Origin of the sequence: Nocardia wallacei (assembly GCF_014466955.1) — a bacterium.
GTDB classification, from domain to species: domain Bacteria; phylum Actinomycetota; class Actinomycetes; order Mycobacteriales; family Mycobacteriaceae; genus Nocardia; species Nocardia wallacei.
In genome coordinates, this window is record NZ_AP023396.1 from 4,253,841 (window position 1) to 4,484,526 (window position 230,686).

Consider the following 230,686-nt stretch of genomic DNA (forward strand, 5'->3'; position numbering starts at 1 on the left):
CGTGCTCGGCGTGGTCGTGGTCGCCGGTGCCGCAACCGGCCGCCGCGAGAGCGGCCGCGATCAGTGCCACGGCACCGGATCGGCAGCGGCCGAAGCTGTTTCGCGCGAGAAGGGCCATCGTCGTTTTCTCCCATCGGGTAACACATGAACAGCGAGGGCGACCGCGCCCGCCGACAACACCAGCACCGGGCCCGGCGGCAGGTCGCAGGCCACCGCCAGTACGAACCCGGCGACATTCACCACCAGCCCGACGGCCACCGCGGCGGCCACCATGCCCGGCAGCGAATTCGCCAGCCGCCGCGCCGCGAGCGCGGGCAGCAGCGTCAACGCGTCCACCAGCAGCGCACCGGTCAGCCGAATCCCGGCCGCGACCGAGACCGCCACCAGCACAAGCAGAACGAGGGTGAGCCGATCGACGCGTACGCCCGAGCACGCTGCCAGCTCCCGGTCGTACAGCAGCAGTCCCAGCTGCCGCCGCCGTGCCCAGAACAGCAGCGGCACCAGCACGGCGAGCACGCCGAGCACCACGACGTCACGGGTGCGGGTGGCCAGGATGGAGCCCCACAGCAGTTCGAACGCACTATTGGCATTGACTCCGGCGATCGACAGCACCAGCAGCGCACCCGCGATCGCCAGACTCATCAAAAGGCCCATGGCACCGGACAATCCGGCGGGGCTGCGCGCCATCGGCGTCAACGCCGCACCCGAGGTCCCGCACGCCACCAGCGCGCACAGCAGCGGGTCGAGTCCGATCAGCATGCCCACCGCGATGCCCAGCAGCGCGACGTGCATCATCGCGAACCGCACCGGCATGATGTCCAGGCCGATGATCACCACACCCACGATCGGCAGTCCCACCGCACCCAGCACCAGCGCGACCAGTGCCCGCTGCACCGAGGCCAGCTGCCACAGATCCACGAAGCTCGCGGCAGCGTTCACGCGATTTCCCCTGCGGCGGCGGGTATTCGGCGTAGCCGTCCGTCGGCCATCTCCAGCACGCGATCGCACCGGGCGGCCAGTGCCCGATCGTGGGTGACCACCAGCAGCGTCACCGGCAGCTCGGTCAGCAACGCACCCGCTTCCTCCTGTCCGGCGAAATCCAACGCGGCTGTCGGTTCATCGGCGAGCAGCGCCCCGGCACCGGCCGCCACACAGCCCAGGGCGCGCGCGAGATACATCCGCTGCAATTGCCCACCCGACAACGTGTGCAGGGGCCGGGCGATCAGATCCGCGACCCCGAGCCGCCGCGCGGCCGCCGCGGCCGCGTCGAAAGCGCCACTGCTGGTGAGTAGTTCACGGCCCGGCAGCGGAAACCGGCCGGGCGCTTGCCGCTGCGGAATCCAGGTCACCGCGCGTCTGCGCCGATCCCAGTCGGCCGCGCCGCGTGCCACCACACCGTCGACGGCGATCAACCCCGCCGTCACCGGATGCAGCCCGAGTACCGCCCGCAGCAACGTCGTCTTCCCGGAGCCGTTGGTACCGGTCACCGCGACCCGCTCCCCCGCCGCGACCGTCAGGTCTACTCCGCGCACCACCGCCCGGCGGCCGTGCGCACACCACACGTCCGCGCATTCGATCCTCGAACCCTCACGCACCGTCACTCCACTCGTCTCACCGACACTGTCGGCCGCCCGGCACCGGAAGTTCCCGAACTTTTCGAATCCCGGATGACGTTCACGCGCAGACGTATCGGCTACGGCTCACCGAGCAGCACCGTCATGACGGCTCGGACGGTGCCGAAGGGCAGATCGGTGGATCACCGGCGGACGGCCGGGGGTCGTGCAGGTATCGGCGGGTCAGGCGGCGGGCGGTGGCGCTGATGTGGAACTCGTCGGCACCGTCGAGGATGCGGGCGGCGCGGGCGATCCGCAGCAGGCGCGGGAGTCCGGTTGCGGCGGTGAGTCCTTCGGCGCCGTAGATCTGGATGGCACTGTCGACGGCGGTACCCAGGGCGCGGGCGGCGGCGACCTTGGCCATGCTCACCTCGATCTGCGCGGGCAACTCGGCCGCGACCAGCTCCGCGGCCCGGACGGTGAGCAGGCGGGCGGAGCGCACCGCGAGTTCGGCCTCGAACAGGTGTTGTTGCGCCAGTTGCCGATCCGCGAGCACCCCGCCGCCGAGCGGACGGGCGGCCGCGCGGGCGGCGAGTTGTTCGACAGCGCGTTGGGCCTGCCCGATCCAGCGCAGCGCACGCAGTGTCCGGCCGAGTGCCAAACGTTCGCCCGCGAACGTGGATCCCGCGCCCACGGCACCGACCAGGTGTGTCGCGGGCACGAACACGTTGTCGAAGGCGATCTCCGATTGCCCGCCCGCGCCCAGGACGTCGAGTTCCCGCACCACCCGGTATCCGGGAGTGTCGGTGGGCACCACCAGCATCGACAACGCTTCTCGCACCGGCCCGTCGCTGGTCCGCACCACGACGACGACGAAATCGGCGCGGGCCGCGCCGGTGGTGAACCACTTGCGGCCGGTGAGACGCCACCCGTCGCCCGCGGCGACCGCGCGGGTCCGTAGTCCGGCGGGGTCCGATCCGGCGACGCCGGGCTCGGTCATGGCGTAGGCGGCCCGGCGCTTCCCGGAGACCAGGTCCGGCAGCAGGCCGTCGCGCAGCGCGGGATGGGCGTGGGCGGCGAGCATGCGCACGGTCAGCAGCGCGGACGAGCCCAGCGCGTCCGGGCCGTGGTCGCTGCGGCCCTCGTCTTCGGCGAGAGCGAGATACTCCGCGAGCGGCAGACCGCCACCGCCGTACTCGGACGGGAGTGGCAGTGCCCACACCCCCGCCGTCGTCGCCTGCCGCCGCAGCCGCTCCCAGGCCGCGGCGGCACCGGCGTCGAGCGCGTCCTCGGCCGGAATGACCTGGTGGGCAACGAAATCGCGCACCCGTCTCCGCAACGTCGCGAACGGGTCTGGGCCGGAATGTCTTTCGTCACGCATGCCCCGATCACACCATCACCCGACCTTTCCGTTGCCCACTCCCCAATCTGGCCATTCCACAGCCTTTTTCGTTGCCCACGCCCAATCTCGCCGATACCCGGCCTTTTCGTTGCCCATGCTCTGATCTCGCCGATGCCCGGCCTCGTTGCCCATGCTCCGATCTCGCCGATGCCCGGCCTCTTTCGTTGCCCATGCTCCGATCTCACCGATGCCCGGAACTCGGAGGGCACTGCGGCCGACCTATTCGGCGATGAACCGGACTTCGGTGGAAGGCGAACCATGACGACGCAGACATCCGTACCCGCCTCGGCGGTCGCTCTGTTACCCGCCGGAACGACCGCCACCGTCACCGGATCCGGCGCCACCGCCCAGGTCCTGCGCGAGCATCTGCGCGCGATCGGCGCGACGCTCACGGGCAGCGACGAGTCGGGGACGGATGATTCGGCCGCGGCGACCGTGGCGCTGTCACTCGGCGACGGCCGCCGCCGCGCGGCCACCGTCGGATGGGCGGGCCCGGTCGCCGATCCCGACCTCGCCGATGAGACCACCGTGCAGGCGATCTGCGGGGTGATGCACGTCAACGGCCGCCGCAGCGGGTACCCACGCGGGCTGGAGGTGGACTACTGCGCCACCGCGGCGGGCGTGCTCGCGGCCACCGGCCTGCTGGCGAGCCTGCTCCTGCCCGCGGAGCGACTCCGCGTGGACACGAGTGTGGCCGAGGCCGCGCTGCTGGCGGTCTCCCAGTATCTGGCCGCGGCGGGCGCCGACGACCCGGAGGCGGTGGACCCGGCGCCGGGCGGCCCGCCGTTCGTCAGCCTCGACGGTGTCCGGTTCGAAATCGAGTCGCTGCAACCGGAACCGTGGGCGGCGTTCTGGTCCGCGCTCGACGCCGAACCCCGCGCACTACGGAAAGGGTGGCGGCCCTTCCAATTCCGTTACGCCACCGCCACCGCACCCGTGCCGCAGGCGCTGCACGACGCCACCCGGGGCCGCATGTTCGCCGATATCACGCGCATCGCCGCACGATCCGGCGTCTCGGTGTGCCGGTTGTATCGCGGCGACGAGCCGGGCGCCCCGGCGCCGGATTGCCTCCCCGCCCCCTGGTCGCTCGTTCCGCAGCCGACGAAGGTTGCGAGGCAAAGGTATTCGGCACCGATGGCGATGCAACGGTATTCGGCACCGATGGCGTCGAGCCCGTTGTCCGGAATCCGGGTGCTCGAGGCCGGGCGGCGCGTGCAGGCACCGCTGGCCGCGCACCTGCTGCGGCTGCTCGGCGCGCACGTCACCCGGGTCGAACCGCCGGGCGGCGACCCGCTGCGGCAGATGCCGCCCTGCAGCGGCGACCTCTCGTCGCGGTGGCTGGCGCTCAACCGGGACAAGGCCGCCGCCGAATTCGATATCAAATCTCCCGGCGACCGCGCCCGGCTGCGCGCCTCGGCCGCGGAAGCCGATGTCTTCCTGCACAACTGGGCGCCGGGGAAGGCCGAGGAGTTCGGCCTCGCCGCCGCCGATCTGCCGTCCGGACTGGTCTACACCTATACCTCCGGCTGGTCCGGGCTCGACCTGCCCGATCTGCCGCCGGGCACCGATTTCATGGTGCAGGCGCGCAGCGGCCTCGCCGACCTCGTCGGCCCGCCCGACACCCCGCCCGCTCCGTCGCTGATGACCCTGCTCGACGTGCTCGGCGGTGTCCTCGGTGCCGAAGCGACCGTCCTCGGCCTGCTGCACCGCGACCGCACCGGTGCCGGCGCCGCGGTGGAAAGCAGCCTGCTCAGCGCCTCGAACACGCTACGGCGGCACGGCCGCACGACCAGTCGGCGCGGCACCCGGCAACCGTTCCGGCTCGATGGCCGCTGGGTCGCCGTCGGCTCCTCCGGCACCCCGGTTCCGGTCACCGGCGACCTCGCCGATCTACCCACCGACGCCCGCTTCGCGACCGTACTCGGCCGCGACACCTTCGGCTGCCCCGCCCTGACCACACCGTGGAGACTGTCGTGACCCTCGTCGAAAACACCAGCCGCTACACCGATCTCGTCCCCGCCGAGTTACGCGGCGCCTGGTCCGCCGCCGGCCACTATCCCGGCAGTGACATCTACACCCTGTTCGCCCGGCACGTGGCCCGGCACCCGGACAAGCCCGCCGTCGTCGACGCCGACGGTACCGTCACCTATGCCGAACTCGACGATCTGACCGTCCGGCTCGCCGCCGGGCTGTCGCGCCTCGGGATCGGCGCCGAAGACGTTGTCGCCGTGCAGCTTCCGAACTCCCGGCTGGCGTGCGCGGCCGATCTCGCCGTCGCCGCGCTCGGCGCGATCGTGCTGCCGTTCCCGGTCGGCCGCGGCACCCGCGAGGCCGCCACGCTGCTGCGCCGCTCGGAGGCCGTCGCCGTGATCGCCCTCGCCGAGCACAACGGGCAGCACAGCGCCCGCCTGATCCGCGAGATGGCCGCCGACCTGCCCGCCCTGCGCGCGGTGATCGGCGTCGGCCGCCACAGCTGCCGCGGCTGCGTGCCCATCCACGCGCTGCTCGCCCCCGATGCCGGAGACTTCCGGCCGCACCGGCCGGATGCGGACGGGCCCGCCCGGATCCTGGTCACCTCCGGGTCGGAGGCCGAACCGAAAATGGTGCTGTACTCCCACAACGCCCTGACCGGCGGCCGCGGCGCCATGCTCGCCGCCCTGCACGACGACGACCCGGCCACCATGCGCAACCTGTTCCTCGTCCCGCTCGCCTCGGCCTTCGGATCCAGCGGCACCGCGGTCACCCTCGCCGCCTTCGGCGCCACCCTCGTCCTGCAACCGCGATTCGATCCCACCGCCACCCTCGCGATGGTCGAAAAGACCCGTCCCACCCACCTGCTGGGCGTGCCCACCATGCTGCGACTACTGCTCGATCACCCCGCTGCCGCGGCCACCGATCCGAGCGGACTGCGCGCGATCGTGCTGGGCGGCTCACCTCTGGACAGCGAGACCGCACGCCGGGGACGCGACCTGTTCCGATGCCCGGTCATCAATCTCTACGGCTCCGCCGACGGCGTCTCCAGCCACCCCGCCCTCGATGATCCCGCCGACCGTGCGACCACCGCGGGCCGCCCCGATCCCGCCGTGGCCGAAATCCGCGTGGTCGACAGTGAATTCCGTGCGCTTCCGCCCGGGCAGGTCGGTGAGATCATCGCCCGCGGTCCCATGTCGCCGATGTGCTACGTCGGTGCTGCCGAACTCGACACCGCGCTGCGCACGCCCGGCGGCTGGACCCGCACCGGCGACCTCGGCCGCTTCGACACCGACGGATATCTCACCGTCGTCGGCCGCAGCAAGGACGTCATCATCCGCGGCGGCCTCAATATCAGCCCGGCCGAGGTGGAGGCCGTGCTCCTCGCCCACCCCGCCGTCACCGACGTCGCCTGCGTTCCGATTCCCGACCCGCTCTACGGGGAACGGTTGTGCGCCTGCCTGGTCGCCACCGAACCACTCACCCTGCACCAGCTCACCGAGCACCTCGTCGGACAAGGACTGGAGCCGCGCAAGTTTCCCGAGCGCCTTCTCCAATTGCCTTCGCTGCCTTTGGGTCCCGCCGGGAAAGTCGACCGCCGGGCGTTGCAGGCACAAGCGCGACAGCGTTCCCGCGAACGCTGACTCGGAACCCGTTGCGGCGCAATTTATCTCGATAACTACGGTTTCCCTTCGGGAAGCAATGCGATCTTTGTCACCTCAGGCCGGGAACTTTCCCCGTGCTGTCGGCGACTTGTTTGTCGGCAGCGAAATCGCGTTGCCCGACAACAGTATTGGGAGTTGGAACACAATGATGCTCCGCACAGGCGCGGCGATCGCGGCCATGGTCGTCTCGGCGCTGGGAATCACGGCGGGAACCGCGGCGGCCCACCCGGCGCCCGAGACGCCGGATATCCATTTCCAGGCCACCGTCGTCGACCACTCCGTGGTCCTTACCGCCGACGCCGGCACTCTGTCGGTCGCCGACGAGCACCTGCGGTTCGTCGACCGCCACGGTGCGACCGTCGCCACCCTGCCGCTCGCCTACCTCCGCGGCGGCAGCGCGCTCCCCATCGCCGCGCACGCCGAAGGCGACACCGTCACGCTCACCCCGTCCACCGATCCCGCCGCAGCGTACCCGCCCGGTGCGGCCACCGCACAGGAAATCGACGCCCTCTCGCACCCGAATTACAATGCGGCACTGGGCAACTTCAGCATGTCGATGATGGCCGCCGCGACCGTCGGCAGCCTGCTGGGCAGTACCGTCGGCGCCGGGATCGGCTGTGTCGCGGGCGGTATCGTCGGCGGGGCCACCGGCGGCGTGGTGTCCATCGGACTACTCGCCGTGCCCGCGGCGATCGGCGGCTGCCTGGTCACCGGCGCGGCACTCGCGGCCATGGGCGCGGTCGTCGGCACCATCGTCGTCGGCATCCCGGCCCTGATCGCCGCCGGAGCACAATTCTGGAACGACACCCACTGACCCGCGCCCGGCACGGCGGTGCCGGCGTCCGGCTCGGCCGGCTTCACCCTCGTCGGCCGCCGCCGTCGCGCCGCGTCGTCGGGTCAAGCTACCCGGCGTTCCGGCTACCTGGTTATCGCCTGTGTGTCATGGTGCGTGGTGATCGCGGCATGCCCGGCCGTGCACGCTGTGCTGTAACGGATGATGGCGCGTCAGTCCGGGAGCCAGTGCAGTTCGCGTGCAAGGGTTTTGGCGACGCTGCGGACGCGGCGGTGCAGTGGTGACTGTACGCGCGGGAGGACCAGGTGGATGGTCAGGGTGGGTGCGCCCCGCAGCGGTCGCCACGTGAGACCGGCAGGTTGGGTCGTGGCCGCGACCTCACCGGCCGGAGCGAGGGTGCGGCCGTCGCGCAGGTCGCGCTGAGACATGTCGAAAGAGACTGCCGGCGTGTGGAATCGGGGTTGCGGCCGGGTGTCGCGGAACAGTGCGGACAGCTGATCGTGGATCACGGGGTTGGCCGTACGGTCGGGGAGCCGCAGTGGATACGCGGCCGCATCGGCGATCTCGATCTCCGCGTGCTCGGCCAGTGGATGATGCTGTGCCAATTGGACCCCGACCCGCTCACGCCGCAGCAGGAACCTGCGCACGCCACGGCCGGGCTGTTCGCCGCGGGTGATCCCCGCATCGATGCGGCCGTCGGCGACCGCGGGAGAGATCTCCGGTGTCGCCATCGGGACCGCGCCGACCTCGAGCCCCGGGCTGCTGCGAATGAGCCTGTCCACCAGGGCCGGTGCCGTCTCGGCCCCCGTGCTGAGGCTGTATCCGATGCGCAGCGTGCCCAGTTCCCCGGCCCCCGCGTTCCGGGCGGTGTCCCATGCTCGGTCCAGCGCCGCCAGCGCGGGCGGCGCGGACTCCGCCAAAGCCGCACCGGCCGTGGTCAATACGACGCTACGCGTGTTGCGGACCAGCAGGGTCGTGCCGAGTTCCGCCTCCAATCGGCGCATCCGGGCACTGAGCGCGGGCTGGGCGATACCGATCCGTGCGGCCGCGCGGGTGAAGTTCAACTCCTGCGCCAGCACCAGGAAGTACCGCAGGCTCACCGTGTCCGGCGCCACGTGCCCTCCCTGCCGATTGATAACGATCCGTTCTGAGTCTATCCCGTCCCGGTCTTTCCCTCGACCACACAGCAAGCCCTAACCTGCGCATATGACGATCCACTCGACCGCGGTACCGAATATCGCACTCACGCACGCCCCTGATCCGGACGGAGGTCGTCATGCATAAGACGGTGGTCCTGTACCCCGAGCCGGTCGACCCCGACCACTTCCGCGACTACTACGTGACCCACCACCTGCCACTGGTCGTGGAGTGGCCCGGCGTGCTCGCGTGGCGCTACAGCTTCGACGTGGCGGCGACCGACGGAGAAGCCCCGTATTTCGCGGTCTTCGAAGCCGACTTCGCCGATGCCGCCGCCTTGGCCGCGGCGCGATCGTCGCCGCAAGGTCAGCGGTTGACCGCCGATGTCGCCAACTACGCCACCGGCGGCGTGGTCGTCATCGACTATCCGGTGGTGGACGGCGTCGGCTGAGGAAGGAGGGCTCGCTCCCGGCCGTCGCGGCAGGCGCCGGTTGCCGCTTGTTACGAGGCTCGTCGGTGGTCGGGCTCATCGTGGTCGGCCGGGGCGGGTGGATCGGATTCGCTCGACGAGGTGAGCACCTGTCTTCGGCGGTCGTAGGCGAGTCCGGCGAGGGCGATCATGACGCAGACCGCGGCGGGCAGCAGCAGCGCCGCCTCACCGGCCCGGCTGCCCATGACGGTGCCCGCGACGCCCCCGGCGATGAACGAGACGACCGTGGCCGACAGCACCGTCGCCCGCCAGCGGTCGAACTCGTGACGCCGGGACCGTCCGATGAGCAGGCCGAGATCGGTGACGGTACCGGTGAAGTGCGTGGTGCGGATCTGCATCGTCCGCAGGCTCGAGGTCGCCCCGTTCTGCAGCCCGCAGGCCAGCGCGGCCAGGAAGATCGACAGCAGATCTCCCGACCAGATGAAGGCCAGCAACAGCAATAACGCCTCACCGGTCATGACGGCGCTGTGCCGTCCCCCGGCATGCGCGCTCGCCGGCGCCAGGACCGCACCGGCCGCCGCGGCACCCAGCAGGAACCCGACGATGATCGCAACCAGCAGGCTGGTTTCGAACATCCACGGGCTCGCGGCGTCCATCCCTAACTGGGTGGTCGTGCCGGTCACGTTGGCGACCGGGATCGCCAAGGTCAAGATGGCCACGGCATTGACGAAACCCGCGACGGTCGCGAGCAGTGATCCGTAAGCGAGGACGAGCACACGGTGCGATGGGATAAAGCTCATGGCAGGCATACAGCTCCCCTGAGTTGTTGTCTGACATAGGGCAAACGGGACAATAAGTACCAGGAGCGCCTCGGAAAATCCCGTGAGTATCACCCCCAACGCTGGAAACACCACGGCGGCAACCCAATCGGGATGAGCATGGCGCACCGCCCGATATCCATCGAAACATATTGCGCCGCAGCAGCTTCCGCAGGAGACAAGGCGCGCACCCGGCAGAGCTGCGCGGAGAGGACACGTCGATGCCGCGACGCGCGCCGATTTGCTCTGCGGCAGAAGACATTCCGAAGAGAAAATCAGGGTTCAGTGGCTGTTCCCGGGGCTCTGCCCGAGCATGCGATCGAGGAGATGGTCGACAAGTTCGAGCGCGGGTTCAGGCACGCCGCCGCACGGACGGCACTCGCGGCGCAAGGCGTCAGGAAGCGGGCAGACGGCCGGTAACGGTGAGAACGGCTTTGCCGTTGACCCGCCGCCCACGCAGCGCCTCGGCGGCCTCGGCGAACCGCTCCAGCGGCCCATGCCAGCCGATCTCCACCGGCAGCGCGCCCGACTCGACGAGCCGCACCAGGTCGGCCAGGTCGGTCGCCGCCGCCCCCTGGTTGAGGAACGACGTCAGCGACTTGGGCGGGCCGATCGTGGAGTACGGCGGGAACACCGCCGGCTCGCCCGAGGTCCAGCCGATGCTCTGCAGGGTGCCGCCCGGCGCGAGCAACTGCCAGGCCGCTACCAACTGCGGGCCGCCCACGTTGTCGAGCACCACGTCGACCGGCCCGTCGATGCCCTCGAGACCGACCACGACTTCATCCGCACCCAACTCGGCAAGGCCGGCGCCTCGTTCCGGACGACCCACCGAGGCGATCACGGAGGCCCCGGCGATCGAGGCGAGCCGCACGGCGAATCGGCCCACACCACCGGACGCGCCGGTCACCAGCACCCGACGGCCGAGCACCGCGCCACTCGCCCGCAACGCCCGCAACGCCGCGACGCCGGCCACCGGAAGTGCCGCCGCCTGCGCGAGATCCACCCCCGCCGGTACCTCGGCCAGCGAGCCGACGTCGACCACCACCCGCTCGGCGAACGCTCCCGCGACCAGCGCCACCACCCGCGTGCCCGGCGGCGGCCCCCCGGATCCCGATCGCAGCACAATCCCCGCCACATCCGACCCCAGCACCGCGCCCGGCGGCACCCGCCCGGACTTGGCATCGTTGAGATCCCCGTAGTTCAGCGCCGCCTCCCGCACCTCGACCAACACGTCCTCACCCCCGGCAACGGGCTCGGCAACCTCGGTGAGGCGCACAGCCTCGGGCGCGGAAGGGTCCACAACCAGTGCACGCATGAACGATCAACTCCTCCAATTCATGATCACGAACAGCGGGCCCTCGTTCCGCTATTCCCGATAGGCCGACCGCGCGTCTCCACGCATCCGCACGTACAACGGCTCGGCGCTTGTTGTTTCACGCATGCCGAACGGGGGAATCGCCGGTCCGCCGCCCGAGTATCGAGGGCGGTGATGTGAGGGAGGCGCGGGCGGATGCAGACGACGGTGGTGCAACTGATCGCCGGTGTGGCTGTGGCATCGAGTGGTGTGGCGCTGGCCTTCGCCGGGGCCGTGCGGGTGGTGTCGGAACCGCGTCGGCTGTCCACGGGTTTCGTGTTGCTGGCGGCCGTTGTCTTGCTGGGAGCCGGGGCCGCGGTGGTGGTCGCGGGGCTGATTCCCGCGACGTCGCCGGGCGGTGGCGCGGTGGCGCTGGTGGCTGTTCCACTCGCCGTGGCCGGTATCGGGTTGATCGTGAACGGGCTCGGGCTGATGCGCAGAGACGGAATCGCACCACTCACCGCTACACCGGTGGTGGTCGGCGCCGGTCTGTTGTTCCTGCTCGCCGCGGCGGCGATGGTCGAATCGGGGCCACGGGTGCCGAGCTGGGCAGGGCGGGTGACGGTCATCGCGATCGTCGCCGGGGTGTACCTGGTGGTCCACATGATCGCTTTCGGCGGCTACGCTCTGCTCTACGGCACTCTGCCGGTCCGCCCGGAGGCCGACGCCGTGGTGATACTGGGATGCGGGCTGGATCGAAGATCGGTGACACCGCTGCTGGCGGCCCGGCTCGATCGGGGCATCGCCGTCTACGACGTGGCGGTGCGGTCGGGACACGACCCGGTCGTGGTCACCTGCGGTGGACAAGGGCCGGACGAGGCGACCACCGAGGCCGACGCGATGGCACGCTACCTCGTAGCCGCCGGGGTGCCGCCACATTCGGTGATCCGCGAGCGGCACTCGCGCAACACCGCCGAGAACCTGCGCAACTGCCTGCGCGAACTCGAACTACGCGGCATCCCTGCCCATGATCTTCGAATGACCGTGGTAACCAGTAACTTTCATGTCCTGCGCGCCGCGGCACTCACTCGCCGGCTCGGGATCGACGCCCAAGTCGTCGGCTCGGCCACCGCCGCCTACTTCCTCCCCGCCGCATTCCTGCGCGAATTCGTCGCCGTCCTCGCGACGCACTACCGGCGCAGCCACCTCGCTGTCGCCGCCATCATCCTGATCGCGCTGCTGGCGATCATTACCGACCTGGCGACCCAGCCCTGAAGCGCCGCCATAACCACACCGGCGGTCGAATAACGGTGGCGGGCACTGTGCCTCGTAACGGACCGATCAGCATCGCCGCGACGGCCCTCGGCTCGGCCGCTGTGTTAAGCGCCCGACTGCGGGAGGGCCGGATCGGGGGTGCCGAGAAGCCGTTTCGGGTGCATGCCGTCGACAGCGCCCATGAACGGCGGGTGGATGCTGTAGCCGAGCATTCGCCGGATGTCCTCGGACACCGTTCGGGCGGTTTCTCGACTGGTCGACAGCGTGTATGCCTCCTGAGGGCGCAACCATGGTTCGCAGTACTGTGCGGTCACGGCGAGCCGCGCGGCGCTGGTCCGGTTCGCGCCGCCGCCGTGCCAGAGCGTTCCGAGATAGAACACGCACGAGCCCGCCGACATTCGCGTGCTGATTCGGGTGTCGGATTCGGCCGGCTGGCGTGAATCCCATCGGTGGCTGCCGGGCAGAATCACGGTGCCGCCGTTGCGATCTGTGAACGGGTCGATGGCCCACATCGTTGCGGCGCTCAACGGCGGGCGGGGCCTGGGTATCGGATAGAAGCCGTCGTCGTAGTGCAGGAGCTGAGCCTGCTCACCAGGCAGGATATTGATCACCTGCAGCTGGGAGAGCAGGTAGTTCGGCAGGAACAGCCGGTCGAGCAGGGCCAGCACACGTGGATGGTCGACCAGCCGGTCATAGGCGCGGGTCTTCTCGAGCAGGCTGTACACCCGTTGGGTTCGTCTGCCCTCGAACGTGTTTCGGCCGGGCGGCCCGAGCAGAGCCGTGCTCGCAGCATGTATGCGTTCGCATTCCTCGGGTGTGATCAGGTCCGGCAGAATGACATACCCGTCACGATCCAGGGCGGCCATATCGGCATCGACCACCGGGCGGTCGATGCTCGCCCCCGCGCTGACCGTGGCCCGGTGGCGTCCGGCGAGGTCGACACGCAGGCCGTCGAGGTCGGTGATGACATCGTGGCCGCGGGGCGTTGCTCCCGGGTTCATGACTGACTCCTCGCTGGGTAGACGGCCGGTCACGCCTCGGATGGCAGATCAGTCAACTTGCGAAGCGAGATCCGGTAGAGCACAAGATGTTCCCGGTCGAACTGCCGGATCGACGCCTCCAGATAACGCTCGTATGACTCGGTAATGCGGGCGCCGACAAGCCGTTCCGCCTCGGTGCGGTGTGACCGGAGCCTACGCAGCCACTCCGCACAGGTGGCCGAGTAATCGTGACGATCGTTGACCACCGAACCGATTTCGAAAAGCTTCTCCGCGGCATGGGCGAGTTCGGCCAGTCGCGGTGGATCCGATTCCGGAAATATCTCGTTCGCCAGGAACTGCACATCGTTGAGCGCCTCGTGGTCCAGCGGCCGGTTGCCCTTGCCGATCGTCTGGATGACCAGCCCGCCGCCCGGGCGCAGCATGCGAGAGCAGTGCGTGAAGAACTCTCGATAGGCCGCGGTGCGGTCACGCCGCGACAGTCCGAATTTCACGAAGTGTTCGAGGGCGCCGACGCAGAATATGACGTCATAAGCACCGTCGGGACGATGTGTGTTCCAGTGTTCGAGCCGGACATCGATCCGATCCGTCGAATGCCTTCGGACGTAGTCGTATTGGTCTCGGCTCAGCGTGAGGCCGGTGATGTGGGCCTGCCAGTTCCGGTCGGCTACCCGCCGCATCAGGCTGCCCCAGCCGCACCCGATGTCCAGCACGCGCTCCGCACCGACGATGTCGGCCCGCTCGATCAGATAGTCGAGCTTGCGCTGCTGCGCGTGGGCGAGATCGTCGCCGTCGGACCACAGCGCGCACGAGTATGTCAGGCTGCTGTCGAGCCACAGCCGATAGAACTCGGTTCCGATGTCATAGTGCTGCCGGACCGCATCCGATGAGGCACCTTGGTACTCACTGATTTCCGATACCATCATCGACCCCTTCCGTTCCGAATCCTCCGGTGAAGTCGAGTCGGATACACCACTCGGCCTCTGATGTGACCCGGGGCCACGACGACGTCCCAGCCCCGGGCGTGGCCGATGGAGACTTGCCAATGACTCCACATACGCCGAAAGCCTGTGCTCATCCCACCGCACCGCTAAACTCCGAGCCCACTTGGCACGTTCGTTGACGTAGGCCGTGACAAACGCCAGGGCACCACCGACAGCCACCCCCGCAAGCGTTCCCAGCACTTGACCGAGCATCGCCCAATCTTATTCCAGCGCACGCGAATCGGTGGCCGAAGCACGCATCGTGCCAACACCTGGCCAGGACGGGCGCTCACATCGCCGAAGGACCCGCCGCGACACCACAGGTGGCGTGTCAGGCCCAACCAGAGTGCCCCGGAGAAATCTCGGGTCACTGATGTGCAGCGGTGTCCCCGCCTCGAACTCGCTGCGCGGTGCATCGGAGTCGCGCACGGAGTTCACTGGTTCGTGGGTAGTACTCGGTCGAGGAAGGGGCGGAGTGCTGCGACGCATTCCTCGAAAGCGGTTTCGAGGACCCAGTGTCCGGCATCGAGTAGGTGCAGCTCGGCTTCGGGAAGGTCGCGGTGGTAGGCGCGGGCGGACTCCTCGGGCATGTATCTGTCGTGCGGGCCCCACAGCAGCAGTGCGGGTGGCTTGTGTTCTCGCAAGTACGCCTGGTATCGGGGGAACCAGGCGAGGTTGTCGCGGAGACCGGCGATGACACGCACCGCGATATCGCGCCGTTGATCGGTCATCAGGTGCCAATGCAACTCCCACATGTCCGGTGGGATCCGCTCCGCCAGCTCTGCACCGATATCGTTGAGGACTTCTTCGCGAAAGCCGTCATTGCTGACCGCGGCTTGGATGGCAGCGAGGTTTTCGAGGGACGGGTCTTCCCAGTACCGCCGCAATATCTCGTAGCCGGGGCCGAGAGTGTCGCGATAGATGTCGCCGTTACTGATGACGAGCGCAACGATTCGCTCCGGATGCGCGATCGCGTAGCGCAGCCCGATCTGCGAGCCGAAGTCGTGTAACCACAGTGCGTGTCGCTCCACGCCCAATACCTTGACGAACTCCGAGAGCCATCGGGCGTATCCATCGAAATCGTAGGAGAAGTCCTCAGGATCGGCGGTGTAGCCACAGCCGGGGAAATCAGGTGCAATCAGTCGCCAGCGATCGGCCAGTGCGGGCAGCAGCCGCCGGTAGGCGAACGAGGAAGACGGATAGCCGTGCGGCAGGAGAAGCACGGGTGCATCGGGAGGGCCAGCCTCCCGATAGAAGGTGTCGACCCCGTCGACGATGATTCGACGATGAAGAGTGTGACCGGACATTCCAGCACGATAGCCGCAGATCGCCTACCTCAGGGTCGTCAGGCCGTTGTCGCGGAGCCAGTTGTCTAGTGCGGCGGTGACTCGGTGCGGCGTGGGATCGGATTTGATCATCGCGCTGACGCGCTGCGCCTGTGCGGTTGTGGGCAGGAATCCGACCAGCAGGGCTGGTAGCAGCAGCCTGCGAGCCAGTAGCTCTTGCGCCGATGTCATCTGAGGTCGGCGCAGGACCGAGACGTTGACGCGGATGGCATGCTCGTTACCCCGAGGGACACCCGGTCGATCGGTTTCGATAGCGGCATAGCGGAATCCGTGCGCGAGGTGGCAGGCAGAACACGCCATCGGACCGCGCCCGAGACGGCTTCCGCACTCGTCGCAGACGATCCGATCGAGGGCAGCGTCGACGATCCGCCAGTCATGTCGATCGGGTTCGGCGGCAACGAGTTCCGCGAGGTCGAGTTCGCTTTCGGCCGGCCAGTCGACGAGGAACAGACGCCACTGCTGCTCGACGATATCGTCGACGAGGAACCGACAACGGCGACAATCGGGCGCTCCGCTGTACTCGTAGCCGCCGCACTCCGCACACAGGGCCAGGGCAGCGCCGAGGGCGGGTCTCATCCCTCTATCATCGTGCCGCGGCGACAACCCTCGCCACTGAATAGATCCACCCGACCGAGGTCTGCCACACCCGTCTGCGGTTGACCGGGCCACATCCGCGCCGACCTCGTGTACATCCTGTGCGCGGGACTGATCGGTATTCACCACCGCAGTAAATACAACGCATACACCTCATGCGTCGGCACTTCCTGAGTCCGAATCATCTGGTCGACGGGGTGAGAATATTCGTTGTCTCGAAATATCGGAGTGCGGAAATGTTGATGATCGCAACTCCCGTGTCGGGCGGTCGGCTGGGCCACCAGTAGTGGTCTCCGCGAAGCTCGCTCAGGACTCACTGTCGCAGCCGCGTTGCCATGTGCACGAGCCTAGCCGGACGGGCGTGGCCGTGCTCGGAGCGGGTACGTATCGGTTACCGATGTCCGCGGTGAAGGTCCGAACCTATGCTGGGGCCGTTGGTCGTCTGAATCGAAATCCAGGAGGAGGCATTCGAGGACCCTTCGCGAGCCTCGACGACTGTAACCGAGACCGCAATTACGCCTTCCTGCACGGGGATACCTACACCGTCTGCACGTCCGACGCGGCGGGGCAGTGGTTCTACTACAACTACTCCTGAGATCGGAAAGAGTGTCGAATGGGAATCAAGAGAAATGCCGTGCGGCAGTCGGTGGCCGCCGCCGCGGTCGGGATGGCGCTGGTGACGGTGAGCGGCCCGGCGTCGGCGGCCGAGCCGATCGACTCCGGGTCCTACTCCGGGTCCGGGTATCTGCTGGAGGCGGCACTCAACGCGTTCTGCGTGCTGACCGGGTCGCGGCCGGGATGCTGGGGAGACAGGCCGGTTTAGACCGTGCCTGCGCTGCCGGAGTTCCGACATCACCGAGCCCGGCCTGCTCCCGGGCAGCTGCGCTATTGCGCAGCGGCCGCCGCTTCGGTCCGGGCATTGACGACGAGCTCCCACAGGTGTCCGTCCGGGTCGCTGAAGTACCCCATGTACGACCCGTCATACTCATCGGCCGACCGAGCCACTGAACCGCCCGCCGCTGTCGCTCGACGAAGGATGTCGTCCAGCTCCTCCTTGCTCCCGATGGCACACGAGATGGAGCAGGCACCGGGCGCAGGCAGGCGAGGAGCGATACCGGCGCGGCTCGTGTACTTCTCATACTCGCCGTACTCGATAAGGTACAGCGACAGGTTCGGCAACTCGAACGCGATGATGCTCTCATCGGCCTCAGCTGGGGCCAACCCCAACCCGTCCCGGTAGAACCGTAATGAGCGTTCCGGATCGGCAACGGGCAACGAGACAATCGCAGTCGCGGGCTTCATGCCTGCCAAGGCTAGTCGGCCAGGGCGCGATCGAGGAGATCCAGTCCGATGACCGGCTGCCCGACCGCGAACGTGGCGACACCTGTTCCGAGGCAAGCGATCTCGGCCGCGACGTCCCAGCCGATTCCGGTGACGTCCCGTGGGGCCATCAGTCCTGCGGCCGCCAGATCGCCGGAGCAAGTGACAACAAGGTCTACGGGGTTGACCGCGGCGGCCTCGACGCGAATCAACACCTGCCCGCGACCCGGTGCGGGAACCGGGACCTCGACGACCTCGAGCACGTCTGGTCCGCTGTAACCGCGAGCGACCACGGCCCGCATCGTCCCCCGCTCTGCCATGCCCCGAATCCAGGAAGCTCCGCTCTTCACCGGGAAGTACGCACTTCGAGGTGCCTAGGGTGCGTGCGGGTTCGTCGGTTTAAGATTTGCGAGGTGGGGCTGGATTTCGGGACGCGCGGGTCGGATTCGCCGTGGGTCGAGTCGGTGTGGACCTGCCGCAGCGACGACGTCTCGGAGATGACCTCGGTCGCCTCGGAGACCTGGGGGCTGGTGTTCTGGGAGCAGGCCGGGCGCGCCCAGGCGGCGATCACCGGGCCGGAGACCCGGACGGGTACCGCGCCCGTCCCCGAGGGCGCCCAGTTCGTGGGAATCCAGTTCGCCGTGGGCACCTCGCTGCGCATGACCGCGACATCCGCACTGCTCGACGGCGGCATCGTGCTGCCCGACGTGACCGGCCGGACCTTCTTCCTCGACGGAGTCCATCGGGAGACGCCGCGGCCGGACGACGCGGAGGCGCTGGTCGCCCGGCTCGTGCGCGACGGGGTCGTGGTCCGCGACCCGCTGGTCGCGGCGACGCTACAGGGGTCGGCGCCGGGGGTCGGCGAGCGCACGCTCGAGCGTCGATTCCGGGCAGCGACCGGGCTCACGCAGGGCGGGGTCCGGCAGATCGGGCGGGCCCGCACCGCCGCGATCCTGTTGACCTCCGGTGCGACGGCCGCTCAGGTCGTCGACAAACTCGGGTACTACGACGAACCCCATCTCGCCCGTGCGCTACGCCGGTACGTCGGGCGGACGGCCCAGCAGTTGCGGGCCGGGATCGGGGGCGCGATCGCACTCGACCCCGGTCAGCGCACCACCTCGTAGACGAGTTTGGTGACGCCGTTGGAATAGCTCGCCGAATCCCGCAACCGCAGCGATTGCTTGTCCCGGTCCGCTCGGGTGAACAGATTCTTTCCCGCGCCCAACAGCACCGGGAAGACGAGCAGGTTGTACCTGTCGATCAGATCGGCCTCGCCCAGCCGCCGGGCCAGTTCCGCGCTGCCGTGAATGTAGATCGGCCCGCCGGCGGTCTGCTTGAGCTTCTCGACATCCTCCGTGGTGCGCAGAATCGTGATCTCTCCCCAGCCGTCGATCAGCGCGTCCTCGGTCAACCCGGACGAGACGACATACTTGGGCAGCTCTTTGTACGCGGCGTGGTCCTCGGAGTCGCGCCAGATCGGGGCGAACGCCTCGTAACTACGGCGACCGAACATGAGCGCGGTGGTGTCGGCGAGTTCCTCCCCTTTGAGAGCGAACGCCTCGGGGACGAATTCGGTGTCCATCACCCACCCGCCGCTGCGGTGCCCCTCGGCCTTTCCGCCCGGCGAGTCCACCACGCCGTCCAGCGACATGAAACCCGTGTAGACCAGTTCGCGTGCCATCTTTTCCTCCTGAGTACCGGCCTCGAATCGGGCCTGCGGTCAGCATAGGAACAGCCGGTCACACAGTCTTGGACGAAACCGACAGAGCGTCAGCGGCCACCGAGCGGCATCGACACATTTCGCTGCCGAGGTCCCTCGGGAGCCTGCGGTGACCGCAGCTCGAACGGGCGAAAACACTCGGTCGCCATGCCTTCGCGCCGCTGGCGGCCCCTGGACACTGTTGGGTCGTCGATCCGCGCTGGCGCGAAACGCGCTCCACCGGAGCAGGACGTACCGGTCGATCCCTGCCGGAAGCTCGGCGACGAGTGATCGGTCGACGAGATCCAGTGTCGGCCTGGGTGGTGGCCGACTGTCGGCTGACCGCGCGACGCGTCCGTTGTCGCTACCCCCGCTTCCGGCGTTCCATGGTCAAGGGGTGGAGGTCGAAATACATTGTGTGTCTTCCGGTCCGGGCATCGCGACCGAACAGGATTCGTCCGGTGCCCAGGCCGAACCGGGTGAGGTCGAGACGGTAGGCCCAGGGGTCGTCGCGGTCGTCGGGGTGTAGTGGCAGGCCGCGTAGCAGTGCGGGGATCGGCGTCAGGACACGCAGCACGGGGCGACCGCCGCTGATCCGGACCTCGGCGCCGGCACCGACCATTCCGCGGGCGCGAACGTCGGTGAGCGATCCGGGAAGCCGATAGGAACCGCAGATGTCCGGCCAGACCTCGGGGCGGTGTGGGACATCGGTGCGGATGCGGGGCTCCTGGACACCGAGTACCTGGTGCAGCAGCGTCGACGTCTCGGCCGGCAACCACAGCAGCGCGCGGTGGCCGCCGGTGACTAGCGACAGGACACCGGTCCGGTCGGCCGGGCTCAGCCACATCTGTGCATTGAACCCCGGCAGGATGCCCTGATGTTCGACCACGGAGCGGTCGCCGACGAGGCCGCGGAACAAGCCCAGTCCAATGCCGGGGATCCGTGGATCGGGCTGGTAGTGGGGTGCGAACATCGTTGCGAGCGTGTCGGATTGCAGAATGCGGCCGTGGTCGTTGCGGCCGCCGTTCAGCAGGGCGGCGAGGTAGCGGGTCATGTCGTGAGCCGTGGAGTACGCCGAAGACGCCGGGGCGGTGATCATTTCGCGGTGTGTCACCGGTACGGGGCCCCGCGCGCCCAGGGTGTACCCGGTGGCCCGGTCGCGGGTCGATACCTCCCCGGACACCATCGTCGTGTCGAACATGCCCAGCGCCTGGAAGATGTGCGTGTGCAGGTAGTCCGCGAACGCGACACCGGTGATGTCGGCGACGACCTGGCCGAGAGTGGCGAAGCCGTGGTTGGTGTAGGTCCACCGGGTGCCCGGCTCGGCATCGACCCGCAGGCCCTGCCGGTAGTAGTCGGCGAGCGGCGTCACCGGCGCGCCCGGTGGCACACTTTCACCGAAATCCGGCCCGAGTACCCGCCACGGATGAGCGGTTTCGCCGATGCCGGACGTGTGGGTCAGCAAGTGCCGCACGGTCACCGGCCCGAATTCGGGGTCGGTGGGGGCCAGGCGATAACCGCGCAGGTAGTTGCGGACCGGAGCGTCGAGGTCGAGTAGGCCGCGTTCCCACAGCTGCATGATCGCTATCGCGGTGAACGTCTTCGTGATCGAGGCGATCCGGAAAACGGTGTGCTCGGTGGCCGGTCGGCGCTCGGCGATGTCCGCCCAACCGTGCCGGACGTATTCGACCACACCGTCGTGCACGACCGCGACCACTCCCCCGACCACCGGTCGCCGCCCGAACAACGCGGCCACGTGCTGCGCGAGGTCGGAATCCTCGTTCGCCACCGTGTTCCGGCCGGGTGTCGCCACGCCGGTGGGGCCGTCGATCCGGCTCATGGTTCGCGCACCACGATCACCGGGCATTCGGCGGCGTGCGACACCGCGGTACTGGTCGACCCGAGCAGCATACTGGCGAATCCGCCACGCCCGTGGCTGCCCACCACCAGCAACTGCGCCTCGTCGGCATACTCCAGCAGCGATTGAACGGGCCTGTCGCACACAACGATCCGTTCGACGGCCACGTCCGGATACCGCTCGCCGAAGCCGGCCAGATTCTCGGCCAGCAGGATGTCCTGAGATTCCCGGAGATCGTCCCAACCGCGAACGGGCAGGTCGTAACCGGACGTGTCGCTCCACGCGTGCACGGCGACCAGCGGGACCTTTCGCCACGACGCCTCTTCGAACGCTGTCTCCACGGCACGCATACTGGTGGGGCTCCCGTCGACGCCCACGACCACGGGGCGGCGCGCCGATACCGGGTCGGTGTGCGCATTGCCGTGCACGACAGCGACGGGACAGTGCGCGTGCCGGGTGAGCGCCGTACTCACCGACCCCATCACCGCCCGGCCGATCGCACCCCTGCCGCGGTTGCCGACCACCACCATCCGGGCTACCCGCGAGCGCGCGATCAAGGCCGGGATCGGTAGCTCGAAGGTGGATTCCGTCGTGACCGGGATCGTGGCACCCGGCACCACGTCGCGCGCCGCCGCGCTCGCCTCGGCGAGCACGCGCCGCCCGTCTTCACGCAGCCATTCCAGTTCCGGTTCGCCCAGCGTCGACCCCAGGCCGTACCCGGTCGCAATCGCATTGGACGTGACGATGTGCAGCGGGCATTGCCGCAATTGGGCATCCACCGCCGCCCACATCACCGCCTGGTAGGAGATCTTCGAGCCGTCCACCGCCGCAACGATCGGGCGGTCCACGAGACCGGTGTCGAGTGTCGGGGATTCTGCCATGATGCCTCCTGGTCGGTGTCACTTCGAGCATCGCGCGCGACTCGCGGCCCGCCCAGGGAAGAAGGTCATCGGACGGGATGGACCGCCGTCCCCCCGGCCGCCGAGACGCGGCGAGGTTTCCGGCCCCTGGTCACACCGGTCACTTCCCTGCCGGCAGCCGGATCGTTTCGCCGGCGGCCAGGCGCGCGGACCGGCCGCGGCATTCGATTTCGATCGGCGCGGCGTCGCCGCGGTCGGCGTGCACTTCGACGGTTCGACTGTCGATCCGAATCGTCAGGCGGTGCCCCCGGTACCGGATCGGAAACGTCAACGGAGCCAGTGCCGCGGGCCAGCAAGGACTGAAACCCATTCGGCCGCTGCGGGTTTCGAGACCGGTGAAGCAGCGTTGCAGGAGATCGACGCTTCCTGCCATGGCGGCGAGGTGAATGCCTTCGGCGGTGGTGCCGCCCTGGATGTCGGCGATATCGGATTCCAGGACATCGGTGAGGAACTCCAGGGCGCGGTCGCGGTTGGCGCGTGCGAGTACCCAGCTGTGCACGACGGCGCTCAGGGTGGAGCCGTGGGTGGTGCGGGCGAGGTAATAGTCCACCGTGCGCGGGATCGTGTCGGTGTCGAGCTGATATCCCATGTGGTGCAGCTGGTCTCGGAGTTCGTCGGCGGAGAGCAGGTAGAGCAGCATGAGGACGTCGGCTTGTTTGGCGACGCGATAACGGTTGACGTCGTCGCCTTCGGCCTCGAGGATTCGATCGAGCCGGCGGATGTCGCCGTAGCGACGGCGGTAGGCGTCCCAGTCCAACTCGGCCAAATCATGGTAACCGGCGAACTGGCTGATCATTCCGTCGTGGAAGGGAATGAACATCCGGGATGCGACCTCCGCCCAATGAGCGGGTTCCGCCGCGGTCACGCCGAGGGTCTCCATGAGTTCGGCGCGAGCGCGCGGTGCCAGCAGGTCCATGGCGGCGAGAGCATGACGGATCGTCCAGGCGGCCATGATGTTGGTGTAGGCGTTGTCATCGATACCGTCGTACGGGGCCTGCGGGTATCCGGAGTGGAACTCGTCCGGACCGATGACACCGCGCAGGTGATAGCGGTCGTCGGCGGGCTCGTAGACGGCACTGCCGGACCAGAAGCGGGCGATCTCCACCAGCAGTTCGGCGCCGTGGTCGGCGAGGAACTCGCGATCCTCGGTGGCCTGGTAGTACTGCCAGACGCTGTAGGCGATCGCCGCACCGGCGTGGTGGGCCCGGTGGCTCGGGTCCGGGGTCCAGTGTCCGGAACGCGGGTTGAGATGCAACCGCTGGCTCTGTTCGCGGCCGTCGCTGCCCGACTGCCATGGAAACAGCGCGCCGCGGCGACCGAGATCGGCTGCGGCACGGCGGGCTTCGGGCAGCCGCCGGTAGCGGTAGTGGAGCAGGGCACGGGTCAATGCCGGGAAGCGCACGGTCAGTACCGGCAGCACGAACAGTTCGTCCCAGAAGACGTGACCGCGGTAGGCCTCGCCGTGCAGTCCGCGCGCCGGTACTCCGGCGTCGAGATCGGCGGTGTGCGGCGATAATGTCTGGGCCAGATGGATCAGGTGCAGGCGTGTGGTCCGGGCCAAATGCGCGCTGCCGTCGGCGTCGATACGCAACCGTGCCCACAGGTGCTCCCAGGCCGTGGTGTGCCGGGAGAGCAGTTCGGCGAACCGCCCCGCGTCGGCGAGTGAACGCAGGGCCTGGGCGGCGGGATCGGATATGGCGGTGTCGTGGCCGGTGTGTACGGCGGCGACCTTTTCCACCAGTACCCGTTCGCCCGCAACGATCTCGATCTCGAATTCGTGCGCGGGCTGGTTGTCGGCGGAGGTGAATTCTCTTGCGACGACCAGAGTTTCATCATCCCGGTACACGACCGTACGTGTCGCGGTCGCGATCGGTATCCGAGATTGCGTGGTTTCGGCGAATACCAGCGCGATGCCGGTACCCACTGGGGCTGCCTGCCGAACGGCGAGGTGTGCGCCGGACAGATCCCGGTACCGATCGACGAGCGTGTTGCGGACCGTCCCATCGATGCCGGACGTGATGGTCAGGCGACCGGACCAGTTCTCGGCGGCGACCGTCATTTCCAGCGCGCACAGATGCGGGGCGTGCATGGCCGCGAACCGCCGTTGGGTCACCGCCGTGACGCGGCCGGCCCGGTCACGCACGCGCAGGGTGCGGATGAGTACGGCGCGGCGTAGATCGAATTGCTGCCGGTAGGTCAGTATGTCGGTGTCGTCGACGTCGAACCATTCGCTGTCGTCGATCCGCCAGCGGACCGGCAGCCAGTTCGGCAGATTCACCAGGCTTTCGTTGTGCACGGTGCGCCCGGCGATCTCGTCGCGGAGTTCGTTGTAGATCCCGGCCGCGTAGGTGCCCGGATAGTGATGGGCGGCGGCGCGGGACTCGGGTGCCGCGCCACGAGTGGCCAGGTAGCCGTTGCCGACAGTGCACAGCGCTTCGCGCAGCTTTTCCGTGGCCGGGTCGTAGCCGTCATAGGTCAGTAGCCACGAGTCGGAGGCGGCGGCCTCGTCAGCTCCAGAGAGCAGTTCGGCGAGCCGGTCGAGAAAGTCGCGGACCCGCGCGGGGCCGTCCAGCGCGAAATGCGCCGCGGTGCGTCGATCACCGTTCTCGGCCTGACGGACCACGATCGGTATGCCGTCGGAGGCGATCGCGTCGAACGCGTCTTCATCGGTCAGGTCGTCACCGGCGTAGACGGGCCGAGCGGGCATCCCGAGCCGGTCCATGATCCATTGCAGCGCAAGGCCTTTGTCCCAGTCCACGTCCGGTTGCAGCTCGGTGACCATGCGGCCGTTGGTCACCCGTAAGCCGAGCCGCCTGCCGATCTCGTGCGCGGCACCCACAACCTGGCCGACGGCTGTGCGGGCGACGTTGCGGTGATGGACGGCGACCGCGAATCGCTTGTGCTCCACCCGCACTCCGGCGACGTTCCGCAGCCGCTGTTCGATGTCGGCGGCGGCGCGCGCCAACACGGGTTCCGCCACCGCCCCGGCCTCGTGGATGTGCACTGTGCCGTCGGGTGCGCAGAGTTCGTAGCCGTGGCTGCCCGCATACCAGAGCCCGTCCACCCCGACTCGCTTCCGCACATCATCGAGCCCGCGGCCACTGACGATCGCGACCGGGCACACCCGCGCCAGCGCGGCCAGCGACTCCCCCGCGCCGTCGACCAGCGTCGCAGCGTCCGGATCGGCCACGATCTCGGCCAGGGTGCCGTCGAAATCCAGGAGGACGGCCGCGCTGTCGGCGTCCAGCAGGTCAGCGATTTGCGGCCACGCGGCCACCGCGTCCGGCAGATCCCACATTTTCCGGAAGCCATCACGTACCCGGACACCGGCCAGATCGGTGACCACCACATCAGCGCCCGACCCGCGCAGCCGATCGGCGTGGCCACTCCGATCCACTCCGATGACCAGCCCGAATCCCCCGCCACGACCGGCGGCCACCCCGGCTTCGGAGTCTTCGACCACCGCGGTGCGCACCGGGTCGGCGCCCAGGCGGCGGGCCGTCTCGACGAGCATCGCCGGATCCGGTTTACCCGGCAACGCCAGCTCCTGCGCCACAAGGCCGTCCACTCGAATTCGGAACAGGTCGGCGATCCCGGCCGCCGTGAGTACCTCGGCGCAGTTGCGGCTGGCGGAGAAGACCGCGGTGCCGACGCCGGCGCGGCGCAACCGCCGGATCAAGGCGATCGTCGACGCGAACGCCGGTACACCGTCACGGTGGAGCCGGGACAGAAAGAGGCGGTCCTTGCGGTTGCCCAGTCCGCAGATCGTCATCGCGTCGTCGGGATCGGCCGGCTCGCCGAAGGGCAGGAGAATGCGCCGCGCGGTGAGGAAATCCGCGACACCGTCATAGCGCGGTTTGCCATCCACATACCGCTCATAATCGGCGGTGGTGAACGGAGCGGTGTCCTCTCCGGCCGAGGCCGGGCGGGTCGCGAGAAACGCATCGAACAATTCTGTCCAGGCGGCGAAATGAACCGACGCGCTGTCGGTCACGACGCCGTCCATGTCGAAGATCACCGCGTCGTAGCGGCGCGTGTCCAGCGTCGGCCCTGCCGTCGACATATCGTGCACACCCCCACTGTGGTCGCGGCCGCGGCGGACCGGCAAGGGTCGCAAGTCCCGGTTCGCCCATGCGAGCGGAGGACGGCGGCGCAGCCTCGCCCGCTATCACGATTCGTCGGCCGGGCCGGCATTCTCCTCGATGATTCGGCGATGTAGTTCTGTGGTCATGACGTGAATGGCCCGGGTCAGTTCGGTGTTCGTCTCGAGTTCGAGTTCTTCCTCGGCGAAGTCGTGATCGGCTTTCAGTTGCTGGAACTCGGCCGCACGGTTCTGCCCGATCATGACGAAGGTCGACAGGAAGATCGCCTCCAGCGACACCACGAGCGTCAGCGTCGGCCACGGACTGTCCTCGCAGAGAATCATCCACCCGGCGAACCCCGCCGCATGGAGATAGACGAAGGGCATCGATCCGGCGAACCGAGTGGTCCAATCCGCCAACCGCAGCTGCCAGTTGTCCCTGCGCCTGCTCCGGAAGTCGACCACAACCGGATGCTGATCGGCGCGGGGTGGTTGTGACATCAGCGAACTCCTCAGCGAATCGGATGATGAAGGTCGGTAGTCGCCGCGATCCCTGTGGGACCTTCTCCGCTCGAGAACGGCCATTGGACCCGTGCTCGGGTGCCGGTACATCGGCGATCTTGGAGGCACCGGATCCCGGATCACCCGATTGCGGGGGCACGCACACGAAGGAGGCCGGTGTGGCCGAACTGCGAAATACACCGCACGTCAGCCAGGCGCACGACCCGGTGGTATGGCCCGACCCCAGCCCGCTCACCTCATGGTGGGACGACGTCATGAGCGACGATGCAGCGCGCGCAGGGCGCATTCGCCGCAGGGACGTCCGGCCTCTCCCCGCTCCCGGCCATCACTTTGTGTACTGAGACCATGCCGCACGACGAGCCTTTCGCCGTCCTCCACGAAACCCACTCCGCGGTGGTCCTGATACAGGGCGATCGCGCGTACAAGATGAAGAAGCCGGTCGTCACCGATTTCCTCGATTTCGGCACTCTCGCACGGCGCGAGCAGGCGTGTGCGCGCGAGCTGGAGCTGAACCGGCGACTGTCGCCGGACGTCTATCTCGGCGTCGGGCGACTCACCGATCCGACCGGGGGACCCGGCGAACCGGTCCTCGTCATGCGACGCATGCCGGACGCCGCGCGGTTGTCCACCGTGGTCGCCGGTGCGCGGGAGGCCCAGAGCGCACTGTCGGCGCTGACAAGGGTGCTCGCGGAATTTCACGACCGCGCGAACCGAAGCCGGGAGATCGACCGTGCCGCGCAAGTTTCCGCGGTTCGCGCTCGATGGGATTCGCTGCTGGACGGGCTCACCGATCCACCGGTGTCCGAGGCGCGCGTACACCACCTCCGGCGTTTGGTGACGAGGTATCTGGACGGCCGGAAGCCGTTGTTCGACAAGCGGATCGCGACCGGGCGGATCGTGGACGGGCACGGGGATCTGCACGCCGGTGACATCTTCGTGTTCCCCGACGGCTTCCGCGTCTTGGATTGCCTCGACTTCGACGACACACTGCGCCACGTCGACCGACTGGACGACATCGCTTTCCTGGCAATGGATCTGGAATTCCTCGGCCATCGCGATATCGCCGATACGCTACTCGCCGAGTATCTGACCCGCACCGACGATCCCGCGCCGCCGTCGCTGCGACACCACTACATCGCCTACCGAGCGGTGGTCCGCGCCAAGGTGAACTGCATCCGCTGCCGACAGGGCGCCGACGACGCGGCCGACCACGCCGCCCGCCACGTCGACCTGGCGATACGGCACCTGGAGGCCGGTGCGGTCCGGCTGGCGCTGGTCGGCGGATTGCCGGGCACCGGGAAGTCGACTGTCGCACAAGCGCTGGCCCACGAGACCGGCGCGATCCTGTTGTCCAGCGACCATATCCGCGCGGGCCGCCGGGCACAGGGCGTGCTCGCCGGTCCGGCGGGCGTCTACGGTGGCGGCGCCTACCGTCCGGACGCGCGGGCTCAGGTGTACGCAGTCATGCGCGCCGAGGCCGAGACACTGCTGGCAGCCGGCCACTCGGTGGTGCTCGACGCCAGCTGGTGTGCTGCCGACGAGCGCCGCCGCGCGGCCCGATCGGCCGCCGACACCCACGCCGAGCTCGTAGAGATCCGCTGTACCGCACCGCCTTCGGTCGCCACGGCGCGCATCACGGCCCGCCACGGCGGCGAATCCGAGGCGACGCCCGCGATCGCCGCCGCGATGGCCGCCGACCAGGCATACTGGCCTGCTGCGGTCAGCCTGGACACCACCCGCCCGCTGCCCGATAGCATCCGCGCCGCGTTGTGCGTGTGGGAGCGAACAGGCGAGCGCTGACACCGGCTCGGGCGATCCACCGCGCTGTTCGGCCGCGGGTTGCCCAGCGGGCCGCCCATTCCGGCCGCTACCGAGGCCCGGCCGGGCGTTGTCTGCCGCTGTGCCACCGCATCATTGATCCCGGCGCCCGCGGCATGGCTCCACGCGGAACACCGGGTAGTCGGCGGCGATCGGCTCGAACGCCGAGGGCGGTGCCTCCCGCCCTACCGGAATATGCGGTCGCGCACCGGGCGCCACCTGGACGTAGCGCCACAGCACAGGCGCCCGCCGACTCGGCTCGACCTCGATGAGCCGCACCGTTTCCCGGCGGCCGTGCCGCAATACCGCGTGGCCGTCCGCGGCCCGCAGGTTGCGCACCCAGTTCGTGTGCTCCCCCAGCATCGACACCACGTACCGTCCGCCGTCGTGGTCGGTCAGCACCACGGGGAACCAGACCGTACGGCCACTGCGGCGGCCCCGAACGCCGAGCGCCGCCGCTCGATGCGGCAGCACACCGAGCCCGAACGCCCACGCTGACCACCGATTCTGTAGTCGCGCAAAGGCATTCGGACGCCCGCCCCGGTACAGCCACCGCAAGTAATCTCCGTACCACCCCATGAGCGATCCTTTCATCCCCAGAAGCCCGGACGACAGGCGATCACCAGCCGAGCGGACCGTCATCCGAGCACGGTGGCCGAGCCGGTAAGGTCGTGATACAGCTGGCGAATTCGCGACGGTAGCCCCACGCCCGTCCCGGGTGTCGTCAGTGTGGCGGTGGCCGCGGCGATCCCGAGACGAACGGCGTCATCGAGATCCAGCCCGCGGGCCAGCCCGACGGTGAGACCGCCGACCATCGCGTCACCCGCTCCGATACCGCTACGCACCGGCACCGTGATCGGCGCGAACCACTCGTCTCCCGCCGCGGTGACGGCCAGCGCGCCTTCCGCACCCAGCGACACCACCACGATCCGCGCGACACCGGCCGCGATCAGCTCACGTGCCGCGGTCACCTGGTCGGCCCGGTTCGGTAGCGGGTGCCCGACACAGTCGGCGAGTTCCCGCACACTCGGCTTCAACAGATACACACCACGGCGCATGGCGCGCAGCGGTGCGCCGGAGGTGTCGAGGATCAACGGCACACCCAGCGTGTCGGCGAGGTCGGCCACCTGCTGGAAGTAGGTTTCCGGCACACCGGGAGGCAGACTTCCGCTGGCGACGAGATACCTGGCGGAACGGGCGACCTCCTCGACCGCTGCCAGACACCGATGCTGTTCGGCCGGGGTCAGCCGTGCCCCCGGGAACACGAATCGGTACTGCCGGCCGGAGCCGGTGTCGCTGACCGAGAAGCTCTCTCGCGTCGGTTCCGCGACCGGCACGGCCCGGACGGGTACCGCCGCGCGGACCATCTCGATGAGAAACCGCCCCGTGTGCCCGCCCGCCGGGAAGACCGCGGTGGCCGATTCCCCCAGGGCCACCGCAGTGCGCGCGACGTTGACTCCACCGCCACCGGGATCGAACCGCGGTGTGCTACAGCGCATTTTATCGGTGGGAAGCAATGCCGGGGCGCGGGTGGCGATGTCGACCGCGGGGTTCATCGTGAGCGTGACGATCGACATCGCACCACCTTCCTGGGGTCCGGCCCGGCCGGTCGCCGGGTGCGGTCTCGATGTTTCGGCACTGTCGATTCCACGTTGATCGCGGCGGCGCGGGTAGGGCATCGAGTAGGTCGCATCGGTGGCCGAAGTCCCGGCCGATACCGGCGAACGCGGTACACCGCCGCACGCGATGACCTTGGTCCCTGGCATCGAAGGAGTTCTCCCGCGGCGGCTCGACCCGCGGCATCGCCACACTGAGACAACCGGACCGATCTTCGCGGACCGGTGGCGGTGTAGTTCGTAACGCAGGCAGCGGAGGTGCGCGATCGACGAGCCGTCCCCGCCGCGCCCGAACGGTGACTCCGCAGCGGTCGCGTACGTGCGGCCACCACGGTTCCACTGGCTGGCGCTGGGTTGCGTCGGCGCGACCGCCGCGGTGATGTGGGTCACCGAATCGGGCGTCGCCGACGCCGCGGATCGGTTCGTCTTCCACCTGGTCAATTCTGTCCCGGACGGAGGGTATCGGCCGCTGTGGGTGATGCAGCTGCTGGGCGTACTCGGCGCACCGATGGCCGTGGCGATCGCCGCGTTCCTGACTCGCCGACGGCGGCTGGCGGCGGGAATGCTGTTGCTGGCACCGACGAAGCTTCTGGTGGAGTACGACATCCTCAAGGTGCTGGTCGACCATGAGCGTCCCGGCACGGTGGTACCCGGCGCGATCCTGCGGGATGTCCCTGCCGCGGGGCTCGCGTTCCCGTCAGGACACGCGATCATCGTCTTCGGGATGGCGACATTGTTGTCCCCGTACCTCGACAGCCGTTGGCGCGTCGGTCTTTTCGGCGCGGCAGTCGCCGCAGCGGTGGCGCGGGTCTACCTCGGGGCGCATACGCCGTTGGACGTCCTCGGCGGCGCCACCGCCGGGATCGCGCTCGGCGCGCTGCTGAATCTCGTTGTCGGCGTTCCCGCGCCGCGGCCCGCGACAACCGGCCGTACCGATCCGCGACGAAAGACCCTGACCGGCAGCGGACGCCGGTGGCATGGTTCCGGTGAACCGAAGAAGGGCAACCGAGCATGACAATCGACGCGACCACCGATCACCCGGCTCGGGCGGCCGAATCGTCCCGCGCACCGCGGCGCAGGCCGATCGAGCGGCACATCGGCGACGCGGTGCGGGTGGTCCTGGGCATCGCCGCCGTCCTCGTCTCCGCGCTGGTCGCGCACTACACGAAAGTGCCGCGGCTGGAAGCCGACCTGTTCCACCTCATCAACGATCTGCCGTCGTGGGTTACGCCGGCGTTGTGGCCGGTCATGCAGCTGGGCACCATCGGGGCCGTCGGCGTGGTGGCAGTGACCGCGCTGCTGTTCGGCCGCGTGCGGCTCGCCCGCGATATCGCCGCCGCCGGAGTCCTCGCCTACGTGCTGGCGCTGGTGGTCAAACACCTGGTCGGCCGGGCCCGCCCGGACGTCCTGCTGCCGGATCTGGTGCTGCGCAGCCACCAAGGCGGGCTCGGGTTCGTGTCCGGACACGCCGCGGTGGCGGCGGCGCTGGCCGCGGCCACCGCGCCCTGGCTGCCTCGGGCCTGGCGTCGCGTCGCGTGGGCCGCGGCCGCCACCGTCGCTCTGGCGCGCGTATTCATGGGCGCGCACCTGATACTCGACGTCTTCGGCGGCGCGGCCCTCGGCTGGACGATCGCCGCCGGACTGCATCTGCTGTGGGGCGCACCGGTGCACCGTGCCGAACCGCCGGACGTCCGGCGCGCGCTGACGGCGGCCGGTTTCCAGCCACTCGAGGTCGCGCCCGTGCGTGAAGACGCCCGCGGTTCCCGGCCCTTCACCGTCACCACCGACACCGGCCGCGATCTGTTCGTGAAGGTCATCGGCTACCACGAACGCAACTCCGACCTGCTGTTCAAACTCTTCCGGCACCTGATGTTCCGTGAACTGGAAGACGAGTCACCGTTCGCCACACCGAAACAGCAAGCCGAACACGAGGCATTCCTCGCCTTGCTCGCCCGCCGCGCGGGGGTCCGCACCCCGGAGATCATGGGTGTCGGAACCACCGCTCACGGCGATGCCTGGTTCGCCGAGAAACGCATCGCCGCAACCACTCTCGCGCACCCGGCCGAATCCGTTTCCGATGACACGCTCCGCGATGTCTGGCGTCAGCTCGCGCTGCTGCGCGCCGCGCGTATCGCCCACCGTGACCTGCGACTGGCCAATGTTCTCGTCGATGGCGAGGGACGACCCTGGATCGTCGACTTCGGTTTCGGGGAAGCCAGCGCGTCGCAGCACCGGCTCGACGGCGACGTGGCCGAATTACTGGTCTCGATGAGTCTCGCGGTCGGCGCGCCACGAGCGGTGCGCACGGCTCTCGAAGTGCTCGGCCGCGACGCGGTGCTCGGCGCCGCACCGCAACTGCAACCGCTGGCGCTGGCATCGGCGACACGTAGCGGTGTCCGCCGCCACCGCGGCCTGCTCGAGGAGTTGCGGTCGGCTGTCGCCGCGGCGACCGACACCGATGCCGTGCGCCCGGAGGTGATGGTGCGCGTGCGCTGGCAAACTCTGGCCTGGATCGCCGCCACCGTGTTCGCCACCTACGTCCTGCTGCCGCAGATCGGCCGGCTCGGCGCCACCATCGCCGTCCTGGACGACGCGCGCTGGTACTGGCTGACCGGAACCTTCGCGATGGCCGCGGCCACCTACCTCACCGCGACGCTGGCGCTGATGGGCGCCTGTCCGCGGCCGTTGGCCTTCGGGCGCACGGTCAACGCGCAGCTGGCGTCGTCGTTCGCGAACCGGCTCGCGCCGTTCGGTCTCGGGTCCACCGCCGTCAACGAGCGATATCTGGAGCGGTCCGGAGTGCCGCGCCCCGGCGCGGTCGCCGCCATCGCTCTCATCGTGAGCTCCGGATTCCTGCTCCATTTCGTCGAATTGGTCGGGGCGGGACTGTGGCTGGGCCGCACTCGTCTCCTGCTCACCTCGGCGCTGCCCAGTGGCTGGGGGTTGCTCATCGGTTTCGTCACCGTCATGACCGTGCTCGGAGCCGGCGTCTGGATATTCCTGAAACGGCCCGAGTGGTTCGACCATGTGCGCGGTACCGCGGCGGCGATCACCGACCTCGCGCGCACACCACGCCGGGCCGCCCTGTTGTTCGGCGGGCAATTGGGCACCAATATCTGCTACATCGCGGCACTCGGCTTCGCGGTGCACGCCTTCGGTGGCGCGCCGTCGCCCGCGCTGGTGGCCGCCGTCTTCCTCGGCGGGGCGGCCCTCGGCGCCGCCAGCCCCACCCCCGCCGGACTCGGCGTGGTCGAAGCCTCCCTGGTCGCCGGGCTCACCGTCGGCGGCGTCCCCAGCGCCGCCGCGATCGCCGGCGTGCTGTCCTACCGCCTGGCCACCTTCTGGCTGCCTGCCGCCATCGGATTCTTCTCGTTCCGGTCGCTGCAGCGTCGCCGAATCCTCTGACGCGCGGCCCTGCGTGGCGCGCGGCGGACCGTATGGGAGCACATGCTCGGCGCATCAGGTGGCGGCCGGCTCGTCGGAGTCGTCACGGACGAAAGTCCCAGTGCGGCTGGGCATATCGCATCTACCGGATTTCCGGGCGCGGTGCGATTCTGGATGCGTGATGGCTACTCGGAGCACGCGCCACATCGGCGATCGGCACTCGGTACTGGCGCTGGTGTCGGGACTCGTCGCGATCTGGGCGCTGGCCGGGGCCGCCGGGCTGGCCACGGGAATCGTCGAACTCGGCACGGCGGTCGAGGAGCGCATTCCCCTCGACAGCCCGGTGCTGGCCGCGGTCGCACTGGCGGTGGTGGTCGGTGTACCTCAGGCGTTGACCGCCGGGCTCGCCGTTCGCGCCGATCCCCGAGCACCGGCGGTGGCGATGATCGCCGGTGGGCTGCTCATCGGATGGATTGTCCTGCAGGCGTACACCATCGAGGTGTTCAGCTGGCTGCAACCGGTGTGCGTGGCAGCGGGACTGGTCGTGCTGTCTCTGGGCATGGCACTCCCTCCCGACCCCCGGCGCCGGCTGATGCCACGTTGACCGATCACCCTTACCGCTGTTGTCCGGCAGCATCTTTCGCGAGCGCGCACGACGATGATCGGGCAGCCGACCGCCTGCGGCAACGCCGCGCCGGTGGGTCCGCGGCTCGGCGGTCACCCTCGGCGCTCATGGTTACTGCTTGTCCTGTTCGATGGGGCGGGAAATCGTGCGCCATTCCCGTGCCCACTGGGCTCGGTGGCACCGGTCGACCAGCCATGTGGTCAGCCAGACCATCACCGCGATGCACGTGCCGATCTCGACCAGGAAGCCCAGCGCGAGCCCGATACCCCGCCAGGCCGCCGTACCGACCGGCACCGGTGGATTCGTGGGACGTCCGTCGCGTCCCACCCAGAGTGTTACGTGATCGCCCGGGCGGGCCGTCGGATCGACGTCGGTCGACGCCTGGCCCGTCTCACCACCCTCACTCCACCGCACCACAGTCTCGTACCGATTGTCGCCGGTGTCGTTCACGATCGCCGACACGCGCACCGGCTCGTCGGTAATTGTCGCTGTCACTTGTGTTTTCGCCGCATTGTCGGCACGGATCTCGGCTTGCGCGTCGGTGTAGCCGGCAGTGCCGATCGCGCCGCATACCGGAACGGCGCCGAGGGCCACGACGATCGCCATGACACGGACGCCACTCTCGAACCGGTCCGACACCCGAAGCAGCGGGTTGCGGGACCAGGGGGCGGTCCGCCACCACCGCGAGGCCGGCCACGGATACGCGGCGTTCGCTCGCACCGCGTCCGGTTCCTCGGCTCTCATAGCGGGCGCACGATCTCGTCGATCGGCCGCCGCGGTGTCCGCGGTACCGGGTCGGCACTCGTCGCGGCGAAGCCGAACCGGATGATCAGCTGCGGAAAGCCGCTGTCGCCGAGGACCTCCGTACGGATGTAGTCCCGCGCGCCGCGGACCTCGAGCGGCTCGGTCAGCGGGCAGGTGGCCAGCCCGAGCGAGGTCGCGGTCAGCAGCACCGCGCCGGCCGCCTCACCGGCCCGCAGGCAGGAGATCCGGTCATCGCTGGTGGTGCTCAGCAGCAGGAGCCGAGCGTCGGCGTCGACATCGCTGATGACCGCCTGCCGCAGACCCGGGTTCGCGAACGGCCGCACGGTGGGGTCCGTCGCGACGACCGCGCTGCGTGCGGGCACGCCCTCCGGCGTGGCATGGCGTCCGCTCCAGCGAGACAGTTCTGTGCCGTAGGAGAAGTCACCGGCATGATGCGAGGCCGCCTGCTCGAAGGCGTCCAGAAGTCGCGCTCGGACAGAGCCGCTGTCGATATCGCGGACCAGGACACCGTTGGCGACACCCGCGTCGACGAGGGCGGAGACGAACGCGGCGGGGACCTCCCAGGAGGTGTAGCGGCGCCGGTCGGTACGTCGCCGGGCGATGCCGCGCGCCATCCGTACCGCCTCGGGAGTCGATACGCCGGAACGGAATTCCACCGCTGCCAAGTGGTTCGGGTCCGCCGGATTCGGCAGCCGGTGTACGAGTGTCTCCCAGCCGAAGACCTGCGCCGCGACACGGAAATGTTGCAGTGCCGCACCACAACTCATGATCAGATCTCGTTGATCGGGGTCCGTGTGCGGCAGGTGGCGGGCGGTGTCGGCGTACAGGTGCACGGTATCGGCGCCGAGGCGCCACAGCCATGGCTGGGTGTTGTGCACCGACGGGGCGCGCACCGCCAGTCCCAGAGCAGCACGAATCGTATCGTGATCAGGATGGTTCGTCATCTCTTGCGACCCTTCACTGTTCGACGGGCAGGGCCAGGACCTGGCCGGTCGTCGCCCCGCCGTCGCAGACGAACTCCACCCCCGTGGAGAACGTCGCCTCGGTGACGATGAACCGCACCATCGCCGCCACCTCTTCCGGTTCCCCGAACCGCGGCAAAGGCTGTGCGGCGGCGATGGATTCGTCCATCTGCGCGGTCATCGGCGTGTGGATCGGGCCCGGATGCACCGAGCACACCCGCACGTCGGCGGGGCCGAGTTCCAGAGCCGCCGTCTTGGTCAGGCCGCGAAGCCCCCATTTACTGGCCACGTAGGCGCCGATGCCCGAATAGCCCATCAGTCCGGCGGTCGACGAGATGTTCACGATCACGCCGTTACCCGCGGCCCGCAGCGCCGGTCCGGCCAGATGCATGCCCAGCCACGCTCCGTACAGATTGACGTCGAGGACGTGCCGGAACATCTGCGGCGATTCGCTGTCCACCGCGCCGAAGTCCAGAATGCCCGCGTTGTTGATCAGAACGCCCAGGGGACCGAACAGTGCTTCGGCATCGGCGATCACGGTGCGCCAGTCGTTCTCGTCCGTGACGTCCAAGTGCCGGAAAGCGACATGTGGCCCCAGCGACGCGGCCAGTTCCGTTCCTTCGCCGTCGAGCAGATCGGCGATCACCACACCGAATTGCTCTTTCGCCAACGCAGCCGCCACGGCTGCTCCGATGCCACGCGCACCGCCGGTGACGATCGCGCTTCTGCCGGTGAATTCGTTCACGGTTCCGTATCCCTTCGGTTCGATGTCTGCGCTCGAAATTCAGCATCGCCCGCCGCCACACCGGCCGGGACAGTCGAAAGTCACCTCCGGTCAGGCCGTCGGACAGGTCCTGCGAGTCCGCCGACGACAGAAGTGGCCAGCGCCGGGCAAAGGTCGCTTCGAACCGCGACGAAAGCCCCTGCCGGGCGGACCGCGCGCCGCAGAGAGTGGACCTATGACTTCCGACCGTTCCGACCGCACCGAACACACGGTGCTGGTCACCTACGCCAGTGCCCGCGGGTCCACCGCCGAGATCGCCGAGTTCATCGCGAACCGGATGCGGGATCAGGGCTTACACGTCCGTGTCGCTTCGGTCTCCGAGGATCTCGACCCCGAACTGTTCGAGGCGGTGGTGCTGGGCAGCGCCATCCACAACGGAGCGTTCTTGCCCGAGTTCGTCGAGTACACCGAACGGCACGGCGTCGCCCTGCGACTGCGCCCGGCGTGGTTGTTCAGCGTCGGCATGGGCCCGGCCCTGCGCGGACCGCTCGGCACCCCGCTGCGGCACGCCACCCCGCCGGCGATCGCGGCCGTCCGAAAAGACATGTGCGCGCTCGGTTTCCGATCGTTCGCGGGAGTATTCCAGCGACCCGACGAATTCCGGATACGACTGATCATGTGGCTGCTGGGCTGCCGCGTGGGCGATCAACGAGATTGGACGGCCATCGGCACATGGACCGACAGCATCGTCAGCTGGATCGACAAGCGACTGCCGGACACACGATTCCCCGCCGTCACCGAACCCGACCACCGACGTTGACCGCCGGTGCGCCATCGGGAGCACACATGACGACATTCGCCGATGCGCGCCGCGCGCGGGCGGCGCGCGCGGCGCTGGCCGGCGTGGCCGGCTTCACCGCGTTCTGGGCCGCAGCCGGGGCGGTCGGCCTCATCGGCGGAGGCGCCGACCCGGGTGCCACCGTCACCGCACGACTACCGTGGCACAGCACCGCTGTGGCAGGAGTACTGCTGGCCTTGGTGATCGGTGCGCCCATGGCCCTCACCGCGGCGGCCGTGGTGCGCCGGGATCACCGTTCCGACACCGTCGCGATGCTCAGCGGGGCAGTGCTGGTCGGCTGGGTGACGGTGCAGCCGGCGATCATCGGCCAGTTCCATTGGTTGCAGCCGGTGTTCGGCTTGCTCGGCCTCACCGTGGCAGCTCTCGGCCTGTATCTGCGCGGCTATCGAGGACGGTGACACCGGGGTGCTCTGGGACGCGGTGCCGTCCGCCCCGCGAGCGAGAGACCTCCGATAGGGCCCATCGGCTCGTATCCGGGCCGAGGGCCTTTCGTCCCGGCGAACCGGTGCCGCTCGGCAGCGTCGCGGCGGCACCGGCATCTCCTACCGTGTGAGCAGGTGCCCGGTTCGATGCCGGGAAACCTTGTCTTCGAGGAGGATTCGTGTCACACGAGAACGAAGTGCATCAGCTGGCCTCCGCTGCGGTGGTCGTCGGCGTCGACGGATCCCGCGGCTCCGAGACCGCGCTACGGTGGGCGGCCCGGTTCGCGTCGCGGCGTGGCCGCGCGCTGCAGATCGTGCACGGCATGAACCTGGTGGGAACCGCCGCCCGGTTCGGCGCCTACGCGGTCACGGCGGCACCGGTCATCGACGCGGCCCGCGCGCACGGGCGAGCGGTGGTCGAGGACGCCGAACGGATCGTGCGCGAGATCGCCCCTGATCTGCCGGTCATGATCGTGCTCGCGGCCGACGCCGCCTCCGGCGTCCTCATCGACCACAGCGCCGACGCCTACGCCGTCGTCCTCGGCGCCACCGGCTCGGTGGGCACACTGACCCACCTCGGGTCCACCCTGCTGGCCGTGACCGGCCACGCCCAGGGCACGGTGATCGTGGTCCGTACCGATCCCGCCGATGACACCGTCCACACGACCGGTCCGGTCGTGGTGGGTGTCGACGGCAGTCCGACCAGCGAAGCGGCGATCGCGGCCGCCTTCGCGGAGGCCGCCGCACGCGGCACCAACCTTGTCGCCGTCCACACCTGGAGCGACTGGGATTTCGGACAGTTCGCCGGACGCGACGATCTGTTCCTGCCCAACGCCGACTACGAGCAAGCCGAGGAAGCGATCCTCGCCGAGCGGCTCGCCGGATGGCAGGAGAAGTACCCCGAGGTCAGCGTCACTCGCAAGGTCTACCTGTTCCGACCCGCGGCACAACTGCAGGAATGGTCCGATGCCGCGCAACTGATCGTTGTCGGCAGCCGCGGACGAGGCGGATTCGCCGGACTGCTGCTCGGTTCCACCGCGAACTCACTGGTGCAGCACGCCCACTGCCCGGTGATGGTGGTCCATCCCACCGAGAGCTGAACAGGCCGCGCGACACACGTCGCATTCGAACCATCGTTACGGCGCCGCCCGGTTTCCGGCTGACCGGTTCCGGGCATGCCCGCAACGAGTGCGCCGACAGACGGAAGGACTCGCCATGACAGCGGAGCCGAACACGGACGCACATCATCTGGCCTCGGCGCCGGTGGTGGTCGGTGTAGACGGTTCGGAGGCAGCGGACTCGGCGGTGGACTGGGCCGCCGAACTCGCTGACCGGCGCGGCCGGGAATTGCGAATCGTCCATGGGGCCGACCTGGACGGAATTCGGTCCGCTGCCGCTCGCTACGGTATCGGGAATACGCCCGCGCTGGACGCCGTCCGGGCTTCCGCGACCGCGCTGGTACAGCGATCCGAACAGCGAGCCCGCCGAGCCCGGCCGGGACTGCGGATCGCGGCCGAGGTCGCGGACTCCGCACCGGCGCGGCTGCTGGTGCACCACAGCATCACTTCGTACCTGGTAGTGCTCGGCGCGTCGGGCACCAACAGCGTCGCCACACACGTGGGCTCCGTCCTGCTGGCCGTGGCAGCCCATGCACGTGGCACGGTGGCGGTGGTCCGTCCGGACAACCGGCACCAGGTCCGGACGGACGGCCCCGTCGTGGTGGGTGTCGATGGAAGTCCGGTCAGCGAGGACGCGATCGGCAAGGCGTTCGACGAGGCATCCGAACGCGGCGTTCCGCTGGTGGCGGTACACGTGTGGAGCGACCTGAGACTCACCCGCTATGCGGGGTTGGGCGACTTCTTCTCTCCGCTCGGCAACGTCCAGGACACCGAGATCGCGTTGCTGGCCGAACGCCTGGCGGGATGGCAGGCCGCCTATCCCGACGTCACGATCGAGCGCCACGTGTACCTGGCAGATCCGGCCCGCCGCCTGCGCGACTGGTCGGCCACCGCACAGTTGCTGGTGATCGGCAGTCGCGGCCGAGGCGGCGTGCTCGGCGGCCTGCTGGGATCGACGTCGAATTCCCTTGTACAGCATTCACGGTGCCCGGTGATGGTGGTCCATCCCACCGAGTGACCGACTGCTCATCGTCGCTTTTCGATCAGCCGGATACCGGTGACGATCTCGGGCTCGATCATGATCACGGTGTCCATCACGTTGTCGACCCACGACTGCAGCAGCCGCTCGTAGCGGGCGACGCGGACGGATCAGAGCACGACCGGCAAACCGTAGCGGCACAGCCGCTCGGCGACGAATCCGGACGGGCCGCTGACCCGAACCGGCACATCGGCCTCCCGCAGCGGCCCGGCAGTATCACTCGACAACGACCTGTTTCCTTAATTCAGACCCCCTGGCCCCGTGCTATCCAGGTCATCCGACCACCGGGCCGGCCGAGCGAGTAGGGCCGAAGGTCCCACGAATCGCGGCTGCCGGAAGGACCATCCGAGGGCCGAGACGATGCCATTGGGACGTACCGTCCCCCCTGCGTCCGAATTAGCGTGGTGACATCACCACTACGGGATTGGAAACGAAAGATGATCACAGTGTTCCTGGTCGACGACCACGAAATCGTCCGCCGAGGCGTGGCCGACCTGCTGGAGAGCGATCCGGAACTGACCGTGATCGGCGAGGCCGGCACCGCCTCGCAAGCTCTCGCCCGAATTCCCGCCCTGCGCCCGGACGTCGCCGTCCTCGATGTGCGGCTGCCCGACGGCAACGGCATCGAACTGTGCCGTGAGCTGCTGTCCAAGCACGACGGCCTGCGCTGCCTGATCCTCACCTCCTTCACCGACGAGCAGGCCATGCTCGACGCGATCCTCGCCGGTGCCAGCGGTTATGTCGTCAAGGACGTCAAGGGCATGGAACTGGCCCGGGCGGTCAAGGACGTCGGAGCCGGACTCTCGCTGCTGGACAACCGCGCGGCCGCGGCGCTGATGGAACAATTGCGCCGACGCACCGAGCCCGACGGGCCGCTGGCGACACTGACCGAGCAGGAACGCAAGCTGCTCGACCTGCTCGGTGAGGGACTCACCAACCGGCAGATCGCCGAGCGGATGTTCCTCGCCGAGAAGACCGTGAAGAACTACGTCTCCCGCCTGCTGGCCAAACTCGGCATGGAGAGACGTACCCAGGCCGCCGTCTACGCCTCGTCGCTGCGGCGCGATCGTCCCGATCAGCCGGTCGCGTCGCCGGGCGCCGCCCGCCGGTAGGCATCCAGTGCAGTGGGCAACGTCGGAAACAGCAGGTCGGGTCCGATCCGCTCGGTGAGACCGGCGGCGTCCAGGGCCTCGCGCAGGTCCTGCTTCACCCGGGCCAGCGCGAAAACCATGCCGCGCCCGGTCAATTCGGCACGCAGCTGCTCCACAGCGTCCAGTGCGGTCAGATCGACTTCCACGTTGGCCTCGACGTTGAGCACGAACCACCGCACCGTCCCCTGCCGCACCGCCGCCGATTCGACGGCTTCGCGCGCACGGCGCCGGAAGTCCTCGGCGTTGGCGAAGCACAGCGGTGCGTCGTACCGGTACACCACCAAGCCCGACACGAGTTCGGCATCCGGGTAATCGTCGATGTCGTGCATGCCGGCCAGGCCGGGCACGAACCCCTGCACCGCGTCGTGTGCGCGCGCCACCCGCCGCAGCAGATCCAGAATCGACAGGGCGATGGCGACCAGCACGCCGTACAGCACGCCCAGTCCGAGGACGGCCACGGTCGTGCCCACCGCCAGCACAAGCTCGCTGCGACGGAACCCGGCGATGCGGCGGAACTCGGGGAGATCGATCAACTGCAGCGCCGCGTACACCACCAGCGCACCCAGCGCGGCCGCGGGGAAGACCGCGAGCACCCCGCGGCCCACGAGCAGGACGGCCAGCACGGACACCACCGTGACCACCGAATACATCTGCGTCCGTGCACCGGCCACATCGGCGAGGGTCGTGCGACTGCCGCTGCAGCTGACGGGAAAACCGTGCAGGAGCCCGGCGGCCACGTTGGTCGCACCGAGAGCGGCGAGTTCGGCCTCGGCGTCGATGTGGCGCCCGTGCCGTGCCGCGAACGCCCGTGCGGTGAGGGCATTGTCGGAGAAGGCGACGACCGCGATTCCGACCGCGGGCAGCACCAGCCTGCCCACATCCGAGACCGTCACACCGCCGAATCCCGGCACGGGCAACCCGGAAGGTATCGCTCCGACTACCCGAATTCCGTATTGCTGCAAAGAGAACACCGCGACGATGAGGGACGCAGCCAGTACCACCAGCAGCGGTCCCGGCACATGCGGAAGCCACTTGCCCAGCACCAGTAGGCATCCCACCACGGCACCGGCCAATACGACAGTGGGCCAATGGATGTCGCCGAGATGTTGCGCGAACGACCGTAGCTGCTCGGGAATCGTCTCCCCCGTCACGGGCACGCCGCTCACACGCCCGAGCTGACCGGCGATCATGATCCCGGCGGTGCCGGCCAGGTATCCGACCAGCACCGGTTTCGACAGCAGGTCGGCGAGAATACCCAGCCGGGCGACCGCCGCGACGAGGCAGATCGCCCCCACCAACAGCGCCAGCACCGCCGCCAGAGTGGCGTACCGCCGCGCATCGCCGTTCGCCAATGGCACCAGCGTGACCGCCGTGAGCAGCGCCGTGGTCGATTCGGGACCGACCGACAGTTGCCGCGAACTGCCGAGTAGCACGTACACCACCAGCGGACCCAGCGCGGTCCACAATCCCACGACCGGCGGCAGTCCGGCCACCGTCGCGTAGGCCATCACCTGGGGAATCAGGTAGGCGGCGACGGTCACACCGGCGACAGCGTCGGTGCGCAACCACTCCGCACGGTAGCCGCGAAACTGCTCCAGCCCCGCGAACCACCTCATCCGGCGCGCCGTTTTCGTTCGGCCATCACCACACCCTCCGCGTCTCCGACACCCTCGCACCCGCCTCGGCACGGTACCTCCATGCAGGAGATACGAGCGCGCTGCCGGATCATCTTGCCGGTCGCGCGGGCGTTGCCCGACCGACCGACGCGCCGGACCATGGCCGACAGTGGAACGTCACCCGACCGGCTTCCCGGTGCCCACGTCGGCGCCGTCGGCTCGTCGACGCGCCCGGTCCAGTAGAACCGCGATCTCGTCCGCGATACCCGACGCGAGGACGTCGATGTCCGGCGTGGAGTCATAGTCTGCGGTGATGCCGAACGTCAACCGGTCGGTGTAGCTGAGAATCGCGACGGTCGTGCGCACCCGCATGGCGACGGGTATACACGGCCAGATTTCCAGTACGTCGTGCCCGGCGAGCCGCAGCGGTCGTCGCGGACCGGGAACGTTCGTCGCCAGTGCGGCCACACCGCGCTGCGGGACCCGCGACGCGGTCCGCAACGTCCATGCCACGATCGCGGAGGGCAGCAGCCCCGCCAGCGACAGCAACGACCTCTCCGCTTCGGCCTCGCCACGGGAACGATGCCGCGCGATGTGGTCGTGCACCGCGCAAAGCCGTTCGAGGGGGTCCTCGAGCTCTGTCGGCAGACGCGTGATCATCGCCGAAACCCGATTGTCCAGAACGTATTTCGCATTCACGGCCCGCACCGAGACGGGGACGAGAATCCGTACCGCCCCCGACGCCGGCCGCTCGCCCCGGGCCGCCAGTAGCCGGCGATAGGCACCGGCGAGCGCCGCCACCGCCACGTCGTTGATCGTCACGCCGAACGCCGCGCCGATCTCGCGCATCTCGGTCAGGCTCGCCCGTGCCACCGCATACCGGCGCTGGCGTCCGATCGGTCCGTTCAGCGACGTCCCGCTCGTCGGTGTCACCGCGGCCAGCAACACCGGCACGAGGGTGCGCGCGGACCTGACAGCTGCCCAGGGTGCGGTGAACGGCAGCCGGACGGCCTGACCGATCCACTGCCGCATACCACGCGATGCCGGTTCGGCGGGCGCGCGGCCGCGCTGGGGCCAGTCCGCGGCGGCATCGCAGAAACTCTCGAACAAGGTGATCCCCGCGACACCGTCGACCATACTGTGATGCGCCTTGACGATTACCGCCCAGCGGTCACCCGCCAGGTGATCCACCATGACCGCCTCCCACAGCGGATGGTCACGATCGAGCCGTTCGGTCAGCTCGGTCGCGATCAGTTCACACATCGCGGCATCGTCGCCCGTACCGGGCAATGCGGTCCACCGAATGTGGTGCCCCAGATCGAAATCCGGGTCGTCTTCCCACACGGGCGCGGTCACATCCAGTGGGCTGCGCCGTACTCGCTGCCGCAGCCGCCGATGCCGCCGCAGCGCACGGTCGACACCGGCGCGGAATTCCGCCCGGCTCGGTGGCGGCCCCGCTATGATCGCCGCCGCGGCGATACCGAGGCTGATATGCCGGTCGGAATCTTCCAGCTCCATGAATCCCGTGTCCAGCGGGCTCAGTTCCGTCATCGTCCACACCTGCCCCGGGCCGCCGCCGCGTCCTGGCCTACGCGCTGCTCGCGCCCCGGTCGGTGTCCGGCGTTCGGTCCGCGCCGGTGGGCACGACGATCGTGGGACATTGCGCCAGATGCAGCAACGCGGTGCTGGTCGAGCCGAGGACCATGCCGGGGAAACCGCCGCGCCCGTGACTGCCGACGACCAGCAGCTGCGCGTCCTCGGCATGTGCCAGCAAGGCGCGAACGGGGCTGTCGCACACCACGACTCGTTCGACGGGCACATCGGGGAACTGCTCGGCCCAGCCGGCCAGGCTCTCCGCGAGCAGGACCTGCTCGGTTTCGCGGATGCCGTCCCAGCCCACCACTGGCAGGTCGTACCCGCTCATGTCGCTCCACGCGTGCACAGCGACCAGACCCGCCTTGCGCTGTGACGCTTCGGCGAACGCGGCCGCGACGGCCGGCACGCTGTGCGCGGTGCCGTCGACACCGACCACCACCGGTTTCCCCGACCACCCGGCGTCAGCGGCGGCATCACCGTGCACGACGGCCACCGGACAGCGCGCGTGCCGGGTGATCGCGGTACTGACCGAGCCGAGCAGCATGCGGCGCAGCGCGCCGCGCCCGCGGCTGCCGACCACGACCATCCGCGCTCGTGCCGAGCGCTCGAGCAGCGTGGGAATGATCATGTCGAATGTCAGTTCCGTGGTGATCGCGACGTCCGCGTCGGGCGTGGCGTGCCGCGCCACCGACGCCGCCTCGGCCAGCACCCGCTCGCCGTCCGCCCGCAGCCACTGTTGTTCGTTCGCGGCCAGCATCGAGGTCAGTCCCGGATGCGGTGCCACGCCGAAGGAGGTGATGACGTGCAGTGCGCAGCGATGCAGGGCAGCCTCGACCGCGGCCCACACCACCGCCTGCAACGCGATCTCCGATCCGTCGGCCCCGACCACGATGGTCGCCGCGCTGTCCGGTCCTGTCATATCGTCTCCTCTGTCCGGTATCGACCATCAGCCTGCCCGACCTCGCACGGCGCACACAGGGTCCAAGGTCGATCCGGTACAGGCACTCCGGCACAGCCGGCTGCCGCCCCGCCACCTGTCCGAAGGCGGCGCGCCGCAGGGCACTGGGTCCCGACAGCACGGGGCGCACCATGAAAAGTGACCATCGACTCGCCATCCGGTACACAACGACCCCTGTCGCGGCAGGAGGTCACACCGGAGGCTGAACCCATGACCTCCGCGCACACCCCCGACACCCGCGTCGCTCCCGATGACGCCACAATCACCGCGGCGCTGCAACTGGCACAGCGAGCACCGTCCGTGCACAACACCCAGCCCTGGCGCTGGCGGTTCGACGGTACCCGGCTGGAGCTGCACACCGATCGCGACCGCATGCTGCCGGCAACCGATCCGCACGGCCGCCAGCAGGTGATCAGTTGCGGTGCGGTCCTGCACCACGCCCGCACCGCATTCGCCGCGCACGGCTGGCACACCGACACCACCCGCATACCCGACTCCGACCGGCCCGACTACCTGGCGGCGATCGAATTCCGTCCCTGGCCCGACCCGCCGGCGGGTATCGCAACACGCGCGGGGGCGATCAACACCCGGCGCAGCGACCGACTGCCGCTGCTGCATCCCGAGCATTGGGCGGCAATGCTGCCCGCGCTGCGGAAGCTGGTCTCACCTCACGACATCACTCTCGACGTGCTCGACAGCACCGGCCGCGCCCGGCTGGCCGCGATCTCCGAACAGGCCGCCGCCGCGCGCCGCGACGACGAGATGTATCAGATGGAATTGCAGTGGTGGGCAGGGCATTCCGGCGTTCAGGAAGGCGTGCCGCTCGACGCGCTGGTCTCCGACGCCGAGGCGGCTCGGGTCGGAGTGGCCCGCGCCTTTCCCGCCGCACCGCACTCCATGCGCCGCGCCGAGCACACCGACCATGCCCAGCTGGTGGCGTTGGGCTCCGGCGGCGACTCGGTGCCGAACTGGTTGCACACCGGCGAAGCGCTGTCCGCGGTGCTGCTGGAATGCACCGCGGCCGGCCTGGCGACATGCGCGGTCACCCACGTCACCGAGCTGCCCGCCGGGCGGCGCACCCTGGCCAACCTGCTCCCCCACCAAGCCGTCCCGCAAGTCGTGATCCGCGTCGGTACCGTGCCGCCCGGGGAATCCGAACTTCCGCTCACGCCCCGCCGCCCACTCACCGACATCCTCACGATCGAGCACACCTGAAAACTTTCGATGCGGAAGGAAACCATGACAGACCACGCCGATCCGCTGGCACCGGCCGTGCACACGGCGCACGCCTGGATCCGCTCCGTCGCGGCCGGTCTCGGCACCGACGACCGCGGCTTCGCCCACCGCGCGCTACGCGCCTGGCTGCACACGGTGCGCGACCGCGTCGGCGCAGCCACCCTCGCGCACCTCAGCGCACAATTGCCGGTAGTGCTGCGCGGCATACTGTTCGAAGGCTGGACACCGGACCGGGCACCGGCAGGCCACGACGTGGCGTCGTTCACGGATCAGTTCGCCAGCGCGGCAGGCGTCTGCGGTGACGAAGCGGTCGCGCTCGCCGGCGCGGTCACCGAGGCGCTGACCGACCTGTTCTCGCCCGGCCAGCTCGAGCATGTCTTCGCCGTGCTGCCCGCCGATCTGCGCCGCGTCCTGCGCGGCACCGACCTGGACGGGACCTTCGAGCCCGGTGCCGACCGTGTGACCACTTGGTAGGCGCCTCCTTCGTCATCCGGACGGCTCCGCGCGGTGGCTCGGCAGTTGTCCGCGGGCGTAGGCGATCGCATCGGGCGTGTGCTCGAACAGGTGCTCGTTCCCACCGGCCGGTAATGCGCCGACGGCGGCCAGCCGAGGGACGTGGTCACCACGGACCCCCGACATCAGCACGGTGATGTGGCGGTGCTCGAGTTTGCCGATCGCGTCTTTGAGCACCAGCGCCCCGGTGGCATCGAGAGCGGTGACGCGTGACATGCGCAGGATGACCACCTGCACGTCGGACACCTCCGCCAGTTCGAGCAGAAAGCGGTGCGCGACGGCGAAGAACACCGGCCCGTCGATCCGGTAAGCGACGATGTGGTCGTGCAGTAGTTCCCGCTCCTCGGTCACATGTTCGGAGTCTTCGACCGGACCCCCCAGCGGAATCCGTTGCAGCCGCGCTTCTTTCGCCACCGAGCGCAAAGCCAGCAGCACGGCGACGCCGACGCCGACGGCCACGGCCGCGACCAGATCCATGACCACCGTGGCAGCGAACGTGACTGCCATGACCGCCGCATCGCCACGGGACGCGCGGACGATAGCCGTCAGGGACGCCGTCTCCACCATGCGCACCGTAGTGGCGAGCAGCACTCCGGCCAGCGCGGCCAATGGGATATCGGCCACGAGCGAAGCGACCGGATAGATGATCGCGGCGAGCACGATCGCGTGTGTGAGAGCCGCGAGCCGGGTACGCGCGCCGGCGCGGACGTTGACCGCCGTGCGGGCGATAGCGCCGGTCGCGGGCACGCCACCGAACAGCGGGGCGACGATATTGGCCAGGCCTTGGCCGAACAGTTCCCGATCCGGGTCGTGGCGGGTACCGACGGCCATCGCGTCGGCCGCGGTCGCGGACAGCAGTGATTCGAGCGCTGCCAGGGCGGCCACCGCGAGCGCGGGCGCCACCAGGGCGCCGAGCTGGTCGAGATGTAGGAACTCCAGTGTGGGGGCGGGCAGCCCGGACGGGATCTCGCCGATGCGCGCGAGATCGAGACCGAGAACTCGCGCCAGCACCGTGGCAGCGAGGACGGCGAGCAGCGCGAACGGAAGCTTCGGCAGATATCGGCCACCCGCCAGCAGGACCGCCGCCACGAGGAGAGCTGTCACGAGCGATGTGTGATGCGGATGCGAGAGGTATTGGCGCACCGCGTCATAGGCGACCTGCCACACCTTATCGCCCCGGACATGGGCGATTCCGAGGGCCGCCGGCAGCTGCTGCAGCGCGATGACAACGGCGATACCCGCGGTGAACCCTTCGATCACCGGCGCCGGCACATACCGGACCGCTCGCCCGGCGCCGACGATCGCGAGTAAAACCAGCACTACCCCGGCCAGCAGGCCCACGGCCAGCACCCCGCTACCACCGTGCTGATGAAATATCGGTACCAGCACCACCGTCATCGCGCCGGTCGGGCCCGATACCTGGAACCGGGAACCGCCGAATACGGCGGCGACCGCGCCCGCCACGACCGCGGTCGTCAATCCGGCCGCGGCGCCGAGTCCGGAGCTGATGCCGAAGCCCAGCGCGAGCGGCAACGCGACGAGAGCCACGAGCAACCCGGACAGCAGGTCCGCGCCGGGTGCGCGCGTCGCGGACCGCCAATCCGACCAGCGCGGCAGTAGCGCGCGCACGGTCATCGCGGATCCTCACCGGGCGTGGTCCGGGCAACACCGGCGCGCTCGTTCACGATGTCTTTCTCCTTCATAAACAGGCAAGGTACTTAGTTTAGAAAAATGGCAATCAGATCTCGGGTCTGGATGCGGCCGGTCGAGGACATTGCTCCGGCTAGATGGGCTGTTCGAGAGCCTCTACTCGGTCGGCGGCCACACCGGTGAGGATGGCGCGTGCCGCAGCGAGGAGTTCGGCGACACGCGGCGAAGTGAGTTCGTAGGTCACCGACAAACCTTCGCGTCGGGCGGTCACCAAGCCGGCGCGACGCAGTATCGACAGCTGCTGGGAGAGATTCGCCGGTTCGACACCGACCTCGTCGAGCATCTCCGACACCGCGTACTCGCGCTGGCTGAGTAGTTCGAGCACGCGGATACGCACCGGATGGCCGAGGGTTTTGAAGAAGTCGGCCTTCAGTTGATAGAGCGGCCGTTGCATGCCGGGCATCGCTGCCATCCCCTTCCGCCGGGCGCCGCCGGGAAGGCCACCCACTCATACGTGTTTGCAGAGTTTAGCAAACAGCACAACCACACGGTCCACGCTTCGCCAACGCAAGGAACGCAGACTGTGGTAGCGGTGGAGTCAGGCCAGTACCGACACAGTGTGCCGCGTGATCGCCCGGATCTCCGCGCCGACCAAGGCGAGAGCGGCCACTATCACCACCGTTGTGACCATCGCTGCCACCAGCCCCTCGGCCGCACGCGTCGCCGAAGCCACGTTGTAGGCACCGTGCCAGACCGGGACGATCGCGACACTGCCGCCGCTGCGATTGAACAACCAGGTGGAAAATACCGCCCCACAGAACAATCCGAGCAGCCAGCCGACCAGGGTGGCGTTGCCGAAGTCGCGGAACGATTCGACCACGGCGAACAACGGCAGGTGCCAGACAGCCCAGCCACCGGCCACGATCATGGTCGAGGACAGCGGGCCGAAACGACCCTGAGCCACCGGCAGCGCGAAACCCCGCCAGCCGGTCTCCTCACCGAAACCGTTGACCACCAACACCATCGACACCACACCCAGCACGCCCCAACCCGCGGGCAGACCGCTCATCACAGCCAAGTCCGCTGTCGCGGGCATCGACCCACCCATCGCCACACCGGTGAGCAGTACCGCGGCCAGGATTGCCACCGGGCTCAGCGCCACCGCCCACCAGCGCAGCGGCACACGCAGCCGGATCACCCGCCGCAGCAGTTCGCCCACCCCGGCCCGTCCGTCGAATACAGCCGCGGTCACCACTGCCGCGACGGCGGGACCGATCAGCGCCGGAAAATGCGACGGCCGGCCGTCGCCCGGATGAACCACTGCCCCTGACACCATCAGTGGCACCAACCACAGCCAGGACAACCCGCATGCGAGCGCGAAGTAGCACACCAGCCGACGACGCACGCCCGCCCGCGCCGATGCCACCAGCTGTCCGGCCGCGTTCATCACGACCGCCCGTGCCTGATCGCACGATCCGCCACCGCGACGATGGCGGCGGCCGGTGGTCCTGGGAGCGAATCCATACCCTTACGCTACGAATCTCCGAGTCGGCGCACAGGGGCCGTTGGTCCCCCCGCTCGAGCACGTACTCCCGTCGGTCACGGATTCGCGATTGTCACTTGTCCAGCAACCGGTCGTTCGGCGCGAACAGCTCGAAACACACGCGCCCGGAGGGTATTCCGGCCGGGTGCGATCGGCCGCGTCCCGACTGCGGAGAACCCGGTGCGCCGCACTCGTAGGGCATGGCTACATCGGTTGATCGAACTGGGGACCAAATGCCCCTCACACGCGCTCGGCCGGCTCGTACGGTCGACGTATGACCACCGTGCCTACCGGAACCGTCGTCGAGAAGGCAGTCCTGCTCGCCGGGCGGGCGCCGTCGCTGCACAACAGCCAGCCGTGGCGATGGATCTTCGACGGTGTGGCCCTGCATCTTCTCGCGGTTCCCGGACGGATGCTGCCCGCCACCGATTCCTCGGGGCGACAGATGATCATCAGCTGCGGGATCGCCCTCGGGCATCTGAACGCGGCCATGGCCGCCGCAGGCCTGCGCCCGTCGATCGCACGGTTTCCGAATCCCAATCGCCGCGATCACCTCGCCACCGTCCGGTTCCACTCGGCGCGCGTCGTCAGCGACGCGGACCGGGACCGTGCCGACGCCATCGTGCGCCGCCGCACCGACCGGCGGCCGTTCGCCGCGCCCGCGGACTGGGATAGCTTCGAAACCGTGCTGCGCAGCACTTTCTCCCCGGACGACGCCACTGTGGACGTACTGTCGGACGACTGCCGGCCCGCCCTCGCGCACGCGGCCGAGCTCAGCGCCGCCCTGCGACGCTACGATTCCAGCTATCAAGCCGAATTACAGTGGTGGACAGGGCACGTCGTGGCTTCGACCGGTGTTCCCCGACAGGCATTGGTAACTCAGCAGGAGCGCAGCCGCGTCCCGATCGGCCGCAGACTGCCGGCGGGCGACGCAGCCGCGGCTGCGGACTTCGGCACCGACAAGTCGACGGTCCTGGTGCTGTCCACCGACACGGACGCCCCCGGGGATCTGCTGCGCTGCGGCGAGGTGCTGTCGACGGTGCTGCTGGAATGCACGCTCGCCGGATACGCCACCTGCCCGTTGACCCACCTCACCGAGATCCCCCGCAGCCGCTCCATCGTGCGCGACCTCACGGGCCGAAACCTGATGCCCCAAGTACTCGTTCGCGTCGGCACCGGCCCGGAGTCCGCGACCGAGCCGACCCCCCGCCTGCCGCTGTCCGACATCCTGGAGATGGGTACCCCGTAGGCATCGAGTGATCGAGGCGGCCCAGCCCCGCTCGCTGATGCCAGAATCGTCGAATGAACCCCTTGCGCCGTCTCAGTCGTGTAGCGCTGGCGTTCGTGCTGGTAGCCCTTGCGGGGACGGCCGGGTACGTGATCCTGGGTTTCGGGCTTCTCGATGCGCTGTATCAGACGGTCACCACGATCACCACGGTCGGATTCCGGGAGGTTCATCCGCTCACCCCGGCGGGGCAGATGTTCACCATGGCGCTCATCCTCGTCGGCGCGGGCACCGTGTTCTATATGTTCGGGGTCCTGCTGGAGGCCCTCATCGAAGGGCACCTGCGACACCACGTGGAGCGGAGGCGTATGGATCGCCGGATCGAACGGATGCGCGGGCACATCATCGTCTGCGGCTGGGGACGAGTGGGCCGGTCGACCGCGCAGTACCTGCGCGGTCTGGGCAAGACGATCGTGGCCGTCGATCGCGACCCGGAACAATTGCGGGACACCGATTTTCCGCACATCGTCGGTGACGTCACCGACGACAGTGTTCTCGTCGCCGCCGGAATCGACCATGCCCACGCCTTGATCACCGCCCTCGACAACGACGCCGACAACGTCTACGTGACACTGTCGAGCCGGGCACTACGCGCGGATCTTGTGATCGTCGCGCGAGCACGGACGGAAGCCTCCAAATCCAAACTGCTTCGGGCAGGCGCGAACCGGGCGGTGAACCCGCAATTGATCGGGGGCCGCCGCATGGCCGCCTTCGCGCTGCAACCCAACGTGGCCGAGTTCCTCGACGTCGTCATGCACGAGGACACCCTCGAATATCGGATCGAAGAGGTCGTGCTCGCAGCACAGTCACCGTTGGCCGGCCGCTCCTTGACCGACACCGACCTGCGTCGCACCACGGGAGCGCTGCTCATGGCGCTCCGTACCTCCGACGGCCGGTTCATCGCCAATCCGACCGACGAAACCCAACTCGACGCGGGCACCATCCTCATCGCCCTCGGCACCCCGGCGCAGCTCGAGTCCCTACGCTCGCGGGCCGAACGCTGACCGAGGTTTCGGGCTGACACCGGAGCGGCACGGATCCCGGTCTGCGCACGAGATGGCCGCCGGTCGATGTTCCAGCGCGGCTTCCCGGTGCAGGTGGGCGAGCTTGTGGGGGTTACGTACGTAGTAGAGCCCGGTGACCAGGCCGTCGTCGATCCGTACCGCCACGACGCCATCGATCTCGTCATCGAGCCGGATGATCAGTGCGGGCCAGCCGTTGACGTGCGCCGGCTCGGCTGATGTCCGGCCGCCCATCCAGCCGGTGCCACCGCACAACACACGTGCCACGCGATCCGCGCCGACGATAGGCCGCGGCGCAGCCTGTTTGACTCCACCACCATCGCCCAGGAATACGACCTCCGGCGCCAGGATGTCGAGCAGGCCCTGCAGATCACCGGTTTCGACGGCTCGCTGAAAGGCCTCGAGCGCTCGCCGGGCATCGGCAGCCGACCCAGCTCCGTGCGGGCGACGTGCGGCGACGTGCGCGCGAGCGCGGTGGGCGATCTGACGGACCGCGGTGCGGCTTTTCGCCACGGCGGACGCGATCTCGGCATAGGGCATATCGAACACTTCGCGCAGCACGAACACCGCCCGCTCGATCGGGGCGAGCGTTTCGAGCACCAGCAGCATCGCCATCGAGAGGTTGTCGGCCAGCTCGATGGCGTCGGCGACATCGGGCGCGGTGAGCAACGGCTCGGGCAGCCAGGGGCCGACGTAGGACTCCCGGCGGCGGCCGAGTGTGCGCAGTCGCCGGATGGCCTGGCGGGTAACGATCGTGACCAGAAAGGCGCGTTGATCGCGCACCGCGCCTGGATCGACATCCGCCCACTGCAGCCAGGTCTCCTGCAGCACGTCTTCGGCGTCGACTGCCGAGCCGAGCAGTTCGTAGGCGACCGTGAAGAGCAGGTTGCGGTGGGTGACGAAAGCCTCGGTGGAGACGCTGCGATCGCCGTCGTCGTTCATGGTGTGGTCCTGTCCGTCGGGCTGTTCGACCATTAGTGGCGCGCCCCGCCCGGCTTGTGACATCCGGACGCTGTGGTGCTCGTCACGCGGCCGCGCTGTCACGGGGCCGCGGCCGCCGGGCACTCGTGTTCGGTCCCGATTACTCGGGCCCGGACGGCGCTGGTCCCGTTTCGGAACCGCGGCGTCATCGAACCGTCAGGAAAGGCAAACCCGTGCGTATCACTGTATTCGGCGCCAATGGGCTCACCGGACGTCTGCTCACCGGCCAGGCATTAGCCGCTGGACATCAGGTCACCGCGGTCACCCGCAAGCCCGAGTCGTTTCCACTGCACCATGGTCAGCTCGACGTGCTGGGTGCCGATGTCCTCGATCCGGCAGCCGTCGATACTGCCGTGGCCGAGTGCGACGCGGTGCTGTCGACCCTCGGCGTACCCGCCGGCAAGAAACCGATCAGCACCTACTCAGACGGTGCCACCAATATCGTCGCTGCCATGCAGCGGCATGACGTGCGCCGACTCGCCGTGGTCAGCTCCAGCGGAGTCGATCCGCGTCCCTACTCCGACGGCGGAATCTTCTTCAATCACGTACTGCTGCCGTATGTCACGCGGGTGCTGGGCAAGACGCTCTACGACGACATGAGGCGAATGGAATCGCTGATTCGCGCGACCGATCTGGACTGGACGATCATTCGCCCGAGCGGGCTGTACCACCTGCCCGCGGTCACCGAGTACACCGTCGTCGAGGGGCACGCCGACGGCCGGTTCACCGCCCGCGTGGACCTGGCCGCGAGCCTGCTGGCCGCGTTGACAGACGATCGCTACCTACGGACCACGGTCGGTGTCGTCACCACCGTCGACAATCCCACCCTGCTCCGGTGGATTCGCCAGGAAGCACTGGCCGAACGCTGAAGACGGGCGGACAACCACGGGCTCCAGGTATTCGGCAGCCCGCAGTCTGTCACTCGCTCGGTGCGTAGGGCCATGACCAATGGCTGATTTCCTCCGGGTCGGTACCAACCTGCCGGGCGTGTTCTGCCGCGTCGTCGAGCCGTGTGAGCAGTTCGTCCCGGAGGTAGCCGATCCGATCACCCAGGCGCGGAACTCGTTCCAGCGCCGCCAGGGCCAGGTGGTAGCGGTCGATCTCGTTCATCGCGCACATCTGGAACGGTGTGGTAGTGGTGCCGTTGTCGCGGAAGCCGTGGACGTGCAGCCGCTCGTGGCCGGGGCGGCGGTAGGTGAGCTGGTGGATCAGCCACGGATAGCCGTGGAAGGCGAAGATCACCGGGCGATCGGCGGTGAAGATCTCGGTGTAGGCCCGGTCGGTGATGCCGTGCGGGTGCCGGTCGGGCGGGAACAGCCGCGCCAGATCGACGACGTTCACGACTCGGACCGCCAAGTCGGGCACCAGTTCGCGCAGCAGCGCCGCTGCGGCCAGAGTCTCCTGGGTGGGCACGTCACCGGCGCAGGCCAGGACGACATCCGTGGCGCGGTCGAGATCCGAACCCGCCCAAGGCCAGACATCCAGTCCCCGGGCGCAATGCGCGCGTGCCTGCTCGTCGCCAAGGTACTGCAGCGCCGGCTGTTTGCCCGCGACCACCACGTTCACGTGTCCGCGGCTGCGCAGGCAATGGTCGAACACGTGCAGCAGACAGTTGGCGTCGGGCGGAAGATACACTCGGCAGATCTCCGGGCGCTTGCTCAGCACGTGGTCGATGAACCCCGGGTCCTGATGCGAGGCACCGTTGTGATCCTGACGCCACACATGTGAGGTGACCAGGTAGTTGAGGCTGGGAAGCGGTGCCCGCCAAGGGTATTCGGCGGCCGTATGCAACCATTTGGCGTGCTGCACGACCATCGAGTCGACGACGTGTGCGAAGGCTTCGTAGGTCGAGAACACACCGTGTCGGCCGGTGAGCAGATACCCCTCCAGCCAGCCCTGGCACAGGTGCTCCGACAGCACCTCGAACACCCGGCCGTCGGGTGCGAGCCGATCATCGTCGTCCGCACGCCGCTCGCTCCACCGTCGGCCGGTCACCTCCAGCACCGCGTCGAGGCGGTTCGAGGTGTGCTCGTCGGGCGAAAAGAACAGCAGATCACGGGGATTGGTGACGAGCGCGTCGCGCAGAAAGCCGCCCAGCACCCGCGTGGCTTCCCCGGTGACGACACCGGGACCGGGCAGGCGCAGGGCGTGCGCGGCAACCGCGGGCAGGCGCAGTTCGACGCTGGTCTGCCCGTGCGCCGTCGGCTGGGCGCTCATCCGTAGTTCTCCCGGGGGGTGCAGGCCGCGGATTCCCGGCACCGGGGCCCCACCCGGTTCGAACAGCTCCTCGGGCCGATACGAGCGGAGCCACTTCTCCAGCTGGGCGAGGTGTTCGGCGTTGTCCCGGACACCGGGCAGCGGCACCTGGTGCGAGCGAAACGTGCCCTCGATCGGCACGCCGTCCACCACCGCCGGACCGGTCCAGCCCTTCGGCGTGGACAGCACGATCATCGGTATCCGGGGATTGATCGGCCCGAGGCCGCGGTGCGCCGCGTCGCGAATCTCGGCGATACGGTCGAACACCTCGTCGAGCACTCGCAGGTACTGCTCGTGCACCTCCCCCGGATCGCTGCCGCCGACGTGCCGCGGCTCCCACCCGTGCCCGGCCAGCAGCGCATCGAGGTCCGCGCGGGGGATCCGCGACAGCAGTGTCGGATTGGCGATCTTGTAACCGTTGAGGTGCAGGATCGGCAGTACCATTCCGTCGATGCGCGGATTCAGGAACGCCGGAGCATGCCAGCTGGTGGCGAGCGCGCCGGTCTCGGCCTCACCGTCTCCGATGACACAGGCGACCACCAGGTCCGGATTGTCGAACGCGGCGCCGGTGGCGTGCGCGAGCGAATATCCCAGTTCGCCGCCTTCGTGAATGGATCCCGGCAGGTGCGGCGACGCGTGGGACGGCACCCCGCCGGGAAACGAGAACTGCCGGAACAACTCCCGCATGCCCGCCAAGTCCTGTGCCACCTCGGGGTGCTTGTCGCTGTAGCCGCCTTCCAGCCATGCCGCGGCGTTCACACCGGCTGCGGCGTGTCCCGGACCGCATACGAACAACATCCGCTGTCCGCGGGCGGAGATGACGCGATTGAGGTGGGCGTAGGTCAGGGTGACACCGGGGACGCTGCCCCAATGTCCGATCAGCCTCTGCTTGATGTGCTGCGGCGCGAGCGGTTCGGTCAGCAACGGATTGTCCACGAGGTAGATCTGCGCGGCGGACAGGTAGTTCGCCGCCCGCCACCAGGCATCCAGATCCGCGAGCGTGCTGCCGACGGGCCCGGCGGGCGCGGCGGTACGTTGCGGCACCACGGAAACATCCGCCGGTTTCCGCATTCCCGCCGGTGGATAACGTGTCATCTCGACCCTCTCCTGAACCATCGTGTCCGCGGCGACCGAGCGTGCCGACGACCGGCGGTATTCAGCATCGCGGCGGGCGGCTCATTCCGGGACGGCCCAAAGTCATCGCCTGCCGGGCCGTCCGGCAGTGATCACCGCATCGCACCCCGGATCGTTGCCAGGATGCCGGCCGCCGACCGGAGGCCCTGCGGCACGGGACTTTCGGCCGCATCGGCCACACCATCACCGTTCATAGCGTGGAGGACGCACCCCGTTGCGTACACAACGGGCTCACTTCGATGAAAGGACCTCGCGATGACCGCCGACTACAGCAGCGACCGGCACCATCTGGCCTCCGCACCCATCGTTGTCGGCGTGGACGGATCCGCCGCGGCCGACTCCGCACTGAGCTGGGCGGCCGACGTCGCGCGCCGCCGTGGCCGCGAGTTGCGCATCGTGCACGGACTCGGCCTCGACGGCATGCGCGAGGTCTTCGGCCGCTACGACGTCCTGGTCCCGCCGGTACCCGACACGCTCCGCGCCGAAGGCGCGGTGCTGGTCGAGAGGGCCCGGCAACGGGTCGCCGCCGCGGCCGACGCGCGAGTATCGACCGAGGTGTCCGACGAGAATCCGGCCGCGCTGCTGCGACGCTACAGCGCCACGGCCTACCTGGTCGTGCTCGGCGCCTCGGGCACCAATGGGCTACTGGCCCACATGGGTTCGATCCTGTTGTCGGTGACCAGCCACGCCGAGGGAGCTGTCGTGGTGGTTCGCACCGATCCCGAGTCCGGCAACCGGGCACCCACCGAGGGACCGGTGATCGTCGGGGTCGACGGCAGCCCGGTCAGCGAGGCGGCGCTGGCGGCCGCGTTCGAGGAGGCATCCCTGCGCGGTGCCGAACTGGTGGCGGTGCACGTGTGGAGCGACGTCAACCTCGGGCAGTTCGCCGGTGATCCATATCTGCTGTTCCCGCTGAACGAGATCGAGACCGACGAGCGCGCCGCCCTCGCCGAGCGGCTGGCGGGCTGGCAGGAGAAGTACCCGGATGTCCAGGTCCGGCGAGAGGTCGGCTTGTCCAGCCCCACCGCCGAGCTGCAACGCTGGTCGAAATCGGCGCAATTGCTGGTCGTGGGCAGCCGGGGCCGGGGCGGCTTCCGCGGCCTGCTGCTCGGCTCCACCTCGAACGCGCTCGTCCAGCACGCGCACTGCCCGGTGATGGTCGTACACCCGGCCGAGTAACGGCGCGAGCCGAACCCGGGCGGGACGCGCGGTCCCGAAGTCGGCAAGGGTTCAACCCAGCGCAGACCATGCGTGCGGCCCGATCAGCCGGCCCCCGGGTGAGTCGTTCAGTCGCTGGTGAGCGATTCGATGGCAGCGTGGAGGCGGTCGGTGGCGTCGGTGGCCACCGCGGTAAGAGCGGGTGCGTCGGCCAGACCGATCATCATCTGGGGGTCTGCCGCTTCGATCAGCACCGTGTCGGGCCCGGTGCTGCGAACAACGACGTTGCAGGGCAGCAGCAGGCCGATGCGGCGTTCGGCGTCGAGCGCGCGATGGGCCAGCGGCGGATTGCAGGCGCCGAGGATCAGGTAGTCCTCCATCTCCACGCCGAGTTTCGCGCGCATGGTGGCCTGCACGTCGATCTCGGTCAGCACACCGAAACCTTGCTGCGACAACGCTTTTCGCGTTCGCTCGACCGCGTCGGCGAATGACGTCCGCACAGTCGTCGCCAAAGTCGTATCCATCGTCGTCCTCACCCGTTTCCTATCGCCCGAAGATCCGGCGCCGCCGGTCGGTGCCGGAATTCTGATGTCCGTCGCACCACTGCGCGGCGGGTACCGCGGCTCGGACCTGTGCGACATGGGCGCCGCAGCCCGACCAGGTTGTCTTGCCGCACACCGTGCAGCGGACGGGATTGCACATGGGGACTTCCCTTCTCGTGGACGCTCACTCCGGAGCGTCGCCGTCGGCGAATTCGCAGAACGCCTCGTACGCACGGGCACCGTGGATCGTGGCGGGACCGCCGTGCATGAGGAAGGTGACGCCGATGGCCTCGGCAGCCTCCTGCCGACTGGCCCCCGCGCGGGCGGCGGCCTGCCCGTGCGAGGCGATGCAGCCGTCGCAGCCCTCGACCACCCCGATCGCCAACGCGATCAGCTCCTTCGTTTTGCGGTCGAGCGCACCCGGCGCGAACGCCGCCTTACTCAACTCGCCGAAACCCTGATAGACCCCAGGAATGGCACGGCGGAGCTCCCGGTGCAACGGCGAAAGGTCGCGCAGTACCTCGGAGCCGTGCGGAGCGGCGTGGGCGCGATCGGCGGGTGCTGACATCGGATTTCCTTTCTGTTCCACATCCCCCCGGGGGGATATCTGTCAGCATAGCATCCCCCCGGGGGGATATACTCGTCTGTGCGGCGGTAGCCGCATTAGACAAAGGAGGCAGACCTATGCGGCTGGAGCCCGAGAGCGTCAAGGCGGTGACCACCCGGATGAAGCGGGCCCATGGCCACCTCGCCACTGTCATCCGCATGATGGAAGAGGGCGCCGACTGCGAGGACGTCCTCACTCAACTCGCCGCGGTCAACAAGGCCCTCAGCCGTAGCGGGTACGCGCTGGTGGCCACCGGCCTCCAGCAGTGCCTCACCACCGGCGGCCCGGACAGCGTCGACACGAAGAAGATGGAAAGACTCTTCCTCTCCTTCGCCTGAACGCCCCGGCTACTGTCGCCTCCCGTACCGATCGTGCAGCAGCCGCCGTCCGGCCGAATCCTCCGCGTGCACGACGCGTAGTTCGCGGCCGCGGCGCGCGGCCAGGTCCGCGGCCCAGTCGAGCGCCGTCGCGGCGCCGGGGGAACCGTCGATCCCGACCACGACAGGAGCCGAGGCCAGACGATGTCTGTCGTTGTGCCACTGCGTCATTGCCGCTTCCTTCCGGTCGGAGTCGGGGCTCACACGCGGCCCACGCGGGTACGCGCTACCGCGCACACCGCCATTGCGGGTGTTCCGACGGGGGTGGCGATGTCGAGCGCGGGGTTCATCGTGAGCGTGACGATCGACATCGCGGCACCTTCCTCGGGTCCGGGCCGGCTACTCGCCGGACTTGATCTCGACCTTCTTGGGCTGTGCCGTGGGCTCGCTCAACGGCACCGTGACAGTGAGAATTCCTTGGGCGTACTCGGCGGCGATGTCGTCGTCGCGGGCGCCGGCCGGCAGCGTGACGGTGCGTACGAACGATCCGTAGCTGAACTCCGAGCGACCCCTCTCCTCGTGCTTTTCGCTGCGCTCGGCCTTGATGGTCAGCTGCCCGTCCCGGACCGACACCTCGACATCCTTCTCCGGGTCGACGCCCGGGATCTCGGCGCGCACCACGTAGCGGCCGTCGTCGACGGTGTCCTCGACCCGCAGCACGTGAGCGCCGAACAGCGGCAGATGCGCGGGTGGGAAGGCGTTCCAGAGATCCGCCATTTCCGACAGCAGCGAACCGGGACGATGGGCCGGAAGCAAATTCATGATTTCTCCTCGAATCGGGAAATGCTGGCACTGTCGATTTCACGTCCCGCGCTGCGGCGCGAGTAGGGCATCGAGTAGTTCGCCCCGGTGACCGAAGTCCCGGCCGATTCCGGTGCGGAGATGTACGACCGCACGCGGGTGGCGTACCGCACCGCACACGTGGCGCCCGCACTGCGCATGTGCCCGCTGGGCCAGGTCCTTCGTCCCTCGACACGGCCACTGTTCCGGCGCACTCTCGGCCACAGAGAGAGGAGGAATGGGATGGAGTATCGAATCGATGCCTGCGAGACGGTGCCGCAGGCTGTGCTGCGCATGCCACGGGAGGTGCGGCCCGATCGGCTGGGCGAGGACATCGCCGCCGGAATGCGGGAATTGACCGCGACTGTCCGGCGCGCGGGGCTGACCGCCTGCGGCGCGCCGACTCTCACGTTTCGCGACGAGACGGCACCGGACGAGACGGCGATCGTGGATTTCGGTGTGCCCGTCGAACCGGCCCCCACCTTGGGTCCGCGCTCGGGCGCCGAGGTGCTCGTGTCTCCCGGCGCGACGGTCGCGAGAACCTGCCATCGAGGTGGTTACGGTAGCCTCGCCGACGCTTACCGCGCCCTGCAGGAATGGATGGACGCAGCCGGGTACCACCCGGTCGGCCCGGCGACCGAAGTCTATCTCGTCGGACCCGACGAGGTGAGCGACCCACGAAGGCTGATCACCGAGATCCGCATCCCGATCGCACCGTCACCCGTGATCGCCGTACGCGTCGACGCGCCATTCCCCGATGTACTCGAGAGAACTCGCAAGTCGTTGCGGCAGCAGGGTTTCCGTATCCTCACCGAGACCGATGTGCAGGGCGTGCTGCGCGACGAGCTGAGCGAGAGCATCGAGGAGTACAGGGTTCTCGTTGTCTGCAGTCCCTCGCTGACACGCCGCGCGGTGCGTGCCGGCAGCCGGGCGGGACTGCTGCTGTCGTGCAGTGTCGTCGTGCGCGCGGTCGACGGTGCGGCACTCGTCGAAGCCACCGACCCGGCCGTCCTGACCCGCGCCGCGGATCGAGGGGACCTGCGGCCGCTGGCCGACGACACGCGCCGTCTCCTCGCCACGGCTCTCGACGCCCTGCGCGCACCAGCGCACCCGGAGCTGGTGGCCGAATGACCGCTTGTCGGCACCAGCGGACACCGCGATCGCCGACCCGCCCGCCGGGCCATGACCTTGGTCCCGTGGCAGCAGGCATCACGCCTCTCACCAGTACGACCCGACCGGGCGCAGGCTCTGTGGCATGGATATGAACAAACCCCGTATCGCGGTTATATACGCCTCCGCGCAGGGTTCGACCCGCGAGATCGCCGAATTCATCGGAGCCGTCCTGTCCGACCGCGGCGCCGCCGTGGAGATCGCCGATGTCGACCACGCGCCGGACCTGTCACGGTTCGACGGGGTCGTGCTCGGCAGTGCCGTGCACGACCGCGCCTTCCTCCCGGCCGCCGCCGCCTTCGTCCATCACCATCGCGATGACCTCGCGCTGCGGAGCGTGTGGCTGTTCAGCGCCGGTATCGACGCGGCGCTGCGCGGGCCGATCGGTCGCCGGGTCGCCCACCATGTTCCCAAGGCGATCGCGGCACTTCGCGATTCGATCAGCGCCATCGACTACCGAGCGTTCGCCGGGCACTACGAGCGCATCGGCGTCGATCTGCCCGCCCGGATCCGCTACCGGCTGCTGGGCGGCGCTCGCTACGGCGACCTGCGGGACTGGACCGCGATCGCCATCTGGGCGGGTTCCATCGCCGACACACTCCGACTGCCCCGCACCCAAACTTCCGTCATTCACCCGTGAGGACCGAATTCATGTCCTATCAAGATGATCCGCTCGCTCCCGCGGTCCGGACCGCACACGACTGGCTGCGCGCGGTGACCGAGGCACTGAACACCTATGACCGGCATCACGCCTACCGAGTGTTGCGGGCGTGGCTGCATGTCGTGCGCGATCGGCTCCCGGTCGCCTCGGCCGCCCATTTGAGCGCCCAGCTGCCCGAGGTGCTGCGAGGCAGCTTCTACGAGGGCTGGGTGCCCGGCCATGTGCCCGTGGCACACGACGTCACGTCGTGCGTCGAACTGTTCGCGAGTGAGGCGGACGTCTCGCGTTCCGAAGCCGTCGCACTGCTCGGCACCGTGACGGATACGCTCGCCGGCCTGTTCTCCCCCGGCCAGCTCGACCACGTACTGGCCGTGCTGCCGGGCCGACTGCGCGCCGTACTGCAAGGCATCGAGCCGCCCGAGGTCCCGGAGAACGGCACCGCCCAGCCGCCGGATCTCGAAGCGCGGCTGCAGACATTGAGCGACGCCGTGGCCGTGCTCGCCCGGGGGCTCGAGGAACTGCCCGGCACCGAGTTCGACACCACACGCCGACTGTCGGCCGCTCAGCGCGTCCATCACATGTTGCTGTCGGAAGGGTTGATCGGCTCCGCCGCACCTCGGGGCTGACACGAAAGGGTTTCCCTCGATGTTGAACGACACGATCTCGCTGGGCCGGGTCGCCGGTATCCGCCTCGGCGCACATTGGTCGGTACTTGCCACCATCGCCCTGTTCACCTGGATCCTCGGTACCGAACTGCGCGACACCGGCAGCACCGGTTTCGTGTGGGCGGTCGCGGTGGGCGGGGCGGTGGCCCTGTTCGCCGCACTGACCGCACACGAGCTGGCGCATTCGATAGTGGCCACCCGCCACGGTGTACGCGTCGAACGCATCGTCCTGTGGCTGCTGGGCGGCGCCTCCGAACTCACCGACGAGCCGCGCGACGCCCGCACCGAATTCCGGGTCGCGATCGCCGGACCTCTCACCAGCCTCGCGGTCGCGGCTCTCGCCTACGGGACTGCTACCCTCGCCGACACCATCGCGCCCGGTGGCGCGGTCGCCGGGGCGCTCACCTGGCTCGCGGTCACGAACGCGGTACTCGCCGTGTTCAATCTGCTTCCCGGCGCCCCACTCGACGGTGGCCGCATACTACGCGCGATCATCTGGTGGCGCACCGGAGACCGGCTGCGCTCGGCGACCATCGCCGCCCGCGCCGGCCGCACCCTCGGGACCGCGCTGATCCTGCTCGGGGTGGCCGAGCTCATCGTCTTCGGGCATCTCGCAGGTGCGTGGATGATGCTGCTCGGGTGGTTCCTGCAGACCGCCGCGAATACCGAACTCGCCACCGCCGCGCTGCGACATCGACTGGGCGACATACAGATTCGGGACGTCATGAGCGCACAGCCGATGGCCGTGCCCGGCGACTGGCCGATTGCCCGGCTGCTCGCGTCCGACGCACCCGCTACCGGGCACCGGGTCTTCCCGGTGGTCGACGCCGACGGTCACCCCGTCGCACTGCTGGCCTGGTCCGACCTCACCGCCGTACCGGCCGCCGCACATGCCACCACATCCGTCCGCGCCGCCGCGCATCGACTGCCCCGCGGCACCATCGTCGGCCCGGACGTGCTGCTCGCCGACGCCGCCACCCGGGTGGTGCTGCGCCCCGGACTCGACGCCATCACCGTCGTAGACCGCGCGGGGCGCCTCATCGGCCTGGTTACCACCACCGACCTGACCACCGCCTGCGACAGGTCGGCACTCGGTCTGCCGGTGCGCAATTCGCGCCCGGCGCATGCGCCGGAACACCACTCGGGGGCACGGCCATGACGGCAGGGCCCGGCCACCGCAGGCCGATCGACGCCGCGCTGCGGGACCTTCGTCCGTAGTACGCCGCACCCGCCGCGCGTGACCCTGGCATCACAAGACTCGACGACGGAATGGAATCGCGATGGATGAGTACGTGGCGGACCTGGGACAGCTGCGGCTGGCGGATGCCGATCGTGCCGGCGGCAAGGGCGCGAACCTCGGTGAGCTGGTGGCGGCCCGGCTGCCGGTGCCGCCGGGTTTCGTTCTGCTCCGGTCGGCGTATCAGGCCGTTGTCGAACAAGGACCGCACGGCCCGGAACTCGATGACCTACACCGACAAGCACTGCGAGCCACCGAAAGCCACGAGCCGCCCGGAGTCCAGCGGCTCGAGGACCTGTGCCGACGCATGCGTGAGCTCGTACTCGACAGCAAACCCAGCCGGAGCGTGCGAGAGTCGACCGTCGCGGAATATCACCGGCTCGGCGACAATGCGCAGGTAGCGGTGCGTTCTTCGGCCATCGGCGAGGACAGCGCTACGGCGTCGTTCGCGGGAATGAACCTCTCACGTACCAACATTCGGGGCGACGACGCCCTCATCGACGCGGTGATCGCCTGCTGGGCTTCACTTTTCACGCCACGTGTTCTCACCTACCGTGCCCGCCGCCACATGCATCAGCGGCCGGAGATGGCGGTTGTGGTGCAGCGCATGGTCGCCGCACGGCAGGCCGGTGTGGCATTCACCGCCGACCCCGCCACCGGCCGCCGCGACCGCGTCGTCATCGATGCCGCGCGGGGCCAAGGCGAGGTCGTGGTGTCCGGTTCGGCCGAGCCCGATACGTACGTCGTGGATGCGAAGACCAGGAAGTTGGTGGAGTCCCGGCTCGGACAGCAAGCCTTCGCCATCGTGCCGGGGCCGGACGGCGACCGGCGCATCGACGTGTCCACCGCAGACGCTCGTACCGCGGTACTGACGACCGACCAGGTGCTGGCGGTGACAGACCTCGCGCTCGACGTGCAGCGACACTACGGCGGCACGCCGCAGGACATCGAATGGGCCTTCGACGAGGACGAGCTGTGGCTCGTCCAGGCCCGGCCGATCACCATGCTGCCCGACCACCCGGGCTCGCAGACCGACACCGTCACGGCCGGCCCTGGCATCTTGCTGCACGGCCTCGCCGCCGCACCAGGGCACGCGACCGGCGTCGTCCGCGTGCTGACCTCACCGGCGCAGGGCGCCACGCTGCGCGACGGTGAGGTGCTGGTAGCGCCGATGACGAATCCGGATTGGCTGCCGACGATCTCGCGCGCCGCCGCCTTGGTCACCGACAGCGGCGGAATGACCTGTCACGCCGCCATCGTCGCACGGGAACTCGGCGTCCCGTGTGTGGTCGGCACCCGCACCGCCACTACCCGCCTGCACGACGGCCAGCGGATCACCGTCGACGGCACCGCGGGGCAGATCCGGACCGCGAGCGAGCCGACCGGCACCACGGAGGTCGCGCTCGTTCCCGCGGCCGGCAGCCTGCTCGTCGCCGAACGCGAGCGCCTCCCCATCCGGCCCGCACTCGCCGAGCCGACCGCCACGCGCATCTACGTCAACATCGCCATGCCGGAGATCGCCGAACACGTCGCCGCGGCCGACGCGGACGGCGTCGGACTGCTGCGCGCGGAAACTCTTCTCGTGCAAGCACTCGGCGGCCGCCACCCCCGCGACCTCATCGCCCACGGCGAGGAACGGGCCTTCATCGAGAAGATGGCCGGCTCCCTGCGCCGGATCGCCGCGGCCTTCGCGCCGCGCCCGGTCATCTACCGCGCCACCGACCTGCGCAGCAACGAGTTCCGCAACCTCGAGGGCGGCTCCCGCTACGAGCCCGTCGAGCACAACCCGATGATCGGTTATCGCGGTTGCTACCGGTATGTGCGCGAGCCCGAGCTGTTCCGCCTCGAGCTCGCCGCCCTGGCCCGGGTCCGAGAGCGAACCTCCAACCTGCACTTGATGATTCCGTTCGTCCGGACCCGTTGGGAACTCGAAGCCTGCCTCGAACTGGTGGACGACTCCCCCCTGGGCCGTGACCGCGGCCTGCACCGCTGGGTCATGGCCGAGGTCCCCTCGGTGCTGTACTGGTTGCCCGAATACGTGCGAGCGGGAATCGACGGCGTGTCCATCGGCAGCAACGACCTCACCCAACTCGTGCTCGGCGTCGACCGTGACTCCGAGCAGTGCGCCGAACTGTTCGACGAATCCGACCCGGCCGTCCTCGATGCCATCCGCCGGATCGTCACCACCGCCCGCCGCCTCGGCATCACCTCCTCGCTGTGCGGGCAGGCCCCCTCCACCCGGCCCGAGTTCGCCGAGCACCTCGTGCGCATGGGCATCACCTCGGTATCGGTCACCCCCGACGCCCTCGCGGCCACCCGTCGCGCCGTCGCCGCCGCGGAACGCCGCATGCTGCTCGATCAGGCCCTGGATCGCGGGCCCGCAGCAGGGCGCGAACGTCGGTAGCGACACGGTCCCGCGCAGCCGATCCGCCGCGCGGGACCTCGCGTTCGCCAGTCGGTCAGGTGACCTTTTTCCCTGTCGGGCACATCCCATCGATGCTGCACTGAAATAGGAAGGCTGATTTCGCAAATATGAAAGCAGGTTGAGTCCAGTGGCGTTGTTCGAACCCGCCTCGGCCGATGCGGACCCGGTTCCGGCGTCCGACAGTCCCGTGCGCGCGGATCCTTCGCCACGAAGGATGGTGGAAATGAACCGCGCCGACGCGATGCGCCTGTTGGCCGGCTCGCCTTTCGGCCGCGTCGTGTTCACCCGTGACGCGCTGCCGGCCGTCCGGACGGTGAACCACCAGGTCGATGGTGACGGCAACATCATCATCCGGACCCGATTGACCTCCCGCCTCACCGACACGGTCCGGTCCGAGCCCGCCGTCGTCGTGGCCTACCAGGCCGACGACATCGATCCGATCGAGCGCACCGGCTGGTCGGTCGTGGTCACCGGCATGGCCCGTCCGGTTGCCGATCCGGAGCGTGTCGCCCACTACGAGAAGACCCTGCGACCATGGATCGACGGTGTCGCCGATGTCGTGGTCGCGATCGAACCGACCCTCGTCACCGGCCGCCGGCTGGTCCCGCAGCACACCGACGCCGGTCCCATCGCTTCGTAGTGTGCCGATACCCGGCCGCGGACCGAACGCCTACGGCGTCAGGCGTATCGGACCGCTATCGTGAGTGGTGATCGGTTTCGCGGTGCGAGGAGGCTGTGCCGGTGATCAAGGTATTTCTCGTCGATGATCACGAGATCGTGCGTCGCGGCTTGGTCGACCTGCTGAACGACGATCCGGAGTTGACGGTGATCGGCGAGGCGGGCTCCGTGCGCGAGGCGCTGGCGCGAATCCCGGCGCTGCGGCCGAACGTCGCGGTGCTCGACGTACGGTTGCCCGACGGCAACGGTATCGAGCTGTGCCGGGATCTGCTGTCGCAGCTCGACGAGCTGCGGTGCTTGATCTTCACCTCGTTCACCGACGATCAGGCGATGCTCGACGCGATCCTCGCCGGCGCCAGCGGATACGTCGTGAAGGACATCAAAGGTCTGGAGTTGGCGCGCGCGGTGAAGGAGGTCGGGGCCGGGCGGTCGATGCTGGACAACCGCGCCGCCGCGGCCTTGATGCAGCAGTTGCGCCGCCGTATCGAGGACCGCGATGATCCGCTGGCCGGGCTGACCGCCAAGGAGCGCGAGATTCTCGATCTGCTCGCCGAAGGACTGACCAACCGAGAGATCGGTGAGCGCATGTTCCTCGCGGAGAAGACCGTGAAGAATTACGTCTCACGGTTGCTGAGCAAACTCGGACTCGAACGGCGTACCCAGGCGGCGGTATACGCGGCCGAACTGCGCGGCCGGCCAGGCGCGAAAAGCTGATCAGCGGGACCTGCGGAGTCTGCGGCTCTTGTAGGCCGTGTCGGCCAGCAGCACAGCAGGCATGGCCAGGGCGGCCGCCAGGAATCCCCAGCCGTTCGGTGCCGCGTGGTCGAGCAGATCGGCGAGCGGGGGGATATAGAGGAATGCGGCGAGCATGCCGAGCTCCGCGAGCACGGCACCGAGCAGAAGACGGTTGGCCCGCAACGGAACCCGCCACACCGGGCGCACCGTGCTGCGACAAGCGAAAGCGTTCGCCACCTGCCCGAACACCACCGCGGTGAACGCCGCACCCGACGCCGCGGCGAGTTCTGTTCCAGCAGGGAACGATTGGCCCGGCCGCCACCCGACAGCGAGCAGGGAGACTACGAAGGCGGCGAGGGCCATCACCGCCTCGACGGGCCCCAGGACACCGAACGCTCGGGCGAACAGCCGCCGGTCCAGCAGGTGCCCCCGCACCGGGGGACGATCCAGCACATGGCGCGCCGGAGGCTCGGCGCCGAGCGCGAGCGCGGGCAACACATCGGTACCGATATCGAGAGCCAGCACCTGCAACACGCCCAGGGCCAGTGGGAACGAACCTCCCGACAACGCCCAGACCACGAACGGCGCCAGCTCGGCGACGTTGTCGGTGAGGTGATAGGTGAGGAACCGGCGAATATCGGCGAACGTGGCACGACCCTGTTCCACGGCCGCCACGATGGTCCCGAAATCATCGTCGAGCAACACCAGATCCGCCGCCTCCCGGGCGACATCGGTACCCGAGAGCCCCATCGCGACACCGATGGCCGCCTCGCGGAGCGCCGGTGCGTCGTTGACGCCGTCACCGGTCATCGCGAGCACATGACCGCGCGCTTGCAGCGCCTGCGCGATCCGGAGCTTGTCCTCCGGAGTCACCCGGGCCACCACGACGCCGTCCCGATCCAGCGCCTCCCCCAACTCGGCCGGCCCGGCGGGCAGGTCGCTTCCGGTGAAAACCGGCCCCCCGAGCTCGCTCAGCCCTACCTCCCGAGCGATGGCCCGTGCGGTCACCGGGTGGTCACCGGTGATCATGGCCACCCGGATACCGGCACGACGGCACGCCTGGATCGCTGCGGTGACCCCGGGCCGTGGCGGATCCTCGAGCGCCACCAAACCGAGAAGGGCCAATTCCCGCTCCGCCTCGTCTGCCGAGTCGGGGATCCGGCCCGCGACCGAGCCTGCGGCGACAGCGAGCACACGGAAGCCACGCGCCGCCAGCCGATGCACCGCGTCGGCCGCCTCCGCATCCGGGGCACACCGAGGGAGAACCGCATCGGGGGCGCCCTTCACCAGCACCCGGTCGCCCACCACGACCGACATCCGACGCCGGCGCGGGTCGAAGGGGAAACGGGCGAGTTCGGGGTCGGCGCCGGTTTCCTCCGCGGCGCCCGCGCGGTGGGCGAACGCGTCCAGCGCCGCTTCCATCGGGTCGCCCTGCGCGACCCACCGGCCGTCTCGCTGGACCGCACGGCCCGACGAACACCGGCGGGCCGCCCACGCGAGTTTCCGTACCGCCGCCGAACACGTCGCCGGCGCGTATGCCACCCGACCTTCGGGTCGATACCCGGTCCCGTCCACGGTGGCGACGCCGCCGGGCATCCAGACCTCCACGACCGACATCTCGTTGCGCGTGAGGGTGCCCGTCTTGTCGGTGCAGATGAAGGTCGTGGAGCCGAGCGTCTCCACGGCTTCGAGGTGCCGCACCAAGGCACGGCGGTCCGCCATCCGCTGCGCGCCCATCGCCAGCGACAACGTCACGGTCGGCAACAACCCGCAGGGCACCACCGCGACCGTGACACCGACCGCGAACAGGAACCCGTCGGCGGCCGGAGTGCCCAGCAGCAGCGCCGCCGAGAAGAACACGCCACCGATCACGACTGCGACGACCGCGATGATGCGCGAGATCCGGTCCAGCTCTCGTCGCAGGGGCGTGCGCACCGACCGTTGCGCCTGAGTGAGTTTCGCGATTCCGGCCAGCCGAGTGTCGCTACCGGTGGCCGTCACGGTGGCGCGAGCTTCCCCTTCGACGACGAAACACCCGGCGAACACCGGTTCGCCGGACGTCGGGTGCCCCGGCACGCTCTCGCCGGTCAACGCCGCTGTATCCACGGCCAGCGCCCGCACCTCGTCCAGCCGCAGATCCGCCGAGATCCGATCACCTTCCGTCAGGAGCACCACGTCGCCGACGACCATTCGTTCTGCCGGTATCCGCTGCGCGGCACCGTCGCGGAGAACGGTCACCTGACGCGGGAGCAGGGTTCGCAGCCGCTCGGCGGCATGCTCGGCTCGCTGCTCCTGCGCGAACGCGAACGCCGCATTGAGTACCACCACCGCGAACACCGCGAGACCCAATTGCGGCATACCGGCTATGAACGCCAACGCACCGGCCACCCAGAACAACAGGGCGAAGAAGTGGACCATTTCCGCGGTGAAGCGCCGCCACGCCGGCATCTGACGCCTGACCGGCAACGCGTTCGGCCCGTCCCGCCGCAGTCGGGAAGCGGCTTCGGCGGCGGTGAGCCCCCGGAAACCGGACGCCAGACCGGTTGCCGTCATGGGTATCGCGTCTTCACACTCATGCGACCTGCCTCACCGGCCGAGGGCGCGGTGCCCGTCGCATACGGCAGCGGCCGGCGACGCGTCCAACGCACCGCCGTCCAGACCGCTCCCAGACAGAGCAGCGCGGCCACCACCACACCCGCGACCACCAGAATCAACACCGCCGCTGTACCCATACATCCGGATTCCTTCCATCGCATCGGGCGAGTGATCACGGGCTGTACAAGTAGTCGATCGATTCCGCGTACGAATTCGTCGTCACACCACCACAGCATCGGGATGGCAGGACCACTCGGACGACGACGCTGTCGCCCCGTACCGGTTCCGTCACCGCAGCCGAGCCGAGGTCGCGAATCCTGGATCTCGGCTACGGAGTACCTCTGATCATTCGCCACCCGTAATCGCCACGCCGAGAGCCGGAAGTCCCCCGAATGCCGGGCCTTGGAACTCCTTCCGAATCGCACCCGCAGCATCACCGGTGTCTCAGAGAGCCGGTCCCGATACGTACCGCCCGATGGCGAGACCGACTGCATCGGAAAGGCTGAGCACACACCGGACTCGGCTGGAACCGGAGCCGCAGGTCGGGCGCGGCGATGCCCAAGGACCCGCGATCACCAGGACCGCTGTCTCTACAGCGCGCTCGGAGTTGCTGATCGAATCTAGGCAGACCGCGTCGGGGCGGCATAGGGAGGTAGGAGAACGGACATGGCGGATATCGAATGGCCCCGGGGGTTCGCGAAATGAGCACGACCCGGCGCTCGAGTTGGCTGCTGACGCTCGTCGTACTGGCGGCCGGCATCGGCATCATCGATGCGGCGACAGCACGCACTTGGGATCTCGTCGCCGTGTTCGGCGTGATCATGGCCCTCGCGGTGGCCGCGGCCTCGGGCCTGCCCGGCGGCCGTCGTGTCCTCACCCTGCGCCCTGACCTGGCGCACTGGCTGGCTCTGCGTGCGGCGGCCGCCGGGGAGCCGCCCGATCGCGTCGCAGACCGGGCGATAGCCGCCTATCGCGCCGGAATGACCGACCAGGAACCGCACGCATGACCGAAACCACGCGCGCACTCGCCGAGGCCGGCCGGTCGGGCGCACACGACGAACCGGCCGTTCACCTCCTCGACGGCGCCGGCGCACCCGCGACTCTGATCGGTGGCAAGGCAGCCGCACTGGACAGGCTGATCGGCTGGCACTTTCCGGTGCCCGCGGCGGCGGCCGTCACCGCCGCCGCCTACCGGCTCGTCGCCCGCGGGCCGACCGTCACCGCCGTGCTCGCCCGGTTGGCAGACGGGGACGACATCGACGCGGAAGAGATCGACGACGCGTTTCATCGCGACGGATTACCCGCGGATATCGCCGAACAGGTCTACACCGCCGCCGCGCGGGTGGGGAACGGGCTGGCCGTCGCGATCCGGTCCTCCGCAACGGTCGAGGACATGGATACTTCGTCGTTCGCCGGGCAGTACGTGTCCGTACTGGACGTCGAAGCCACCGACCCCGCCGCCGTCGAGCGGGCAGTGCTCACGGTCTTCGCCTCACTGCACCATCCGGCGCCCCGTGCGTATCGACGGGCGCTGGGGGTCGCCGCCGACGACGCGGCGATGGCCGCCCTGATGATGCCGATGGTGCCCGCGCTACGCAGTGGCGTGCTGTTCACCCAAGACCCCACGGGCTCCCCCGGCACCATGCGGATCGAGACCGTCGCCGGGCTCGCCGACGTACTGGTATCCGGCAAGCGGACACCACAGGTCACACTGGTACGAGACGGTGCCCTGCCCTCGCAGGCAGCAGCACCCGAACTCGCCTCGCTCGTCACCCTCGCGCAGGACATCGCCCGACGCACGGGCTGCGCGCAGGACGTCGAATGGGCCTGGGACGGCGAGCGGCTGTGGATCGTGCAGGCACGCCCGATCACCGTCACCGCCACCGCGCCCGATCCGCTCGACACGCCTGTGGGCCTGCTTGCCCACCGTGAGTTCACCACGACGGGGATCGCCGAGATGCTGCCGGGGGTGCTCGGACCGCTGCGGTGGGACATCTGCTCGTATGCCGTCGAAGAAGCCCTGCGTGGCATGTTCGGCGCACTCGGCTCGCTCCCCTGCCTCGAGGACTCCCGGCGCCGGTTACTCGTCAGGGTCGACGGCCGCGCCGCTCTGGACAATTCCCTCGCCGCCGCACCACCGTCCGGTTCGATCGGACGTCTGGAGCGGCTCCGCCATCGCCGCCGTGCCCTGCGCGCTCGTCGGCACGCCCGGTTCGACGCCGACGTGGCGATCCAGGCGGCCGCCGACATCGACTCCGCCGCCCGAGATCTCACCGGCCTGCCCAGCTCGGAGCTCCTGCGCTACCACTGCGCACTGATCGATCTGCTCGTGCGGGCCATGACGGCAGAGGTCACCGTCGCCGCGGACGCCGGTGCGATCCACGCCGGACTCCAGGTTTTGCTCGCCCGCTACCTGCCGGAGCCGCAGGCCCAGCGGCTCGCCGCCGCCGCGGCCGTCCCGGACACGGCGCTCGTGCCGAATCGCCGTGCCAGCGCGGCGATTCCGGCCGGGCCGACCTGGCTGGAGCTCGGTATCGATCCGCCCGAGACTTCCGTCGTCACCGATCACCGGACCGTGCTCGACCAGATCCGCGAGGCCGTCGAAGCCGGACCGCGACGGCCGAGTACCGCTATCGGGCGATGGCTGACGCAGCGGCGTGTCGAACGGCTCACCGGCGAGGCGGCCGCACAGCTGGCACGCCGTGAAGCGGCGAAACAGGCGATTCTCTTGCTGGGCGGGGAGATTCGCCGAATCCACCTGGAAATCGGTGCGTGGTTGGCCGATCGCGGTGTCACCGCGGACCTGCTCGACGTCGAATTGCTCACAGTGCGCGAACTTCGCACGGCTCTGCGCGATGACTTCGCCCCCGCGCGCGCCGAGCTGGCGCGCCGCCGCCGCTGGTTGCGCCGCCACGAACAGCGAGACCCGTTGCCGCAGCGCTTCACCGGCGTTCCGCAAGCCACTCGCGCGGCCGCACCGTCGGGGCAGCGGATGACCGGCTGGGCCGCCGGAGCGGGACGCTTCCGGGGTGTCGCGCGGCACCTCACCGATCCCGGACAACCGCTGCGCCCCGATGAGGTACTCCTGGCGGTGACGACCGACCCATCTTGGGCGCCGCTGCTGATGCGGTGCGGCGCCATGGTGATCGAACAGGGCGGGCCGCTGTCGCACGCGGCCATCCTGGCTCGTGAATTCGGTGTTCCGGCCGTGTTCAACCTCCCCGGCGCCGCAGCCGCACTGGACGGACGGCTCGTGGATGTCGACGGCGACACCGGCGCCGTGACGGTTCTCGAGGAAGAGGAAGCCGATGTCGCACCGCGCCCCTGACCGTCGTGAAGCCGAATTGTTCGGCGTCGACCGTCTGCACATCTTCGTGCCCGCGATCATGAGTGTGGGCCTGCTGTTCTGGCTGGCCAGCGAGCTGCGTGAACTCGTGCGCAGCAGTGGCGAGGCGTCGCGGGCGAAGCGCGCCGCCATCTGTGGTCACGCCGTCGCCCGGACTGTCGCCGGTGATCGGGGTGCCGAGACGCCGGCCCGGCGTGGCCTGCGACCTCGACCGGTATATCTGTTGATCGCGCTGACGCTGTGTGGCGGCGCGGTGTATGTGGCGATCGGGTCGGTCGCGAACTACTTTCAGGAACGGGGCTATGTCGCCGATATCGCCTGGCTGCTCGTTATCGCCTCGTCCACCGTGCTGCTCGCCACCTATTACGGTGTGGTGGCCGCGATCGTGTTCGTCCGCTACCCCGCACCGCCCGCGGCGCTCACCCGGGTCCTCACCGGCTCGCTGCTGACCACACGGCCGGTGGACGGGCAGGAATGGCTCGGCAGGCCGTCATGGAAGCTCGGTGCCGGATTCATGGCCGCCACGGCCGGTGCGGCCTTGCTGTCTCTGGTGGTCGCGGCGTCACCGCACGTGGTCGACGGGTTCGACCGCCGCGCCGCCGATTGGCTCGGCGAGGCATCGATTCCGCTGCTGTCTTCGATCACCGACGCGGCATTCCGCACGGAGACCGTTGTGGCACTGGTGGTGGTCGTCGGGCTCGCGGCCATGCGCTGCCGAGCGCTGGCAGTATCCTACGCCGCCGCCACGGGCTTCGGTTTGCTCGCCAGTGTCGCCCTGCGACCTCTCATCGAGCGCCCCCGTCCGCCCGGTGGGCCGCTGTCCGGTGGGCTCGACTCCTATCCGAGCGGGCATATCGTTCAGGCCGTCGTCATCGCCGGCCTGGTGCCCCTGGCCGTGGCCACCCTCGCGAACCGGCGCCGGATCGCCGTGCCCCTGACTCTCGTGTTCGGTGTCATCGCCGCGGGCGCCGCGATCGGCCGCGTCGCCGACGGCCTGCACTGGCCGACCGACGTGCTCGGCGGCGCGGGCATCGGACTGGCGCTGGTCCTCGGGGCCCGCTGGGTGATCGACGTGCCGCAGTCACACGTCGCCTGCCGCGGCTGCCCCTGGTCGCCGGTCGCCCACCACGAACACCCGCCGCGCGGCATCATTCCCTTGTCCATGTCCGCGGCACAGACGGTGCGTGTATTGGCCCACCTGTCCGCCGCAGCCGTGGCCGTGACCCTGGCGGTGCTGACGTTCGCCGTCGGAGTACCGGCGAACGGGGAGGGCTTCGTTTTCGGTTCTCGCATCGAGACACCGGTGCAGCTGGCCCTGGCCGGTGTCGTCTCGATCGGCGCGCTGATCTCATGGCGTTGGGAGGCCGTCGGCGCGGTATTGATCGCCTTGGCCGCAACCGGTTTGGGAATTTTCGCCGCGATCGAGTACCAGCCGATCTACGCGATGGCGCTGACGACCGGGGCGATGGTGCCCGCGGTGCTGCTGTGGCTGAGCTGGCAGCATCGCCGGACCGCAGTGGAACTCGTGGTGCTGGCAGTGATCACCCTGCTGCTGCTCGGCACCGCGTGGGTCGGTGCCAACCGGGTCTATGCCGCCTATTTCGGGCCCACGCATCCCGGCAGCTCGGCACCCGCCCTGGCAGTGGACCGTGTCGAATGGGTGTGGTCCGGCGCGCTGCGTCACGACGGCATCACTGTCAACACACGGCTCGCCGCCGGACACCGCGACGCCGCGCTGCGAGTCGAGGCCGCCGACGGATCGGTGACCACGACCTCGCTTCCGGTCGCGGCGGGGGAGCACCGCATCGCGCGACTCGAGGTGACCGGACTGCGACCGGCCACCGAGTACCGCTACACCGTTCTGGTCGACGGCACCGCCGACACCTCCCGCGGTACCGGCCGCTTCGCCACACCCGCCGCCGGGCCCATGTCGTTCCGCGTGACCATCGGCGCCTGCGCCCGTGTCGGATCCAACGGCGCCGTGTTCGACGCGTTGACCGGCGAGCACAGCCTGATACATCTCGCGCTCGGCGATCTGCACTACGCCAACATCGAAAGTACGTCCCGCACACCCTTCTTCGAAGCCTACGACCGCCTGCTGACACAGCCCGGTCAAGCCGCGTTCTACCGCAGCACGCCGATCGCCTACGTCTGGGACGACCACGACTACGGACCCAACGACGCCGGTGCCACCTCACCCGGCCGTGCCGCGGTCCGGGACGCCTTCGGCACCACGGCCCCCCACTACCCGTACGCCACCACCGGCGGAACCATCAACCAGGCGTTCACGATCGGCCGGGTACGGTTCATACTCACCGACGGCCGCTCGGAGGCCACCGACTCCACCCTGCTCGGCGCCGAGCAGGAACGCTGGCTGATCGAAGAGCTCACCCGCGCCGCCCGCAGCCACGCGCTCGTGGTCTGGGGCAACTCGGTGCCGTGGATCGGCGCGGCACGGCCCGGCGCCGACGGCTGGCCCGGCCACGCCGACGAGCGGAAACGCATCGCCGACGCCATCACCAGCGCCGGCATCCGCAACCTCGTGATGGTCAGCGGAGATGCCCACATGGTCGCGATCGACAACGGCACGAACACGAACTACTCCGGCTCGGGCGGGGCCGGATTCCCTCTGCTCCAAGCCGCCGCGCTCGACCGGCCCGGCAGCGTGAAAGGCGGACCGTACAGCGAGGGAACGTTCCCCGGCGGCGGTCAGTACGGCGTGCTCGGCATCACCGACGACGGCACACACGTCACCGCCGACCTCGCCGGACGACGCTGGGATGGCGAGCAACTGACCCATCACACGTTCCGCGTGCCCGGCGCTCCCCGCTGAGAGCTTGGCCGAGATGGCGACGACCCACGGATCGTGGCTCTTACGCCGAAGGCCGTGCCGACTCGGCCGGAGCGTTCACCGAGGGGGCTGGTCCCGGCCGAGCACCGTTTCGCGTGCCGGGTGAATCATGCGGTCCGCGCGCACCGCTACGAAGCCCAGCACCGCCACTGCGCTCACGATGAGCAGGTCCACGAGTCCGAGGGGCTCGGTTCCCAGCAGTTGCCGCAGCGGCGGGAAGTACACTCCGGCCAGCTGCAGCGCGAACGCGACGCCCACCGCGACAAGCAGCATCGGGTTGGCCAGCGTCCGTGGACGCGAGCGCGAACCCAGTGCGACGCCGAGTTGCGTTGCGCCCAAGGCGAAGAACGCCATGGTCTGCCAGGGCCGGTCGGTGTGCTGAGCCCAGACCGCGACACCGAGGGTGACCGCGGTGAGCACCACCGCGATCCGCGGCACCCGCTGCCACAGGCCCGCCCCGAGAATGCTCTGCGCCGGCGGCCGGGGAGGACGCCGCATCGATCCGGGTTCCACCGGTTCGCCGCCGAGCGCCACACCGGGAACACCGTGCGTCAGCAGGTTGATCCAGAGAATCTGCGCCGGCAACAGTGGCAACGCCAGCCCGAGGAACGGCCCGAGCATCATCACGGCGATCTCCGCGGCACCACCGGACAGGCCGTAGATCAGGAAGCGGCGGATATTGTCGTAGACGCGGCGGCCTTCCTCGACCGCCGCCACAACGGTATCGAGATTATCGTCGGCCAGGACGAGATCCGCGGCCTGCCGCGCGACCTCGGTGCCACGCCGGCCCATCGCGACCCCGATGTCGGCGCGGCGCAGCGCGGGACCGTCGTTCACCCCGTCACCGGTCATCGCCACGATCTCGCCGCCGGCGTGCAGCGCCTCGATGATGTCCACCTTCTGCGCCGGTGTGGCGCGGGCGTACACGGTCCCCTCGGCAAGATCCGCGGTGGTGTCGCGGCAGTCGATCACCGGTTCACCGGACGCGATGATCCCCAGCTCGGTCGCGATCGCGTGCGCGGTGCCCGGATGGTCGCCGGTGATGAGGACCGGCCGAATCCCGGCGCGACGGCACGCGGCGATCGTTGCGACAGCCGCGGCCCGGGGCGGGTCGTGGATCGCGAGCAGACCGAGCAGGTGAAGACCGTGCTCGGGGTCCTCGGCGGCGGGCGGCGCCGAGGATCGGTTGCGCGACGCCACGGCCAGAACACGGTACCCGTCGCGGGCGTACCGGTCGGCGCGATCGGCGGCACGGCGCACCAGCGTCGGATCATCGCTGAGGACAGCCGGATTCAATACGGCCTCCGGGGCTCCTTTGCAGACCACCAGGTAGCCATCGGGCAGGCGGTGCACGGTACTCATACGTTTGCGGTCGCTGTCGAACGGGCGTTCGGCGACCCGTGGCAGCCGCCCATGCAGTTCGTGCCGATCCATGCCGGCTTTGGCGGCCGCCGCCAGCAACGCGGCCTCTGTCGGGTCGCCCAGCGCACTCCAGCTGTCCTCGGCTGTCATGGGCGGCCGCAGCCGCGCGTCGTTACACAATGCCGCCGCCGCCATCAGGTCGGTCACCGCGGGCAGGGCCGGTTGCCGCAACGGCCGGCCGTCGACCGCCAGTTCACCCTGCGGTCCGTAGCCGGTTCCGGTGACGGCGGCTTCGACCGTCGGCGTCCAGATCTTCCGCACCACCATGCGGCCCTCGGTGAGCGTGCCGGTCTTGTCGGTGGCGAGCACTGTCACCGAGCCGAGTGTCTCGACGGCGGGCAGCTCGCGAATCAAGGCGTGACGCTCCGCCATCCGGCGAGCCCCCAGCGCGAGACCCAGGGTGACCACGGCCGGCAGCGACTCGGGGACCGCGGCGACCGCGAGGCTGATCGCGGTGACGAGCATGAGTTCGACCGGTTGCTCCCGGACCAGGCCCAGCGCGAGAACCACGCCGCACAGCGCGACCGTGACGCCGGCCAGTACCCGTCCGACCCCGGCCAGCCTGCGCTGCAACGGTGTCCGGTCGGCGTGCCGGGTCATCAGTCGCGCGATCTGTCCGGTGGCGCTCGCCGTCCCGGTCGCGGACACCACCGCCCGGCCACGCCCCCTGACCACGACCGTTCCCGCCGAGACCAGATTCTCGGCGGTCGCCGACTTGTCCACCGGCACCGACTCGCCCGTCAAGGCCGACTCGTCCACGGTCAGCCCGGCCGCCTCCAGCAAGGCAGCGTCGGCCGCCACGATGTCGCCTTCCGCGAGGACCAGCAGGTCGCCGACGACCACACCGGCGGCGGGTATCTCCTGCTGCTGCCCGTCGCGTACCACCCGCGCGCTCGGCGCGGCCAGCTGGGACAACGCCGTGATAGCACGCTCGGCACGAATTTCCTGCCCGACCCCCACGGCGGTGTTCACCACGATCACCAACAGGATCACCGACATGTCGGTCCAGTCCCCGGTGATCACGGTCAGCACAACCGCCACCAGCAGCACGATGATCAGCGGATCACGCAGCTGGGTCAGCACACGCTGCCATACCCGGACGGGTCGTCGTCGAGGTAACACGTTCTCGCCGTCGCGAGCAAGCCGCGCCGCGGCCTCGGCCGATGTCAATCCGGCCGCGCGTCCGGTCACGATGGGCTCGTCGGATATGGCTGGGCACTCCCGGCCCGGAACCGCGTTCACCATGGCACCTCCTCCTGCCGGATTCCCACTTCGAGCATTCCGAGACGTAGCGGTCGGGCACAGGGACCAAAGTCGGCACGCAGTAGGCTGGTTGGTCGCGAAACAACTCATCCGACCGGGGACGATCGACCCTGTCGCGGACGGTGGCATCGCACCCACTCTGGAATCACACGAGGCGGATCACGCCTTCGACGACAGGGGAAACACCGTGAACTGGCCCACCGCCGCCGTATTGATCGCACTGCTCATCGCCATCACCGCCATCGCCAGCACCTACATCGGCTCTCGCGGCAAATAGGAACGAGGGATGCCCTGCCGAGTGTGCTCGCCGCACCGGCAGGGCATCCCTCGCCGCGCGATCGAGACGAGGCAGACGGGCCGAGCGAAACGAGCCGATGGCCGAGGCCACCGATCCGCGAGGCGACAGGCGGCTACGCGAACGGCCCGGCGAGATGTCCCGCGGACTTGATCACGTCGTCGGCCCGGCCGACGAACCAGTAGTAGCCGTCGCGGTCGCGGCGGGCCAGGTCACCGCTGAGGTACCAACCGTCGGCGAAACACCGAGCATAGCGGGCGGGTTCGTGCCAGTACCCGCGGAACATCGACGGCCAGCCGGCGCGCACCGCCAGCTCGCCCACCTCACCGATCTCGGCCACGGTCACCTGTCCGTCGGTGACCTCGGCGCGACCGTCGTGACCACGCCGCAGCACGGTGGTCTCGATGCCGGGCAGCGGCTGTCCCATCGACCCCGGCCGCACCTGTTCGGCGGCGAGATTGGCGATCATGATCGCCCCGGTCTCGGTCTGCCACCAGTTGTCGTGCACCGGATGGCCCAAGACCTCATAACCCCAATCCACCACCTCCGGATTGAGCGGTTCACCGACACTGGCGACGAACCGCAGGCACGACAGGTCCGTCCCGGTGGGCAGTCGGTCGCCGTAGCGCATCAGCATGCGCAGCGCGGTCGGCGCTGTGTACCAGACCGAAACCCGTTCGGCGGTGAGGATGTCGTACCAGCGGCGCGCGTCGAACTCCGCCTCGTCGCTGATCACGGTGGCACCCAGACTCAGCGGCGCGATCACCCCGTACGACATGCCGGTCACCCAGCCGGGATCGGCGGTACACCAGAATACGTCGCCAGCGCGCAGGTCCAGGGCATAACGGGCGGTGGCCCGATGCGCGACGATCGCACCGTGCACGTGCACCGCGCCCTTCGGTGTCCCGGTCGTGCCACTGGTGAAATGCAGCAGCGCCGGATCTTCGAAATCGGTTCGGACGATGGTGAATTCGGATTCGGCCGCGGACATCGCCGCGGGCAACTCGATCCCGCCGGCTGGGCTCGGTCCCGCGTCCGTGACCAGGACGTGCCGCAACAGTGGCAATTCGTCCCGGATCGGAGCGACCTTGCGCTCGTAGAACGAGGCGGTCGTGACCAGCGTCGTCGCCCCGGCGAGCGCGAGCCGCTGCCGCACCGGCTCGGGACCGAATGCCGCGAACAGCGGCGACACCACGCATCCGGCCTTCCACGCGCCGAGCGCCGCGACATACAGGTCCGGGGTTCGGCCGAGTAGCGTGCACACCCGTTCCCCGCGGCGCACACCGAGTTCGCGCAACACGTTGGCGAATCGGTTGCTCAGGGCAACCAGGTCTTCGCAGCCCAAGGTCGTGCACCCGCCCGCGGCCGACAGCCACCGTAGCGACGGCGCGGGCGCCCCTGGCTCGTCGAGGTGCCGGTCGACCGCCTCATAGGCGATGTTCACGCCGCCGCCCGGAAGCCCGGCCAAGTCCAGTCGTGCTGCCTGCCAGGAGAATTCGCGGCAAGCCAGGCGATAATCGGTCAGGTTGGCCGCTGCTCGTTCCGCCGGGGACTTGTCGATCGGCTCCCAGCGCGTCTGCCCGGTGCCGTAGTTGCCCACTGTGCTCATCTCGTCTCCGGATCGCGTGAAATCGTGGTTGTTCTCTTCAGTCAACGGCGTGCCCGGCGACGGCCGGCAGAGCGGAAAGTCCATCCTCGCGGGGACCTCCGTTGCGGCTCCCGGTACGCCAGGGCTCAGTACCCGAGGTCACGTCGGCGCAGGCCCGCGAATCCGCCGGCGATACCCAGCGCTGCGATCACCAGGAGCACGAGGATCGGTGCGGCCGTCGGGTCCGCCAGCGGGACGCGCGGTGTCCGCGCGAAGGGTGAGGCGTCGTCGAACCATCCGGGCAGGTCGAACGAGTCCGCGAACAGCACCGCGACCACGCAGTACGCGAATGCCGTCCACGCCACCGGAGCGACCGCCATGGGGAACCAGCCCAACCCGAGGACCGCGACGGCGATCACGAGCCATACGGCCGGCAGATGGACCACGGCGGCGCCGGTCAGACGGGCCAGTTGTCCGGCGTCTCCCACCGTGAGCGCGTGCGACAAGCCTTCACCGAACCCGCCGACCACCAGAACCGCCGCGCTGCCCAGCAGGGCGATAACCACATGGCTTGCCAGCCACGTGGTCCGACCGACCGGAGCGGCGAGCACGGGTTCGGCACGGCCCGCGGTCTCCTCGGCTCGCGCACGCAGGACGCTGGTGATCCCGTACGCCGCGGCGAGCACTCCCGACAGCGAAAGCGTCAGAGCCAGATAGGAATCCACCGCTTCCTCGGCCCCGCCCAGCAGATACTGCGCGAGTTCGGGGTTCTCGGCCACATAGTCCTCGATACTGTCGGCGAAGGAACCATACGCCGCACCGAGGGCGAAGACACCGATCGCCCAGCCCGCCAGCGCTCCGCGGTGCAGTCGCCATGCCAGTCCGAGTGGGGAACCGAGCGCCCACGACGCGGTCGCCCTGCCGGTGCGGTAGCCCAGCAGACCCGCGCCGAAGTCCCGCCGGTCCAGCAGAGCGAAAGCGACCACCACGAGTACAGCACTCGCGACGATGAACAACAGCAGCGGCCACCAGCGATCATCGACGTAGGGGTACGTGCGCTGGCCCCATCCGATCGGCGAAACCCACGATGGGGCGCCGCCGCCAACGTCTCCGACAGCGCGCAGCACGTACGCCGCGGCGAGCGCCAGCCCGACGGCACCGTAGACGCTGCGTGGGTTCTCGAAGACCTGCGCGGCCACAGTGGTCAACGCCGCGAACGTGAACCCCACTCCCGCAACCGATGCCGCGAGGAGCGCCGACCCGCCCACCGGCAGGCCCGTGCCCACGGCCGTGCCGAAGACCACCAGCGCCGCCGCGGCGTCGGCGATCCCGGCCAGTGCGAGTGCCGCCACCGCCGGAGCCCGCCGCCCGACCCGCGCCGATCGGATCAGTTCAAGTCGTCCGGTCTCCTCGTCGGTGCGGGTATGCCTGCCGATGAGAAACATGTTCATCAGCGCGGCCACGATGGCCAGATAGGCGAAGATCTCGAACAGCACCTCCCCGCCGAGGGTGTTCAGCAGCCGTGTCGGCCCGCCCAGCGCGACGGCCGCGGCATTGCCCGTCATCGTCTCGCGCAAGCGAGCCAGCCGTTGCGGCGTGTCGTAGAGGTCCTGACTGCTGACAGACTGGAACCCGAGCAGCAATCCCGTTCCCAGCAGCCACCACGGCAGGGCGAACCGTTCGCGACGGACCGCGAAGCGCAACAGTGTGCCGGCACCGGCGGTGTTGTCCCGCAACCCGCCTCGCACCTCAGCGGTAGGCATGATCATGACGCCTCCCCCGTGACCGACACCGTCTGCGCGCCGTAGTGACGCAGGAAGATGTCCTCGAGCGTGGGCGGAGTGCTGGTGAGGTTTCGTACCCCGCACTCGGTCACCGCCCGCAGTACCGCGTCCAGCGCCGAACTCTCGACATCGAACCGGGCGTGGGTGCCGTCTTGAACCAGATCGTGCACACCCGCCAGCGCTTTCAGGTTCGAGGCGGGACGAACGGTTTCCACCGTCACGGTGGTCCGGGTGAGGTGGCGGAGCTCCGTGAGCGAGCCGGACTCGACGGTATGCCCGTGCCGGATGATGCTCACCCGCTCGCACAACGCCTCGACCTCGGCGAGAATGTGACTGGACAGCAACACCGTCCGCCCCTCGTGCGCCGTTTCCTGGATGCAGCGCTGGAACTCCGCCTCCATCAGCGGGTCGAGCCCGACCGTCGGCTCGTCGAGCAGCAGTAATTCCACGTCCGTGGCCAGCGCCGCGACGAGCGCGACCTTCTGCCGGTTCCCTTTCGAATATGCGCGCGCCTTCTGACGCGGATCGAGATCGAACCGTTCCAGCAGCTCGGCACGGCGACGCGGATTCACACCACCGCGCAGCCTGCCCAGCAGGTCGATGACCTCACCACCGGTGATGCCGGGCCACAGCGCCACCTCGCCGGGAATGTAGGCCAGACGCGCGTGCAGCTCGACCGCGTCGAGCCACGGGTCGCCGCCGAGCACCCGCACCGAGCCCGCATCCGACCGCAGCATTCCCAGCAGTACCCGGATCGTGGTGGTCTTTCCCGCACCGTTGGGACCGAGAAAGCCATGGACCTCGCCGGTGCGCACGGTCAGATCCAACCCGTCGAGAGCCTTGGTCCGGCCGAACACCTTCGTGAGTCCCGCGACAGAAATCGCCGTGTCAGTCATGTCAGTCTCCTCGAAATCGTTCGGCGCGAAGGGTTGTCGAGCGCCACGTGCCACCGGGCAAGCTCGCGAGTCACGTCTGCACGAGTCGTTACGGAGCGGTCGTGCCGGGGCCGGAATCGGACGGGGTGATGAGTCCGTAGTGGCCGTCATAGCGGTGGTAGAGCACGCAGCCACGACCGAGGTCACAGTCCCGGAAGAAGACGAAACTCCATCCGGTGAGTTCCAGCCGCCCGATCGCCTCCGCAACGCTCAGCTCGGGAGCCGGATGCAGGCTGATCGACACCGCGGACAGGCCCCGGACCACTGTGTCCGGACGCGGATGTACCTGCGCGAGGCGATAGCCGACGGCATCGTCGCGATACAACACGCTGTCCACGCCGCTGGCCGACTCGGTGAACAACTGGAAGTCGTAATCCATGAGCTCTATGTCGAGCACCGCCTCATCGACGGTCTCGCGCGCCAGCGCGTACGACTTGTGCCGCACGACACGACGCTCCTCGACCGGCCGCGGGAAGTAGGGCAACGCCTGCCGCGCAGCGCCGCCGTGCCGCCATTCGTGGCCCTGCCCCGCGAATCGTCCACCGCGCACCGCTTCCCAGTGCCGCGACAACCGGGCCAGCCGCGACTTCAACCGCGCCTGCAGCAGATCGACGGCCTCTCGAGTGCTCTCGCCGGTGACCTGCACCCGTACCGGACGACCGGCGATGCTCACATTCGCTTGAGCCACAACAGAACCCGCGAGCGCGGGATCACCATGCCCGGTCAGCCGCACTCGCGCGGACAGCACCGGTTCCGGTGCGTAACTCAGCGCGCGGCCGATCTTCTCGCGCGCGTACTCCGTCCCGGCGCCGGAAACGCTACGACCGACCGAGACCCGCAGGGCCGGCTGCGCCGGCGAGACACTGTTCTGCATACACAGGACGGTGCCACCGGTCCCGCATCTCCCGAGAGGGCAATAGGTCACCGCGGTACAGATCGTTCGTCCGCGTCACCCGACAACGGTGCTCGCGTGGCAGGCCCGAGGACCCCTTCCGCACACGTGCGGTCTGTAGTCACCGCGGACAGGGGCCACTCGGCCCTGCTGCCGGGAGCATCCGTTCGGCAAGCTGTGCGTTCGTGACCGATGTTCGACTCGCGCAACGCAAACCGATACCGCGCGAAGAATCCGTGATCGAGCAGACCGCCGATCGACTCTACGCAGAATTCGCTGGCCGGTTTTCCCGCCCGGCGGTGGTAGAGGTGATCCGCGGGTGTATCGATGACCTGGCGGGTGTCCCCCGCAGCGCGATTCCCGAACTCGGCGAGCGCCTGGCCAGACAGCGACTGCTCGACACCCTCGACAGCCATGCGCACACTGTCGCGTCCGCCGCGCATCCGGTGCCCAGGGGTGCACTGGCAATTCGGTGAGAGGACCCGGTGATGGCTCGCGAATACGGTGACGACCCGCGCCAGCCGGCGATCGCGCCGATCGTGGTCGGGGTAGACGGTTCGGCAGGGGCGGATGCCGCGGTGGCATGGGCGGCCGACCTCGCCGCGCAACGCGAGCGGGAGCTGCGGATCGTGCACGGTCTGAGCTTCGGCGGCATGCGCGAGGTCTTCGGTCGCCACGAAATGTGGATGCCCGCCATACAGGACGCCGTCCGCACACACGGTGCCATACTGGTGCGGCGCGCCGAACAGCGAGTCCGGGAGACCCGTCCCGAGGTCGGTGTCGCGACCGAGATTTCACTCGATAGCCCGGCGAAACTGCTGTTGCGCCACAGTGCGACCGCGTATCTGGTGGCGATGGGCGGTCGGTTCCCCGGCGACCCGTACGTCCTGTTTCCGGGGTACGAGATCGAGACCGGCGAACGAGTGTCCCTCGCCGAACGGCTGGCGGGCTGGCAAGAGAAGTATCCGCAGGTCCCCGTGCGGCGCCAGGTCGCACCGGCCGAGCCGAAGGCGGATTTGCTGCGCTGGTCGAACTCGGCACAGCTGCTCGTGGTCGGCAGCCGCGGGCGAGGCGGCGTTCGCGGTCTGCTGCTCGGCTCTACGTCGAATTTCCTGGTACAACACGCCCACTGCCCCGTAATGGTCGTCCACCCGGCGAAGTAGGAGTCCGCGGGCACAGATCCCGTCTACCCGCGACGGGATCCGCACCGACGTACGCTCGCTCGATCAACAACCACGAGCCGATGCTGGGTTCTCCGCGGGCTGGGCTCCGCCGACAGGAAGGTGGCCGCGTACGCGGTCCGGCGTGGTAACCGATCCGGGCAGCACCAGCACCGGGCAGTGTGCGTGCTGCAGCAGCCCATGCTCGAGATTGCCGAGTCCGGTGGTGCGGTGATCGGCTCGCCCGTGACCCACCACGACCAGCTGGGCACTCGCGGTGAGCTGGTCGACCGTCTCGACGGTCAATGGACCGACGGTCACCGATCCGACTGCGACGGACGGGAATTCCGCCCGGCAGCGCGCGACCACACCGTTCGGACCGGAATGTCCGGGGTGATTCGCGACGTGCCGCGGCCGTCCCTGCCAGATATCGGCTATCAGCACGTCGGTGCCGCGATCGGCTGCCTCCCGGAACGCCGTGCCGATCGTGGAGCCGCATGCCGACACGGAAGTGACCGGAACGAGCACCGGCCCTCGCGCCGCGGCGTTGCCGCGGACCACCACGACGGGGCAGCGAGCGTCTCGAATCAGCGCGAACGTCGTCGATCCCAGCAGCGCATGAGAAAGAAATCCCGCACCGGTGGCTCCGACAACGAGCGAACCCGCAGTATGGGAACGCTCGATCAGCACTGAACCGGGATGCCCGGCCAGGATCGCGGTTTCGATCTCCGGATTGTCACCACCGGACCGATACTCGGCGACGACCGCTCGCCGTGCGGCATCGAGCATGGCGAGCGCCCTCCGATGCCGCACGCCGCCGTATCGGAATGCGGGCTTGTCGATACTCGGAAATGCGTGGATCAGGCGAAGTCGAGCATGGTTCGTCCGGGCGGCTCGCGCAGCCCACACCGCCGCGGTGACGGCAGCGTCGGAGCCGTCGATTCCCACCACGATCGGTCCATGTCGACGTAATCGGATGCCGCACTGGGCGTTCGAAGACATACACATGAGCGTGGCCCGCCCGCAGGCGCTCACGTCAGGGTGCGTTCGCGGACGACGACGATCGGGCATTCCACCGACTGCACCAGCGCAGCGCTGGTGGAGCCGAGCAGCATGCCGGTGAATCCACCTCGCCCGTGACTGCCGACGACGACCAATTGCGCATTCTCGGCCTCGCTCAGCAACGCCCGGACCGGCCGGTCCCGCACCAGCACCCGCCGCACCGCGACATCCGGATACCGCTCACTCCACCCGGCGAGGCTCTCGGCGAGCACGGCCTCTCCCGCCTCGCGTTCCCAGCCCCCCGACACCACGACCGGACCGGTCGAATCGCTCCAGGCGTGCAACGCGACCAGGCCGACCTTGCGCCGGGACGCCTCCTCGAAGGCCAACGCGACGGCCGGTTCGCTGTTGCGGGTGCCATCCACACCGACCAGCACCGGTTTGCCGATCGAGACCGTATCGGTCGCCGACATCGAGTGCACCACGGCCACCGGGCAGTGCGCATGCCGAACCAGAGCGGAACCGACCGATCCCAGCAGACCCCGCCGCACCGCTCCCAGGCCACGGCTGCCGACCACAAGCATGCGGGTCTCGCGCGAGGTCACGATCAGGTGCGGAATGACCGGATCGAACACCACCTCCGTGCTGATCTGCGGCGCGTCACCGGATGACGCACCGCGCGCGATGCGTTTCGCTTCGGTCAGCACCCGTTCCCCGTCCCGGCGCAGTAGCTCGATGTCCTTGTCGGTCAGCAGCGGTGCGGGGCCGTAGCCGGTCTGCAGGGCGGCCGAGGTGACCAGATGCAACCGGCAGCCGTGCAGCGCCGCGGCGACGGCGGCCCAGGCCGCGGCGTGATACGACACCGCCGACCCGTCGACCGCCGCCACGATCGGCAGATCCGAATCCCGCGCTCGCGACGCGATCTGCTCGGTCATCGCGTCACCTTCGGCTTACCGGCTCGGTCCGCCACCGGCGCCTCGGCTTCACCACGAGCCAGACCGGCGCGTACGACCGCCCACTCCGCGGCATTCACGCAATAGCGGGCCAGGATGACCGCGGCCATCGCCGCGTCCTCGGCGGTCTGGGCCGCTCGTTCCGTGCGCTTCTCCTTGTCCATGGCCTCCCCGTGGGCAAGGTCGGCGTGCAGAACGTCGAGCTGGTGCTCCACCGAGCCTCTGGTCTCGCGCCACCAGCGGTGTGCCGCTTCCCGAACCTCCCTCGCTGTCTGCTCGAGCTCCTTGCCTTCACGCTCGATCGCCGCTTCCAGCTCGGCACGGCGCGACTGCAGGGCGGCATGGTTGCGCTCCCGTGCCGCCGCGGACGATTCTTCGATGTGCTTGACGCGAGCCGCGAGATCGATCAACGATTCCGACAGTGGCTTCATGGTCCGGCCCTCTCCTGGATCGGTTGGTGCGAAACAGATCACCGTCTGCTCTCGATCAGCCTGAAGCACCCGCAGACAGGCACCTAGGGCAGAACGTCACTGCGACGGGGCACCGAAATACCAGATCCTCATTCCCCTCGGCCCGCACGCCTTCCGCTGCGACAGCACGGCCTATGCACGCGGTCACAGCGGTCCCGGAAACGAAAAATGCGGCAGCCGTTCGAGCGAGGGCTTCGAGCGAGGCGCACTTCCGATCTCACCGAGCACTAGGATCGATGACGTGATGGCTGTGTCGGGTACCGCGGGTGTGTCCGGTAGCTAGGAGGGCGATCGTGCAATCGGAATTACCCCCACACGGTGCTGGTGGCGATGTCGGCTCGTATTCGGTGCGGGAGACCTTGTCGCAGCTGGGTGTGCGGGAACTGCTGTCGGAGGTCCGGGACCGCATCGAGCAGGTCATCGACACCCGCGACCGGATGGACGGGCTGGTCGAGGCGATGCTGTCGGTCACCGCGGGCTTGGACTTGGACCGTACTCTGCGCACGATCGTGCAGACCGCGTGCTCGTTGGTGGAGGCCCGTTACGGGGCGCTGGGCGTGCGTGGTCACGGTGATGAGCTGGAGCAGTTCATCAACGAAGGCATCGACGAGCAAGCCCGGGCGTTGATCGGCGATCTGCCCCGCGGGCGCGGGGTACTGGGGCTGCTGTTCAACCAGCCCAAACCGATCCGGCTGGCCAACCTCGCCCAACACCCGTCCTCGGTCGGATTCCCACCGAACCACCCACCGATGAACTCGTTCCTCGGCGTACCGGTCCGCATCCGCGACGAGATCTTCGGCAATCTCTACCTCACCGAGAAAGCGGGCGGACAACCGTTCACCGAGGACGACGAGGTGATCGTCCAAGCACTGGCCGCCGCCGCCGGCGTCGCCATCGACAACGCCCGCCTCTACCAGGGCACCCAGGCACGCCAATCATGGATCGCCGCCACCCGCGACATCGCCACCGAATTCCTCGCCGGCACCGACCCCGACGAAGTCCTGAGCCAAGTCGTCGAACACGCCCGCACCCTCACCATCTCCCAGAGCGCGATTCTGGCGGTGCCCGACGATCCGGACATCCCCGTCGAGGAACTGACCCATCTGATGGTGACTCAACGCGCCGGCAACGATGTGGCGCCGGAGGGGCGTGGTCTGGCGCTGGCCGGGACGGCGGTCGGTGACGCGTTCCTGCGACGTCAGCCGGTATGTCTCGGCGATGGTCATGACGCCGCACTCGGCGACCCGCTGCCCGAGGGCGGTCCTGCGCTCGTACTGCCGCTGTCCACACCCGACACCGCGCTCGGCGTGCTGCTCACACTGCGTGAGCCCGGGGCGCCGCCCTTCGATGACCAGACCGTCGAACTCGCCGCCGCGTTCGCCGACCACGCCGCCCTCGCCATGCAACTGGCCGACACCCAGCAGCGCATGCGGGAACTCGACGTACTCTCCGACCGCGACCGCATCGCCCGCGACCTCCACGACCACGTCATCCAACGACTCTTCTCCATCGGCCTCACCGCACAAAGCACCCTCGCCCGCGCCCACAACCCCGAAGTGCGGCAACGACTCACCAGCATGGTCGACGACCTCCACCAGGTCATCCAGGAAATCCGTACCTCCATCTTCGACCTCCACGGCGGCGATCACCGCACCACCCGCCTGCGCCAACGCATCGACGACGCCCTCCACCAACCCACCGACGCCGCCGGAATCACCGGCCAACTGCAAATATCCGGACCGCTGTCCGTCATCGACCACACCCTCGCCGACCACGCCGAAGCCGTCGTCCGCGAAGCCGTCACCAACGCCGTGCGCCACTCCGGCGCCACCACCGTCACCGTCCACGTCACCGTCGCCGACGACCTCACCCTCCTCATCGAGGACGACGGCCACGGCATCCCCGCCGACATCACCCCCAGCGGACTCACCAACCTCGCCGACCGCGCCACAGCCGCCGGAGGGCAATTCCAGGTGTCACCACCGGAAACCGGCACCGGCACCCGCGTCTGCTGGAGCGCACCACTGACCTGAACCATCGCACGCCCGAGGTCCACCCCGACCACCCGCAATCCCTGCTCATCGGCAACATGCACGTCTGGCTCACCGCGTATCGCTTTGTCGATGCGACTCCCGAGCTGCGTGCACGCCGTGGTCGGCACCGGTGGGGATTCGAGACGGTCGAATGTCACCGAACCTCGAGGCCGTCGGATACGGATCGACGTGTCGATGCCCACCAACCATCTGCTGAGGTCTTCCGCCCCGCACCACACGATCCCGTTGCCCCTGTCAGCGGTACACCCGCAGCGACACAATGAGGGCCGCACATGGTCGTGCCGCCATCGGCGACCAGCCGGACGAGCGAGCCGACACCACTGCGACGAAGGACCCCACTATGGCACCGATACCCGCACCCAACGCGCCGATCACGTTCCGCGAACTGGATCGCGATGATGTCGACGCCGTCGTGGAGTTGCACGCGGCGCTCGACGAGCGGGACAGCTATTACCGGTTCTTCGGTCACCAACCACGAAATCTCGCCCGGATGGCCGACGGCCTGTCGACGAACGATCCGACGCACTGCGCCGTCGGCGCATTTCATGCGGGACGGCTGGTCGGAATGGCGAACTTCGTCGTCCTTCCGAGCAGCCGAACCGCCGAAACGGCCCTGGTCGTGGCACACGAAGACCAAGCACACGGGATCGGCACCCGGCTGCTCCACGAGTTGGCTCGGCCGGCCCGCGCCCGCGGAATCCAACGGCTCGTCGCCGACGTTCTGCCGTCGAACGCCAGGATGATGCGACTGCTCACCGATTCCGGCCTGCCGTTCGAGACGGCTCGCCAAGACGGCGTCGTACACATCGCCATTCGCCTCTGACATGATCGAGCCGGTTTGGCCGGCACCGGTCCAACGGGCGTCGACAGCCGGGCGCGGCAGCGGCGCCGGACCGATCCATTGCCGGCAACAGGGCACCCACCGGATGCTCATCGCCTACGAAGGTCCCTGGATTCGAAGGTCATCGGCATCGGTTGCAATCGTTCCCACGCGCGCATAGTTGCGCTATGAGAACTACAAGGATTTCCGGCGGCTCCACCGGCGAAGTCGAAAGAAGACTCCTCGACATCCATTCGGACGTGTGGTGGTCCCCTGCCGACAGTGCGTATATCGCCTACAGTGTCGACTTTCCCGCTCTCGTCTGTAGTGACCCACGGTCGCCGTTGGCGGCGATCGACATCCTGGAGGCGCGGATCCTGGAGAAATTGCGGCGCGGACACCCGGCGCTGCGCACTGACGAGGCCTGAGGTGAACACGTCACCGACAGTCCCTCTCGAGCCGCTCACGGCGATCCCGCGGGTGCCGGCACGGCCCCCGGAAATGCGGGCGACGGGCCGCGCGCAGCCAGGGACCGTGTCTTCTCACGGTAGATCGGCGCCAACAGCGGTGTCGTTCGAGGCGACGACGTTGCGCAGGTCAGGTATCGCGGCTACCGAGGTACCTGTACGCTGCCGAGAGACAGCTTCTGATGGACACGGCGTCTCGGAGACGTTTCGCCGCTTTGCCCTCCGCTTCAGCTTGTCGGGTGATCAATGCGAGAAATACGGCCTCAGGCTCAGGACAATGGCCCAGTCGACTTCACGTCGCCGCAGCGCAGTGTGGAATCTTCGGCCAGAGGCGGGCAGCGGAGCAAGGATGTCGTGATGACCGGCCGAGATCTACGCGTCTACTGGGGTTTCCTGTGCGCGGCGGCGCTGAGCCTCGTTACCACCGTCCTGCTCTTCCAGCCGTGGCTGATCGCGGAGGGGCCGAGAGGCAGGATCCTGGCCGACGCCTTCGGCCGGACGCAGGGCACGACCGACTCGAGCCTCGCCAATGCCTGGGGTGAGGGCGCGAATCCGGCACACATCAGCGGCGGCTGGGGCGTGCTGACCGCCGCGGCGGCGATCGCGACGATCCTCGCGGTAGGACTGTATCTGCGCGACGGCAGAGACGAGCTGGCCCTGCTCGTGCTGGGTTCGGCTGCGGTGCAAGCATTATCGGTGTTCTGTATGCTGCTGTATTTGAACGGCAAGGGCCAGGTGTTCAAGACGCTCGTCGAGGGTTCCGGCACCGGCGGGCTGGGCGATCTGCTGTCGGGCAACCGCACCGGCAATGTCCGCGAACTCGCCGGCGTCAGCTTCGGCACCGCGGCGATGTTCGGCGCCATCGCCGCGCTCGGCTCCGTGCTGATCGTCGTGACCTGCATGATGCCGGTCCGCAGGACCGATCGGTCCGCGACCGGAATGCCTGCTGAACCCAGGCCGGACCACTCGACGTAGCCGACCTCGGCAGTCGAGGTCGCGTGTGCATTCGAGGTCGTCTCCGAAAGGCGAGCCCTCGACATCGAAAGCGATCACCGCTGGTTTCCTCCTGTGTGTGCTGGGACGGCTACGCAGCAATGGCCCGGTGTTCTCAGCGGCAGTCGACCGCCGTGCCGACCGGTTCGGCGCGGATACGGTGCGGTCGGGGCACGGCCGAACGAATATCAGGCAGCCGAATCGGTGAGATCACCGGTCCTGGTGCCGCAGAGGACCATTCGTCGGACACACGCAAAGTTCTCCTGCTAGAAAATACCGACACGACGGTACGTGGTTCCGCGATTCGCCATGACACGGTGGTGCAGGCCGCAGCATTCGACCGCCTGTCGGCGTTTTCGCCGGCCTGGCGAGGTGGTCGCATTCCCACCGTCGACACTTTTCAGGAGGACCCGTGCGCGATCGGTTGATCTATATCAACGGTAGATGGGTGGATTCGCGACATCGGGCTGGCATCGATGTGCTCAACCCTGCCACCGAGGGTGTGATCGGCGTCGCGGCGGCAGGGTCCGCCGGTGATGTGGATGGTGCGGTGCGGGCAGCTTCGGCGGCGTTTCCCGCTTGGTCGGCGCTTCCGGTGGCCGAGCGCGCGAACTACCTTCGTGCTATCGGTGACGGATTGGAGCGGCGTCGAGCCGACGTCGCGGCATTGATTACCTCCGAGGTGGGTACGCCGTTGACCGTCTCGCAACGGATTCAGGCAGGATTGCCCGTCGCCGATTTCCGCAATTCTGCTGATCTCGCCCTCGAGATCGAGTGGGCAGTGGAGGTCGGGAACTCGCTGGTATCGGCGGAGCCGCTCGGTGTGATCGGTGCGATCACACCGTGGAACTACCCGTTGCATCAGATCGCGGCCAAGGTCTCCGCCGCTCTGGCGGCGGGCTGCACCATTGTGGTCAAACCGAGCGAACTCGCTCCGCTGAACGCTCTGCTACTGGCCGAGGTCGCCGACGAGGCCGGTCTGCCGCCCGGTGTACTGAACATTGTGCCGGGTGACCGGGTGACCGGGGAGGCGCTGGTCGAACACGAACTGGTTGATGCGGTCTCGTTTACCGGTTCGCTGGTCACGGGTCGCCGGATCAGCGAACTCGCTGCCCGCGCACCGAAACGGGTGCTGCTCGAACTCGGCGGCAAATCGGCCTGCATTCTCCTGAACGACTTGTCGGCGGACACGGAGCGTCAGGCCCTCGACGATACTGTGAAGAGTTGCCTGCTCAATTCTGGGCAGACTTGTACCGCGTTGACCAGATTGATTGTTCCGCGAGAGCGAGTGGAACCGGTTCTGGAGAGCGTGTGCACTCTGATGGACCGTTACCCGGCCGGTGACCCCATGGACCCCGATACGAAGCTGGGGCCGGTTGTTTCGCGGGAGCAATACGATACCGTGCTGGCGCATATCGAATCCGCGGTCGATGACGGAGCCCGGCTGGTACACGGAGGGGTGGAGCGCTTTGCTCATCTGACCCACGGCTATTATGTGCGTCCGACGGCCCTGCTGGCTCCTGACAATTCCGTGCCCATCGCGCAAGATGAGGTTTTCGGTCCCGTGCTTACCGTATTGGCGCATGACGGCGAGCCGGACGCGGTCCGCATCGCGAACGATTCCGTCTATGGACTGTCCGGGGCGGTGTGGGGTGAGGATCGCGATCACGCGGTCGCGGTCGCGCGACGGATCCGCAGCGGGCACATAGACATTTGCGGGGGAAGATTCAATCCCATCGCACCGTTCGGCGGGATGAAGCGGTCCGGTTTCGGGCGGGAACTCGGCCGTCACGGCATCGAAGAATATTTGCAGACCAAGTCGTTGCAGCGGTGAGCGGTGACCCGGAATGTCAGACGTCGATTCGAGTGTTAGGCGAGCAATGCGTTTCCCGAGTCTTCCGATCCCCTTCGCGGCAAGCATCAACCCATACGCCGAGCGTGCCGAGCGACACTGCCGGTGGTTCGTCCGCCATTTCGGCCTGGTGACCACGGACGAGGCGGAACGGCACTTCGACGAGTCGCTGCTCGGGATCCTGGTCAGCCGAGCATGTCCGCGAGCGGATCGGGAGACGGTCGAACTTCTGGCGGACTGGATGGGCTGCAACCTCGTACTCGACGATCTTTTCGACGAGACCGATATCGGTGAGGAACCGCCGCGTCTGCGTGCGTTCTGTGACCGGGTACTCGACTGGCTACGCGAAGACGGCTCTGCCGCACCCGACGATTCGCCGTTCGCGCGGGCCTACACCGATATCTGGACCAGGACCTGCGCTCGCGCGAGCCCCACCTGGCGCCGCAGATTTCGTGAGCACTTCGGCCAGTTCCTGAGCCGGTGTGTCTGGGAAGCGAACAATCGGAGGAGCGGAGTGATACCCGGCGTCGACGAGTATCTTCGGATGCGCGCCTGTGCTTTCATGCCCTATATCGATCTGCTGGAACTCGTCGGTCACAGGGAGATCCCCGAACACCTGTACAGGACCGCCATCGTCAGTGAACTCAACCAGACCTTGTCGGACTGTGTGCTATGGACGAACGACCTGTTCTCTTGCGAGAAGGAGTACACGCTCGGCGACGTCCATAACCTGGTGATAGTGCTCGCGGAAGAGAAGAGAATCAGTCTGCAGCAGGCGGCGGACATCGTCGGCGACATGATCCGTGATCGCATCGACCGGTTCGCCGACATTTCCACTGCGATCGCCGGTAGCTGGGCTCTCGAGCACACCGATATGCCGACCAGAGATATCTTGATCGGCCACGTGGACAACATGCGCAGTTGGTTGAGCGGCCAAATGCAATGGCGATTCGAAACCAAACGGAACACCAGCGTCAACCTATCGCTGGTCGAGGGCAAGGCATCCCGGAACTACTAGCCTTCCGCCAAAGTCGTCTGCGGCGTCCGGGATCACTGCAAAATCGCGCAGTCGCGCGAAATATTGGAGTTATCAGTGAGAAAACGGTACGCGCGCGCCCGATATCTGAATACATTGGATCCGGAGCAGGACTGCCACGAGATCCATCGGATCTATTCGAATGTCGAATTTCCCTGGGATTATGGTCGCGGTCTGGAGGTTGCCGTATGGAAGACCTGCTGCGTACCGGAGATTTCCGCGGTTCTGCTTCGGTCGGGGCACTTCGTCCGAGCGGGACAGAAGCGATACGACGACACCCGCATCCTGATCGGCGAGATCGTCGCACACGGCTATGATTCACCTAGAGGAAGGCAATCCATACGACAGATCAATCGCGCGCATCACGGCTTGGATCTGGACGGCGAAGACATGTTGTATGTACTTTCGGCCTTCGTTTTCGAGCCTATCCGGTGGATAGATAAGTGGGCATGGCGTAGCGTGACGCCAGCCGAGCGGCTGGGCTCGTTCTATTTCTTCCGTGAGATCGGAAAGCGCATGAACATCGCCGCCCTGCCCGACACTTACGAATCATTCCTGGAGTTCAACAAGGATTACGAGAAGCGCAGGTTCCGGTACGCCGCGGCCAATCGGGAGTTGAGCAACGCGATGCTCGCCGTGTACACCTCGTGGTATGGCCGTCCGCTCAGCGCGTTGTTCGCGGAGACGCTGATCTGCAGGCTGGACCGGGCGGCCCGCGCGGCATTGGGTCAGCCGGAGCCGAACGTGCTCATCCGGGCGGCGAGCAGGGGGGGCCTGCGTTCGCACGCGCTGGCCGAATTCCTGATGCCCCGGACGACGGCGCGATTGATGACCAGACCGACAGCGCGTACCTACCCCGGCTATCCGATCGGCTACAAGCTCGCAGATATCGGGCCGCACTCCGACCGGGTGCCCGATTCGGCGCGTGCGGGCGATGAAGGATTATCGTGACCGCACGACGTACCCCGCCGACAGCTCATCCTGTTGCGTCCCATCTGGAGCGGACGACCGCGGTCCTGACCACATTCCTGCGTGAACAGTTCGCGCATCTGGGAGATATCGTCGGCGATGACCGGATATGGAGCTCGGTCGTGGCGGATATCGAACGCTTCACCGCCGGCGGCAAGCATCTGCGGCCGGAGTTCTGTTATTGGGGCTGGCGGGCTGGTGGTGGTACAGATAGCGACCGTGTCGTCCAGGTTTCGGCCGCGCTGGAGTTACTGCATGCATTCGCTCTGGTCCACGATGACATCATCGATCACAGTGATATTCGCCGTGGTCTCCCCACGATGCACCGACACTGCGCCGAGCTACACCGCAGGTATGGATTGCGCGGGCACTCCGCAGCGTTCGGTGAGGCTGTCGCCATTCTCGTCGGTGACCTGTGCCTGGGCTGGTTTCGCGATATGCTCGACGCCGGTGTCTTCGGCCTGGCGCAGGGCCGGGACGTCCGCCGTTTGGCATCCCGAACCATTGCCGAGCTCGTCGGCGGGGAATATCTCGATCTCGCCGAGCAGAGTGCGCAGCATCCATCCATAGCTCGATCGTCGAAAGTGATCGTGTACAAGACATCCAGGTACACCATCGAACGGCCTATGCAGCTGGGCGCCACTCTGGCGGGCGGCGATCCGGTGGTCGTGAATTCCTTTTCCCGATATGCGCTCCCGCTGGGGGAAGCGTTTCAATTGCGCGACGACCTGCTCGGCGCGTTCGGCGACCCGAGGCTGACCGGCAAACCGGATGGTGACGATCTGCGGGCCGGTAAGGGCACCGTTCTCATGGCCACCACCAGAGAACTGGCCGACGACGTCGCGCGGCGGGCGATCGATGCCCACCTGCGGCGCGAGACGGTGACGGAGGAGGATGTAGCGTGCCTGCGCGAGATAATGGTCGCGACCGGTGCGGTGAAAGCCATCGAGGAAAGGATCGGACGGCAAATGCGGGCGGCCGTGCGCGCCGCCGACGAGATACCGACCGACACGGTTGTCCGCGAGGCCCTGCGAGATCTCGCCTCCCGCACCGCCTACCGGAACCACTGACGATGCGCACCAGGTGCAGCGGCACCCTGCTTCGGGAGCGCGTCGAGCACGCCCTGGACGACGCCTGCGGATATCCGGTGGTGTCGATGACGACGTTGTGTAGTAGTCGGGACCTTCTTCCCTACCGGCAATCCCGCGCGGCGGCGACTGTAGACGGCGTTCCCGCGGCCGCGCCGCGGAGACGAACTGTCGAGGGCGAACCAGCCTGTTTGGGAAAGGCGGAAATCCACAGTGGCACGTGATCTGACGCAGTGGCAGATTCTCACCGAACTCGAGCCCGTGGCCGGACAGGCGCTGGACCGGCACCTGTCCATGGCGCGGGACTGGCATCCCCACGACTACATCCCGTGGGACGACGGCCGCAACTTCGCGATGCTCGGCGGCACCGATTGGGAGCCCGGACAATCCCGGCTGCCGGAGGTCGCGAAGGCAGCCCTGGTCACCAATCTGCTCACCGAGGACAACCTGCCCTCTTACCATCGCGAGATCAGCGCGAACTTCTCCCCCGACGGCGCGTGGGGAACGTGGGTCGGCCGCTGGACCGCCGAGGAAGCCCGCCACTCCATCGTCCTGCGCGACTACCTGGTGGTCACCCGCGGCGTCGACCCCGTCGCCTTGGAGAACGCCCGCATGGCCCACATGACCACCGGCTTCCACACCCCGGTCGAGCAGGGCGACGCCGGGTCGTCCGGCTTCCTCTTTTCGATCGCCTACGTCTCGTTCCAGGAACTCGCGACCCGGATCAGCCACCGCAACACCGCTTCCGCGTGCGATGACCCGATTGCCGACCGCATGCTGCAACGGGTCGCACTGGACGAGAACCTCCACATGATCTTCTACCGCACGATGTGCGGCGCGGCCCTGGACCTCGTCCCCGACCAGGCGATGGAGGCGATCGACCTGATCGTGCGCAACTTCCGCATGCCCGGTGCCGGGATGCCCAACTTCCGCCGCAACGGCGTGCTCATGGCCAAACACGGTATCTACGATCTGCGGCAGCACCTGGAAGAAGTCCTCCAGCCCGTCATTCGCCACTGGAACATATTGGATCGCAACGATTTCGGGCCTCGCGGCGAACAGGCCCGCGAACGGCTCGCCGATTACCTCAGCGATCTGGAAACCGTACAGGTACCCAGGTTCGAGGAACACCGCGACCGCGCCCTCGCGCGTGCACGAGCCTGAAAGATCGCAGGCTCGACGACGGACAGGCGGACCGCTTCGTCACACACACCCACGCGCGTGATGCCCTCCGCGCGTCGGCCCGGGACTCTCCGGCGAAACTACGCAACACCGCCTCGATGTGCTATACGTCCGTATGGGTGCAGTGCGAGTCGGTACCTCCGGGGGACCCGTGCGATCGATGGCGTCCTCCGGTTGTCGTGTCCGGTCCAGCGAGAAGAGGTGTGTGGTGAAGATCAGCGGCATCAAGGTGTTCGCGGCAAGTTGCGCGACGTGCGTAGCAGTTCTCTCCGGCGCGGGTGTCGCCGCGGCCGAGACCGAACCGGCATCTCCGGTACAGAGCCCGGTGACCCTGGAGAGTTACCTGCACCAGTTCATCGCGAATGTCCCCATCGGCAGCGGCAGCTGGTGTTCGTTCCACGAAGGGCCGTGTGAGCGGTAGTTCGTCCCGGCGAGGCCGCCGCCTCACGGCCGCGGCCTTGCTGGCCGATCCCGCGCGGTGAACGCGTCACGCAGCGAGGGGCGACAATTCCGGTCGCGAGCGGACCCCGCCGCGCCTTGTGGCGCACCGATTTCGCTATTCTCACCCGACAACCGTCCTATGCGGCCATCCAGCGCGCGGAGAGCCTTCTCACCCAAGAGTTTTCGCGTTGCGATCGTGGGTAGCCAGGCGGTATCCCGAGGTTGCGGAGAGGGCGGGTGGAGGATGAGGGCGCCCCTGGGGCCGATCGGCGAGGATCCGGCACACGACGCGGAATTCGATCTCGAGGACACCGCGCTGTGGCAGATCCGGGAGGCGGTACGCGCGCTGCTCGCTCCCCGGACCGGTGTCGTGGTCGAAGACGCGGTGCTGGTCGCCGACGAACTGGTCACCAACGCGATCGAACACGGGCAGCCGCCGCGGCGAGTCCGGTTCCGTGTGCAACCACGCCCGCAGCGGCTGCGAGTCGAAGTCGACGACTGCGGACCCGGCGTGCCCTACCTGCGCACAGCCGATGACAGCGGTGGGCGCGGTATGACCGTCATCGACAGCTTGGCCACCGAGTGGGGCGTGATCGACTACACCAGGTTCAAGACCGTGTGGGCCGAGCTGCCGCTGGATCGCCCCCGCGTTCCCCCCATGTCCACCATGCCACCGACCGACCAGCCCTGAGGGTTACCCAGCCCGGCCGACCGGACCGCGGTGTGAGACGGACGCGAGTCAGGCGGCGAGAGCCTGCTCGACGCTGTGATAAAGCGCCAGGACCTCCTCCAGTCCCGACAGCTCGAGCGGTCGGATGACCGGGCGGTTGGCGTCGACGACCACACGTAAGGGTTCGCGACGGTTCTCGGCCTCCCTACTGGTCGCGGCGAGAGCCTGCAAACCCGCCGCCCCGAAGTGCTCTACGCCGGTCAGATCCACGACGCAGAATCCCGCACGGGTGCGATCCAGCCCCTCGCGAACCGACGCCGCCATGCGCCCCGCGCTCTCGGCGTCGACCTCGCCCTCGACGGTCACCACCGCTACCGCGCCGACCATCCGAACCTCGACCCGCAACACCGACGAGGTCGATTCCCGCTCACCTTCATTCACCCCAGGACCTTATCCGGCCCGCTCGCTGTGATCGCGCTGTGTGAAGTAGGCGCATCGAACATGCACGGCCGGGTGCTCCCTGCGCCAGCCGCTGCCTACCCCGAATCCGAGGGCGGGCATCGCTGTGGCCAGCGATTATCAGTGGCTCGATGGTGTGGGTGTGCGAGCAGGGAGGGATGACATTCTCAGCGGTTTCGTGGCTACCGCGCGGGCGTCGTCGAGACTGAGTCCGAACATGCGCAGCAGATTGACGGCGAGGGTGTCTGCGAGGGAGTCGATGTCGGTGCTGGGGTCGGTGACGAGAAGCTGGAGGCAGCCGAGTAACGAACCGGCAGTGCAGGCGAGTGCGGCGGGGTAGTCGCTGATGGTCAGGCGGCCGGCGTCGCCCGCTCGCCGCAGGTCTCGCAGCGCGCGGGGCGCGAGGCCCTGATCCGGCGACATCAGTCGGAAACCGATGGTCAGCAAAGTTCCGGTGAGCTGCGCGTGGGTCTTGGTCAGGTGCATCGTCATGCGGATGCCGTTGGCGAAAATCTCCGCCGGATCCTCGATTCCCGCTGAGGCCTGGTCGAACAATTCTCCGTATCTGTCGAGGGTCTCGGCGATGGCAGCTTCGAACAGTTCCGCCTTGCTGGCGAAGTGGTTGTAGAACGAGCCCACGCCCACGTCCGCGCGGTCGGCGATCTGCTGCACGCTGGCATCGAGACCACCCGGGCCGGCCAACAGCTCGGCCGCGGCCGATATCAGCGCCGCCCGTGTTCGTGCCCGTTTGCGTTCGACGCGATTCGAGCGTCGCGCAGGAGAATTCACGGGACAGGTCCTTCCTCAACTCTGAATGTCACTCCAACTCTGAATATTGTTGACGGAGGATCCCATCATTGCTGAACATTTCCTCAGCGTTCAAGGAGGGTGGTGATGACAGTGTCCGCATACGACGATCCGCACGTCGATCTGCACAGGGCGCAGGGCGCGCTCACTGTGCGCGCCACTGTACGTGGTCATCGGCCCAGCAATTATCAGGAGAGACATGCCCACAACACGCGTCACCGTGGTCACCGGGGCCTCCTCGGGAATAGGCCGGGCCACCGCGGCGGCCCTGGCCGACCACGGTTTCCAGGTGATCGGGACCAGCCGTAACCCGGACACGATCCCGGACACAGACCGCCTGCCGGGCATCGACTACCGGGCCTTGGACCTGACCGACCACGACTCCCTCGAACAGTTCGTCTCGACGCTGGATACTGTCGACGTCCTGGTCAACAACGCCGGCGAAAGCCAAGCCGGACCGCTGGCCGACCTGCCCGGCGACGCCGTAGCCCGACTGTTCCAGCTCAACGTGCTCGGCCCGATCGCACTCACCCGGGCGTTACTACCCGGCATGCGCCAGCGCGGTACCGGGCGGGTGGTGATGGTCGGCTCGATGCTGGCCAGCTTCCCGCTGCCCTACCGCTCCTCCTACGTCGCCACCAAAGCCGCACTACGCGGATTCGCCACCGCGGCACGATTCGAGGAATCGCCCTACGGCATCTGGCTCACCACCGTCGAACCGGGACAGGTCGATTCCGGACTCCGCGAACGACGCACGAAATACCTCGCCGACGGCTCGCCACACACCACGGAATTCCAGCGCTTCATGACAGAACTCGACCGCAAACAAGCCGCGGGCATCACACCGGACCGGGTCGCACGCACGATACTCACCGCTGTCACGGCACCACGCCCCCGCCCGCTCTACGCCATCGGCAGCAACGCACCTGCCGCCTACGCACTCCAGCGCGTACTCCCCCGCAGCCTGATGGAACGCCTCACCGCCCGCACCTACGGACTACACCGCTGACCACCCAGGTCCCACCCGCCCGCGAGCCGGGCTCGACACTCGGCTTCGCCGTGGTCGGCTTCCGTGTTCTCGTCGATTTTCGGTTGCCGCCAGCTCGATCCGCGACCGGCAAGCAACCGACTCGATGGCGGTCCATTCGGGATTGCGGCCCAACAATCCGAGTCTGCCCACGCCGCGACGAACTCGTTCCGGTCCGGTGATTGGGCTCGGGTCAGAGCCGCTCGCGCCGGTCGGCGGGTCCGTCGGGTCGCGTCGGTGAGTCGAGCGCCATCACCGTGTCCCACCAGCGATCGAGGGAGCTGGGCACGGGCCAGTGCACCACTATCGGGCTGCCGGAGGTGGAGAACACCGCAGGTTCGTCGGGAGGTTCGGGATCGTCGTGCATGGTGTGCTCCTGTTCCGGCTACCGGCGCCGAGCCCTGCCGTACGTTGCGGGCGGCGAGCTCGACGTGGTGTGAATACACAGCGTGACTACCCGCGCCCGGGAGCCCGAAAAGTGCCGTCCCATCCGGAAAACGAATGGTTTTCATCCACTTTGCGCACCGGCGGTGGCTGCGGCATCAGATGTCCCACGACCCCGGTGTCGCCGGCGAGCACTCCGGCGGGCGACCGCCCGTAATGGCGGCGGTACATCGCGGCGAATCGGCCGGGATGCGCGAACCCCCATTCGGCGGCGATCGCGGTGACCGTGGCGCGATCGCCGGACGTGGTCGCGACGAGCTGTTCGTGAGCGCCGTGCAGCCGCAGCCGCCGCAGATACGCCATCGGCGTGGTGTCCAAGTGCCGGCGGAACGCCAACTGCAGAGCGCGGACGGTGACGAAGGCGGCTGCGGCGATATCCGCGACGGCGATATCGTCGCGCACGTGGGTTTCCATGTAGGACAACGCGCGTCGCACGGTGCCGGGGTGGGCGTCGTGGCGGTCACCGGTGGTGTCCGCGGTGACCGCGGTATTGGGGAACGCGGTGAGCACACTCGCCGCCAGGTAGTGAGTCGCGGACGCGGCGATCAACGGCGGGACACCGTCGGGGTATCGGGTGGCCATTTCGCGCAGATGGGTGAGGGTATCGATCAGCGCATGGCACGCGGCGTCGGACACCGGGCGGTGCCCGGTCAACCGCACCGGCGCGCTACCAGCGGCCGTGGACGCCAGCCGCTCGATTTCGGTGGGTTCGAGCATGGTGATGGTGTAGCGAGCGTCGTGGACGACACCGGAGTACGGCAGATCGGGCGGAGTCGGTATCCCGAGTTCCCCCGGCCCGAAGGTGTAGGCGGTCTCGCCCGGAGTAGTGGTCTCGATCCGGCCGGACTCCACTACGCACAGACAGATCTTGCCGAGCGGGTCGGCGTCGTAGACCATGTCGAACGCGAGATCCACTCGATCGAGAGTGACCGTGCCGAACGATTCCCGGGTGATCCGACTGGACACCGGCGCAGCGCGCGGACCGCGTCCGATCCGCATCGTCGTGTAGTGCTTGTTCAAGAACTGCTCGGTCGCATCCAAGTACCTGCTGTGGAATTCCACAGTAGCCATGAGCGGCCCTCCCGCGTATCCAGGACTGCCCACGTGCCCGCAGTGATTCGGGGCAGAGCAGAACCTACCGTGCAGGCACACTGCTGAACCCGTGGCTTCCTATCATGCCCGGTGCCGCGGAGTTCTTCGCTTTCTGGACCGGGCACGGGTCAAGTCTGCGCCAACCGCACGGCGGACGGCCGGTGCGCCTGACAGACTCGATCTTGGATCATCGGTTGAACAACCAGCCGGCTCCTTCCCGCCCAGAGCTGCCGGAGGCGACACGTTGACGATCGACATTTCGGTACCCGCCCGTAGACGGCGAGGGGCCGACGCCTACGACGGCATCGACTCGGCGCTGCACGAGCTGGCCGCCTTGGCACCCGACGCCGAGCGGCGCACCGTGCTGCGTGATGACATCGTGCGGCGGTGCCTCCCGCTGGCCGACCACATCGCCCGCCGGTACAGCGGTCGCGGCGAGTCCTATGACGACCTGTACCAGGTAGCGAGCGTGGGACTGGTACTGGCCGTCGACCGGTTCGACCCGGCTCGCGGGCAATCGTTTCTCGCCTTCGCCGTGCCCACCATGATGGGTGAAGTCCGGCGGCATTTCCGCGACCACACCTGGGCGCTGCGAGTGCCACGACGCATCAAGGAGATTCAGCAGCGTACCGGACCGGCGATCGAGGCGCTGTCCCAGCGTTTGGGCCGGGCTCCCCGTGCGGTGGAGCTGGCGATCGAACTCGGCGTCGACCTGAACGAGACCGTACAGGCGCTGCTGGCGACGAATGCTTACCGCACCGACTCGTTGCAGCACCCCGGCGACGGGTCGGACGACAGCGCGGTACCGGTCGTCGAAACCATCGGCGCCGACGATCCGAAATACCTATTGACCGAGCAGGCGCTCACCGCCGGGCCCCTGCTCGACGATCTGCCCGACGAGCGTAAGCGCCTGCTGTATCTACGCTTCTTCCGCGGGCAGACACAATCGGAAATCGCCCGGCAATTCGGGGTGTCGCAAATGCAGATTTCCCGGTTGCTCACCCAGACCCTGTCAGGTCTCCACCGGCAAGTGTACGACCAGCCGCAATGACGGATTTCCCGGGTCCCGCACGTTCGCACTGCTCAGAACGGCCACCACGGCCGACATCACGCACTATATGGCCGACTGCCGGGCCGATCGAATTACTTCATTGGAAGATTGGACCGAGTGAGGCGAACCGACGTGACACCCTTCCCTCGGGGTAGAACCTGGAGAGGTACTTCCTGCGGGCGGTAAGATCGGAACGCATCGCGGCGGGAAGTTCGAATGAATCAGCCCGCATCGGCAGCAAGCTTGGTGCGAACACCTCGTGTACCAGCACTCGCTGCTCGGTTGAGAAGACGATCTCGTAGACTCGGCCCGCGGAACCCGCTGGTAGCGCCCCGAAGGCGTCGCGCGTGATGCCTGCTCGGAAGATGCGGCGGCGTTCGTAGAGACCCATGCGACGGGTGTGCAGACCGAACGGGACCCCCTCGGCCGGTATGAGGCTGCCCTGGTCGCATTGCCGATAGGTGATCAGATTCTCGCTGACGATCGCACCCGTATGGTCGCGGAGCTTGGATCGACGCACCGCCACCGGCTCGTCGTCACTGAACACTTGGTGTCTCTCAGGGCAATCGTCGACGGTTGTCGACCGGACCTGTACTGGTTCCGCCGTGATCGGGGATCCGGCCAAAACTTGAAGAAGCAACGTAGTGGAACCATCGGTGGTCAGTATCAGCTCGGTGATGAGAGGAAAATCAGAATACGGGTCCAGTATCGGATACCGCTGGCTCCCGACGAGTTCTTTGTACCATCCGTCGAACATCGAAACCTCTGCAATTACCCTGCGCCCTCGCGCTGCGGTCGATGTGACGATTCTCTCGAATACCCAGCCCCAGACATCGGTAGGGCAGCGCTACTCGCTTAGGTAGGTGCCGAACGCGAGGGTGTCGGTTCGCGGCTGCGCCGGACCCCGAGCCCGCCGACCGAGCACTCAGCGGCACAGGGTTGTTATTGTCGGCGGAGCGAAAGAGGACCGGGCGAAGAAGCGGCAGAGCCGTCGTAGTCGGCGCGCAGCGAAACCAACCGATGTGGAGGAAGCCCGTGAACATCCCCGATCGACTTGTCCCGATCTATCTCCGAGCCATCCGTAAGAACGCGCCCTTTTTTACCGCCGAGGGTGCCGCGGCGGAAATACAGAACCAGGCACTGCGGCCCACGTCATACAATCCACCGGCGAGACTCCGCCCCGATGTCACCATCAGCGTGAGACGAGAGGAGGAGTACCCGATCTACACCGTGACGCCCAAGCTGACCACACCCACCGGCAGCGTTCTCTACACACACGGTGGGGGCTGGGTCCACGACATCAGTCCCGAGCATTGGGCGTTGGTCGCGCAGATCGCCGCAGAAGCGAGCGTGACGGTCACCGTCCCGATCTACAAGCTGTTGCCCTACGGAGACGCCGCCCAGGCGAACGAACTCATTCTCCGGCTCTTCCACGATCTGAAGAGCCAACAGAGCGATGTGCGACTTGCCGGCGACTCCGCGGGCGGCCAGATCACACTCTCCGCCGCGCTCGCCCTTCGCGACCAAGGCGTCGAAGACATTCACACCGTCCTCATCTCCCCGGCGCTGGAGCTGACGCTGTCGAACCCGAGGATTCCCGCAGTGCTCCCCACCGACCCTTGGCTCGGGGTCGACGGGACACGCGTGCTGGCCGAGAACTGGGCAGGAGACCTCCCGATCGACGACCCGAAAGTCAGCCCGCTCCTCGGCGACCTGCAAGGCCTCGGCCCGATGCTGCTCTTCTCGGGCACTCATGACGTCCTCAACCCCGACGCGCACCTTCTTGTCGACAAGGCTCGCGCGGCGGGCGTCGATGTGACCTTCATCGAGCGTCCCGACGCCGTCCATGTCTTCCCGCTACTTCCGACGCGCAGTGCGAAAGCCGCTCGCGAGCGCATCGTGGCAGCCCTCCGCCCCTGACGCGAAGCAGACGCCCGCCAGGTATGGGGCCACCCCAGAGACCTCACCGACGCCGTCTGCGAAGAGCGGACACCCGATGTGGCGCCGGCCCCGAAGACAGATCCTCGCCCGGCGCACAGCATGCGCGGGTCAGCAGTTGCGTGCACATGCACGGCGAAGCGAGATTCGCTTGCGGAGCAGGCGCGGCGCCATCAGGTTGGCGAGGACCCGCGGCGGGAGGGGCGACGACCTCGGTCCAGGGATCGCCCAGCGAGCGGAATCGCGCTGTGCTCGCGCGTATTTCGATGAATACGATGGGTCGTACGTCCATGCCGCCGCCTCCGCCGCCGCCCTAGGCAACCCTGTCGGCGGCCCATTCGCGGCCGAGTCCGCCACCGAAGCCGAATCCGGCGGGCCACCGGCACGATCGTCACTCCGTTTGCGGTGATCGGATCACCGACAACCGTGGCTACTCGGGCGTGTTCGCCGAGGCTGGTGCCGCTCGGCAGGACGCGTGCTTGCCGTATCCGCACGCGGGAAGGGGATGCCGAGGTTGGGGCATGATGCCTACTCCCGGTGTCGAAGTGAAGCGGGAAGGCACTGGTGCCCCGTCTCGACCACCAGCAGGCCGAGTATCGCGTCGGCGGTGATTCCACCGTTCGATCGGCCGTCGCCCTGACCGTCCACTCCGGGTCAGAGCTGCGTCAGGGCAGCCAGCAGGGCCAGCGCGGGGAACACCCCCTGCACGGCGGCGGCCCGCACGAAGCGACGGTCTTTGGCAACCAGCACGACCGCGGCGGCGAGCATCGAACCGCAACTCATCAACAGCAGCGCCCAGCCCGCCGAAGGCCGACTCCGGAGCAGCCCGACACCGGCGAAGGCCCCGACAGCGAGGAACAGGTTGTAGAAACCCTGGTTGAATGCCCAATTCCGGACCGCGGCCAGATCGGTGTCGGCCACGCGGAAGGTCCGCCGATAGATTGCGGGATCGGCGAAGCGGACGGATTCGAGCACGAAGATGAAACAATGCACCAGCGCCGCCACAGCGGCCGAAATCTGCACGATCGTGAGCACGGCATCCTCCTCACAGACTCCGCCACACCACCATCCGATAACACTCGGCATCCGCAGTATTCAATTCCTCAGAGTCTCCTCCTGTGACGCAACGGTAGAGTCACCGGTCTTCGGATACAGCTTCAGCAGCTCCCGGATTTGCGGTCCGACCGCATCCACGATCGATCCCTTGGCAGGACGCTCGTATTTCGGTGGCCTGCCGCCCGGCCGGTTGTTGAGACACTGGGACGGTGACTACTGCCGATTCCAGCACCCCATCCGGCTCCGAGGGCAAAGCGCGTCGCGCTCCGGGGCGGCCGCGACTTCCGTTCGATCGAATCATTGATGCGGCGTTGCGCATTGTCGATGAGGAGGGGGCCGAGGCGTTGTCGATGCGCACGCTCGCCCAGCGGCTGGACACCGGTACTGCGACTCTCTACCGCGCGGTGGCCAATCGTGGTGAATTGGTGGCGCATGTGGTCGACCGGATCTTCGGTGAGATCGATTTCGATCCCGTCGCGGTGCGGGATATGGACTGGCAGCAGGCGTGCCTGACGGCTGCGCAAGGGCTCTTCGACGTTCTGAGTCGCCATCGGCGCATCGCGCCACTGCTCATCGAACAAGTGCCGGTCGGGCCGAACGCGATGCTGCATCGCGAGCGCTTTCTCGAGTTCCTGCTGGCCAGTGGCTTCTCTCCGGTGACCGCGGCACGCGCGTATGCCACCATCGCCCGTTTCGTCCTGGGCTTCGCGGCGCAGTTGCCCGCGCACGACGGATTGGCGCAGGCGGAGCCCGCGGCGATCGCCGCGTTCTACCGTCGGCTCGATCCGGCCACCTTCCCGGCCACGCTGGCCGTTGCCGATGTCCTGCCCTCGGGCCGGCTCGAGGAGGAATTCGGCTTCGGTTTGCGACTGCTCGTCACCGCGCTGGCGGATATGCGCACCGAGGCTTGACGCCTCCCCTAATTTCGGCAACACTGTTGCCATTATGAGGGGACCGAGAGCAGCCGACGATTACATCGACGCGGACTCGCGCTTCACCACGGTCGACGGCGCGAACATCCACTACAAGCGGGCCGGAGCGGGACCACCGGTGTTGCTGCTGCACGGCAGCGGTTCCTCGCTGCATCACTTCGACAAGGTCGCTGCGGCGCTGTCGTCGTCATTCGATGTGATCCGCCTGGACCTGCCGGGCTTCGGGCTCACCGGCCCTCGTCGTGATCGCGACTACCGCATTCGCACCTACGTGGACACGGTGGCGGGTTTTCTGGACTCGCTGGACGTCGCGAAAGTCTCGCTGGTGGGCAATTCCCTCGGCGGCAACATCGCCTGGAACTTCGCGTTGGATCATCCACGGCGGGTGCAGCGACTGGTGCTGGTCAACGCCACCGGGTATCCGGGCAAGTCGTTACCGCTGGGTTTGCGGCTGGCGCGGAACCCGGTGACCAGAGTGCTGATGCGTCATTTGGTCACCCGTTCGGCCACCGCGCGGAATCTGCGCTCCACCGTCGGTGCGGGTGTCGCCTCGATCGTCGATGACGCCATGGTCGACCGGGTGTATGCGATGTTGACGCGCGAGGGCAACCAACAAGCATTCATCGACTTCGCCAACACCGAGCAGGCCGACCGGACCGCGGAGATCACGCAGATCGCCGTCCCGACTCTGGTGCTGCGCAGCGGAGGGATGGACGCCCAGCATTTCGCCCGGGACATTCCCGGCAGCCAGGAAGCGGTCTACGACGGCGGAGGGCATCTGCTGCCGGAAGAGGCACCCGGCTGGGTGGCCGACCAGGTCCGCCAATTCCTGAGCACCCGCCTGGACGGTGGGCACGCCGGACAGAAGGAGCGATCGTGAGATATTTCGTGGCGCGGGGAGAAAACCGGCGTCTGGATCCGGATACTCGCAGGCCGTTGCGCGGTAGTTTCGTCGAATGCTCCGACGGCGTCACGCATTACGAGCTGACGGGTCCGGGCGACGGCCCGCTGGTGGTACTGGCGCCCGGCCTGACGGTTCCGCTGTTCTATTGGGACGGACTGGCCGGGGAATTGCACCGGCAAGGTTTCCGCACTCTGGCCTACAGCGCGTACGGGCGCGGCTATTCCGATCGGGTCCGCGCGGTCTACGATGACGCACTGTTCGTCCGCCAGCTGTCGGATCTGATTTCCCGGCTGGGTTTGACCGGGCCGTGGCACGTCATCGGCACGTCCATGGGTGCGGTGGTCGCGGCCGCCTTCGTCGAACAGCATGTCGAACAGACCGCCACCTTGACCCTCGCTGGTCCGGCAGGGCTCGAGCCACCTATGGCGGCGACGAAACTGCTGCGCCACCATCGGCTCAGCGCACTGGTCGGCCGATACCTGGGCGGTCGCCTGCTGCGCACACACCTGTCGCACAACGTGCGGGATCCGCAGCTGTCGGCGAGGCTGTCGGCGACCGTGAACGCCTGCTACGAGTTCGAAGGCTCGATCTACGCGCTGTTCGCGACGCTGGCCGACTTCCCCCTCACTGGACGGCAGGACCTCTATGCCCGAGTAGGCAGGCTGCCGGTGCCGTCGCTGTTGCTGTGGGGTGCTGACGATCGCGTCACCCCCATGGCCCGGATGGACCAGATGCGCCGCCTGCTCACTCCCACCCGCTGGCACGTCCTCGAAAGATGCGGACATATGGCGCCTTACGAACGGCCCGGAGAGGTCGCGGCCGAGTTCGATGCGTTCGCCCGCCGTGCGGGACAGGCGGTGCGGTGATGGCCGCCGACCGCGTGGACGTGCTCATCGCCGGGGCGGGCCCCACCGGTACGGCGCTGGCGATAGATCTGGCCCGGCGCGGACTGTCGGTGCGGATCCTCGACCAGGCCGAGCACGCCTTCGCCGGTTCGCGTGCCAAAGGCATCCAGCCTCGCAGCCTCGAGGTACTCGACGACCTCGGTGTGCTCGATGACATCCTGGCCGGCGGCTCCGGTTATCCGCTGATGGGAATCCACCTGGGCCCCTTCACGATTCCGTGGCGCATGCAAGCACAGCACGATGCGTCGACCGAGATCCCCTACCCGAATACCTGGCTGATACCGCAGCACCGCACCGACGCCGCGCTGCACGCCCGGCTGGAAACTCTGGGCCGCGGTGTCGAATTCGGCCGCGAACTGATCGCTTTCGAACAGGACGCCGACCGGGTGGTGGCCACGGTGAGACATGCCCGAGGGACGGAGGAGATCACCGCGCGCTACCTCGTCGGTGCCGACGGCGGTTCGAGCACGGTCCGCAAGGGACTGGGGATCGGCTTCTCGGGGTCCACCGACGAGGCGGATCGGATTCTGCTCGTCGATGCCGAGGTGTCGGGGTTGCGCCGCGACCGCTGGCACGTCTGGCCCGCGCCCGGTGGCCGGTTCGTCGGCGCCTGTCCGCTGCCACACTCCGGCCGGTTCCAGTGGATGATCCGCCTGCGTCCGGACGAGGACCCGCCGTCGGACGAAGCAGCCGTCCTGGCACGGATCCGCGCGCAGACCGGCGACGAGCGAATCCGGTTGTCCGCCATCGCATGGACATCGGTGTTCCGGCCCAACATCCGCATGGCCGACCGCTACCGATCCGGCCGCGTGTTCATCGCCGGTGACGCTGCCCATGTGCATACCCCGGCGGGCGCGCAGGGACTCAACACCGGGCTCCAGGACGCCTACAACCTCGGCTGGAAACTCGGGCAGGTGCTGGCCGGCGCCTCTGAGGCTCTGCTGGACAGCTATGAGGCCGAACGACTTCCGATCGCGGCCGGCGTGCTGAACTTGTCGACGGGTAAGTACGAAGGGCTCGGCAAGCTCGATCCCTCCAGCATCAAACGCGGCAAGGATGAAAGCCAGCTCGCGATCTCTTACCACGGTGGCCCGCTGGCCTCCCACGATGCCCAACACACGGCCACCCTCCGGGTCGGAGACCGAGCACCGGACGCGAAACTGCTCAGCGCCGTGGGCGGGCCACAGCGATTGTTCGACATCATGCGGGGCCCGCATTTCACCGTCATCGGCTATGGCGCCGAGGCGGCCGCCGAACTGACGGCGTTGCGCTGGCCCGAATCCGGCGCCGCGCTGTGCCGAGTGGCCGTGGACGCGGGACCCGCCGCAGACGCCGATGTGATCCTCGCCGACATCGGCGGTGGTTTCGCGCGCAGCTACGGTGTCGCGGGTCCGGCGCTGCTCGTGATCCGCCCGGACGGTTACCTCGCTTCGATCGCGATCGGCGACGATCGCGTAGGCATCACCCAGGCCGCGGCGCGCGGCATGCTACCGACCCGCACGCGGGGAGCCTCGATGTCCGGTCGCGCTCGCCGGAAGTCGGAAGGTAGCGAATGAGCCGAATCCTGTTGCGCGGGGCGCAGGTGGTGACGATGTCACCGCACCGCGCAGACGCCGAAGACATCGATATCCTCATCGACGGCGACCGGATCGCGGAGATCGGCGACCGTCTGCGGGCCGACGACGTGGAGACCGTCGACCTCTCCGGCAGGATCGTCATCCCGGGGCTGGTCAACGCGCATCTGCACACCTGGCAGACCGCTCTGCGGTTCGCCGGTACGGACTGGACTCTGCCGGACTACCTCGCGCAGGCCCACGGGGTGGCGGCACGTCACTATCGCCCCGAAGACATGCGGATCGGCACGGCGGCCGGCGCTGTCAGCCAGATCAACAGTGGTGTCACGACGATCGGCGACTGGTGTCACAACTGCAGCACGCCGGAGCACGCCGACGCCGCCGTCGAGGGATTGCAGCAGGCCGGTGTCCGTGCGGTCTTCCTCCATGGAACCCCACACGCGCTGAGGGATCGTCCGCACGACACCCGCGAGATCGACCGTCTGATCGATGGCGCGATCGGTGCGAGTGATCAGCTGTCCGTGGGGATGGCGATCAAGGGACCGCAGTTGTCCAAACCCGATGTCGCACTGGCCGACCTGCGGGCCGCCACCGAGCGCGGCGTGCTGGCGTCGATGCACCAGAGCGCGGGGGCGCCGGGCACTGGCTGGGAGGCGGTACGCGCTGCGGGCCTGTGGGGTCCGCTGACCAACATCGTGCACGGTACCGGGTTGACCGACGACACGGTCCGGGAACTGGTCGACGCGGGTGCCACCATCACCTCGACACCGGAAAACGAGCTGGGACAGGGACATTGCACCGCTGTAGTGGACCACCTGCTGCGGTGCGGGGCGGCGCCGTCGCTGGGCACCGACACGGAGGTCGTGGTCGCCGGGGACATGCTCGTCGCTGCCCGGCTCTGCCTGGCGCAGCACCGCGGCACCGCACACGCGCACGAGTACCAGCGCACCGGGCTCGGCGCACCACAGATGCCGCTCACAGCCAAACACGCGCTGTCGTGGGCCACGTTGGAAGGCGCTCGTGCGCTCGGTCTCGCCGATCGGATCGGCACGATCGAACCGGGAAAGCAGGCCGACCTGGTGATCCTCGACGGGCGCATGCTCAATCTGTGGCCGTCCCACGATCCGGTTGCCGCGGCGCTGAATTCGACGACGGCCAACATCGAATCGGTCATGGTCGCCGGCGCCTGGCGCAAACGCGATCACGTCCTCCTCGCCGGGCCGGTCGACGAACTCATGGACGAGTTGCAGAAATCCGGCGAACGCATCCTCCGCGAAATCCGCCGCACGGGCGTGTTCGCCCGCGTGCAGCGACGTGTGGTGCAGCAGGTGGTGCGCCGGCAGCTTCGGCACCAGGCACAACCGCACGGCCGACCGAAGCCTTAGGTCGCGCCCGGTACAGACCGGTCAACGGCGACGCGAGGAACGTGGCTGCTTCGCCACCACCAGCAGGTAACGCGATGCCAACCCACGGCGGGCCCGAACGCATCACCCCCGCCGCGCACCAGCATGATTTGAAATCGTTGCGCAACAACATCATTCGTTACGGGCGTGCAGTTCAGTGCTTCTGCCCGAATCCACAAGGGAGGCCGTGAATGCCCTCGGAGACAATGCGGGCCGCCGTCCTCGGCGAGCCGGGCACGATCACGACGACGCAGCTGCCGATACCCACGCCAGGGCACGAGGACGTGCTGGTCCGGGTGCGGCGAGCGTCGTTGTGCGGGACTGACCTGAAGATCCGGAGCTCGAGCTTCTTCGGCGGCTCCCCGCCGCCGCCGGGTTCCTTCGTCCCAGGACACGAGTACGCGGGCGTCGTGGTGGCCGTGGGCGACAGCGTCGACGAGTTCACCGTCGGCGACCGGGTGGTGAGTGAGTCGCATCGCGGGTGTATGCGATGCGTCAACTGCCTGGCGGGCTTCTACACCGATTGCCTGAACTACGGCAGACCCGACAAGGGGCATCGGTGCCAGGGCATGACCGTCCACGGCGGATTCGCCGATTACGTGGTCAATCACGTGTCCACGCTGCATGCGCTGCCCGGCTCGGTCACCTTCGACGCCGCGGTGGTACTCACCACCGTCGGCTCGGTCATGCACGCCTTCGACGTGCTCGGTTCCCTGGTCGTGGGAGCGAGTGTCGCCGTGATCGGGCCCGGCCCGATCGGTCTGCTGGCCGTGCAGGTCGCACGACAGCTCGGTGCGGACCCGGTAGCCCTCGTCGGTACCCGCGACAGCCGACTGGCGCTGGGCGGCCGATTCGGCGCGGGGCTGGTCGTGAACTCGCGCACCGACGATCCCGTCACCGCGGTCCGTGACCTGACCGGCGGGCGGGGGGCCGACATCGTGCTCGAATGCTCGGGCGCCGCGGCCGCGGTGGACGACGCGATCCACATGACCAAACGCTCCGGCAAGGTCGTGCTGGTCGGGTTCTTCGACCGGCCGGTGACCGCTGACCTCAATCACGCTGTGATGAACGGGATCTCACTGCATACGGTGCGCGGGGAAGGGCAGGGCTCGGTCGCGCGAGCCGTCTCCCTCGCCGGGCAGGGCCGGCTGGACACCGACGCCCTCGTGACACACCATTTCGCCCTCGAAGACATCGGCGATGCGTTCGACACCTATGCCGAGCGCCGAGACGATGCCATCAAGGTGATGCTCGACGTGTCCGACGCTACGGAACCGATCGATGGCCGGTGACCATCCCGCATCCTTCCGTCCCGCGCCGGGAACCGGCCCACGCGAGCTGGTCGCGGCCGCCATGCAGCGGGCGGCCACGGCATGGCTGGACGCGCTCACTTCCCGGCAGCGCCTCGACGCGCTGATCGGCTCGCCGCTGGCGCCCGACGCCGACGCCGAGCGGCTGCGGTGGTTCTACACACCGACCGATCACGGCGGGCTGGCGCTGGGCGAGCAATCTCCGCGGCAACAGGGCCTCGCGATGCAGCTGGTGGCGTCGGGCCTGTCCGAGGCCGGTTACGACACTGTCGCAACGATTGTCGGGCTGGAGAACATCCTCGACCGAGTCGAGGGCTGGCAGGCCCGCTGGGCCCGCGAACGAGGCCGCGATCCGGGACTGTACTGGCTCAGGGTCTTCGGGACGCCGGGCGGACACGTGTGGGCGTGGCGGTTCGGTGGCCATCACATCTCCCTGAACTATCTGATCATCGACGGCGCGGTCGTGTCGATGACACCCTGCTTCCTCGGCGCGGACCCCGCCAGGGTCGCACTGCTGGGCGGATCGCTACGGCCGCTGGGCGGAATCGAGGACACCGCGTTTCGCCTGATCCGGTCCTGCGATACCGAACAGCGCGCCCGAGCTCTGCTGCATCAGTCGGCGGTCTCGGACATCGTGTCCGGCAACAGAGCCCGCGTCTTACACGGCGATGCCATGATGCACATGCAGCAACTGTGGCGAGGCCGTTTCGCCGATCCCGAGTTGATCGAACGTGTCGACGAGATCGACCGACGCGCGGAAGCGGCCAGTGGCTACACCGAGTCCGACCACGCCGCGCTGGCGATCTCCGTCCCGCCCAAGGGCCTCGCCGCACGAGCCTTCGGCGCTGCCCAGCGCGACGACCTCCGCCATCTGATCGCGCTGTACACCGGCCGGATGCCCAGCGCTCTGGCAGAGGTACTCGCCGACCGCTACACGAACGCCGCGGCGCTCGACGACACCTACTTCGGCTGGGCGGGCAGTACCGCGCCGGGAGAGCCCCACTACTACCGGGTCCAAGGTCCCGACCTGCTCATCGAATACGACAACACCCAGCGCAAGGCCAATCACGCGCACTCGGTCTGGCGCGATCTGTCCGCCGACTTCGGCATCGACAGCCTCGCCGAACATCGACGCCACCACCCCCACTAGAAGGAGCGCACATGATCAGCGAATCACCGCACGATGACAGCGGGTTCGCCGGCAGGCTACGGTCGGGCCACCAGGTCGTCGGCTACTGGGTGGTCTGCGACAACCCTGTGGCGACCGAGCGGATCGCCACGACCGGCTACGACTACATCTGCCTCGACGCCCAGCACGGACTGATGGAGTACCGAGGCCTGCTCGCCGGGATCACCGCCATAGACGCCGCCGGAGTCGCCGCCATGGTGCGGGTGCAAGCCAACGACCAGTTCTGGATCGGCCAAGCACTCGACGCCGGTGCGCGCGGGGTGATCGTGCCGATGGTCGGCACTCCCGCCGAGGCCCAGCAGGCTGTCGCCGCTTGCTATTTCCCGCCGACCGGCCACCGGAGCAACGGAGCGCTGCGCGCCGGATTACGCATCGGGCCCGCACCGGCCCGGGCCAATGCCGAGATCGCGTGCGTGGTGATGATCGAAACCGCGTCCGGGCTGCGCAACGCCGCGGAGATCGCCGCGGTCGCCGGGGTCGACGCCCTCTACATCGGCCCGTCGGACCTGCGCCTCGCACTCGGCGGCGCCAGCCCTACCGACCCCGCTGTCGACGCGGAATTCGACGCGGCGTTGCGCACCGTGCTCGAGGCCGCGAATGCGGCCGGCAAACCCGCGGGCATCCACTGTCCGGATGGCCCCACCGCGCGCCGACGCCTGGAGCAGGGCTTCACCTTCGTCAGCGTAGCCAACGACCTGACGCACCTGGAGCGAACGGTCCGCGACCACCTCGCCAACGTGCACGGCGCCCGCTGACGCATGGCTGCCGCCGACATCTGCCCGGTGGTAACCGGCGGTAGCGGCCGTATCCGGTGCGATCTTCTGATAACGGCAACAGTGTTGCTATAAACCGTTGACCAGCTACATTATTTCGGTTACTGTGTATCCGAAATCTTGGAGCGTTCGTCCGTTATGGATGCTTCGCCCTGCGGTGCTGCGTCGTCAGTCGAGTTCGAGCTCGTCCCGTCGTCGCATCCGGCCTCTCACCTGCCTGGAGAACCAGCGAATGACTTCCGCTCTCCGCGTCGGGTTGATCGCATACGTCAGTGTCGCGGCACTGCTCACGGTCAGCTGCGCGTCGACATCGAACCCGATCGCCCACAGCACGCACATCACCGCGGATTTCCGCAATATCGCGGGCATGTTCGAGGGCAACCCGATCACGGTGCTCGGCCTCGAGGTCGGCAAGGTGGACAAGATCGTGCCCAAGGGGCAGTTCGTCGAGGTCCACATGGTCGTCAACAGCGATGTGAAACTGCCGAAAGACGTGACGGCCGCGCTGATTTCGCCGTCCATCGTCACCGACCGCCACATCGAGCTCACTCCGCGCTACACCGGCGGGCCGACCCTGCCCGACAAGTCGCACCTGACGGTCGAGCAGACCCGCACGCCGGTCGAGCTGGACACGATGATCAAGACCATCGACCAGTTCGCCGACGCGCTCAAGCCCGCGCCGGGCGCGGCGGAGGGCCCGCTGTCGGGCACCCTGCTCTATGACATGGTCAACGGTCAGGGCTCGAAGATCCGCGACACCCTCAACGCCCTGTCCGGCGCGTTGAAGGTCGGCGTCGACAACACCGACGCGGTCGCGAGCATCATCGTCAAGCTCAACGAGCTGACGACCATGCTGGCGGAGAACGATCAGTCGGTGCGCGACTTCAGCAACCAGGTCACTCAGATGACCTCGCTGCTCGCCGAGCAGTCCCCCGGCCTGCAGGCCACGCTCACCCAGATGAACGACTTCCTCAACAACACCAGCGGCGCGTTCACCCAGTACCAGGACCAGCTGGCCTCCAGCCTGTCCGGGCTGACCGCGGTCACCGATCAGCTGCGCGCCAACGCCGCCGGTGTCACCGAGGTCGTCGACGTCGCGCCGCTGCTGCTGCACAACATCGACCGGGCCATGGACAAGCAACGCCGACATCTGCGCACACACGCCGTGCTGGGGGTCTCGGCGAGCGAAGTCGTCAGCGTGTTCTGCGAGCGCATCCAGATGCGCGCGGACGGCTGCCGGACCGGCAAGATCGAAGACCTCGGACCCGACCTCGGACTGACCGCCGCGCTGATGGGAATGACCGGATGACCGATCCGGGCCGGCGCGACGCGTCACCACCGCCGTGAGGTGTCGGCGAGACCGATGTGGTTCAGCCGGACCGGTGAATGTCGCTCGACCTAGGCCCGCGATGAACGGGTCGGTGAATTCGCGAGTGAACGCAGACCCGCGATGGATTTGCGGACTCCGTAGGCGACGACAGTTGCCTCACCCGCACCATGACGCCAGGCGAGCAGAGCGGATCCGTCGGCGAGGCTTCCCTCGACTGTGGTGGGAGCTCCGGTCACTGGCAGCCGCCCGATCACCTTGATGGAGATGCCGAGGATCTCGGTCCAGAAATAGTCGTCGCTCGCGGGTCCGACCGGTTGCAGTCTCAGCGCCGAAGCCGCGGCGACCTTGGCTTGAGCGACGGCGTTGGACCAGAACGGCGCCCTCTTGTTCATGGTGCGCAGGTACGCGACGTCCCCTGCGGCGTACACGGCGGGGACTGTGGTCATGCACGCGTCGTCGATGCCGATGCCGATGCGATCGGCCAGAGCGGTGCCTGCCAGCCAGGAGGTGTTCGGTATATCTCCGGCGCAGGTGACCACTAGATCTGCTGTCAATACCTCGCCTCCCGGAAGGGCGACACCGCTGACGGGATCACCGACGAGGGTGACGAATTCTGTTGTCCGCCTTATTCGAACGCCCTTTTCTTCGGCGCGTGCAGTGATCACTCCGCTCAGGTACGAACCGAGAATGGTGTGCAGGGGCGGATCGACATCGATCACGGTCACGGGAATGCCGCGTGCGACGCAGGCACTGGCGACCTCCATCCCGAGAAATCCCGCGCCGACAACGATCACCGAGGTGGCGGCGGCGAGGCGTGGGCGAAGTGTGCGCGCGTCGTCGAGCGTGCGCAGCACGAGTTCGCCGCGTTGCCCGGGGGCGGCGATGCGGCGCGCTTCGGCACCGCTCGCGATGATCAGCGCATCGTAGGAAATGGTCTCGCCGTCAGCCGTTACGACCGTGCGCCGGTCGAAATCAGCAGCGACCGCTGCGGAACGCACGCTGTTGACGTCGAGATCATCGAGCCGGTAGCCCAAGGCGGCATCGGCGGCCGAATCCTTGAGCACCGCCTTCGACAGCGGCGGCCGCGCATAGGAGCCGTGCGGGTCCGCGCCGATCATGGTGATCGCTCCGCGGTGACCGAGCGCCCGCAATTCGCGGACCGCGGTGACTCCAGCGATGGAGGCACCGACGACCACGGCGTGACGCTCGCTCACCACGATGCCCGCAGGGCCGCGACCGGGCAGGAAACGATGGCCGCACGAGCGGCGTCGGCCTGGTCGTCGGGCACTTCCCCACCGTCGAAGTGATAAATCAGTTCGGCGTCGTCGTCGAGACTGAACACCGCCGGGGCTTGTTCGGCGCACAGCCCGTGTCCCTCACAGCGGTCGTGGTCGATGATGACTTTCATCGGAGTGCCTCCTTCAGGCAGGAAAGAGTTGCAGCGGCAAACGCGCGTAACGGTGGATGATGTTGTTCATCGCCCATTCGGGCTCTCCGGCCACCTCGATGCGGTCGACGCGTTCGATCAGCGCACGCAGGATGGCTTGGGTTTCCAAGCGGGCGAGCCCTTGGCCGGCGCAGCCGTGGGTGCCGTGGCCGAAGCCGAGTTGGCGGGCGGCGTCGCGGCGAATGTCGAAGGTGTCCGGGGATTCCCATTCGAGTGGGTCGCGATTGGCCGAACCGTAGATGACCACGACCCGTGTCCCCGCTTCGATCGGTGTTCCGGCGATCTCGACGTCACGGACCGCTTTGCGCGAGAACGCGCGGATCGGGGATTCGTATCGGACGACTTCGTTCACCGTGTTGGGGATCAGCGACGGGTCCGATTTCAGCAGCCGCCATTGCTCGGGATGGGCGGCCAGCAGAGACAACGCACTCGCGATCGCGCTGATCGTGGTGTCCAATGACGGTGCCAAGTAGTCGATCAGCATGGCCGGACACTCGGAGCGCGGGATCGTGCCCTCGTCACCGGCCCGCAACACGTCTTGCCCAGCGCCGCCGGGCAAGATGGCGCGATCGCGGGCGAGCCGCCGAGCGAATCGCATCATCTCGATGCCCGAAGGCGCGGATCGCACCGATTGCTGGTTGATGGGTCCGAGCGCGTCGAAGGTCGCTCCGGCCCAACGTAAAAGGTTCTCGCGGCCTTTGTGCGGCCAGCCGATCAGATCGGGCACGATCGACATCGGGAGCGCGGTCGCCAGCTCGACACCGTCGATGCGACCTTTCGCGGTGGCGGCGGTGACGACCGCGTCCGCCTGCTCGTCGACGGAAGCACGCATGGTGCGGAGCGCTCGCGGCGTCAGGTGCGGGGACAGCAGTCCTCGACGACGGGCGTGGTCGGCACCGTCGCTGTTCAACGTGGTTCCGCGCGAGAGCCGATTGGTGATCGGGTTCAGGCCGACACCGGCGCCGGAGACGAACGTCGCGTCATCGAGAAGGACCTGCTTGCATTCGGCGTACCGCGGCAGTGCGTAGACCTTCTGACGGGCGAGCCACACCACCGGGCCGAGTTCCCGCAGCCGTTCGTAGTGCGGATAGGTGTCACGAATCGCCTGCGGCGAGTACAAATCCGGCTCGTAGGTGGGTACATCGGCGTGGTTACGCATCGAAACTCCTGGAGAGATGGGGGCGGCCGCCCGCAGCGGGAACGGAACTCGGTGTGAACCTGGGTATTGATGTGCACAGCGCCGACGGACTTCTTCCGCCGCTCTGCACGCTGCCGTCCGGTCGAACCAGGACTGCGGTCAGGCCCGCGCGCCGCAACCAGCGGTACAGCTCTGTGTGCGGGGCCGGGCGCAGCACGACGCCACCGCGTTGTTCCACGATCGTCCGGTCCCCGGGCAACGGATCCGCGAGGGTGACAACGGCGTAGCGGCCCGCGATGACATCGTCGATACGCTGCCGGTCCGGTAGGAGGCCGTTGGGGACCAGCCGGCCGGACAGACCTCGGCGTAGCGGCGGCGCCACGACGAGCGCTGAGCGACGCAGCGGCGGGGACTCGCCACTGGCGGCTGTTCGGGTGAGGCCGGGTATCGACTGCAGCCTCGGCGCGATGAGGCGGCGCAGCCGGTTGCCGAGTTCACCGCCCTCGGTCATCGTCAATCCGGTGAGCTTGGCGAGCCGGATCATGGCGCGCGCGTGGGGCTTTCGCTCGACCTCATAGGTATCGAGCAGATTCGCGGGCAGGTCACCGTGCAGCACCCCGGCGAGTTTCCAGCTGAGATTCGCCGCGTCTCGCATACCCGCACCCATGCCTTGCCCGATGAACGGGGGTGTGAGGTGAGCGGCATCGCCGAGCAGGAACACCCGTCCGCGGCGCCACCGATCGGCCAGCTGCGCACGGAATGTGTACTCCGCGACCCGCACCAATTCCACACTCTCGCAGTCTTTTCCATCGAACCACGGCGACAGCAACGGCCAGAGCCCGGAGAGGTCTCGGTAATCCGCCACCGTTTCGCCGGGACGCAAGCGAAATTCCCACCGATAGCGGGTCCGGCCGATGCGCATGTAGGTCGCCGCACGTCTCGGATCGCAGACCTGGTGCACGCCGTCCCATTGCCCCAGCTCGACCGTCGTGGCGATGTCGACGACGAGCCAGCGCTGTTCGAATCGCAGATTCCGCATGCGCGCGCCGATGGCAGCGCGCACCAGGCTGTTCGCGCCGTCGCAGCCCAGAACATAGTCCGCTCGAACCGATGCCACGGCACCGCTGGTTCGGTCGGTGAATTCCACCCGGACACAGTGGAGTTCCTCGGTCACAGCAGTGACCTCGGCGTTCCCGCGCAGCGTGACGGCCGGATAGCGGTCCAGGTTGGCGCGCAGGAGCGCTTCCAGCTCCGGTTGATCGAACAGATTCGCCTCGGGGAACCCGTTACGTCCTCCCGACGGGTCGCGATCGAACTGCGCGAGTACCCGGCGATTCGGATCGACCAGGCGCAGCCCTGACGCGGGCCGCGAGATCGCGTCGAATTCCGCACCGATGCCGAGACGTTCGACAATTCGCCGGACCTCGCCGTCGAGGTGGACCGCCCTCGGCTGCGGGTAGACGCCGTCCCACCGATCCAGGACCAGCGATTCGACGCCGTACTGCGCCAGCAGCGTGGCCGCGGTGAGCCCTGCCGGACCCGCACCGACGATCGCGACCGGAACAGCCGGCGGGCTCACGAGAACGCACCCGCCAGCGTGACGACATACGTCACCGCAACCACCGCGGAGACCGCAGCCGGCGCGATTTCCGTTGGGCCATCATTGTTTCGGAGATGGGAGGCGATCGCACCGGCCATCAACAGCACCAGCCCACCCCCGGCGGCCACGCCGATCGACGGGTAGGCGAGACCCAGCAGTACGCCGCCGCCGGCGGCGAGCTCGAGCGCACCGATCCCGCGATATGCGGCTGTCGAAAACCCGAGATGCTCGGCACGCTTGCGCATCGAAGCGACCGCCAGCAGTTTGCCCGCTCCGAAGGACGCGAATTCCACCGCGAGCAGGCCCGCGAGCACCATCGACGCGATCCTCATTGCTGCACCTCGAATTTCCAGTCGATCGCGTACCGGCCGAGTGTCGCCTCGGCCGTAGTCCGGTCGGTCTCGGGAGCGACCGTGACGGTAGCGAGAATCGTTCCGTCGTCGACCACGGTGCTGATGCCGGCAATGCCGGAGATCGTGGCGAGCGCATCGAGCAGCTCACGGCGGGTCGCGTCCGCGCGCAGCCCGAGCTTGTAGGGTTTGCCGACATCGGTGACGGGCAGCGCGTCGAGGATCGTGACGGTTCTGGGCGCGGCCGCGCGTTCGCATACGCGCTCGGCGGCCCACGCCACCAGTTCCTCCTCGGTGACATCGGTACCGGAGGTGACGACGTAGGCGACCGGAACCTCACCGGCGTGCGCGTCCGGTCTGCCCACCGCTGCGGCCGCGCTGACCCGCGGGTGGCTCAGCAACGCGTCCTCGATGATCGCCGGATCGATATTGTGCCCGCCACGGATGATGAGATCCTTTGCGCGACCGTGCAAATGAATGAATCCGTCGTCATCGAGGTGAGCCAGATCTCCGGTGCTGAGCCAGCCGTCGACCACGGTGCCCAGTACATCCAGATGATGGCCGCGTTCGTCATGGCCGGTCACATACCCGGCGAAAACCGTGGGCCCGCTGATCACCAGCACACCGGTCTCCCCCACCGGCAGCCGCTGCCACGGCCCGTCCTCGGCGGTACGGACGACCCCGACCTGCTGATAGGGCATGCGCTGCCCGACCGCGCCGGGTCGCGGCAGGTCGGGGAAGCTGCGCGCGGTCGCGCAGGTGGCTTCGGTGAGTCCGTAGCCCTCGACCAGGGTCACCCCGGTATGGCGCTGGAAGTTCTCCCGCACCGCAGGTGGCAATGGCGAAGCTCCGACCATCGCGTAGCGCAGGCTCGAGATATCGGCGTCCACGCGACATTGCGACAGCACCGCGTACACCGTCGGCACCGCGCTCATCGCGGCGATTCCGTAGTGCGCCACTATCTTCCAGAACTGCCCGTACAACGCGATATCCCGGTAACCCAGCGGACCGGCCCACACCACCGGCTGTCCGCGGAACAGCGGCGCGAGCAGGGTGACGACCAACGCGTTGACGTGGAACAGCGGCAGCGCGGCGAAGATCGCCGATTCCTCGTCGAGCAGGGAGTTGGCGGCGATCATCCATGCGTTGGCGACCTCACCGGAGTGACGGTGCGCCGCCAGCTTCGGCACACCGGTCGTCCCGCCGGTATGGAACAACGCCGCCAGGTCCGCGGCCGCCGGTGGCTCTCCGCGAAACCCGGTCGAATCATGTGCGGCGGCAAGAACATCGAGGTAGCCGATCAGCAGATCCCCGATGGCGGGCAGGAGCGGAGCAGGATCGGGGGCGGCCGTCGGACGCAAGACCAGCAAAGCATCCACGAGTCCCTGGGCAGCCAGCTCGCTTGCCGCGGACCAGGTATCGGGTGCCAGTTCCGGGCCGGCGCAGATCAGGACCCGGGCTCCCGAACGGCGCAGCAGCTCGGCGATGTGGTGGGGTGACAGGCCGCCGTTGATCGGCGCGGCGATGCCCGCCAGCTGCGCGGCGAGGGTGGCGGGGATCAACTGTGCACAGTTGGGCGCGATGAGCGCGACCGCGTCGGTGCGGCGCACTCCCAGCTCGTGCAGCAGGTTGGCATACCGATGGACGTCAGCGAGCAGTTCGGAGTAGGTGCGCCGCAACGGCTCTCGCCAATGCTCCGCGTCCGGCAGCACGGTCACCGCGGTCCTTTCGGGCCATCGTGTCGCCGCGCGGGTCAGCAGGTCGTAGGTGGTTTCGGGTAGCCCGCGTGCCGCCAACGGCACGGCTTCGATGGCCGTGAGGTCTTCCGGCCCGGCATAGCGGGGCCAGAGCAGTTCCTCGGCCGAGGTCGCGATTACCGATTGGTCGGTCATCGGGCGTACCTCACGATCGTGTGCTGACGGCCCAGGTCGATGGCGCCGTCGTCGGTTGCGATCGCCGCCTCGACCACGTCGCCCTCCTTCAGATACTTCGGATTCTTGGCCTGGCCCTGGAAGAACAACCTCCACTTGACCTTCGGCGGTAGCAGCGAGCCGATGATTTCCGCCGCCTTCGGTGGCGCGCTGATGGCGGTACCGACGGGAGTGCCGGTCAGCAACAGGTCTCCGACATCCATCCGCTGAAAACGAGTCAGCGCCCGCAGGGTCTCCAACGGCCGATAGATCATGTCCGCGACGGTCATGTCCTGCCGGAGCTGGCCGTTGACCCACAGCCGCAGCCGCAGATCCTCGAACCGCTTCAGCTCATCGGCGTCCAGCAGCACCAGCTCCGGTCCGACCGGAGTGAAGGTCGGGTACGATTTACCCTCGTAGAACTGGGTTTTCGGCAATTGCACGTCGCGCGCCGAAACATCGTTCGTCACAACCAAACCCGCGACGAACTCCGCCACATTCTCCGTCGTGACCTGCGCGCCCACCGGCATGTCGCGGCCGAAGACGAGGCCGATCTCCACTTCGTAATCGAGCAGACGCACGTGTGCGGGCCGCACGATGTCGTCGTGGGGTCCGCTGATCGATCCGGAAGCCTTGCGGAAGAACGTCAACGGTACCGTCTCGGGGTCCATGCCCGAGTCCTTCACGTGGGAGACGAAATTCGTCATCTGCGCCACGACGCGGCATGGCGCGGTCACCGGCGAGATCAGCGAAAGACTCTCCACCGGGACGGCTTCCGCGCTGGAGGCTGCGGTGCGGATCGCCGCACGGTCGGCCAACAGCTCCCCGGTGGTCGTCGCGACCGTGTCGATGCGAGCCGCGCCCGCAGGTGTTCGCACCCACCAGGCATCGGCGGTGCGGAGGACGGATATGGTCATGAACCGGCTACTTTCAACAGGCCGCGCAGGCGGCGAAGATCGAATTCGTTGTCCCCGCGCAACGCTCCGGCGATCGCGCGCAACTCGCGCAGCGATTCGGCGCCGGGCTTGATGCCGAGGAAGTCCTTGGTCGCCGGCGGACCCCACTGCACCAGGCCGGAAGCACTCATCGGCGCCCACCCCGGCTCGAGGGTGCAGTCGAACATGTCGCCGTCGCTGAAGTGCTCGACCAGGAAGCCGTCGGGATCGCGCCAGTAATCGAAGATCTGACTGCCCTGAATATGGCGCCCTATCCCCCACGATCGGCGATAGCCCTGCTCACGCAGGTATTCACCACCGGCCGCGAGCGCATCGATGTCGGCGACCTGATACGCCGAGTGCAGGTAGCGGTTCGACGGTCCCAATGTCAGCGCCAGTGTGTGGTGATCCGCGGGTACCGAACCGCGGTCGCAGCGGATGAAGCTCATGACCGGACCGCGGTCACGCTGACCCGGGTAATAGAGGAAGTCGCTGACGATCAGACCCAGATTCTCCAGATACCAATCGAGAGCCTCCCGATATCGCGTCGTCTGGACCACCACGTGACCGAGCCGCCGCACGCGCGCCGGCACCCGAGGCGGCCGCTGGGTGTCGTTGACGCGCGGCACCTCATGCCCGACATTGAGCAGGCGCGGCCGCTGGGCGGGCAGCGCCTCCAGTTCGTGGGTATCGGCGACAACCCGCACACGCAAGCGGCTCGGGTCCACGAGATCAACGGTCGACCCGCCCAACGACTCCGGCAGCGCCGCCACGGCTCGCGCATCGGTCGCTTCCGCGAGACGCAGCAGGTCGGTGGAATCAGCGGCATAGAAGGCCGGACCGACGAAACGCGAACGCCCGCCACGGCGGATGAGGACGCAGGGCGAGCCAGGGTCGGTTCCGCGGAGTTGCACCTCGTCGGCCGTCCGCATCGCGGTCACGAAGCCGAAAGCGTGGGCGAAGGTTTCCGCCGCATCCAGATCGGGCTTCTCGAACTCCAGCCAGGCCAGGTCGAGCACCTTGATCACGGGATTGCGCGCACGTCCGGGGTGCTCTCCCGCCAGCGCGCCATGCTCGCTGTGCAACCCGGTGTGCGCATCGTGATGGCCGTTCATCGACCACCCCCTTCCATGTACTGACGGTATCGTCACTTACGAGAGAGACGTCAGTCAAGAGAAACTGACGATTTCTTCAAAATTGAGCGGAAAGGCTATGATGCGGGCACGTACGCCAGAGAGGTGAATCGATGACCGCAGGCAACGGCTCGGCGCCCAACCGCCTCGAACGCCGCAAGGCACGCACCCGTGCCGCACTGGTCGCGGCGGCACAATCCCTACTGGCCGAGGGCAAGCTCAACGTGCCGATCCTCGAGATCACCCAGGCCGCCGACGTCGGGATGGGATCGTTCTACAACCATTTCTCCAGCCGCGAGGAACTGTTCCGAACCGCCATCGAGGAGGCGCTCGATCACCACGGCGCACTCCTGGACCTGTTGTGCGAAGGCGTGGAAGATCCAGCCCAGGTCTTCGCGCAAAGCTTTCGCCTCACCGGCCGCCTGCACCGCCGGCTCCCCACCCTCAGCAAGGTCCTTCTCAACGACGGACTCAACCTCGCGAGCTCGAACAAGGGTCTCGCTCCCCGCGCCCGGCGTGACATCGAGGCCGCGGCCAGCGCCGGGCGCTTCGACGTTCGAGACCCGGAGCTGGCCATGACCGTCGTCGCCGGCGCCGCAATATGCCTCGGGCAGCTGCTTCACACCCACCCCGAACGCGACGACGCCGAGGCCGCCGATCAAGTAGCCGAGGACCTCCTGCGGATGTTCGGCCTCCCGCCCGAGGAAGCTCGTGAAATCTGCCGACGCCCCTTACCCGCACTGGATCAACCACTCGGCAACTCGGCTGCCTAGACCCGAACCCGAGGAGCGTGAGCGGACCGCAATCGGAAAACGCCACCGCATCAGCGAGCAGTCCCTCGCATTGGGGCGGGAATGCGGCGTCTACTCCAAGCCCTCGGCCGGCGTGCTCGACGGCGGAGTCTTGCGTACCCGGCGAATGCCGGAGCGTAGAAAGGCGCCGCCAGCGACACGCTGCCCGGCGCGGGTGCCCTGTGGTCTCGGCTCGCGGCAAGGTCGTCGCGAAGGTGCGAACGCGAGTGCACACGTCGTCCTCGGCTGTGATGGCGCCAACGGATTCACCCGCGACGCGGTCGACGTCCAGTTGGTCGGCTCCGAGCGATCACCACCAGCGCGTTGCGTGCGGGTGCTGCGTCCAGCCGATCGGTTTCACGGCAGTACGCTCTAGCCACCCGGCGTTTCCGCGGTGGTGGCGCCGCACTGCCGGTCGGATGTGTCTCTTTCATCGGCGCCGCGCATGTTGTCTTCGTGCGCACCGCTATGAAAGCAAGCGCGCGCAGCCTAATCATCCTGTCGAGATCGAGGTATCCGCTATCTGCACATAAAGAGGCCGCCGAATGATCTTGACATTATGGATATACACAGTGCGATTATTGCCGATTTCCAGGCTCGAGCAATTGTGGACATCCATCATAGTTTCCGCAGGCGCCCATTGGATGAGCCAAATCAGGACGAGTGGCGAGTACCCGCCGGATCGATGTGTTGTGATCAATCAGTCCCGAAACCGGGGCGTGTCAGATGGAACAACCAAGGATCAGTGTATGAAATCCCAAATTATCCGTCCGCTCGTAGTCGCCGGGCTCGCATTGTCCGTCGTTTCCCTGGGGGGCGGCATGGCGTCGGCGGAGAGCGACGGCGTAACCATTGCGGACGCCGTCAACCCGGTCGCGGGCTCCGTGGAGCTTTGTGTCCCGGTCCCCCTCGGCCCGGTAGAGTTCAGCCTGTGTCTGTAACCGGCTGATGTGAGTCCTGTGCGGCGGTGGCGTGGAGATTCGTCACCGCCGCCCGGGGTCGATGTGCTGCTATTCCGCTGGAAGCCGAGCGGAATACGAACCCAGCCTAGAATGACGGTTCCCTTCACGGCAGGCACACGGTAATAGCGGCCCATTGCCACACGCCGGCCCTGGCGAGGATTGTTAGATTCTCCAAAATCGCCGGGCATCCCTGCTCTGTTGTCACAAGCTCAGAGCCGGATGTGAGCGCCCGGTCTCGCGGTAGCGTGGGGCCCTGCCCAATGGCTTGTGGGTAGGAAAGGAATTACCATGCCTGTCGTAACCTCTTCCGAACCGTTTCTGACCTCCTCGGGTCGGCCGGTGTCAAGTCCGTTGAAGGATGTACGGACCGTTTCCCGACAAATGGTCGGACATTTCATCGAGAACGTCGTGCCGTGTGCGACATTGCCTGGCGAAGCGCTGAACGGCGATGTTACTACCATTACGAGGGTATGTTTGGAGCTAACCAGGAGTATGCTCGACGGCCGTGATCTTCCAGGCCGCACCGAGCGGGTGCAGGCCGCAGCGGAGGGGTGGGCGCGGGAAGGAATCCCGATCGATACCATCCAGCATGCTATACACGAAGGTTTCAAGCTCGGATTCGACCTCATTCTGGCGAATGGCACCACTCATGATCATGCGACCATGGCAGGGGTCGCGCGACGTTTGATGGACGCTCTGGACATGATCACCTCGGCTGTGTCTGTCGCTTATGTCCGCGAACTGCGTTCGGTGGTCAGCGAGCACCACACCGCGGTTCATACCTTGACTTCGGCACTGCTGGGCGGACAGAGCACCTCTACGATGGTCCGCGAATGCGGTATCGAACTGGCCGATCACTATCATGTCGTCGCGCTGGACCTTCCGCCGCATCCAGAAGAGCTCGATTCCGCGCTCGACGCGAATGTGGTTGCCCGCCGAAAATTGCGGCGGGTTCAGGCAGAGCTGGCCAACCGGTGCGATGGCAAGGTCCTGTCTCTGTTGAGTGTCGACGGCGGCACACTCCTGCTACCCAGCCCAGACTTCTCCGACGCGGATCTCGACCAATTGATCGCGCGACTGTCCGATGCGGCACAGGTACCGGTCAGAGCTGTAGCGATGACCTCACCGCCATCGGAGATCCCGCAGGTCGCCGAGCAAGTTCATGAGCTCGTCGAAATCGCCCATCGGCTGCGCGGTGCAAGCAAAGTATACCGTCCGCACGAATTGGCATTCGAGTATCAATTGACCCGGCCCGGACCCGCGCGCGACTATCTGAGTTCAGTGCTCGATTCCCTCGAAGCCCATCCGGAACTGCTGCGGACGCTGCAAGTGCATATGGAAACCAATATGCAGCGCAACCGTTCGGCCAGAAGACTCCATGTGCACACGAATACCGTCGATTACCGGCTGAAGCGAATCAGGCAGATCACAGGATTCGACCCTACCGATCTCACCGGCCTATGCCACCTGAGAGCGGCATTGTTGATTCGCGCGCACCGCTGGCCACGCTCACGGCCCGCCGATTCCACAATTGGCAACCCATCGCACACATGTTGAGCGAGCCGACATTCCCGCAGTGATCAGCGCGGTACGCTGGCCGCTTTATCGCGTCCCGGTGAGCAGGATGGGCACGCGCTGGCGGTCGCTGCCGTGCCTGTACCGGCCACCTCGCCGGTCGTGACATCAGAGTCCATGTGCCGACTGCTTGGTTCGGATCCAGACCGTTGTGATGGTCGCCCCGTCAGGCTGGGTCAAGGGACATGGGATAAACGGTAGGGCCTCTCTTGATTTTGATTTCCTGGTTCTGCACGAAGCCGAGGTGTTCGTAGAACGGTCGGTTCTTCGGGTGAGTGGCGATGAGGAAGCAGGTGTCGTTGGTGTCGGCGAGCCGTGTTCTGATCAGTTGCGTAGCGTGGTTCTGCCCGCGGGCCGCAGGGAGAGTTCCGATCGCCGCGAGGTAGAAATGCGGTTCGGCGGGTCTGGCATTGCCCATCTGTGCCGCTGCGGCCAGTGCGCGAGGTATGGCCGTGCCGAGAGTCTTGATGAGAGTCCGTGGCTCGAGCGGGGGCGAGGCTGTGGTGGGCGTCTCCCACAGAGCGACGGCGACCATGCGGTTGGAGTGGTCACGAGCTACGTCCACGATGCCGTCGCGGTGCCGTGATCTCACGCGCCATGCCCAAAAGTGCGGCAGGTGCCTACGGCGTCGATCAGCGTTGGGCCAGAAGTACGTCATGAGCGGGTCGTCGGCGAAAGCGGTGGCAAGTACCGCGGCTGCGGCCGGGACGTCCGGGCCGTTCGGGTCGGCGTCGTCACTGTTCACGAATGACTCCTGTCCTGTACGACGCCGCTGAGCGTAGCGCCCGGTCGGCTGAACTGGTTTCCGTCGAGATCGCGACCTCGGGACGGTCGCGTTCCGCCGGAGCGTCGCCGCCTGTCGTGTTGCGGTATGCCGCGAACGGCCCGCCCTGTCGCTGCTGCCGGATGTATGACCTCCATGACCGCCGGGTAGGAGGAATGTCGGCTCAGGTGCTGAGCCAGGCGTTGACCTCATCGAGATCACCGGTGACGATGCGGGCTCCGTCGGTTTTGTCGAGCAGATGCCACACGGCCGGTTCGCGGCACGCACCGCCCACGGGCGCGAGCCGATACCCCAGGCGGGCTGCGCGAGCGGCCACCATCGGCACCGGGTTGTCAGCTGTCTCGAATTCCGGCATCATACGAACCCCTTTGGAGCGTCGACAGATTCAACAAACCATCAGCAACTCGCACGCGCCAGGATAGAGGTACGGCAACCGCAGCAACGCGCGTTGTGATAAATCGCGGTTAACTCTCCTTGTGCCCTGACTGCCGCGTGACCGCGGCTCATCATGGATCGGTACGTGACCAAGACCCACCTCGGTGGCCCGGGATTCTATTGGTGCAGCTGGTTTCCGCCGTCGATGACGACTTCGACTACCGGACTTGCTCTGTTGCGCCCGCTGAGTAGGCCGAAGACATTGATGGCGAGTCACTCGATGACCCCTCGTTCAGGCGGGGCAGCCGCAGCGGGTGTCACAGGAGGATGACGGTGCGCTCGCCGGGTGCGTCGTGATGGGCCCAGGCCGCCTCGACCTGGTCGAGCGGGAACGGTTGCGGGCGCACGGTCATACCGCCCGCGGCGATCGCACCGACGAGCTCGGAGAACTCCCGCTGCATGATCTGTGTGTCCACTGCGCCGAAGCCGCTGCCCAGGATGCGGAAGGCGTTGGAGCGCAGGGCATGTCCGGATAACGTGATCGCGTCTCCGCCCATGCCGCCGATCTGCACCCAGTCGAGCAGGCGGGTGTGCTGGGTGCGCGCTCCGAGGACGGCACGCATGGCGAGTTCGGTGGGAGACCCCCACACATAGTCGAGGACCACGTCGACTTCGGCGGCGGCCTCAGCGAGCGCGGCCGCGGTGGCCTCCTCGTCGGGGACGAGCTGAACGACGGCGTCCGCGCCCTCGCCGGCGAGTTCGTCGAGGCGGCTGCGGTTGCGTCCGGCGGCGACCACCCGCCCCGCGCCGAGATGCTTGGCGACCTTGACGGCCATCGAGCCGGCGTTGCCGGTCGCGCCGTGCACCAGGACCGACTGACCGGCCCGGAACGGGACGCGGGTGCGCAGCGCGACCCAAGAGGACAGGGCAGGATTCATGGTGGCGACCAGGAGCGCGGGATCGGCTCCGTCCGGCACCGGGATGACGGCGGCCGGATCGATGACGATGCGCTCGGCCAGGCTGCCCGCGCCCATGACCATGACGTAGCCGAGGCCGCCGTCCGCCCGGCGGACGACGGCGTCCGCACCCGCCAGAGCGGGCAGCCTCGTAGGACTCGTGTAGTGCTTGCCGGCGGCGATGCCGCGCGTGGCGGGGTGCACGCCGACGGCGAGAACGTCCACGACCTCCTGGCCGGGGCCGGCTTCGGGGGCAGGGATGGAACGGAAGTGTGGCGGCTCGTCGAATGACTCGACGAGCGCGGCGTTGATCATCGACATGCGCGTTTACTTCCTTTCTGGCGCACGGCACCGGTAAGATACGATTCTGTTTCTTATCTCCCAGCGTAGGGCCGTAGGTTAAGATACGCAAGCGGATCTAAAGATATGGCGCGATACTACGGAGATGAACAGATGGAGGTAGCGGCGAGCGAGCGGCGTTCGGAAGCCACTCCCACCCGGCGCAGGGGCACCGCCCTGGAGAACGCGATCACCGACGCCGCCTGGGCAGTGCTCGTCGAGCAGGGCTACCACGGCTTCACCTACGAGGCGATCGCAGCACGCGCCGGAACCAGCAAACCAGTGCTCTACCGGCGCTGGACGCGGCGCGAGGACCTCCTCATCGCCACGCTCGCCCGACACTGGCGTCCACTCGACGTTCCCGACACCGGCAGCCTGCGCCAGGACGCCCTCACCCTCCTGCGCGCGGTCAACGCCGAGCGGGCCCGCACGGTGATACTCCTGCGCGTCCAGCTCGCGGACTACTTCCGCGAGACCGGCACCAGCTTCAGCGACCTGCGCAGCCGCCTCCGCCCCGAAACCCGGACATCCCCTTTCACGACACTCGTCGGCCGCGCCGTCGAGCGCGGCGAACTTACGGATGTACCGCGACCCGAACGAGTAATGAACCTGCCGTTCGACCTGGTGCGCCACGACATGCTGATGACCATGGAAGCGGTACCGGACGAGGCGATCGTCGAGATCGTGGATACGGTGTGGCTGCCCCTGCTCGGCCTATCCTCCCACGACCAACACTGAGCTTCGCGATGACGCCCGCACCAAATCGGACGATGGTCTCCGCTGTCAGCCCTGAGTGTCTTTCCTATTGCAGATCACCCCACCTCCATTGCTCGGCGCGAGCGCCGTCTGGCTCTCGGCCGAAGCGGAACTGATCTGCTCGACCTGTTCGTGAGTGGAGGAAGATATCGAAAAGGCCGCTCGCGGGGAGCCGATTGGACAGCGTGTTCGCTTGGTCGTCCGCGCCGAGCTTCCGCAACTCTGCCAGCAGGCCGGCCACCGCCTGCGGTTTGTCGAGGGTGACGTGGGAGGCGGGATCGCGGGCGAGCAATGCCTGGACCTGCTGGCTCGCGCCATTTTTCCGCAGCTCCCGAAGCAACCAAGCCACCACGACCGGGTCGTCATGGGCAGTGTGCGGGGCCGCCCGTGCGGCCAGCGCTTGGAGCCGGCGGTCTGCCTCTGGCTGTGCCCACAGTTGCTTGACCAGCGCGACCGGGTTGTCATGGGCGGCGTAGGCGGCTGCCCGGACAGCCAGTGTCCGGACTTGGTCGGCGGCGCCGAGGTCTCGCAGCTCTGCCAGCAGATCGGCCACCGCCTCCGGTTTGTCGAGGGTGACGTGGGAGGCGGGATCGCGGGCGAGCAATGCCTGGACCTGCTGGCTCGCGCCATTTTTCCGCAGCTCCCGAAGCAACCAAGCCACTACGACCGGGTCGTCATGGGCAGTGTATGGGGCTGCCCGTGCGACCAGGGCCTGGACCTGGTCGTCCACACGGATCGCGCACAGCTCCTCCACCAGAGCGGCCACCCCGCGCGCGTCGTCGAGGGTGACGTGGGAGGCGGGATCGCGAGCTGACAGTGCCCGGATCTGGTCGTCCGCGCGCAGCGCTCGCAATTCCCGCAGCAGATCGGCTACCGCCCGCGGTTTGTCGAGGGTGACGTGGACGGCGGGATTACGGGACAGCAGTGCCTGGACCTGGTCGCTCGTGCCGAGGTCCCTCAACTCTCGCAGCGTCCGTAACAGGCTGGCTATCGCGCCCGCGTCGCCGTCGGCGGTGTTGGCGGCGGCCCATGCTGCCAGTGTGTGGATTTGGTCGTCCACACCTGACCTTCTCAGTTCCCATAGCAGCCTGGCCACCGCGGCCGTGCCCCCGCGAACGGCGTGGGCGGCAGCTCGTGCTGCCAGTGCTCGAGCCTGGTCGTCCGCGCCGGATTTCTGCAGCTCCCGCAGTAGCCTGGCCACCGCCCACGAGTCGTCGAGGGCAGCGTGAGTGGCTGCCCGCACAGCCAGTGTCCGGACTTGGTCGTCCGTGCGGAGCTCTCGCAGCATCCGCAGCAGATCGGCCACCGCGGCCGGATGGTCGAGGGCGACGAGGGCGGCGGGATCACGGGCAACCAGTGTCTGGACCTGACCGTCCGCACGGAGCGTTCGTAACGTCCGCAGCAGGTCGGCTACCGCAGCCGGGTTGTCGAGCGGGACATGGGCGGTGGCCCGCGCGGCCAGTGTCCGGGCCTGGTCGGCGGCGCCGAGCTGTCGCAGTTCCCGCAGCAGCTTCGCCACCGCGACCGCCTCGTTCACGGCGGCGTGCGCGGCAGCCCAATCGGCGGGCTGCGAGTCGTCGGGGAACACTGTGTGGAGGCGGGTGACGAGCAGGGCGGCAGCGGTGGAGAGACCCTGGGCGGCAGCGTTTTTCCATAGTTGGGCAGCGTCGCGGTACAGGCCCCGCGCCCAAGCGGCTTGCGCGAGCGCGTGTTGGTCGTCGGGGCGGGAGTGGACGGCGGCGGCTTCCCAGAACCCTATGGGCGGGATTGTGTTCGCACGTGCGCGGCGGCCGTATTGATCGAGGTAGTCGGCGAGCTGATAAACCGGTGCGCCCGTTTCGCCGCGCCGGGCGGCGGTGTGGTCGGTGCGTGAGGGTAACGGGCGGTCACGGATCGGGGTGATCGGTCCGCGTGCGCCCTTGCATGATTCGGCGACCTCGGCCAGGACGAGTTCGAACCAGTTCTCTGCCAGCCCGTCCCAGGAGCTGTCGCTCATGCGTGCGGCCGCCGCATCGTGTAACAGCGTGTGAGGCAGGATGTTTCGGTGGCCCAGACGCACGGCGTCCATCGCGACCTCGATCACCGCCCGCGTCGCCGGTGTCGCGGACTCGTAACGGGCGATCAGCTCCGGTCCGCCGGCCAGGTACTGAGCAATCTGCCCGCCCTCGGCGTGCTCACATGCCTCGCTCAACCGGGGATCGGTAGCGGCCGCGCGCATCGCCGCCAAGTCCTCGCCGGCGAAGTTCTCGGGCACCCGAATCAGGCTGTTCGCGAGCAGCTTCGCCACCTGTGAGGTGTGATCGCGACACAGCGTATGGCAATGGTCGCCCCAGAGGGTGCCCAATACCAGTACCGGAGCCCGTAGCGGGTCCGCCAGCAACTCCCGCAGCCGCCGCGCTAGTCGCTGCGGGTCGCCGGAGACGTGATGGCCGAGATAATTCTGAGTTTCGTTCAGCCACACCACCGTACGCGGGCCCACACTCTCGAACGCCTGTATCGCCTCGGGGTCTGCGGATTCATCCGGATGCCACCACCGCCATCCGCCGTCATTCCGCAATGACGCCAACGCTTCCCACAATGCTCGGGTCTTACCCGTCGAGGATCCTGCTACCAGCACCGCCATGCCACTGCGACCACATCGCGCGGCCTCGACGCGTTCCCCCAACTCGTCGTCATGGCCGCGACGGACATACGGTGGCAACAAGGCGCACTCCCGCGCCGGATCAACAGTGATCGACCGATGCACATCGACCCCGACCCCGAACGGGTCGCCGACCTCCGCGAGGTCCTGCCCTCGAGGTGGCATCCCCATAACCCGCCCGGTCTCGGCTCCCCGCCGCGCGGTGGACGTGTGCTCGGTGACCCACTCCGCGAACGAAGGCGCCTTCTCCCCGTCTTGCCACAACCGCCGCCAGTATCCGGCGTCGAACCGGTTCGAGTCGATGCGCTTGTGCTTGGCCTCGGCGATGCGCCGACAGGCCCGCACATATTTCGACACTGATACTTCGAACACGTTCTTGCCGTCCTCGATATTGCGGACGGTGTTCTCCGAAAGGCGCTCATCTGCGAGACCGCCTTCAGACACCTTGGCCAGCTCACTGATTCCCGCGTCCACACTGCGACGCAACGCAATGAGTTCGCGAGCGAGCCGCCGGTTTCCTCGGTCGGCGCCACCGATGCGGGTGCTGGTCATCGAAACCATCATCACCGAACGACTCCCTTCATGGGTGGCTATGGCGCAGCCGCGACGATGATTGCGACCGCTGCCGCAGTCAGCACGATCACGCACACTACGAACCGCCACATCGCCGCTGAATCATCCATCGCCTTGCGAACCGTCTGCCCAAGTTGGCTCCACATCCCCGTCATCGCCGCTCTCCATTCCCTGTGATGCCGGTAGTGAGACCCACTGCAACACACCTCGATCACCAGGTCACGGGCCTTGCAGAACTCTGCGGCACATTGCGGAGAACCGAGACAGCTCGAGAGTGTGGCCACGGCCCAGGGGGTACGCGTGTAGGCACCTCCGGTCCGACTCACCGTTGCACGGGACAACCTGTGGAGCCTGACGTTGTACCTACCCGATACCGGCCGTCTACCGATGCGACAACTGCTCTGCTACGGCAAATTCGATTCGTCGAACGAATCTGTGCCCTTGCATTCGAGGAAGCGGGTGAGTGCGCAATTCGTGACGAGTGATACAGCGAACGAAAATATCGGCAGGAGAAGAATTTGGACACCGCCAGGCACTTTGCAGCTGTCGGAATCGCCACTCTGGCACTGTGCATGGGTGTAGGTACGGCACATGCGGGCACAGGGCCGTTCACTGCGGCTGGACCGTACCCGTCACAACCATACTGCGATAAAGCTCGTCAAATACAAGCCAAAAGCGGGTGGGAAGTGGGACTGAACTGCTTTTTCGACGACTACAACGGACAGGGCTGGTATTTCATGCAACGGCCCGCGTGACCCTTGTCGACAGCGCACAGAACTCGGGACGTCCTGTGCATTCAAAATTGTATTGCGGTGACCACCCGCAGCATTGGAAACTGTGTTTATGCGGCCTGGGCTCGCCACGGGATAGGCCGGTCACCCTACTGGACCCGGCCGTCCGGATCCACTGGTGCGGACGTCATTGCGAGAACCTGCACATGTCCCGGTCATCGGACCCATCCCGCCAACTCGGTGACGCGTCGGTCGTCCAATCCTGGTACAACGAGATCAAAGACTACAATTTCGACGATCCCGATTCGAACATGGCGGACTTCAGCGAAATCGGTCACTCCACCCAGGTAGTTTGGAAGGGCAGCAAAAAGATCGGAATTGGGGCCGCATGCAGCGGCTCCACCGCCTACGTCGTAGTCAACTATGCTCCCGCCGGCAACACGATGGGCCAATTCGCCGAGAACGTGGGCCGCCCGCGCTGACCACCGACGACTCCACCATACGACCCGGATTCGACCAGAGACGATTTCCGGGAACAGCGTCGGCGGCAGTGGCACAATGTAGATCTTCGTGGGTCGATGGTCGGCAACCACTGCCCACAGCCGGTGCGCGCACGATGCAACAGGCCGGTCAATACGTCCCGTTCTTTTCGCGACCGTACTGCTGGCCCGAGTCTTGCTGGTTCACGCGGGCCCGCATAGTCGGCTCGCATATCGCCGCCAGGATCACCTGTCCCACTGGGAAGGTGGTCCTGTGGCGTCAACGGATAGCGGCGGCCTGGACCGTGGCGTCGTTCGGGGATCCAGTGGTCCGATCAGACGAGGTGGCGGGCCCGGCTGACGCGTGTTCTCGACTGATTCGAGCTATTCCGACTGGCAATTGTGCCGATTCGAGATCTCGGTGGGGTGGTTAAGGTGTGGATCAATGACTGATCTGGCTGGAAAGACCGCTCTCGTCACCGGGGCGTCACGTGGTATCGGCCGAGCCATCGCCCAGCGGCTCGGCGAAGACGGTGCGCTGGTGGCTGTCCACTACGGCAGCAATGACCGCGCCGCGCAGGAAACCGTCGCCGCAGTCGAACAGGCAGGCGGGCAGGCTTTTCCGGTACGTGCGGACCTAACGGCCACCGACGGCGTGGACCAGCTGTTCAATGGTCTCGAGGGTCGGCCGTTGGACATCGTGGTGAACAACGCCGCCGTCGCCGTACCCGAGGCCACCATCGAGAAGGCTACCGTCGAACAATTCGATCGGCAGTTCGCGCTGAACGTGCGGGCGCCGTTCTTCGTGGTTCAGCGGGCCCTGCCGTTACTGCGCGACGGTGGTCGCATTATCAATATCTCCTCCGGTGTCACCTGGTTCGCCACGCCACAGATCGTGTACTCGATGACGAAGGGGGCGCTCAATGTGTTCGGCCGGTCGCTGGCGAATACCCTGGGGGAGCGCGGCATTACGGTGAACAACGTCTCGCCCGGAATTACCGATACCGACATGAATTCGTGGCTGCACGAATCCGACGAGGCCGCGGCGGGCGTTTCGGCGATGACCGCTCTCGGCAGAGTTGGCCGAGCGGCCGACATCGCAGACGCGGTCGCCTTTCTCGCTTCCCACGACGGCCGGTGGGTCACCGGTCAGACTCTCGAGGTGAACGGCGGCCTGTTCCTGGGCCCCAGGGCGCCGTGAATGCATTGCCGATCGTCTTCGCCCGCGGTTCCCGAGCCGGGGATGGCCGTGCGCTTCCGCAGTACCGGACTGCCCGCACGTGGGCCGACCGGTACCGTGCCGAGGGCGTGGCCGGGACGGCCGACGCAGCTCACGGCCGCATCACTGTCCGACAAGAACACCGGGCGCTGTGGTTCCACGAACCCTTCTCGACGTGCCGGTTGGCGCACGGTGACTATCTGCAGTCCCGTCGGTGAGGGCTGCCGCCCAAGGTGCTGACGCGTGAATTCGCTGTTCCAGCATGCGTTTTCGTGGTGTTTGGATAGCATTCGAGTGGTGGTCGGGCAACTACACCGGCTGGTGAGGGGTGCTGATGGAAGTGCGGGACGTCCGCCACTCGTATGGCAGACGGTCAGTATTGCGCGGCATCGATTTCGTGCTGCCGACGGGGGCGCTGGTCGGCATCGTCGGTGAGAACGGGTCGGGTAAGTCGACACTGTTGAAAGTTCTCTCCGGAGAGCTGCGACCGGACCGGGGCGTGGTTCGCCATCGCAGGCGGTTCGGCTATTGCCCGCAGCAGGTTGTTTTGAACGACGCGTTCACGGTCCGGCAGCACCTGGACTTGTTCGCCGCGGCCTACGCGATTCCGGATCTGCGGCGGGCCGAAGAGACGATGGAGATTCTGCGTTTCTCCGAGTACGCCGGCGAGCGGGTCGCGACGTTGAGCGGGGGCACCCGACAGAAGCTCAACCTGACCCTTGCGGTGATGCATGATCCGCAGGTTCTGCTGCTCGATGAGCCGTATCAAGGTTTCGATTGGGAGACGTATCTGCGTTTCTGGGAGCTGGTCGCGCAATTCCGTGACGATGGCGGGTCGGTGCTGGTCGTATCGCATCTGGCCTACGACACCGGCCGGTTCGATCAGGTGTGGCGGTTACGCGACGGCGTCCTACAGGGCCGAAAGGTAAGTCCGGATGAGTGAGAATGTACGGCTTTTCCTGGTCGCTACGCGCTACGGCCTGATCGAGCACGCCCGTAACCGCTTCGCCATGCTGTTGGTGGCCGTGTTCATCCCTGTCTTCGTGACGCTGGCCGGTCTGATCATCACCGACGCACAGGTACCGTTCCGGCTCCGCGGCACCGGTGTGGTCGTGCATGCCGCCGGCAATGAGCTGGCCCAGATCTCGGGTGCACTGACCGCGGTCTGTTTGATCATCGGGTTCATGACGTTCGCGGCGACCTTCAGCAGTGGAGCATTCGACCGGCGGTTGTGTATGGCCGGATACCCAAGGGTCGCTTTGGGTTCGGCGAAGGTCGCCTGTCTGGTGACGGCCTCGATGGCGGTCAGCGTCTATGCCACCGTGTCCATCTGCAGTTCTTGGTCGCCGCGGCAGCCGATCGTGCTCGCGGCGGCGCTGTTCTGCGATGCGATGACCTATGGGGCGCTCGGTGTCGCGCTCGGCACCATGCTGCGCCGAGAGGTGGAGGGCATGTTCGCGATCGCGATGATCAGCTGCTTCGACATGGTCGTGCAGAACCCGGTCGCCAGCATCGGAGCCGACAGCGATTTCGTGCGCTTGCTGCCTTCCTACGGAGCCATGCAGACTTCGACCGCGGCCGGTTTCTCCGACACGACACTTTTCGCGGGTCTGGCTCTCCAACTGGCTTGGTTCACCGCGAGCGTGCTGGTCGGGCTGGTCGCGTTCCATCTGCGGACCCGTTCGGCTCTCACCGCCACGACGCTGATCGGTGTGCCCGAACGGGCGGGCGAGCATTGAACCGGTGTCCGGCCAGATCATCGTGGTGATCGGGCCGGACACCGCCTCGACGACTACGGCACTGTGTGAGCCGGGTCGACAGCCAGGTGGTAGACGTCCCGGCGGAGGCGTTCCAAATCCGGTTCCGGCGCCTCGGTATCGGGGACTTGGGTGTGCCGATCGCTCTGCGGCACCGACAGCGCCATGCTCGTCATGCTTTCGTAGATCGCGACATACTTCCTCCTGAGGTCGGCCATACCGGGAAGCATGCGCAGCAGTGCGGGGAGGTAGCGGAGCACCGCGTCGAGCTGGGCGCGGTGCTCGGCGAGCTGGCGGCGCACCTGCTCGACGGCCTCGTCGCGAGTGCATCCCGTTTCGTGCCGGATGGCCCGGATCAGGTTGTAGGGCACTCCGTCAGCCTCATCCTGCTCGATTCCCACCAGGTCGTTCTCCACGAAGGCCACGAAGAAGGCGAGCTCCTCCAGCCGGCGGATCACGGGGTGGCGGCGCAACCTGGGCGGTACCTCATGGTCGTGGTGCACCTCCAATATCGCGATAGCTGTGTCGAACCCACTGGTCGACCTCCGCAGCGCCAGATAGTCAGCCGTGGAGGGGATGTAGCCGTCGAGGCGATGATTCGCTTCGCGTTCGGCTGCTTCGTACCATCGCTCCAAGTCGTCGAGGAACGCGGCCTGCCAGCGGCTGGTCCGGCCCGCCCGCAGTCGCGGCCACAAACTCGCCCAAGCCGTTTGGAGCGCGCCGTGCCGCCATGGGTTGTCGGGATCTTGGCGCAGTGTCGCGACCAGGCCACGGCGCAGCGCCGCGATGGCTTGCGGATCCGTCAACTGTGGATCCTCGAAAAGATCGTCCCACAGCAGGCAGAGCATGCCGAGGGCGACCGCGGTCTGTTCATGGGCCACATCCGTGGAAACAACTGCCGGTGCCACCGCTGCCATCAGGGCGAATGCTCCGACCCACCGGCGGTGGCGCAACTCGGCCTCGGAGGCGGCAAGACCGGTGTCCACCAACCAATTTCGCACCCATGCCATGACAGGCGGCGCAAGCCCGTCACCACGAGGCCGGGGTGGCTGTGTCGAGGACCGCGAGTCTGCGGTTCTGGCAGGTCGGCGGTCGAGTATCGACCGGGCGTAGGCGGTCATCGCGTGTCGGGCGCGTGGGTCGGCGGACAGGTCGGCGAGCTGCGCAACGGCCTCGTCGATGAATCCGTCGGCCACCGCTTGTGCTTCGGCCACAGCATCGGAGGCGACGACGAGCTCGCGGGCGCGGATGGCCTGCTCGCTCGTCATTCTGCCCTGGATCAGCCCGGCAAGACCGCGGTCGCGGGCGGCGGCGCGGATCACGGGCAGTGTGTAGATACCTTGGGGCAGATCGGCGTTGACGGTCTTGCCCATTTCTTCGGCGGTCGCAGTCAAATCCAGGATGTCGTCATACAGCTGGTAGGCCAGTCCGAAGTTGCGACCGAATTCCGCCAGCGCCTGTTCGTGCCGCTCGTCACGGCCGGCTTGCATCGCGCCGATTCGGCAGGCCAGCGAGAGGATCGCGGCGGTTTTGCCCTCGATCGAGTCCAGGTAGGACTGCTCGCTGCGCTCGGCGTTATAGAGGTCGGCGGCCTCGATCACCATGCCCGCGCACATCCGCTTGCCCGCGTTCGTTCCCGCGAGAGCTTCGCGCTTGCCGAGTTCGGCCAGTAGGTACGCACCCTCCATGGTCACCGAATCTCCGACCAGGACAGCCATGTGCGAGCCCCACACCGCATTGGTGCTCGGACGGCCTCGGCGCTCATAAGCATGATCGATGACATCGTCGTGGTAGAGCGAACCCAGATGCAGCAACTCCACCGCAGCCGCGGCGCGCACCGCCCGGTCGTCGGCCGGTGCCGCCGGATCGGCGAGTAAGTAATACGAAAGCAAGGTCAACGTGGGCCGGACCAGACGGCGAGACGTCTCGGGTCCGCCGCCGGTGAGTGCGGTCAGCTCCGGCCTGCCCGGGAACCGGATCGGTTCGAGAACCTCGAGAACCCGCTCCAGATCCGCCGCCAGGTGCGGGAAGACAGCGGAATCGATTTCACTGGGCATACACGCGCTCCTGGTCTCGTACATCGCTCATCCACAACCCCGTCGATCAAGAGCATTTCATCACCTCACCGCGAAAAATGTTGGCGGAACGAAGGTTTGACCGGTTCGGCCCAAGTGATCGGCCGACAAACCCCTCATCCACAACGGACTGATTCGCCACGAGTAGAGGACCGGCTTCGGTTTCAGGCCAACGCCGGTCGGCGTGGCGATTGTCGGGAGTAGTAGTGCTCCGCGTTCACGAGCCGGCACGCAGGATCGACTGCACCGTCGCCGTAACCGCTCCGGCCGCCTGCTTCTGCGAGATGCGCCCGGTCCGAACCTCCTCGGCCGCCCCCTGCAGGATGTAGTGCACCATGCCGACCATCCAGGTAATCGAGAGGTCGGTGCGGAACACGCCCTGACGGCGGCCGCGGCGGATGAGATTCTCGACGCGGTTGGCGGCGCCGCCGTGCAGCTCGCGGATCCGCTCGGCGGACAGGCTTTCCTGGGCCGCTGTGAGCAGGGCCGCCGATTCGGCGACCAGCGACCAGCTCACCGCGAGCAGGCGATCCATCGCCGCGCGCGCATCACCGTCCAGATCCACGGCGGACAACACCTCCTCGCCGTCGCGCAGCGCCGCCACCAGCGCCGCCTCCACCAGCTCGGCCCGGTTCGGGAAGTGCCCGTACAGCGTCATCCTGCCGACCCCGGCGGCCTTGACGATGTCGTCGATGCTGGCCTGCGGATTGCTGCTCCAGGTGGTGCGCGCCGCGGCGACGATGCGGGCGATGCTGCGTTCGGCATCGGCCCGGCGGCGCGGGCGCTCCTCGGTGGTCGGCATGGCACCACTCTAGCTCGTACTGGAATGTACGTGTTACCGTCGGAGTTGCATGTCGTACGCGCAAGTACGAATTAGCTCCCGGGAGTATCCGATGACACAGCAAGAGTTCGAACGGACGTCGGAGGCGGCACACCCCCAGCGGTGGCGCATCCTCGGCTTCCTCGGCATCGCCCAACTGATGCTGATCCTGGACGTCACCGTCGTGGCAATCGCCCTGCCGCACATGGAAACCGACCTCGGCCTCAGCCGCGCGGCGGTGACCTGGACGGTGAGCGCCTACACGCTGGCGTTCGGCGGCCTGATGCTGCTCGGCGGCCGTATCGCGGATCTGATCGGGGCCAAACGCGTGGTGCTCGCCGGGCTGGGGCTCTTCACGACGGCGTCGCTGGTCACCGGGCTCAGCGGGAGCGCCGAGGTGCTGCTGGCGGGCCGCGTCGCACAGGGCGTCGGGGCGGCGATGCTGTCACCGGCGGCTCTGTCGCTGGTGGTGTCGCTGTTCAGCGGTGACGAGCGGAACCGGGCGCTGGGCGTGTGGTCGGCGCTCGGCGGTGGCGGTGCGGCGTTGGGTGTGCTGCTGGGTGGCCTTCTCACCGCAGGCCCAGGGTGGCCGTGGGTATTCCATGTCAATGTCCCGATCGGCCTCGTGATCCTGGTGGCGCTCACGGTGCTGTTGCCACTCCGGGCCGCGGCGGTCCCCCGGCCCCGCCTGGATGTGCTCGGCGCGCTGCTGGTGACCGCCTCGACAGGTGCGGTGATCTACGCACTGATTTCGGCAGGCGACCGTGGGTGGCTGACCGTGGACACCGGATTGCCCGTGTTACTCGGTATTCTCGGCTACCTGGCTTTCGTGGTCCGGCAGCGGACGGTGGCGTCGCCGCTGATGGATGTGCGACTGCTGGTGCGCCGGCCGGTGGCCACCGGGGCCTTCCTCGTCGCGATGGCGACAGCGCTGATGATCGCGGTGTTCTTCTTGGGCACCTTCTATTTCCAACAGGTATTGAGCTACGGCCCGCTGCGGACCGGGTTGCTGTTCCTACCCGTCGCCCTGTCGACCATGGTCGGCGCGAACCTCACCGGCCGGGCGCTCGCCCGGTTCGGCGCACGTGCCCTGGCAGTGGCCGGGCTGCTCGTCGCCGCGCTCGGCATGGCGGTGCCCACCGTCTCGCTCGACACCGTGACCGTGGTGATCGGCGTGACCGTCGCCGCGGCCGGAACCGGCGCCCTGTTCGTGGTCGCCTCGGCGACGGCGCTGGGGCAGGTCGCGCCGCACGAGTCGGGTATCGCCTCCGGCATCGTCAGCACCTTCCACGAGTTCGGCGCGTCACTCGGCGCCGCGGTCGTCTCCAGCGTGGCGGCGGCAGGCTTGGTCGCGAACACCTCGTCCGGGTTCAGCGACGGGTTCGTGGTCGCCGCATCGGCCGCGGCGGCCGCCGCCGTCGCCGCCGGAGTGCTCACACCGGGACGCTCGGCCTGAGTCGGGCGAGAAACCGCACGGCTGCAACAGGTTTGCGTGAACACTGAGCGACCGCAGCCAGATGACCGATTCTGGGCAACACAGATCTCACAAACGCCCGTTGCCGGCCCATTGCCCCGAGGGATATAGGCTACCTACACGCTCTCCGATGAATGCACGCCCCAGCAAACACCTACCCGAGCAGGCCGCGACGACCGTGCTGGCCGCCTTGCAGGGCCACGGGCCCGCACGTGGGTATGGGCGTCCATGGAATCGGTGGAGTAACGATCTTCCCTCCGGCACCAGCCCGGCTCCGGGCTGACCGTGGCGTCCTCAGCCCAGGTCGGCGGCCACCGCGGCGTGCAGGTCCAGCAGACTCGAGATCTGCTCGGCCGGACGGCGTCCCAGGCCGCATTCGGTGGCGATTCCGAAGGTGTCGATCACACCGCGCGCCGCCGCAATCCGCCGCTGCGCGCCCGCGTGCCCGTCGGTCGCATGCACCAACCCCAGATAGAGCCGGGTCTGCTCGGGCAGCCGGAGCTTCGACAAGGGCTCGAAATAGGCGCGGTCGGCTCTCGCCCGCGGAACCGGCATGTGCACCCAGTCGACCCGCCGCGTCAGCGAATCCAGTATTCCGGCGGTGACCGCGACCATGCGGCCGGTGTCGGCCGGCTCCGCGAAATGCTGATGCCCGAAATCGCCGTAGCACAGGTGGTATCCCAGTTCGACGCCCTCGGGTACCGCGTCACCGAGCCGGACCAGGCGTTCGACGACCTGCGCGAGCTGCTCGGGATAGTCGTCGCCGAACCAGGAGGGGAATATCCCCTCGAAAATGGCGAACTCGACCGGGCAATCCCACTGCACCGCCAGGTCCGCAGCCGGGATCCCGGCCACGATCCGGTCGAGCTCGGCGAGCACCGCGGTCTCGTAACGACTTTCGAGCACATTCTGGGGGTCTCCGACGAACGCCCCGACCACCGAGATCGGCGACGGCAGGCACACCTGGAACCGGACGTCCGCGTCGATGGTCCCGCCCTCGCGCAGCCTGCGGAAGACCTGCCAGGAGTCGAGTGCGGCCTCCGCGTAACCGAGCGGGCCGAAATCGATCGTGGCCGCATCGATGCCCGGCCGCGGCCGCACCCGCGCGCTGGGCCCATATTCCGGACTCGGCGGCGGCGCCATCTCCAGATCCGGGTGGGCGGCCATGCGCGGCAACTGCCAGACCGTGAAGTTGTCGCGCTCGCCGACCTCCCCGTCGGGAATGCGCGCCAACCACGGACCCAGCCGCCGCGCCGCCGCGGTGAACACCGCTTCGGTGTCCGCCAACGGAACACTGCCGCACAAATGCACGTCGCCACGGACCATCATCGACTCCTCGCGCCACCGCTCCGTCCGCCGCGAATTCGAACGAGCAGCAGCGGATCCGCCGACATGGAAACATATCGAGACCGCCGAACCACGTTCCCAAACACGGGAACCGCTCATCGACGGGCCGCAGGTGTTCCCGGCTTGGACCACGTCTTACGTGTTGTGATTCGGTTCCGCTGCGTCGGATCCGCTTGTGCTGCATGATGTCCGGTTTGTGGCCGCCGAGTTGTCGAACGTCTTGTGCCGGACCAGTTGTGGGCTTTGGCCGAGCCACTGCTGCCTGTGTTCACACCGCGTCCGCAGGGCGGTGGCACCGCGCCGAGCGATGAGCGGGCGGTGTTCGCGGCGGTGGTGTTCGTGCTGACCATCGGCTGCGCGTGGCGGATGCTGCCGCCGTCGTTCGGGCTGACGGTGCCGACGGCGCACCGCCGGTTCAGCGTGTGGACCGAAGCCGGTATCTGGCGCCGGTTACACCGTGCCGTTCTCGACGAGCTGGGCAGCCGAGGCTTGATCGACTGGTCGCGTGCGGTGATGGACACGGCGTCGGTGCGAGCGAAAAGGGAATTTTATGACCGGGCCGAGCCCGGTCGACCGCGGCAGGAGCGGGTCGAAGATCCATGTGCTCGCCGAGCGTGCGGGAATCCCTCTGTCCGTGGGTATCTCGGCGGCGAACACCAATTACCTCGGCTCCCTCACCCTCGCTGCAACACTGACCTGCTACAAGAAACGCGCGAAATCAGCGACATGAGACACGGTCTTAGACGGTCGATTTATGTCTCGGTTCTTCAGGTGTCGCCCTTGCCCAGGTTGACCGTGGGTAGCGATGCGGGGATGCTGGGGCCTGTCACCTCGGAGTGGATTATTCCCGCGATGTCCCTTCCGATCGAGCTGAGAGCGCCACCCACACCGGCGCTGGTCAGTTCGGCGAACTTGTACCAGCCTTTTCCGAATTCCAGGCCTGCGGCCGAGTCGAGGGCACCATATTTGCCGAGCGACTTTCCGAACCAGCCACCCAATCCGCCGCCGATCGCGCCACCGGCGATGTCTCCGACCAGTGCCCAGCCGGTGTCATTTCGCAGCACACCGGCGACAGCGCCACCGATAAGGCCGCCGATCGCGCCGCCCGCCGGGCCGAAGATCTGGCCTACGGCAGGCAGGACCAGGGTGGCGGCGTGGCCTATGAGTAGATTCTTCGTTTCGGCGTCCACAGTGACTCGACTACCTCGGTTCGGATGCTCGGTGTTTCCCCGAGATGCTATCATTTCCGCCGGTCAGGTACGCGATCGGTCGGCTGCGCGAGGCAAGGAGGTGCTCGATGACGGAGATGCCCGACGTCTTCATGCCGGACCAATACGCACCGGGCTATCCCGCGGAGTATCGGTTCTCTCCGGATATCGAGAAATTCCATCGTGAACTGCCGCGTACGCTGCGGGGGAATTGGGATAATTTCGGGTCGGAAGCGGCCTCCGGGCCGCCGCAGACACCAGCGGTCGGTCAGATCGAGGCGAATACGGATATCGATCCGAGGCTTTCGGGCTCCGCGATAGCGGATTACAAGAAGTCGCTGGAGAAGCTCGGGCAGTGGTTCACCGATCTCCAGAGAGCCGATGCGCAGATAGCCGACGCGGTACGGCGAACTTCCGCCGCCGTGAACAATGGGCGGTCGGAGCTGATTGCCGCTATTCGCAGAATAAACGACAATGCGCACACGGCCCCGATCGGGCGGGACGAGAACCAGCACATTCTCCAGTATGTCGACAGCGGGCTCGACACCGTCGATCGAATAGTCCGGGATATCACGAAGAAACAGCACCGCCACGCCGGGGAGGTAGGCGGGCTGATTCGGCGAGTGGAGGACCTGACGCGACCTCCCCAGCCGATGGCTCGCTCGACGACCTCTCCGGCAACACCTGCCGCCGGGCCAACCGCACCCGTCGCGCCAGCTCCGCCTGCGGACACCACGGAGCAAGCGGAACCACCACACCTTTCGAAACCACTGGTCGCCGGTACCGCACCGCCGAAAGCCGGACCGGGCGTCGAGCCCGGAGAACCCGGCGAATCGACAAGGCCGCAGGTAGACCCCGGCCGTCCTGCCGACGGGGCCGTCGGCGCACCTGTCGACCAGCCCACAGAGCCCGGCTCGCCGACCCGGGACTCCGAATACATCGCTGCGACGGCGACGCCATCGACTACCGCGTCGAATTCCGACGACAGTCGAGCGGTCTCGCAGGAACACGGTCGAGAGCAAGCCGCGCTCACCGACCAGACGTATAAGGCAGCAGAGACGGAACCGACACGGACCCCGTGGTCGACGGTAGAAAACGAGTTCACCGGCGGCCGATCGCAATCGGCGGCTCCCCACATGCTCGACGCGGCATTCCGCAACCGCAGAAAAGCCAGACGGAGAACCGCGGCCGCCGAATCGGCGGGCAAGGCGACCACCGTGGACGAGGCCGAGACACAGCAGGAGCCGGTGGTGGGCGACGCCGCCGCCACTCCCCCGGCCCGGCTCCGGTCGACGGTTCCCTGGATACAGTCCGTCGGTGCCCGGGCCGCGCACACCGGTGCGGAAAACGTTCCGGCGTCGACACGCGCTTCGCGCGGCGCGGAGATTCAAGGAGATGCGTAGCGGGCCCCGCTGCCCCACATGATGACCGCGGCGACGATGAGCAGGATCGCATACCCCACCGACCGTGCCGACCCGGAATCCGAACGCCCAGTCACACCCGAATCGGGAGCCGCCATCCATGTTCACTGAACGAGGCGAACGCCCCAGCCAGGAATGCGCGGATGCCGATCGCCGGATACTCGATCACATCCAACTCCGACACCTCGTCGAGCGAAAACCATTGCACCGCAGAACACTTCTCCGGCTCGAGGTTGGCCGGTTCAACAGCCCAGCGGACGGCATGAAGGAAACTCCGAGCCGCGGTTCAGGTCCCGACTCGACGACATCAGCGGCATGAACAACACGTAGGTCAACCGGATCGATGATCACCCCGACCTCTTCATAGGCTTCCCGGTCGGTGGCCGCGAGAAAGACCATGCCGCCCGACCACCCGACACCGCACCAGCGAAGCATGTCGCGACTCCGCGCGCCGACCACCCGGACAACGAAAACCGGCAGACCCGAACGAATGACGGCCATCCCAGCTGCTGCACTGGCACCGCCGCATCAGGCATGATCCGACCTGCCGAAGGTCGAGCGACTCACGGGCGAAACGACAACAATGCGTAGCGAGTCCCGGACTGTCCGGCCATAGAGTCGACTACTCCCCGTCGGAACTGCCTCACCGAGCAGCCGGCCTAGTAGGCTCACGGACGTCCCCGGGCGCTCTCTATCCGGTGATCAGTTGGTTGCCCACACCGCGGTAGCGGACACCGCAGGTGTATTGGTTTCATTGGTGTTCGCTTCTCGGTGTGCACGCGGAGTTGGACGGAGACGGGGTGTCAGTCTCCCTCTCGTGCCTGGAAGCCTGCTACGAGCAATCCTGCGAATAGCCCGCCTATGACGCCGGCCAGGAAGATCATGGCGTCGCGGATCGATTTCCATTTCTGGTCCTCGAACCGTGCCATGATGGTGAACGGCTCGCTGCGGCTCCAATCGCCGTGTACGTTCGAATTGGAGGGTGGATCGGCGATGGCGATCTGTTTCGAGGCTTCTTTGCTGTACAGCGTGGCGGTAATGCTCGGCTTTTTGTCTGTCGATCTCAGCTCCTGGCCGTAGACGGATAAACATTCGGACCTGTGGAAGTTCAGAGTTCCTGTGGAAAAATCGATCGCCTGATCACCTATTCTGCCGGTTCTCCAAGTCGATGCGATCAGCGTGGTCTCCGGCACGACCTCGGGGAATATCAGTTGTATGGTTACCCCGTCAGCGACGGTCGAATCCCACCCATTGCTCGCGACCAACCGAGCCTGCCCGAGTCCTCCAAATATAGCCGAAACCGCCCCCAGGTCTTTGAGTCCGATCTTCTTGTTGAGTTCTGCGTCTCTCGGGCAATCTCGAATGTCCGCCGGCGTCCAGCTGGTCGGTGCTGTATCGACATATGCGTCTTGGAAATCCGGTAGCGCATCGAACGTTGCCTGCGGATTGCCGTTGGTCACAGGGATCATTCGAGCACGAAACCGCATGCTTCCTGTACCGATGAGCGCCCATCGAAAATTTACTCGGTCGCGCACATTGAGAAATGTGATCTCGGTGAATCCGGTCATCGTCTCAGCTCGAAACAGGTTGAACCGAACTCGTATTTTGACCTCGGCGCCGGGCTCATTGGTGAGCACGCGAAGTGCCGAGCTGCGTGAGGGCAACGGAGCCTCGGCTCGAGGGTTATTCCACGGCGGCGGGTAGTTGGCAGTTGCGGAGGCATAGAGGCCAGCCGAGATGAGCAGGCAGACGACACTGGTGACGAAATAGAACGCGCGACGACTCGGCATCGTTGCAGCGTAGCGATTTCTGCGCCGCTTACTCTATTTTGCGATTACGGGAACGTCACATATTCGATACCACCAGGTTTGTCGTATCATGATCCTGTCATCCGCTGTATTCACCGTTCATTCCAGTGCGGGCATGCCATTGATCTTGGTCGAGAATCCGTTGGTGGCCGCAGGACTCGAGGGAACCGCCCGATGCAGAATATTCGAGACCACCGAGCGCCCGGCCCAACCCGGCGACGTCGCTCTACAAACTCCTCCAGCAGGTCAAGAACAGACAGTGCCCCACCATCCAGAAGGGATGGGAAGTGGTCTTACGAACCTGTGGGCACGAACCCGCCCACACCTGCCTCCACCGGTCCGATGGTCGGTTGCTTCTGTTGTGATCCGACGGCCATGAAGGTCAGTGGGGGACCCTGACCGTGTGCGTGAGTTCGACTGTGCCGAACTGAGTTTCGATGACCTCGCCGCTCCACCGTGCGTAACCGAGTGTGGACATACCCCAGCGCGTCAGCCTTCTCAGCAGGTTGCTCGGTTCACGCTCCGAGCAAGAGATCAGGAAGAGGACCCGCGATGGCCAGATCGCAACGGTCAATGCGTCTCGAGTCAAGATCCTGGCAGGGTCTTGCTGGTCATTTGGTTGATGGCACGGCTTGGGAGATCACCTGAAAGCGTTCGGTTGCCGATCAGGAGATGCCTGCTGATGCTGTGGGTGCAAAGGATTGATACGGCAGACCCCGTTGGAGCGGATGCGGGAACCTGCTCATCGGTCAGCCGGTCGCCTGTCCGAGAGCGAGTAGGTTGCCTTCACTGTCGCGGAAGAACGCGCCGCGCTCGCCGTTGCCCTTGCTGGGGTAGTTGCTGGGGACGGTCACGGTATCGCCGTCGACCATGAAGCCGGGGACATCGACTGTTTCGAAGCGCAGTCCGCGTTCCCGGAGTTCGGCCATGACCTTGTCGAGGTCAGAGACTTCGAAGCCGATCTGTGTCGCGGTTCCTGATGCCGTCCCGGATGACAGGAACAGGTGGAACTCCGTCGTCCCGCACACGTAGCGCAATCCGCCCTCGCGTTCCTCGACAGCGTCGAGCCCAAGAACCTCACGGTAAAACCGTCGTGCTCGATCGAGGTCCTGAGCAGGTAGTTTGGTGATGGCATGCGCGTAATTCAGCAACCCGGCCATAAGTGTTCCTTCGCATCGTGGCGGTCAGCTGGCGCCATCGAGATCGTCGTCAGCGGCGGTTCTCATCACCGACCAGGTGACGCGGATGGTGCATTCTCGAGGCGGCGGCGTCGTCCCGCGGGGTAGAAACGGTCTGATGAATGCTAGTGCGCGTGAACCACTCACAGTGGTCCTGTTTCATTCGATGTTCGGCTTGCGACCGGTCGAGTTGGCCGCTGCCGAGCGTCTACGCGGCCGCGGTCACCGGGTCTCCACGCCAGACCTGTTCGCCGGTGCAGTCGTGGGCGATCATGGTTTGGTGCATGCGCTCGAGGACGGTTTCGCGCTCATGGAACGCATCGGCTGGGACACGATCATGACCAGGGCCCGCGCCGCCGTACGCGATCTGCCCGCCAACACCGTTCTCGGCGGATTCTCGATGGGGGTCGGCGTCATCGGCGACCTGTGGCCCGACCGGCTCGCAGCCGCCGGCGTGTTCCTCCTCCACGCGACCACCACTGTTCCCGAGGGCATCCCCAGCGGCACACCAGTACAGGCCCACGTCGCCGCTGGCGACCGATTCGCCCCACCCGACCAACTGGCCGCCTACCAGACGAGCGCGGCTCGTGCCGGCGCCCAGGCCACACTGCATTCCTACCCCGGCGCCGGCCATTTCTACACCGACTCCAGCCTGCCCGACCACGACCCCGACGCCACCCACCGCACCTGGCAATCCATCGACAGCCTCCTCGACCGAGCTCGTCAACGCACGTCACTCTGACGCTTTCCTTCTAACCGATGGTCAGATCCCGCACCGAGAGCAGCCGGGCGAAACGACAGTAGCCGCTTATCGAGTGCTTATCCCCTGGTCACGATCAGCGAAGGCCGTGCCAGGTACTCGGTCGTCGATCGCCTGGTGCGGCCTGATCGTGTTGTAAATGACCCGGAATCGATGGATCTCCATGTCCAGGGCGTCGCCGTCGGCGATGACGCCGCGGAACAGGTGCTCGTATTTCAAGGTGCCGAAAAACCTCTCGATCACACCGTTCGCCTGGGGTGACCGGACTCTGGTGCGGACATGCCGCAGCAGCGGATCCGGCCCGTCGAACGCGGTCTTGAAGACCTCTCCGCGGAAGCAGGGGCCGTTGTCCGACACCACCGCAATCGGCGCCGGTGCCATATCGAGTACTTCCCCGGCCGGACCGATGACCTCGGCCAGTCCGCGATCGGTGCGAAGGTCTTCGAGACCGAGGATTCGTTCGGCCTCAGTGACCGCGAGCCGCAGGCACGCCAGTGCGTCGGCGCCGCGGGCGGTCGGGGTCACGGTGATAGCCAGGCAGTATTAGGTGGCGTAGTCGATCACCGCGCAGATCCGCCAGATGCCACCACCGCTGGTTTCGAATTCACTGAAGTCGGTCTGCCACACTCGATTCCGATCGGTTGGCGGATCGTGGAATACCTTGCGCCGCAGCATCGCCCACGACTTGCGGTCGGCCCGATACCCCTGCGGCAGCAATAGCCCACGACGCCGCAGGGCCCGCTGCACGGTGGAGGTGGAGACCCGTAGCCGCCGGCACGCATCAACGCGGCGATCTTGCGGTGCCCCCACGCCGGCCACTCCTCGGCGTACTTTGCCGCGATCGGTTCGAATCGATCAATCTTCGGCGACGGCCACGGACCATACGGTGGGTCACCCTCGCGCAGCCGGGCCAGCCGTCGCCGATAGGTGCGTTCCGGAATTCCGGTCAGTCGAACGAACCTCGAAACCGGCAGTCCCTCTGCCGCTCTCAGAGCTTCGAGGTCAGCGAAGGGACCTGATCCACCAAAGCGGCACCGTGCTGCCACACCCGCAGCTGCACCGTCACCTCGGCCAGCGCCAGCTTCAGCTGCTCGTTCTCCATACGCAGCCGCCGCTGCTCCGGCGTCCCCTGCGCGCCGGCCGGGCCGGAGGGGATCTCATCCAAGGCCTTGGTCCGGGCCTCCAGGAACACCTGCTTCCACTTACCTACCGATGCCGTGCTCACCCCGCGCCGTCGCGCGGCCTCCGCAGCGCTCATCTCCCCGGACAAGACCGACAGCACCACGCGCACCTTGTCCTCGACCGGAATCTTCACCGTCGTGACCTCGCCACAGACCGGCTCTTCCTGGCTCGATGTGCTCGGTGAGGTTCCCCCGCTTTCACGGAGAGCTCTGACGTGGTCCGATAGGGGCCGGAAGGAGTTCATCAGTGGCAGCACCGAAGAAGTATCCGGACGAGTTGAGGGCTCGGGCGGTCAGGTTGTATCGGGATGCGGATCCCAAGCCGACGATCCGGAAGCTGGCCGCGCAGCTGGGGGTGCATCACGAGGCTCTGCGGAACTGGATCCGCCAGGCCGAAGCGGACGCCGGCGAGCGTAGCGATCGGCCGACGACCGACATGGCCGAAGAGAACAAGCAACTACGCAAGCGGGTCGCCGAACTCGAACGCGTGAACGCCGTATTGCGTGATGCGAGTGCGTATTTCGCGTCGGAGCCCGGCCAGACCCGGAGGTGATCGTGCGGTTCGTGAAAGATCACCCGCAGCACTCGGTCGAGCTCGTATTGCGGGTGCTGGGCATCGCGTCGTCGACGTTCTATGGATGGCTGGCCCAGGCCAAGAACCCCTCGCGGCGGCGGCTGGCCGACGAACAATTGCTGGCTGAGATCGTCGATATCCACACCAGCTCCGGCGGCACCTACGGATCGCCGCGAGTGCACGCGATGCTGCGCCGCCGCGGTATCGCGGTCGGCCGCAAACGAGTCGAGCGGCTGATGCGGCGGGCGGGGCTGCAGGGCGCGTTCCTGCGTAAGAAATGGCGTATTCCCTCGACGCGGCAGGACCGCCGCGCCACGCCGGCACCGGATCTGGTCAACCGTGACTTCACCGCGGACACCCCGGACCGGTTGCGGGTGGCGGATGCGACGCGGATCCCGACCGGCGAGGGCGTGTTCTGGCTGGCGGCGGTCCGGGACGCGTTCTCCAACCGGATCGTGGGCTGGAAATGCTCCGACCGCTGCGACACCGAGCTGGTACTCGGGGCCCTGGAATACGCGGTGTGGGTGCGGGATGTGCGTGACGGACAACTGGTCCATCATTCCGATCGCGGCTCGACCTACACAGCCATTCGGTTCGCAAACAGGTTGGCCGACAACGGAATAGCCCAGTCGATGGGGTCGGTCGGAGACAGCTACGACAATGCGCTCATGGAGAACTTCTTCTCCACACTGAAGACCGAGCTGGTGTACCGGAACTCCTGGCGCACAAGGGAAGACGCGGAGAACGCCTTGTTCTCCTACATCGACGGCTGGTACAACACCCAGCGCATCCAGAAGAAGCTGGATTGGCGATCACCCGACGAGTACGAAGCCAGCTACCATCAACGGGTTCTGGCCGGAACCAGATAATCCGCTCTCCGGCTCGGCGGGGGAACCTCACCTACGACAAGAACCTCATCGCTGCCGCCGAGGCACACGGTTTTGCAGTCGTCGTGCCGACGTAGGAGGTTCGGCTATTGCGCTGCCCCGGAGTTCTGTGCGCCCTGGCGAGGGTGATGTCACGAGGATGTCCTGAAACGTCACTGACCAAGGGCACGGATCCATGACGACTGACCGCCGCAGAGACCGGCCGGCGACGAACAGCTCAATCGGCGGCAGTAGCAGAGGGCGGGCGTCCACGGCCTCGACGGGGTCGCAGCTGCGGCAGCCAGTCTTCTGGACCAGTCGAGCGGGACGCCGGTTGCACCCACTCTGCCGAGTCCGGATTTCGAGGAGCCCAACTTCGTGGTACCCCCAGCGTGAGCGCCTTCCTGACCTCAACCTTCACGGCTTCGTCCAGAGTGCGCGTAACAAAGTTGAGCAGCATCGGCGAACCTTCGGGGCTTTTCTGCGGGTTCCAGGTTCGGTAGGTAACCTGACAGGGATCGCAGATTTCGAAGACCACATGGAGTTTGTGGGCGGCGTCCGGGTGCGAAAGCCAGCTGAGCCGGTCACCCGGGGTCAGCCGTTCCCTGCCATGGAGCCAACCATTGGGCGCGGATTTGTCCCGATTCAGGTACGGGACTGGGTCTTCGACACCGTCGGGGTCGGAGTCACTGAGACCATGTACTTGCCCGGCGTCATACGTGAGATGTAGTTCGAGCAGGTCCCCGTCTGAATGAGCTTGCCATAGATCGACCACGTCGGCGTTCGGCGCCAGTATGTTGGAGAAGGCGGTCAGTATCAGCAACTGACTGTCTTTAAGGGGCAGCACAACCCGGTCACCGGCATGAAGCAGGCGCATTTCCGGTAGCGGATCCCAGCTCTCGATTCCCGTGACGAGTTCCTGGCAGTGCCGAATCGCCTCCTTTGCCGATTCGAGGCTGACCCGGAAGAACTCGCGGTTCGCGGCGACACGGTGTGCGGCGAGTAGTCGGTGAACAGCCTGCTCGACATCGCGGGGACGGGAGGTGTACGCGCGATACAGCACCTCGAACGGGAACGGCACGGCCGTACTGAACAGCTCATCGGCACGATCTTCCGACAACCGATGCGAGAAGCCGATCTTGAGCATTCCGGGAATGCCGGGGTTACGGAGAACATACACAAATCCGGCGTCCTGGGCTCGTGACGGTCGCGGCGGAGAGACAATTTTCGGTGACCGTTCGATCTTGAAGCGGAGCGGCCCGAAGTCCGTCGTGGCGCTGGGCGGATCATCGGTTTCTAGGACGATGCCGTCATCTCTTCGTTCGTGAGCAGTCACCCGGACACGACGCTTGGAGGGCGAATAGCTGCCTACTGCCGGCCTCCCGCAGCCCTCCAGTGCCTGCTGGAGCGATTGGATCTCTCCCTGGTGGTTGGACTCCCATTCTTCTGACACGAATTTTTGGAGAGCCTGGGAAGCACGCTCGATCAGAAGTCGGGCCAGCTCACCACCTGCCTCGACACTCACCGTGCCCAGCTCGGTCGGCGCCAGATCCTGCACGTCGTCATCATCTGGGTCCATCGAGTCATAGTCGGGCACTCTCACCAAATCGACACAGACCCCACCTCGTCGGCCGATCAACAGCAACTCGCCTGCATGAGCAGGATTGGTCAGGTCGAACATGAAGGAGGCACGCAGGCCCGGTTCACCCGTTCGAGGTCGACGGACAACCAACGTCAGCCGATGGGAAGCGGCGGAATTCTGCTCGATACCGAGCGGTAGAGTGCCCTCGCGCAAGGTCGCTCGAGCCGCCCTTTCCTGATCGCCGTCGAGCACAGTGATTACCCACCACGGCAACGGCCCCCACAGGCCGTGCGCGGCATCGGCACCATCTCCCCAGCTACCCTGCACGCCATAGGTTTCCACGAACCGTGGCAATCCAGTCCCGTAGCACGACCACCTCACCACGGTCGCGAGGCAGCACTCCTGAAAATTGATCTCGTCCGAGCGCTCACCCAGAAGTTCGCGCTCCAGAGTGCTCAGCCCATCGACGGCCTCGGCCATAGCTCCGAGCCCGTCCTCGATAATCTGTATCGCCCGCGACATCGGCCCATGCAAGTCCGGATCGCCCACCGGACGCAGTACCTGTTGGGCTTGGCGCCAGCGAACCAAGTCACCGCCGACCGCGAACAGATGCCTGGCATCCAATATCCCGAACGCCAGCCGACTCGACCACCAGTCCCAAGCCTTCGCGCTCAGCTCGCTGCCTCCGACGCCGTACGCAGCCAGGTTCGCCGCCCTGACATCGGATTCGGCATGCAAGCTGGCAGACGTGTCGGGGAATGCCAGCAGTGGGTTCGGTCGACGAGTTCGACAGGTCTCGAGCCAATCCGGATCATCAATACCCCACCGGCGAACCAACTCTCGTTTGAGCTTGTCATCGGAGGTGGATGCCCGGCGATGCGCCGACCAGAGTTCCAGCATCAGGCGATAGGTGCTCTCAGGGCTCCAACCCCGCAAACCGCAGTTGACCCGGTCTGACCCGACCACGCCATCCCATTCGATTTGCCACCAGACTTTCTTAACGAGATCAGTCAGGTCATCCCGGAACCTGGCAGCGTTTCGATCGTGAACCAGTATCTCCACGACCTCAGCAACCGAACTCCCATTAGCAGTAAGCGCAGCGATTCGCGCGACCAGCAATGCACAGGTCAATCCAGGGTCCCCCAACTCAGGGACCGTCTCAACCGCACCGAAGGCCGGGTGTTCGTCGTATGGGCCGATCAGCACCTCACAGACCCGGGCTACCCACTCATCGCGTTGCTCAACAATATTCTCCCCAGAACGCATGCCCGATTCTCTCTCAGCCCACCGACAACCGCTCATGGCCCGCAGCACTATTGGCCAGCACACCCCAGCCATCGAATCACCGTGCCATGAACTCCTCGACCACAGGGTGGGACTCATCTCCTGCGCCCGCCGGCGTGGGCCCATTTACCGACCAGATAGCATGCTCCTGCTCGAAGCTAGTGCCCCGTCAGGCAACCTTCGGTAGGTAATCGGGGTGCCGGATCTTCGATCCGACGGCGAAGTCGCGGATCGGTTCGGCGTGCTGGTTGCGCCAGCGGATGTAGGTGCCGATCGCGTCGTCCTGTTCGCCGTGGCTGCGGTGGTCGGTGCCGTTGAGAGCGAAGTACCGCAGCGCGGAGAACTCGCACTCGATGCGGTTCAACCAGGACGAATAGGTCGGCACGAACACCAGTTCCACATCGTTGGCAGCGCACCATTGCCGAACCTCGCGACGCTTGTGCACCGAATAGTTGTCCGCGATCAGATACAACCTCTGGCCCGGCCATCGGCGGCGCAGGGATTTGAGAAAGGTCAGGAACTCGGTCCAGCGTTTCCGGTCGCGGATTCGGTAGAACAGCTGTCCTGTGCTCAGGTCCAGTGCGCCGAACATGTGCCGCACACCCTGGGTGCGGTGATAGGTCGCCCGCAGCCGCCTCGGCGTTCGCCGGTCGAACCAGCCGCGACCGGGCCGGGGTTGCAGATTCAGCGGCCCGAACTCGTCGATGCAGGCCACGCGCCCGTCGGCGGGAGGATTGTCGTACAGGTCCAGGACCCGGTTCATCTTCTCGACGAAATCCGGGTCATTGCTGGCCTTCCAGGTCTTGGTGGCCTGCCACGACACCCCACCGGCTTTGAGGATCTGGCGCAGCGTTTCCCGGCTGATGTCGGCGATATCGTTGTGCCGCAACACCTCTACCAGTTTCGACAGACTCCACACTGAGAACGGCCAGCCCAGATCACGCGGGCAGCACCGGGCAATGGAACAGATCCGATCACGTGTCGCCTGATCGGTCTTCGCCGGCCTGCCCGCGCTCCATTTTGGGTCGAGCGCGTCGAAACCCTTCTCGTTGAAGTCGTGGATCACTTGCCGCACATACGATTCCGACACCTGCATCAGCTTCGCGATCATCGGCACCGGCTGATGCTGCGCCGAGGCCATCACCACGATCGCCCGCCGCATCCGCACCGGCTGCTTACTGCGGCGGGCGACCTGGGCGAGCTTGCGACCCTCCTGAGGGGTCACCGCTCTGACGAACACATCCGGCTTCCGCGCCACCGGGCACCACCTCCACCGGCAGCATCGTGCTGCCGGTGGGCACGATCAACTCGACACCCCGGCAGTTACTGCACGAACCTTCCCGGACGCGGCACTAGCTGCCCAGGTGATGTCGGACGTCGTTTTTCGGTGAACGGTGACACCGGTTACAGGCGTGAGGGACTGTTCGTGTCGGTGGAAACTGACGTCGTGACGGTGCGTGTGCGCCTCGGGTTTCGGTGGGTGTCGCCGGTTAGCGGCCGCAGTCGGTTCGAGGACAACGCAGAGCACGGCGGGGCTGGGATACCTAAGTATGTTGCACCGATGTTGCCCGCTGAAAATCCCGGTAGCCTCCGATTCGCTGATCCGCTGTCTCGGGTGGACGCACAGCGTCTGGAGTATTCGCATGGCTCGTATAGCTCATTTCGTTGGAAGCCTGCCACCGGAACTGGCGGCCGACGATCGCGCAGCGCTGCAATGGTTCCTGGACCGCTGCACCGGCGCGGCGGTGGGCGCGATTCCGCGTGACCTCGACACCGATTGGATCCTCGACTATCTCCGAGCCCGCGCGAAACACGCCGACACCCTCGAGCTGATACGACCCGGCGCATTCGCCGACTACAACGACTTTCCGACCTTCCGGGTACGGCGCGGGCGGCGTCTCCGTCCGGAGCACGTCGCCATGGACCGCGCCGACCGGATCGACGAGGTCGTCGTCGCCTACGGGAAATTGCGTGCCGAGAACACCGCAGCGCTGGGCGTGCGATTACAGATCAGCCAACCCAATCCGCTGGATATGACAATGTTCGTCTTCGCCAGCGCTGCCGTGTCGTCGGGGCTGCCGACGTTGCCGGCCCTGCGCCACGCCGCGTCAGTCGTCGACGCCGTGCGAATGCTGCCAGTGTTCGTCGACGCCGTGCTCGGCGAGATGGCGGCGGTATCGGCCCGGCACCATCACATCGTCTGGCAGATCGAGACTCCGATCGCGATGCTCGCCATGGTAAAAGCCGCACAGTTTCACGCCGACCGGCTGCTGGCTCCCTTGCTCGCCCGACAGCTGGCCGCACTGCTGACCCGCACACACAACGCGGACCTGGAAACCGTCCTGCACCTGTGTTACGGCGATTATCAGCACCGGAGCCTGCTGACGCCGCGCTCGCTCGCGCCGGCCGTGCGATTGCTCAACGCGACCGCCCGCCGGTTGCGCCGCCGCGCGATCCCCCTTCCCCCAGTACACATTCCATGTGGTTACGGCGCCGAACCGGCCCCACTCACGCCGGAGTTCTACCACCCGCTGGGCGCTTTGGACTCCGCATGGCGGGTGATCGCGGGTGTGGTGTCTCCCGAGACCGATACCAGCGCACACGCGTTGGCCTTGTTCGAAGACGCCCTCGACCGCCCGGCCCACGGTGTCGCGACGGCATGTGGTTTCGGACGGTGCACGGTCGAAACCGCCGAGAAGGCAGCAGCGGCCACGCTCGCGACCGCTGTCACACGCACACCGCCGTGTGCCTGAACCGCTGATGTGACGTCGACCGACGGCCCCTCGCGGAACAATTCCGATCTCCGCCAAAAACGCCGCGACGGCCTCGCGGGCCGTGTCACCGAAGGGCGCCAGCTGTTGGGGACGAGAGACCGGCACGACGATCATTCCTCATGGTGCACAACAAGTTTCAGCATGCCCTCGTGGTTACCCATAGCGTGGTTGTCTCAGGTCTGCGGGGCACTCGGAACAGTCCTACTTCGTGCGGAACAGGCGGAGGGCGAGTATCGCGAGCAGTACGAGGCAAAGTGCTTGTTCGACAACCATCCACAGCGGTAGCGGGAGGAAGAGCAGCACCGCGGCGAAGGCGATGAGCAGTATCACGACGATGATGCGCAGCCGCAGCAGGGCGCGCGGATCGCCGCTGTCGGCTCGGCGGGCGAAGACGTAGGTCAGGATCGCGGTGCTCGCGACGATGACGCCGCGCACCCACGCCTGCTGAGTGACCTGCGCCGACGCCACCGCGGACAGGACGGCGAGCGCGAGCACGGTCGCGACGCCGAGGGCCAGATAGGCTGCGGCGAGCCGGGATACGGTCGTCGGCTGCCCGGTTTTCGTGGATGTGTTCATGACTGCTGCTTCCCGTCTCGTGTGCTCGCGGTCGCTCGTTCGATGAATCGGACGATCTCGGACAGCAGGTGATCGATGTCGGCGGCATCGGTATGGGCGAGGTAGGACGCGGTGGCATCGACGATCGCCCGGACGGCGGCCGCGGCGACGACGGGGTCGAAGGCGGCGAACTCGCCGGAACGCTGCCCGGCGGCCAGCAACTCCGACAGTGGCTCCACCAGATCGGGTATGCGGGCGCGATGATGGGGCGCGTTCTCCAGGATGCGCTGCACCGCACGGATGTGCGCCGCGTGGGCGCGGATGAATTCCAGATTCGCCCGCAGCCGCGCGGCAAGACAGCCGAGGAGATCCTCGACTCCCTCGCACGATATCTGCAACGGATTTCAGGCGCGGAACACTAGCTCCACCCGCGCCCTCGACGACCTCGACGTCGAACGCCACTACGGCGACCTGTTCGATGATGCCAGCCTGCGTACCGCCATGACGGGCTGCGACGTCGTCTACTACTGCGTGGTCGACGCGCGCATGTGGGTACGTGACCCAAAGGTATTGTGGCGCACCAATGTCGAGGCTTTGCGCCACGTCCTCGACGCGGCGGTGACGACCGGGCCGGAGAAGTTCGTGTTCACCAGCACCACCGGCACGATGGCCGTCAGCACTGAACGCGCGGTCACCGAGGAAGACCCGCACAACCGGGACGGCGGCGCCTACATCGCATCCCGGCTCGCCGCGTAGTATCTGGTGCTGAATTACGCACGTAGGCAACAGCTTCCGGCGGTCTCGATGCGTGTCTCCACCACCTACGGCCCCGGCGACTTCGCCCCCACACCACACGGCGCACTCATCGCGCGCGTGGTCACCGGACGCTTCCCGTTCTACTTCGATTTCTCCGCCGAAGTCGTCGGCATCGAAGACGCCGCCCGCGCCATGACCCTGGCCGCCCGCCACGGCCGTGGCGGGCACCGCTACATCATCTCCGACCGCTACCTCACCAACCGCTACATCCGTCACGCCGTCGCCGCGGCCGCCGGAGTCCCGTCTCCCCGGACCCGGTTACCGCTGCCATTGCTGTACTCGGGCGCCCGCGCCAACGATCTCGCTGCCCGGCTGCTGCGCCGGGACCTGCCGTTCGCCGCTGTCGGCATCCGCATGGCCGAGCTGATGTCGCCGCTGGACCACAGCAAGGCCACTCGTGAACTCGGCTGGCGCCCCGAGCCGGTCGAGCACTCCCTCCAACGAGCCGCCCACTTCTTCACCAACCGGCACCCCCGGACACGATGACTCCCGCGCCCGAAAGAGTCTTGCCGCGTCCGATACGGCACTCTCACCCGGATCGGAGATGCTTGCCGATGCAGCATTATCCAACCGTCACCGCTGTCCGGCAGGTATCGGCCGAACCCATCGATGTCGTGGCCGCCGACGACCCGACACAGCAACCCGGCGACATCACGAATCCCGCAGCGATACAGCCGGTTTCACCCCCGTGCGCCGCTGAACGACCAGGTGCGCTCTGTCGTCGGCGTCGGGTTCGTCGACCGGCTGTCCAGCGATCTCGCGGGCGCGCACCGATGGGCACCCCGGACGGCGGGTTCCTGCAGGACAGGACGTTAGGCAAGGCCCCTGTGGCGTGACACTTTCTCACGGTTTCCGCAGACTCGCATACTGCACCAGCGGCGTTTTCCACCGCGGGACGTGTCCAGGAACAGCCAGCCACAGCGGGGGCAGGAGCGCAGCCTTTCGCGCGGCAGAGTGAAAAAGCCCTCGATTACCAGCAGGGCCAAGACTGCCGCGACAGCGGCGGGATCGCGCCAACGAGTAAGGACGACGTCGGGTCTCGTGCCGTTCAACCCGACCGCACCGCCGGCAAGTCCGCTGGCGGCGGCTTCGAACAGGAAGCTCAAAGCCTCCGGCGAGGGTGCGCGGTCCGCACCGATCGACCCGAAGATCTGGGCCGATGCCTCTCTTACGGCATGGATCCGCTCCACGAACGGCTCATCCGCTATTCCTGCGACTGCGGCAGCCGCACGCACATCGGCAAGCCCCGACGCCTCGAGCCAGTTCCCGATGTCACGGGCAGACTTGAGCAGCTCATTGTCGGACTCGGGTATCCGCCGGTTGAACACCGCGTTCGCCAGATCCAAGGCGGGGTGCCCGCCGACGAAATGCCCCGGCACCCATCTCGTCTCTGCATGACCCATGAGCATAACCGCTTTCGCTAGCTTAACTGGTTACGGTGACCGGTAACCGGTATACTCATAGTATCCGGTACACAGATCGTCAGGCCAGGAGGATGAGATGCTCAGCCATCACCACAAGACCCGCCACGAGACGATCGATGTCCAAGGCTTGGAGATCTTCTACCGGCATGCCGGAGACCCGAAGCTGCCGGCGATCCTGCTGCTGCACGGCTACCCCAATTCGTCCTACGCGTTTCGTGATGTCATCGAGCCGTTAGCCGAAACTGCTTACGTCGTGGCACCGGATCTGCCCGCTTTCGGCTTTTCCGCCGCGCCATCTGCCGAGACTTTCGACTATACATTCGCGAACATCGCCGACACGATCGACGCGTTCCTCGCTGCGCTGGATATCAAAAGCTTCTTCCTGTTTGTCACCGATTTCGGGACACCCGTCGGCTACTATCTCGCAACGCGTCGACCGGATCGGATCCGTGGCCTGATCGTTCAAAACGGCAATGCCCATGACGAGGGGCTGGGGCGGGAGTGGGACGGCCCGAAGGCATTCTTCGCCGATCCGACCGATGCGAACAGGGCCAAGCTGCCCGAATGGATGAACTTCGAGACAACTCGATACCAGTACATCGGAAACCAGCCGGAGCGCCTGGCGTGTCTCTATCCTCCCGAGGGCTGGTATCTCGATTGGGAACGCCTGTCGCGGCCGGGGATCAGAGACCTCCAATTCAAGATTTTCTCCGACTATGGGTCACACATCGCCCGTTTTCCGGCCATTCATGCCTACCACAGTAAACACCAGCCACCATGTCTCCTGCTCTGGGGCAGGCACGACCCCTTCTTCGACCTCGAGGAGATTATGGCGTACAACCGCGTCCTCGATGCGTTGGAAACCCACGTCTTCGACGGCGGACACCAGCTCCTGGAAACACATTCCGTAGAATGCGCGGCTCTTATGACCCGGTTTATGCTGGAGGTGGAAGCAGGCCGGGCCCAAGCGGACGCCTCTCTTGGGCAGAAGTAGCTGCACCGTATCGCCTGTCAGGTGTGGATGCGGCCTCGAGAGGCCACTGTCGCGGGACGAGGGTTCACACAACTGACCCGGGCTAGGATGTTCGGTGCTGCGGGTTGAGCTGACGAAACAAGCTCGCGATACCCGGTGCGACCCGCTCTTGGACGGCCTAAAGGCGTTGCTGTGCGTCTGTGTGTCGATCGCGCTGATGATTTGCTTCGGGATTTCGGGGCGCGGACCTCGTTCCGGAAGTTTGTTGGGTAGGTACGCCGCGTTCAGGCCCTCCTGGAATCTGGTCTCGGCGGGGTTATCGAGCCGTGTGCGCTTCGAGGATTTCGGCGGCGGCGCGTTCGCCTGCCTGGATGGCGCCGCTGAGGAAGCCCATCCAGGCGTCCGCCGTCTCGACACCGGCCCAGTGCACTCGGCCGGCCGGGGTTTTCGGCAGGCGGCGCGCCGTGGTGAGCGCGCCGACGGCGAGACCGCCTTCACAGCCGTGCCCGTACGGCTCGTCTTGCCAGTTCTTCTCGAGATAGTGGCGGGGAGCGGCTGCGCGTGGCCCGAACAGCTCCGTGCACACTGCGAGGACGGTACGGCGGCGCTCGGCGGCGTCGGCGGGGCCGCGTTCGGCAGGTAGGTAACCGGCCAACACGCCCAGGTGTCCGTCCGGGGGTGAGGCGTCGAGGAGTCCGGGAACCGCGTCGAGATCGGTGAGTACGGAGCCCGACAGTCCGGCCTGTCGCCAGAACGGTTCGTCGTAGACGATATTGATCTTGCGGCCGTGCACCGGCTGCCAGGATTGCTGTATGGCGACGCGATCGGCGGGCAGCGGAGGATCGAAGCGTAGGCCTCGGATACCGGAGGGGGCGATCGCGACGATCACTCGCTTCGCCTCGAATTCGGTGTCGGCGCAGCGCACCACGACTCCTTTCGAGCGCTGGACGATTTCCTGAACGGGGCAGGCGAGAATTACTCGATCAGTCAGTGCCGCAGCCAGCGCGCGAGCCAGTTCCTGGGCGCCGCCGTGAAATCGGTACACCCGCGCGGGGGTGGCGAAGAGGTTGCCGATACCGCCCCAGGTACGCAGGAAGTGCAGGGTATACAGCAGGGACGTGGACTCGGACAGGTACCCGGCGACGTTCGCCTCGAACAATCGCCGCGCCTGGGGTGCGGGCACCAGTTCGCTCAGCCAGGAGCCCAAGGTCCGCCGATCGAGGTGGTCGGCGTCGGGCGCGGTCCACGGTGCCGCGGGTGGCACCGTGGCCGCGAGTTCGTCCAATGTGGCGATAGCGCGCAGCAGCTGCGTCATGGCCTCGGGCTCCAGTGGGAGCGCCGTCCAGCGTGCCGCAAGGTGGAGGATGGCGCGCAGCGGAGGGCGCAACGCCGGGATGGCGAACAGTCTCATGCCGCGTGAGTCGCCGAATCGGAAACTGTGTGTGGTGCCGTTGGTGTGCAGCAGGAAGCGTCCTTCGGAGTTGCTCTCGTACAAATCGACGCCACATGCCCGAGCCAGCCGAAAGACATTGTGATGCGTCGGGTAAACGAGCGTCGCGCCCTCGTCCACCGGAACGCCGCCCGCATAGCCGGTCAGTGCGCGGCCGCCGACCCGCGGCCGGGCTTCCAACACAGCGACCGAGCGTCCCGCATCGGTCAATCGCCGCGCGGCGGCCAGCCCGGACACGCCGGCACCGACAACTACCACATCGACCTTGCGCGTACTACCTGCTGTCACCGCTACCTCGTTCCGATCAGACCATTCACGTACACCATACCGCTAGCGGTACAACGTACGAAGTTCGTTCAAGGTACGGCGCGGCGTAGGATCGGTCAATGCCCGAGAGAACGTCGATCTGGCTGCGTCCCGCGAAGCCTGGACGCGGTCGGCCCGTGCTCGACCGCGACCGGATCGTGCGGGCTGCGGTCAGTCTGCTCGACGAGGAATCGGTCGCCGGCCTGACCATGCGCAAGCTCGCCGACCGGCTCGGTGCCCCGCCGATGACGCTGTACAGCTATGTCGCCACCAAGGACGACCTGCTCGAGTACGCGCTCGACGCGGTATTCGCCGAGATGTTGGACGATGTCGAACCCGGCGACGATTGGCGGGCGGCGTTGGGCGCCATCGGAGGCCGCACCTTCGACGCCCTGCTGCGCCACCACTGGGCGGCCGCACTGGTCGGCGCCGCACCGCCGATAGGACCGGCAGCTGTCGCCCAATTCGGCACGATCCTTCGGGTACTCATCGCCGCAGGCTTCAGCGGCGAGCGACTGGAATCCGCGACGACCTGCTTCTACTACTACGTGCTCGGCGCGGCGCTGGCCGAATCGTCCTATGCACATAACGGGTCGACGGCGGGTGCGTCCATCGCCGAACTGTCGAACCTGACAGCCGCCGACGGCACGGACATAGCACCGACGGCCCAGTTCCTTGCCGGCTACGCGAACGCCGATGCGCGTGACCGCTTCGAGCGCGGCTTGACCGCGGTACTGGACGGCCTGCGACCGGCGTAGGGGTTTGCGCATCCGAAAACCGTTGCCTGATCGCAGGCTTCGCCGGTGGCGAGAACTGGGCGGCCGAGGTCGAATCCGGCTGTAATACCCGAGCTTCAGCAGCGCGAGCCGGTACGGAGCGCGCGGACGGCGACCCCGACCCGGACGTATGCGTTGCGATGTCGGATCTTGCGAGCCTGACACTGACCTCCCACAAGAGACTTGTCGATTCCGGCCCAATACTGACCTCTGGGTTCCGCTTGGGTTCAATAGCTTGTCGCAACAGGGACAGGACCGGACCGCCGACGACCTACGAGACCCGCACGACATCTACCGACCTGTGCGGCCGGATCGCCGAACACGACGATAACGACGCGCCCATGCCCCATCGAAATCCGGTGGAATAGTTGGGCGCAGACCGACACCCTAAGCAGCAGCCGAAGCACCCTCGGTGATCACGCACTGTCATCTCCGTCTCGAAGAGGCGACAGTCGAACGGCGCTCCTGTGATTCGGTGGTTCCCTGACGCGCGCGCCATGGCAGACATCGGTGTCGGCTGGGATCAGAGCGGCTGGGGCGCGTCCTTCAGGCCGGAGAACACGGCGGCGATCAGACGCCGTCCCCGTGCTACGCCGTCCTCGTTGTTCGCCACTCGCCACAGGAAGCTCATCAGCATGATGATGTCAGCGGGGTCGTGCCCTGCGGCGATGGTGCCTTCGGCCACGCAGGCGTCGACCAGCTTCGCGACCGCGGCAGTGGTTGGCCCCCAGGAGGCGTTGATCACGTCCTGGGCCGCGGCGCTGTGCAGCGCGTCTCCGAGACCGTGCTTGATCCGGATGTAACCGGCGAGGGTCTCGAACCACTCCACGAACGCGGCCTTGGCCGAGGAGTGCCGAGCCAGCACTTCCTCGGCGGTGACGGTCAGGCGCTCGATGTCGTGCCGGTAGGCCGCCAGGATCAAGTCCTCGCGCGTGGGGAAGTGGCGGTAGAGCGTGCCGGCACCCACGCCGGCGCGCTTGGCGACCTCGCTCAGTGGCACGAGTGGGTTGTCCGCGAACAGCTCGTGGGCGGCCTCGATGATCGCGACCCGGTTGCGTGCGGCGGCCTTGCGCTGGGTGCCGTAGGTGCTCGGGGTCTCGTCGGTCATGTCTCGATGATGCCCCACTTTTGACATGCGGAGAATCCTCCGCTAGTTTCGAAATCACTTTCGGAGACTCCTCCGCAAGTACATCCTCGCAGGAGAACCCCATGCGCTATGTGAAACTCGGCACTACTGGTCTGGACGTCTCGCCCATCGCGATCGGCGCGATGACCTATGGTGAGCCCGACCGCGGCCACCCCGTCTGGTCCCTCGGCGAGGAACAGGCGCGGCCGCTGATCAAGCACGCCCTCGACGTCGGCATCAACTTCTTCGACACGGCGAACATGTACTCCAACGGCTCCAGCGAGGAAATCCTCGGACGCGCCCTGCGCGATCTCGCCGACCGTGACGACGTCGTGATCGCCACCAAACTGCGTCATCCCATGCGCCCTGGCCCCAACGGGAAGGGGCTGTCCCGCAAGGCGATCATGACCGAGGTCGAGCACTCGCTGCGCCGGCTCGGCACCGACTACATCGACCTCTACCAGATCCACCGCAACGACCACGCGACCCCGCTCGAGGAGACGCTGGAGGCGCTCAGCGATCTGGTCAAAGCCGGCAAGGTGCGTTACCTCGGCGCATCATCGATGTTCGCCTGGGAATTCGCCAAAGCCCTGCACCTGCAGAAGCAACACGGCTGGGCCCGCTTCGTGTCCATGCAGCACCACTACAACCTCCTCGCGCGCGAGGAAGAACGCGAGATGATCCCGCTGTGCCTGGACGAAGGGGTCGGCACGATCATCTGGAGCCCGCTGGCCCGCGGCCGTCTGGCCCGCGCCTGGAACGACGCGAACACCACAGCACGGGCCGCAACCGACGGCGCGTACGCCGACATGCTGTACTCACCCGCCGAGGAGATGTCCAACCGCGCGATCGTGGAAGCGGTCGGGCAGGTCGCGAACGCCCACGGCGTCAGCCGCGCGGCCATAGCTTTGGCCTGGCTGCACCGTCAGCCGGTCGTCACCGCCCCGCTCGTCGGCGCCGGGTCGATCGAACAGATCGACGACGCGGCCGCCTCACTGGACGTGGTGCTCAGCGACGAGGACATCCGCGCCCTCACCGCCCCGTACACGCCGCGATATGACTGGCAGGGCATCTCCGACGAAGCGGCACTCGACGCAATCCGCGCCCGCGTGCCGGGAGTGGCCCTACGGTGAGGACCATCATCCGCCCCGGCCCGACTGCGCGTCTCGGGTGTGATCTGGTCGTTCCTCGCCCACCGATAGTGCGTGCGCAGAGTAACCTGCACCAGTCGCGCCACAGCGGCTTGACGCCCGCCGCAGAGGATTGTGCATCCACGCCAACGCCGATGACATTGTCCGGACGTGCGCCGGTCCGGCAACTGGCGAAGCAGGCGTGGCTGGGCAGGATGGGTTGCCGGACTGGCAGGCGCGAACCGACCCGGCGTTTCACGGACGATGACTTCACCGATAGCTCGTCTAACCGGACACAGGAGATGTGCCCGCGGGCAAAAGCGGCAACGGACTCGAAAGGGTCAACTGCTGACCGGCTCTCGAAGGCCGGTGGTGTACACCGCCCCCGAGGTTCTCGGGTCGCGGAACCGGCTGGGAACTACTCAGTGGCCACCAAGCGTCGAGGTGCGACGATTCGTTCAGTGCCGGGTGACATTCCGGCTTCGACGTCATCCGCGCCGTAGCGCGCAACATCGCCTCATCGGCGCCTCGCGATACAAGGTGCGTCGCCGGTGCCAAGCTTCCCCGCAGCTGGTCGGGTTGGTGCGCTAGTGGCGGAATGGGTGGAGCCGCCGGGAGGCTTCGTGTTGCGCGAACTCGGTGTAGCTGGTCGGGGCGCGGCCCAGCAGCGCTGGAAGGTGGTCCCGGTCGCCGGCCGGGAGGCCGTGCTGGTCGTAGTAGGTCATCATCTGGACGTAGTTCTGCTGAGCCTCGCGGGGCCAGCTGCGAATTCCGCGCGCGTTCCAGGATTGGGCGATACCGCGCAGAAGGTGCAACGCCCTGGGGGGCGATGTTGTGGGAAGCGCGCCGATCAGCCCCTTGGTCAGTGAGGCGGCAGCCGATAGCGGGTTGGCCAGGGTGTCCGGCGGCAATCGGATCGCGGTGACGGGGTGCCCGAGTGCTCCGGTGAATGCGCGTGCCATGGCGTTGCGGTCGAGTTCTTCGGTGGACAAGTCGTAGGTTTTGCCGACATGGTCGTCGGGACGGGTGAGGACCGCGGCCGCGGCCGCGGCGACGTCCTCGACGTCGACGACGCCCATGACGCTGGTCGGCGATACGGGATAGGGCATGAGGCCGCCCTGGATGAACTCCCACAGCTCGAGATAGTTCTGCATGTAGTGCGAGGGGCGCAGGACGGTCACCGCGAGCCCGGAATCGCGCAGCAGCTTTTCGACGCGCTCTTTCTGCTGATGGTGGGGCAGTTCAGCGATGTCGGGGTGGATCACCGAATGGAACACGACATGCTTCAGGCTCACATCGTGGCCGATCTCGACCAGTTCCTCGGCGATGGGGTATTCGTCGATGATCTGCGTCGGTGCCGCGTGGTAGATGGCGTCGGCGCCGCGCAGGCCGTCGGCGAGAGTGGCTCTGTCACGGAGGTCGCCGACGCAGAATTCGGTGGCGCCGTCTTGGCGGGCGATGTCGGCCTGCGCCGTGTTCTTCACCAGCGCCCGCACCGTGGCGCCGGAGGAACTGAGGTTCCGGACGAGGGGGCGGCCGACTCCTCCTGCCGCGCTGGTGACAACGACGGTGGTCATACACGTCCTCTTTTCATTGGTGAGTGCGATTCGGGGTGAGGAACAGCGAACTGTGCCGCAGGCCGGAGGGATCGGACGAATGCCGGTCAGGAATCGAGCCCGCGCATGAACCGTGAGATGAACGGCAGTAGCAGACGATTGGGCGTCACCTGAGCAAGGTGGGCCAAGAGCTTGTTCCGTGTGCCGGACACGACGTAGAGAGGCACCATCGGTCGGTCGAGGGCGCGCAGGGCAGTCGCGGCGACCTCGTCGGAGGTCTGTGTCGTGCCGACGATGGCGGCGTTCTCGCCGATGACATCGAAGAACTCGGTCCTGGTCGGACCAGGCGCCAACGCGATGACCCGCACATGGTGCGGGCGGGCCTCGTACCACAGAGCCTGAGTGAAGCTCAGCACGAAGGCTTTGGCCGCGGCGTAGACGGCCAAGGAGGGCACCGGCTGGAACGCCGTCGTGCTCGACACGTTGACGATGGTGCCCTCCTGCCGCCGAATCATGCCGGGCAAGAAGGCATGGCAGATATCGACCAGCGCTGCCACATCGACGCTGAGAACGCGGTCGAGCTCCTGCGCCTCGGCGTCGACGAACGGACCTTGCGTCGCGACACCGGCGTTGTTCACCAGCAGGTCGATATCGCCGTCGACCGCCGCCCGCAGTCGTTGGCCAGCACGCTCCTCGGCCAGATCGAGGCCGATCACCTGGCATTTCACCGCGTGGGTGGTCTCCAGTTCGGCCGCGAGCCGACGAAGCCGATCTTCACGACGGGCTACCAGTATCAAGTCCGACCCGCGCCGCGCAAGGCCGTGCGCGAGAGCGGCGCCGATACCTGCACTGGCCCCGGTGATCAGCGATCGGGCGGGCGTGAACGGCATTTGGTTCCCTTCGGTGGCGGTAGAGACGGCGGCGGTCTTTAAGAGGAACGGGTTTCCACCTCACCTCTATCGAAGCGCCGGACACCGCCCACCGGCTTGGCCTCCGATACGAACCCACACCCGATGCTTGGACCCGAATCCACATCGAGGGCAGGTGGCACACGGAGATCGCCGGCGATCCCTCACGCGCGGGGACCCGGTCTCACCCCCGCACGCGCCTGGTCCGTGACAGCATCCGGCAGCACATCCCGCACGGCCCGGCCGACGCCGCCACAGGACACCACCACTGCCCCTGCCCGGCTGGACGACATCGGACTCACCGACACCTCACGGCGGTGGTGACGCGTCGCGCCGGCCCGGATCGGTCATCCGGTCATTCCCATCAGCGCGGCGGTCAGTCCGAGGTCGGGTCCGAGGTCTTCGATCTTGCCGGTCCGGCAGCCGTCCGCGCGCATCTGGATGCGCTCGCAGAACACGCTGACGACTTCGCTCGCCGAGACCCCCAGCACGGCGTGTGTGCGCAGATGTCGGCGTTGCTTGTCCATGGCCCGGTCGATGTTGTGCAGCAGCAGCGGCGCGACGTCGACGACCTCGGTGACACCGGCGGCGTTGGCGCGCAGCTGATCGGTGACCGCGGTCAGCCCGGACAGGCTGGAGGCCAGCTGGTCCTGGTACTGGGTGAACGCGCCGCTGGTGTTGTTGAGGAAGTCGTTCATCTGGGTGAGCGTGGCCTGCAGGCCGGGGGACTGCTCGGCGAGCAGCGAGGTCATCTGAGTGACCTGGTTGCTGAAGTCGCGCACCGACTGATCGTTCTCCGCCAGCATGGTCGTCAGCTCGTTGAGCTTGACGATGATGCTCGCGACCGCGTCGGTGTTGTCGACGCCGACCTTCAACGCGCCGGACAGGGCGTTGAGGGTGTCGCGGATCTTCGAGCCCTGACCGTTGACCATGTCATAGAGCAGGGTGCCCGACAGCGGGCCCTCCGCCGCGCCCGGCGCGGGCTTGAGCGCGTCGGCGAACTGGTCGATGGTCTTGATCATCGTGTCCAGCTCGACCGGCGTGCGGGTCTGCTCGACCGTCAGGTGCGACTTGTCGGGCAGGGTCGGCCCGCCGGTGTAGCGCGGAGTGAGCTCGATGTGGCGGTCGGTGACGATGGACGGCGAAATCAGCGCGGCCGTCACGTCTTTCGGCAGTTTCACATCGCTGTTGACGACCATGTGGACCTCGACGAACTGCCCCTTGGGCACGATCTTGTCCACCTTGCCGACCTCGAGGCCGAGCACCGTGATCGGGTTGCCCTCGAACATGCCCGCGATATTGCGGAAATCCGCGGTGATGTGCTGTGTCGTGCCGACCGCGTCCTGGACGTCGGTCGGCACCGAACAACCGCCGATCGCCACCACGGCGCACGCCCCGAGAACCAGCGCCCACCCCGCGCGTGTCGTCGACATCATCGCCGCACCCGACCCACGGCCATGGCCACACCCGCCACCGGGCCAGCCGAGGCCGTCCCGGGACCGCGGCCGGTGCGGCGGCGCACGCCACATCGCGGCGAGACACCGCCACCGAACGCCCGAACGGATACAGCCGAGGCCGACGCGAACAACGGCACTCCTCACAGAAACTCCCGGCGACGTTGCCGTGGCTGCACCGGGACACGGATGCGAACACTTCTATCGAAATGCCCGCACCGACCCGCCCGCTTGGACTCGGGCACAAACCCTCACTCACGGATTGGTTTCGAGCCCAAGCAGTCTCGGGTGTGGGTGATGTCGAGGTGCCGGCGGTCAGCCGGTCACGGGCGCGTGACCGAGGACCGCGGTGCCGAGTTCGTCGGCGAGGGCGAGCGCGGCCTGCAGCGGCAGCCGGCGCTCGCTGATCTTGCAGCCGCGTAGTTGCTCGGCGCGCTGCACACGGTAGGCGACGGTGTTGCGGGCCACATGCAGCAGCGCCGCCGCCTCGGCCAGGCTGCGCCCGACATCGAGATAACACTTGAGCGTGGCCCGCACCGCCGCGACCGCCTCCCCGGGATCGGCGAGACCACCGAGTTCGCGGCGCACGAACTCACGCGCCCGCTCCAAGTCGCTGCTCAGCATCGCCACCACGTCGAGGTCCTGATAATCGAACACTTCTCGGGCGAGCACCGAGAGCGTGGCCACCCGTTCGGCCTCGAGAGCCTGCCGGTGACTGGAGACGAACCCGGCCACCCCCGACCCGGGCAACCCCATCGCGACACGGACCCCGGCCGGTGGGCGCGGCCACGATGTCTGCGGCCGCGACGGCGCCCCGCTGACCTGCGCACCCCACGCCCACACCCGTCGCCCGCCGACCGGCACGATCAACGTCGTCGTGCACGCGCACGCCGCCAACACCGCCGTGGCCGCCTCTTCCAGCTGGTGTGCTCTGGTCCCCGTGTAGTCGTCGGTCCACACCACCAGCGCCAGGTGATGCCGCGACAGGTCATAGCCGAGGCTGCGCACGGCACGATCGGGCGGAACGTGCCCGCCCCGCAAGATCTCCTGCAGCACCTCTCGACGCAGCGCGGCCGAACTGGCCAGCCACGCATCGTGCGCGCGCCCGTACTCGCTGGCCATCTCGTCGCTGAGCCGTTCGGTGATATCGAACAGCACCTCGTTGACCCGCCGCATCTGCGCGAACCGCTCGCTCGCCGGAACCAGCTGTTCGGCCGCGTCGAGAACCCGCTCCACCGCCAGCGCATGAGCCACCCGGATGCTGCGCAGCATGTGCTCCACCCCCACACCGCGGCTGACTACCTCCGCGGGGCCCAGCAGCACCTCGGGGACGGCGGCCACCCGGAAATCGGTCTCCTCCGCCAATGCCGCGGTGGCCTGCAACGCCACCGCTTCCCCGCCCACCCGCACCATCTCCACGATGCCGTGCACACCCAGCTCAGGCACCTCGGCCACGATCCGGTCGGCAATCGCGCCCCCGAGCTCCACCGCCCACCCTGCCGGACCCGCGCCGAGCCGCCCCGTCAACTCCTCGACCGTCGCCACGGGCAGCACCGAACCCGCTAGCGCCTGCTCCCCGCGCGGTCGGAGCAGCCGGATCCATCCACCCACACCAGCTGAATTCATCGCCGCCACACCCCCGGACACTAGGCCATCAGCCGACCCGCTTCGAGCGGCACTACGTCGCTCTGAGCGCCATCCGGCCGGTCCCATCGCGGTATGCCTGCCTCACTTACCGCGATCGTGTGCGCGACCGTCGATCGGCCGCGCACTGATATCCGTGTGCGGTTCAGCATCCGAATCATCGTGCGCCCTGGGGTTCCTCTGAAAGGTCTTACACACCTGGTTGCAGCGTGCGACGAGGCACGGAGCCACGGTTCTACAGCGTCGGTGTCGTGCTCCTGGCCATCGTGGCGAGTTGTCGACGAGACCGGGGCCGTCCGGCCCGGCGCAGTGCGTGTCCTGGTATCGGCCGGGCCGTGCGGGGCGCGCTGCCGGATGCTGTCGCGGACCAGGCGCGCACGGGGGCGATACAGGGGTGGGGTGTCGCCATCCTCGCCGCTCTCCCCGGTGCGCCGGCCTGGCGACCGGGTCCCAGGGCGTGAGGGGTCGCCGCCGATCTCCTGTGCCACCTGCCCTCCCATGTGGATTCGGGTCCAAGCATTGCGTACGGGTTTGTATCGGAGGCCAAGCCGGTGGTAGGGGTCCGGCGCTTCGATAGAGGTGTACGTATCCGTGTCACCGGTGCTGTCGTGGCGATGTCGCCGGGTGTTGATGTTCGGGGGTTTTTCCGTTGCCTGCCCTGGAGACCGCTGCGCCCGTCGAGGTGCTCGACCGCATCGAGCGGCGTGTGTTGTGGCTGTCGGTGGCGATGATCGATCACGCCAACCGGGTGCGTGAGAACCCGTCGGGGCTCAAGGTCGGCGGGCATCAGGCGTCGAGCGCGTCGATGGTGTCGATCATGACCGCGTTGTGGTTCGAGCAGCTCACCGCCGCGGATCGGGTGTCGGTGAAGCCGCACGCCGCGCCGGTGCTGCATGCGATCAACTATCTGCTCGGCCGGCTCGACAGGTCGTCGCTGACGACGTTGCGGGCTTTCGGTGGATTGCAGAGCTATCCCAGCCGTAGCAAGGATCCGGATCCGGTGGATTATTCGACCGGTTCGGTCGGGCTGGGGGCGACGGCGCCGGTGTGGGGTGCGGTGGCACGCCGCTACGTCGAGCATCATTTCGGTGCCGGCGGGGCCGGCCGCCAGTACGCGCTGATCGGGGACGCCGAACTCGACGAAGGCGCCTGCTGGGAGGCGCTGCTGGATCCGGCGGTCCCCGAGCTGGGTGAGCTGGTGTGGATCGTGGATGTGAACCGCCAGTCGCTGGATCGGGTCGTTCCGCATCTGGCCGCGTCGCGGGTGGCGGCGATGTTCGAGGCCGCCGGGTGGCAGGTGATCACGGTCAAGTACGGCGCGACGTTGGAGTCGATGTTCACCCGGCCGGGAGGTGCGGCGTTGCGGGCGCGGCTGGACGCGATGAGCAATCCGGAGTATCAGCGGCTGCTGCGGCTACCCGCCGCCGGGTTGCGCGAGCGGCTGCCCGGCTACAGTACGGACGCCGAGGCGATCCGGGCACTGGTCGACGGAGTCGGTGACGAGGAACTGCTGGCCGCGTGGCGCAACCTGGGCGGGCACGATCACCGTGCGCTGCGCGAGGCGTTCGCCGCGATCGACGACACCCGGCCCACGGTCATTTTCGCCTACACCGTGAAAGGGTACGGGCTGCCGACCGAGGGACATCCGCACAACCATTCCTCGCTGCTGAGTGCCGAACAGCTGGAGGCGGTCGCGGCCCGCCTGGGAGTCGATCTCGCCGACCGGTGGGCGGGTTTCGAGCCCGGCAGCGATGAGGGGGTGCTGTGCGCGCGGACCGCGCGACGGCTGGCGCGGCCGCCGGTCACCGAGCCCGGCCCGCTGGCGGTGCCGGCCGATTTGGGGCGCACCCCGGCGCGGGTGGCGTCGACCCAGTCGGCGCTGGGCCGGACTTTGCTGGATCTGCTGCGTGCCGCACCGGAGGTCGGTGCGCGGGTGGTGACGGTCAGCCCGGACGTGAGTTCTACGACGAACCTGGGCGGGTGGGTCACGAAGGTCGGGACGTGGTCGGTGACCGAGCGCCCCAACTGGTTCGCCGACGACCCCGACACGATCCTGCAGTGGCGCGAGGGCCCGGGCGGCCAGCACATCGAACTCGGGATCGCCGAAACCAATCTGGTCGGTGTGCTGGGTGAACTCGGCGCGACAGGCAGCCGGTGGGGGCAGCCGCTGCTGCCGATCGGTGTGCTCTACGACCCGTTCGTGACGCGGGCGCTGGAACCGTGGTCGTTCGGGATCTACGCCGGGGGCCGCTCGCTGCTGGTCGGGACACCGTCGGGGGTGAGCCTCGCCGCCGAAGGCGGCGCACACCAGTCGATCGTCACACCCTCGATCGGGCTGGAACAGCCGGGCTGCGTCAGCTACGAACCGGCGTTCGTCCTCGACACCGAATGGATCTTGCTGGGATGTCTGGACCAGCTGAACCGGCCGCAGGGCCGCGCGGCGTACGTACGGTTGTCGACGCGTCCGCTCGACCAGCGGCTCGCGGCCGTGCCGGCCGATCCCGCCGCGCGCGAGCGGCGCCGCAACCATGTCCTGGCCGGCGGATACGTGCTGCGGAGGCCGCCGAACCCGGTGGTGACGATCGCGGCCATGGGCGCGGTGGTGCCCGAGGCGATCGCGGCCGCCACCCGCCTGCACGAGCTGGGTATCGAAACGGAGATCGTCTGTGTGACCAGCCCGGGACTGTTGTTCGCCGCGGTGCAGGCGCGCCGCGGCCGCTGGCACGGACAGCACTGGATCCTCGACACCCTGTTCGGTGGTGCGGCCGGCCGGCCGATGGTGACCGTCCTCGACGGCCATCCGCACACGCTCGCATTCCTGGCCACCGTGCACGGGGTGCCGGCGATCCATCTGGGCGTCACCGAGTTCGGCCAATCCGGTGACCTCGACGCGGTGTATCGCTACCACGGCATCGACACGGACTCGATCGTGCGCGCCGCCCTCGATCTGGTGCCCGCGCCGTGAACACCCTTGTCGCCCAACCCATGAGGAGCCCATCGTGGTCACGAACCTGATCCGCTACCGCCTCGGCGACGCCGTGGAATGGGGGGTGGTCGACGACGCGAAGATCACCCCGCTGCACGGCAGCTACCCCAGCACCGCCGACCTCATCACGACCGGCGAGCAGGATTGGCGCGCGGCGCGGCACCGGGCACCGGTCCACCGGCTCGACGCGGTCACGGTGCTCTCGCCGATCACGACACCGTGCCGGGTGATCTGCCAGGGCGCCAACTACCGTCAGCACGCGATCGAGTCCGGCATGGACCCCGACGCCCGCGCGTTCAACCTGTTCTTCGACAAGACCGACGCAGCGGTCACCGGCGCGCACGACCCCGTCACCCGGCCCGCGCATGTACGGCTGCTGGATTTCGAAATCGAACTCGCCCTGGTCATCGGCCGCGCGATCGACGCACCGGTCACGATCACCGATGCGGACCTGCCCGGCTATGTGTTCGCGGTCACCATCGCCAACGATCTGTCGGCCCGCGATGTCCAGCTGCCGCAGGGCCAGTTCCTCAAAGGCAAGAGCTACCGCGGATTCTGCCCGCTGGGCCCGTATCTGGCGATCCTAGAGCCCGCGGATATGCCGTTGCTGGACAACCTGGAGCTGCGGCTCGAGGTCAACGGAAGGCTGCGTCAGCACGACACCACCGCCCACATGCTCTACCGGCCCGCGGAAACCCTGACCGAGTTGAGCCAGTTCTGCAATCTGAGCCCCGGCGACGTCGTGCTCACCGGCACCCCGCACGGCTGCACCGCCACCACCCCGCCCGCGCTGATCCGGCGCCTGGCGACCGCGCTGCTGCCCGAAGACCGGCTGTGGTCGCTGTTCATCCGCCAGAACCTGCGCAAACCCTATCTCGCGCCCGGCGATCTGATCACCGCGTCGATCCGCGACCAGAGCGGGTCACTGGACCTGGGCACTCAACGCACCCTGATCACCGCTCCATGACCCGCTGGAGGTTTCCCGTGACACCTGTTCCCGATTCCCGCGACAGCAATGTCGCGGTCCCCGAACTGCTGGCGCACTGGGTGGTGAAAACCGCGCGCGCACCACAGATGATCGCCTGGTACCGAACCGTTTTCGGTGCGCGGGTGGTGCACGAGGACCGCCGGATCGCGTTCTTGACCTGGGACGACGAGAGCCACCGGCTGGCGCTGGTCAAAGTACCCTCGGTGCTGCGGTATCTGCTGCTCCTGGCCAGATTCCGCCGCAAGTTCTACGGCGTGGACCACCTCGCATTCACCTTCTCGTCGCTGGACCGGCTGCTGGGCACCTACGAGCGGCTCGCCCGCCAGGGCATCACCCCGGTGTGGTCGATCAATCACGGCCCGACGACCTCGCTGTATTACGAGGATCCCGACGGTATCCGGCTGGAGTTCCAGGTCGAGAACTTCGAGACGGCGGCCGCGACCGCCGACTACTTCGCCAGTTCCGCATTCGAGGCCAACCCGATCGGTGTCGAGGTCGACCCGGACTACCTGCTGGAGCGGCTGCGCCGCGGCGAGCCCGCGGCGACGCTGCTGGCACCGGGGGCGGGGACCCGCCCGGGAACGACACCGCGCGCGAACACCCGCGCCATCACCTGGAGGACGCTGTAACCGATGATCACCCGCCCTGTCGTCATCGTCGGAGCCGGCGCCACCGGATCGACACTGGCGTTGCTGCTGGCCCGCTACGGGGTGCCCAGCACCGTGCTCGAACGGCGCAGCGACCCGCTGCTGCATCCGGCCGCGCACGTGATCAACGCCCGCTCGCTCGAAATCTGGCAGCACACCGACCCACACCTGGCCGCCCGCATCGCCGCCCTCGCGCCCCCGATCGAACAGGTCAACATCATCCGCTGGTGCGGCGACCCGGCCGGGCCACCCCTGGGGCAGATCGACCTGCTGTCGCGACCGGACTGGACCGCGCAGGTCCGCAGCCACAGCCCGTTCCTGCTGTCCCACATCGGCCAGCACCAGCTGATGCCCGTGCTGTGGGAAGCCCTGGACCGCGAACCACTGGTCGACTTCCGCCGCGCCACCCTCGCCGAACAGGTCGACCAGACCGGCACGAGCGCCGTGGTCACCGCCCGCCCGGCCGTGCCGGCGAGCCCCGCAACGGCGAGTTCGACCGAGACCATCTACGCCCGGTTCGTCGTCGCCGCCGACGGCGCCAACAGCAGCGTGCGCGAGCAGGCAGGCATCGGTATGACAGGCCCAGTGCTGGCGAACATGGGCAGCGTGTTCTTCCACGCCCCCGGCCTGTTTCCGGCAGGAACCGAGCGACCACTGCTGAGCTGGATCTACCGGCCCGGCTTCTGCGGGGTGATGATCGCCCACGCCGACGACGACTACATCCTGATGACCGTCTACCTGCACCCCGCCCAGCAGATCGCGCGCGACCCCCGCGCCTACTGGGAACGCATGCTACCCGCGGTGCTCGGCCCCGGCGTGCCGACCCGGATCCGCTCCACCGGCACCTGGACGATGACCTCGCAGATGGCGTCCCGGTTCCGCCGCGGCGCGCTACTGCTGGCCGGCGACGCCGCACACCGGTTCCCCCACACCGGCGGCTTCGGGCTCAACAGCGGCGTCCAGGACGCCCACAACCTGGCCTGGAAACTCACCGCCATCCTCCACGACGGCGCCCACGCCGACCTGCTCGACACCTACGACACCGAACGGCGGCCCGTGGTCACCCGCTTCGCCGAGCAGAGCGTCAGCAACCACTTCCTGCTCGACAAGGTCACCCGCTCCCTCGGCGTCACCAACCGCGCCGTGCAGCAGGCCACCGCCGCCCTGGCCCGCCCCCCGCTGGCATGGCTACCGGACCGGCTGCTGGCACCGCTCTGCGACCGGCTCACCGACATGCAAACCGCCCGCACCGCCGCCGTCGAACCCGGCCACCGCCGCGCCGGACGCGTCCGGGCCCGCATCGCCGCCCAGATCCCCGGCCAGCTCGAGCATTTCATCGCCACCGGCCTGGAATTCGGCTACGTCTACCGCAGCCCGCTGATCCGCTCCGAACCCGGCCCCGTGCCCATCGACGGCGACGGCGTGCTCACCTACCGGCCCACCACCTGGCCCGGCGCCCGCCTGCCCCACGCGACAATCGAATTCGAGCACCAGCCGATGCCGATCCACGACCTGCTCGGGCCCGGCAGGCTCACCCTGTTCACCGCCGACCCTCACGCCTGGACCGCCGCGCTCACTACAGACCCGCGGCCACCGCTGCCGATACAGGTGACCGCGTTGCGTGCCCCCGACCCGGGCGACCGCGACGCCCTGATCGCACTGTACGAAGTCGGCGAACACGGCGCGGTAGCGGTACGGCCCGACGGGCATGTGCTGTGGCGCAACCGCGACCAGGCCCCGACCGCGGCACCGGAGCTGCTCGACTGGCTGCGCACCCAGTGGGGCCCGTACTGGCCAGCCAGGAAAGATCACCCGAACGGCCGCGGCCGGGCCCACCCCATGCCGGCAGGCGACGACCACGCCACCCGCGTCTCGGCGAACACCGCCGACCCCGCCCAGCCGACCACCGACTCCGCGCCATGAACTGCCCTACGCAGCACCGGCATTGCCGCCACCTGCAGGGCGCGTTGCGCCTGACCGCCCTGCTGCACTCCTAGCGCTCGGCGCAGCCGCCGATCCGTCTCCGACCCTCAGCTCCTGCACAACAATCGCCCGCAAGGACCGAAATCGTTCCGCGCCGGCTTCCACTGAACCTCCACCGCGAAATACCGTCACCTGTGCGTGCCACCGTGCGTGGCCATCGGCCCAGGAATCGTCAGGAGAGATATGCCCACCACACGCGTCGCCGTCGTCACCGGGGCCTCGTCGGGAATAGGCCGGGCCACTGCAGCGGTCTTGGCCGGCAACGGGTTCCGGGTGATCGGGACCAGCCGCAACCCGGACACGATCCCGGAGACAGACCGCCTGCCGGGCATCGACTACCGGCCCCTGGACCTGACCGACCACGACTCCCTCGAACAGTTCGTCTCGACGCTGGATACTGTCGACGTCCTGGTCAACAACGCCGGCGAAAGCCAAGCCGGACCGCTGGCCGACCTGCCCGGCGACGCCGTAGCCCGACTGTTCCAGCTCAACGTGCTCGGCCCGATCGCACTCACCCGGGCGTTACTACCCGGCATGCGCCAGCGCGGTACCGGGCGGGTGGTGATGGTCGGCTCGATGCTGGCCAGCTTCCCGCTGCCCTACCGCTCCTCCTACGTCGCCACCAAAGCCGCACTACGCGGATTCGCCACCGCGGCACGATTCGAGGAATCGCCCTACGGCATCTGGCTCACCACCGTCGAACCGGGACAGGTCGATTCCGGACTCCGCGAACGACGCACGAAATACCTCGCCGACGGCTCGCCACACACCACGGAATTCCAGCGCTTCATGACAGAACTCGACCGCAAACAAGCCGCGGGCATCACACCGGACCGGGTCGCACGGAGCAGGCGCGGCAACGGGTTCGAGGATTTCCTGGCCGCGTTGACGGCGGCGTGGACGCCGGATCCTGTGCGGTACGACGGCAGGTTCTACCGGTTCGCGGCTTCGGAGATCAGCCCGAAGCCGGTGCGGCCCGGCGGTCCGCCCGTGCTTCTGGGTGCGGTTCCCGGGCTGGCGGTCCCGGCCCAGCGCGCCGGCCGGCTCGGGTTCGGCTTCAACCCCGGTATCTACGAGTGGGCGGGCTTCGAGTCCCAGCTGGCGGCGTACCTCGAGGCGGTGCCGCAGGGGGTGCGGCCGGGACCGGTCGTGGTCCGCGTCAACGGCACCGTCACCGCCGAACCGCTCGGGAGCGACCGGCTTCCGCTGGTCGGTGACCTCGCCCAGGTCCGGGAAGATCTCGCTCGGGTGGCCTCGCTGGGGGTCGACGAGGTGTTCTGGGATCTGGTGCAGGGCGGCGTACCGCACGCCGAGCACCTGGGTGTGCTCGATCGCATCGTTCAGTTGAAGGACTGATCCTCGCGGAGTCCGGCAAACACGATGTCCACGTAGCGCTCCCAGACGTCTGGTTCCTCGTCGGCCAACGGTGCGGAGGCGTGGTGAATGCCGCAGGTCAGCATCACGATGTCGAGTCCGCGGACGTCGGGATGCACGGCGCCGGCGCGGCGGGCCCGCGCGGCCAGCTGTTCTGCCGTGGCGACGAGCCGTTCGACCTGGGCCTGGATCTTCGGATTCCGGTCCGCGTCAGCGCGGTCGAGCGCGTCGACCAAGGCCCGGTTGCGGGCGTTGAGCGCGGCGCTCGCGTACAGGAACTCCCGCAGGGCCGCGGCGGCGTCGTCATGGGCGGCCAGGCGTTCACCGTCGGCCACGAGTTCGTCGACGGCCGCGGCGACGATGGCCGCGAGCAGGTCGTCCTTGGTGGGGAAGTGGCGGAACACGGTGCCTTTGCCGATGCCCGCCCGTGCGGCGACCTCGGCGGTGGTGGCGTCCACACCGCTTTCGGCGAACACCGCGGCGGCTGCTGCGACAAGAGCCTTGCGGGTGCGCACGGCGTCCGCGCGCATGGGGCGGTCGGGCGCTGCCATCGCCACCTCCTCGGTCGACCACGAGCGTAACAAAGCTGACCAGCCGGTCCAGTTAGTGGTACAGTCGCTAACATGACCGGCCGGTCATGTTAAGTTCCTGCGAAAGGGAGTCCCGGAACTGTGGGCACCACTCTTGGTTTTATCGGCAGCGGCCTGATCGGCGGCACGCTGGCGCGCCTGGCCACGACCGCCGGCATCGACGTCGTCCTCAGCAACTCCCGCGGTCCCGAGACCCTCGCCGGGCTCGTAGCGGATCTCGGCGGCCACGCCCGCGCGGCGACCGGCGAGGAAGCCGCCCGAGCGGATCTGGTCGTCGTTTCCGTACCGCTCACGGCCTGTCGACACCTGCCGGCCGACGCACTGGCCGGCCGCGTCGTCATCGACACGACGAACTACTACCCCCAGCGCGACGGCCGCTTCCCGGAGCTGGACTCCGACGAGGTCACCTCGAGCGAACTGCTGCAGCGGACGCTGCCTGGGGCAACAGTGGTGAAGGCGTTCAACAACGTCTTCCACCACCAGCTGCACACCCTCGCCCGCCCGCCGGGATCACCGGATCGCTCCGCACTACCCATCGCGGGCGACGACGAAGCCGCCAAGAAGGCGGTCAGCGGCCTGATGGACGCACTCGGCTACGACGCCGTGGACACCGGTGCTCTGTCAACGAGCTGGCGCAGCGAACCCAACACCCCGGTTTACGTCATGCCCTACTTCGGCGCGATGCCCACCGACCTGCCTGGCGAGGAACTCATGGCGTGGATGGCAAAGGCCGATGGCGCCTCGATCCCGACGACTCAGGTGGAAGCCCTCGTCGCTTCGGCGGCTCGCGGACCCGCCGGCGGTCGGTTCTGAGACTCAGCCCGACTGGCACGTCCGCACAGTCCAACCCGACGTCAAGGAGTACACATGCCCGGACGACTCGAAGGCAAGACCGCACTGGTCACCGGAGCCACCAGCAACATCGGACGAGCCATCGCCGTCGCCTTCGCCGCCGAAGGCGCCCGCGTCGTCGTCAGCGGCCGCGACCAGACCCGCGGCGACAAGGTCATTGCCGAGATCACCGGCGCCGGCGGCAAGGCCGTCTTCATCCCCGCCAACCTGGACGGAACCGCCGACACCGCCCGCACTCTCGCCGCACAGGCCACGAACGCCCTCGGCGGCGCCATCGACATCCTCGTCAACAACGCCGGCATCTTCCCCGCCACCAGCACCGCCGACACCGACGAGGCCACCTTCGACCAGGTCTACGCCGTCAACGTCAAGACCCCGTTCCTCCTCACCGGCCTCATCGCCCCCAAGATGGCCGAACGCGGCTCCGGGGCCATCATCAACCTCGGCTCCTGGGTCGCCCGCCTGGGCATTCCCATGGCCAGCCTCTACGCCTCCACCAAAGGCGCTATGGAAACCCTCACCCGCATGTGGGCCGCCGAATACGGCCCCAACGGAGTCCGCGTCAACGCCATCTCCCCCGGCGTCATCGCCGAGAACACCGGCGAAAGCCCCGGCACCGCCATGATGCGCGGCACCCCCGCCAACCAAAGCGGAACCCCCAACCACATCGCCAACGCCGCCATCTACCTCGCCAGCGACGAATCCACCTTCGTCCACGGCACCGTCATCGACGTCGACGGCGGCCGCACCACCACCGCAGTCATCGCCAACCAACCCCACACCGACCGCGAGGCAACCAGGAGAGTTCCCACGAGTGACGGGACTGTTTAAAGATCGACTCTAGCCGCCGTAGACCGTCGCGCACGACCCAGCACCGCCAACCGCCCACCGTCGACACCCTGGTCACCTACGGAACAACCTCCTGAAGCCAGGCAGCGGAATCACGCGCTCACGCGCGAGATGATCCTTCTGTCACGCTCAGCAACCACCGAAAGCGCGCCAGAACCCTCGTTTGACAGGCCCCTTTCAGGCGGATCATCCCGGCACGACTTCGGCCAGCCGGAGCGATCCGCCTGACTCGATTACTGGACTGTGCCGACGGCAGGCATGCCGAGGTCCACCTGGCGGGTGATGCGCGTGAGCCGGAGCGCGTCGGCGCGCTTGCCGCGCAGACACTGGAGTGTGAGGTCCACCCCCTCGATCTCGCCCAGCCACCCCTCGGCTGCGGCGCGTTTCCTCCGCTTCTCCAAGTCCGACTCCAATTCGTCGAGACGAGGTAGCATTTTCGGGTTCACATGCAATTGTGCGCACCGGAGGCAAGCTTCTCTGAACTAAGCCAAGGGAGGTCGGGCACATAGCAAATCCGGCTCCAATAGGAACGGTGCGTCCTCACTATTCCTGCGGCAGTTACTCGGCCTCTGATTCGGAACGTTCGGAGGCGCGGGGTGGTTGGTCGATATCGAGGTGTTTCGGGTTCTCCTCGCAGGCGCTCGATCGGCTTGTCTACGAGTGCTAGATAAAAGAAGTGGTCGTCTCCGGGCGCGAAGGCGACTCTAAAACCTGCGTCCAGCGCGGCAATTGCCTCGTCTGCGTTCGTCGCGACAGCGGCTGGGTGGATGGCATAGACGGGGCCGATGGGCAGTTCCCTGGTTCCGAGCGTTACCGAGTACGACTCGGCCAGCCATGCTGCGGCGACAGGTGCGGTCAGCCCGGCACAAAGTTCGGGCGAGTCATGTCCGGTCAAGATGCGGATGAAGCTTCGAGCTGAAGGGGAGGCGACGATTCCGCCTTAAATCAGGATGCGAGCGACTCGGAGGTCGACCCGCATCCTGGTGACTCTGGCGCAGCAGATGAAATCAGAGTCCGGACCATGTCAGATAGGCCAGGCCATTGCTCTCGTTGTCGAAATCCCCAATGAGAAGACTCAATCCGGTACGGCGGTTGTAGTACCGGAGCTGCTTCTCAGCCGCATTGAAGCAGGTCTCCGCGTCTGTACCCCGGGCAGATGCCTTGCCGCCACCGCAGTCGTCCGCTTGAAGTGGGGGCTGATTCGGCAGCAGGTGCCCGGCGAAGACTCGAATGCGCGGGTAAGCTTGTGTGAACAGGCGGTCAGTGTCTGGCGTCGTCTGAATGACACAAAGAGTAGCGGGGGGTTCCGACCCCGGCCTGCATCCTGTCGAGTTCCGGAGCCGACTCGGGAGGGCCGCGACGAAATCATCCTGCGATCCAACGGTGGCGGCGGCCCCCACGGTCGGGCTGGCGGTCACCCCGCCATCGGTACCGTGGGAGCCACTCGCAGCAGAATCACCGCTCGGCGGATGGTTGTAGATCCCTACGCCGAGCGCGACTGCGACCGAGAGCAGACCAACAGCACCCGCAGTCCGCCAATAACGCCGCGTCTCTTCATCATCGGCCAACGCTTCCGCCCCTGCCCGCGTGATTGAGTTGAGCCGTCAGCTTACGGCCGGAAAGCTGAAGTGAGCCCTGTTCGGCCTCGTGCACGAAAATAAAAGTGCCGTCGGAGTTTTGGGTGTTCTCTGCCACGAAGTTCGCGACCGTGGTGTCGGATTCGCCTTGCACGGTGAGCAGGTCCTCCTCGTAGGCGGCCTCGATCAGCGAAGTCTTGCCCGTGCCCGGTGGCCCGTACAACAACACGGAGCCTCGGCGGTGCGTACAGTTTGCAGCACATTCACATCCGCCGCCACCCGCGAGCTGGCGCAGGTGGTGGTCCTGCCCGTTCGGGCGCGCCACCGCCCGACCCCGACACCGGCGCAGCCGGGGCAGGGGCGCGGTGCCACCGCGCCGTTGCCAGGTGAACGCTAGCTAGGCGAGAACAGTTGTGGCGCAGAGCCAGCGGTCGCGAGGATACCGCCCGGGTCGTCTCAGCGCTGATGACTTAGTCGGTGGTGAAGACCTGCGCTTCGCCTAATTGCCGCCAGGTACTCGACCCGGTTCAATCGCTCGAATTCGGTCGCCTGTGCGGAACGGGACAAGTTGCAGCTCAGTAGGGTTCGGCATGCGCGCCTTCGGTCCGCGTGAAATTGAGCGGCATGGATAGCGGTTGCTGCGCATACTGGTCTGCGGATGTTCCCGTCTCGGGGCTGAGCGCGTGTGCAGTTCCGGGATGTTGTCGGTGGTCTGGTGTATCTCTTATCACAGTTCATGTGGGAGATGCGTTGCGGGGGACTTCTATTCGGGTTCCTGGATTGGGCTGCGCGAGACCTGGAACCAGCATGCGCGGCTTCGGCTTTCGAAAGAGGGGATCGACTGTGGAGACTTGCTCGGCGCCGCCGGCATCACCCCCTGCGAGTCACCGAGCACGGCAGCAAACGGCAAGAGGAAACCTTCACCGACCTCATCGCCGCCGCCGCGGGCATCATCCTCGGACAACGCGGCCGAGGCGCGCCCGTCGTGATCCTGCGCGGCATCGCCCACACTTCCAGCGACGACGGCGTCACCGATATCACAACCCAGCGAACCCCGCCACCGCGCCACCTGGCTCAGCCCCGCGACGCTCCCACCCTGCTCTACAACGCCGCCATCCAGCCCCTCCCCCAGCCATTCCTCACCCTCTACGGCACATCCGACACCCCCGAGACCTGGTGGCCGCGCACGGGCTGGGGCAGCCTCGACTACCAGCCCGCCGACAGCATCGATCACCACACCACTCCCGCGCCATTCCCCGACCGGTTCGTCGGAGGCGTCTTCGCAGACCACGACCTCCCGGCTAGCTAGCTCACCGGTCCTTGCCGTTAATGGCGATCATGACAAGTTCGCGAGCAGTGTTGCCGTATACCGCCTGCTCGGTCAGCATCTCGAATGCGCGCTCGTACAGAGCAAGCTCGCGAGGCTGCCGGATGGTCAATTCCGCGCTGATTGTTTCAACTTGAGCGATCTTGTCGTCGTAAAGCAGAAAGTTTGTGGTTTCGTAGAAGAACTCAGCCGTATCGGGAAGCACGCCGATACGCAGCCGGGGAAGATGCATCGAGCTGAGGAGATGTTCCATCTGCGCGCGCCGGATCTCTTCACTTCCGACGGATGTGTACAGTGCCGATTCTGCGACGACGAAATGAAAGCGGTGACCTGGCGCGCGGAGCACCTGTTGGCGCTCCATACGCGCGGCCAACGCCGCGTCCAAGTCATCTGGAGCATCGAGGAACCGAATGCACCGACTGAGCACAGCTTCAGCATAGTGACGTGTTTGTAGCAACCCAGGCGGTATAAGACAGTCGAAGCCACGGACAAGCGACGCCGCTCCCTCGAGTTTTATACTCTGACGCTGCCGGTGCGCACGCCCGGTTGCTGCGATTCGCCGCCATTCCATATAGGCCGCATCGACATTACGCAATGCTGCCGCCAGGTCCGGCAATGCCAGCTTGTTGTCGGTAAGACGGCACCATATAGCCAAGTCCTCTTCGGATGGCAGTTGCTTGCCGTGCTCAATTTTCGAAACCTTGGCCGGATGCCAGCCCGCCGCCGCGGCGAGGCCGCGACCGGTCATCCGGGCCGATACCCGCAGGTCGCGCAGGCGAACTCCGAGTACCTGCCGTGCATCATCAACCCTGGTCACGGAGATACCTTCCGAACGTCACACCTATCGGCCACAGGCCGCCGCAGATCCCGCCCACCGGGACACCCGACCGCCGGATCCTCAACACAATATGCCCGATATCGCGAAGAATTGCTCAACGAGCTGTATTAGCACTGCTCTGCCGCGATGCGGTGTTCCCTATCGAGCAACCTCGAGCAACACCGTTGTGAGCACAGGGAACGACTCCTAGCGTCAGAGTTGACGATCGGGCCCCTCGTCCACCACACCATCGCCGCCGCATCAACCGATGCAGCACGCGCACACCCCGCATTCCAGCTCGAACTGATCGGGTCGATTCGACATGAACAACCGACTGCAAGCTCCGAACCACATCCCAGAACGACATCCCGGCACCGCACGCACGCCTTCGCGGCGGCGCAGCACCCATACGACCTCACCCGCGAATCCGCACACCATGATCGCAATGCCACGTTCGTCAAGAGCCAGGCTCTGAAATCTCAATTCGCTCCGCTTCACGATCGTCAAATTCTTCGATCTATCCCATTGCCATACACGCCACAAGTCACATCGGCCCCATTCGGATACCTGCGCACAACCTTGGAAATTGAGTCTGTGTCCTCCGCCATGGCCGAACCGCAGGAGGTTGATTTCATGTCCCGAATTATCTCCAAGCCAGTTTTGATTGCAGGCGCGGGCCTAGCAGGTCTATCTCTGGCAATCGAGCTGACGCGGTGGGGTGTGCCGTTCGAGATAGTTGATAGCGCCGAGGAGCCGAATCCGTGGTCGCGGGCATTTACTGTGCATGCGCACACAGGAGTGGCTGATGCAGATAGGCCTGATCGACGAGTTCCTGAACCGAGGCTTGCTGCACAAGTCAATGGATTACCGGTTCGAGGCAACGGACAAGGTCGCGCGGCTCGATTTCACACAACTCACCGGCACGCGGTACCCGCACATCCTCATCAGCAGTCAGAACATGACCGAGACACTTCTGCGCGAGTACCTGTCGGCACGGGACGTCTCGGTGCGGTGGGGCACCAAACTCACCTCTGCCACCGAGGATCGCGATGGAGTGACAGTGTCACTGTCGCGGCCGGACGGCAGCACCGAAACGGTGCGATGCCAGTGGCTGGCGGGTTGCGACGGCGTCCACTCAACCGTACGCGGACTGATCGGTGTGAAGTATGCGGGCGGGGATTACGCGGGCCGGAACCGGATGATGGACACCCCGATGATGAATTTCTGGCTCGGCGACGACCGGATCCACTATCTGATCACGGACGCGGGGATGCTCCTCATCACCAAGCTCCCCGGAGAGAACTACCGGCTGCTACTCAGCGAGCCCGGCGGTGGCGCAGTGGCGAAAAAGGCGGTAGCACGCGAGGAGTTCCAGCGGGTCCTCGACCGGCAACTCGACGGCGCAGCGACGATCGGCCAGCCGTCGTCGACGAGCATTTTCACGATCTGGAAACGTCAGACACCGCTGTATCGGCGCGGGCGGATCTTCCTGGTCGGCGACGCCGGGAATCTGCGCAGCATCGCGGGCGGGCTGGGCATGAACGCCTGTATCGCAGACGGAGTCAACCTGGGATGGAAACTCGCCGCCGTAGCGACTGGGAAGGCTCACGCCGGGCTGCTGGACAGTTACGAGGACGAGCGTTGGCCCGCCGACGAACAGGTCGGGGCAATGGCCGACCTGCTCCACCAGATCCTCATGGACCATGAACGCCCCATGGCCGAGCGAATCGCGATAGTGGAGGAGCCCGACTTCCACGACCGCGCCGTCAGCATGATCTCTGGACTCGGCCACACCTACCGCGACGTCGTTTCCATCCCGGCGGACGTGCACCCGCTGACCGGTCTTGCTGCCGGAGATCGCGCACCCGAGCTGCCCCTCACCGGGTCGACGAGCGTGCACGACCTGCTGCGCCATCCCGGCTACACCCTCCTTACCCTGCATCACCAGCCCCATTCAGCTTGGAAATCAACGGATTTGGCGTCGCGAGTCCGCCAGCGGTTCGACGACTTGGTTCGGGTGCGGCAGGTCAGCTCGCCGGGTTCGCGGACGACTGCGCCGACCAGCACCGTGCTCACTAACAACATCCGCGTCCACGACATCTATGGCGCGACAGACTCCGATGTGGTGTGCCTAATCCGCCCGGACGGCTACCTCGCCGGCCGCGTCGCGTTCTCCGAGCACGAGGCTTTGCTCGACGGTCTCGACGCAGTCCTTAGCTGACGACAAGAAGCCGGTTGACGCGTCGGGGGTGACCGGGTGGCAAAGAGCGGGCCCGCGGCAGAGGTCGGCCCGCGCAATTGGTGAGGTATCGAGTCACTCATGCCAGTCAACAGCCATCCCGTCACGAGCTGCTTTGTTAATCAGCCCTTGGGCTTTAGTACCGGTTACCGATTTGTTCACGAGAGTATCGAATGCCTGATGATATATCTGAATTTCCCGTGGTTGCGTGACAGTGATCTCGGCCGTAATCGACTCGACGAGAACAATCTTGGAATCGAACATAGAGAAATTTGTCGGCGCGAACGGTAGCTCCGCCGCGCGCGGTACGATTCCGATGGTCACGCGGGGCAATCCCACAATAGCTCGTAATCTATCCAACTGCCCAGCCATAACCGCCTTTCCACCGACATTTGTATACAGCGCCTGCTCACCGAGGAGAAAGTGGAAGCGTCGGTTTCCCCCGTACAGAAGCTGCTGCCTTTCCAGCCGTTTCGCCACGCCAGCGTCCACATCGTCAGGTGTTTGATAAAATGCACTCACGTTGCGAAGGACCTTGGCAGCATATTCGGCCGTCTGCAAAAATCCCGGTATGAAATGTGGGTTATATATCCTGATGACAGCGGAGTTCTCACTGAGGTTGACGAGAGCGAGTTGGCGGCGTTTTGTTCCTGTACCCAGCACTCTCCGCCATTCGAGATAGGCAGCGTTGATGTTTTCCAAGCTCGCGATGAGGTCCGGGACCTGGTCGACGGCATTGCAGTGCTCACACCATGCCTGGATATCGTCGTGGGAAGGCTTGATGCGGCCGTATTCGATCTTCGAAATCTTGGTTTGATGCCAGCCATTTCGGCGTGCCAGCTCGGCGCCGGACAGCTTGGCAGAACGACGAAGCTCTCGGAGTCGCCCTCCGAGAGCTTCGCGCTGCTGCTGAATCGAGCTTGTCAACTCGAGATGTACTCCGCATACGGTGTGGCGATCTGCCACAGCCGGTCGCGCACACTCCGGCAGTACTCTGCGAGCTGCGGATCGGTGGTGACCGCTACGCCTGCAGGCTTGCCGGCTGCGTCAACAAGGTTGTACGCGACTTTTTCATCATCGAACAGCCACCAATCGTCGGGTGGCACCGGACCTGCCTCATCTCGGGGCAGATAGCGGATTTCTTCGCCGGATTCGATATTGAGCCCAGTGATCGAAAGCAACCACCGGTGATAATCCGAGTGAGGTACGGTAACGATGCGTACCCGGCTGACGGAGACTCCCCGCGCGGTTGTCTCCCGCATGAGTCCATGCCATGGGACTGGAGGCTCGTCGGGTGCAGGATCACCAGCGAGGAAGGCTTGCAGACGACTACTCTCCGATGCCTCGACATAGGAATCCCGAACTTCGAGGTGGAAAGCCGAGTGCCGTAGCCCGCGGAACCAGTCAGGCCAAGGGTCACCGACGACTAGCAGCATGCCCGTAATAGGTCCTTCCGATCTTGGGTACCTCGATGGCAGTTTCATCGTCAGCCAGGTCAAGTTGGCCAAGGGTGTCGTCGTCCACGACGGGTCGGCCGGACAAGGTGAACGTACCCCTTCCGGTGTCGGTCATCTCGGCCCCAATATACGTGTGTTGTTCGGCGAAACCTGTTAGCAGGTGCGGGATTTCGATAGTTCCGGTCGTTTCCGTCACCCAGCCTTGCACAACATAGCTGGCCCGCTCGGTGGCGTAGAGAGCTGGGCAACCGTTGGCCTCGGAACCACCCTTGCCGAGGAGCTTGATCTTCATCGCGGCGTCTCCTGTCCAGTCATGCACATGCATGGCAGCATACCTGCCTGGTTGGACGCGGTTCTACCATAGATGTCCTGCATCGACGCAGTTTCGTGCATGATCGTGCATAGGTATGGCCGACCAGCGATAGCGGGCCCTACGGTTCCACCAGACACTCGACACTGAATGTCCCCCGGTCGCCTCAGAGACTTGAGTCGTTGCGCAACAGGAGAAAGACCGACAACACATTCAGGGCCGTCGTCGTTGGTGTTAAGTAACAGCAATTCCATTCAATTGAGCCATTCCTCAGATAGCTAACCCGAGCTGGCTCATGCGAATCAGGAGGTTGATTTCCGTGTCTGGTTGCGTTTCTGTTCCGGTTCTTATCGTGGGTGCGGGGCCGGTGGGGTTGGCAGCGGCAGTCGAGTTTGAGCGATGGGGTGTGCCGTTCTCACTGATCGATCGAGCCGTGGGCTGGGAGGAGACCACTCGAGCGATCACGGTACACGCACGTGTACAGGAGTGGCTGGCGTGGATCGGTGAGATCGATGCGTTTATGGAGCACGGGCGAGTACATCGGTCTATGGATTATTTGTTCGCGGAATCGGATAAGACTGCACGCCTCGATTTCACCGGATTGACCAATACGCGTTTTCCGCATGTGCTGATGTCCAATCAAAATCAGACCGAGGCGATTCTGCGTCGGCGACTTGCGGCCCGGGGACAGCTAGTTAGGTGGGGTACCCGCCTGATCTCGGTGGTACCGGATCCTGATGGCGGCGGGGTGACCGCAACACTGGCGTTGCCGGACGGCCGGATCGAAGAGGTACACGCCGAGTATGTGATCGGGTGCGACGGCACGCATTCCACTGTCCGCAGAGAGCTAGGGCTGGAATTCGCCGGGACCGAGTACGCAGGCCGGACCCGGATGGCCGATGCGGTGGTGCGCGGGCTGCCGCTGGACGACGATCGCCTGCACTACCTGGTCGCGAAGACCGGGATGCTGATGGTCACCGAGTTGCCCGGCGGCCGTTCCCGGTTGGTGTTCAGCGAGCCCGGCGAAGCGACCGCGGCGGCCTCGGTGGATGTCGCCGCGATCCGCCGTGACCTGCAGGCGGTGTTCGACAGGTGGTTCCCCGGCCAGGTGACGCTCGAGGCTCCGGCGTGGGCGACCGAGTTCAAGCAGTACCGTCGCCAGAGCGCCGATTATCGGAGCGGCCGGATCTTCCTTGCAGGTGATGCCAGCAATGTGCGCTCGATCGCGGGGGGTATGGGTCTCAACTGCGGCATGTTGGACGCGATCAACTTGTCCTGGAAACTCGCTGCGGTCTTGACCGGCAAAGCCCACCCGTCGTTGCTCGACAGCTACGAGAGGGAACGGGTTCCCGCCGACGCGCAGGTAATGGCTGTCGCCGCGCAGCTGCACGCCATCCTCATGGACCACCACACACCCGTGACACAGCGCATCGCCCTGGTGGAGAACGCAGGGTTTCAGACGTCGGTCACGAGTCTGATCTCCGGGCTCGGCTACACCTATCGCGACGTCATCCCCACCCCGGCCGGTGCTCGCGTGCTGGCGGGACTGACGGCAGGCGACCGTGCACCGGACGTGGGTATCAACGCGCGGATCGGGATACACGACATGCTGGATCATCCGAACTACACGCTGCTGACCGTGCACCGGCGGGCGCGATCGGTGTGGGAAACCCAAGCGCTGGTCCGGCAGATGCGGCAGCATTTCGGCGACCGCGTCCGCTCCGTCTCGGTGTGCCCACCGGACACCCAACTGGCTCCCACGGGCACGGTGTTCAGCGACACCAATCACGTCCATGACCTCTATGGAAGCGCCGACTCCGATGTCGCGTGCCTGATCCGCCCGGACGGCTACCTGGCCGGGCGCGTGTGCCTAGCCGACTGCGGCACCCTGCTCGCCGACCTCGGCACCGTGCTCATCTGACCTTTCCGTCGCCGAATTCGCATGGCGACCGAATGACCCTTTGTCGCAACATCTTTGGAGCTTCGTCCGATGACCACACCTCCCGTACCGCCTGATCACCATCCGGCCGAGACCGAGTCCGGCCGGTGCCCGTTCGGGCACGGCTCGCCGGTCGGCACCGCCGAGGAGCGAATCCCGTTGCACGACCCGGCTTTCGCGCAAAATCCCCACGCCGCCTACAAGGTCATGCGGGACCGGTTCGGTGCTCTGGCGCCGGTGGACCTCGCGCCGGGGGTACCGGCGACGCTGGTGCTCGGGTACCGGACCGCGGTGGAGATCCTGCACGACGAATGGCATTTCCCGTCCGACCCCCGGAATTGGCAGCAGTCGGTGCCTGCCGATTCGCCGTTGCTGGCGATGATGGGCTGGCTTCCGGCAGCCCGGTACAACACCGGCCGCGCGCACGAACGCTACCGCGAAGCATCCCGGGCAGCGATCGACGCGGTCGACCTCCACGCCCTGCACGACCTGGTCGAACAAGTCGCCGTCCCGCTCATCAACGCCTTCTTCGACGACGGCACCGCGGAGGTGATCAGCCAGTACGCGCACCCGCTGGTGGTGCAGGTCATGAACCTGCTGGTCGGGTGCCCGGAAGAGACCGGAACCGAGATCGCGCAAGGGATGGCGGCCCGGTTCGACTCGGGATCCGGCGCCGCCGAGGCGATGCGGATCCTGCGGAAGGCGCTGACGGATCTGGTCGCGGCCAAGCACTCCGAGCCGGGCCCGGACATGGCCTCGATCATACTTCGCCATGCCACCGGGTTGACCGGTGACGAGGTGGTGGCGCAGCTGATGAGTTTCTACGGCGCCGGAGTCGAAGCCTTGTCGAACCTGATCGCCAACACTGTGCTGCTGACGCTCACCGACTCCCGATTCGGCGGGGGCCTGCTGTCGGGCAGCCTGTCGACCCGCGAGGCGCTGGATGAGGTGTTGTTCACCGATCCGCCGATGGCGAACTTCTGCACCACATACCCGCGCCAGCCCGTCCTCATCGACCACACCTGGCTGCCCGCGCACCAGCCCGTCGTGATCAGCCTCGCCGCCTGTAATAACGACCCGGCGATCGCGGCCGGTGACCGCACCGGGAACCGGTCACATCTGGCGTGGAGCGCCGGACCCCACCTGTGCCCAGCCCAGAACGTCGCGCTCCGGATCGCCGAGGACGCCATCGACCAGCTCCTCGACGCCCTGCCCGACCTCCAGCTCGCGGCCGCGGCCGAAGAGCTGGTGTGGCGGCCGGGACCGTTCCACCGCGCACTCACCACACTGCCAGTGGCCTTCACGCCGACGTCACGACCGTCCACCGGCCTCTACGCCTACGCGGGGGAGAACCCGTGACCGCGGCGAGTGTGGCGGATCCGGTGGGGGCCGATGTCGGGCGTCCGAGTCTGTGCCGGATGTACAGCCACTGGTATTACGGCGGTAAGGATCATTACGAGATCGACCGCGACGCCTGCCAGCTGCTGGCGCAGCATGCGCCGGGCTGGCAGCTGGCGGTGCGGGCCAGCCGGGCCTGGCTACGCCGTCGGGTAGGTGACCTCGCCGCGCGAGGAATAGACCGGTTCCTGGTGCTCGGCGCGGGACTCCCGGTCTCCGGCGAGTCCGCGGTGCACGAGCTGGCGGCGCTGGAATTGGGGAACCGGCCCGTGCAGGTGGTGTATGTGGACCGGGATCCGCTGGCGACCGCGCACAACCGGGTCGTGCTGGCCGACAACGTCTACGTTCATGCTGTCGAAGCCGACCTCACCGATCCGGCCGACGTGCTCGACCGGGCGCGTGCGGCCGGGTCGTTCATCGACTGGTCGACGCCGATCGCGGTGCTGCTGCCCGACTCGCTGTCGCATGTCCCCGACGACCCCGGCCCCGCCACGGTCGTGCGCCGCTACCGCGAGCTGCTCGCTCCCGGATCCTGGCTCGCCGTCAGCCACTACACCGACCCCGGCCCCCGCCACCCCGCACACCGGACCGCGACCGTGCTGGCAGAGTACTTCGCCGCGCTCGTGGGCACGGGCCGGTTCCGCTCCGGCGCCGAGATCGCGGCCTGCTTCGACGGACTAACACTCCACGAGCCAGGGCTCGCGGACCTCACCGCATGGCCGGCGCCGCTCAGCTCGGCGACCCCCCTACCGATCGAGGCCGGCCTGATCCTGTGCGGGCTCGCCCGCATCCCGGACCCCGACACACTTAGGACACACCCATGAGCACCTGTCGCAGGCGGTCCCGCCCAGTGGTCGCGGCGGGGGCGTGTTCGGACGACGAGACAAGCCAGGCGCACCTGCCTGCGTCAGCCCGCCGACCGGTGGAGGTGCCGTGAAACCTAAAGAGCATGAGGGCGTTTCATCTCATGGGAGTTCTGCCGACGGCCTTCCCGCCATCCCCGAACGCGTGCTTCTGTTCGATCCCGTCCGCATCGAGATGCTGATCACGGCCTTGTTGGGTGAGTACGGCGCCGAGTACACCCTGACTCTCGCGCTGGCCAGCGACCTCGCCGATCACCGCCAGCTGGGCCAGGCGGCGAATGGTTTCCGCGACGCCGTAGATGTGCTGCGGCGCACAGGCATCGACCAGGCACGCGCGCAAACCCTCGCGTACGAGCACCTCATGGCCGTGACCGCCGCAGTCACCGCCGACATCCACGCCAGCAGCAGGGCAGGACTGTGATTACGGCACCGTGCGCGATGAGCGTGTGGCGGGCGAACGAACTGAACAAGTGGATGGAGTGGACCCGATGACCGCCGCACGACCGCACACCGTCATCCACCGCAATTCCGAAAGCGGGCTGCTGGTGACCGTCGACGGGCCGGGCGGAGTGGGCAAGTCCAGCACGGTCACCGAAACCGCCGTTTACTTGCGCAGAGCGGGGGTGCCGGTGCATGCCACCAGCCAGCCCAGCCGCAGCACACTCGGCGGCTTCGTCCGCGCGCACGCCGACACTTATACCGGGATGGCGCTGGCGTGCCTGGTTGCCGCGGATCGCCACCACCAGCAGACCACCGAGATCGAACCGGAACTCGCCGCTGGCCACGTCGTGCTGTGCGACCGCTATCTGCCGTCATCGCTGGTCCTGCAAGTACTCGACGGAGTACCGCCCGACACCGTGTGGGCGCTGAACACCGGCGTTCGGACTCCGGATGCGGCGGTGTTTCTGCGTGCCGACCCGAGGATGATCAGCGCCCGGTTACGTGCCCGTGGCGCACACAGCCGCTTCGAGACCGATCCGGCGAGCACCGCCCGCGAGCTGGAGTTGTTCGACGCTGTCGCCGACAAACTCCGCGCGCAGGGGTGGCCGGTGCTGGTGATCGATTGCACGCAGCTATTGCCGTGCGAGACCGCGCTCGCCGTGGCCAACGTGATCGTGCCCCGGCTCGGCGACGATGTTCTGACCCGGCCAGCGACGTAGGGAGAACTGCATGACCGTGATGACCGACCACCCCGGATGGCTCACCAGCGACAGCGGCACCCGGTACCGTGCCGTGGCAGTCGACGGCACGCCCATTCTGATCACCGCCAGCCGCAATGCCGACGGCGGTACCGTGATCGACTCCGGCGGCGCCGAACTCCGTGTCGACACCATCGACCCGGCGGTGCTCGCTGGCCCCGATGATTTGGTCTCCCCGCTCAAGGGCGCGGGAACCGTTGTGCGCGTGGCGAACCCGTCGCTGTGGGATGCGCTGTCGGCGGCGATCATGCGACAGGTGATCCAAGCCGGTCACGCGCGCAAACGGTATCAGCGGTTCTGCAGCGACTACGGCGATCGGGTCACCCGGGACGGATTGACGGCGTGGCAGTTCCCCGACCCCGGCCGGATCCTGCGCCTCAGCGACGAGCAATTCCACGAATCCGGAGCCGGATTCCCCAAGCCCGCACTGCGCGACGCCGCACGGTGCTACCTCAACGACGGCGACCGCTGGCAGGCCCTGCCGGCATCCGACCTCCTCACGGCACTGCAGACCATTCCGCGGGTCGGCTGGTGGACGGCACGGACTGCCGTCGCCGATTACACCGGTGACTTCAGCGTCTACGACTACTCCGACATCGCCCTGCAACCGGCGGCCCGGCGGCTCAATCCGGACCGGCAGTGGCCCCAGGGCGCACCCGCGTTCAAAGCCGCGTGGGAAGAGATGGCGGGAAACCAGTTGTCCGCGTGGACACTTCTCACACTCGCATGGGGGATCAGCCATGGAAAAGACACCGACCGCGCAGCCGCGTCATGACCTGCTCGCCGGAGCCGATCCGAACCTCCGGATCGATCTGCTGCTGGTGAACGCGCCACTGCGCGACTACGCGATCCGCCCGCGGGTCAACGACTTCACCCTGCCCGTGATCGGCATGGGCTACATCGCCACCTACGCCGCCCGGCACGGGTTCAACGTCGGTGTCCTCGATGCCGAGGCCCACGGGCTGGGCATCACCGAAACCATCGACCTGGTGAACACGGCCCGGCCGCGCTGGGCAGGATTCAACCTGCTGGCACCCACCTACGAGATCTCCGCGACCATCGCGGCCGGTCTCGACCCGGACATCCTCGTCATGCTCGGCGGCCACCAGGCCAAAGCCATGCCCATCCCGATTCTCACCGACCCGCGCATGCGCCACTGCGCCGCGCTGGTGCTCGGTGAAGCGGAGACCCGAGTGGTGGAACTGCTGCACGATCACCGCAACCGCACCCGGCTGCCCGGGGTGATGTGGCTGGATCCGATCCTGAAAACCCCGGTCACCGGCGGAATGCCGGGCATGCACCATCATCTCGCCCCGGATATCAACGCGCTGCCGTTCATCGACCGCACCTACCTGCACCAGGACCCGCACTTCGACAACGGCCGGTGGGAAGCCACCATGGTCGGCGCTCGCGGATGCCCCTACAACTGCTCGTTCTGCGGCGCCGCCGTCAGCGCCAACCCCGACATCACCATCCGAGTCCGCACGCCGCACAACATCATCGAGGAAATGACCCAGCTGCGCGAGCAGCACGAGGTGACCGCGTTCCGGTTCGTCGACGACCTGTTTCTCGGCTGGAAGAAGGTCATCGAGACGATGATGGACGGCTTCACCCGCGAACGAATCGGCGAATGGGCCTGCTGGGACGCCACCGGCCGCATCAACGTACTCGACCGAACCTCCGACGCGATGCTGGACACATTGGCGGCCAGCGGATTACGAGAAGTCGCTCTCGGTATCGAATCCGGCAACGAACGCGTGCTGAGCTACATCGACAAACGCATCACCCCCGACATGGCTGTGCGTGTCGTGCAGCGGCTGCTGACCCGCGGCATCAACGTCAAGGGCTACTTCATCCTCGGCTTCCCCGGCGAAACCGCCCAGGAAATGGACGACACCGAAACCCTCATCCACCAGCTGTGGGACGCCACCGACCAACTCCCGGGCTCGTTCCGGGCCAGCGTGTTCGAATTCCGTCCCTACCCGGGCACCCCGGAATGGACCCGGCTCATAGCCACCGGCCGCTACACCGCCGAGCAACTCCTCGACTACACGCCGGTCGACCTCACCGCCGACGGGATCGACGAAACCATGTACGGCAGAGACGAATTCAACTTCTCCGTCGGCATCCAGCTATCGGACGCACCGATCAGCCACGTCCGCGACAAACTCACCTACCTCAGCCGCACCCAGTACGCCCGCAGCCACCACTGAGCTGCTCGGCCCCTGCTACCAAAGGACCCTCATTGCCTTCCCCGGCCCCTGCATGCGCTATCAGCGCCGCTGTCGCGCCGCCACCGGATACGTCGCCGACGACTCCTCCGACCGGTGCAGTCTTCGATCGGCAGACTGTGGTACTGGATACCGATCTGCTGTTCGATCCCGACGCTGTCACCAATCTCATCGCCGCCGCGCGAACGATCCAGCATCTCGTGGTGGTCACGGCCGACGAAGTCGGCGGATGGCGCGCACGAGCTGCGCGCGGCGTGCTCGATGCGATCGGCCGCACCGACGTCCCCGTGATCGAGGGAGTCGACCTCGGCAACGACCAGCTGATCCTCGACCCCCAGACCCGCGACGAACTCCCGCAACCGCCCAAGATCGACCTCGTCGACGGCATCCGCGGCATCTGCGACAACACCAGCGAACAGGTGATCTGGGTGGGGTGCGGGCCGATGACCAACCTCGCCGAAATCCTGGAATCCACACCGGATCTCGCCGAACAGCTGCTGGTCACCCAAATGGGCGGATGGCTCGACCCCACCCGATACCGCAACCCCGACAAAGCCTCACACAACCTCCGCATCGACGAACGATCCGCCGGCGTGGCGCTGCGGATGTGTCACCACCTGCGACTGGTACTCAGCGAACACACCGGAGTCCCGCAAACGCGGATCACCCGAGACTCGCTGCTGTACAAGCAATTCGCCGCACCAGACGCACCAGCATGGGCGACCATGGCCGCTGCGAACTTCGACGGCTGGTTCACCCACCGCACCGGCAGCTGGATGCGCGACCCGCTGACACTCGCCGCAATCCTGCAGATGCCGTTCATCACCTTCGGCGAGGAACGAATACGAATCGAGCGGGACGTCCGCCTCTACCGCGACCCTCACGGCCGGACCATCCCGGTCAGCGAAACCGTCGACTACCCGGCCTTCATGAACTGGCTCACCGACACCGTATGCCCATGACCACACCGACCGTGCCGACCCCGGAATCCGAACGCGCAGTCACACCCGAACCGGGAGCCGCCATCCATGTTCACTGAACGAGGAGAACGCCCCGGCCAGGAATGCGCGGATGCCGACCGCCGGATACTCGATCACATCCAACTCCGATACCTCGTCGAGCGAAAACCATTGCACCGCAGAACACTTCTCCGGCTCGAGGTTGGCCGGTTCACCAGCCCAGCGGACGGCATGAAGGAAAACTCCGAGCCGCGGCTCAGGTCCCGACTCGGCGACATGAGCGACATGAACAACACGCAGGTCAACCGGATCGATGATCACACCGACCTCTTCATGGGCTTCCCGGGCCGCGGCATGGGTGATCGGCTCGTCTTTATCGAGCTTGCCCGAGGGCAGATGCCAGCGTCCGGCGAACACATCGCCTCCCGCCCGGCGCGTGAGCAGCAGCCGGTCATCGGCATCGGTGAGCAGAACGTGCACATCGATCAAGTGGCGATCCGCCATCGCAGGCAACTCCTGAAGTGCTCGGTGGTCGCGCGAAAGACTACGCCGCCCGACCACCCGACACCGCACCAGCGAAGCGTGTCGCGACTCCGCGCGCCGACCACCAGACAACGAAAACCGACAAACCGGTGTGCACCTGGCGCGGATGCCGATCGTGTTCGTCGCCGATGGGCCGGATATGCCGACCCGGCTGGATTCCCGGCCCAGGTGCCGAGACCGCCGACTACCGAGGCTTCCGGCGCTGGCTGCCCGCCCTGCTCGGTTTGTCCTGCACCTGGCGTCACCCCTGACCCCGTCTACCTCTTCCCGGAAGGAGCTGCACCATCGTGGACCTCAGAACGGGCTTTCCCCATTCGGCCCGCATGTACGACTACTTTCTCGGCGGCAAGGACAATTACGAGGTCGACCGTGACCAGGCCGCTCAGGTGGAAAGGGTGTTTCCGTCCGTGCGGCTGGCCGCCCGCCACAACCGTGGGTTCATGCATCGGGCCACGAAATACCTTGCCCACGCGGGGGTCCGGCGGTTCCTCGACATCGGCACCGGCATCCCCACCGAGCCGAATCTGCACCAGATCGCCCAGCAGATCCACCCCGACGCCCGCATCGTCTACGTCGACAACGACCCGATGGTGCTCGCCCACGCCCGCGCCCTCATGACCAGCACACCGGAAGGCACCACCGCCTACCTCCACGCCGACGTCACCGAGCCCGACCAGATCCTCACCGCCGCCGCGGTGAGAAACCTGCTCCGAGACGAGAAACCGATTGCGGTCAGCTCGATCGCGCTGCTGCACTTCGTCCCCGACGAGTTCAAGCCCTACGACATCGTCGCCACGTTGCTCGACGCCGTCCCCTCCGGCAGCTATCTCGTGATCTCTCATGCCACACCGGATTTCGACCGCGAGAGCTTCGACAAGGTCCAGGACATCTACCGCAGCGGCGAGATCCCCTGCCAATTCCGCAGCCGCGAGGAAATCAGCAGGTTCTTCACCGGACTCGACCTCGTGGACCCGGGCGTGGTGCCGCTGCCCCGGTGGCGGCCCGACCTGATCGCCGTTGACGACCCCGACGACGACACCCTCACGACCCTGGACGCCAAGGTCGGCTGCTACGCCGCCATCGGCAGAAAACCATGACGTCGCTCCAATCCATTGCTACTGAAGGGAAAGACATGTCCATGTCCCCGGTGGTCGTTGCGCCCGGCCTGGTGCTGGACGAGACCCTGTACGAGGTGGCTGCGGAGGGCGTGCTGCACCACACGCCCGACCGCGCGCCGCTGACCTGGGAAACGTTCACGAGCCCGCGCCGATGGTGGATCATCCCGGACACCGACTGTCTCGGCTTTAGGGCTGAGCTGACCCTGCACGCCGACCGGGCCCGCACCATCCGGCTCAACCGCTGGTACCGGCCGACACACCGCCACAATCGCACAAGCAGTGGGAAAGCGGTCCGTGTGTTGTGCTGTCATGGTCGTGTCGGGTTACACGGATATCGTTGTGCCGGTGGGGGTTTGTCGGGAGAAAGGAAATGTCTGTGATGGGTGACGATGATCAGCTCGGTTTCGCGATCGAGTTCGATGAGAAGACGCAGGCTTTTCTCGAGTGGGTCGAGCCTGCCCTGATGGAATCGAAAGTGCGGGCGTTTCTCACCGACACGGTTCCCGGTATCGCCGATTATGCGTCGGATGCGTGGTGGGCCTCGCCGCTGCTGGTGCGCATCCTCGAAGCCGCGGTCGACCGGTTCGGGGACTGGGCGGGGTTCCTGTCGCCGGACCAGCGCGAGTGCGCCGACCAGCTGGTGCGGTTCCTGGGCGAATGCTGCCTGCGGCAGCACCCCGGCATGGCGTGGGCGAACCGGCCTGCTGACGCTGCCTGCCCGCCGCTGTATGCCGATTTCGGGCCCGTCGTGCATTTCCCGGAATCGGGCGCGGGGGAAGCTCCGGTGTCACTGGCAGAAGAACTGTTCATGAAGAACTACGGCCCGCGCATGGTCGAGTACAGCATTCAGAAGGCCGGGACCGCCGTGTAACCGGCGGAAACGGAAAAAACGGGGGGTGTGTCGTGCCGGACGACTACGATGCTGCACGCCGGAATCTGTCGAACTATGAGCGGGGACTGTACTTCGAACTCGGGCGAGCGCACATCCGCGGCGAGACGCCGGAGAAGGGATGGGTGCGCCAGTTCGAGATCAACGTCGGCGGCAATATACGGCGCCTGGATTCGGCTCGCACCGAGGGCAGAGGCGTCCGGAGCAGGGAACGGAAATCCGGGCGGGTCCACGAACGCGAAACTCTGGAACAGCTGCGCCGCGAACGGGCCGCGCTGCGGACCGGGCAGCTGACGCAGAGCGGATGGGAAACCGTCGCCGGGGAGAAGGTCCCGCGCACCGTCCGCGACGAACTCCAGCAGATGGCCCGCGACTTCCCCGGCAGATTCCACCACGAAGTGATCTCCCGAGCCGACGCGCTACGCGCCCTCGAACTCGGCAGAAGCCTCGCGGCCCAGCAGCTGGAACTGGTCCGCAGCTATCAACTGTCCCGCGCCGACCGCGCCCGCAAACGACTCGCCAACATCCGCGAAATCGTCCGCCAGCGAGAAGTACAAGCCAAGGAAGACCGCGCCAGGACCGAACGGGAAGCGCGAGAAGCCCGGCAGCGAGTGGAACGCGAAGCAGCCGAACGGGTGATCCGCGAGTTCCGCCTGCCGGAGGTGCTGCGCCGCGACCGCGAGGAGAAGGACGCCGGACGGGTTCAGGCGCGGGAGGCAGCCGACGAGGCCGCTGCGCAGGCGCGAGCGCGGCTCGCTCAGGAAGCGGTGGACAAAGCCGAACGTCAGCGGCAACGCGACGCCGCCAAGCGGCTCGCCGCATTCCGGCAGCAAGCTCGCGAGGCCGCCGCGGCCGGCCGGGTGGTCCGTGGCGGTCCCGAGATCGCCGACTTGCTCATCGTCGGGCGTGCCACACCCGGCGCCGAGCCACTCCACCGCGAGCCACCACACGCCGGATCCAGCCGCGGCGGACGCGACGAACGCGGACGAGAACGCGGAATCGAACGCACCCGCGACTGACATCCGGGCCTGCCTTGTCACCGACCCGTATCCGACATCGTCTCCGCCGCAGCGGCAGCCGAAGCGAGGCCGCCGTCGTTGGTGCGGAATATTCTGTCCCGCAGTCGATCTCCCTGATTGCCGGTATCGTACTGACGTGTCCTCGAAGCGATGGCTGCGCGGCATCCTCTCCCCCCGTCCTGGTCGTCGGGCCCCAGCCCGGCGCGAGACGATGCTGCCGCCGCCCGACCGAGCCGCCGGTCGCCGTTGTGGTGGTGTCGCGGTGCTCATCGACGCCGACAATGTGGCTCCGGGGAAGATCGGCGCGGTGCTCGCCGCGGTGACCCGCGACCACGGACCGATACGGATCAAACGGGCTTACGGCGATTTCGACCGCCCGCACCTGGCGGGATGGCGGCACGCGGTGCTCGCCCACGCGATCCGCCGCATCGACGCCATCGCCTTCTCACCAGGCAAGAACTGCTCCGACCATGTGCTGATCGCCGACGCGATCCACCTGGCACACACCACCGACCTGCAAACAGTCGTCCTGGTCACCAGCGACGCCGACTTCACCGACCTGGCCATCCGGCTCCGCGAATACGGCCTGCATGTCTACGGCATCGGAGAACGCAAAACCTCCGCACCATTCCGCAACGCCTGCGACCACTTCACCACCATCGACGACCTCGCCCCACCCACACCACCCCAACACCCCTTCCCGACGCCCGCCCACGCCGCGACCACACCACCGGCGACGACCACGCCGCCCACGCACACCACCAAGACGAAAACCACGCGGACCGGCAACGCTACGGGCCTGTCGGCCAGCGCCACCGAGCAACTGCGCGCGCTCGTGACCAAAGCCGCCGACAAACAAGGCTGGGCAAACCTGTCGACTGTGTGCCTGCGCCTGCACAACAACCCCGCCCTCAAAACCACCCTCAACGGCGAACTCGGCAACAGACCCGGCCGGTACCTCAAACAATGCGGCCTGTTCGAAGTCACCGAACGCCCCGGCGCCGGAACATTCCTCCGCAACAAACCAAACCACCCATAAACCCAGCACGACGCGCTGGTCGCGTCAACTTCCGCAGTGTGCGGGCCGAACTTCTCAACGACGCACGCCGGGTCGGCTCGGCGGTGTCTGCGGTCCGGGGACGCATGAGGTCGCGGTGTTCCCCCAAATCTCTTGAGGGAAGTCAAGGCCGGGCGGGCCGTCCGCCGATGCCCAACCCAAGGCGGCCCGTCCGGTCGACTGACTCTGGACAAGACCACTACGTCGATATGCACGCTGAGGCGAGCCCGCATGTCGCGCATCGCCATTCATCGGTACAACATCGGAGTGCTCCGCTCTCGACCACGAGGCCAAGGTCCTTGGGAGCACCATCGATAAGGCGGGGCCTTCACGGTAGTGGTTTATCGTAGGCTGTCTCGACACGCCGAGGCGACACGCGACAGCGTGAACTGGTCGAATGTAGTAAATCCGCGAAATCCATTCGTCGCGGCTATTCTGTCTCCTGCCGGAGGCCAGGTTATTGGCGTCCGCGCACATCCTCAGGGTCATCCGCTGACGCAGTTTGCGAGGACACGGCCCCAGAGAGGGGGTGAGATGACGAGGAGAACGAAAGGAGGAGCAGCGAGAGTGCAGAGAGCCTCGGCGGTAATTTCGGTCACCGCCGAGATTCCCTATCGCTATGCACTCATGCTGGTCAGGTGGACGACATTTGCGATCTTGCTGCATAGTCTCCTCTGACCATGGGCGCGGTCACTGTGTCCGCAGTGGCCGCGCTTCTGCACGGTTCCGGAGCATCCAATGTATCTAAATCCTCCGTGCGAGGATGCTAGCATTCTGCAGTTCGGTAAATCCAGCTTTCCAGCTTTCCGCGATTCGCAGATTCCACTGCGCTGCATGGCGGGCAAGTGCAGTTCTCCTTGCATACGGCCCCGTTCTCTCGACTCGGAACAACCTGGGGCGCCTCGCCCGCCAGAAACGGAGCAACAGCCATTACGATTCGAATCTATGTTCGAGACCTGGCCTGACGAGTTCACCCCATCGCTTCGCCGAGTGGTCGACCCTCCGATGCCCGTCCTCGTCGATCTGTCCAAAGCCATCCCCACCGTCGCGCCGAACGGGTTCGGGCGCGATCGCGTACCGATGCGCGTGAAAGTCGGCGGTCTCTAGCCAGTCGATTGTTGTTGTTGTGATTCCGGGGCCGAGTACAGCTGTCCGTGGCTACGGTGTCTCCTCGTGCTCATCCCTCCTCGCTGGCAGGTGTTCTGGTGCGATACAGATTGTGCGACAGTGGATTTCGATGCGGATCCGGTGTTGGCTGGGCTGCCGTCGTTGGCTCAGTGGGCTCAACGTCACGGCACCCGGGCGCGCCAACCACTGTTGTTGCATTCCGACGGCCGGTACGCCGCAGAGGTGAACGAGTTCTTCGCTTCTGCGCGGATGCGTAGTTCAGCCGAGGAGACGCGTCGGAAGTACGTCACGGAACTGGCGACGTGGTTGGGGTTCCTGGACGCGATCGGGTGTGCGTGGAGCGAGGCCGGTCCTGGCGAGATTGATGCGTTCAAGTTCTGGCGGATGACCGACGAGGCGAACCCGAGGCGGGTCGCGGGCGGCACAGTCCGGTCCGGGTTGGTGGCGATCAGAGCGTTCTACACCTGGGCTGAGCGGCGATACGGGGTGACCAACCCGGTGGCCATGACTCAGATCCGCCGTGGACGCGGCGTGGTCGAGGGATTTCAGGCCACGCCGCGAATCGTGCGGGATCGAGATGTGAAGTGGCTGGACCCCGGCGGTTACCGGCGGTGGCGAGATGTCGGTCTGCGCGGGTTGGACTTGGCGGGGCGCGAGGTCGCGTCGTGGCGGGGCCGGAATTCACAGCGCGACTGCGCGTTTGCCGAGGGCCTGTACGGGACGGGACTGCGGTTGCGTGAATGGGCGAGCGTGCTGCAGGTCGAGTTGCCTGTCGATGATTCAGCGCGGGGGTTCTTCGCGTGCAGGCTGGCGGCGGCGTGCGGGAAAGGCGGCTGGGGCCGGCAATTCTGGATGCCGCGCCACACTCTTTCGGATGTATCGGCCTATACCGAGGGCGAGAGGGCTGCTGCGGTGCGCCGGGCCCAGGTGGCTGGCCGCTACGAGCGGATCGCTGAACGTCGAATCATGGTGCGGCTGTTGGGGGCTCGCCGGGTGGAATTGCGTGATGGCGCGGGCAGGTCGTCGTCTGCATCCTTGGATGGTCTGGCTCCGCGAGCACGGCGCCGACTGTTCATAGAGGGCCCCGGTGGGTTGATACCGGCGGCGTTGTGGCTGAACGAAGACGGCCTGCCGCGGGAAGTTCACGGTTGGCAGCACACATTCACCACCGCCAATCGTCGCGTGGCCCAGGCGGGGTTGGTCGGTTTGGCTGCGACCGCGCATATGCTGCGGCACTCATTCGCGCTGCGCTGGTTTTCGGTGGGCCGGCTGGTGTATGAGCGGCGTTTCGCTCATCTGGATGCCGCGGAGCTGCGCGATTTCCGAGCCCAGTTCGGCGACACCTGGTACTTCGTGATGACTCTGTTGGGTCACCGCAATGTCGCTACGACCATGAACACCTACCTGGAGCCGTTCCGGGATCTGGACATCACGCTGTTGATCGAGCACACCCGAGGCGCGGCGATCGAGGGGCTGCTGGCGGAATTGTTGCGGCATCACCCGCAAGTCCTGACCGATCCTCTGGCCGATCGGAAAATGCAATGAGCGAGTTTGGACGCCGGGCGGCGCTGCCGAGATCCGGGTACACGACACCGCCGCGCCGAGACCCATTCGGCAACAACCCTTTACGGGTGCAGGTCTTTCCCGAACGCGGTGGCCGCGGGGTCGAATTCGATCTGTCCGAACTCCCGGGGGCCGAGGCGATATTGGGTTGGTTTGCCGAGGCTCTGGCCGGTGCATCCGGGCCCAGCGGCGGTTATCGCACGGTGAGTTCTGTGCGGACGTTGTGGCGGGTGATCCGCTCGTTCACCGCCTACCTGACCACCCTGGACACGGTGCCGGTATCGCCGCAGCAGCTTCGTGGATTTCATTGGGACGCGTACCTTCTGACGCAATTGCCCGGCTCGCGACGTGGGGTGGCCAGCGGTATGCGGTCTCTGATGCGATTCGCTCGCGACGCCCCAGAGGATTTCGTCGTTCGGATCCAGCGCAATTCGATGGGCAGAGCGCAGGGGGCGAAGCTCCCCAGCTACACCACCGGTGAGTTCGCGCGGATCACGAACGCGGCCAAAACTGATGTGCGCCGGTGTGTGCGACGGATCCGTTCCGGGCGCGCTCTGTTGTCGGCATGGCGGGACGGACAGATTGACCGCGACACCGACTTATGGCGGTGGGAGCAGGGGTGGCTTCTCGACCACATCGATCGGCACGACCGTGTCCCGCGCCATCCCAGCGGTTCCAGGCACGGAAAGTCGACCCGCCATGGTGGCACCGCGGTGTTGTTCGCCGAGCTGTATCCGACGCCTCGCGATCTGGCGGCCGCGGCCACGTTGTTGATCTGCCTGACCGGGCACAACCTGTCCACTGTGGTGGAAATGCCAGCCGCTCATCACCGCCCCGACGGCGACGCCGGCGCCACTCGCACCGCGATCGTCGAGGTGATCAAGCCTCGCCGCGGCCGCAGCCTCGCATCGATGAGCGTCGCGATGCGCGAAACCAGTAGTGATGCGAGCGAGCAGGTCGATGTGTCATCGCCGTTCGCGGTCTACCAGCTGCTCACCGAGGTGTGCGGACCCGTGCGCGAACGGGCGAACAGCGACCTGCTCTTCGCCTACTTCACTCCCAAACGCGGGATGCTGTTCCTACCGGGCCTGCGCCGTCACGCGGTCGGTGAATGGTCGCGTGTGCGCCGATTGCCGAGCGACACCGTCGATCCCGTCACCGGCGAACCCGAGATGCTGGTGATAGATACACGGCGGCTGCGCATGACGTGGCTGCAGTTGCACCAGACCCCGGTTGCTCACACCGAAGCGACGCTGGCCAACGACTACCTCGCCCGCGATCGCGGCAACCTGCTGGAGTACCAGCAGGTCGTCGCTTCCACGCTGGCCGAGCAAGTCGATGCCGCCCGCCGCGTCGCCCTGATGCGGACATTGACCGTCGAACAGCTCACCCGCGCGCCCACCGATCCGGACACGGTGGCAGCCGAAGTCGGCGTATCGACGCAGGTGCTCGCGCAATTGGTCGGTGGGCACCTGGACACCGTACTGAACGGCTGCGTCGACAACACCCACAGCCCGCACACACCAGCTGGGCAGGCGTGCACCGCATCGTTTCTGCTGTGTTTGTCGTGCCCGTGCGCGCGGGCCACTCCGGCGCATCTTCCGGTACTCGTGGCCACCCACGACCGGCTGCGCGAGCAGGCAGCGGCGATGACACCGTTGCGGTGGGCCGAGCGGTTCGCCCGGCCGGTCGCGCAACTGGCCGACATCATCGCCCGCTTCCCAGCGGCCATGATCGAAGATGCCCGCGCCGAGATAGGGCCCGACCAGCAGCAGCTGGTAGACCGGTTGCTGTCGCGATCGCTGGATCTGCGGTGAGCGCGCCCGAATCCTGGCCTGAGTTCGCGCTCCGTCCCGACGCGGCCACAGCGGTGCTGGTGAACCGCCCGCTGCGTCCGGGCACCGATATCGCCTCGATGTCGGTGTTCGGCGACGACCGGTGGGTGCTGACTCCGGCGGTGCTGCATCCGCACGCCGATGCCGCCTCGCTGGGTTTCACCGCAGTCCATCCCGCGTTCCGCGATGTGCTGAAGTTGTTGTGCTGGCTGATGATCAACCATGACGGCGATGCGGCGCTGGTCAACACGCTGCGAACGCGTCGGCCTGCGATCATGACCTTGACGACCGGTTTCCGGTTTCTGCGCGCATTCACGGACTGGTTGGCCGCGCGGGGTCGTACATGCTTCAGTGAGGTGACCGCCCTCGACCTCGATGCCTACCTGGCCGATGTGAAGGCGATCGAGACCACCCACAGTGATCGAGAAGACCTACTCGCCGCGGTGATCAAAATTTGGGCCTACCGAGGACTGCTCGATCAACGCGACCGGCTGCCCGCGGCACAGCCGTGGGGTGGCGAGCGTGTGCAGCACCTACTCGAATGCCGGCGCGGCACCGAATCGACCATCGCGCGCATCCCACCGGAGACGATGAATGCACTTCTGGCATGGTCGCTGCGGCTGGTCGAGGACTTGGCCACCGACATCACCGCGGCACTGCACGAGTGTCAGCGCCTGCAGGCCCGAACGCGAACCCCAGCCACGGATCGGGCCCGCTATCAGCGCCGTCCTGGTGAGGTCGTCGAGGACCTACGGACGGTGATCCGCGCCCACGGCCGCCTCGGCGTCGCGTTGCCGGGTCTGCGAACACCCAGCGGTGCGTTGGTGTGCAATATCAACTATTTGGCACGCCTGCTCGACACCTCTCCGGAATCGTTGCGCCGCAACGCCTGCCAGGACCTGCTCCGCAACTGCGGGCTGACGATCCGGGAGGGATCGGCTCTGTTGCTGGCGCCGACCGGGTTGATCGATGGCCGTCGTTGGCGGGAGCTGCCTATCGACGAGGGCGAAGTCCGGCTGCTGGCCCGGTGCCTGGTCGGTGCGTGTTTCGTGGTCATCGGATACCTGTCGGGCATGAGGCCCGGGGAGATCTTGTCGCTGGAGCGCGGCTGCCTCGAGCGTGACCGGGCCTCGGGACTGCTGCTGGTGCGCGGGCGGCAGTGGAAGGGCGTGCGTGACGACCAGGGGGTGCACGTGCCCGAGGGCCGGATACGGCCGGATCCGTGGGTCGTGGCCGAACCGGTCGCGACCGCGATCACCGTTCTGGAGAACCTGCACACCGAGAGGTTGTTGTTCCCGAATCGGCTCGGCGCGCGCCCGCAGAAAACCAATACGGGCACCAGCAGATTCCGAGATGGCAAGGCGCGCACCAGTTCCCACATCAACAGTGATATCGCAGCCCTGATCGACTGGACCGACGACTACTGTCGAAGCGAGGGCCGCGACGACCCGATCCCGCCGGACTCGGCGCATCCGGAGATCACCGCCCGTCGTTTTCGCCGGACCCTGGCCTGGTTCATTGCCCGAGCCCCGAGGGCTGGTCGCCGCCGCTATCCAGTACGGCCACCTCAAGATCCAGATGACCCTCGGCTACGCGGGAACCTATGCTTCCGGATTCCCCGACGACCTCGCCTTCGAGGAATGGCTGACCCGCCTGGACACCCTCGCCGACGCCCACGAGCACTTGCAGTCCGGCGAGCACGTGAGCGGGCCAGCAGCCGACCGCTACCGCCAGCACATCGAATCCGCGCCGCGCTTCGCCGGACATGTCTTGCGCACAACCCGGGATGCCCGCACGCTCCTGGCCAACCCGGCTCTGCAGATTTTCCCCGGACAGGGAATGACGTGTGTGCTCGATCCCCGCCGTGCCGTGTGCCGACTGGCCAGCGACGACACCACAACCCGGGTCACCCCCGATCTGTCGGACTGCCGACCGAACTGTGTCAACGTCGCTCGCACCGACCGCGATATCGACGCCGTGCGAGCCGACGCCGCCCGCCTACGCGTGCTCGTCGCCGACCCGCTCGCGCCACCGGTCCGTGCTGCTCGCGAACGAGCCGAACTCAACCGGCTCCTGCGCATCATCGCCGACCACGACAACCGGCAACCGGACCGCCGTGTCTGACCGCGACGGTGAACGCGCGGCGATCCGCGCTGCCATGGAACGGTTGCTCACCGGCACTGCATACCGTTCCACCGGTGCGCTGAGCATCATGCAACTGGCCGCCGAGGCCGGGGTCAAACGCTGGCTGCTCACCCACAAGCACACTGACCTGGCTCAGGAATTCCGTCACCGCGCCCGCGGTGACACCGATGCGCCCACCGTGCTGCACCGACTCGAACAACGCGCCCGCACCGCAGAAGAGTCCAATCGGGTACTCCAAGAGCAGAATTCCCAGCTGCGAGCCCAGCTGGCCGTTTACGCCCAGGTGATCCACGAGCTACGCTCCGAGCGCACTCGTGAGACCGATCGCGCCAGACTCGAAGCCGTGAAATGGCCGGTTGAGTAGCGGCTCGACCGGCGTACTCGTCGACGCCGGTCGAGCCACCGGACAGGTCAGGTTCGCGCGGGCAGGAGTTCGGTGATGAGTTGTTCGATGCGGCCGCGAATTTCGTCGCGGATGAGTCGGACGGCGTCGATGCCGAGGCCGGCGGGGTCGTCGAGTTTCCAGTCGCGGTAGTCGACGCCGGGGAAGTAGGGGCAGTTGTCGCCGCAGCCCATGGTGATGACGACGTCACTGCTCTGCACGGTGTCGGGGGTGAGGATTTTCGGGGTTTGGGCGGTGATGTCGATACCGACTTCGGCCATGGCTTCGATGGCGGCGGGGTTGATTCGGCCGCCGGGTTCGGTTCCGGCGGAGCGGACCTTGATGCGGTCACCGGCGAGGTGGGTGAGGAAGCCTTGGGCCATTTGGGAGCGTCCGGCGTTGTGGACGCACACGAACAGCACGCTGGGGGTGGATGCCATGACGGGTCAGGGCCTTTCGAGAAGGTGGGGGGGTTAGTTGGTGAGGTCGAGGTCGGCGAGGAGGGTGCGGACGCGTTCTTCGATGGCGTCGCGGATCTCGCGGAGGCTGGCGGGATCTTGACCGGTGGGGTCGGGTAGGTCCCATTCCTCGCAGCGGCCGCCGGGGATGGTGGGGCAGGCGTCGCCGCAGCCCATGCTGATGACGATGTCGGCGGCGGCGACGATTTCCTCGGTCCAGGGTTTGGGGAACTCGCTGCCGATGTCGATGCCGACTTCGGCCATGGCCTCGACGATGCCGGGCTGGATGCGGTCGCCGGGGGCGGTGCCGCCGGACCAGCCGGTGGCACGGTCACCAGCGAAGTGGGTGAAGAACCCGAGGGCCATCTGTGAGCGTCCGGCGTTGTGCGTGCACAGGAACAGCACGGCCGGGGTTTCGGTGCCGGGGTGGCCTTCGATCTTGGCCAGGGCGCGTAGGCGTTGACGGGCGAAGCGTTCGGCCAGCAGTGGTATGTAGTTGACGACGGCGGCACGGGCGGCGAGTTCGTCGTAGGACGAGTGCAGGAAGCGGTCGATCACGACCGAGGTGAAGTTGTCGGCGAACTCGCGGTGCAGATGGTCGGCGGCTGCGGCCAGTGCGGTCACCTGGTCGATCGTTGTCGTGGTTCTCGCGGCGCGGGCGGGTGTGGTCATCGGGTGCTCCGAAGCTGGTGGGGGGTGGTGAGCTCGATACGGAGGTTGTGGACGCGGGTGGTGAGGTCGTCGCGGATCAGGCGCATGCGTTCGATGCCGTCGATGCCGCGTTCGGAGGGTTCGTCGGTGTCCCACACCAGCGTTCGCGGGCCGGGCGGTGGGTCGAGGCGGGCTTGGCGGCCGATGACCACGATCGCGTCCACGTTCGCGGCGAGGGCGGGGTCGATGCGTTTGGGGTGCTCGTCACCGATATCGATTCCGGCCTCGGTCAGGGTCTGTACCGACAGCGCGTTGAGGGTGTTGCCGGGCTGGGTTCCGGCCGAGTACACCTGTATCTCGTCTCCGGCGTGGTGGCGCATGAGTGCGGCGGCCATCTGTGATTTGCCGCTGTTCTTCACGCACACGAACAGTACCGACGGCGCTCTGGTCACCGAGTCGCCTCCGCCGGGGCACCGGTTGTGATGTGGGGGAAGCGGTTCCGCAGTGCCAAGGAGACGTAGACGAGTCCGACGAGGACGGGGACTTCGATGAGCGGTCCGACGACTCCGGCGAGTGCTTGGCCGGAGGTGGCGCCGTAGGTGGCGATCGCGACGGCGATGGCGAGTTCGAAGTTGTTACCTGCGGCGGTGAACGCGAGGGTGGTGGTGCGTTCGTAGCCGAGACCGGCCAGCCGGCCGTAGAGGTAGCCACCGCCCCACATGAGCGCGAAATACGCCAGCAGCGGGACCGCGATGCGCACGACGTCCCATGGCCGTGAGGTGATCTGGTGGCCCTGCAACGCGAACAGGATCACGATCGTGAACAGCAATCCGTAGAGCGCCCACGGGCCGATGCGTGGGATGAATTTGGATTCGTACCAGTCGCGGCCCTTGGTTTTTTCACCGAGTCGACGGGTGAGGAATCCGGCGACCAGCGGGATGCCGAGGAAGATCAGCACCGATTTCGCGATCTGCCACGGCGAGGTGTCGATCGTCGTCGTCTCCAGCCCCAGCCATCCGGGCAGGACCGAGAGGTAGAACCAGCCGAGCACGGCGAACATGACGACCTGGAAGACCGAGTTCAACGCGACGAGGACGGCGGCGGCTTCGCGGTCACCGCAGGCGAGGTCGTTCCAGATGATCACCATGGCAATGCATCGGGCGAGGCCGACGATGATCAGGCCGGTGCGGTACTCGGGCAGGTCCGGTAGCAGCAACCACGCGAAGGCGAACATGAGCGCGGGCCCGACAAGCCAGTTCAGCACGAGCGAGCCGACGAGCAGGCGGCGGTCGCCGGTGACTGTGTCGAGGCGGTCGTAGCGGACCTTGGCCAGCACCGGATACATCATGACCAGCAACCCGATCGCGATCGGCAGACTGATCCCATCGACCTCGACCGCGGACAGGCCGTCGCCGAGGCCGGGAATCAAGCGACCGAGCAACAGACCGGCGGCCATGGCGACGCCGATCCAGACCGGAAGGAACCGGTCCAGCGTCGACAGTTTCCCGACGACCGCAGGGTGGTCGGTGTGTTCGGTGGTTGTCATGCCGGGACCTCCGATCCGGAACAGCGGCCCAGTACCAGCGACAACCGGTCCAGGGCCTCGGGAACGGCGCGGTAATACACCCAGGACGCGCGGCGCTCGCTGGTGACCAGGCCGGCCTCCCGCAGCACCTTGAGGTGGTGGGAGATGGTCGGCTGGGTGACATCGAGCCCATCGGACACATCACACACACATGCCTCGCCACCGGCACGGGCTGCGATGGCCGAGAGCACTCGCAGCCGGACGGGGTCGGCGAGGGCTTTGAACATCACAGCGAACTCGGCCGCTTCCGTGCCGGTCAGCGTGCGGCCCACCGTGGGGGTGGGATCGCAGCCGACCGGCCCGGACGGCGCCCCCGACACCTCTGATTTAGACATACATCAATATTGACGTATGTCGAATCAGGAAGGCAAGCGAACAACCGGTGAACTCCCCCACCTCCGCCCCTTCGAACCCTGACTACAGGTGTTTGACGAGGCGTTTCGCGTCGGCGCCGACACCGCGTAGCGAGTTCGACGCGGGCGTGCGCTGCCATTCCAAGCCGAGATAGCCGAGCCCGGCATGAGTGGTCGACAGGCCCGCGCGGTGACGGGGCTGACCGGTCTCGGTGAGTGCTCCCAGTCCGGTCAGGTAGGGCAGGTGCGGGTGGTAGCCGGTGGCCAGGATGATCGCGTCGACCCGGTGACCGGTGCCGTCGGGCCAGACGGCGGTATCGCCGTCGAGGCTGGTGAACATGGGTTTGGCCTCGGGCCGGGCTGCTGCGAGGGCCGCGCGGTACCGGCCGGTGTCGAAGACCGGCTGGGTCGGCGGTGTGCGCAGGTAAGGCCCGATCGCCAGGGCGTCGAAGCCACTCACCCGGAACCAGAAATGCATGTCACGGCCGAGGGGACGTTGCTCGAGGAACTTCACCGGTGCCCGGCTGGCCAGGGTCACGCTCGCGGTGGCTGCCAGCTCGGTCGCGATCTGCACTGCGGAATTCCCGGCGCCGACCACGCTCACTCGCTGACCGGCGAAGTCTGCCGGTGATCGGTAGTCGCTGGCGTGCAACAGTTTTCCGGTGAAGCTGTCCTGGCCGGGCAGTTCCGGAAGTACCGGGTTGGCGAAGGAGCCGGTTGCCGCGATCAGCCGGGGCGCGGTGAACACCTCACCGGTGCCCGTGTGCGCGGCGAAGGTGCCGCTGTCGTGGGTGACGGTGTCGACGCGCTGGCCGGGGTGGATGTCGGCGGGTAGGGCGGCCGCGTAGCGGCGCAGGTAGTCGACGACTTCGTCGCGGTGGGGGTATCGGTCCGGGTCGCCGGGGAATCGTAGGCCGGGCAGGCTGCTGTAGCGGGTCGGGGAGAACAGGGTCAGGCTGTCGTAGTAGCGCGGCCAGGACCCGACAGTCTCCGGTCCGGCTTCCAGGAGTCCGACGGACAGGCCGCGGCGGGTCAGATGATGGGTGGCGGCCAGCCCGGACTGTCCGCCACCGACGACAAGAGCGTCGTATCGAGTTATCACAGAAGTTCTTTCACCTTCGATGATGCGCGACCGCGACAGTGGCGGCCGCGCCCGGTCGAACTCAGCAGCAGGACACGCCCGAAGCGGTCGCCTTCTCCTTGGCCGCGGGGGTGCAGCACGCCGCGGACTCATCAGTCAGGGACAGGGCGGTAGTGCTGCTGCCGGTGCCGCAGCATGCCTGTATGGCTTCGGCGTCGTCGGTTGCGAATTCCGGTGCGGTGCCGAAGTTCTCGGTATCGGCGAGAACGGTGTAGACCTCCCACTTCTCTGCGTTCGGGCCGGTGACCCACACCTTGTCCTGAGTGGCGAAACAACACGTGGTCGCGATCTGCTCCTCGGTGAACAACCCCGCCTCCGACAAACGGGCGATCTCGCCGTGGACCCGCTCGGAGGACTCGACCTCGACCCCGAGGTGGTTGATCGTGCCGCCCTGGCCGGTGTTCTCCAACAGGACCAGCTTCAACGGCGGCTCGGCGATCGCGAAGTTGGCGTAGCCGGGCTTGCGCTTGGCCGGTTCGGTATTGAACAGCGTCGAGTAGAACTGCACGGCCTGCTCGAGGTCGTTGACATTGAGGGCGAGTTGCACGCGGGACATGAGAACCTCCATAGTGAGACATATATCGAAGAAGTGGTCGAGACTGAGTCTGTCACCTTTTCGACATATGTCAATACCGCAGGTAGGATCGGTACCATGCCCAAGACGTTGCCCGTGATCGACATGTCCGCCCCGGTCTGCTGCGCCCCGGTCGCGGCCGGACCGGTCGACGACACCGCCGCCCTCGAGGTGGCTCTGCGTCTGAAGGCCCTCGCCGATCCCGTGCGAGTGAAACTCATGTCGCTACTGCTGGCCAGCCCCGACATCGGGGAGAACGGCGGCAACCTCGCCGCCGCGGTGGGACTGTCGGAATCGACCGTGAGTCATCACCTCAGCCAGCTCCGTAAGGCTGGCCTCGTCGATTCCGAGCGCATCGGCATGAACGTCGTCCACCACGCGAAACGTGAAGCGCTGGCGGCTCTGTGCGTGGTCCTCGACCCCAATTGCTGCCGCTGACACGGCAGTCCCTCTCCTGATCACCACCTCGGGACCAGGCCACACCCCAGGCAGGAGTGCAACAGCTTCAGCCGGCGAGAGAATCGGAGGTCTCAATCTGACCGCTACCGTGCCCGGTCGATTACACGGCTGGGCCCGATGTACAGACGGCAGCTGGGTCGGCCTGGTCGAGTTCGTTGCCCTGACCGGCAATGAGCACGGCCGATTACCGGTCGCCCAGCTCGTTCCGAGGCAGGCACTTCAGCCTGCGCAGAACACCGGCCACCGACCGTCTACATCGAGAACGACGCACCGATGACCTCCCGCGCCGTGGAACCTGTGCTCGCTGGGCCGTCAACGGGCCGATCGCGGCGAACCACACCAGCCCAGATTCGCCGCCAGGGCACGACCAACGGCCCGCACGTTCGCGAACAGGCCAATCACCTTTGCTACAAGGCTGCCCTTCGGCCTGCGCCTCGCGAACGATGAACCAGATCGTGTGACCAGCAGCTCTGCTCCGAGGAGTTCGGAGGTGCCGGGGCAGCAGAGCTACGGAAGGTAACGTGGCGATTGCCAGCGGGCCGGAGTTGCAGCGGTGCGGCGGGTAGCCCCGCAAGCGCGCCTCCGCAGCGCGACCCCGCCTCGTTGGTGTTCCGCCCTTGTTTGGAGACGAGCCCGGTGATGGCCAGAAAGAACAACGTGACCCGGCTACCGACTCGCCGCGGCACCGCCGCGCAGCGAGCGACCGAGCCGGTGCAGGCCGCGGTGCGCGACTACCTACAGGCCCGCACCCGGCTGAACGAGCACCTGGCACAAGTCGACGCCATCCTCGAGCACGGAGCCGCCGACCGCGTCGAGCAGCAAGCGGCAGCTCTCGGCGAGGTGCTGATCACCGTCCACGGCAGCCTGGTCCGCTTGGCGACCGCTGTCGACATCGGGCCCGGCACAGCGGATCCGGCGGAGTTGAGCACAGCGTTCGCCGAGACGACCTCGGCGCTCGTCGAGCGCGCCGAACCGCGCCCAGTGCCCGCCCCAGCGAGCGAGGCGACGGCGTTGTCCACCCTCGACGAGTTGACCGCGCTGGGGGCGGATTCGGTCGTCATCCAGTCTCCTGTCACCGCGTCCGGCCGTCCCCGGGCGTACCAGCGCGGCGACGACGGGCAATGGCACAGCCACACCATCGGTAGAGGCGGGATCTCCTCAGAGAACCTGTGGACCAGCGACGGCGACCTGGTCGTCGTCCTGCGCACCGAGCGACCGGTCACAGTCGGCGCGACTCCAGTTCAGCGCATCATCGCCGAGGCTGGCTTCCGGAAATGGCAGATACACGACGACCAGCCAGGGCGCCTCAGCCTCGCCCGCAGTGAGACCGTCGTCGACCTGCGCTACTCCACCGCCACCGGCACCGTCACCAAAGCCACCCGAACACACCCCGACGGACACGTCGAACAACCTGCCGCCGTCGGCAAACTCGGCACAGTGCTGCGCTGGCTCAAAGACGATTAGTAACGACACGCACAAGCCGAAACCCGTGCGCACACGACGGCCTCACGCGGAGGGATGCCGGCCGCCCGACGGCGCGACCTTCGCTCGAGCACCCGCGCTCGTACGGTGACCCACTGCCGGGTCGAGCGGCTCGCGGCTTCGTGTGCGTGGCGGGCCCGTTGTTCCGCCGGTGACCGCTTATTCTTCTGTGATCAGGTGGTTTCCCGTTCGGCCGAGAACTGGAGGTACCGCACGTGGCTGGAAAGTTCGAGCTGTACAAGGACAAGGCGGGCAAGGTGCGGTTCCGGCTCAAGGCCGGAAACGGCGAGACCATCGCAACCGGCGAGGCATACGAGTCGAAAGCCGCCGCGACCAAGGGCATCGAGTCGGTCAAGAAAAACGCCCCCACTGCCGACATCGTCGACCTCACCTAACCCGGCCATCGCCGGATCCCCGCACAACGCCACCGCCCCGGCCGCCGCGCCACCCACTCACGCCACGCCACCATCTCCGCGCCGTGCTCCGCCTGGAACCGGTGATCGTGACCGCGCGGTGGTTAGCTGCGACAGTTGTCGTCGGGTGCGGGCGCCGCGCCGAGAACGGCCCGTAATTCAGCAGCGTGCCGTGCCGACGCAGCACGCCCATCGACGCGCGGAAGGTGGCCGCCCCGCCACCGTCGAACACGGTGTGCACCCCCTCTCCACCGGTGAGGTCAGCGCCCGCTCCACGAAACCGCCCCCGGTGGAGACCACCACGTCGGCGGCTCCGATTCGCTGGGCGATGGCGGCTTTGGCTTGGGTGGAGACCAGCCCGATGACAGTCCCGCCGCGCGCCTTGATCAGCTGAACCAGTTTCTGCCCCAACCACCAGCGGGCCGCGTGCACCAACGCCACCTGCCGGGTTCGACCGGGGCGGCCTCGGTGGCGAAGTGATGCGCCGTGATCGCCTGCATCATCACGCTCGCGGCCACCCTCCTCGGAGATGCCGTCGGGCACGGGCACCGCGGTCGCGGCGGGCAACACCAGCGCCTCGGCGTCGGATCCGCCGGCGCCCCTCGGCGGCAGGCCAATGATCGGCTATTGTCCGGCCGCCGAGGGCCTGGGCTCAACGATCTGCCCGTGCAGGCGATAGTCCGGCCCGGCCTGGTGCGACGAGCGAGTGAACCTTTTCCATCACCTGCGCGCCGACCGGCGGACCCGGCCACCCGCGGCTGAGCACGCCCGACGACACCGGCGGGCGGGGCCTGATCCTGATCGACCAGCTCACCACCGCCTGGGACTACACCCGCCACCCCGGATACAAGACCGTCTGGGCCGAGATCAGCTTGAACCCAACCGAACAGACGTGACCACGGCCCGTGGTTCATGCAGCACTAGGTGAGACGCCAATGCCTTCGGCATCCGAGCCCATGTGAACCCGACATGCGAAGCGGGAACTGCCGGGCGCGCCAACCCGTCAGCGGGTGCGGCGTCTGGCCACGAGAAAGATCCGGACTACATGCCTCACGATCACACGGTGCTCCCCGCGCACGCGGGGTGATCCCTGCATGGTTCTCCAACGTCGATCCCTCGGCGCCGTGCTCCCCGCGCTCGGGGGGATGATCCCAATCGCCCTCGGGTTTCTCCCGTCGGCGCGGATTATCCCCGCGTGCGCGTGGGAGTGCCGCGAGACGCCGAACCGTGCGGTCATCGGCGGAGGATCATCCCCGCGTGCGCGGGGAGCACGCGGCAACCTCTCGCGCCATCGCGGTCACTCGCGGATCATCCCTGCGTGCGCGGGGAGCACCCCGGACCAGCTACACACGCTGGAAAATCATCAGGATTCATCCCCGCGTGCGCGGGGAGCACCCCATCTACCAGCGGGCCGTGGCGGACCTGGTGGGATCATCCCCGCGTGCGCGGGGAGCACGCATCCTCGGTCTTCACCCACTCGGAAAGCACCGGATCATCCCCGCGTGCGCGGGGAGCACCACGGGTGTACCGGCGGCCGGTTTCCTCTTCGAGGATCATCCCCGCGTGCGCTGGAAGCACGGATTGGTAGCGGGCGTAGAGGTCGGGGTGGTCGGATCGTCCCCGCGTGCGCGGGGAGCACCCGATCCCGCTGGTCGGTGACCTCGTCGTCGACGGATCATCCCCGCATGCGCGGGGAGCACCAATCGACCTCATGACGAAATCAGCGACAGGAAGGATCATCCCCGCATGCGCGGGGAGCACCCAGTCATCCCCGCTTGGGCAGGCTGGCCATCCGGATCATCCCCGCATGCGCGGGGAGCACGTTCATGGCGCGGACCTCTTGCGGGGCGATGGCGGATCATCCCCGCATGCGCGGGGAGCACACTTGCTGACCTGGCGCGTTACCGCGACACACCCGGGAATCGATTCAGTTTGCTCACGCGTTGAATCGTGTCCCGGCTGCATGCCGCGTGCTCTCGTTGTCGTACTGTAGCGAAGGGTTTGTCTACCGTTGCAGCCATCCGTTCCCGTTCATCTTCTCGAAGTAGGCGTCGTCGGCAGCCTGGATCTCGTCCTCGGTCAAAGCGCGGGGTTGCTGCGTTACCCGGTCGTGCTGGTTGAGCGTTGCTCGGATAGCAGTGAGGCCGGCCTGGACACGGTCGTCTGCGGTGAGGGGACGCACGGCGTGGGCGGATTTTCTGGCAGCATCCTTCTCTGCGGCAGCCGTGGCCTCGAGGATGAGTAGGCTGAGCTGGCTACCGAACCTTGTAGTGTTCGGCGGGAGTGTAAGGCCGCGGAGGTGTCCGGCGGAGTCGACGGTGGCGACGATCGTGCCGTTGGCGGCGGTACCGGTGCCGCGGATCTTCTTCAGATTCGCTTGGACGCGTGCGGCTTTCGCCTGAACTTCGGCGAGACCGGCGTCCACGTCGGGGTATTCACTCATTGATCACATCCGGGAATTCGGCAAAGATTTCGGGGGCCGCGGCGGCGGTCTGGTGCCGTCAGGATGTCGAGGACACTCTTGGCGGGGAACCGGCCGTACCGGTCGATGGTCGTGTTCCGGGTGGGGTCGGTGCCTCTCGCAGCACGCGGGTTGTTCATGCGGGGCTTCCCATGCTGGTGACCGCCGCCCAGTACGGCGCTGGGTGGCCTTTCTCGGTTGAGGCGTCGAGGGCGGCGCCGGCGTCGAGCAGTCGTGTGATGACTTTGGTTGCGCCTGCCTGGGCGGCGAATTGCAGCGGTGTCCAGCGGCTGTGGTCGGTGAGGGTGACGTTTTCGGTCGAGCCGTCTGTTGACGGCCGTCAGATCGCCGTCGCGGAGTGTGTAATGCAGTGCGGTGCGGGCCGTATTCGTCGCGTCCGGTCACGACGGTTCCTGGTCGAGGAGGTCGGCGAACTCGGCGCGGATCTCGGGTGCGGTGCCCGATTCGCTGATGAAGTACAGCGGGCTTTCGGGTGGGAAGTAGTCGTCCTTGATCGTCTTGCGGGTCGGGTCGGCGCCCCGGGCGCGTAGCACGCGGATCGTCTGGACCGGGTCACCACTGCGGGCGACGGCTGCCCAGTAGATCGCGGGCATACCCTTCTCGGTGACCGCGTCGATGTCTGCTCCGGCGTCGAGCAAGCGTTCCACCACCGGCGCGGCGGCCGAACGCGCGGCGAAGTGCAACGGCGTCCAGCCCTCGGCGTCAGCGAGGTTGACGTCTTCGGTGTTCAGTAGTCGTTCCACGGCGGCCAGGTCGCCGTCGACCGCGGCGTAATGCAGTGGTGAGCGGCCGAATTCGTCCAGTTCGCTCATTTTACTTCTGCTCCCGTCTGTGGCTGCGGTTACCGTACTGGTCCTCGATGTGGAAGTAGTCGGGGTGGCTGTTGACGTAGTCGTTGAATTCCTGCTGGTTCATGCCCTGGGTCTGCGCATCGGCCAGCAGACGCCGGTGCTCGAACCCGCCCAGGTGACCGTATTCCCAATTCGGATTGACCGGGTACCGGGCACGGTTCGCAGGGTCGAGGTAGTATTTCCCGTCGTCGGATTTCTCCAGCTGTGTCACCCACGGCTTGTCGTCGTAGGATTTGTTGATCGGGACCTTGACCGCAGGCTCCGACTCCACCTCATAGAACTCCTCCTGCTTCCCAGACGGGCCCCACTTCTTGGTCTTCGCTTCGATCGCATCCTTGGTCTGCTGCGTCAATTTCGGCCGCCGCAGATCCGCGAACGACGTGAACGGGCCCGGCGCCACCACCCCATCGGCACCCGCCAAGGCCGGGCGAGCCCGCAGCAGCGGAATCAGCGCCTCGGTGCCACGAGAAATGGCCTGCGACACCGCAATCGGCACCCGCGCCGCTTCCGTGAGGCCGATCAGGGCACGGATCATGGCCGCGATCCGGGCACCGTAGATCGAGATTGCTAAGGCCATGCCGCCTTGGGCCGCGGCGGCGGATCCGCCGCCGGTCATCGCCGCGCCGAGCCAGCCGAAGGCTTGGTCGACCACCACGATCGCGGCCAGCTCGATCAGCGCTTGCGTGATCTGGCCTTTGGTGTGGCTGACCGAATCCGCATAAGCGTCACAAGATTTCGCCAACTCGTCACACACCCCGGCCAAGGTGTCGAACTGAGCTTTGACAAGATCGGCCTGCTCGAGCGCCTGCTGGGTTTCCGGGGTTTGCTGCGATTCGATCAGCTGCCGCGCGCCGGGCAGGGCGATGGTGGACATGCGGAGCTTGGTGGCCATCAGCCGCCAGCCGCCCGCGACGTTCCGTAGTTTGCTCGGGTGGCCGTTCGGCCACAGTTCGCCCTGGACAGCGCCTTTCACCCAATCCCAGCCCGTCGGCTCGGGATCGCTGCCACCGAACGTCGGCGGCGGCTCCGGCGGATTGCACACCGTGAGCGAGCCCGGCGGGAACACCAGCGCGTTCGGATTGGCATCCGGCGCCGACTGCGCGTTCGCGTTGCTGTGATTGGCCGCCGTAGCCTGCAACAGATCATGCATCTGCCCGACCGCCAGCGCGAGGTCAGCGAGCGCGTCGACAGTGTCGTACGCAACCGGGTCGTAGTCACTCGACCACTTCAGCCCGGCGTTGTCCGAACCCGCCGACCCACCACAATCTGCCAGCACTGCGAACAGGTCGGTGATGGCCGGGACCAGGCTGTTGCGATGCACCTGCGCGTAGACCTCGGCGGCCTGGGTGAACCCGCCCGGGTCGACGACCAGGGGCGCAGTCATTTCGGCCACATACCGGTGTTGGTGTCCACCGCGGTCGTGTAATTGGTGTGGGCCTGTCGCGCGATCCGCCGCAGATCGTCGAGGTTCTCGCGCATCTCCGTGACGCCAGCCGTCCACTCGTCGTGGACCGTGCGCTGTTCGGCGGCAGCCTGGCTGTCCCACGACAGATGCAGATCCGCGATATGGGTATCGATCTCCCCCAGCCAGGTCTCGACATCCGTGCCGAAAGTCTGCATCGCCGTCACGGCCTCGTGCAGCAGATCCAGATCGACCCGGAACCGCTCCTTCCCGTCTGCCACCACGCCCCCTACGTATCCATGTTCAACCACATCTGACCGACCGCCGCCGTGTTCGACTGTTCCTGCGCCTCATACAGATTCGCGGCCTCGGCCAGTTTTGTCGCCGACTCGTCCAACGCGGCGATCACCGCCTCAGCGCCCTGCTTCCACTCCGTCCACGACCCGTCGTACTTCACCGCAGCCGTACCGTCCCAGCCCTCCGCCAGCAGACGCTTACCGATCGTGTCATCGAGTTGCCCCAACCGATCCCGCATCGCCTGCGCCTTATCAGCCACGAACCGCGCCGCCTCCCGCAACCGGACCGGATCGACACGAAGCAGATCAGACATCATCGACTCCCCTCGATCACACGGCACCCAGCCTGACCTTCGAACTATATGCCCAGACCGACCAACCGAAATCCGTTCCGTCGCGGCTCGAGCGTGGTCCGGGCTGTGGCGCGAGGACTCGGCAGGCCGCCGCCCCCGGGCGATGCGAGATCTTCGTTCAGCCACTCGCCGGGTCGGGATGTGAGCCCGGGTCTGCTCAGGTGAGGAGTGTCTGGAGTTCGCTCATCACGCGGGCCATCACCTCATGCCCCTGAACGGAGGTGGCGACCAGGGCGTTCGGTTGAGCTTTGCGGGGCACCCGGAACTCGCAAAACGTGGCTCCTCGACCGATCGAGCGGCTCAGCTCAACGTCGACGCGTGCGGGCTGCAGGTCGTACAGCTCCGGCCAGCGCAGGTACGCCGCAGCTGAGGGGTCGTGTAATGCCATGGGCTGGGGTGCGGTCGAGTCGATCATGCGCAGGTAGAACCCGACGTGGTCGGCGACCACGGCAGCGCGGTCGGTGCCGAGTGCCCGCAGCTGCTGCTCATGGTCGGGAGTGAGCAGGATCTGGCGGGTGAGGTTGAGGCCGAACATGCGCACCGCGACACCGGACCGTAGCAGCCCGTCGAGCGCTTCGGGATCGGCGTAGGCGTTGAACTCTGCGGCGGCAGTGTGGTTACCACTGGTCGCCGACCCTCCCATCATCACCACCGAGTCGATCGCTGCGGCCAGCTCCGGCCGCAACAGCAGCACGACAGCGATATTCGTCAATGGGCCGGTGGCTAAGATGGTGACCGACCCGGGCTGCGCCGCCCGTAGTGTCGCGGCCATGGCCGCGACCGCGTCCGTATCGGCCTCGGTGCCGCGGGCGGCCGGGAATCGGCGGCCGAGGGTGCCCATCGCGCCTGCGCCGAGGATCCGCTCGATCGTCTGTGGTTCCTGCGCAAGCGGTTTGGCCGCCCCGCGATACACCGGAGTATCCAGCCCGCAGAACTCGACCGCGGCGAGGGTGTTCGCGGTGGTGTTGTCGATATGGGTGTTGCCCACAACCGTCGAGATCCCCACCAGCTCGACGCCCGGCGCCCGCGCGAGCACCATCAACGCCACGACATCATCGAATCCGCTGTCGCAATCCATCCACACCCGATACATGACATCCCTTCCTTGGCACCGCATTCCAAGTAGGTCGGATCATCACGGGAAGCAACCGAAATATGCGACCGATTTACGGCTTGAGCACGACACCCAGGGTCAAGGGAGCCGGGCCGAGCCCGTGGATGGCCGAAGCCCTTCCCGCGCGGTCCCGTGGCGCAGGCTCGAAGGGTTCGCCGCTGAATGTCGCGTGGTGGTACAAGCAATCGCCCTGGGTTGTTTCGCAGGAGGGTTCGCATCCTGAAATGAGCTGCGTGCCTTGCGTTCTGCGGCACGACTGGTGTGGGCTGGGCGACAGTCCGCTGCAGTTCACCAGGTCTCGTTCACGGTGGCGGTGGTGCGCCGGTGGGGTCGTACTGGTCGAGGGCGTCCAGCCGGGGCTGGTCGGTGGCTCGTCGCGCGGCCTCGAACTTCTTCACGATGGTGTGCCATCGCTCGTATGCGGCTTGTTTCGAGCAGCCACAGGCCCAGCCGATTTGTTCCCATGTCGCGCCTGCGAGCCGGGCGTCGGCGACCGCGCCGCCGAGATCGGCGTTGGCGGCGCGGCGGATCCGAAGTTTGGTGAGTTCGCGATGTAGGCGGGGAGGTGTCTGGCCGGCGCCGGGCGGGGCGGCCGAGGCCGTGTCGCTGGTTTCTGCGAGGGTATTGATCAGATTTGCGGCCAGTTCGTCGCATTTGTCACCGATTGCCAAATTGAGTTCTGCCGCCGCCCCAGCAATCGCTTGATCGTCGGGCACGGGCAGCGGGCTGCCGGGAGCCGTTCCATGCCTGCGAGTCATGGCCTCATACTTCCTACACCAACGCATAATGTCAAGAAAATCTTTATCGCGAAAATTTGGCGTCCTTCCAGCGTGTCGGCTTGGCTGATCGCCGTTCCGGTGCTTCTACGTGATCCACGTCACCGGAAATGTGATGTTGATAACAGGCCAGATCGGGAACTTTGATCTTGTCCGGGCCGGCACGATGATGCCTCGGTGCGCGGGACCAGCGCTTTATACGGCGCACGGTAGGAATTTGACAGCAAATGATGTCAAGTATCGGCTTCGTTATCGTCTTGTGATTCAGTCGGTTTGCCCGACTACAGTTCTGTGCGAGCGTTGCTGTGGGGTTGATACCCGAAGCTCAGCCAGTGGTAACCCGATGTCGTGCTCCGCCCCCGTGCCGGGGGGCGGAGCACGGGTGTCGACAGCTGCCGCAACGCGCTTCGGAAACCGCTGAAACCACGGAGCTGTCAGTGTCAACGATATCGGGTGTCACCTGTTCGATCAATCGAACATCTGCGAGTTCACCTGCAAACACACTCGCGCGTCATCTCCTGCTCATCTCCCTTGCGCCCGGGGAGGTCCCGGGCGATGAGTAACGAAAACCGTACCGGCCCAGCGTTTCCCTGGGCGGCCCTCGGCTGGGCTGCTGCCGCGGTCGGGCTACCTGTGGCCGTCGCGGCGGCGGCGAAAGAGTTCGCCGTCGAGCATCCGCCGGTGGCGTTGCTGCTGCTGGCGGCGTATTGGTTCGTGCTGGCCGCGGCGCGTTTCACCGGAGGTGTGGCCTCCGATGTCGCCGATCGGTGGCGGCCGCGGCTGGTCGAGCGGGTCGACGGGGTCCTCATCGCGCGGCTGTCGCGCTACGGCCACGGCTACCGGCGGTGGCTGCTGAACCACCTGCGCAAGATCGACCTGCAGGGCCTGGTCACCACTCCCAACTCGGTGCCGGCGTTCGACCAGATCTACATCGACGTCAGCCTCGTCAACCGCCCCCGCCACCAGGTGAGCACCGACCCGCTGTCGGACCGGGTACCGGCGGCGAACGCAGAACGGCTCTCGATCTCCACGCTGCTCAAGTCGCCGGACGCGCGGGTACTCGCGGTGCTGGGCGCGCCGGGCAGCGGCAAGACCACGCTGCTGCGTCAAGCCGCGCGGCAGGCGTGCCGGCGCCGGTTCGGCCGCCGCCGGGTACCGATCCTGCTGTCGCTGCGCGAGCACGCCACCGCCATCGCCGAGGACCCGGCGTTGCGGCTGCCCGCCCGCGCGGTCCCGACCGGGCTGGATCGGCCACCCCCGGCGGGCTGGTTCGAGTCCCGGCTGCGCCGCGGCCGGTGCGTGGTGCTGCTCGACGGACTCGACGAGGTGGGCCAGCCCGCCCTGCGGGAGACGCTGGTGAAGTGGGTCGACGAGCAGATCGGCGCCTACCCGAAAAACCACTACGTGCTCACCTCCCGGCGCCACGGCTACCCCGCCGCCGCGATCAACAGCGCCGACGTGCTGCAGGTCCGCCAGCTCAGCGCCGAACAGATCGCCCAGTTCATCGACAACTGGTACGCCACCGTCGAACCCGACCGCGCCCACGCCACCCAGCAAGCCCGCCACCTGCGCGAGCAGATCAAAACCCATACCACGCTCGATGCCATGTCGGTCAACCCGCTGCTGCTGACCATGATCGTCAACGTCCACCGCGAACGCGGCGTGCTGCCCCGCAACCGCGTCGAGCTGTATCGCGAGATCTGCGAGGTCCTGCTGTGGCGTCGCCGCGCGGTCAAAGGCCTCACCTCGGCCGTCCAGGGCACCGACAAACTCGCCGTCCTGCAGATCCTGGCGCTGACGATGATGGCCGAACGCGTCCGCGACGTCTCCACCTCCCGCGCCGTCGCGATCATCCGGCCCGCCGTGCAGCGACTCGACGGCGTCATCGACCCCCTGGCCATGCTCACCGAACTCCGCAACGACGGCATCCTCGTCGAACCCGAAACCGGCGCGATCGGGTTCTGCCACAAAACCTTCCAGGAATACCTCGCCTCGGTCGAGATTCAGGCCCGCAACCAGGTCGACCTGCTCGTCGCCAACATCGACGACGACTGGTGGCGCGAAACCACCATCCTCTACACCGCCCAATACGACGCCGACATCATCATCCACGCCTGCCTGGCCTCCCAGACCCCCGCCGCCCTCGAGCTGGCCTTCGACTGCACCGAACAGGGCACCCGCATGGCACCGTCACTGCGCGCGCAGATGAGCGATCTGCTCGGTGAGGTCGGCAACGCCTGCACTACCCCCGTGCGGCGGCACCTGCTCACCCGCGTCGTCCTGCGGCGATTCCTGCGCCACACCGTCGAGGTCGGCACCGAACACCGCGGCACCCACCCCGTCCCCGCCGGCCTCTACCGGCTGTTCATGGCCGACGAAGCCGACCAAGGCCGCGACCGCACTCCCGACACCCCACTCCCCCCGCTCGACACCGCACCGGTCACCGGCGTGCGCTACGACGACGCCACCGCCTTCGTCGCCTGGGTCAACCACTACGAACCCGCCGCCAGCTACCGCCTCCCCCACGTCAGCGAAGCCGCCGACCTCGCCGCCCACGGCTCTCTCGCCGACTCCCCACCACCGATGTGGCTTTCCCCCACCCACCCACCGGCCGGTGGACCCGGCCGCCCGCCGCACATCCGCTGGACCCCCACCGGCACCGACCACCCCTATCGCATCAGCGCCGACATCGTCGGCCACTACCTCAGCCGCGACATCTACCTAGCCACGGCCTTGATCCTCGACCCCTACGACCCCTCGGCCGAACCCCTGCGCGGGCGCCGCGCCGCCGCCAGCCTCTACACCGCGACCTACTACCAAGAC

The 230,686-nt window shown here is 67.2% G+C and carries 211 protein-coding genes, 6 pseudogenes and 1 CRISPR repeat array (2 of these 218 only partly in view); of the genes and pseudogenes, 109 read left to right on the top strand and 108 right to left on the bottom strand.

The features are described 5' to 3' along the window. The 4 genes from NWFMUON74_RS18685 to NWFMUON74_RS18700 form a co-directional block, all read right to left on the bottom strand. Positions 1-70, bottom strand: the beginning of a protein-coding gene (locus NWFMUON74_RS18685; protein WP_232110428.1) for a metal ABC transporter solute-binding protein, Zn/Mn family. 680 nt of this gene lie to the left of the window's left edge; 70 of the gene's 750 nt are visible here — the first part of the coding sequence; the start codon lies at positions 68-70; its stop codon lies off the left edge, out of view. After that, complete coding sequence (locus tag NWFMUON74_RS18690; RefSeq protein ID WP_187683156.1) at positions 61-939, bottom strand: metal ABC transporter permease; 879 nt, start codon at positions 937-939, stop codon at positions 61-63. Before NWFMUON74_RS18690 ends, NWFMUON74_RS18685 begins: the two co-directional genes overlap by 10 nt. Beyond that, complete coding sequence (locus tag NWFMUON74_RS18695) at positions 936-1,595, bottom strand: ATP-binding cassette domain-containing protein (RefSeq protein ID WP_187683157.1); 660 nt, start codon at positions 1,593-1,595, stop codon at positions 936-938. The genes NWFMUON74_RS18690 and NWFMUON74_RS18695 overlap by 4 nt, the downstream gene beginning before the upstream one ends. A 121-nt stretch (positions 1,596-1,716) precedes the next feature. Beyond that, positions 1,717-2,934, bottom strand: a complete 1,218-nt coding sequence (locus tag NWFMUON74_RS18700) for an acyl-CoA dehydrogenase family protein (RefSeq protein WP_187683158.1) — start codon at positions 2,932-2,934, stop codon at positions 1,717-1,719. A 279-nt stretch (positions 2,935-3,213) separates the two neighbouring features. On the opposite strand from NWFMUON74_RS18700, the gene NWFMUON74_RS18705 reads away from it, so the two are divergent. The 3 genes from NWFMUON74_RS18705 (at position 3,214) to NWFMUON74_RS18715 (ending at position 7,404) form a co-directional block, all read left to right on the top strand. After that, positions 3,214-4,932: a CoA transferase gene (locus tag NWFMUON74_RS18705; RefSeq protein WP_187683159.1), complete on the top strand. Its 1,719-nt coding sequence runs from the start codon at positions 3,214-3,216 to the stop codon at positions 4,930-4,932. Next, the gene (locus NWFMUON74_RS18710) at positions 4,929-6,569 is read left to right on the top strand and encodes a class I adenylate-forming enzyme family protein (protein ID WP_197986869.1); all 1,641 of its coding nucleotides are present in this window, start codon (positions 4,929-4,931) and stop codon (positions 6,567-6,569) included. Before NWFMUON74_RS18705 ends, NWFMUON74_RS18710 begins: the two co-directional genes overlap by 4 nt. Positions 6,570-6,735: 166 nt before the next feature. Continuing rightward, positions 6,736-7,404, top strand: a complete 669-nt coding sequence (locus NWFMUON74_RS18715) for a DUF8020 domain-containing protein (RefSeq protein ID WP_187683161.1) — start codon at positions 6,736-6,738, stop codon at positions 7,402-7,404. Positions 7,405-7,595: 191 nt separating this feature from the next. Here NWFMUON74_RS18715 and NWFMUON74_RS18720 read toward each other — a convergent pair whose 3' ends face one another. Beyond that, complete coding sequence (locus NWFMUON74_RS18720; RefSeq protein ID WP_187683162.1) at positions 7,596-8,498, bottom strand: LysR family transcriptional regulator; 903 nt, start codon at positions 8,496-8,498, stop codon at positions 7,596-7,598. Between the two features lie 161 nt (positions 8,499-8,659). Between NWFMUON74_RS18720 and NWFMUON74_RS18725 the strand changes: the two genes are divergently transcribed. After that, positions 8,660-8,971, top strand: coding sequence for an EthD family reductase (locus NWFMUON74_RS18725; RefSeq protein ID WP_187683163.1), 312 nt, complete (start codon positions 8,660-8,662; stop codon positions 8,969-8,971). A gap of 50 nt (positions 8,972-9,021) precedes the next feature. Here NWFMUON74_RS18725 and NWFMUON74_RS18730 read toward each other — a convergent pair whose 3' ends face one another. After that, positions 9,022-9,726 (bottom strand): YoaK family protein, encoded by a 705-nt coding sequence (locus NWFMUON74_RS18730; RefSeq protein ID WP_232110429.1) that lies wholly within the window; start codon positions 9,724-9,726, stop codon positions 9,022-9,024. A gap of 436 nt (positions 9,727-10,162) precedes the next feature. Next, positions 10,163-11,083, bottom strand: a complete 921-nt coding sequence (locus NWFMUON74_RS18735; RefSeq protein ID WP_187683165.1) for a zinc-binding dehydrogenase — start codon at positions 11,081-11,083, stop codon at positions 10,163-10,165. 195 nt (positions 11,084-11,278) lie between these two features. Between NWFMUON74_RS18735 and NWFMUON74_RS18740 the strand changes: the two genes are divergently transcribed. Next, complete coding sequence (locus tag NWFMUON74_RS18740; RefSeq protein WP_187683166.1) at positions 11,279-12,337, top strand: YdcF family protein; 1,059 nt, start codon at positions 11,279-11,281, stop codon at positions 12,335-12,337. A 104-nt stretch (positions 12,338-12,441) separates the two neighbouring features. Here NWFMUON74_RS18740 and NWFMUON74_RS18745 read toward each other — a convergent pair whose 3' ends face one another. The 4 genes from NWFMUON74_RS18745 to NWFMUON74_RS18760 form a co-directional block, all read right to left on the bottom strand. Continuing rightward, positions 12,442-13,338 (bottom strand): phytanoyl-CoA dioxygenase family protein, encoded by an 897-nt coding sequence (locus tag NWFMUON74_RS18745; RefSeq protein ID WP_187683167.1) that lies wholly within the window; start codon positions 13,336-13,338, stop codon positions 12,442-12,444. A gap of 29 nt (positions 13,339-13,367) precedes the next feature. Next, positions 13,368-14,531: an SAM-dependent methyltransferase gene (locus tag NWFMUON74_RS18750; RefSeq protein WP_232110430.1), complete on the bottom strand. Its 1,164-nt coding sequence runs from the start codon at positions 14,529-14,531 to the stop codon at positions 13,368-13,370. Between the two features lie 221 nt (positions 14,532-14,752). After that, positions 14,753-15,625: an alpha/beta fold hydrolase gene (locus tag NWFMUON74_RS18755; RefSeq protein WP_187683168.1), complete on the bottom strand. Its 873-nt coding sequence runs from the start codon at positions 15,623-15,625 to the stop codon at positions 14,753-14,755. A gap of 24 nt (positions 15,626-15,649) precedes the next feature. After that, complete coding sequence (locus tag NWFMUON74_RS18760; RefSeq protein WP_232110431.1) at positions 15,650-16,384, bottom strand: hypothetical protein; 735 nt, start codon at positions 16,382-16,384, stop codon at positions 15,650-15,652. Positions 16,385-16,871: 487 nt separating this feature from the next. On the opposite strand from NWFMUON74_RS18760, the gene NWFMUON74_RS18765 reads away from it, so the two are divergent. Continuing rightward, complete coding sequence (locus tag NWFMUON74_RS18765) at positions 16,872-17,081, top strand: hypothetical protein (RefSeq protein WP_187683169.1); 210 nt, start codon at positions 16,872-16,874, stop codon at positions 17,079-17,081. A gap of 62 nt (positions 17,082-17,143) precedes the next feature. Here NWFMUON74_RS18765 and NWFMUON74_RS18770 read toward each other — a convergent pair whose 3' ends face one another. Next, a complete protein-coding gene (locus NWFMUON74_RS18770) occupies positions 17,144-17,560 on the bottom strand; it encodes a VOC family protein (RefSeq protein ID WP_187683170.1) in 417 nt (138 codons plus the stop codon). An 11-nt stretch (positions 17,561-17,571) separates the two neighbouring features. Continuing rightward, complete coding sequence (locus NWFMUON74_RS18775) at positions 17,572-17,898, bottom strand: alcohol dehydrogenase catalytic domain-containing protein (RefSeq protein WP_187683171.1); 327 nt, start codon at positions 17,896-17,898, stop codon at positions 17,572-17,574. Positions 17,899-17,991: 93 nt separating this feature from the next. On the opposite strand from NWFMUON74_RS18775, the gene NWFMUON74_RS18780 reads away from it, so the two are divergent. Continuing rightward, positions 17,992-18,702 carry a helix-turn-helix domain-containing protein gene (locus NWFMUON74_RS18780; protein WP_187683172.1) on the top strand — a complete coding sequence of 237 codons (711 nt, stop codon included), beginning with the start codon at positions 17,992-17,994 and terminating at the stop codon, positions 18,700-18,702. On the opposite strand, the gene NWFMUON74_RS18785 is transcribed toward NWFMUON74_RS18780, so the two are convergent. The 5 genes from NWFMUON74_RS18785 to NWFMUON74_RS18805 form a co-directional block, all read right to left on the bottom strand. Continuing rightward, positions 18,684-19,259 carry a dihydrofolate reductase family protein gene (locus NWFMUON74_RS18785; protein ID WP_187683173.1) on the bottom strand — a complete coding sequence of 192 codons (576 nt, stop codon included), beginning with the start codon at positions 19,257-19,259 and terminating at the stop codon, positions 18,684-18,686. The two genes, NWFMUON74_RS18780 and NWFMUON74_RS18785, sit on opposite strands and share 19 nt — an antisense overlap. 382 nt (positions 19,260-19,641) lie before the next feature. Beyond that, a complete protein-coding gene (locus tag NWFMUON74_RS18790; RefSeq protein WP_187683174.1) occupies positions 19,642-21,117 on the bottom strand; it encodes a serine hydrolase domain-containing protein in 1,476 nt (491 codons plus the stop codon). Continuing rightward, positions 21,114-22,016, bottom strand: a complete 903-nt coding sequence (locus NWFMUON74_RS18795) for a universal stress protein (RefSeq protein ID WP_187683175.1) — start codon at positions 22,014-22,016, stop codon at positions 21,114-21,116. Before NWFMUON74_RS18795 ends, NWFMUON74_RS18790 begins: the two co-directional genes overlap by 4 nt. A gap of 139 nt (positions 22,017-22,155) precedes the next feature. Beyond that, positions 22,156-26,118, bottom strand: coding sequence for a trehalose-phosphatase (otsB, locus tag NWFMUON74_RS18800; RefSeq protein WP_187689263.1), 3,963 nt, complete (start codon positions 26,116-26,118; stop codon positions 22,156-22,158). A gap of 105 nt (positions 26,119-26,223) precedes the next feature. After that, the gene (locus tag NWFMUON74_RS18805; protein WP_187683176.1) at positions 26,224-26,637 is read right to left on the bottom strand and encodes a DUF1003 domain-containing protein; all 414 of its coding nucleotides are present in this window, start codon (positions 26,635-26,637) and stop codon (positions 26,224-26,226) included. A 366-nt stretch (positions 26,638-27,003) separates the two neighbouring features. Between NWFMUON74_RS18805 and NWFMUON74_RS18810 the strand changes: the two genes are divergently transcribed. Beyond that, positions 27,004-28,458, top strand: a complete 1,455-nt coding sequence (locus NWFMUON74_RS18810; protein ID WP_187683177.1) for a bifunctional aminoglycoside phosphotransferase/ATP-binding protein — start codon at positions 27,004-27,006, stop codon at positions 28,456-28,458. Positions 28,459-28,569: 111 nt separating this feature from the next. On the opposite strand, the gene NWFMUON74_RS36590 is transcribed toward NWFMUON74_RS18810, so the two are convergent. Then, entirely contained in the window at positions 28,570-29,118 is a 549-nt protein-coding gene (locus NWFMUON74_RS36590; RefSeq protein WP_342213933.1) for a nitroreductase/quinone reductase family protein, read from the bottom strand. Further along, a complete protein-coding gene (locus NWFMUON74_RS18820) occupies positions 29,115-30,053 on the bottom strand; it encodes a 1-phosphofructokinase family hexose kinase (protein WP_187683179.1) in 939 nt (312 codons plus the stop codon). The genes NWFMUON74_RS36590 and NWFMUON74_RS18820 overlap by 4 nt, the downstream gene beginning before the upstream one ends. A gap of 358 nt (positions 30,054-30,411) precedes the next feature. On the opposite strand from NWFMUON74_RS18820, the gene NWFMUON74_RS18825 reads away from it, so the two are divergent. The 3 genes from NWFMUON74_RS18825 to NWFMUON74_RS18835 all read left to right on the top strand — a co-directional run bounded on the left by NWFMUON74_RS18825 (position 30,412) and on the right by NWFMUON74_RS18835 (position 34,080). Then, a complete protein-coding gene (locus tag NWFMUON74_RS18825; protein WP_232110433.1) occupies positions 30,412-31,107 on the top strand; it encodes a phosphatase PAP2 family protein in 696 nt (231 codons plus the stop codon). Then, positions 31,104-33,497 carry a lysylphosphatidylglycerol synthase domain-containing protein gene (locus tag NWFMUON74_RS18830; protein WP_187683180.1) on the top strand — a complete coding sequence of 798 codons (2,394 nt, stop codon included), beginning with the start codon at positions 31,104-31,106 and terminating at the stop codon, positions 33,495-33,497. Before NWFMUON74_RS18825 ends, NWFMUON74_RS18830 begins: the two co-directional genes overlap by 4 nt. A gap of 160 nt (positions 33,498-33,657) precedes the next feature. Further along, complete coding sequence (locus NWFMUON74_RS18835; RefSeq protein ID WP_187683181.1) at positions 33,658-34,080, top strand: hypothetical protein; 423 nt, start codon at positions 33,658-33,660, stop codon at positions 34,078-34,080. Positions 34,081-34,212: 132 nt separating this feature from the next. On the opposite strand, the gene NWFMUON74_RS18840 is transcribed toward NWFMUON74_RS18835, so the two are convergent. Genes NWFMUON74_RS18840 through NWFMUON74_RS18850 form a run of 3 tightly spaced genes read right to left on the bottom strand, consistent with a single transcriptional unit; the run spans position 34,213 to position 36,573 of the window. After that, on the bottom strand, positions 34,213-34,845 hold the full coding sequence (locus tag NWFMUON74_RS18840; RefSeq protein WP_425300500.1) for an Rv1733c family protein: 633 nt from the start codon (positions 34,843-34,845) through the stop codon (positions 34,213-34,215). After that, positions 34,842-35,810 carry an Acg family FMN-binding oxidoreductase gene (locus tag NWFMUON74_RS18845; RefSeq protein WP_187683183.1) on the bottom strand — a complete coding sequence of 323 codons (969 nt, stop codon included), beginning with the start codon at positions 35,808-35,810 and terminating at the stop codon, positions 34,842-34,844. The genes NWFMUON74_RS18840 and NWFMUON74_RS18845 overlap by 4 nt, the downstream gene beginning before the upstream one ends. Before the next feature lie 13 nt (positions 35,811-35,823). Then, the gene (locus NWFMUON74_RS18850; RefSeq protein WP_187683184.1) at positions 35,824-36,573 is read right to left on the bottom strand and encodes an SDR family NAD(P)-dependent oxidoreductase; all 750 of its coding nucleotides are present in this window, start codon (positions 36,571-36,573) and stop codon (positions 35,824-35,826) included. A gap of 214 nt (positions 36,574-36,787) precedes the next feature. Between NWFMUON74_RS18850 and NWFMUON74_RS18855 the strand changes: the two genes are divergently transcribed. The 4 genes from NWFMUON74_RS18855 (at position 36,788) to NWFMUON74_RS18870 (ending at position 39,969) form a co-directional block, all read left to right on the top strand. After that, complete coding sequence (locus NWFMUON74_RS18855; protein ID WP_187683185.1) at positions 36,788-37,372, top strand: flavodoxin domain-containing protein; 585 nt, start codon at positions 36,788-36,790, stop codon at positions 37,370-37,372. Between the two features lie 26 nt (positions 37,373-37,398). Further along, positions 37,399-37,809, top strand: coding sequence for a hypothetical protein (locus NWFMUON74_RS18860; protein WP_187683186.1), 411 nt, complete (start codon positions 37,399-37,401; stop codon positions 37,807-37,809). A gap of 203 nt (positions 37,810-38,012) precedes the next feature. After that, positions 38,013-38,933, top strand: coding sequence for a universal stress protein (locus NWFMUON74_RS18865; RefSeq protein WP_232110434.1), 921 nt, complete (start codon positions 38,013-38,015; stop codon positions 38,931-38,933). Positions 38,934-39,048: 115 nt separating this feature from the next. Then, entirely contained in the window at positions 39,049-39,969 is a 921-nt protein-coding gene (locus tag NWFMUON74_RS18870; RefSeq protein ID WP_187683187.1) for a universal stress protein, read from the top strand. An 8-nt stretch (positions 39,970-39,977) separates the two neighbouring features. On the opposite strand, the pseudogene NWFMUON74_RS36165 reads toward NWFMUON74_RS18870, so the two are convergent. Beyond that, positions 39,978-40,094: pseudogene (locus NWFMUON74_RS36165) on the bottom strand (pyridoxamine 5'-phosphate oxidase family protein); the annotation flags it as partial. 333 nt (positions 40,095-40,427) lie between these two features. Between NWFMUON74_RS36165 and NWFMUON74_RS18875 the strand changes: the two are divergent. Next, positions 40,428-41,102: a response regulator gene (locus NWFMUON74_RS18875; RefSeq protein WP_187683188.1), complete on the top strand. Its 675-nt coding sequence runs from the start codon at positions 40,428-40,430 to the stop codon at positions 41,100-41,102. Here NWFMUON74_RS18875 and NWFMUON74_RS18880 read toward each other — a convergent pair. The 3 genes from NWFMUON74_RS18880 to NWFMUON74_RS18890 form a co-directional block, all read right to left on the bottom strand. Then, positions 41,066-42,757, bottom strand: coding sequence for a SulP family inorganic anion transporter (locus NWFMUON74_RS18880; protein ID WP_187683189.1), 1,692 nt, complete (start codon positions 42,755-42,757; stop codon positions 41,066-41,068). The genes NWFMUON74_RS18875 and NWFMUON74_RS18880 overlap by 37 nt on opposite strands. A 177-nt stretch (positions 42,758-42,934) precedes the next feature. Further along, positions 42,935-44,308 (bottom strand): wax ester/triacylglycerol synthase family O-acyltransferase, encoded by a 1,374-nt coding sequence (locus NWFMUON74_RS18885; RefSeq protein ID WP_187683190.1) that lies wholly within the window; start codon positions 44,306-44,308, stop codon positions 42,935-42,937. Between the two features lie 37 nt (positions 44,309-44,345). Next, a complete protein-coding gene (locus NWFMUON74_RS18890) occupies positions 44,346-45,272 on the bottom strand; it encodes a universal stress protein (protein WP_187683191.1) in 927 nt (308 codons plus the stop codon). Between the two features lie 249 nt (positions 45,273-45,521). Here NWFMUON74_RS18890 and NWFMUON74_RS18895 point away from each other — a divergent pair, with 249 nt between their 5' ends. Both NWFMUON74_RS18895 and NWFMUON74_RS18900 read left to right on the top strand, forming a co-directional pair. Further along, entirely contained in the window at positions 45,522-46,526 is a 1,005-nt protein-coding gene (locus NWFMUON74_RS18895; RefSeq protein ID WP_187683192.1) for an Acg family FMN-binding oxidoreductase, read from the top strand. 24 nt (positions 46,527-46,550) lie between these two features. Then, positions 46,551-47,021 (top strand): DUF2267 domain-containing protein, encoded by a 471-nt coding sequence (locus NWFMUON74_RS18900; RefSeq protein ID WP_187683193.1) that lies wholly within the window; start codon positions 46,551-46,553, stop codon positions 47,019-47,021. 12 nt (positions 47,022-47,033) lie between these two features. Here NWFMUON74_RS18900 and NWFMUON74_RS18905 read toward each other — a convergent pair whose 3' ends face one another. The 3 genes from NWFMUON74_RS18905 to NWFMUON74_RS18915 all read right to left on the bottom strand — a co-directional run bounded on the left by NWFMUON74_RS18905 (position 47,034) and on the right by NWFMUON74_RS18915 (position 50,157). Continuing rightward, positions 47,034-48,695, bottom strand: coding sequence for a SulP family inorganic anion transporter (locus tag NWFMUON74_RS18905; protein WP_187683194.1), 1,662 nt, complete (start codon positions 48,693-48,695; stop codon positions 47,034-47,036). 148 nt (positions 48,696-48,843) lie between these two features. Beyond that, complete coding sequence (locus tag NWFMUON74_RS18910; RefSeq protein WP_187683195.1) at positions 48,844-49,173, bottom strand: ArsR/SmtB family transcription factor; 330 nt, start codon at positions 49,171-49,173, stop codon at positions 48,844-48,846. A gap of 135 nt (positions 49,174-49,308) precedes the next feature. Next, the gene (locus NWFMUON74_RS18915; RefSeq protein WP_187683196.1) at positions 49,309-50,157 is read right to left on the bottom strand and encodes a CPBP family intramembrane glutamic endopeptidase; all 849 of its coding nucleotides are present in this window, start codon (positions 50,155-50,157) and stop codon (positions 49,309-49,311) included. A gap of 370 nt (positions 50,158-50,527) precedes the next feature. Between NWFMUON74_RS18915 and NWFMUON74_RS18920 the strand changes: the two genes are divergently transcribed. Further along, positions 50,528-51,502, top strand: coding sequence for an Acg family FMN-binding oxidoreductase (locus NWFMUON74_RS18920; protein WP_187683197.1), 975 nt, complete (start codon positions 50,528-50,530; stop codon positions 51,500-51,502). A gap of 53 nt (positions 51,503-51,555) precedes the next feature. Further along, positions 51,556-52,542 (top strand): potassium channel family protein, encoded by a 987-nt coding sequence (locus tag NWFMUON74_RS18925; RefSeq protein ID WP_187683198.1) that lies wholly within the window; start codon positions 51,556-51,558, stop codon positions 52,540-52,542. On the opposite strand, the gene NWFMUON74_RS18930 is transcribed toward NWFMUON74_RS18925, so the two are convergent. Beyond that, positions 52,519-53,535, bottom strand: coding sequence for an RNA polymerase sigma-70 factor (locus tag NWFMUON74_RS18930; protein WP_187683199.1), 1,017 nt, complete (start codon positions 53,533-53,535; stop codon positions 52,519-52,521). The two genes, NWFMUON74_RS18925 and NWFMUON74_RS18930, sit on opposite strands and share 24 nt — an antisense overlap. A gap of 179 nt (positions 53,536-53,714) precedes the next feature. Between NWFMUON74_RS18930 and NWFMUON74_RS18935 the strand changes: the two genes are divergently transcribed. Continuing rightward, positions 53,715-54,410, top strand: coding sequence for an NAD(P)-dependent oxidoreductase (locus NWFMUON74_RS18935; RefSeq protein ID WP_187683200.1), 696 nt, complete (start codon positions 53,715-53,717; stop codon positions 54,408-54,410). 49 nt (positions 54,411-54,459) lie between these two features. Here the strand turns inward: NWFMUON74_RS18935 and NWFMUON74_RS18940 are convergent, their stop codons facing one another. Beyond that, on the bottom strand, positions 54,460-56,892 hold the full coding sequence (locus NWFMUON74_RS18940) for a phosphoketolase family protein (protein WP_232110435.1): 2,433 nt from the start codon (positions 56,890-56,892) through the stop codon (positions 54,460-54,462). Positions 56,893-57,186: 294 nt separating this feature from the next. Here NWFMUON74_RS18940 and NWFMUON74_RS18945 point away from each other — a divergent pair, with 294 nt between their 5' ends. Beyond that, entirely contained in the window at positions 57,187-58,110 is a 924-nt protein-coding gene (locus tag NWFMUON74_RS18945; protein ID WP_187683201.1) for a universal stress protein, read from the top strand. Between the two features lie 107 nt (positions 58,111-58,217). On the opposite strand, the gene NWFMUON74_RS18950 is transcribed toward NWFMUON74_RS18945, so the two are convergent. Together NWFMUON74_RS18950 and NWFMUON74_RS18955 are read right to left on the bottom strand one after the other, a co-directional pair. Continuing rightward, positions 58,218-58,613 carry a DUF302 domain-containing protein gene (locus tag NWFMUON74_RS18950; RefSeq protein ID WP_187683202.1) on the bottom strand — a complete coding sequence of 132 codons (396 nt, stop codon included), beginning with the start codon at positions 58,611-58,613 and terminating at the stop codon, positions 58,218-58,220. Between the two features lie 202 nt (positions 58,614-58,815). Further along, entirely contained in the window at positions 58,816-59,199 is a 384-nt protein-coding gene (locus NWFMUON74_RS18955; RefSeq protein WP_187683203.1) for a carboxymuconolactone decarboxylase family protein, read from the bottom strand. Between the two features lie 116 nt (positions 59,200-59,315). Here NWFMUON74_RS18955 and NWFMUON74_RS18960 point away from each other — a divergent pair, with 116 nt between their 5' ends. Further along, entirely contained in the window at positions 59,316-59,576 is a 261-nt protein-coding gene (locus NWFMUON74_RS18960) for a metal-sensitive transcriptional regulator (protein WP_187683204.1), read from the top strand. A gap of 9 nt (positions 59,577-59,585) precedes the next feature. Here NWFMUON74_RS18960 and NWFMUON74_RS18965 read toward each other — a convergent pair whose 3' ends face one another. Together NWFMUON74_RS18965 and NWFMUON74_RS18970 are read right to left on the bottom strand one after the other, a co-directional pair. Next, a complete protein-coding gene (locus NWFMUON74_RS18965; protein ID WP_187683205.1) occupies positions 59,586-59,786 on the bottom strand; it encodes a universal stress protein in 201 nt (66 codons plus the stop codon). Positions 59,787-59,954: 168 nt separating this feature from the next. Further along, positions 59,955-60,377 carry an Hsp20/alpha crystallin family protein gene (locus tag NWFMUON74_RS18970; RefSeq protein ID WP_269475282.1) on the bottom strand — a complete coding sequence of 141 codons (423 nt, stop codon included), beginning with the start codon at positions 60,375-60,377 and terminating at the stop codon, positions 59,955-59,957. 261 nt (positions 60,378-60,638) lie between these two features. On the opposite strand from NWFMUON74_RS18970, the gene NWFMUON74_RS18975 reads away from it, so the two are divergent. From NWFMUON74_RS18975 to NWFMUON74_RS19005, 7 genes are all read left to right on the top strand, one after another. After that, positions 60,639-61,526 (top strand): GyrI-like domain-containing protein, encoded by an 888-nt coding sequence (locus NWFMUON74_RS18975; RefSeq protein WP_187683206.1) that lies wholly within the window; start codon positions 60,639-60,641, stop codon positions 61,524-61,526. Between the two features lie 124 nt (positions 61,527-61,650). Then, on the top strand, positions 61,651-62,205 hold the full coding sequence (locus tag NWFMUON74_RS18980) for a flavodoxin domain-containing protein (RefSeq protein WP_187683207.1): 555 nt from the start codon (positions 61,651-61,653) through the stop codon (positions 62,203-62,205). An 11-nt stretch (positions 62,206-62,216) separates the two neighbouring features. Continuing rightward, the gene (locus tag NWFMUON74_RS18985) at positions 62,217-62,852 is read left to right on the top strand and encodes a DUF2267 domain-containing protein (RefSeq protein WP_187683208.1); all 636 of its coding nucleotides are present in this window, start codon (positions 62,217-62,219) and stop codon (positions 62,850-62,852) included. Positions 62,853-62,871: 19 nt separating this feature from the next. Continuing rightward, positions 62,872-64,050 carry a site-2 protease family protein gene (locus NWFMUON74_RS18990; RefSeq protein ID WP_187683209.1) on the top strand — a complete coding sequence of 393 codons (1,179 nt, stop codon included), beginning with the start codon at positions 62,872-62,874 and terminating at the stop codon, positions 64,048-64,050. Positions 64,051-64,171: 121 nt separating this feature from the next. Then, positions 64,172-66,532 (top strand): phosphoenolpyruvate synthase, encoded by a 2,361-nt coding sequence (gene ppsA, locus NWFMUON74_RS18995; protein WP_187683210.1) that lies wholly within the window; start codon positions 64,172-64,174, stop codon positions 66,530-66,532. 244 nt (positions 66,533-66,776) lie between these two features. Next, positions 66,777-67,193: a pyridoxamine 5'-phosphate oxidase family protein gene (locus tag NWFMUON74_RS19000; RefSeq protein WP_232110436.1), complete on the top strand. Its 417-nt coding sequence runs from the start codon at positions 66,777-66,779 to the stop codon at positions 67,191-67,193. Positions 67,194-67,294: 101 nt separating this feature from the next. Continuing rightward, positions 67,295-67,945, top strand: a complete 651-nt coding sequence (locus NWFMUON74_RS19005; RefSeq protein ID WP_187689268.1) for a response regulator — start codon at positions 67,295-67,297, stop codon at positions 67,943-67,945. Here the strand turns inward: NWFMUON74_RS19005 and NWFMUON74_RS19010 are convergent, their stop codons facing one another. Next, a complete protein-coding gene (locus NWFMUON74_RS19010; protein WP_187683212.1) occupies positions 67,946-70,519 on the bottom strand; it encodes a cation-translocating P-type ATPase in 2,574 nt (857 codons plus the stop codon). Then, on the bottom strand, positions 70,516-70,698 hold the full coding sequence (locus NWFMUON74_RS19015; RefSeq protein ID WP_187683213.1) for a hypothetical protein: 183 nt from the start codon (positions 70,696-70,698) through the stop codon (positions 70,516-70,518). The genes NWFMUON74_RS19010 and NWFMUON74_RS19015 overlap by 4 nt, the downstream gene beginning before the upstream one ends. Positions 70,699-71,262: 564 nt before the next feature. Here NWFMUON74_RS19015 and NWFMUON74_RS19020 point away from each other — a divergent pair. Genes NWFMUON74_RS19020 through NWFMUON74_RS19030 form a run of 3 tightly spaced genes read left to right on the top strand, consistent with a single transcriptional unit; the run spans position 71,263 to position 76,740 of the window. Continuing rightward, complete coding sequence (locus NWFMUON74_RS19020; protein WP_187683214.1) at positions 71,263-71,568, top strand: hypothetical protein; 306 nt, start codon at positions 71,263-71,265, stop codon at positions 71,566-71,568. Beyond that, positions 71,565-73,889 (top strand): PEP/pyruvate-binding domain-containing protein, encoded by a 2,325-nt coding sequence (locus NWFMUON74_RS19025; RefSeq protein WP_187683215.1) that lies wholly within the window; start codon positions 71,565-71,567, stop codon positions 73,887-73,889. The genes NWFMUON74_RS19020 and NWFMUON74_RS19025 overlap by 4 nt, the downstream gene beginning before the upstream one ends. After that, on the top strand, positions 73,870-76,740 hold the full coding sequence (locus NWFMUON74_RS19030) for an alkaline phosphatase D family protein (RefSeq protein WP_187683216.1): 2,871 nt from the start codon (positions 73,870-73,872) through the stop codon (positions 76,738-76,740). Before NWFMUON74_RS19025 ends, NWFMUON74_RS19030 begins: the two co-directional genes overlap by 20 nt. Before the next feature lie 75 nt (positions 76,741-76,815). On the opposite strand, the gene NWFMUON74_RS19035 is transcribed toward NWFMUON74_RS19030, so the two are convergent. The 5 genes from NWFMUON74_RS19035 to NWFMUON74_RS19055 all read right to left on the bottom strand — a co-directional run bounded on the left by NWFMUON74_RS19035 (position 76,816) and on the right by NWFMUON74_RS19055 (position 84,919). Then, the gene (locus tag NWFMUON74_RS19035) at positions 76,816-79,425 is read right to left on the bottom strand and encodes a cation-translocating P-type ATPase (protein ID WP_187683217.1); all 2,610 of its coding nucleotides are present in this window, start codon (positions 79,423-79,425) and stop codon (positions 76,816-76,818) included. Between the two features lie 428 nt (positions 79,426-79,853). Further along, positions 79,854-81,347 carry an AMP-binding protein gene (locus NWFMUON74_RS19040; RefSeq protein ID WP_187683218.1) on the bottom strand — a complete coding sequence of 498 codons (1,494 nt, stop codon included), beginning with the start codon at positions 81,345-81,347 and terminating at the stop codon, positions 79,854-79,856. 125 nt (positions 81,348-81,472) lie between these two features. Continuing rightward, positions 81,473-83,095 carry an ABC transporter permease gene (locus tag NWFMUON74_RS19045; protein ID WP_232110437.1) on the bottom strand — a complete coding sequence of 541 codons (1,623 nt, stop codon included), beginning with the start codon at positions 83,093-83,095 and terminating at the stop codon, positions 81,473-81,475. Further along, positions 83,092-84,006 carry an ABC transporter ATP-binding protein gene (locus tag NWFMUON74_RS19050; protein WP_187683219.1) on the bottom strand — a complete coding sequence of 305 codons (915 nt, stop codon included), beginning with the start codon at positions 84,004-84,006 and terminating at the stop codon, positions 83,092-83,094. Before NWFMUON74_RS19050 ends, NWFMUON74_RS19045 begins: the two co-directional genes overlap by 4 nt. 88 nt (positions 84,007-84,094) lie before the next feature. Next, entirely contained in the window at positions 84,095-84,919 is an 825-nt protein-coding gene (locus tag NWFMUON74_RS19055; RefSeq protein ID WP_187683220.1) for a ribosome hibernation promotion factor, read from the bottom strand. A 254-nt stretch (positions 84,920-85,173) separates the two neighbouring features. Between NWFMUON74_RS19055 and NWFMUON74_RS19060 the strand changes: the two genes are divergently transcribed. The 3 genes and pseudogenes from NWFMUON74_RS19060 to NWFMUON74_RS36905 form a co-directional block, all read left to right on the top strand. Continuing rightward, entirely contained in the window at positions 85,174-85,413 is a 240-nt protein-coding gene (locus NWFMUON74_RS19060) for a hypothetical protein (RefSeq protein WP_187683221.1), read from the top strand. A gap of 12 nt (positions 85,414-85,425) precedes the next feature. Beyond that, positions 85,426-85,626: pseudogene (locus NWFMUON74_RS36900) on the top strand (universal stress protein); the annotation flags it as partial. A gap of 234 nt (positions 85,627-85,860) precedes the next feature. Beyond that, positions 85,861-86,100, top strand: a pseudogene (locus NWFMUON74_RS36905) (universal stress protein); the annotation flags it as partial. A gap of 63 nt (positions 86,101-86,163) precedes the next feature. On the opposite strand, the gene NWFMUON74_RS19070 reads toward NWFMUON74_RS36905, so the two are convergent. From NWFMUON74_RS19070 to NWFMUON74_RS19080, 3 genes are read right to left on the bottom strand one after another with little or no spacing between them, the layout of a single operon-like run. Then, positions 86,164-87,099, bottom strand: a complete 936-nt coding sequence (locus NWFMUON74_RS19070; protein ID WP_187683223.1) for a universal stress protein — start codon at positions 87,097-87,099, stop codon at positions 86,164-86,166. Between the two features lie 29 nt (positions 87,100-87,128). Next, positions 87,129-88,034 (bottom strand): universal stress protein, encoded by a 906-nt coding sequence (locus tag NWFMUON74_RS19075; protein ID WP_187683224.1) that lies wholly within the window; start codon positions 88,032-88,034, stop codon positions 87,129-87,131. Further along, positions 88,031-88,483, bottom strand: a complete 453-nt coding sequence (locus tag NWFMUON74_RS19080) for a hypothetical protein (RefSeq protein ID WP_187683225.1) — start codon at positions 88,481-88,483, stop codon at positions 88,031-88,033. Before NWFMUON74_RS19080 ends, NWFMUON74_RS19075 begins: the two co-directional genes overlap by 4 nt. A 332-nt stretch (positions 88,484-88,815) precedes the next feature. Between NWFMUON74_RS19080 and NWFMUON74_RS19085 the strand changes: the two genes are divergently transcribed. From NWFMUON74_RS19085 to NWFMUON74_RS19135, 11 genes are all read left to right on the top strand, one after another. Further along, positions 88,816-90,555 (top strand): sensor histidine kinase, encoded by a 1,740-nt coding sequence (locus NWFMUON74_RS19085; protein WP_232110438.1) that lies wholly within the window; start codon positions 88,816-88,818, stop codon positions 90,553-90,555. Between the two features lie 361 nt (positions 90,556-90,916). Continuing rightward, a complete protein-coding gene (locus NWFMUON74_RS19090) occupies positions 90,917-91,399 on the top strand; it encodes a GNAT family N-acetyltransferase (protein ID WP_187683226.1) in 483 nt (160 codons plus the stop codon). Positions 91,400-91,584: 185 nt separating this feature from the next. Further along, positions 91,585-91,824, top strand: a complete 240-nt coding sequence (locus NWFMUON74_RS19095; protein ID WP_187683227.1) for a hypothetical protein — start codon at positions 91,585-91,587, stop codon at positions 91,822-91,824. A gap of 396 nt (positions 91,825-92,220) precedes the next feature. Continuing rightward, positions 92,221-92,838 carry a hypothetical protein gene (locus tag NWFMUON74_RS19100; protein WP_187683228.1) on the top strand — a complete coding sequence of 206 codons (618 nt, stop codon included), beginning with the start codon at positions 92,221-92,223 and terminating at the stop codon, positions 92,836-92,838. Between the two features lie 430 nt (positions 92,839-93,268). Further along, positions 93,269-94,690: an aldehyde dehydrogenase family protein gene (locus NWFMUON74_RS19105; protein ID WP_187683229.1), complete on the top strand. Its 1,422-nt coding sequence runs from the start codon at positions 93,269-93,271 to the stop codon at positions 94,688-94,690. A 46-nt stretch (positions 94,691-94,736) separates the two neighbouring features. Continuing rightward, positions 94,737-95,726, top strand: a complete 990-nt coding sequence (locus NWFMUON74_RS19110) for a terpene synthase family protein (protein WP_187683230.1) — start codon at positions 94,737-94,739, stop codon at positions 95,724-95,726. 75 nt (positions 95,727-95,801) lie between these two features. Beyond that, positions 95,802-96,695 (top strand): DUF2236 domain-containing protein, encoded by an 894-nt coding sequence (locus NWFMUON74_RS19115; RefSeq protein WP_187683231.1) that lies wholly within the window; start codon positions 95,802-95,804, stop codon positions 96,693-96,695. After that, the gene (locus NWFMUON74_RS19120; protein WP_187683232.1) at positions 96,692-97,783 is read left to right on the top strand and encodes a polyprenyl synthetase family protein; all 1,092 of its coding nucleotides are present in this window, start codon (positions 96,692-96,694) and stop codon (positions 97,781-97,783) included. The genes NWFMUON74_RS19115 and NWFMUON74_RS19120 overlap by 4 nt, the downstream gene beginning before the upstream one ends. Positions 97,784-98,014: 231 nt before the next feature. After that, complete coding sequence (locus NWFMUON74_RS19125) at positions 98,015-98,965, top strand: acyl-ACP desaturase (RefSeq protein WP_187683233.1); 951 nt, start codon at positions 98,015-98,017, stop codon at positions 98,963-98,965. A gap of 223 nt (positions 98,966-99,188) precedes the next feature. Beyond that, a complete protein-coding gene (locus NWFMUON74_RS19130; RefSeq protein ID WP_187683234.1) occupies positions 99,189-99,404 on the top strand; it encodes a hypothetical protein in 216 nt (71 codons plus the stop codon). A gap of 264 nt (positions 99,405-99,668) precedes the next feature. Next, a complete protein-coding gene (locus tag NWFMUON74_RS19135) occupies positions 99,669-100,115 on the top strand; it encodes an ATP-binding protein (protein WP_187683235.1) in 447 nt (148 codons plus the stop codon). A 48-nt stretch (positions 100,116-100,163) separates the two neighbouring features. Here the strand turns inward: NWFMUON74_RS19135 and NWFMUON74_RS19140 are convergent, their stop codons facing one another. Continuing rightward, positions 100,164-100,535, bottom strand: a complete 372-nt coding sequence (locus NWFMUON74_RS19140; RefSeq protein ID WP_187683236.1) for an anti-sigma factor antagonist — start codon at positions 100,533-100,535, stop codon at positions 100,164-100,166. 138 nt (positions 100,536-100,673) lie between these two features. Then, on the bottom strand, positions 100,674-101,342 hold the full coding sequence (locus tag NWFMUON74_RS19145; RefSeq protein ID WP_187683237.1) for a TetR/AcrR family transcriptional regulator: 669 nt from the start codon (positions 101,340-101,342) through the stop codon (positions 100,674-100,676). 217 nt (positions 101,343-101,559) lie between these two features. Between NWFMUON74_RS19145 and NWFMUON74_RS19150 the strand changes: the two genes are divergently transcribed. Continuing rightward, entirely contained in the window at positions 101,560-102,369 is an 810-nt protein-coding gene (locus NWFMUON74_RS19150) for an SDR family oxidoreductase (protein ID WP_187683238.1), read from the top strand. A gap of 211 nt (positions 102,370-102,580) precedes the next feature. Here the strand turns inward: NWFMUON74_RS19150 and NWFMUON74_RS19155 are convergent, their stop codons facing one another. Beyond that, positions 102,581-102,754, bottom strand: coding sequence for a hypothetical protein (locus NWFMUON74_RS19155; protein WP_187683239.1), 174 nt, complete (start codon positions 102,752-102,754; stop codon positions 102,581-102,583). A gap of 86 nt (positions 102,755-102,840) precedes the next feature. After that, on the bottom strand, positions 102,841-103,902 hold the full coding sequence (locus NWFMUON74_RS19160; RefSeq protein ID WP_187683240.1) for a helix-turn-helix domain-containing protein: 1,062 nt from the start codon (positions 103,900-103,902) through the stop codon (positions 102,841-102,843). Between the two features lie 265 nt (positions 103,903-104,167). Here NWFMUON74_RS19160 and NWFMUON74_RS19165 point away from each other — a divergent pair, with 265 nt between their 5' ends. Continuing rightward, complete coding sequence (locus NWFMUON74_RS19165) at positions 104,168-104,974, top strand: SigB/SigF/SigG family RNA polymerase sigma factor (RefSeq protein ID WP_232110439.1); 807 nt, start codon at positions 104,168-104,170, stop codon at positions 104,972-104,974. Between the two features lie 97 nt (positions 104,975-105,071). Here the strand turns inward: NWFMUON74_RS19165 and NWFMUON74_RS19170 are convergent, their stop codons facing one another. Further along, positions 105,072-105,731, bottom strand: a complete 660-nt coding sequence (locus tag NWFMUON74_RS19170) for a hypothetical protein (protein ID WP_187683241.1) — start codon at positions 105,729-105,731, stop codon at positions 105,072-105,074. Between the two features lie 278 nt (positions 105,732-106,009). Here NWFMUON74_RS19170 and NWFMUON74_RS19175 point away from each other — a divergent pair, with 278 nt between their 5' ends. Next, positions 106,010-106,894 carry an alpha/beta hydrolase fold domain-containing protein gene (locus tag NWFMUON74_RS19175; RefSeq protein WP_232110440.1) on the top strand — a complete coding sequence of 295 codons (885 nt, stop codon included), beginning with the start codon at positions 106,010-106,012 and terminating at the stop codon, positions 106,892-106,894. 672 nt (positions 106,895-107,566) lie between these two features. Here NWFMUON74_RS19175 and NWFMUON74_RS19180 read toward each other — a convergent pair. Then, the gene (locus NWFMUON74_RS19180; RefSeq protein WP_232110441.1) at positions 107,567-107,947 is read right to left on the bottom strand and encodes a DUF1304 domain-containing protein; all 381 of its coding nucleotides are present in this window, start codon (positions 107,945-107,947) and stop codon (positions 107,567-107,569) included. 317 nt (positions 107,948-108,264) lie between these two features. Between NWFMUON74_RS19180 and NWFMUON74_RS19185 the strand changes: the two genes are divergently transcribed. The 9 genes from NWFMUON74_RS19185 to NWFMUON74_RS19225 all read left to right on the top strand — a co-directional run bounded on the left by NWFMUON74_RS19185 (position 108,265) and on the right by NWFMUON74_RS19225 (position 118,267). After that, positions 108,265-108,879: a TetR/AcrR family transcriptional regulator gene (locus NWFMUON74_RS19185; protein ID WP_232111187.1), complete on the top strand. Its 615-nt coding sequence runs from the start codon at positions 108,265-108,267 to the stop codon at positions 108,877-108,879. 34 nt (positions 108,880-108,913) lie between these two features. Further along, complete coding sequence (locus tag NWFMUON74_RS19190) at positions 108,914-109,780, top strand: alpha/beta fold hydrolase (RefSeq protein ID WP_187683245.1); 867 nt, start codon at positions 108,914-108,916, stop codon at positions 109,778-109,780. After that, positions 109,777-110,670, top strand: coding sequence for an alpha/beta fold hydrolase (locus NWFMUON74_RS19195; RefSeq protein WP_187683246.1), 894 nt, complete (start codon positions 109,777-109,779; stop codon positions 110,668-110,670). Before NWFMUON74_RS19190 ends, NWFMUON74_RS19195 begins: the two co-directional genes overlap by 4 nt. Further along, complete coding sequence (locus NWFMUON74_RS19200) at positions 110,670-112,265, top strand: FAD-dependent monooxygenase (protein ID WP_187683247.1); 1,596 nt, start codon at positions 110,670-110,672, stop codon at positions 112,263-112,265. The genes NWFMUON74_RS19195 and NWFMUON74_RS19200 overlap by 1 nt, the downstream gene beginning before the upstream one ends. Continuing rightward, positions 112,262-113,668: an amidohydrolase family protein gene (locus NWFMUON74_RS19205; RefSeq protein WP_187683248.1), complete on the top strand. Its 1,407-nt coding sequence runs from the start codon at positions 112,262-112,264 to the stop codon at positions 113,666-113,668. Before NWFMUON74_RS19200 ends, NWFMUON74_RS19205 begins: the two co-directional genes overlap by 4 nt. 209 nt (positions 113,669-113,877) lie before the next feature. Further along, on the top strand, positions 113,878-114,978 hold the full coding sequence (locus tag NWFMUON74_RS19210) for a zinc-dependent alcohol dehydrogenase (protein WP_187683249.1): 1,101 nt from the start codon (positions 113,878-113,880) through the stop codon (positions 114,976-114,978). After that, positions 114,968-116,146 carry a DUF3500 domain-containing protein gene (locus tag NWFMUON74_RS19215; protein WP_187683250.1) on the top strand — a complete coding sequence of 393 codons (1,179 nt, stop codon included), beginning with the start codon at positions 114,968-114,970 and terminating at the stop codon, positions 116,144-116,146. The genes NWFMUON74_RS19210 and NWFMUON74_RS19215 overlap by 11 nt, the downstream gene beginning before the upstream one ends. A gap of 11 nt (positions 116,147-116,157) precedes the next feature. Further along, entirely contained in the window at positions 116,158-116,940 is a 783-nt protein-coding gene (locus NWFMUON74_RS19220; RefSeq protein WP_187683251.1) for an HpcH/HpaI aldolase family protein, read from the top strand. A gap of 250 nt (positions 116,941-117,190) precedes the next feature. Continuing rightward, positions 117,191-118,267, top strand: coding sequence for an MCE family protein (locus tag NWFMUON74_RS19225; protein WP_187683252.1), 1,077 nt, complete (start codon positions 117,191-117,193; stop codon positions 118,265-118,267). Positions 118,268-118,356: 89 nt separating this feature from the next. Here the strand turns inward: NWFMUON74_RS19225 and NWFMUON74_RS19230 are convergent, their stop codons facing one another. Genes NWFMUON74_RS19230 through NWFMUON74_RS19265 form a run of 8 tightly spaced genes read right to left on the bottom strand, consistent with a single transcriptional unit; the run spans position 118,357 to position 126,783 of the window. Next, positions 118,357-119,484, bottom strand: a complete 1,128-nt coding sequence (locus NWFMUON74_RS19230; RefSeq protein ID WP_232110442.1) for an NAD(P)/FAD-dependent oxidoreductase — start codon at positions 119,482-119,484, stop codon at positions 118,357-118,359. Between the two features lie 14 nt (positions 119,485-119,498). After that, complete coding sequence (locus tag NWFMUON74_RS19235; protein WP_187683253.1) at positions 119,499-119,696, bottom strand: ferredoxin; 198 nt, start codon at positions 119,694-119,696, stop codon at positions 119,499-119,501. A 13-nt stretch (positions 119,697-119,709) separates the two neighbouring features. Further along, positions 119,710-120,894, bottom strand: a complete 1,185-nt coding sequence (locus tag NWFMUON74_RS19240) for a cytochrome P450 (protein WP_187683254.1) — start codon at positions 120,892-120,894, stop codon at positions 119,710-119,712. Then, positions 120,887-122,452, bottom strand: coding sequence for a bifunctional 3-(3-hydroxy-phenyl)propionate/3-hydroxycinnamic acid hydroxylase MhpA (gene mhpA, locus NWFMUON74_RS19245; RefSeq protein WP_187683255.1), 1,566 nt, complete (start codon positions 122,450-122,452; stop codon positions 120,887-120,889). Before mhpA ends, NWFMUON74_RS19240 begins: the two co-directional genes overlap by 8 nt. Continuing rightward, a complete protein-coding gene (locus NWFMUON74_RS19250; RefSeq protein ID WP_232110443.1) occupies positions 122,449-122,790 on the bottom strand; it encodes a DoxX family protein in 342 nt (113 codons plus the stop codon). The genes mhpA and NWFMUON74_RS19250 overlap by 4 nt, the downstream gene beginning before the upstream one ends. 11 nt (positions 122,791-122,801) lie before the next feature. Beyond that, positions 122,802-124,715, bottom strand: coding sequence for an acyl-CoA synthetase (locus tag NWFMUON74_RS19255; RefSeq protein WP_187683257.1), 1,914 nt, complete (start codon positions 124,713-124,715; stop codon positions 122,802-122,804). After that, positions 124,712-125,650, bottom strand: a complete 939-nt coding sequence (locus tag NWFMUON74_RS19260) for a fumarylacetoacetate hydrolase family protein (protein WP_187683258.1) — start codon at positions 125,648-125,650, stop codon at positions 124,712-124,714. Before NWFMUON74_RS19260 ends, NWFMUON74_RS19255 begins: the two co-directional genes overlap by 4 nt. Next, positions 125,647-126,783 carry a VOC family protein gene (locus NWFMUON74_RS19265; RefSeq protein ID WP_187683259.1) on the bottom strand — a complete coding sequence of 379 codons (1,137 nt, stop codon included), beginning with the start codon at positions 126,781-126,783 and terminating at the stop codon, positions 125,647-125,649. The genes NWFMUON74_RS19260 and NWFMUON74_RS19265 overlap by 4 nt, the downstream gene beginning before the upstream one ends. A 131-nt stretch (positions 126,784-126,914) precedes the next feature. Between NWFMUON74_RS19265 and NWFMUON74_RS19270 the strand changes: the two genes are divergently transcribed. Continuing rightward, positions 126,915-127,574 (top strand): TetR/AcrR family transcriptional regulator, encoded by a 660-nt coding sequence (locus NWFMUON74_RS19270; RefSeq protein ID WP_187683260.1) that lies wholly within the window; start codon positions 126,915-126,917, stop codon positions 127,572-127,574. A gap of 1,361 nt (positions 127,575-128,935) precedes the next feature. After that, positions 128,936-130,111 (top strand): PucR family transcriptional regulator, encoded by a 1,176-nt coding sequence (locus tag NWFMUON74_RS19275; protein WP_232110444.1) that lies wholly within the window; start codon positions 128,936-128,938, stop codon positions 130,109-130,111. Between the two features lie 184 nt (positions 130,112-130,295). Here NWFMUON74_RS19275 and NWFMUON74_RS19280 read toward each other — a convergent pair whose 3' ends face one another. The 3 genes from NWFMUON74_RS19280 to NWFMUON74_RS19290 all read right to left on the bottom strand — a co-directional run bounded on the left by NWFMUON74_RS19280 (position 130,296) and on the right by NWFMUON74_RS19290 (position 132,565). Beyond that, the gene (locus NWFMUON74_RS19280; RefSeq protein WP_187683262.1) at positions 130,296-130,874 is read right to left on the bottom strand and encodes a GNAT family N-acetyltransferase; all 579 of its coding nucleotides are present in this window, start codon (positions 130,872-130,874) and stop codon (positions 130,296-130,298) included. Between the two features lie 202 nt (positions 130,875-131,076). Continuing rightward, positions 131,077-131,271, bottom strand: a complete 195-nt coding sequence (locus NWFMUON74_RS19285) for a hypothetical protein (protein ID WP_187683263.1) — start codon at positions 131,269-131,271, stop codon at positions 131,077-131,079. A 334-nt stretch (positions 131,272-131,605) separates the two neighbouring features. Next, entirely contained in the window at positions 131,606-132,565 is a 960-nt protein-coding gene (locus NWFMUON74_RS19290; RefSeq protein WP_187683264.1) for a quinone oxidoreductase family protein, read from the bottom strand. Positions 132,566-132,697: 132 nt separating this feature from the next. Between NWFMUON74_RS19290 and NWFMUON74_RS19295 the strand changes: the two genes are divergently transcribed. Further along, positions 132,698-133,321, top strand: a complete 624-nt coding sequence (locus NWFMUON74_RS19295; protein WP_187683265.1) for a TetR/AcrR family transcriptional regulator — start codon at positions 132,698-132,700, stop codon at positions 133,319-133,321. A 64-nt stretch (positions 133,322-133,385) separates the two neighbouring features. Here the strand turns inward: NWFMUON74_RS19295 and NWFMUON74_RS19300 are convergent, their stop codons facing one another. After that, the gene (locus tag NWFMUON74_RS19300; RefSeq protein ID WP_187683266.1) at positions 133,386-136,532 is read right to left on the bottom strand and encodes a hypothetical protein; all 3,147 of its coding nucleotides are present in this window, start codon (positions 136,530-136,532) and stop codon (positions 133,386-133,388) included. A gap of 958 nt (positions 136,533-137,490) precedes the next feature. On the opposite strand from NWFMUON74_RS19300, the gene NWFMUON74_RS19305 reads away from it, so the two are divergent. The 4 genes from NWFMUON74_RS19305 (at position 137,491) to NWFMUON74_RS19320 (ending at position 140,721) form a co-directional block, all read left to right on the top strand. Further along, on the top strand, positions 137,491-137,766 hold the full coding sequence (locus tag NWFMUON74_RS19305) for a CAP domain-containing protein (protein ID WP_187683267.1): 276 nt from the start codon (positions 137,491-137,493) through the stop codon (positions 137,764-137,766). A 361-nt stretch (positions 137,767-138,127) separates the two neighbouring features. Then, a complete protein-coding gene (locus tag NWFMUON74_RS19310; RefSeq protein WP_232110445.1) occupies positions 138,128-138,964 on the top strand; it encodes an SDR family oxidoreductase in 837 nt (278 codons plus the stop codon). A gap of 352 nt (positions 138,965-139,316) precedes the next feature. Then, on the top strand, positions 139,317-139,925 hold the full coding sequence (locus tag NWFMUON74_RS19315; protein ID WP_187689274.1) for an ABC transporter ATP-binding protein: 609 nt from the start codon (positions 139,317-139,319) through the stop codon (positions 139,923-139,925). Beyond that, on the top strand, positions 139,918-140,721 hold the full coding sequence (locus NWFMUON74_RS19320; RefSeq protein WP_187683268.1) for an ABC transporter permease: 804 nt from the start codon (positions 139,918-139,920) through the stop codon (positions 140,719-140,721). The genes NWFMUON74_RS19315 and NWFMUON74_RS19320 overlap by 8 nt, the downstream gene beginning before the upstream one ends. A 53-nt stretch (positions 140,722-140,774) precedes the next feature. On the opposite strand, the gene NWFMUON74_RS19325 is transcribed toward NWFMUON74_RS19320, so the two are convergent. Next, positions 140,775-142,796 carry a polyprenyl synthetase family protein gene (locus NWFMUON74_RS19325; protein ID WP_187683269.1) on the bottom strand — a complete coding sequence of 674 codons (2,022 nt, stop codon included), beginning with the start codon at positions 142,794-142,796 and terminating at the stop codon, positions 140,775-140,777. Between the two features lie 235 nt (positions 142,797-143,031). Beyond that, complete coding sequence (locus NWFMUON74_RS19330; protein WP_187683270.1) at positions 143,032-143,616, bottom strand: TetR/AcrR family transcriptional regulator; 585 nt, start codon at positions 143,614-143,616, stop codon at positions 143,032-143,034. A 91-nt stretch (positions 143,617-143,707) separates the two neighbouring features. Here NWFMUON74_RS19330 and NWFMUON74_RS19335 point away from each other — a divergent pair, with 91 nt between their 5' ends. Next, positions 143,708-145,090 (top strand): MFS transporter, encoded by a 1,383-nt coding sequence (locus NWFMUON74_RS19335; protein WP_187683271.1) that lies wholly within the window; start codon positions 143,708-143,710, stop codon positions 145,088-145,090. A 312-nt stretch (positions 145,091-145,402) separates the two neighbouring features. Here the strand turns inward: NWFMUON74_RS19335 and NWFMUON74_RS19340 are convergent, their stop codons facing one another. After that, positions 145,403-146,437 carry a hypothetical protein gene (locus NWFMUON74_RS19340; RefSeq protein ID WP_187683272.1) on the bottom strand — a complete coding sequence of 345 codons (1,035 nt, stop codon included), beginning with the start codon at positions 146,435-146,437 and terminating at the stop codon, positions 145,403-145,405. A gap of 240 nt (positions 146,438-146,677) precedes the next feature. Here NWFMUON74_RS19340 and NWFMUON74_RS36175 point away from each other — a divergent pair. Then, a pseudogene (locus NWFMUON74_RS36175) lies at positions 146,678-147,116 on the top strand (IS5 family transposase); the annotation flags it as partial. A 106-nt stretch (positions 147,117-147,222) separates the two neighbouring features. Here NWFMUON74_RS36175 and NWFMUON74_RS36180 read toward each other — a convergent pair. Then, complete coding sequence (locus NWFMUON74_RS36180) at positions 147,223-147,645, bottom strand: hypothetical protein (protein WP_187683273.1); 423 nt, start codon at positions 147,643-147,645, stop codon at positions 147,223-147,225. 107 nt (positions 147,646-147,752) lie between these two features. Between NWFMUON74_RS36180 and NWFMUON74_RS19355 the strand changes: the two genes are divergently transcribed. Then, a complete protein-coding gene (locus NWFMUON74_RS19355; protein WP_187683274.1) occupies positions 147,753-149,066 on the top strand; it encodes a hypothetical protein in 1,314 nt (437 codons plus the stop codon). Positions 149,067-149,157: 91 nt separating this feature from the next. Here NWFMUON74_RS19355 and NWFMUON74_RS36595 read toward each other — a convergent pair whose 3' ends face one another. The 3 genes from NWFMUON74_RS36595 to NWFMUON74_RS19370 form a co-directional block, all read right to left on the bottom strand. After that, positions 149,158-149,292, bottom strand: a complete 135-nt coding sequence (locus NWFMUON74_RS36595) for an NUDIX hydrolase (protein WP_269475283.1) — start codon at positions 149,290-149,292, stop codon at positions 149,158-149,160. A gap of 595 nt (positions 149,293-149,887) precedes the next feature. Further along, a complete protein-coding gene (locus tag NWFMUON74_RS19365) occupies positions 149,888-150,874 on the bottom strand; it encodes a hypothetical protein (RefSeq protein ID WP_187683275.1) in 987 nt (328 codons plus the stop codon). A gap of 767 nt (positions 150,875-151,641) precedes the next feature. Continuing rightward, complete coding sequence (locus tag NWFMUON74_RS19370; RefSeq protein WP_187683276.1) at positions 151,642-152,052, bottom strand: VOC family protein; 411 nt, start codon at positions 152,050-152,052, stop codon at positions 151,642-151,644. 85 nt (positions 152,053-152,137) lie between these two features. Between NWFMUON74_RS19370 and NWFMUON74_RS19375 the strand changes: the two genes are divergently transcribed. Beyond that, a complete protein-coding gene (locus tag NWFMUON74_RS19375) occupies positions 152,138-152,812 on the top strand; it encodes a dienelactone hydrolase family protein (protein ID WP_232111188.1) in 675 nt (224 codons plus the stop codon). Between the two features lie 66 nt (positions 152,813-152,878). Here the strand turns inward: NWFMUON74_RS19375 and NWFMUON74_RS19380 are convergent, their stop codons facing one another. The 3 genes from NWFMUON74_RS19380 to NWFMUON74_RS19390 form a co-directional block, all read right to left on the bottom strand. Continuing rightward, positions 152,879-153,211 carry an integrase core domain-containing protein gene (locus NWFMUON74_RS19380; RefSeq protein ID WP_187683277.1) on the bottom strand — a complete coding sequence of 111 codons (333 nt, stop codon included), beginning with the start codon at positions 153,209-153,211 and terminating at the stop codon, positions 152,879-152,881. A 162-nt stretch (positions 153,212-153,373) separates the two neighbouring features. After that, on the bottom strand, positions 153,374-153,640 hold the full coding sequence (locus NWFMUON74_RS19385) for a hypothetical protein (protein WP_187683278.1): 267 nt from the start codon (positions 153,638-153,640) through the stop codon (positions 153,374-153,376). Between the two features lie 178 nt (positions 153,641-153,818). After that, on the bottom strand, positions 153,819-154,145 hold the full coding sequence (locus NWFMUON74_RS19390) for a transposase (RefSeq protein ID WP_187683279.1): 327 nt from the start codon (positions 154,143-154,145) through the stop codon (positions 153,819-153,821). Between the two features lie 113 nt (positions 154,146-154,258). On the opposite strand from NWFMUON74_RS19390, the gene NWFMUON74_RS19395 reads away from it, so the two are divergent. Together NWFMUON74_RS19395 and NWFMUON74_RS19400 are read left to right on the top strand one after the other, a co-directional pair. Further along, entirely contained in the window at positions 154,259-154,564 is a 306-nt protein-coding gene (locus tag NWFMUON74_RS19395) for a transposase (RefSeq protein WP_187683280.1), read from the top strand. 2 nt (positions 154,565-154,566) lie between these two features. Next, a complete protein-coding gene (locus NWFMUON74_RS19400) occupies positions 154,567-155,454 on the top strand; it encodes an IS3 family transposase (RefSeq protein ID WP_187683281.1) in 888 nt (295 codons plus the stop codon). 235 nt (positions 155,455-155,689) lie between these two features. Here NWFMUON74_RS19400 and NWFMUON74_RS19405 read toward each other — a convergent pair whose 3' ends face one another. Both NWFMUON74_RS19405 and NWFMUON74_RS19410 read right to left on the bottom strand, forming a co-directional pair. Further along, the gene (locus tag NWFMUON74_RS19405) at positions 155,690-158,299 is read right to left on the bottom strand and encodes a GIY-YIG nuclease family protein (RefSeq protein WP_187683282.1); all 2,610 of its coding nucleotides are present in this window, start codon (positions 158,297-158,299) and stop codon (positions 155,690-155,692) included. A gap of 187 nt (positions 158,300-158,486) precedes the next feature. After that, entirely contained in the window at positions 158,487-159,575 is a 1,089-nt protein-coding gene (locus NWFMUON74_RS19410; RefSeq protein ID WP_232110446.1) for an IS630 family transposase, read from the bottom strand. Positions 159,576-159,960: 385 nt separating this feature from the next. Here NWFMUON74_RS19410 and NWFMUON74_RS19415 point away from each other — a divergent pair, with 385 nt between their 5' ends. Then, positions 159,961-161,070, top strand: a complete 1,110-nt coding sequence (locus NWFMUON74_RS19415; protein ID WP_187683283.1) for a hypothetical protein — start codon at positions 159,961-159,963, stop codon at positions 161,068-161,070. Positions 161,071-161,292: 222 nt separating this feature from the next. On the opposite strand, the gene NWFMUON74_RS19420 is transcribed toward NWFMUON74_RS19415, so the two are convergent. Both NWFMUON74_RS19420 and NWFMUON74_RS19425 read right to left on the bottom strand, forming a co-directional pair. Further along, a complete protein-coding gene (locus tag NWFMUON74_RS19420; RefSeq protein WP_187683284.1) occupies positions 161,293-161,667 on the bottom strand; it encodes a hypothetical protein in 375 nt (124 codons plus the stop codon). Then, on the bottom strand, positions 161,664-162,044 hold the full coding sequence (locus NWFMUON74_RS19425; protein WP_187683285.1) for a hypothetical protein: 381 nt from the start codon (positions 162,042-162,044) through the stop codon (positions 161,664-161,666). Before NWFMUON74_RS19425 ends, NWFMUON74_RS19420 begins: the two co-directional genes overlap by 4 nt. Here NWFMUON74_RS19425 and NWFMUON74_RS36735 point away from each other — a divergent pair. Continuing rightward, a pseudogene (locus NWFMUON74_RS36735) lies at positions 161,968-162,948 on the top strand (NAD-dependent epimerase/dehydratase family protein). The gene NWFMUON74_RS19425 and the pseudogene NWFMUON74_RS36735 sit on opposite strands and share 77 nt — an antisense overlap. A gap of 326 nt (positions 162,949-163,274) precedes the next feature. Here NWFMUON74_RS36735 and NWFMUON74_RS19435 read toward each other — a convergent pair. Beyond that, the gene (locus tag NWFMUON74_RS19435; protein ID WP_232110449.1) at positions 163,275-163,841 is read right to left on the bottom strand and encodes a CGNR zinc finger domain-containing protein; all 567 of its coding nucleotides are present in this window, start codon (positions 163,839-163,841) and stop codon (positions 163,275-163,277) included. 121 nt (positions 163,842-163,962) lie between these two features. Here NWFMUON74_RS19435 and NWFMUON74_RS19440 point away from each other — a divergent pair, with 121 nt between their 5' ends. Then, positions 163,963-164,880 carry an alpha/beta fold hydrolase gene (locus tag NWFMUON74_RS19440; RefSeq protein ID WP_187683287.1) on the top strand — a complete coding sequence of 306 codons (918 nt, stop codon included), beginning with the start codon at positions 163,963-163,965 and terminating at the stop codon, positions 164,878-164,880. A gap of 295 nt (positions 164,881-165,175) precedes the next feature. Here the strand turns inward: NWFMUON74_RS19440 and NWFMUON74_RS19445 are convergent, their stop codons facing one another. Next, on the bottom strand, positions 165,176-166,597 hold the full coding sequence (locus tag NWFMUON74_RS19445) for a flavin monoamine oxidase family protein (protein ID WP_187683288.1): 1,422 nt from the start codon (positions 166,595-166,597) through the stop codon (positions 165,176-165,178). 98 nt (positions 166,598-166,695) lie between these two features. Between NWFMUON74_RS19445 and NWFMUON74_RS19450 the strand changes: the two genes are divergently transcribed. Further along, positions 166,696-167,373 carry a TetR/AcrR family transcriptional regulator gene (locus tag NWFMUON74_RS19450; protein WP_187683289.1) on the top strand — a complete coding sequence of 226 codons (678 nt, stop codon included), beginning with the start codon at positions 166,696-166,698 and terminating at the stop codon, positions 167,371-167,373. 541 nt (positions 167,374-167,914) lie between these two features. Here NWFMUON74_RS19450 and NWFMUON74_RS19455 read toward each other — a convergent pair. Beyond that, positions 167,915-168,499 carry a TetR/AcrR family transcriptional regulator gene (locus NWFMUON74_RS19455; RefSeq protein WP_187683290.1) on the bottom strand — a complete coding sequence of 195 codons (585 nt, stop codon included), beginning with the start codon at positions 168,497-168,499 and terminating at the stop codon, positions 167,915-167,917. A 101-nt stretch (positions 168,500-168,600) separates the two neighbouring features. Here NWFMUON74_RS19455 and NWFMUON74_RS19460 point away from each other — a divergent pair, with 101 nt between their 5' ends. After that, the gene (locus NWFMUON74_RS19460; RefSeq protein WP_187683291.1) at positions 168,601-169,650 is read left to right on the top strand and encodes an aldo/keto reductase; all 1,050 of its coding nucleotides are present in this window, start codon (positions 168,601-168,603) and stop codon (positions 169,648-169,650) included. Positions 169,651-170,234: 584 nt separating this feature from the next. Here the strand turns inward: NWFMUON74_RS19460 and NWFMUON74_RS19465 are convergent. The 4 genes from NWFMUON74_RS19465 to NWFMUON74_RS19480 all read right to left on the bottom strand — a co-directional run bounded on the left by NWFMUON74_RS19465 (position 170,235) and on the right by NWFMUON74_RS19480 (position 175,191). Next, positions 170,235-171,224 carry an NmrA family NAD(P)-binding protein gene (locus NWFMUON74_RS19465; protein ID WP_187683292.1) on the bottom strand — a complete coding sequence of 330 codons (990 nt, stop codon included), beginning with the start codon at positions 171,222-171,224 and terminating at the stop codon, positions 170,235-170,237. 86 nt (positions 171,225-171,310) lie between these two features. Then, complete coding sequence (locus tag NWFMUON74_RS19470; protein WP_187683293.1) at positions 171,311-172,093, bottom strand: SDR family NAD(P)-dependent oxidoreductase; 783 nt, start codon at positions 172,091-172,093, stop codon at positions 171,311-171,313. A gap of 365 nt (positions 172,094-172,458) precedes the next feature. Further along, positions 172,459-173,547: an MCE family protein gene (locus tag NWFMUON74_RS19475; RefSeq protein ID WP_232110450.1), complete on the bottom strand. Its 1,089-nt coding sequence runs from the start codon at positions 173,545-173,547 to the stop codon at positions 172,459-172,461. 333 nt (positions 173,548-173,880) lie between these two features. Next, positions 173,881-175,191 (bottom strand): PucR family transcriptional regulator, encoded by a 1,311-nt coding sequence (locus NWFMUON74_RS19480; protein WP_187683294.1) that lies wholly within the window; start codon positions 175,189-175,191, stop codon positions 173,881-173,883. A 667-nt stretch (positions 175,192-175,858) separates the two neighbouring features. Between NWFMUON74_RS19480 and NWFMUON74_RS19485 the strand changes: the two genes are divergently transcribed. The 5 genes from NWFMUON74_RS19485 (at position 175,859) to NWFMUON74_RS19505 (ending at position 183,169) form a co-directional block, all read left to right on the top strand. Continuing rightward, on the top strand, positions 175,859-178,174 hold the full coding sequence (locus NWFMUON74_RS19485) for a transketolase-like TK C-terminal-containing protein (protein WP_232110451.1): 2,316 nt from the start codon (positions 175,859-175,861) through the stop codon (positions 178,172-178,174). A 34-nt stretch (positions 178,175-178,208) separates the two neighbouring features. Beyond that, entirely contained in the window at positions 178,209-179,162 is a 954-nt protein-coding gene (locus NWFMUON74_RS19490; RefSeq protein ID WP_187683295.1) for a fumarylacetoacetate hydrolase family protein, read from the top strand. 17 nt (positions 179,163-179,179) lie between these two features. Beyond that, entirely contained in the window at positions 179,180-179,812 is a 633-nt protein-coding gene (locus tag NWFMUON74_RS19495) for a VOC family protein (RefSeq protein WP_232110452.1), read from the top strand. A 3-nt stretch (positions 179,813-179,815) separates the two neighbouring features. Then, positions 179,816-181,753, top strand: coding sequence for an FAD-dependent monooxygenase (locus NWFMUON74_RS19500; RefSeq protein ID WP_187683297.1), 1,938 nt, complete (start codon positions 179,816-179,818; stop codon positions 181,751-181,753). A 243-nt stretch (positions 181,754-181,996) separates the two neighbouring features. Then, positions 181,997-183,169 carry an SDR family NAD(P)-dependent oxidoreductase gene (locus tag NWFMUON74_RS19505; protein ID WP_187683298.1) on the top strand — a complete coding sequence of 391 codons (1,173 nt, stop codon included), beginning with the start codon at positions 181,997-181,999 and terminating at the stop codon, positions 183,167-183,169. Here the strand turns inward: NWFMUON74_RS19505 and NWFMUON74_RS19510 are convergent. Then, complete coding sequence (locus NWFMUON74_RS19510; protein WP_187683299.1) at positions 183,154-183,738, bottom strand: TetR/AcrR family transcriptional regulator; 585 nt, start codon at positions 183,736-183,738, stop codon at positions 183,154-183,156. The two genes, NWFMUON74_RS19505 and NWFMUON74_RS19510, sit on opposite strands and share 16 nt — an antisense overlap. A 120-nt stretch (positions 183,739-183,858) precedes the next feature. On the opposite strand from NWFMUON74_RS19510, the gene NWFMUON74_RS19515 reads away from it, so the two are divergent. Next, complete coding sequence (locus tag NWFMUON74_RS19515; protein WP_187683300.1) at positions 183,859-184,590, top strand: NADPH-dependent F420 reductase; 732 nt, start codon at positions 183,859-183,861, stop codon at positions 184,588-184,590. A 54-nt stretch (positions 184,591-184,644) separates the two neighbouring features. After that, positions 184,645-185,460 carry an SDR family NAD(P)-dependent oxidoreductase gene (locus NWFMUON74_RS19520; protein WP_187683301.1) on the top strand — a complete coding sequence of 272 codons (816 nt, stop codon included), beginning with the start codon at positions 184,645-184,647 and terminating at the stop codon, positions 185,458-185,460. A 251-nt stretch (positions 185,461-185,711) separates the two neighbouring features. Here the strand turns inward: NWFMUON74_RS19520 and NWFMUON74_RS19525 are convergent, their stop codons facing one another. Together NWFMUON74_RS19525 and NWFMUON74_RS19530 are read right to left on the bottom strand one after the other, a co-directional pair. After that, on the bottom strand, positions 185,712-185,924 hold the full coding sequence (locus NWFMUON74_RS19525) for a hypothetical protein (RefSeq protein WP_197986873.1): 213 nt from the start codon (positions 185,922-185,924) through the stop codon (positions 185,712-185,714). A 1,111-nt stretch (positions 185,925-187,035) separates the two neighbouring features. Further along, positions 187,036-187,380 carry an AAA family ATPase gene (locus NWFMUON74_RS19530; RefSeq protein WP_187683302.1) on the bottom strand — a complete coding sequence of 115 codons (345 nt, stop codon included), beginning with the start codon at positions 187,378-187,380 and terminating at the stop codon, positions 187,036-187,038. A 411-nt stretch (positions 187,381-187,791) separates the two neighbouring features. On the opposite strand from NWFMUON74_RS19530, the gene NWFMUON74_RS19535 reads away from it, so the two are divergent. Beyond that, positions 187,792-188,364: a hypothetical protein gene (locus NWFMUON74_RS19535; protein ID WP_187689617.1), complete on the top strand. Its 573-nt coding sequence runs from the start codon at positions 187,792-187,794 to the stop codon at positions 188,362-188,364. A 1-nt stretch (position 188,365) separates the two neighbouring features. On the opposite strand, the gene NWFMUON74_RS19540 is transcribed toward NWFMUON74_RS19535, so the two are convergent. Beyond that, complete coding sequence (locus tag NWFMUON74_RS19540; protein ID WP_187683303.1) at positions 188,366-189,199, bottom strand: helix-turn-helix domain-containing protein; 834 nt, start codon at positions 189,197-189,199, stop codon at positions 188,366-188,368. 633 nt (positions 189,200-189,832) lie between these two features. Between NWFMUON74_RS19540 and NWFMUON74_RS36740 the strand changes: the two are divergent. Both NWFMUON74_RS36740 and NWFMUON74_RS36745 read left to right on the top strand, forming a co-directional pair. After that, positions 189,833-190,802, top strand: a pseudogene (locus tag NWFMUON74_RS36740) (FAD-dependent monooxygenase); the annotation flags it as partial. Between the two features lie 168 nt (positions 190,803-190,970). Next, on the top strand, positions 190,971-191,420 hold the full coding sequence (locus tag NWFMUON74_RS36745) for an aromatic-ring hydroxylase C-terminal domain-containing protein (protein WP_342452782.1): 450 nt from the start codon (positions 190,971-190,973) through the stop codon (positions 191,418-191,420). Between the two features lie 93 nt (positions 191,421-191,513). On the opposite strand, the gene NWFMUON74_RS19550 is transcribed toward NWFMUON74_RS36745, so the two are convergent. Genes NWFMUON74_RS19550 through NWFMUON74_RS19560 form a run of 3 tightly spaced genes read right to left on the bottom strand, consistent with a single transcriptional unit; the run spans position 191,514 to position 193,187 of the window. Beyond that, on the bottom strand, positions 191,514-192,365 hold the full coding sequence (locus tag NWFMUON74_RS19550; RefSeq protein WP_187683304.1) for a helix-turn-helix domain-containing protein: 852 nt from the start codon (positions 192,363-192,365) through the stop codon (positions 191,514-191,516). Further along, a complete protein-coding gene (locus NWFMUON74_RS36750; protein ID WP_342452783.1) occupies positions 192,362-192,922 on the bottom strand; it encodes a DUF6879 family protein in 561 nt (186 codons plus the stop codon). The genes NWFMUON74_RS19550 and NWFMUON74_RS36750 overlap by 4 nt, the downstream gene beginning before the upstream one ends. Next, positions 192,855-193,187 carry a hypothetical protein gene (locus NWFMUON74_RS19560; RefSeq protein ID WP_187683306.1) on the bottom strand — a complete coding sequence of 111 codons (333 nt, stop codon included), beginning with the start codon at positions 193,185-193,187 and terminating at the stop codon, positions 192,855-192,857. Before NWFMUON74_RS19560 ends, NWFMUON74_RS36750 begins: the two co-directional genes overlap by 68 nt. A gap of 313 nt (positions 193,188-193,500) precedes the next feature. On the opposite strand from NWFMUON74_RS19560, the gene NWFMUON74_RS19565 reads away from it, so the two are divergent. The 8 genes from NWFMUON74_RS19565 (at position 193,501) to NWFMUON74_RS19600 (ending at position 201,797) form a co-directional block, all read left to right on the top strand. Then, entirely contained in the window at positions 193,501-195,126 is a 1,626-nt protein-coding gene (locus NWFMUON74_RS19565; protein ID WP_232110454.1) for an FAD-dependent monooxygenase, read from the top strand. A gap of 69 nt (positions 195,127-195,195) precedes the next feature. Further along, positions 195,196-196,503: a cytochrome P450 gene (locus tag NWFMUON74_RS19570; protein WP_187683308.1), complete on the top strand. Its 1,308-nt coding sequence runs from the start codon at positions 195,196-195,198 to the stop codon at positions 196,501-196,503. Beyond that, on the top strand, positions 196,500-197,366 hold the full coding sequence (locus NWFMUON74_RS19575) for an SAM-dependent methyltransferase (RefSeq protein ID WP_187683309.1): 867 nt from the start codon (positions 196,500-196,502) through the stop codon (positions 197,364-197,366). Before NWFMUON74_RS19570 ends, NWFMUON74_RS19575 begins: the two co-directional genes overlap by 4 nt. Before the next feature lie 109 nt (positions 197,367-197,475). Next, positions 197,476-197,826 (top strand): hypothetical protein, encoded by a 351-nt coding sequence (locus NWFMUON74_RS19580; protein ID WP_187683310.1) that lies wholly within the window; start codon positions 197,476-197,478, stop codon positions 197,824-197,826. A gap of 67 nt (positions 197,827-197,893) precedes the next feature. Beyond that, entirely contained in the window at positions 197,894-198,565 is a 672-nt protein-coding gene (locus tag NWFMUON74_RS19585) for a dTMP kinase (RefSeq protein WP_187683311.1), read from the top strand. Between the two features lie 10 nt (positions 198,566-198,575). Then, complete coding sequence (locus NWFMUON74_RS19590) at positions 198,576-199,379, top strand: DNA glycosylase family protein (protein WP_187683312.1); 804 nt, start codon at positions 198,576-198,578, stop codon at positions 199,377-199,379. Continuing rightward, positions 199,345-200,817, top strand: coding sequence for a B12-binding domain-containing radical SAM protein (locus NWFMUON74_RS19595; RefSeq protein ID WP_187683313.1), 1,473 nt, complete (start codon positions 199,345-199,347; stop codon positions 200,815-200,817). Before NWFMUON74_RS19590 ends, NWFMUON74_RS19595 begins: the two co-directional genes overlap by 35 nt. Before the next feature lie 137 nt (positions 200,818-200,954). Further along, positions 200,955-201,797, top strand: coding sequence for a nucleoside hydrolase (locus NWFMUON74_RS19600; protein ID WP_187683314.1), 843 nt, complete (start codon positions 200,955-200,957; stop codon positions 201,795-201,797). A 39-nt stretch (positions 201,798-201,836) separates the two neighbouring features. Here NWFMUON74_RS19600 and NWFMUON74_RS19605 read toward each other — a convergent pair whose 3' ends face one another. Then, positions 201,837-202,298 carry an NUDIX domain-containing protein gene (locus tag NWFMUON74_RS19605; protein WP_187683315.1) on the bottom strand — a complete coding sequence of 154 codons (462 nt, stop codon included), beginning with the start codon at positions 202,296-202,298 and terminating at the stop codon, positions 201,837-201,839. 326 nt (positions 202,299-202,624) lie between these two features. Here NWFMUON74_RS19605 and NWFMUON74_RS19610 point away from each other — a divergent pair, with 326 nt between their 5' ends. The 10 genes from NWFMUON74_RS19610 to NWFMUON74_RS19655 all read left to right on the top strand — a co-directional run bounded on the left by NWFMUON74_RS19610 (position 202,625) and on the right by NWFMUON74_RS19655 (position 213,455). Further along, positions 202,625-203,434: an SAM-dependent methyltransferase gene (locus tag NWFMUON74_RS19610; protein ID WP_232110455.1), complete on the top strand. Its 810-nt coding sequence runs from the start codon at positions 202,625-202,627 to the stop codon at positions 203,432-203,434. Positions 203,435-203,469: 35 nt separating this feature from the next. After that, entirely contained in the window at positions 203,470-203,835 is a 366-nt protein-coding gene (locus tag NWFMUON74_RS19615) for a hypothetical protein (protein WP_187683316.1), read from the top strand. Beyond that, a complete protein-coding gene (locus tag NWFMUON74_RS19620) occupies positions 203,835-204,326 on the top strand; it encodes a hypothetical protein (protein ID WP_187683317.1) in 492 nt (163 codons plus the stop codon). Before NWFMUON74_RS19615 ends, NWFMUON74_RS19620 begins: the two co-directional genes overlap by 1 nt. 32 nt (positions 204,327-204,358) lie before the next feature. Beyond that, positions 204,359-205,363 carry a hypothetical protein gene (locus NWFMUON74_RS19625; RefSeq protein WP_187683318.1) on the top strand — a complete coding sequence of 335 codons (1,005 nt, stop codon included), beginning with the start codon at positions 204,359-204,361 and terminating at the stop codon, positions 205,361-205,363. A 136-nt stretch (positions 205,364-205,499) separates the two neighbouring features. Next, positions 205,500-206,402 (top strand): NYN domain-containing protein, encoded by a 903-nt coding sequence (locus NWFMUON74_RS19630; protein WP_187683319.1) that lies wholly within the window; start codon positions 205,500-205,502, stop codon positions 206,400-206,402. A gap of 963 nt (positions 206,403-207,365) precedes the next feature. Beyond that, entirely contained in the window at positions 207,366-207,527 is a 162-nt protein-coding gene (locus NWFMUON74_RS19635) for a hypothetical protein (RefSeq protein ID WP_187683320.1), read from the top strand. 120 nt (positions 207,528-207,647) lie between these two features. After that, entirely contained in the window at positions 207,648-209,093 is a 1,446-nt protein-coding gene (locus NWFMUON74_RS36200; protein ID WP_187683321.1) for a site-specific integrase, read from the top strand. Then, on the top strand, positions 209,090-210,928 hold the full coding sequence (locus tag NWFMUON74_RS19645) for a hypothetical protein (protein ID WP_187683322.1): 1,839 nt from the start codon (positions 209,090-209,092) through the stop codon (positions 210,926-210,928). Before NWFMUON74_RS36200 ends, NWFMUON74_RS19645 begins: the two co-directional genes overlap by 4 nt. Before the next feature lie 1,536 nt (positions 210,929-212,464). After that, positions 212,465-213,070: a hypothetical protein gene (locus NWFMUON74_RS36205; RefSeq protein ID WP_232110456.1), complete on the top strand. Its 606-nt coding sequence runs from the start codon at positions 212,465-212,467 to the stop codon at positions 213,068-213,070. After that, a complete protein-coding gene (locus NWFMUON74_RS19655) occupies positions 213,063-213,455 on the top strand; it encodes a hypothetical protein (protein WP_232110457.1) in 393 nt (130 codons plus the stop codon). Before NWFMUON74_RS36205 ends, NWFMUON74_RS19655 begins: the two co-directional genes overlap by 8 nt. 47 nt (positions 213,456-213,502) lie before the next feature. Here NWFMUON74_RS19655 and NWFMUON74_RS19660 read toward each other — a convergent pair whose 3' ends face one another. The 7 genes from NWFMUON74_RS19660 to NWFMUON74_RS19690 all read right to left on the bottom strand — a co-directional run bounded on the left by NWFMUON74_RS19660 (position 213,503) and on the right by NWFMUON74_RS19690 (position 218,217). After that, complete coding sequence (locus NWFMUON74_RS19660) at positions 213,503-213,913, bottom strand: arsenate reductase ArsC (RefSeq protein WP_187683324.1); 411 nt, start codon at positions 213,911-213,913, stop codon at positions 213,503-213,505. Between the two features lie 33 nt (positions 213,914-213,946). After that, positions 213,947-214,603, bottom strand: a complete 657-nt coding sequence (locus tag NWFMUON74_RS19665) for an arsenate reductase ArsC (protein ID WP_187683325.1) — start codon at positions 214,601-214,603, stop codon at positions 213,947-213,949. After that, on the bottom strand, positions 214,600-215,034 hold the full coding sequence (locus NWFMUON74_RS19670; RefSeq protein WP_187683326.1) for an arsenate-mycothiol transferase ArsC: 435 nt from the start codon (positions 215,032-215,034) through the stop codon (positions 214,600-214,602). The genes NWFMUON74_RS19665 and NWFMUON74_RS19670 overlap by 4 nt, the downstream gene beginning before the upstream one ends. After that, positions 215,031-216,128, bottom strand: a complete 1,098-nt coding sequence (arsB, locus tag NWFMUON74_RS19675; protein ID WP_187683327.1) for an ACR3 family arsenite efflux transporter — start codon at positions 216,126-216,128, stop codon at positions 215,031-215,033. The genes NWFMUON74_RS19670 and arsB overlap by 4 nt, the downstream gene beginning before the upstream one ends. Further along, positions 216,125-216,502, bottom strand: a complete 378-nt coding sequence (locus NWFMUON74_RS19680; protein WP_187683328.1) for an ArsR/SmtB family transcription factor — start codon at positions 216,500-216,502, stop codon at positions 216,125-216,127. Before NWFMUON74_RS19680 ends, arsB begins: the two co-directional genes overlap by 4 nt. Positions 216,503-216,584: 82 nt before the next feature. Continuing rightward, positions 216,585-217,622 carry a flavin-containing monooxygenase gene (locus tag NWFMUON74_RS19685; protein ID WP_232110458.1) on the bottom strand — a complete coding sequence of 346 codons (1,038 nt, stop codon included), beginning with the start codon at positions 217,620-217,622 and terminating at the stop codon, positions 216,585-216,587. Positions 217,623-217,683: 61 nt separating this feature from the next. Beyond that, positions 217,684-218,217 (bottom strand): ArsI/CadI family heavy metal resistance metalloenzyme, encoded by a 534-nt coding sequence (locus tag NWFMUON74_RS19690; protein WP_187683329.1) that lies wholly within the window; start codon positions 218,215-218,217, stop codon positions 217,684-217,686. Between the two features lie 96 nt (positions 218,218-218,313). Between NWFMUON74_RS19690 and NWFMUON74_RS19695 the strand changes: the two genes are divergently transcribed. From NWFMUON74_RS19695 to NWFMUON74_RS19705, 3 genes are all read left to right on the top strand, one after another. Then, positions 218,314-218,673 carry an Rv2640c family ArsR-like transcriptional regulator gene (locus tag NWFMUON74_RS19695; protein WP_187683330.1) on the top strand — a complete coding sequence of 120 codons (360 nt, stop codon included), beginning with the start codon at positions 218,314-218,316 and terminating at the stop codon, positions 218,671-218,673. 660 nt (positions 218,674-219,333) lie between these two features. Next, on the top strand, positions 219,334-220,158 hold the full coding sequence (locus tag NWFMUON74_RS19700) for a hypothetical protein (protein WP_187683331.1): 825 nt from the start codon (positions 219,334-219,336) through the stop codon (positions 220,156-220,158). A 233-nt stretch (positions 220,159-220,391) separates the two neighbouring features. Continuing rightward, complete coding sequence (locus tag NWFMUON74_RS19705) at positions 220,392-220,571, top strand: YegP family protein (protein WP_187683332.1); 180 nt, start codon at positions 220,392-220,394, stop codon at positions 220,569-220,571. A 177-nt stretch (positions 220,572-220,748) separates the two neighbouring features. On the opposite strand, the gene NWFMUON74_RS19710 is transcribed toward NWFMUON74_RS19705, so the two are convergent. The 8 genes from NWFMUON74_RS19710 to NWFMUON74_RS19740 all read right to left on the bottom strand — a co-directional run bounded on the left by NWFMUON74_RS19710 (position 220,749) and on the right by NWFMUON74_RS19740 (position 227,845). Beyond that, complete coding sequence (locus tag NWFMUON74_RS19710) at positions 220,749-221,030, bottom strand: hypothetical protein (RefSeq protein WP_187683333.1); 282 nt, start codon at positions 221,028-221,030, stop codon at positions 220,749-220,751. A gap of 803 nt (positions 221,031-221,833) precedes the next feature. Next, a CRISPR array of direct repeats spans positions 221,834-222,472; the repeat unit is 28 nt; unit sequence GGATCATCCCCGCGTGCGCGGGGAGCAC. Positions 222,473-222,594: 122 nt separating this feature from the next. Continuing rightward, positions 222,595-223,032 (bottom strand): YbaB/EbfC family nucleoid-associated protein, encoded by a 438-nt coding sequence (locus NWFMUON74_RS19715; protein ID WP_187683334.1) that lies wholly within the window; start codon positions 223,030-223,032, stop codon positions 222,595-222,597. Positions 223,033-223,451: 419 nt separating this feature from the next. Next, positions 223,452-223,883, bottom strand: a complete 432-nt coding sequence (locus NWFMUON74_RS19720) for an ankyrin repeat domain-containing protein (RefSeq protein WP_187683335.1) — start codon at positions 223,881-223,883, stop codon at positions 223,452-223,454. A 1-nt stretch (position 223,884) separates the two neighbouring features. Continuing rightward, on the bottom strand, positions 223,885-225,306 hold the full coding sequence (locus tag NWFMUON74_RS36755) for a WXG100-like domain-containing protein (RefSeq protein WP_342452784.1): 1,422 nt from the start codon (positions 225,304-225,306) through the stop codon (positions 223,885-223,887). Continuing rightward, a complete protein-coding gene (locus tag NWFMUON74_RS19725; RefSeq protein WP_232110459.1) occupies positions 225,303-225,605 on the bottom strand; it encodes a WXG100 family type VII secretion target in 303 nt (100 codons plus the stop codon). The genes NWFMUON74_RS36755 and NWFMUON74_RS19725 overlap by 4 nt, the downstream gene beginning before the upstream one ends. 8 nt (positions 225,606-225,613) lie before the next feature. Then, a complete protein-coding gene (locus tag NWFMUON74_RS19730) occupies positions 225,614-225,937 on the bottom strand; it encodes a WXG100 family type VII secretion target (protein WP_232110460.1) in 324 nt (107 codons plus the stop codon). A gap of 193 nt (positions 225,938-226,130) precedes the next feature. Beyond that, positions 226,131-227,066 (bottom strand): nucleoside hydrolase, encoded by a 936-nt coding sequence (locus NWFMUON74_RS19735; RefSeq protein WP_187683337.1) that lies wholly within the window; start codon positions 227,064-227,066, stop codon positions 226,131-226,133. Between the two features lie 323 nt (positions 227,067-227,389). Then, positions 227,390-227,845 (bottom strand): hypothetical protein, encoded by a 456-nt coding sequence (locus tag NWFMUON74_RS19740; protein WP_187683338.1) that lies wholly within the window; start codon positions 227,843-227,845, stop codon positions 227,390-227,392. A gap of 573 nt (positions 227,846-228,418) precedes the next feature. On the opposite strand from NWFMUON74_RS19740, the gene NWFMUON74_RS19745 reads away from it, so the two are divergent. Next, a protein-coding gene (locus NWFMUON74_RS19745) for an NACHT domain-containing protein (RefSeq protein WP_187683339.1) crosses the window boundary here: on the top strand, positions 228,419-230,686 show its 5' portion. 729 nt of this gene lie beyond the right edge of the window; only the first 2,268 of its 2,997 coding nucleotides appear in the window; it begins with the start codon at positions 228,419-228,421; its stop codon lies off the right edge, out of view.

Coding starts and splice junctions, on each gene's coding strand:
- NWFMUON74_RS19320 (WP_187683268.1), top strand. CDS start 139,918: ATGAGTGAGAATGTACGGCTTTTCCTGGTCGCTACGCGCTACGGCCTG.
- NWFMUON74_RS19715 (WP_187683334.1), bottom strand. CDS start 223,032: ATGAGTGAATACCCCGACGTGGACGCCGGTCTCGCCGAAGTTCAGGCG.
- NWFMUON74_RS19470 (WP_187683293.1), bottom strand. CDS start 172,093: ATGCCGTTCACGCCCGCCCGATCGCTGATCACCGGGGCCAGTGCAGGT.
- NWFMUON74_RS19135 (WP_187683235.1), top strand. CDS start 99,669: ATGAGGGCGCCCCTGGGGCCGATCGGCGAGGATCCGGCACACGACGCG.
- NWFMUON74_RS19260 (WP_187683258.1), bottom strand. CDS start 125,650: ATGACCATATCCGTCCTCCGCACCGCCGATGCCTGGTGGGTGCGAACA.
- NWFMUON74_RS18970 (WP_269475282.1), bottom strand. CDS start 60,377: ATGAATTTGCTTCCGGCCCATCGTCCCGGTTCGCTGCTGTCGGAAATG.
- NWFMUON74_RS19590 (WP_187683312.1), top strand. CDS start 198,576: ATGACCGTGATGACCGACCACCCCGGATGGCTCACCAGCGACAGCGGC.
- NWFMUON74_RS19305 (WP_187683267.1), top strand. CDS start 137,491: ATGTCCCGGTCATCGGACCCATCCCGCCAACTCGGTGACGCGTCGGTC.
- NWFMUON74_RS19080 (WP_187683225.1), bottom strand. CDS start 88,483: ATGAAGCCACTGTCGGAATCGTTGATCGATCTCGCGGCTCGCGTCAAG.
- NWFMUON74_RS19740 (WP_187683338.1), bottom strand. CDS start 227,845: ATGACTCGCAGGCATGGAACGGCTCCCGGCAGCCCGCTGCCCGTGCCC.
- NWFMUON74_RS19200 (WP_187683247.1), top strand. CDS start 110,670: ATGGCCGCCGACCGCGTGGACGTGCTCATCGCCGGGGCGGGCCCCACC.
- NWFMUON74_RS19340 (WP_187683272.1), bottom strand. CDS start 146,437: ATGATGGTCCGTGGCGACGTGCATTTGTGCGGCAGTGTTCCGTTGGCG.
- NWFMUON74_RS18795 (WP_187683175.1), bottom strand. CDS start 22,016: ATGGCAGAATCCCCGACACTCGACACCGGTCTCGTGGACCGCCCGATC.
- NWFMUON74_RS19325 (WP_187683269.1), bottom strand. CDS start 142,796: ATGCCCAGTGAAATCGATTCCGCTGTCTTCCCGCACCTGGCGGCGGAT.
- NWFMUON74_RS19275 (WP_232110444.1), top strand. CDS start 128,936: ATGGTCGGACATTTCATCGAGAACGTCGTGCCGTGTGCGACATTGCCT.
- NWFMUON74_RS19480 (WP_187683294.1), bottom strand. CDS start 175,191: ATGAATTCAGCTGGTGTGGGTGGATGGATCCGGCTGCTCCGACCGCGC.
- NWFMUON74_RS18860 (WP_187683186.1), top strand. CDS start 37,399: ATGACGACATTCGCCGATGCGCGCCGCGCGCGGGCGGCGCGCGCGGCG.
- NWFMUON74_RS19660 (WP_187683324.1), bottom strand. CDS start 213,913: ATGGCATCCACCCCCAGCGTGCTGTTCGTGTGCGTCCACAACGCCGGA.
- NWFMUON74_RS18930 (WP_187683199.1), bottom strand. CDS start 53,535: ATGGTCGAACAGCCCGACGGACAGGACCACACCATGAACGACGACGGC.
- NWFMUON74_RS19645 (WP_187683322.1), top strand. CDS start 209,090: ATGAGCGAGTTTGGACGCCGGGCGGCGCTGCCGAGATCCGGGTACACG.
- NWFMUON74_RS18895 (WP_187683192.1), top strand. CDS start 45,522: ATGACCTCCGCGCACACCCCCGACACCCGCGTCGCTCCCGATGACGCC.
- NWFMUON74_RS19035 (WP_187683217.1), bottom strand. CDS start 79,425: ATGGTGAACGCGGTTCCGGGCCGGGAGTGCCCAGCCATATCCGACGAG.
- NWFMUON74_RS18790 (WP_187683174.1), bottom strand. CDS start 21,117: ATGAGCCGGATCGACGGCCCCACCGGCGTGGCGACACCCGGCCGGAAC.
- NWFMUON74_RS19695 (WP_187683330.1), top strand. CDS start 218,314: ATGCCCAAGACGTTGCCCGTGATCGACATGTCCGCCCCGGTCTGCTGC.
- NWFMUON74_RS19700 (WP_187683331.1), top strand. CDS start 219,334: ATGGCCAGAAAGAACAACGTGACCCGGCTACCGACTCGCCGCGGCACC.
- NWFMUON74_RS18885 (WP_187683190.1), bottom strand. CDS start 44,308: ATGACGGAACTGAGCCCGCTGGACACGGGATTCATGGAGCTGGAAGAT.
- NWFMUON74_RS18965 (WP_187683205.1), bottom strand. CDS start 59,786: ATGACGCAGTGGCACAACGACAGACATCGTCTGGCCTCGGCTCCTGTC.
- NWFMUON74_RS18820 (WP_187683179.1), bottom strand. CDS start 30,053: ATGTCGATCGTCACGCTCACGATGAACCCCGCGGTCGACATCGCCACC.
- NWFMUON74_RS19620 (WP_187683317.1), top strand. CDS start 203,835: ATGGGTGACGATGATCAGCTCGGTTTCGCGATCGAGTTCGATGAGAAG.
- NWFMUON74_RS19380 (WP_187683277.1), bottom strand. CDS start 153,211: ATGGCACCGGCGCCGATTGCGGTGGTGTCGGACAACGGCCCCTGCTTC.
- NWFMUON74_RS18890 (WP_187683191.1), bottom strand. CDS start 45,272: ATGACAGGACCGGACAGCGCGGCGACCATCGTGGTCGGGGCCGACGGA.
- NWFMUON74_RS19535 (WP_187689617.1), top strand. CDS start 187,792: ATGTGGGAGATGCGTTGCGGGGGACTTCTATTCGGGTTCCTGGATTGG.
- NWFMUON74_RS19050 (WP_187683219.1), bottom strand. CDS start 84,006: ATGACTGACACGGCGATTTCTGTCGCGGGACTCACGAAGGTGTTCGGC.
- NWFMUON74_RS19190 (WP_187683245.1), top strand. CDS start 108,914: ATGAGGGGACCGAGAGCAGCCGACGATTACATCGACGCGGACTCGCGC.
- NWFMUON74_RS19615 (WP_187683316.1), top strand. CDS start 203,470: ATGTCCATGTCCCCGGTGGTCGTTGCGCCCGGCCTGGTGCTGGACGAG.
- NWFMUON74_RS19020 (WP_187683214.1), top strand. CDS start 71,263: ATGAGCACGACCCGGCGCTCGAGTTGGCTGCTGACGCTCGTCGTACTG.
- NWFMUON74_RS18705 (WP_187683159.1), top strand. CDS start 3,214: ATGACGACGCAGACATCCGTACCCGCCTCGGCGGTCGCTCTGTTACCC.
- NWFMUON74_RS19455 (WP_187683290.1), bottom strand. CDS start 168,499: ATGACCGACGAGACCCCGAGCACCTACGGCACCCAGCGCAAGGCCGCC.
- NWFMUON74_RS19335 (WP_187683271.1), top strand. CDS start 143,708: ATGACACAGCAAGAGTTCGAACGGACGTCGGAGGCGGCACACCCCCAG.
- NWFMUON74_RS19505 (WP_187683298.1), top strand. CDS start 181,997: ATGCCCACCACACGCGTCGCCGTCGTCACCGGGGCCTCGTCGGGAATA.
- NWFMUON74_RS18985 (WP_187683208.1), top strand. CDS start 62,217: ATGTCCTATCAAGATGATCCGCTCGCTCCCGCGGTCCGGACCGCACAC.
- NWFMUON74_RS18805 (WP_187683176.1), bottom strand. CDS start 26,637: ATGTCACAACCACCCCGCGCCGATCAGCATCCGGTTGTGGTCGACTTC.
- NWFMUON74_RS19075 (WP_187683224.1), bottom strand. CDS start 88,034: ATGACCGAGCAGATCGCGTCGCGAGCGCGGGATTCGGATCTGCCGATC.
- NWFMUON74_RS19150 (WP_187683238.1), top strand. CDS start 101,560: ATGCCCACAACACGCGTCACCGTGGTCACCGGGGCCTCCTCGGGAATA.
- NWFMUON74_RS18980 (WP_187683207.1), top strand. CDS start 61,651: ATGGATATGAACAAACCCCGTATCGCGGTTATATACGCCTCCGCGCAG.
- NWFMUON74_RS19720 (WP_187683335.1), bottom strand. CDS start 223,883: ATGAGCGAACTGGACGAATTCGGCCGCTCACCACTGCATTACGCCGCG.
- NWFMUON74_RS19585 (WP_187683311.1), top strand. CDS start 197,894: ATGACCGCCGCACGACCGCACACCGTCATCCACCGCAATTCCGAAAGC.
- NWFMUON74_RS19015 (WP_187683213.1), bottom strand. CDS start 70,698: ATGGGTACAGCGGCGGTGTTGATTCTGGTGGTCGCGGGTGTGGTGGTG.
- NWFMUON74_RS19225 (WP_187683252.1), top strand. CDS start 117,191: ATGACTTCCGCTCTCCGCGTCGGGTTGATCGCATACGTCAGTGTCGCG.
- NWFMUON74_RS18830 (WP_187683180.1), top strand. CDS start 31,104: ATGACAATCGACGCGACCACCGATCACCCGGCTCGGGCGGCCGAATCG.
- NWFMUON74_RS18915 (WP_187683196.1), bottom strand. CDS start 50,157: ATGAACGCGGCCGGACAGCTGGTGGCATCGGCGCGGGCGGGCGTGCGT.
- NWFMUON74_RS19290 (WP_187683264.1), bottom strand. CDS start 132,565: ATGTCGATGATCAACGCCGCGCTCGTCGAGTCATTCGACGAGCCGCCA.
- NWFMUON74_RS19475 (WP_232110450.1), bottom strand. CDS start 173,547: ATGATGTCGACGACACGCGCGGGGTGGGCGCTGGTTCTCGGGGCGTGC.
- NWFMUON74_RS19370 (WP_187683276.1), bottom strand. CDS start 152,052: ATGGCCGGGTTGCTGAATTACGCGCATGCCATCACCAAACTACCTGCT.
- NWFMUON74_RS19095 (WP_187683227.1), top strand. CDS start 91,585: ATGAGAACTACAAGGATTTCCGGCGGCTCCACCGGCGAAGTCGAAAGA.
- NWFMUON74_RS19565 (WP_232110454.1), top strand. CDS start 193,501: ATGCGAATCAGGAGGTTGATTTCCGTGTCTGGTTGCGTTTCTGTTCCG.
- NWFMUON74_RS19510 (WP_187683299.1), bottom strand. CDS start 183,738: ATGGCAGCGCCCGACCGCCCCATGCGCGCGGACGCCGTGCGCACCCGC.
- NWFMUON74_RS19220 (WP_187683251.1), top strand. CDS start 116,158: ATGATCAGCGAATCACCGCACGATGACAGCGGGTTCGCCGGCAGGCTA.
- NWFMUON74_RS18900 (WP_187683193.1), top strand. CDS start 46,551: ATGACAGACCACGCCGATCCGCTGGCACCGGCCGTGCACACGGCGCAC.
- NWFMUON74_RS19365 (WP_187683275.1), bottom strand. CDS start 150,874: ATGCCGAGTCGTCGCGCGTTCTATTTCGTCACCAGTGTCGTCTGCCTG.
- NWFMUON74_RS19235 (WP_187683253.1), bottom strand. CDS start 119,696: ATGAAAGTCATCATCGACCACGACCGCTGTGAGGGACACGGGCTGTGC.
- NWFMUON74_RS18775 (WP_187683171.1), bottom strand. CDS start 17,898: ATGGCAGAGCGGGGGACGATGCGGGCCGTGGTCGCTCGCGGTTACAGC.
- NWFMUON74_RS19000 (WP_232110436.1), top strand. CDS start 66,777: ATGAACCGCGCCGACGCGATGCGCCTGTTGGCCGGCTCGCCTTTCGGC.
- NWFMUON74_RS19300 (WP_187683266.1), bottom strand. CDS start 136,532: ATGACCAGCACCCGCATCGGTGGCGCCGACCGAGGAAACCGGCGGCTC.
- NWFMUON74_RS19605 (WP_187683315.1), bottom strand. CDS start 202,298: ATGGCGGATCGCCACTTGATCGATGTGCACGTTCTGCTCACCGATGCC.
- NWFMUON74_RS19025 (WP_187683215.1), top strand. CDS start 71,565: ATGACCGAAACCACGCGCGCACTCGCCGAGGCCGGCCGGTCGGGCGCA.
- NWFMUON74_RS18870 (WP_187683187.1), top strand. CDS start 39,049: ATGACAGCGGAGCCGAACACGGACGCACATCATCTGGCCTCGGCGCCG.
- NWFMUON74_RS18740 (WP_187683166.1), top strand. CDS start 11,279: ATGCAGACGACGGTGGTGCAACTGATCGCCGGTGTGGCTGTGGCATCG.
- NWFMUON74_RS19090 (WP_187683226.1), top strand. CDS start 90,917: ATGGCACCGATACCCGCACCCAACGCGCCGATCACGTTCCGCGAACTG.
- NWFMUON74_RS19405 (WP_187683282.1), bottom strand. CDS start 158,299: ATGCGTTCTGGGGAGAATATTGTTGAGCAACGCGATGAGTGGGTAGCC.
- NWFMUON74_RS19155 (WP_187683239.1), bottom strand. CDS start 102,754: ATGCACGACGATCCCGAACCTCCCGACGAACCTGCGGTGTTCTCCACC.
- NWFMUON74_RS18875 (WP_187683188.1), top strand. CDS start 40,428: ATGATCACAGTGTTCCTGGTCGACGACCACGAAATCGTCCGCCGAGGC.
- NWFMUON74_RS19500 (WP_187683297.1), top strand. CDS start 179,816: ATGATCACCCGCCCTGTCGTCATCGTCGGAGCCGGCGCCACCGGATCG.
- NWFMUON74_RS19285 (WP_187683263.1), bottom strand. CDS start 131,271: ATGATGCCGGAATTCGAGACAGCTGACAACCCGGTGCCGATGGTGGCC.
- NWFMUON74_RS19210 (WP_187683249.1), top strand. CDS start 113,878: ATGCCCTCGGAGACAATGCGGGCCGCCGTCCTCGGCGAGCCGGGCACG.
- NWFMUON74_RS19415 (WP_187683283.1), top strand. CDS start 159,961: ATGGCTCGTATAGCTCATTTCGTTGGAAGCCTGCCACCGGAACTGGCG.
- NWFMUON74_RS19160 (WP_187683240.1), bottom strand. CDS start 103,902: ATGGCTACTGTGGAATTCCACAGCAGGTACTTGGATGCGACCGAGCAG.
- NWFMUON74_RS19250 (WP_232110443.1), bottom strand. CDS start 122,790: ATGGTGCTCGCGGGCCTGCTCGCGGTGGAATTCGCGTCCTTCGGAGCG.
- NWFMUON74_RS36745 (WP_342452782.1), top strand. CDS start 190,971: ATGATCTCTGGACTCGGCCACACCTACCGCGACGTCGTTTCCATCCCG.
- NWFMUON74_RS19375 (WP_232111188.1), top strand. CDS start 152,138: ATGGTGCATTCTCGAGGCGGCGGCGTCGTCCCGCGGGGTAGAAACGGT.
- NWFMUON74_RS18765 (WP_187683169.1), top strand. CDS start 16,872: ATGGGAATCAAGAGAAATGCCGTGCGGCAGTCGGTGGCCGCCGCCGCG.
- NWFMUON74_RS18735 (WP_187683165.1), bottom strand. CDS start 11,083: ATGCGTGCACTGGTTGTGGACCCTTCCGCGCCCGAGGCTGTGCGCCTC.
- NWFMUON74_RS18755 (WP_187683168.1), bottom strand. CDS start 15,625: ATGTCCGGTCACACTCTTCATCGTCGAATCATCGTCGACGGGGTCGAC.
- NWFMUON74_RS19520 (WP_187683301.1), top strand. CDS start 184,645: ATGCCCGGACGACTCGAAGGCAAGACCGCACTGGTCACCGGAGCCACC.
- NWFMUON74_RS19270 (WP_187683260.1), top strand. CDS start 126,915: ATGACCGCAGGCAACGGCTCGGCGCCCAACCGCCTCGAACGCCGCAAG.
- NWFMUON74_RS18955 (WP_187683203.1), bottom strand. CDS start 59,199: ATGTCAGCACCCGCCGATCGCGCCCACGCCGCTCCGCACGGCTCCGAG.
- NWFMUON74_RS19735 (WP_187683337.1), bottom strand. CDS start 227,066: ATGTATCGGGTGTGGATGGATTGCGACAGCGGATTCGATGATGTCGTG.
- NWFMUON74_RS19635 (WP_187683320.1), top strand. CDS start 207,366: ATGTTCGAGACCTGGCCTGACGAGTTCACCCCATCGCTTCGCCGAGTG.
- NWFMUON74_RS19355 (WP_187683274.1), top strand. CDS start 147,753: ATGACGGAGATGCCCGACGTCTTCATGCCGGACCAATACGCACCGGGC.
- NWFMUON74_RS18920 (WP_187683197.1), top strand. CDS start 50,528: ATGACCACCGTGCCTACCGGAACCGTCGTCGAGAAGGCAGTCCTGCTC.
- NWFMUON74_RS18925 (WP_187683198.1), top strand. CDS start 51,556: ATGAACCCCTTGCGCCGTCTCAGTCGTGTAGCGCTGGCGTTCGTGCTG.
- NWFMUON74_RS19010 (WP_187683212.1), bottom strand. CDS start 70,519: ATGACGGCAACCGGTCTGGCGTCCGGTTTCCGGGGGCTCACCGCCGCC.
- NWFMUON74_RS19240 (WP_187683254.1), bottom strand. CDS start 120,894: ATGCGTAACCACGCCGATGTACCCACCTACGAGCCGGATTTGTACTCG.
- NWFMUON74_RS19730 (WP_232110460.1), bottom strand. CDS start 225,937: ATGATGTCTGATCTGCTTCGTGTCGATCCGGTCCGGTTGCGGGAGGCG.
- NWFMUON74_RS18910 (WP_187683195.1), bottom strand. CDS start 49,173: ATGCCCGGCATGCAACGGCCGCTCTATCAACTGAAGGCCGACTTCTTC.
- ppsA (WP_187683210.1), top strand. CDS start 64,172: ATGGATGAGTACGTGGCGGACCTGGGACAGCTGCGGCTGGCGGATGCC.
- otsB (WP_187689263.1), bottom strand. CDS start 26,118: ATGTCGACGGCAGGGCCGACGCTGGACACGCGCCGCTACGACGCGGTG.
- NWFMUON74_RS19070 (WP_187683223.1), bottom strand. CDS start 87,099: ATGTCTTCGAACGCCCAGTGCGGCATCCGATTACGTCGACATGGACCG.
- NWFMUON74_RS18905 (WP_187683194.1), bottom strand. CDS start 48,695: ATGACCGTGCGCGCGCTACTGCCGCGCTGGTCGGATTGGCGGTCCGCG.
- NWFMUON74_RS19040 (WP_187683218.1), bottom strand. CDS start 81,347: ATGAGCACAGTGGGCAACTACGGCACCGGGCAGACGCGCTGGGAGCCG.
- NWFMUON74_RS19690 (WP_187683329.1), bottom strand. CDS start 218,217: ATGTCCCGCGTGCAACTCGCCCTCAATGTCAACGACCTCGAGCAGGCC.
- NWFMUON74_RS19045 (WP_232110437.1), bottom strand. CDS start 83,095: ATGATCATGCCTACCGCTGAGGTGCGAGGCGGGTTGCGGGACAACACC.
- NWFMUON74_RS18810 (WP_187683177.1), top strand. CDS start 27,004: ATGCCGCACGACGAGCCTTTCGCCGTCCTCCACGAAACCCACTCCGCG.
- NWFMUON74_RS19030 (WP_187683216.1), top strand. CDS start 73,870: ATGTCGCACCGCGCCCCTGACCGTCGTGAAGCCGAATTGTTCGGCGTC.
- NWFMUON74_RS18745 (WP_187683167.1), bottom strand. CDS start 13,338: ATGAACCCGGGAGCAACGCCCCGCGGCCACGATGTCATCACCGACCTC.
- NWFMUON74_RS19460 (WP_187683291.1), top strand. CDS start 168,601: ATGCGCTATGTGAAACTCGGCACTACTGGTCTGGACGTCTCGCCCATC.
- NWFMUON74_RS19680 (WP_187683328.1), bottom strand. CDS start 216,502: ATGTCTAAATCAGAGGTGTCGGGGGCGCCGTCCGGGCCGGTCGGCTGC.
- NWFMUON74_RS18725 (WP_187683163.1), top strand. CDS start 8,660: ATGCATAAGACGGTGGTCCTGTACCCCGAGCCGGTCGACCCCGACCAC.
- NWFMUON74_RS18950 (WP_187683202.1), bottom strand. CDS start 58,613: ATGGATACGACTTTGGCGACGACTGTGCGGACGTCATTCGCCGACGCG.
- NWFMUON74_RS19265 (WP_187683259.1), bottom strand. CDS start 126,783: ATGAACGGCCATCACGATGCGCACACCGGGTTGCACAGCGAGCATGGC.
- NWFMUON74_RS18855 (WP_187683185.1), top strand. CDS start 36,788: ATGACTTCCGACCGTTCCGACCGCACCGAACACACGGTGCTGGTCACC.
- NWFMUON74_RS19420 (WP_187683284.1), bottom strand. CDS start 161,667: ATGAACACATCCACGAAAACCGGGCAGCCGACGACCGTATCCCGGCTC.
- NWFMUON74_RS19330 (WP_187683270.1), bottom strand. CDS start 143,616: ATGCCGACCACCGAGGAGCGCCCGCGCCGCCGGGCCGATGCCGAACGC.
- NWFMUON74_RS36590 (WP_342213933.1), bottom strand. CDS start 29,118: ATGACGGTCCGCTCGGCTGGTGATCGCCTGTCGTCCGGGCTTCTGGGG.
- NWFMUON74_RS18770 (WP_187683170.1), bottom strand. CDS start 17,560: ATGAAGCCCGCGACTGCGATTGTCTCGTTGCCCGTTGCCGATCCGGAA.
- NWFMUON74_RS19465 (WP_187683292.1), bottom strand. CDS start 171,224: ATGACCACCGTCGTTGTCACCAGCGCGGCAGGAGGAGTCGGCCGCCCC.
- NWFMUON74_RS19055 (WP_187683220.1), bottom strand. CDS start 84,919: ATGCAGAACAGTGTCTCGCCGGCGCAGCCGGCCCTGCGGGTCTCGGTC.
- NWFMUON74_RS19315 (WP_187689274.1), top strand. CDS start 139,317: ATGGAAGTGCGGGACGTCCGCCACTCGTATGGCAGACGGTCAGTATTG.
- NWFMUON74_RS18960 (WP_187683204.1), top strand. CDS start 59,316: ATGCGGCTGGAGCCCGAGAGCGTCAAGGCGGTGACCACCCGGATGAAG.
- NWFMUON74_RS19570 (WP_187683308.1), top strand. CDS start 195,196: ATGACCACACCTCCCGTACCGCCTGATCACCATCCGGCCGAGACCGAG.
- NWFMUON74_RS18840 (WP_425300500.1), bottom strand. CDS start 34,845: ATGAGAGCCGAGGAACCGGACGCGGTGCGAGCGAACGCCGCGTATCCG.
- NWFMUON74_RS18845 (WP_187683183.1), bottom strand. CDS start 35,810: ATGACGAACCATCCTGATCACGATACGATTCGTGCTGCTCTGGGACTG.
- NWFMUON74_RS36750 (WP_342452783.1), bottom strand. CDS start 192,922: ATGAAACTGCCATCGAGGTACCCAAGATCGGAAGGACCTATTACGGGC.
- NWFMUON74_RS18990 (WP_187683209.1), top strand. CDS start 62,872: ATGTTGAACGACACGATCTCGCTGGGCCGGGTCGCCGGTATCCGCCTC.
- NWFMUON74_RS19205 (WP_187683248.1), top strand. CDS start 112,262: ATGAGCCGAATCCTGTTGCGCGGGGCGCAGGTGGTGACGATGTCACCG.
- NWFMUON74_RS18700 (WP_187683158.1), bottom strand. CDS start 2,934: ATGCGTGACGAAAGACATTCCGGCCCAGACCCGTTCGCGACGTTGCGG.
- NWFMUON74_RS18750 (WP_232110430.1), bottom strand. CDS start 14,531: ATGCTCGGTCAAGTGCTGGGAACGCTTGCGGGGGTGGCTGTCGGTGGT.
- NWFMUON74_RS19255 (WP_187683257.1), bottom strand. CDS start 124,715: ATGACCGACCAATCGGTAATCGCGACCTCGGCCGAGGAACTGCTCTGG.
- NWFMUON74_RS18975 (WP_187683206.1), top strand. CDS start 60,639: ATGGAGTATCGAATCGATGCCTGCGAGACGGTGCCGCAGGCTGTGCTG.
- NWFMUON74_RS19215 (WP_187683250.1), top strand. CDS start 114,968: ATGGCCGGTGACCATCCCGCATCCTTCCGTCCCGCGCCGGGAACCGGC.
- NWFMUON74_RS18785 (WP_187683173.1), bottom strand. CDS start 19,259: ATGGCACGCGAACTGGTCTACACGGGTTTCATGTCGCTGGACGGCGTG.
- NWFMUON74_RS18945 (WP_187683201.1), top strand. CDS start 57,187: ATGACCGCCGACTACAGCAGCGACCGGCACCATCTGGCCTCCGCACCC.
- NWFMUON74_RS36755 (WP_342452784.1), bottom strand. CDS start 225,306: ATGACTGCGCCCCTGGTCGTCGACCCGGGCGGGTTCACCCAGGCCGCC.
- NWFMUON74_RS18880 (WP_187683189.1), bottom strand. CDS start 42,757: ATGAGGTGGTTCGCGGGGCTGGAGCAGTTTCGCGGCTACCGTGCGGAG.
- arsB (WP_187683327.1), bottom strand. CDS start 216,128: ATGACAACCACCGAACACACCGACCACCCTGCGGTCGTCGGGAAACTG.
- NWFMUON74_RS19560 (WP_187683306.1), bottom strand. CDS start 193,187: ATGAAGATCAAGCTCCTCGGCAAGGGTGGTTCCGAGGCCAACGGTTGC.
- NWFMUON74_RS19100 (WP_187683228.1), top strand. CDS start 92,221: ATGACCGGCCGAGATCTACGCGTCTACTGGGGTTTCCTGTGCGCGGCG.
- NWFMUON74_RS19665 (WP_187683325.1), bottom strand. CDS start 214,603: ATGACCACACCCGCCCGCGCCGCGAGAACCACGACAACGATCGACCAG.
- NWFMUON74_RS19170 (WP_187683241.1), bottom strand. CDS start 105,731: ATGTTCGACGGATGGTACAAAGAACTCGTCGGGAGCCAGCGGTATCCG.
- NWFMUON74_RS18835 (WP_187683181.1), top strand. CDS start 33,658: ATGGCTACTCGGAGCACGCGCCACATCGGCGATCGGCACTCGGTACTG.
- NWFMUON74_RS19595 (WP_187683313.1), top strand. CDS start 199,345: ATGGAAAAGACACCGACCGCGCAGCCGCGTCATGACCTGCTCGCCGGA.
- NWFMUON74_RS18715 (WP_187683161.1), top strand. CDS start 6,736: ATGATGCTCCGCACAGGCGCGGCGATCGCGGCCATGGTCGTCTCGGCG.
- NWFMUON74_RS19440 (WP_187683287.1), top strand. CDS start 163,963: ATGCTCAGCCATCACCACAAGACCCGCCACGAGACGATCGATGTCCAA.
- NWFMUON74_RS19450 (WP_187683289.1), top strand. CDS start 166,696: ATGCCCGAGAGAACGTCGATCTGGCTGCGTCCCGCGAAGCCTGGACGC.
- NWFMUON74_RS18940 (WP_232110435.1), bottom strand. CDS start 56,892: ATGACACGTTATCCACCGGCGGGAATGCGGAAACCGGCGGATGTTTCC.
- NWFMUON74_RS19295 (WP_187683265.1), top strand. CDS start 132,698: ATGGAGGTAGCGGCGAGCGAGCGGCGTTCGGAAGCCACTCCCACCCGG.
- NWFMUON74_RS19110 (WP_187683230.1), top strand. CDS start 94,737: ATGCGTTTCCCGAGTCTTCCGATCCCCTTCGCGGCAAGCATCAACCCA.